The sequence below is a fragment of the Alloyangia pacifica genome (assembly GCF_020524285.1).
Taxonomy (GTDB): domain Bacteria; phylum Pseudomonadota; class Alphaproteobacteria; order Rhodobacterales; family Rhodobacteraceae; genus Salipiger; species Salipiger pacificus_B.
The window spans coordinates 1-195,078 of sequence record NZ_JAIVKX010000017.1; the positions used below are offsets into that span (position 1 = coordinate 1).

Below are 195,078 nucleotides of genomic sequence, written 5' to 3' on the forward strand. Positions count from 1 at the left end.
GGGCTCGACGGCCGCATCGGCAACAAGTTCCTGCACGCGGGCCCGGGCTATGGCGGTTCGTGTTTCCCTAAAGATACCAAGGCTCTGGCCCGCATCGGGCAGGAGCACGCGGCGCCGATCTCCATCGTCGAGACGGTGATCAAGGTCAACGAGGACACCAAGCGGCGGATGACCGACAAGCTGCTCGATCTCTGCGAGGGCTCGTTCAACGGCAAGAAGGTCGCCGTGCTCGGCGTCACCTTCAAGCCCAACACCGATGACATGCGCGACGCCCCGGCGCTGACCATCGTGCCAGCGCTTGTGGGCGGCGGCGCGAGCGTGTCGGTGGTCGATCCGCAGGGCAAGCGCGAGGGCGAGGCGCTGCTGCCGGGCGTGGCCTGGGAGGAAGATCCCTATGTCGCCGCCAAGGATGCGGACCTGCTGGTCATCCTCACCGAGTGGAACGAGTTCCGCGCGCTGGACCTGAAGGTTCTGGCCGCGGGCATGGCGACGCCGCGCATGGCGGACCTGCGCAATATCTACACCTACGAGGATGCGCTGGCGTCCGGGTTCAGCAGTTACGAAAGCGTCGGGCGCGGCGACCCGGCTGCTGCCTGAATGATCCCTGCACATGCAGATCGGGCGGCGCATGGTTGCGCCGCCCGATCCAGGGTCTTGCCATCTCTGGGTCTGGAATTAGCCCAGCAGCGTGTCGCTCGGCATGAACTCGAGCGCGTCGATGCGCAGCGGCTCGCTGCCGCCGTCGCCGTAGCCGGCGAGCATGATCTCATCGCCGGACTCGATCTCGACGTCCGAAATCAGGTGGCGGGTGAGCGTGTTGTCGTTCGCCAGCCGGTCGCCGAGTTCGGCATCCCAGAGCCAGGAGTCGACCACCTCGCCGTTGACGCGGACCTCGAGGTAGGACACGCCATCGTTTTCGTCGAAGTGATCGACGCCGATGTCATAGGTGCCCGAGGCGCCGTCGAAGGTCGCCGTTGCTTCGGCATCGCCGATCGCGTTCAGCACCTTGCCGCCGGAGGCCGCCACGATGCTGCCCACCTGGAAGCCCTTGTTGGCGCTCGCGTCGAACTCGAAAGACTCGGCTTCCATCCACAGCCACTCGGCGGAGTTCTCCGGTGCCTGCTCGGTGGAGGTGGAGCCGGAACCATCGCCGGAGCCATCGCTGAGCCCGGTCATCTCGAGGCTGACCGTGTCGATGCGCAGCGGCTCGCGCGCGTCGTGCTGGCCTTGCAGGGTGACGACGTCGCCCGTGCTCAGCTCGAGACCCTCGATGACCTGGGAGGTCAGGGTGGTGTGGTTGGCCAGCGCGCTGCCCAGTTCCTTGTCCCAGTCCCAGGTCGCGACCTGCTCGCCGTTGACGAGGACTGCCAGCGCGCTGACGCCGTCGTTCTCGTCGTAGTAGTCGACGGCCAGGCTGTAGACGCCCGCGTCGCCGTCGAAGGTCAGCGAAGCGTCCTGGAGCGAACCGCTCTCGTTCTGGATGACCTTGCCGCCCGAAGCGCCGGCCAGCGATTTGACCGCCCAGCCTTCGGTGAGCTGCAGGGCTTCCGCCTCGACGGAGATGACCGTGCCGATGGCGCCGATATCACCGGTGCCAGTGCCGGTCTCGGTGCCGGTGTCCGTCTCGGATCCGGTGTCCGTCCCGGTTTCGGGACCGGTGACATCGGTGCTCTCACCGGTCATCTCGAGGCTGACCGTGTCGATGCGCAGCGGTTCGCTGCCATCGTGCTGGCCCTGCAGGGTGACGACGTCGCCCTTGCTCAGCTCGAGACCCTCGATGACCTTGGAGGTGAGGGTGGTCTTGTTGGCCAGCGCGCTGCCCAGTTCTTTGTCCCAGTCCCAGGTCGCGACCTGCTCACCGTTGACGAGGACCGCCAGCGTGCTGACGCCGTCGTTCTCATCGTAGTAGTTGGCGGTGAGGCTATAGACGCCCGCGTCGCCGTCGAAGGCCAGCGAGGCGCTCTGCAGCGAGCCGCTCTCGTTCTGGATGACCTTGCCGCCCGACGATCCGGTCAGCGACTTGGTTGCCCAGCCCTCGGTCAGCACGAGGTCTTCCGCCTCGACGGTCAGGACGGTTCCGACGCCGGCGCCGGTGTTGCCGCTGTCGGTGGTTTCGTCCGGGCTTTCGATGATCTCGCTGCCGCCACCGGTGGACTCATCGAAGCCGTCGAGCAGGCCGTTGATGTAGTCTTCGATGTTGGTGTAGCCGTCACCGTCCGCGTCCTTGTTGGCGTCCGAGACGCTGGCGTTGGAGCCGATGATCTTCTCGTACTGGTCCGGGATCCCGTCGCCGTCGCTGTCCTTCAGAGCCGCGGAGCCCTGCAGGTTGCCGTAGCCGCCGACGTCGCTGGGCGAGTCGATCAGCGATCCGGTGTCGTTGATCACCGTGTCGATGATGCGCTGGTCGATCGCGCTCAGCTCGCCGTTGATCCGTGCGCCGACGTTCTCGAGGATCCAGTCGAGCGCCTCGCTCGAGGACATGACCTCGGTGGTCGCCGGATCGAACACGAAGCTGCTTTCGATCTGGGAGGTGTTCTCGCCGCCAACGTCACCGACGTTGTCCGACACGTAGTAGGCGGCTTCGCCGGTGTTGCTGATGAAGCGGATGGCTTCGCGGCCGCTGGAGTCTTCACCCTTGATGAAGAAGTTGCCGATCACGTGCACCGTCGACTTGCCGGCGACCAGCAGGCCCTCGTTGCCGTAGTTGTAGATGACGTTGTTGATGAACTCGATGTTCTTCGCGTCATCCTTGACCAGAGCATTCCGGAACTTGTTGCTGACCAGCAGGTTGCCGATGATGCTGACGTTCGAGCTATGGTCGCCGATCAGCATGCCCATGCTGTGCTCACCCTTGGAGTGCAGCGACTCCTTGAGCGCCTCGGCAACGATGTTGTTCGAGATCGTGATGTTGCTCGGCGAGCCCCAGGTCGCGACGTTCTCGTCGATCGACCAGCTGATCGAGTTGCTGTCGAGGATCACGTTCTCGACGGTGTTGCCGGCCTTGCCGATCGAGATGCCGTCGCGATCGTCGGGGTTCATCCCGTCGGGGTCATCCCCCGGACGCGCGTTGATGCCGCGGATGATCACGTTGCTTTCGACAACACGGAGGCGGGCGCCGGTTACGGTGATCCCCCCGGGCGCAGTCTGCCCGGCCACCGTAACGTCACCGTTAATTTCAATCTGGCTGGTGAGGTCGATTTGTCCGCCGACCTCGAACACCACAATGCGCGGTCCGTCCAGATCTTCCAGGGCCCAGCGAAGCGAGCCCACCCCGGAGTCGTTCAGATTTGTAACTTTTACAACTTCACCACCGCGGCCGCCCGTAGCGCCTGCACCAAACCCTTGCGCCCCCTCAAACGCAAGAAGTTCTGAATTATTGTCCACCATTATGTGACTTAGTCCCGATTTGTTGCTTTATGTTGTGTGTGAGTAGTTCCTTTGCGGTGAGCATTAGATACCTGCAGCGCACAGAAGGCGCATTCTGTCTGAAACTTTACCTAGGGGTACTGGGTGAAATTCCGCCGAGTCGGCGTCGGTAAAACCTCGCCGATCTAACGGCGACGGGGGTCCAAATCAGACACGCGCTTTGTAAATGTGACGAGAAAAAGGCACATCCGTCTGGCCGTCCGCAGTCCGCGTTCCCCTAGACGGTTAACTTTCATTGTATTTTGTACGTTAACGTTAAGTTAAAGATCTACAATGGCCATGATTTGTATCCTCTCGGGAAAGGCGAAAATCTGCCAGAACCGAACTGCCCAAAAAATGGGCGCGGCTCGAGTTTGTCCTGTTCGATGGCAACGTGCTGAGCCATACTTGCCACCGGCGGCGTAAGCTGTCCCTGCGGCAATGGTCATTTTCGGCCGAATCGGTGCTGCGCTGCAGCGCCCCGCGCCTCTCAGTTTTGAACATTCATAGATCTATTGTTTCTTAATATGTGGATTACCCATGCGACAGATCAGTCTGCTAGCCGTGACGAAGTCGACCGGGGGCATCGCCCTCTACAACAAGCTGCTCCTGACTGAACTGAGGCGGATCGGAGTCCGCGCGCACACGCTTTGCCTGTCCGAGAACAACGAGGCCTATGCGGCGGAACTGGCGCGGCGTGGGCTCAGCGCAGAGCCCGTGGACATGGCGCGCTACAGCATCGACATCGGAGGCGACGCCCGTGTGCTGCGCCGCGTGGTCTCGGCAGCGCGCGAACATCAGGCCGACGTCATCGTCTGCCATGGCAGCAAGTCGGGGTTCATCGGACGCGCCGCCGGCAGGATCACCAGACGGCCCGTGGTCTACCGGCAGGCGTCGATGCCCTTTCAGCGCCGCGTGCAGGGGGCCAAGGCCCCTGTCTACTGGGCGCTCGACTTCGTGGCGCGCGGCTTCGGCGGACACGTGGTGACACTGACCGAATACGCCCGGCAGGAAACCCTGAAGGCCAAGCTCATGCCGCCCGAGCGCGTCAGTGTGATCCGCACCGGAGTCGACGTGGACCGCTTTTGTCCGCCCGCGGATCGTGCCGCGGCCCGCCGGGCCCTCGGGCTCGACCCGGATCGGCCGGTCGTTGGCTGGATGGGGCGCATCGAGCCGCAGAAGGCGCCGCTCGACTATATTGAATCTCTCCGTGAGCTGGTCCTGCGCTACCCGCAGGTCCAATTCGTCATGGCCGGGGAGGGGCGGCTTCAGGGCGAGGTCGACCAGGCGCTCGCGTCGGCGGGCCTGTCGGGCAGCGTAAAGATGCTGGGTTGGCAGTCCGACCCGGTGGCGGCGCTGCAGGCGTTTGACGTCTACGCGCTCAGCTCGCATTGGGAGGGGCTGCCGATCACCCTTCTCGAGGCCATGGCCAGCGGCTGCTGTTGCATCTCGACCGATGTGGATGGCTGCTCGGACGCGCTGGAGGACGGCATCAGCGGCCGACTTGTCGGCGCGGGCGAGACGGCGGCGCTGGCCGAGGCACTCGAGAGCGTGCTGCGCGATCCCGGTCTGCGCGAGCGCTTCGGCGCGGCAGGGCGTCGCCGCGCCGCAACGCTCTTCGACAAGGAAACCATGGTGGCCAAGTGGGTCGAGCTGCTCTCGACGCTGACCGCGGGCCGGGCGCCCGCGCAGGCGGCGAGCACGGCGGAAGCAGCATCGGAGGGCGGGCAATGACCGGCGGCAGCATCTCCTCGCTGAAACAGACCTTGGGCCGGGCGGAGCCCGCGGCGCAGCAGCCCTTGCGCATCTGCATGATCATTTCGTCGTACCATCCGATCGTTGGCGGGGCCGAGAAACAGGTCGCGCAGCTTGCCGGGCTGATGACGGGGCAGGGGCACGAGGTCTATATCCTCACCCGGCGCTACCCGGGCCTGCCCGCCGCGGAGACCATTGATGGCGTCAAGGTGCGGCGCATTGCGATGCGCAAGCCGGTGAAGGGGATGGGGTTCATCCTCGGTGCGGCGCGCATGGTGCGCAAGCTCGAGCCCGACGTGATCCATTGCCACTCGCTCTTCTCTCCGGCGCTGGCCGGGGCGCTCGGCAAGCGCTGGACGGGCGCGCCGCTGCTGGCCAAGCCCATGTGTGGTGGCGAGGCGACGTCGATCGCGAAAAAGCCGCTTGGTCGCCAACGCCTGTCGTACTTGGCGCAGGCGGTCGATCGGTTCCCCATGGTGAGCCGCGAAATCGAGAGCGAACTGGCCGGCCTGGGCGTGCCGAGCGAGAAACTGCGCTTCATTCCAAATGGTGTCGATGGCGCGCGCTTCTGCCCGCCGAAGAGCCAGGTCGAGAAGGATGAGCTGCGTCTCAGCTTCGGCCTGCCCTCGGGGCCGATCTTCCTCTTTGCCGGACGGCTTGCCGCGCAGAAGCGCCTGCCCCTGCTGCTGGAGGCATGGTCGGACGTGCGCGCGCGCATGCCCCAGGCCACGCTGGCCATTGCGGGAGCCAACCGCTCCTCGGGGTCGGGCTACCAGGCGACCTTCGGCGAGGGCGACGAGCTTCCCACCGCGCTGCTCGAACAGCCGGGCGTGCGGATGCTAGGGCACGTGGCGGACATGCCGAACCTTCTGCGGGCGGTGGATGTCTTCGTGCTGCCCTCGGCCCGCGAAGGGCTGTCCAACGCGCTGCTCGAGGCCTGCGCCTCGGGTCTCGCCTGCATCACCGCGCGCACGGGCGGGGCGGTGGACTTCATGTCGGACGGTGAAAACGGGCTGCTCTTCGACGTCGACGACCGGCAGGCGCTGGCAGTGGCGCTGGAGAGGTTCGCGGCGGATGCCGAGCTGCGCGCGCAGCTCGGCGCTGCCGCCCTGCGCACCGTGGCCGAGAGCTACGACATTCGCCAGACCGCCCGCGCGCTGCTCGGGCAGTACGTCGAGCTTGGCGCCGGGGCCCGGGCTGCCGCGGCGGGGAGGGGCTGAGATGAGCGATGCCGCTCCGATCTTCCTGCTCGGCCTGCAGTCCGGTGGCGCCGATCTGTTGCAGGATGCGCTGCGGGCGCATCGCGACACCGTCTGGCCGGAGGGAGCCCTGCACGAGGTGCTCCGTCCGAGGCCGGCCTTTTGTGCCGAAACCTTCGAGACGCTTGCGGGCTACCTGCCGACGCTTCTGCGCAGCGGAGACATCCTGAACCCGCGCCGCGCCCCCGGTCCGCTGCGTGCGCGCGACCGTGCCTGGATTGCCCGCGAACTGTCACGGGCCACCGATCGCAACCTGCCGGCGGTGCGCCGCTACAAGCGTGCACTCGAGGCGCCGGGCATGGGCTTCCCCTCGGGCCGTGGCCGCATGCTGGTCAAGGTTATGAACCGGAATGTAGGCCTTGCCCCCGAACTCGACCGGATCTACCCCGGAGCCCGCTTTGTCGGCATGGTGCGCGATCCCTACGATGCCTGCGAGAGTCTGATGGCCCAGGGGGCGGACCCGGCGATGGCCCTGCGTCTCTATCGTGATTTCGGCGAGGCCCTCCTGCGGCTCGAGCAGCGGGGTCTCCCGCTGAAATTGGTGCGGCACGAAGACATGATCGGCGACTTCGAGCGGACCATGCAGGCGGTGAGCGACCTTTGTAGTCTTGACCGCGGCGCCGCGCAGGGGAGTTTGCGAGGACATGAGGGCAGGCACCGGTCGGGCGCCCACCCCGATCGCATTTGCGTCGAACGTCCCGCTTCGGCGCCTGTGCGCGGGGCATCGCCGGCCCGCCTCGCCCCCGAAATGGCCGGACTGGTTCAGCAGAACTGCGCCGCGATCATGGAGCGTTTCGGGTACCTCGCCCCGACGGCGATGAGCTGACGTCCAGAAGCTGTGGCTGCTGGTGCTCTGTGGTCAGGGCTGCCTGCTGCGTCGACCCGGGCGACCTTGCGACGCCAATCCCCCGAAGTCCTGATATCTGCTTGACGGCGCTCTGCAGGGAACTTAAGGAGTGCCACACCCCCCGGCGAGTTGGCGGAGTGGTGACGCAGCGGATTGCAAATCCGTGTACACCGGTTCGATTCCGGTACTCGCCTCCAATACTTTCAATGACTTATGCGTTTGCTCGGTCATGGGAGTATCACCTCAGGTATCAGTTTCTTGTTCTGGTCTCGTTCTGTTCGAGCGCTACTGACGCTTGGCAGCAGCCTGCCGCGCGCGCATGATTTGCCGTGCCTCTCCTGCATATTTCGTGATCATTGCCTTGGTGGTGTGCCCGCTGTAGCTGGCAATTTCGTCGTCTGTGCATCCAGCCCATGCCAGCTCCATCACGCCGCGGTACCGCAGTGCATGCTGATCGAAGGCCATCAATCCAAGGCGCTTGCGCTCTTCGGACATGATTCGAGCCATTGCGAAGTAGTCCATTGCGGAGCCGTCGGCTCGAGTGAGGATGTGGCGCGTCGGGTGCGGTGCGAAGCCGAGGTTGGCCTTCGCACTGTCCAGGGCAGCCTTGAGGAATTTTGTGCATGGCAGCTGTAGGGGCGTGCCGGTCTTGTTTTGATCCAGACTCAAGCATTCCCCGTCGTAGTCGCCCCACTGGAATCCCACCCAGTCTCCGGGGCGCTGGACGCTTCCCACGCCGATTTCGAAGATCAGCAGAGGCAAAGGCTGCCCTTCTTCCCGCATCTTATCCACGGCCCAATTGGGCCACGGCAAATGGGGTTTCCGACGGCTCTGAGGTACCTTCAGCGGCTCGATATCGAGGGCCGGGTTGTCGGTGCGCCAGCGCTTCCGAATTGCCAGCTTCGAAAGCATGCTGATGGCCGTCGGGATGTAGTTGGCGAACCTGACCCGGTGACGGTTTTTCTCCATCGCGTCGTAGATGTCCGCCTGGGTCAGGCGCGCCACGTCAGCCTTCCCGATCTTGTCGCTCAGGTAGTCGAAGACGGGCTCGAGGTCTTTCCGGTACCGAGGGGAAAACCCCTCCCATTTGTCCGTCTCGCGCATGGCCGCGATCAGCGCATTCCAGGACGTTTTTGCCGCGGCTTTTTTCCCGCTGACAATCTCCCAGTACTGCCGATCGAATTCAGCTGTGCCTTCCTCTGCGGTGATCCGGCCGATGTAGACCATTTTCCCATTGAGGTACTTGCGGACGTACCAGCGCCCGGCGGGATGGCGCCAAAGGAGTTTCTTGCGACCTACCATTCGATGTGCCCCATTCCGTCCGCAGCATCGCCTCGAGCGATGGTTTGAAGTTGCTCCACATCCCATCGGTCAAACCCGCCAATGCTGACAGGTTTCGGCAGCACCCCATTGTCGACCAGGCCGCGGAAATCGGTCGGCTTCATGTCCAGCAGCGCCGCCGCGTTGCGGTCATTGACAAAGAGGGGTGCGATGCGGGCCATGTCTCAGCTCTCTTTCACGTAGTCGCGACCATTGGCGTGTCCGAGCATCCCGAAGGCCTGCCCGCTGATTGTCACTGTGCGCTTGACGTATCCGCCCCAATAGTTGGGGTCTCCGCCATCTTTGAAGCGCAGAATGCCCTCCCTGATGTGGATCTCGATCTCCTGCCAGTTCAGGGTGATCGCGATTTGTGAGAGTATGCACTGCTTGCGAAACTCCTTCTCTTCATCGCTCGCATTCTCGTCGTACGTGAGGATGGTCTCCACGACGGCGCAGATTTCCTTGCCAGCGATGACCCGATCCTCACTTTGCAGGCCACCAGGGTAGCCCGCGCGCGACATCTCGAAGTACTTGTGAACTTCAATTGCGGCGTTCTTGATCTTCGGGGCGATCGCCACCGCGAGGAAGAGCTTCACGATGTGCTCGACCTCTACGTGAGCGATTGCCCGGCCTCGGCTCTTGGGAAGGTCGCCTGAATCAATGAGCGCTCTGGCGTATGCGTTCACTGTTTCAGGCTTCACTCCCATGATTTCGGAAATATCTTCGACAAGTTCTGCAACAGTCGCCATGTCTGCCTCTCTGGTTTAGATTTAGAATTACCAAATCCAAATCCAAAAGCAAGGCGCTTTCTTGCTTCTGCAGTAAATTTCCGGATGCTTCACTCATTTGAGTGACTCCACGTCTGGGAGAACGGAGTCGAGCAGTTCCTCGGCGAGCTCGAGGGACGACGTTCTGAAGCGCCGGTTTGGGAACATCGCGTCCCCATTGTATAGGCTGTCGGATGCAAGGATGTGATCTTGCAGGATGGCGATTACGGCGCAGAGCTTGTCGTGAGGGGTCATGCTGCGTTTTCCTTGCTGTCGAGGGCCTTGCGGAGTGCAGAGGTGGCACGCTCGGCCTCATTCTGCTTCTCGATGATGATCGATCGAAGTAGGTCCAGCGCATGCCGGCCGTCTCCCGCTACCACTTCTTCGGTGTTGGCGACGATCAGTGCCTCCTGTGCCCAGAGAAGAGCTCCAACGTCGCTGATGGCTTCTTCTACCCGCTCAAGGCACTCTCTGTGCTGAATGGCGATCATACTGCACCGCCTATCTGCCGAAGGGCATCACTCAGGTAGCCGCGTGCCTCGCTGATTGTGCGCTGGCAGGGAGACGGCACCGAGACCGCATCAAGTGCCAGGGCGATGTTGTCGTGCAGCTCGTGGAGAGTGCAGGTAGGCAAGGCGATACCGTTCCCGCTTGCGGGTGCATTTCTCATGATGGTCTCCATTGATATTGGAACGCTTGAATGATAGCCTGCATATCAAAGCAGCCAGCAGCGATCAATAGAAAATCAAACGATATGCAAACAATCATTCCGGAGCAAATCCGCGCAGCGCGAGCGATGCTGAAGATCACGGCTCAAGAGCTTGCGGATGCCGCCCGTATTGGGGTCGCTACAGTAAGGCGTGCTGAGCTCGCCGCCGGGGAGTCCAACCACTCTAAGCTCGTGGATTTTGCTTTGCGCCAGGCTCTCGAGGGTATGGGAGTGGACTTCATCCCAGAGACCGACGATTTCGGTCCGGGTGTGCGCTTGAGGAAGGCTTGATATGGCGTTCCCTGATCATAGAGATCGGATACAGAGATTGATCGACGCGCTGGAGCCCGGCAGCGGCTTCGAACTCAAGACGCTCATCGGACAAGAGTGGCCGCTGGACGAAGACCCGCGGAATTTCGGGAAATGGTTCAAGGCTGAAGTCTTGGGTGGTCGGTTCGCGAATGTTCGCTACAACGGCGGAAAAACGGACAATCACCGAATTTACACGCGCATTTAGGGGAGACTTAGGGCGCCGCGATGGCGCCCTAAGCTGGTAGCGTGGCCCGGTCTACCCCTATCTCTCTTCGGATACCTGCCGCTGCGTGCGCATCTGGCGTTCGAGGCTGGTTAGGCGTGCGTCGAGTCGCAGCGTGTAGTTCAGGAGGGGCAACATTGCCTTCAGCGCTTCGTTGACAGTCACCTGATCAGCGCCTGACGCCTGAAGCGCCTGCACCACCTCCCCGAGAGGGGCAGAAACCCTTTTCATCGCTTCATCGGTCCTCATGGCCGGCCTCCAGCTGCTTGATGCGCTCATGTCCAGCGCGGACTTCAGCTTCCAGAGCCTCAATGCGCCGCTCCAAGGGGCGCATTGAGGTCTTCACGATCGCGGCAAGCTCTTCGCCGAAGACTTTCGCGTCAATCATGCCGACACCGTGGCGGGCTGGATCTCGATGTAGGCCACGCCGTCGGTGCGGATCGCTTCGCACGCCAGGTAAGCCACGACCTTGACCGCGATCGAGTTGGACTGCCACAGGCTGACCTGCGTCGTGGCGGTGCCATCGATCGAGTTGTTGGTCGGACTGTCGAGCAGCTCGACGGTGCCCGCGTTCGAGGCCTCGATCTCGATGGTGTCCACCGCGCCCACGAAGCTCTGAGCGTTGACCACGGCGAAGATCATGCCGCTCAGCCCCTCGGTGATGATCGCCGGGCGGCCGAGGAAGGTGCCATCCCACGGGTTGAAGTCATCCGGGGCGTCCTGCAGTGCGCTGAGATAGTTCGCCGCCTGGACCGAGAACGTGAAGTATGCGCGGTCGGTGGCGCGGGTGATCACTGCGGCAAGAGCTTCCCGCACAGCAGCGAGGATATCCGCCGCGTCCGCGCCCCCGTCGAGCGAGAGGGTCGCGCTGTCCATCAGGCGGGCGAAGAGCTCGACATCGCTCGCCTTGGCCACCGCGGCGCGCAGCTGCCCGTTCAGGAAGGCTTGCCCGGCTGGGGAGATGTTGCGCACCAGGTCTTCGGTCACCGCGAAGGCGCCGCCGATCTTGAAGCTGTCCACGCTGGTCCGGTTGAGGTCGAACCCCTGAATGGGGACTGGTGCGCCTTCGCCGACTACCTGCGCCGTCATGTCGGCATCAGGAAGATACACCGCGGTGCGTAGGGGAAGCTGATAGGTCGCGCGATCGGCGATCATGCGTAGCAGCACTGAGGTTTCCGAGGCTTGAGAGATGAATGCCTGCACCTCCGAACCACCAGCCGCAAGCCCGGTCTGCGATGCGTTGCCCTCTGCGACGGCTTTGAGGCGACGCACGATCTCATCCGGCGCGCCGAGTTTTGCAGCCAATTCGTCGAGGCTGCCGGGTTGAAGCTGGCGGTATGCCTTTGCGCGCGCGAGCCACTGGAGTGTCGCGCCCTTGCCGATGACGTCGGACGATGTCGGTTTCTGATGAATGGACACGGACTTTTCCTTTCGGGTTTCCTTGATGGGATGAATGCGCAGCGTGGAAACCGGCTGCGCAGAGTAGTGCTTGATGTTGCTGATGGTGGCGCCTGCGTTGGCGGGCACGGCGCATACGCTCAGCTCGTGCCAATCCCACCTGGTGAAGCGGTAGCCGCCATCGGGCAGGGGATCGCGCTCGAGGGGCATGAAGCCGACCGAGAGGCCGCGCAGCGCGCCGGCCTTGATCAGGGCCCACACCTCGCGGATGCGCTCAGAGGCGTCGATTGCCAACTTCGCCACCACACGGATTCCATCCGGGACAACCTTCACCTCGGTGACGGCGCCGATCGGCTGGTTGTGGTCGTGGGAGAAGAGCAGGGGGATCGGCAGCGAGTAGGAGGCGCCGAACGGCTCCACCACATCGCCTACACGGTCGGTCTGGGGGGTACTGGCGAGACCGATGATGATCCCGGTTTCCTCGTCGGCGCTCTTGATCTCGAGCTTGGAGAAGGCCTTCTGCATGGTTGCCTCGTGAATGGTCAGATTTCATTGGATGGGGAGGGCCGAGAGGCCCAACTGTGGGAGAGCAGGGGACACCCCTGTTTTCCGCGGTGATATTGCGCACGCAGCAGCAAGCCCGGTTTCCGGTGCCAACCTCTGGGAGATGCGATACACCCCCCCCTCATCGCAGCGGCCTTTCCTTGTTCGCCTTATAGACGGCGGTGACCGCGTCGGCCTGCATCTGCGGCCGCATGCGCTCCATCTGCTGCGCGATCTGCTCGGCAACCCCAGCCTGAGCGCCGCGGGCATCGATGCTGATGGGCACGCTGACTGTCGTTGCGCTCGCGCTGCCACCAGTTGCTTTCGAGAGCGCCGCCTGTGCCTGCGGGACGTTCAGGATACCGCCGGAGCGTGAGGGCACGAAAACCTCGCTGTTCGGCGTTCCCTCATTCACCAGGTACGGCGAGCCACCTCGGACACCGCCGCCGCCGGCGCGCTGACCGAGAATCGAGGAGGCGATGGTGCCGAATAGCCCGCCACCGGTGCTGCCTGCCGCGCCGAATAGGGCGCTGGTGAGGTTCTGCGCCGCGGCCTGCAGCGTGGCGTCGAGCAGGAAGTTGCGGAGCGCATCGCCGACGCTGCCGCCTGCTGCCGCCGTGCGGAGCAGGCTTTCGGTGAGGCCTTCCACATCGTCGCGCAGATTCTTCAGCGCATCGTTCTTCGAGAGGTCCGCCAGCGCCTTCTCGTGCGCCTGGTCGACAAGCTCCATGCCCGCTGCGAACTCGGCGCTCGTAATCTTTCCTGCAGCCAGAGCTTCGTTGAGCACATTCTGATTGTCGGCGTATTCGCCGGCGACGGCGCGCAGGGGGTCGAGAGAGCGCATCAGGCGGTCATAGGCAGCTGCGGCCTGCTCGGCCTCTCGTTCCACCCTGTTCGTGCCGCTGGCGCCGGTTTGGCTGGCTCTCGTGCGAGTGCTGGGCAGCTTCGCGGTCTCTTCGAAGACCGGATATGGATTGTTCTTCTGCCAGTCGCGCGCAGAACCGCCAAACTGGCGAGGATCAGCACCTCGGCCACCGGACATGTTCGCACCGTGGTACGCACGCGCCTGCGCCATGCTCCAGGCATTACCCGCAGCCTCTCGCAAGACGTCGGCGAAGGACTGGGCTTGGTCGATGGCCGCACCGAAGTCGATGTGCTTGATCGCGTCCACCACCGAGAAGACCGCATCAGAGAGGGCATATGTCGAGCTCTCGACCTGTTCGACCTTGCCTCTTTGATCCTCCATCAGCACCAAGGTTTCGGCCAGCTGCTTGATCAGGGCTTCTTCCTCTGCGGTGACTCCGCCGCGCTCGGCCGCAAGCTGTCGCGTCACGTCGATCAGTTGCGACATGGCGGCGATCTGCGCGTCGAGGTCGCCAGAGGAAGCCGCGAGCTGGTCCTGGTAGAACTGGAACTCGCCCGCCATGCTGCGGATGCCCTTGCGTGCCTCGCCGAAGAAGAACTCAAGGTCCGAGAATCCGAAGAACTCGGCGACATCGAGGCGGCGGTCGCCGTCCGTCTCCATGTTGAGCAATTCAGAGATCGAAGCATTGATGCCATCGATCTTCCGTTGGGCCTCAGAGCGCGCGATTTGCTCGAGGAGGTCGAGCGTCGCTCGTATCCGGCTGGCTGCCGAGCCGAAGCGGTCCTCCAGCTGCTCTGTCGACATCATGGCGAGATCGGCGGCGCTGACATAGGCATCGATTGCAGACTGGGCATCCTCGAGGGCGTCTGCGAAGCTCTTGGCCTCCTCGCCTGTGTCAAGGAAGGCGCCAGCGAGGGGCAAGGTGATTGCAAGGGCTGCGCCGGCCAGCGCGCCCCACGGGCCGAGGAAGCCGAGTACCTGCGAGCCCTGCTGCGCGAAGGCGGTGAGCGCAGAAGTACCGCTGCCGACCTGCACTGCGAAGTCACCAACCTGATATCCGAGCTGCTGGAATGCCTGCTTGTTGCGGTTCACCGAGGCGAACACTGTGTTGCCGGTCATCGCGTGGGCGTCTTGGGCAGCGGTGAGCTTGTTCAGGCGAGCCGCGGTCTGGTCGTATTCAGCCTGAACCTTTTCCAGCAGCTGCGCATGACGCTGCTCGGTGATGGTGCCTTTCCGCAGAGCGGTCGCAAGCTTGTCTGTCTCCTGCTTGTAGCGGATCGTAGCGCGCGCCAGCGGATCGTAGCTCTTTTCGAGCTTGGCGATTTCTCGGGCCGACGCCCGCGCGGCCTTATCGTGCGCGTCCTTCTGAAGATCGAGGAGGATTTGAATGCGTTCGGTAACGTCTGCTGTGGTCTCGGCCATCACTTCACCCCCACTTCAAATTTCGCCCAAGGGTCGATTTCTTCGACCAGCGCGGGCATGTCGTTGACCTTCGATCGAGCGGTGGGGGTAGCGCCAAGGGCCGAGAGCTGCTGACGGTACTCCCTGATCATGGCGGCGCTTACGGCGGCCGGGGTGTCCTCGATCAGTGACCGGACAATGCTGGCCATTTCGACCATCGCCCGGTCGGCTTCCACAAGCCACGGAAGCTCAACCTTGAACTTGGCCCAAGCGGCGCGTTGCGGCTTGTTGAAGTACGTGGGCGCGCGACCCAGGACGGGACCGCCTTGCGGCTCGTTCCGATCGCGGTAGCGCTGAGGGTTCTTTGCTGCGGCGCCGGACAGCACGGCTTTCCTGAGAGGTGTGCGGTGGGTCATTGGTGAATTCCTGACTGTGGATGCGTGCAGAAGACGAGAGAGCCGGTTTCCGGCCTTCGGGGTCAGATCGATGGATCACCCCCCCCGGTGGGCCCCTGCTCCTCGAGGAGCGAAGCGCGTCCGATGATGAATGCAGCGCCGGCCTTGGGGCTCGATGCTCTGGTGAGCCGGAGAAAGGCGCATGTGAGGAGTATGTCCGCGAACTCGATATCGCTGAGCTGAGACAATTCTGCTTCCACCATCAGGGCCTCAAAGGCGCTGACCAAGTTCGGGGGCATGGTCTTGATCGGGTGCACTGTCATGCGAGAGCCTTTCTGGTGGGTCGGCGTCGCGATCGCGCTGACGCCCAGCGCGCGTCGCGAAAAGATGGATTCTTCGGATCGTGGGGATTGGGAATTCGGGCGCCCTCTGCGACAGCCCTGGGCACCGTTACCAACGTTACCGCCCTATAGGGCGCGGTAACGTTGGTAACGCCGGAATGACCGTTACCGATTTCGATTTGGTAACGCGTGGTAACGCCGGTAACGCTCATTCGTCGCACCTCCAGACGTAGTCATCCACCACGCGAACCACGCCCTTCTCTTGGAGCGCGTTCTTGACTGTGAAGAAGGCTTTGCGCTTGGCGCTGCTGCTCTCGCCGCTGGAGAGGCTGTGGCGATTGCAGTACTCCTGCCAGGTTGACAGTGAGACGCACTGTCTGTTGCTCGGGTACATGTCGCTGAGTTTGGTTTCGCCGTGGTGGGCCATGGCGTCAGCGAGTGCTTGCAGCGCAACCTTCTGCTGTCCGCTGACCTTGGCTTTCTTCTGCACTGGTTCGGCTGGCTGGACGACGGCAGAGGTCACGGCATCGCCGTCTTCGTCGGTTCCCAGGAAGACTGACCTGATCGTGTAGGCAAAGACGTTGTCACAGCTCATGTCTCGCTGCTTTCGGGTCTCAGCCATGACGGTGCTATCAGTGCGGGTCAGCTCGATTTCTGTGTCTACGGCAGCACGCAGAGCGCTGCTGCCCCGAGCACCTTTCGAGGCATCCTTGCCGCTGTGGTGGATCACCATGACATGCGCGCCAGTCTCGGCCCGGATCAGGTCGATATTGCGGACAAAGCGGCCCATGTCTGGCGCCGCGTTCTCATCCCCTGCACCCATGGCGCGAGCGAGAGTATCGATCACGATCAAAGTGGCCTGAATGGGCATGGAACGAAGCGCCGCTGTCAGCGCTTTGGCATCAACATCCGCGCAGAGGTCGAGTGTCTCGGGCAAAAGCAGGAACGCGCTGTCAGCCGACTGCACGAAGTCTGGATCCTCGCGGCGCGCGGCCTCGATGCGGTTCCGGATGCCCTTTCCGCCTTCACCCGCCACGTAGACCACGCCGCCCTGTGAAACCTTGTTCCCGTGCCAATCCCGACCCGCGGCAACGTGCAGAGACATGTCGAGTGCAAGGAAGGTCTTGCCGACGTTGCTGTCTCCATACGTCACCGAGAATGCACCGGCGTCGATCCAGCCTTTGACCAGGTACCGGGAGTTGATCACAGGTTTCACGTCGCCAAGAGGCTGCAGCTTGTTTCTGAGTTGGTCAGCCCGCGCGGCATTGCCGGGGACCATGTATCCTGCAGGGGCATGTTCGCGCTCATGTGCGCGCAGCTCGTCGGCCATTTCAGCAAAATCCCTCATCACGCGGCTCGCCTCCTGGTCACGAAGTGTAGGAATGCTGCCTGACGGCGCGGGTGCATCGAGTTGAAGCTGGCGAGGCAGTAGGCGTCGAGTTCCTCGGGCTCTGCCATGTCGGCCCATAAGGCGGCTTCATCCATGCAGCTGAAGAGCGCCGGCAATGGGCGCCCAGCGCCAGAGGGAAGTGCAGAAAGTGCGGTCTCTGCGGCTTGCGTGGGGGTGAGGGTCTTCAACGCCACGAAGGCCAGTGCCGCGCGTTCCTCTTCGCTAAGGCGAGCTATCAGGATCGGGAGAAGATTGTCCCAACTTTCCCGGGTGCCGAGCTTGAGAGTGGCGCCCAGCGCTCGGATAGCACCAAGGTGCTGTGGCGACATCATGTCGGAAAAAGAGGTCGCCCAGGTCATGCGAATTCCCTCCCATGCATTGCATCGAGAGGAAAAACCGGGGTATGATTTTCCCAGACATAGACGATTTGCTCAGCGTCTTCTGCCCCGTTCGAGATTGCAGTCTCAGCGGGGTTTTTCTTTGCCAGATCGAGTTTTTTCCGAGTATCAAGTTCTCGGCTTGTTCTGGCTTTGTCTTGATACCCTTTTCGGGTTATCTGATTGATTTCTTTGTGGAAGCGACTGGATTGCAAATCCGTGTACACCGGTTCGATTCCGGTACTCGCCTCCATTTATCTTCAAGCACTTGCGTCACTCCCTTCTGTGTAGCGGCCCCGCTGTTTACAGGTGTGTTTACAATTTCATTTCTCACTACGAGTTCTGGCGGCTTCTAGGCGGGCCAGAACGGCGTCACTTTCGTCGGGACTGACACGCGCGTAGATTTCGATGACCTGCGATGCGTAGCGAACGGACCACCCCATCAACGTTGCGATCTGGCGCAGCGACAGGTCAGCGTTGAGAAGGCGCGTTGCAGCCGTGCCTCGCGTATCCGCCAGCGTCTTTTCGCGGCCATCTTCCCACGGCTCCACCTTTGCCTCGCGGCGCCACTTCGTAATTTGGTTTGATGCCCAACGTGCCGAGAGCGGCTTGCCCAGCTCACTGACCAGCAGCGTTTCCTGGCCATTGGGGGTTTCCTCTAGCAGGCAGCGCAAGGAATGCGTCACAGGAATGTAGGCGACACGCCCTCGCTTGCTGGTCCTGAACCGCAGTCGCTGGCCGTGCTGCGTCTTCTCGAACTGATCAAGACGGACCTGGACAAGATCTGACACCCGCAGTCCTGTCTCACATCCAACAGCGAGGATGCGCTGCACCCACCTAGGGGCGACGCGGTTGAATCTTTTCAGATCGTCCGAGGTCCAGACGATCTCGGTCCGGTTGGCGACGTACAGCTTCTTCAGCTTGTGACAGTGGTGTTCCCGCAGTTTTCCCTCTTCAACAGCCCAATTCAGGATACGCGTCGCATGGGTGGCCGCCATATCGTGCTGCTTCGGAGAGTGAAGCCAGCGCTTCCGCCAGCTGTTCACCTCTCCACGTGACGCAGGCTCTTCAAACATCGCGGCGGGGTCCGATCCGAACTCTAGTTGAAAACGCTTGGCCCAGAGCTCGATATCTTTCTTTGAGCGCTCCCCCTTTGGTACGGCGGCGCTAGACAAAAAGTCGTCGACCAATGCCTCGGTCAGGTAGAGGCCAGCGGATGTCGGTTGGGTGACTTCCGCAAAGGCGTGAAAGAACTCGGGACAAGTTGGATGCGAGATGCAATCTTCCCAAAATTTTGGGCCGCCGCGCCAAGCGTAAAAGTGAAATTTCACTCCAGACACGAGCTTGCGACGTACGCGGTGAACACCCTTTGGCAATCTACTTTTACGCAAGGCGGTTCCTTCGCTGTTCAACTAGGCTAAGCTTCGCATGACGCCCCTTTGGCTGGACGTTCGTCATTCCAATTTCTTGAGCTTGATCAAGCCGAAAGCGCACATGAGCTGGGTCGTAGTAGTGTGGGTTTCGTCGGATTGGGTGAATGCCAAGTCTGCTACAGAAAGCTCGAAAGGCGTCTCCGGGTCTCGCGAAACCTAGCCTTTCAGCAAGCTCTTTGGCTGAGATCAGGTCAACGGATGTTCTCGTTGTCATCGTCCACTCCACGCGGTGCCACAGTGTTTCGGGAAAAGAACTCTTCGATCGCGTCAGCAGGTATGAGGTTTCGGTTCCGAACTCGGACATAACGAAGCTGGCGATCAGCGATCAGTTGACGAACACGGTGGATGGAAAGGGCCATCTTGTCGGCAACTTCTCTCGTTGTGAGCAGCGTTGGTGACATTTATTGTGCTCCCGGTAAAATTTGCGCTAAAGTGAGGCAAATGGCATCATTTAAGCCACGAAGCCATCAAAAGTGCCATATATGGCACCTTCACGCAGATCGGTGCAAATGTCTACAAATTTCCAAGAAATCGGCGAAAGGTTGCGCAAGCTTAGGGCTGGAGCAGGGCTGACACAGGCAGAGTTTGCGGAAACGCTCGGCACCTCGTTACGCTCCTACAAAGGGTATGAGACCGGACAGCGCGAACTGCCAACGTCAGTCATACTGCGTCTGCGCGACTTCGGGGAGGTGTCTCCCAGCTGGCTACTTACTGGAGAACGAGACAAACTTGACGATCAGGCAGAACAAGCTCTGCGATCGACTATTGGGACCGGACTGGACCAGCTCCACCGGCAAACTCACCTTCGTTCGACAGAGGCATGGTCTGATTTCCTAATGCTCCTCATCAAGTTGAGCTTAAATCAAGAAGGCGCAATCAAGCCAGCCGACGCTAACGCAATCCTAAACATAGGATCAAATGATGATCGAAAATCCGAATAATCAACAGCCAACGCCACGCGACGTCCAGCTTTACGGCTCCGAAATGCACGCGAAGTTCATGATGGCTCGAAAGACTCTCCCGGTAAGGGAGACGGCGGAGAAGATGAGCAGGGTTGCCGTTGGCCTAGCGTTTCTCAGCACCCTCATCTACATAACCGGCTTGGCCCCCCAAAATGTGCAAGTCGCATCTTGGGTGCTCTCGTTGACACTGGTTGGCGCAGCAGCCGGATTTGATTCTCTTCGTCGGCGTCTCTTGGAGCTTTCGTGAGTTCAGAAGCACCACCATATGGATGAGTACGATGACCGAAACACCGAAAGTTCAATCCAAGGCTGCAACGCCTGTCATGGAGCTCTATGCACGCATCTTAGAAGTTCAGAAGCGAGCCGGGCCTTCTAGAAGCGAAGATGTGCTGTCCCAGCCTGATTTGAAACAGTACTTCGACGAACAGTGGGAGTAGCTGAAGCGCTGGATGAAGGCCCTCGGCCGACCGAAGTGATCGGCGGAATTTCGCCTTGCAATAAATAGCTACCGAGCTCAACTTCCGTTTGGAAGGAGAGCGGTATGGTTAAGAGTCTGTTGGAGTGGGCCGGTGAGCAAGAGCCGTGGGTCAGTGATAGCCTGAGGAGGATCGCTGGTTCAACAAATCAAGCGATCACTAAGACGGATTTCGAAGTCATTCTCGAAAACATTCAGGCTGCTGCTGGCATGCCTGGTGCGAAAGAGCACCTCTCACCACTCGAACCGAAACACCTTGAAAATAAGAAGAGCGACGTAGAGCGAACGGTTCTAACCCAGCTTGGGCCCGTTGAGAACATTGACAGACTTGCGAGAGGTCAAAGTCTCCGGATGGCTCCTGAGGGTATCACCTTAATTTACGGTGAGAACGGGAGTGGCAAAAGCGGATACACAAGAATTGCCAAGAAGCTTTGCAGAAGTCTTTCAGGAGACGATTTGCGAGGAAACGTCTTTGAGGAAAGTCAAGAACCCAAAAGAGTTCAAATTCGCTATCGGGTCGGCGAAGAGGAAGTGCGAACCATAGATTGGGATGCAAGTTCCGAACCACCAGCAGCGCTGAAACAAATCTCTATTTTTGACAGCCAGAACGCGCGTCTCTACGTCGATGCGGATAACAAGATTGCCTATCTCCCCCACGATCTTGCTCTACTTGAGCGGCACGGGGAGCTGTGTAGGCAGGTGGGGGAGAAACTCTCCCTCGAAGCAAAAGAGTTGACCGCACGCCTCAAGGTGCCACTTCCATCTGGATACAGCGCTGGTTCCACTGTCAGTGTTGCCTTGGGGAATCTGAGGCCAAATTGCCAAGAACTACCATCTCCAGAGTTCCTAGAGGAGCTTTCGAGACTCTCCACGGAGGAAATTCGAGAACTAAAGGAACTGGAAGCAGAGCTCTCGGCAGACCCTATCGCGCAAGCGGACATTCGGAGGCGGGCAATTGCATTGCTGGAAAGGGTTCTACTACGCCTGAATCAATGCACAGCAAACCTCTCCGTGGCTGCTGCTGACTCCCTCGTCCGCGCGAGGGATGAATTTCGCGTTGCATCAAGAGTTGAAGCTCTAGCTGCTTCGGAGGCATTTTCTGAGGAACCGTTGCCAAATGTAGGAGAGTCTGCTTGGCGAACACTCTTCGATGCAGCTAGAGCTTTCGCGGTAAACGATGGAGGCGAAGCGCCCGACCGGCTCCGCGACTCAGAAGGCGACTACTGCGTTTTATGCCAAGAGCCGCTCTCAGCGAGCGGTGCGGACCGGCTTCGGAGATTTAACGATTTTGTATGCGGTGAAGCAGCAAAAAATGCAGAGCGTGCTAATCAAATATTAAAGAGCCGCTTGGAGGAAATAGAACGCGCTGACGTTCCGAATATTGAAGCCGTCCAAGACAGTCTATCCTCATATAAAAACTTGAACGCTCAGCGCCAAGAAATATTGCGAAGAATTTTAGACACATTTCGCGATCTTTCGATGAGGAAGGCAGGTCTCCTTCATGAAGGCAAGGGTAAAACTGAGCTTCCTCAGGTAAACGATCTAGTAGAAGATATTTCTAAGGACGTGGACCTCCTTAAGCTGGAGGTCGCCGAATTCGAGGCGGCCGCTAAGCACACGGGTGCCCTAGATGAGAAGCGGAGAAGGCTATCTTCTCTAAAGGATCGGGCGAAGCTGGGATTAGATCTGGAAATTGTTCGGCAGCGCCTTCAGGACGTAATGCGGAAGAAGAGTATCGATACATGCTTGTCAAAAGTTGGCACTCGCACAATTTCCAATCAAACAACCGCGCTACGAAAAGCTTTGGTTACTGAAAAGTTAGAAGAGAGCATATCTAGTGAAATCAAGGCCCTTGATCTTACGCACTTACCGTTCCGCTTGCGCGAAACAAGCCCAGGCGGTCAAAGCGCTGTATCGATAGGTCTCCAAGGCGTCTCCAAAATTAAGAACAGAGAGATTCTGTCTGAGGGAGAACAGCGCGCACTAGCGTTGGCTTGCTTTCTTGCAGAGATATCTGATGAAAAAGTTAAGTACGGAATACTAGTAGACGATCCAGTATCGTCACTTGATCACCTTAGAGTCAGAAAAGTGGCGCGCCGACTTGTAGCGGAGGCCTGCAAAGGGCGGCAAGTCGTAATATTCACGCACAACATAGTATTCTTTAATGAAGTAATTTCCGAAGCCGCGCGCATGAGGGAGCTTGCGCCTTTAGTTAAAACTGTAGTGAGGAAAACGGACCTCCAAGGATTTGGCGTAATACATGAAGACAGTGAGCCATGGGTGGCGGATATCGCGTCGAGAATTACAAGCCTACAAAGCAGGGCTAATGAGCTCGCCGACGAAACAGACTTCGACACGGACCAGTACCGTCGAAAAATTAAAGACTTCTATACCGACCTTCGAGAGTCGTGGGAGCGTGCGGTGGAAGAGGTGGTGTTAGCCAAAACGGTTGTTCGCTTTGTGCCTGACGTAATGACAGGGAGACTAAGAGACGTGGAAGTGACTGATGACGACTACGCGGCAATCTACCACGCAATGAAACGAGCATCGGAACGATCTGGCCATGACATGTCAGAGGGGCGGGATCTACCTCCGCCAAGACCTTCAGAGTTAAAACAGGACCTGAATGATCTAGACACTTTCCGTAGATCTTTAAAAGAACGGCGTAAGAAAACTTCGGCCCGCCGTGAGCTCCTCGAGAAGCCACGGAAAGCGAAGTTTATTGAATAGAGCCCGGTGTGGGTTCGGCGCTTTTTTGTATAGCCCCCCCCCTCTCCCGAGCGAGCCTTTTACGTTGCGCTTGAAGCCTTAAATGTCCAGATACACCGACGCGATGGAGAGCATTGTTATGCCCAGCACAAGAGATGAGAGCCTACCAGCTATTGTGGAAGGCAAGCGCAGCGATCTAGGTACTGAAAGCTTTGAGCCTACTCGACCTTACGAGCATGAGGGAATTGCATTTTTTGCTCCAAAAGTGTTTGAGAGGTGCTCGATTAAAAATTCCACTCGAAAGGACTTTAAAAATTCCGAGTTGATTAATGTTAGCGGGAAGGGGGCGCAGTTTGAAAGCTTTGATTTTAGATACGCAAGTCTGGAGGACTGCTACTTCCATGGCGCCCACTTTGAGAACTGTAATTTCACGGGAGCTAAAATAAGAAGGTGTAACTTCAGGACTGCGACTTTTCAAAATTGTCGCTTCGAATACATCACGATTGACGAGACGCCTATTGACTATAAGCAAATTATCAAGCAGTTGCCCGCCCGACCAAACGTGGCTCAGGAGATCATTCAATCTCTTCGCCGAAACTCCGTAACGCTCGGAGAGGCAAAAGAAGTTCGGCAGTTAACTTTGTTGGAGGTTGAGCAGGAACGAGAGCACCTTAAGAGGGCGCGGAAACGTCAAGAGGCATACTATGTAAAGAAGTATGGAAGCCTATCAGACCAGTTGAATGTTCGCTTTCGTTCTCTTTGTCTGTGGGCGAGCTCGAAAGTTTGGGGGCATGGCGAGAAGCTTTCAAATTTGATTCTTTCCTGCCTGATCTCAGTGCTTATTCTATCTTTCATCGCGGTAATAGCGCAAGTGCACCAAAATCCAGCGACTACGGTGTCCAGCGCTTGGGCCCTTCTTTGGGTGCATATGAAAGCTAATATCCTTGAAGTTCTGGGCGCATCATCTACCGAGGTCAAAAATCAGTCAGTGTACATAATTGCCGCCCTATCGGTGTTAAAAATTACTTTTGGCGGGATGTTCGTGGCGTACATTTTTAGAGCAGTTTCTCGGAGGTAAAACTTGGCACCCATTATAAACGTTTCGGTGTTCGGGTCTTATGGGCGGGGCTCTCCGGATAGCAGTAGTGATTTGGATATTTTAGTGCTGTGTCCGGACGATGGTGGTACTCAATCGGAGCATTATGTGCGAGAGATAGTGAGCAGGGAATTTTCGCACAGCCCCTCAATATCCTGGTACGGAATGGCAAAGATGCGCCATTTCTTCAGGTCTGGAGATTTGTTCGCTTGGCACCTATTTGGGGAGTCTCGCCCTCTTCCCGGATTCAAAAGTTTGAGAGATATATTTGGGGCTCCATCAGCGTACAGGAATTGCGCCGATGATATTGAAGGCCTTCGGGAGGTTCTCGAAGGTGTACCAGATCAGCTCAGAATGCGGCCGCAGAACCTAATCTATGAGCTTGGAATTATCTATGTTTGCCTCAGAAACATCGCGATGTCGGCCTCTAGTATTCTGTGTTCTGAAGTGAACTTTGGGAGAAACTCTCCATTCCTTCTAGAGAACTGCCCGGCTCCGATCGCAAAGGAAGATTATGAGGTCCTGGCAGCTTGTAGGCACGCAAGTACTCGCGGCTCGCCCGAACCGCTGGTTCATTTTGACGTTGGAAAGCTCACGCGAAGCTGTATAGCTTGGGCAAGATCGGTGGAGGTCTTGGTACGATGACGAAATCCGAAGGCAGAACGCGTAATTTTCGGAAGAGAATCTCGATTGAGCGAGAGGTCTTGGCTGTGGCTAATGAAGCGTCCGAGGCATCGAGAGGTGTCGCGCTTCTCGGGCTGAGTGAGGCTTCGATACAGCGTTGGGTTAAAGGCCTTGAGTGTCAGTTCTCGGAGCAGCAGGTTCGACCTGCAGAACGAGCATTAAAGGAACTATCGCGCGCGACCGGCTTGCTTGCTGACGAGAGCCGATGCGCTGTCGCTGAAGGAAAGGTTTCCTCGGACTTTCCCAATCTACTCTCTGAATTCAAGCTGGCTTTGGCGCAGCTAGACGGGAAGTCGGCAGATGGCTAAAGGGACGCGTAGCTAAGGACGCAAAGTCAGAGAGCCGAAGATGATGTAGTTCAGCACTTGAACAATCCAAACGCTCCACTGAGTTAGCTATGACTGACGCATCTAGAGAGGATACCGGAATCTTAACTCCATAAGGGATTCTGGAATTTTCATTGGATATAAAAGCTGTTGATTGCGTCTACTCCTATTGCTCTCCCGGAAACTGAGTGCGCCGCTTGATTGGGTTTTCGATATGTGCCGTTGGCCGTCCAACAGCATTCTTAATCGAAGATTGTTTGTGTGCTCCATGGTCGGGCGGGACGACTTGAAGCTCGGTCTCTTCGCGTGACAAGATAAATGTCTGCTGACACATGAGTTGCTGAGCTTGAAAACTTTAGGATTGATACGCTCTCCGATTTGATTCGACTAATCACCTCCGGGGAGCTAAAGCGTATGTATAAATCATACGTGAAAGGATATCTAAATAGTACTATGTCTATAGATGGTTTTCTGACGTTTTTGGGTTTTCTAGCTGCCGGATACGCGCTTTTAGATAGCGTTTCAAAACTGAGAATTTCGCTACATGCCAAGCGGCAGGTGTTTTCTTTCTTGGGTATGGTGGTCTCTGTTTCTATTTTAATTCTACCCAAAGCACCACAAAGTCGGCTGCCAGATTTTTACCCGCAGGTTTTGGTAAATTTTATTTCGCTTATGGAAGCTAGCTCTATTGGGGTTGGCGGATTTGCGTATATTTTAATTTTGCTCTGGTGCGCTATCGCTTATGTTCTATATCGTTTCTCCAAGCCAACGGCTGGATCGCTCGAAAAACTAAACATTCTTGCTGGACGGCTGCTTCATCAGCGCCGTTATCTTGAGTTAACTGAGCTCTTGAAGCCGTATATGCCCCTAATTGGAAAGGCTGCCCACCGGAAGACGATTGGGCAAAAATTGCATGATTGGCTAGCGTTTGGGGGTCCCTTTAAGCAATCTATTGCGGGCATGCTTCAGGATTCAATTGAAGGGCGTAGACGTTTCCATATTGCGGGATTTGATGTGCGTGGCCTTCTGTGTAAATCTGGTCGGTTCGTCATTTCCCCTCTCGCCCACCTCACGCCAAGCTACAGTCGCGCTACTCAGAATGCAGTCGAGCTAGAAGCTGCACTTCTGGAACATCCGGGATTGTTAAAATTTTTGGTATTTTCGCGAGCTGATTTTATCGTTGAGATCATGAAATTTCCCGTTCGCTCTACCGAAGATTTTTTGGCCGAGATCATGCGCCGGATGATGCATGCACCAGATAGCCACTTTTTTAGAGAGCTAAAGCTCCTTTCGACAGAGTGGGGTGGCGGAGGGTTTCCCAACGAGGCGCAAGCCGACTTATTGAGGGCAATAATTCTAGATAGCAAGTTCGCGGCCGACCATTTAGTGTGGAAGCCGGTTGGCGACGAAACGATCCGAACGATCAAGACTGATCAAGATTACAGGCGAATGCTTTTGGAAAAGCCTTATGACGACAACGCAGACCTGCTAGGTGATATCACATATTCTACGGCGAAGTTTTTCGACATAATGGTGCGTTCTGCTATGTTGCAAGGCCAAGAGAGTCATATGTGGCTCATGTATATGTCAGTTCTGGTGCGTGAGTTGACTCTTGTCCATTCCAATGAAGACATTGTCGATCCCGAGGATGAGTTTCCAACTCTAGCAATGCGTTTAATTTGGGAGATAATGGGTTTCCTTGAGGACTGGATTCTTACGCATGAGAAGTTGCCAGAGGAAAATTACCACCTTCTCCAGGATAATTTCAAGGAGCAAGGTGGAGCTAGTATTATCTCATGGTCCATTGAAGACTACGGGTCAGCCCTCAGAGAGATAGCCGCCAATGAATTTCTTCCTGATAGGTTTAGAATTGACAGATGGGAGTCGTTTGTTCGATTCACAAATAGACTCGCAAATACCGGACTGCCCCATACTATAAAGATGAATCTAATATCTAGAGTTGTGGAGCCGGAAGGGTATTCGCCTCATGGAGATTTGTCGGAAACTCTTTCGACTCTTCATGCACAGATAGACCATGTCGTGAGATTTGACTCCACTGAATTGAATGAGGCTCTTGGCTTCTAAGTAGTATCCAAGTGGTCTCAGCCCCATTTTTTGAGTCTTTCGGTGCGCTCTAGACGTCTCTGCACCTTCGCCCCTGTTCCATCTGTATGCGGCCGGTCTTTTGCTGAGGTTGACTGGCTTCTAGGCTCTGATGTGCTTTTGGGCTTGCGATCAAGAAACGACGAATTGGAGTTGTTGGAATGTTTTGCTTGTGTTTGTCGCGCTAGCTTTTGAATGCTTCCAGTTGGGACCGAGGCTGGCCAACCTGCTTGTAGGTTCCCGGATAGCATCGGTACGATAAACGGAATGGCGACAACCATAGCAAGAGATAGGATCACGACGCCAAGGAACGGGACCATCTTGCCAGCCTTGTCAGCAGTGTCCACCGACCCAAGATCACTGACCAAAAGTGTAACCAAGCCGAAGACCATCGAAAATACCCCGGCGATGACGACTGGATAAAGAGCAAAGCTTGCCAGCGAGGATACCCAGCGGTGGAAGTAGTCCTTGGTCACGTCGAACATCGAGCAAAGGATCATGATCGGCGCCAATCCGATCAGCAGCGTGATCATCATCTTCGCGAGCACCAGGACTGCTCCTGCCAACCCGCCGACCAAGGCGATTAGGGCCATGAAGAATACGCCCATCAGAGCTTTGCTGACCCTAGACATGTGCGATGCGGCTTCATTGCCATACTCTGCCAGCCGGTCCATTTGCAGATCGAACCGCGCCGCGAAGTAGGCCGACCCAATCGCATCCTCGCCGGTCGCTGAGCCGATCAGGCTGCCAGCGAGCTCGTCTAGCCCGTCGATCAGGTGCTGGCTGACAAAGTTGAAGTTCGCCCAGTTCAGCGCGAACGCCTTGATCAAGCTGATCTTGAAGAGCAGCACCAGCATCTCTCGCCCGTCCATGGGCCGAATTTGCCATGCCATGTTGATGAAGAGCGCGATGATCGCAACGGTCGCGGCCCCCATGATGATCGTGCCGGAAATCTCTGCTACGGCGGCGAACTGCGAAGTTGCGACGGTATCGAGGCCCTTGTCGGCTGCCTCCACGATGAATGTAACGATCCCCATCAATCAGCCTCCTGACATTGTTCCCGCAGTGCTGCGCGAAGGTTCGAAATGACAGGGAAATACTCGGCGGCGGCCCAGGTGACATGAAGGCTGTCCGTTGCCTGCGGATCAGCGAAACCAAGCGCGTCGAACTCCTCTTTGATGCTGGACCAGTCAGGCCAGAGTGTATCGCAGGCACATGAGCCCGCCTCTAGCGCCGCCTGGTGTCTTCGCAGGGAATAGAGGTCATCTGCGGCGGTATTGCGCCATGCATCGCGAAATCCGCTGTAGGTCATTCCATCCGGGCGCTGTCTGAGCGTGCAGCCGTAGCGATCTGTTCGGGCAGCGCTGGCGGAAAGTAAAGGCGTGGCCGTGTCTGCGTAGACGGGGCCAGCCGAGGCGAACAGGATTAGCGTGATGAGCAATTTCATGTCGGTTTCCTCCGGTCAGTCGGCGCTTCGAGGTGACTGGTCTATGTGCGTGAAGTCGCGGCTCGGGGCCGCGCTCAGCCAACCTTGGATCGCGGCGAGATTGCCGTGTTCGCTGAGCACGATTTCCAGCCCTTGGCGAAAGCCCTTTGGGCACTGGTTTGAGTAGCGGCGGGCCTGCGCGCCTAGCTCAAACGCATAGCTGTCGTCCCAGCTTGCCCCGCTGCGGATAAGCACCCCGATACGTTCCAAGGCGTCGAACGCGCGATCACTGCCTGGACGCCATGCCAACCATGGGTTCACCGGGAAGCGCGGTTTAGTGTCGGAGCGCATGGGTATCCTCCCTGTCTTCGCTCAGCGCGTCTCGAGGTGCTTCTTCGCCCTCTGCGCCTGTTCCATGCTGTCGTTGAGTTGCGCGGAATCCGGCATCCAGGCGCTCAACGCTGCGGCCAAGGAGAGCTGTGATCTGAGCAACGCGATCACGGAGCTGCGTAACCCAGCCAGCTCCGTCCGCGTCTCCTCGCCGTAGGTTGTCAATTCCTGCGCAGATTCCTTCGAGGCTTCCGTCAACCGCTCGACGCAGCTCAGCAATTCGCGCTCTAACGCTGTCAGACCATGCATCGCTCACTCCTTCGGCAGAACGAGACAGTCCACCGGTTCCCCCGCCAATTGGCAGCGGTCCAGCGTCGCCCGGCCATCGCGTGGGATCAGATATGTCGCCTCGGGACGGTCGATCACTCGCAGACCCATCGTGTTCAAGTTCGGCATCAGCCAGGTCATGACCGACCATGTCGAAATCCCAGTGCTGATCATCAGGCAGCAAGCCGCCAATGTCGGCCACATCAGGGCTTTCCACTCCGGCCGCGCTGCGTTCGCGCTCTGCCTCATGAGGTGTTTCCTCACGCGCAGCAGGTAGCCTTCCGTATCGGTCTTGATTGTAGCCAGCGCGTTTTCGGCAATGCCCTTCAAATCGGTCCTGAAGCTCTGCAACTGCGCGTCGATCGAGGCGGCGTTCTCGGCCCTGATCCGCTCCATGTCTGCGTTCAGTCTCTCGCTCAGCCGTTGCTTCGGCTCTCCAGTCTTCATGGAAAATCGCTCCTTTCAGGCGAAACCGCTCTTCGGTCTCGGGGTCTTTGACTGTCAGATAATTCTTTCCCGTTCGGGGCACTTCGAAGCCTGCATCAGTCAGGGCGGCGACCATGTCCGCCCGATCTTCGATCAGCCCCATGGAAATCTGGTCGCCGATCCAGGCATGGAGCCCGTCGCGCCCCGCAGCGCGGTCTGGGGCCTCTGATACTGTCTTCACCTCGGCCGCGCGCTCCACGTCCATGGGATCTGCCCAGCCGTGCGTCTTGTTCATGAGGTCGCGCAGGCTGTCGAAGGCGCGCTCATAGCCGGGTGGGGCAATATTGAGGCTGCGCCCGCTGTGCAGCTCCATGCGGGGCGTGCAGAAATGCAGCTCGACGCGATCCTCGTGGGTGTGGCGCACCCAGAGGCAGGCATAGCGGTCGGCATCCAGGCCGGCGAAGGCGATCTCCTCGAAGCGGTCGATAGCCTCCTGCTGCTGGCGCTCGGTCGGGGCGTCCTCGCGGGCGAAGCTGACGACGCCAGCGCGATAGGTCCACTGGTGTGGGCAGGTGTCGATCAGGTCGATCATAAGCTGGGGGTTTCCGCGCACGACTTGGGGCAGCGGTTCGCGTGTCACGGACTCTGGTCGGCCTGATGCATCGCGGATCAGATCGCGATTGCCATCGTAAGCGAGTACGGTTTCTGCGGTCAGGTACTCGACCGGCCCTGCGCCGCCGCCCCTGCCATTCGGAAAGAACTTGATCAGCATCCCGGCGGCCTCCGATGCGCATCGACAAGGACCGCAAGCAGACGCTCGATGCTGACCAAGCAGGCGTACAGCTTCATTGCACTGATGCGAGGAATGAAGCCGCGACGCTCTGAGCTGTTCAGCCGAGCAGCGATCTGGTTCATGTTGCCCCCGATCTTTCCAATGCCGCGGATTAACAGCGGGTCGACGGGCACTACGGGCTTGCGCCTCCGAGATCGCGTGCCCCAGAGCGCCTCGCGCAGGAGCTCGGAGGCAGGCAGGCAGGCCGATTTGGCCTTGCCACGGAGCGTTGCCTTTTCTTGGGCAGTGCAGCGGAAGACGAAGGTTTCCGATAGCGGCTCCTTGGCGCGGGCTTGTCCCGTGCCGGTGGGGTTCGAAGGGGAGGCTTGCCACCCCTCGCAAGGCCCCGTGTCAGAAGCGCCAGCGTATGACATGGGTCGCCTTGCTCTTTGCCTACCGGTCATGACTAGTCACTCCGACTGTGGAGTTTCTGAGTTCGGCGATCAGCGCGGCAATCACTGCATCTCCACGGGTAGTCTTCCGCGCTAAGCCGACGAAAGCGGCGGCTGGATTGCGCACGGCGAAACGCCCCATGCGAACAGAGTTTCGATCGGTGATTAGCAGGCAGAGAACGGTCCTTAGCTCTCCAAGTTGGTCACGCGCGACATCCCACTCCATGCAGGATATGCCCAGCATCCGCGCTCGCTCACGCGCCGCCAGAGAGATCGTTGGCAAGCTCGGCAGGTAGGTCTCTCCAGCCGCCTCAGCGTAGATTGCGATCATTTCCCGCAAATCCTCGTTAGCCAACGTGAGAACTTGCGCTGGCGTGATCATCACGCTGGCTTGCCGTCTACAGGTTTCGATTTTCTCTTTCCGATCAGTATTAGGTCGGACCGAATTGTCCGGCGGCGCGGCCTCAACTGTCTGACCAGGTGCGGGCGAAAACTCGGTAAGAATGGCCTCTAGAGCGTCAATGAGCGCATTCATCCGGCCCGCATCCCTTACCTCGGAAGGGCGGAGGCGTGGGAAGGCCTCACGGGCGGCGCTGAGTGCTTCAGGCACGTCCAAGCCACGTATCTCACGGATCAGGTCGTTTAGCTGGTTCCGATCCTCCTTCAGCCGCTCCGCGGCGACCGATGTCTGACGGATGCGCGCCAAGAGCTCTGCGGCGCGGTTTATAAGCGGCGCGAAGTTAACCCCGCCCGCCGAGACAATGCGGCCATCGTCACCGCGTCGTCCGAAGCGCCGTCCATTCGCCGCGCCAGTCCGAAGGATCAGGCCGCGTTGTTCGAGCCGGGTCTCAATCCGTGTGACCCTGCGGATGTGGAAATTCATGCGGTCGGCCAACCCAGCCACACGTTCCCAGACGGCGCAGATACGACCAGGCAAGAAGTCTTCTGCGCGGGACAGCCTGAACAGACTGCGCAGATAGGTCAGGTCCTCGTCACGCAAGCCTAAGTCCGCGCGAAGCTTGGCGAGTATATCGAGCAGCTCAAACGGCTTTAAGCCCGCGGGCAGGCCGGAGTGGGTCAGCGTCGTGCTCATACCGTCCTCCCGAAGCTTGCGAGAGAGGGCACGACACTATACGCTATGGAGAGACCTACTTTTGAATTGCCGTCGGTGGAAGTTGCAGCTTCCCCGGCGGTTTTTCTTTGTCTGCAGAACGCTGGAAGTCGGTTTACATTTGGCCGGTAAGTCCCTGATCTCTGGTCGTGAACAAACAGGGGCCGTTTACAGAAAAGCCCTTTTATTTCAATGTTTCCAGACGGATTGCAAATCCGTGTACACCGGTTCGATTCCGGTACTCGCCTCCAAACATCCCCCTATATTTGTCACCACACCTTTCGGCGCCCAAGGCAGACAGCGGGTGTGTTTCGCGGTCGCCGCTGTCGCGGAACGGTCCCGTCCGACGTGTCCGGGCGGCGCGCGAGCTTGGCGGTGAAAACCCGTCTTTCCGATACATATTCTGAACAGTCTCTGACGCCTGCGCGTCAAAACGCCCGGATCTTCAGCATCTTCGGGCGTGTCCCCGCCAAATCCACAGAATTTTATTTTACCGTTTGGTAAAAAAATCTTTGCTGACCTCAGACGGCCCGCGCGCCGCCGGATACCTGTCCAGACAAGAGGTCATACATGGAAATCGGAGTCTTTCTTCCCATCGGAAACAATGGCTGGCTCATCTCCGAGACCGCGCCGCAGTACAAGCCGAGCTTCGAGCTCAACAAGCAGATCACGATGAGCGCCGAGAAATACGGCCTCGACTTCGTGCTCACCATGATCAAGCTGCGCGGTTTCGGCGGCAAGACGGAATTCTGGGACCACAACCTCGAGAGCTTCACGTTGATGGCGGGGCTCGCCGCCTGCACCAGCAAGATCAGGCTCTACGCCACCGCCGCATCGCTCGTGATGCCGCCGGCGATCGTCGCACGCATGGCCTCGACCATCGATTCCATCTCGGGCGGCCGTTTCGGGGTGAACCTGGTGACCGGCTGGCAGAAGCCCGAGTACACCCAGATGGGCATGTGGCCGGGCGACGAGTTCTTCGGCACCCGCTACAAGTACCTCGGGGAATATGCCCAGGTGCTGCGCGACCTCTGGGAAACCGGCAAGAGCGATCTGAAGGGCGAATTCTTCCAGATGGAGGATTGCCGCCTCAGCCCGCAGCCGCAAGCGGACATGAAGGTGATCTGCGCCGGCTCGTCGGACGCGGGCATGGAGTTCTCGGCCAAATACGCGGACTACAACTTCTGCTTCGGCAAGGGGGTGAACACACCCAAGGCCTTTTCGTCCAACGCCGAACGCCTGATGGAGGCCACCGCCAAGACCGGGCGGGACGTGTCGACCTACGCGCTCTTCATGATCATCGCCGACGAGAGTGACGAGAAGGCCCGCGCCAAGTGGGAGCTCTACAAGGAGGGGGCCGATCAGGAGGCGCTGTCCTGGCTCGGGCTGCAGAGCGCGGCGGACACCACCTCGGGCACCGACACCAACGTGCGGCAGATGTCCGATCCGGTTTCGGCGGTGAACATCAACATGGGCACGCTGGTCGGCTCCTACGAGACCGTCGCGAAACTGCTCGACGAAGTGGCAGAAGTCCCCGGCACGGGCGGCGTTCTGCTGACCTTCGACGATTTCGTGCAGGGGGTCGAGGATTTCGGCTCCAAAATTCAGCCGCTTATGGCCTGCCGCAAGGCGGTGCAGGTCGCCGAACCCGCATGAGGACCGAGATGGAAGTTGCCGCACAACCCGAAGCCTTCGGCTTCGACCCCGAGACCACCGCGCTGATCGTGGTGGACATGCAGAACGCCTATGCCACCAAGGGCGGCTACGTCGACCTCGCGGGCTTCGACGTCTCCGGCGCGCGCTCTTGCATCGAGAACATCTCGAAGGTGACCAAGGCCTGCCGCGACGCCGGCGTTCTGGTCACCTTCTTGCAGAACGGCTGGGATCCGGCCTACGTCGAGGCCGGCGGTCCGGACTCGCCGAACGTCAAGAAGTCCAATGCCATCAAGACCATGAAGAAGCGCCCCGAGCTCTGGGGCCAGCTTCTGGCCAAGGGCGGCTGGGACTATGACATCATCGACGAGCTGCAGCCGCAGGAGGGCGATCTGCTGATCCCCAAGCCGCGCTACTCGGGGTTCTTCAACTCCTACCTCGACAGCGCGCTGCGCTCGCGCGGGATCCGGACGCTGATCTTCACCGGCATCGCCACCAACGTCTGCGTCGAAAGCTCGCTGCGCGATGCCTTCCACCTCGAGTACCACTGCCTGATGCTCGAGGACGCCACCAACCACCTCGGCCCGGACTTCATCCAGCAGGCCTCGGTCTACAACGTCGCCACCTTCTTCGGCTGGGTCGCCAAGACGGACGACTTCTGCGCCGCGCTCATCTCCAAGGAAGAAAAGGAACTTTCGAATGCCTAAGACTCCCGTGATCCCCGAAGGCACCGGCAAGCCGCTCGCACCCTACCTCCCGGGCGTGCTGGCCGACGGGGTTGTGTACGTGTCGGGCACGTTGCCCTTCGACAAGGAAAACAACGTCGTGCACGTGGGCGATGCGGCGGCGCAGACCAAGCACGTGCTGGAGACCATCAAGTCGGTGGTCGAGAAGGCCGGCGGCACGATGGACGACGTGGTGATGAACCACATCTTCGTCACCGACTGGGCCAATTACGCCGCGGTGAACGAGGTCTACGCGACCTATTTCCCGGGCGACAAGCCGGCGCGCTACTGCATCCAATGCGGTCTCGTGAAGCCCGATGCGCTGGTCGAGATCGCCACGGTTGCGGTCATCAAGTAATGGACTTCACTCACCACAAGTGCGGGCGCGAGGGCGCCCGCACGCTTGTTCTGTGTTCGGGTCTTGGCGGGGCGCAGGGCTACTGGGCGCCGCATCTCGAGGCCTTGAAGCCGCGCTTCGACCTCATCCTCTATGACCAGCGCGGCACCGGCGCGAATGCCTGTGATCTGGGGCCGACCTCGATCAAGCAGATGGCCGATGATGTGCTCGAGGTCTGCGATGCCGCAGGGGTAGATCGCTTCGATCTGATGGGCCACGCGCTCGGCGGTCTGGTCGGCTTCGATCTGGCGGCGCGCGTCGACCGGCGCGTCGGGCGGGTCGTGGCGATCAACGCCTGGCCGGAGATCGACGCCCACACCGCGCGCTGCTTCGACATCCGGCTTGCGACGCTGGCGGGGCAGGGGCTGCCGGCCTTCGCCGCGCTGCAGATGAACTTCCTCTACCCGCCGTTCTGGATCGCGGCGTTTCCCGAGAAGATCGCCGCCGAGGAAGCGCACGCGGTCGCCCACTTCCAAGGTGCGGCGACGATCACCCACCGCATCAACGCGCTGCGCGATTTCCGCCTGCCGCAGATCGACAACGGGGCAGGCATCCTGCTCATCGCCAGCAAGGACGACGCGCTGGTCGACGTGGCGCAGTCCGAGCGGCTTGCGGCACGCATCCCCGGCGCCAAGCTCGTGGTCTTCGATCAGGGCGGTCACGCGATGAACCTCACCAAGCGCGAGGCATTCGAGGCCGAGGTTCTGCCCTTCCTGTCGGGGGAATGAGCCTGTCCGGCGCGGCGGCGCGGTGAGCGCGGGGCGGGCTGTCGCCCGCCCGGTTGTCGCTGGACAAAGCCCGCCGGCGCTCGCACCCTCCGCCTGACACATCGGAGAGGAACCGCCGCCATGGCCCACGAGATGCAGAAACCGGCCGCCCCTGGGCCGCTGCGCAACGTCGATCTCGACACCGACGCGATCCGGCAGGCGCGGGTCGATCTCGCCGCGACCCTGCGCATGGCCGCGCGCTACGGGCTCGAGGAGGGCATCTGCAACCATTTCTCCGCCGTGGTGCCGGGCCATCCCGACCTCTTTCTCGTCAATCGGCTCGGCGATGCCTTTGCAGAGGCGAGGGCTTCCAGCCTGCTGATCTGCGATTTCGATGGCCACGTGCTGCAGGGCGAAGGCGAGCCCGAGGCCACCGCCTTCTACATCCACGCCCGGCTGCACAAGCGTCACCCGCGCGTCGGGGCGGCCTTTCACACCCACATGCCCAACGCCACCGCGCTGACGATGATCGAGGGCGAGCCGCTGGTCTGGGCCGGGCAGACCGCGCTGAAGTTCTATGGCCGAACCGTGGTGGACGAGGCCTACAACGGGCTGGCGCTCGACAATGACGAGGGCGATCGGATCGCCGAGGCGATGGGCGCGGCGGATGTGGTCTTCATGCGCAACCACGGCGTCATGGTCTGCGCGCCCAACATCGCCGAGGCCTGGGACGATCTCTATTACCTCGAGCGCGCCGCCGAGGTGCAGCTGAAGGCGATGAGCTCGGGCCGCCCGCTGATCCCCGTGTCGACCGAACTCGCCGAAAGGACCGCCAGGCTGATGCGCGAGGGCGATCCGGAAAGCGCGCGCATGCATCTCGAAAGCATCAAGCGGCAGCTCGACGTAGTGTCGCCGGGCTTCCGGGACTGAGGCGACGGGCGCCTTCTGCGGGGAGGTGCGGCGTGACGTCCCTTCCCAAGCGGCCTGCATAGCGGCTACAGATCAGGCATGATCCGCGCCCGCGCCCATCGCCTGACCTTTGCCGTTGCCGTTCTCGCGGTGGCGTTGGCCAGCGTTGTCTTCGCGGCGCGCATGGCGCCCGATGGGCCCGAAGACGCAAGCCTGCAAAGCTACCTCGCGATGGGCGGGGCGCTGGCCGATCTCTGCGACGCCGAAGGCCCGCATCACGCGCATCACTGCCCGGTCTGCAACCTGTTGCCGGAGGTCCCGGGCACCGCGCCCGCCGAGGTGGTGCTTCGCGTCGATCACCGTTTCCAGGTGGGAGCCCTGCGCGATCTGGGCCTGCCGCCGCAGCCCGCCAATCCCGGAAGCTCTCCCCGCGCGCCCCCGGCGCTGGCCTGATCCGGAACCGCGGCGCAGCGCCGCGATCCCCAATCTGCCAAACGGGCCAAGCGGCCCGCGACATGTCCCGCGCAGGCAGCGGTGCGTCCGCGCGCGCGTCGGAGGAGAGACCCAGATGAAGACCCCCCTGATCCCCGTCCTCGGCCTTGCCCTTCTGGCAGCCGCAGGCGCTCACGCCGGCAGCCAGCAGGCCGGTCACAAGATGGACAACGCCCAGCAGGCGGCCTTGCAGGCCGATACGGTCTACGAAATCGGCGCGCTGCGCATCGCAAAGCCCTTCTCGCGCGCCAGCCTGCCCAACCAACCGGTGGGCGGCGGCTTCTTCACCGTGACCAACGCCGGTCCCGAGGATGACCGGCTGATCGCCGCCAGCACCTCGCCGGAGCGGGCCGATCACATGGAAATCCACGAGATGGCCATGGACGGGCAGGTGATGAAGATGCGCGAACTTCCCGACGGTCTGCCGATCCCGGCGGGCGAGACGGTCGAACTGAAACCCGGCGGTTATCACCTCATGCTCATGGGGCTGAAGCAGCCGCTTGTGATGGGGGAACAGGTGACGATCACGCTGATCTTCGAAAAGGCCGGCACGATCGAAGTGCCGCTGGCCATCGGCGCGCCCAACGCCAAGGGCGCGGGCCACGGCCAGATGACCCACGGCAACTGAGGGGGCGCTCGTGACCAAACAAGGCATCACCACGATCCGCATCGCGCTCTGGGGGCTGGTCTTCGTCGCGCTCCTCGCCCTGCTGTGGTTCCGCGTCGTCGCCCCGCGGCTGGAGCAGGACGTGACGGGCTCGCTGGGCCGGGGCGACTATCAGTTGACCGCCACCGATGGCAGCGTCTTCACCGAAGACAGCCTGAAGGGTGCCCCCTCGGCGGTCTTCTTCGGCTTCACCCATTGTCCCGAGGTCTGCCCCACCACCCTTGGCGACATCGCCACCTGGCAGGACGGGCTGGGCGACGCCGGCGGCGCGCTGCGGGTCTTCTTCGTCACCGTCGACCCGGAGCGCGACACCGCCGCGCAGCTCGAACAGTATGTCTCCTGGGTGCCGGGCGTGCTCGGCGTGTCGGGGGATCGCGCGGAGATGGACAAGGCGATCAAGGCGTTTCGGATCTACGCCCGCCGCGTGCCGCTCGACGAGGGCGACTACACGATGGACCATTCAGCCATGGTGCTGCTCTTCGACGCGCGTGGCGACTACGCGGGGCTGATCAACTACCAGGAAGACTACGATCGGGCGCTCGGCAAGCTGCGCGCGCTGGTCGGGGCCTCCTGAGCGCCGGGGCGGCAAAACCGGCCCGTTGGCAAGGGCTTGCCGATGTTTCGGCAGGCCCTTGCCGGGGCGTCGGGCGCGGGTCACTCTGCCAGCAAAACCTAAAAAAGGGCGGAGCGGGCAGATGGGCAGCACAAGACGGAATTTCCTGATCACGGGCGGGGCATTGGCCCTGCTGGCGGGCTGCGGAGGCGGCGGCTACTCGGGTGGCGCCGCGGCGCCCGACGATCCCACGTTGCAACCGCAGCCGAACCCCGGCTGGGACGCATGGGTCGCCTCCTTCCGGAGCCGGGCGCTGGCGCAGGGCATCTCGGCGGGCACCTATGACGCGGCCTTCCGCTCGGCGGGCTTCCTGCCCGGCGTGGTCGAACGCGACCGCAGCCAGACCGAGTTCACCCGCACGCTCGAGGACTACCTCGCGATCACCGCCAACGAGCAGAAGGTCTCGCAGGGGCGCTCGGAGCTGCGCCGCAACATGGGTGTGCTGCGCGAGATCGAGGCGCGCTACGGCGTGCCGCCGCATGTGGTCTGCGCGGTCTGGGGCATGGAGAGCAGCTACGGCACACGGCGCGGCAACATCCCGGTGATCTCGGCCTGCTCGACGCTGGCTTACGACGGGCGGCGCGGCGCCTTCTTCGAGGCGCAGGCGCTCGCGGCCCTGCGCATCCTCGAGCGCGGCGACATTGATCCCGCGCATCTGACCGGTAGCTGGGCCGGGGCCATGGGCCACACGCAGTTCATCCCCACCACCTACCAGAGCTACGCGGTCGACTTCCGCGGTGACGGCCGTCGCGACATCTGGTCGGACGACCCGACCGACGGGCTCGCCTCCACCGCCAACTACCTGTCGCGCAGCGGCTGGCGCCGCGGCGAGCCCTGGGGGCTCGAGGTGCTGCTGCCTGCGGGCGGAGCCTCCATGGCGGGCGGCTCGCGCAGCGGTGCGGGCTGGGCCTCGGCGGGGGTGCGCCCGGCGGCGGGCGGCTCGCTGCCCTCGGGCTCGGGCAAGCTGCTGCTGCCGCAGGGCGCGGCGGGGCCCGCCTTCCTCGTCTACCGCAACTTCAGCGTCATCCTGCGCTACAACAACGCGCAGAACTACGGCATCGGTGTCGGCCACCTGTCGGACAGGCTGCTCGGCGCGGGACCGCTGCGCGGCGGCTTCCCGCCGGACCGCTACGGCCTGACCATCGACGACCGGCGCGAGCTGCAGGGCCGCCTGAATGGCGCGGGCTTCGATGCGGGAACGCCCGATGGCGTGCTCGGCAAGAAGACGACCGCGGCGATCGAAGGCTACCAGGCGCGGGCGGGCCTGCCGGTCACCGGCGAGCCGTCCCAGGCGCTTCTGGCACGGCTGCGGCGGGGCTGAGCGCCGCAGCCACCGGATCAGGCCCGGATCAGACGCCCACGCCACCGCCGAGCGCGGCCTGCAGGTCGGCCAGCGTCTTCTTCTCGGCGTCCGAGACCGGCTCGCCACCGAAGCCGAGGAAGCCGCCCTCCTTGGCCGCCTCTGCGGTGCGGGTCGCGGTGTCGATCAGGAACTCGGAAAAGCCGCCCGCCTCCTCCGGCGCGGTGGTCTTCACCGTGCCGAGGATCGCCGACAGCCGGGCAATCGCGGCCTCGGTAATCTCGGGCGGCTTCTTGCCCTTTACCAGCGACTTCACCCCGTCCATCGCGGCGGAGCGGCCCTCGGAGGTCTTGTAGGCCTCGGCGACCTCGGCGGCGAGCGTGCCTGCGGAGGCATCTTTCAACGAGCCGGCCATGGCCGCGCTTTCCTGTACCGCGCCGATCAGCCCGCCGGGGTCGGCGGCGGTGATCGCCAGACCGGCCAGCATCGGGGCCTCGAGAACCATCGCCCAGTCGGTCTCGGTGAATTTTTCCTTGAGTGCCATGAGATCCTCCGCTCAGTCGTTGTGAGTCCGTTTGATGTGCCGGGAGGGGCCGTCGGAGGCCCGCCCGGCGAATGGGCCGGGCTAGGGTGCAGGCTCAAAAACCGGTGCCTGCGATCGTTTCAAATGAAGGGAACGGGCCTCAATTGATTGGCCGGACCCCGGGTCCCGAACCGGAACGCTCGGAGCGTAGCTCAACCGTCGCGTGCAATCCAGCGCGACGGCGGCAGGCGGCGGCTAGGCCCGCGCGGTGATCACTTTTCCGCCGACGGGGGTGAGGCTGTCTGGCAGCGCGTCTTGCGGGGCAAGGTTGCGGTAAAGCGCGTCGGCCTCGGCGAAAAGCTCCGGATCGTAGAGATCCCGCGGCGCCCGGTCGGGGCTGGGACGGAAATGCGCGCCGAAATCGATCTTCCCCGGCGCCACGCCAAGCTCTTCGCAGAGCGCTTCTAGCGTGTCCTGCGGCGCGGCGCGCATGTCGTCCTGCAGGACGAAGATGCAGCGATCCCGAAAGCGCTGTACGTGGCGGAAGGCGTGCAGCCAGTAATTGATCCAGTAGTCCGGGGTCGTGGCATCGTGGACGGCGGGATCGAAGCCGGGAAAGAGCTGCGGTTTCAGGATCTGTCCGAACTCGAAATGCCCGATGTCGCGCATGTAGCGCCGGATGAACTCGTCGTCCTGCTGCAGCTTCAGGAAGTTGAGGTGCTGGCGCAGCAGCGATGCCGCGTGGGTCTCGGGTCGGCGCAGCGGCACCACGATGTGGCAGCCCGGAAAGGCCTCGCGCAGGTAGGGGATGCGGGCGAGATTGGCGTTGTTCTTCGAGCAGTAGCGGGCCGGGTGCCCGGGGCTGCGGGCGTGGATCACCTTGCGCATCTGCCGCGCGATGAAGGCCTCCGCCGCGGGGTCGCGATCCTCGGCCTGCCAGAGCGCGATGCCCGCGCGTCCGTATTTGCCGGGCCAAAGCGTCTTCCACAGCACCTCTTCGAAGGCTTCGGGGCTGTCGAGGTCGATCTGCAACCCGTCGCCATGGGCGCGTTCGTGCCGCCCCACGTCGCGGCTGCGCCCACCGGCGAGCCGGTTCCACAGGGCGGGGGCGGTGAGGAAGGGCATGTCGCGGTAGGTATGGGTGGCGATGCCGGGCACCTCGTGCAGCGCATTGAGCAGCGCGGTGGTGCCGCCGCGCGCCAGCGAGGTGACGAAGATCGGCGGGCCACTCGGTTCCTGCACCGCGCCCGGCATCAGCCGGTCCTCGAGCCGCGAAGCGCCCCTGAGGACCGCCGGGCTCGAAAAGGCGAGCATGTGGAAGAAGCGGTCCGTGGTGGAATAGCGGTTGATCTCGGGCAGCGCGGCGGGGTCGTGGCGGGCCGAGCCGCGCAGGCGCCGCAGGAGCTCGGCCCCGGCGATCGCTGCGACGGAAACGATGAAGATGTAGTCGAGCCGCAGCATGAGCGAGAGCACCGCTTCGGCGGGCACGAGCCCGATCAGATCGGCCCCGAGGATCGGCACGGCGGCGAGAACGAGCGCGAGGGCAAACCGCCACAGCAGGCCGAAGGCCGCCCCGATCAGCGAGAACCCGGCCCGGCGAACCGCCACCTCCTTGGCGTCGTCTCCGAGCTCGCTGTCCATCATCGCGGTGATGCCGACCATGGCGGTGCGCACGGCGCTGCGCGCCACCGGCACGACGTTGCTGCGCCAGAGCCCGACACCGAAGCCTGCGACGGCCAGCAGGGAGACAACGAAGGTGGCGATCATTTGCGCGCGTCACCGCGGGCGGCGGCCCGACCCTTCATCATCCGCTTGAGCGGATACCAGACCAGGCCGACGATCAGCAGCAGCACGCCGAGCAGCACGGCAAGCGTCACCGCAAGCGCGCCGAGCCCGGCGCCGGGTCCGATGTAGGCGGCGGCGGGATCGGGCATCGCCGCGCCGAATGTCAGCAGCAAGAGCGCCGCAAGGCGTGCAAAATTCGTCATGCTTCACTGTCTCCTATCGGATGGGGAGGGGGGGCTCCGAGCGCCCCGGCTATGGCGCGGGGCAGGGCTCCCAGGCGGTTTCGAAATAGTCGGAGGGGTAGATCTTGGCGTCGGTGATCTCGCCGACATGGGAGTCATCGAAGGCGTTGACGTACTCCCAGACCACATCGCCGGCGGCGTTGGTCTGGAGAACCCGGCCGCCGTCGAATTCCGCGATCACCATGCCGCCCTCCGGCAGGATCTCGTGCTGGCCGCGGATCGCCGACAGCATCTCCTGACCGGGGGTTTCGCCGAACAGCACCTCGGTCTCTCCGCTGACAGGCTCGACGGCGGTGATATTGGTGACGCGCGGGGCGTCGGGCTCGAGCACCTCGTCCGGGTAGACCGTGCGGTACATGTTGTTGTTGAACACCGAGATGCGGCCATCGGGGCGGAACTCGGGGTCGTGCTGGCGGATCCACGGGCCGGTCTGGTGCCACTTCACGTCCCAATTGTCCGGGTCGACCACGACAACGAGGTTGAGATCGCGCATCGACAGCACCAGGTCCCCGGCTTCGAAGAGGGGGTAGGCGCTGGCGTAGGCGGCGGGCAGCTCGGCCACCTTGTTGGAATGTACGAGCTCGTCGCGGTCCGCGGAGTGGCGGCTGAAGTCCTCGCCATTGGCGGTCAGCAGCGCCTCGAGGTGGCCGTCGCGCAAGAGCCGGGGGATCGAGACCTCCTTCAGGATCTCGCCGTCTTCGGTGATCCGCAGGATGGTGTCTTCCTTGATCTCCTGCCCGGTCGCCGAGCTGGAGAAGGGCGGCATGCGCTCCGGCGCGTCGGCGGCGACCCAGCGCTGCCGGTTCAGCAGCCAGTAGCCGCCCGCCGCCGCGGGCACGATCGAATGGTGGGTGCGCTCGTTCAGTGTCCAGAGCACCTCGCCGCACGGCGAGAGTTTCACGGTGCCGCAATACTCGTAGTTGAAGACGACCTCGCCCCGGGAGGTCATCAGCGCGCCGTGCTGGTCGACGTGCAGGGTGCTCGCCAGATCGCAGACGCGGGTGCCTGCGTCCGGGAAGGTGCCGAAGTAGTCGAGCGTCCACTTGCGCATGACGCTGCCGTCGCGGCGCACCAGCCGTGCCTGGTTCTCGTCGTCGAAGAAGCCGGCCATGAAGACCAGCGCGCCGTCGTCGCCGATCTCGTTCCGGACCACCCCGGCGCCCCGTCCGAGCGAGGGTTGCAGGTGGTGGCGCCTCGGGTGGCTGGTCAGATCGTTGTTGCCGAGCGTCGAGAGCGTGTCATAGGCAAGCTCGACCTGCGGGCCGGGGAAGAGATCCTTGCGCATCGCCAGCGCGCCGTAGAGGAAGCCCGCGCCGAAGATGGCGAGCAGGAGGCACAAAAGGAATACGCGCCGAGCGATCTTGTCGGATGTCTGCGACATAATGACTGGCTTTCAAATCAACTGTCGCCCCGGAAAAATATGGGGCTGGTCCAGAAAAAAACTTCAGGCGGACGCCGGCCAGTCTTGAACAGGGCGCGCGGAATCGCAAGCTTTTCCTAGGTTGCGGGCCTGTGTCGCTGGAAGCGGCGCATCCGGGGCGGCGCTCAGACCACCTCGATCACGTCCTTGTCGATGGCCAGGTGATAGCCCTTGCGGGCGATGTTGCGCACCAGCAGTTCGCTGACCATCTGGTTGCCCAGCCCGTCGCGCAGCCGCTTGATCCGGGTCGCTCCGGCGGCCTCCTCGCAGTCGCTGGGATCGCGACCCGAGATCATCCCCTCGATCTGCGCCCCGGTCAGGGTTTCGTCGTCCATGCGCGCCTCTGCCAGCACCGAGAGCGTCTCGACCATCGCCGCCGTCAGCTTGAAGCCCATGGTGTTGAGATAGACCATGTTCTCCTCGCGGCTGATGATCAGCGAGCTGACCTGAATGCCCGAGCGCTCGATCTGCGCCATGCGCCGGTTCATCCCCGCCAGCATCACCAGGAAGACCAGCGCGGCGATCAGCATGGCGGCGGCGAAGACCAGCAGCACGAAGATCACCATGCGGTAGCTCGCCAGCGTGTCGGCAAAGGCGGTGCCCGACAGCGCGAGGATCTCCAGCAGCTTCACCTCGGCCTGCGCGGTCAGGTCATGCTCGACGAAGATCCGCTCGACCCGCGCGTTGAAGGCATTGCCGTCGGGCAGGGTGAACATCAGCACCCCGCCGGCAAGAACCAGCAGGGCGACGATCGCGGCAATTCCGAAAGTGACGATGCGCCCGCCCGCACGGCGGGCGTCAGTAGCGGAGATAGAACTCGCCGGCATTCTTTTTCTTTTCTTCCGAGGGCGGCTGTTCGGACAGGGCGACGACGCTCAGCAGCGTCCAGCCGTTGCGGTTGAGGCGGATCTCCAGCTGTGCGGCCGCGGTGTTCTTTGACGGGCAGGTTTCCGTCGGCAGAAGGGCGACGCCGTACTGCAGGCGCAGCGGGTCGTCCTGTTTGGCCTTGTACTCGGCATAGCACTCGGCCTGCGCCGCAGTGGCGCCGAGGGCGAGCAGAAGCGAGAGGGCGAGAAGCGGCGTGGTCATGGGTGGACACTGAGCGCGCGGCGGCAGCAATTCAATAGCCCCGGACGGATAGGTGGCGGATATCCGATAACATCGGAGAGATATTGCCTGTTTTGCCGGGGCGGGCCGAGGCTCGGGTCAGATCGCGGCGGGTGCCGTGATGCCCTACAGGTTCCCCGAAGGAGACAGCCCATGTCCAGGAAGTTCATCGCCGGCGTGCTCGCGGCCTCGCTCATCGTCACCGGCTTCAACGCGGCTCCCGCCCGCGCCGCAGAGCCGCAGGACGTGGCCAAGGTCCTGGGTGGCGCGGCCCTCATCTACATCATCGGCAAGGCGGTCAGCGAGGCGCGCGCGGACGAGCGCAAGCGCGAGAAGGAGGAGAAGGAAAAGAAGAAGGCCCAGCAGGAGACCCATTGGCGCGCGCCGAACCCGGCCCCCTACCTGCCGCGCCCCTACAGCTTCGAGGGCCGGCCCGGGCAGTCGCAGTTCCAGTCGCATGCGCAGCCGCGGGGCGTGCTTCCGGGCGCCTGCCTGCGCGAGGTGCGCGGCGAGCGGGGGCCGGTGATGCAGCGCTCCTGCCTGCGCAGCGGCGCGGTGCGCACCGACGCGCTGCCCGACCGCTGCCGCAAGAAGATCCGCATCGGCAAGGACAAGGAGCACGTCTTCTCGGCGCAATGCCTCCAGCAGTCCGGCTGGCGGATTGCAGGCCGCCGTGGCGCGTCCGACCGGGATCGGCACGGCGAGTGGAGCCGCGATGGGCATCGCGACGGGTATCGCGAGGGTCGGCGCGACTGAGCGCGCCAACCGGATCCGCGGCGCCTCAGTGCAGGTCTTCGGGCAGCAGCAGGTTGAGCAGGATCGACAGGCCCGCCGCGGGCAGAAGCCCCGAGGTCAGCAGCACCTGTGCCGTCTGGGGCAGGTGCTGCAGCGCCGAGGGTTCGAGCTGCAGCCCGAAACCGACCGAGAGCGAGATGGCGAAGATCACCATGTTGCGGCGGTTCCAGACCACCTCCGAGAGCATGTTGACGCCCGCGGCGCAGACCATGCCGAACATCACGATGACCGCGCCGCCCAGCACGTTGATCGGTACGGTCGAAACCGCCGCCCCGACTTTCGGCACCAGGCCGCAGACGATCAGGAAGAGCGCGCCGATGGTCACTACATGGCGGCTCATCACCCCGGTCATCGAGATCAGCCCGACGTTCTGGCTGAACGAGGTGTTGGGCAGCCCGCCGAAGACCCCGGCGACAGCCGAGCCGAGGCCGTCGGCGAAGGTTGCGCCGCCGACTTCGCGGTCGGTGGCCTCGCGCCCCGCGCCACCCTTGGTGATGCCCGAGACATCCCCCACGGTCTCGATCGCCGAGATGATTGCCATGAAGCACATGCCGATGATGATCGCGGCGTTGAACTCGATGCCCCAGCGGAACGGCATGGGCAGCTCGAAGACCGGCGCGTTGGCGACGCTGCCGAAGCTGACCTGCCCCATGGCCAGCGACACGAGATAGCCCGCCACGAGCCCCACGAGCACCGCCGAGAGCGACAGCAGCCCGCGGGTGAAGAACTTCACCGCCAGCGTCACCAGGATCACCACCAGCGCGGGCAGCCACATGGCGAGGCTGCCGAACTCCGGCGTGCCCAGCTTCGGCACGCCGCCCGCGGCGTACTGAATTCCGACCTTCAGCAGCGCGAGACCGATCATCAGCACGATCAGCCCGGTGACCAGCGGCGGCAGCGCGTGGCGGATCTTGGTGACGATGAAGCCGAGCGAGAAGTGGAACAGCCCGCCGATCACGATGCCGGTCATCAGCCCGGCCATGCCCGCAATGCCCTGCCCGGCCACCGCCGGGATCATCACCGGCAGGAAGGCAAAGGACGTGCCCTGTACGATCGGCAGCCGCGCGCCCACCGGACCGAGGTCGATCGACTGGAACAGCGTGGCGATGCCGGCGAACAGCATGACCATCTGGATCATGTAGATCATGTTGGGGAAGTCCGGGCTGTTCGAGCCGTAGCCGAAGCCCGCGGCCCCGGCGATGATGATCGCCGGGGTGACGTTCGAGGCGAACATCGCCAGCACGTGCTGCAGCCCCAGCGGCACGGCCTTGCCGAGCGGCGGCATATAGTCGGGATCTGCCAGCTGTTCCGGCGTGCCGATGGGGTGGCCCTTGGGGGCGGTTGCGTCAGTCATTCATAGTCTCCCTCGTCGTTGTTGCGTCGTGGTTATGAGATGACCCGCCGCCTCTGCCGGGCGTCTGCGCGGGGGAGGGGCGGTCAGCCCCGGGTGATCAGCAGCGGCGCCTCCAGCCAATGTTCTTCGAGGTTCGGCGTGGCACCGATGCGGTCGACCACGGCAAACAGCCCCGGCGCGTGCAGGGGCGTCAGCACCCCGTGCCAGGTGCCGCGGTGGAAATTGATCCCCTGTCCCGGTGCGGCGAGGAAGGCATGCACCTCGCCGGGCGTCTCGTTCGCACCCGGGCCGGGCTCGGCGACAATCACCAGCCACTCGTTCTGATGCATCGGCACGAAGGCCTGGCTGCCCTCCGGGTGCCGCTCGACCAGCTCCAGCGTATAGGGCAGCGCGCGCGGCTCGGCGTCGAAGAGGCTGATGCCGGCCCGCCCCTCGGGGCCGAAGTCCAGCGCGGCGCGGTCATGGTGTCGCCCGCAGAGCCCCTGGTTGATGATCTTGTCCGCCGCGCCATTGACCTCGAGCACCTCGCCAAAAGGCGCAAAGGCTCCCGCGGTGAGAGGTTTCGCCGTAACCTGCCTCATCGTGCCGCTCCGAAGGGCGCCAGGGAGACGTGGCGGTTGACGTCCTTGTAGAGCAGGTAGCGGAAGCGTTCGCTGTCGTCGACGATGCAGGCCTGCGGGCAGAAGGCGCGCAGCCACATGAAATCGCCCGGGCCGACGTCGACCCAATCCTGGTTGAGCAGATAGCGCGCCCGGCCCTCCAGCACGTAGAGCCCGTGCTCCATCACGTGGGTCTCGGCAAACGGGATGCGCCCGCCCTTGCCGAAGGTGACGATATTGGCGTGGAAGTCGTGGCGGACGTCGAGCGGATCGGCAAAGCGCTGCGTGCCCCAGAGCCCCTCGTTGTCCGGCATCCAGGAGATCGGCACCTCGTCGTCATGGCTGATGATCGCATCCGGCGCGGAAAGCCCCTCGGCCGGCTGCCAGCGCTTGCGGATCCAGTGGAACTTGAACGGCACATCGCCAGTGTTCCACAGCGTCCAGACCGAGCTGGCCGGCAGGTAGACGTAGCTGCCCGCGCGCAGCGCGTGACTGTCGCGGCCCAGGGTCAGCCGCGCGGTGCCCTCGGCGACGAAGATCGCCGCCTGCGCATCATGGTCGGGCTCGGGAGCGTTGCTGCCGCCGCCCGGCGCCAGCTCCACGGCGTATTGCGCGAAGGTCTCGGCGAAACCCGAGAGCGGGCGGGCGATGATCCAGGCGCGGGTCTGCTGCCAGCCGGGCAGGAAGGAGGTGACGATGTCGCGCATCGTGCCCGCCGGGATGAAGGCATAGGCGGTGGTGAAGACCGCGGCCCCCTGCGGGGAGTCGCTGCGCGCCGGCATGCCGGCGGGCGGGAAGGCGTAGGTCTTGGTCATCGCGGCCTTGGTCATTTCGGTCGTGCTCACAGGATCGTCTCCAGCCGCAGGCGGGCGATGCGTTCCACCTGGCGGCAGGCCTCGGCGAATTCGGTCTCGGTGTCATGCGCGATGCGCCGCTCGAAGGCGGCGAGGATGCCGGCCTTGTCATGGTCGCGCACCGCGATGATGAAGGGAAAGCCGTGCTTCTCGACATAGGCCGTGTTCAGCTCCGTGAACCGCGCGCGTTCGGCGTCGGTCAGCGCGTCGAGCCCGGCGCTGGCCTGCTCGGCGGTGCTGTCCCCGGTCAGCCGCTTCGCCTCGGCCAGCTTGCCGGCGAGATCCGGGTGCGCCTGCAGCACGCCCAGGCGTTCCTCGCGCGAGGCGGTGCGCAGCACGCGGGCGAGCGCATTGGCCAGCCCCGCCGGACGGTCATGCGCCGCGCCCAGCTCCAGGCCGAAGGCGCGCTCGGCGACCCAGGACGAATGCTCGACGATGCCGCCGAAGGTGCCGACGAAAGTCTCGCGGTCCATGGTCGAGGGGCGCGGGCCCTTCTTCGGCGGATGGGTCTTTGCCCAATGCTCGGCGATCTCCAGCCGGGTCGGGGTCCAGACCCCCTCGAAGCCGCCGATGTAGTCTAGGAAGCGTTTCAGCCCGGCCATTTTCCCCGGCCGACCGATGAGCCGGCAGTGCAGCCCCACCGACATCATCGCCGGCTTGCCCGCCGCGCCCTCGAGGATCAGCGTGTCGAAGGCATCCTTGAGGTAGGTGTAGAACATCTCGCCCTCGATCCAGCCGGGCGAGGTGGCGAAGCGCATGTCGTTGGCCTCGAGCGTGTAGGGGATGATCAGCTGGTCGCGGTCCCCGACCTCGAGCCAGTAGGGTAGGTCGTCGTCATAGGTGTCGGAGATGTAATCCATCGCCCCGGTCTCGGCGACCAGCCGAACGGTGTTCTCGCTGCAGCGCCCGGTGTACCAACCGCGCGGCGGCTCCCCCACGACCTCGGTGTGCAGGCGGATCGCCTCGGCGATGGAGGCGCGCTCCTCCGCCTCGGGCATGTCCTTGTGCTCGACCCACTTGAGCCCGTGCGAGGCAATCTCCCAGCCCGCGTCCTTCATCGCCTCGACCTGCTCGGGCGAGCGCGCCAGCGCGGTGGCGACGCCGTAGATAGTCAGCGGCATGTCGTAGCCGGTGAAGAGGCGGTGGAGCCGCCAGAAGCCGGCGCGGGCGCCGTATTCGTAGATCGACTCCATGTTCCAGTGCCGCTGGCCCGGCCATTGCGCCGCGCCCGCGATGTCCGACAGGAAGGCTTCGGAGGCCGCGTCCCCGTGCAGCACGCAGTTCTCGCCGCCCTCTTCGTAGTTGAGCACGAACTGCACGGCGATCTTCGCGCCGCCGGGCCATTGGGCGTCGGGGCGGTCGGGGCCGTGGCCAATCATGTTGCGGGGGTAGCGCTGCATCTGCCGGTCCTCTGGCATGGGTCGTTCTCCTGTCGATACTGGCGCACCGGCCCGCGCGGAACAGCAAAGCCCCGCGGCGCGGCGCGCGCCTTGCCTTCCGTGTTAGCACCGCTGAAAAAAGGAGCAAGAACATGTGGCGCTGCCTTGCCCGGTCCCAGCGCGCCGAGGGCGGCGCGGCCGAATGCCTCCAGCGGGGATATTTTCCTCTAGACGAAGAGGGCATCCTCACACTCCTGCACCTTCGCCAAGATACAAGTATCCCGGGAGAGCGGCGCGCGGCGCCTCTGGGGCAGAGCCCGCTTCCGGCCCGCTGCGCGCGTATCCGGCGCCCGGCCTGAGCGCCAATCTCGGCAGCGCCATATGGACAGAGCGCCCCTCAGACCCTATGTGCACCCATCATGGCCAAGCAGAAGTCCGACCCGAACTACAAGATCATCGCCGAGAACCGGCGTGCGCGCTTCGACTACGCAATCGAGGACGATATCGAATGCGGTATCGTGCTGTCCGGTTCGGAGGTCAAAAGCCTGCGTGAGAACAGCTCCAACATCGCCGAGAGCTACGCCGCGGTGGAAGAGGGCGAACTGTGGCTGGTGAACTCCTACATCGCGCCCTACACCCGCGCGATGTTCCCGCACGAGGAGCGCCGCCGCCGCAAGCTGCTGGTCTCGCGCAAGGAACTGGCGCGCCTGTGGAACGAGACCCAGCGCAAGGGCATGACGATCGTGCCGCTGGTCATGTATTTCAACCACAAGGGCATGGTTAAGCTGAAGATCGGCATCGCCAAGGGCAAGAAGACCCACGACAAGCGCGAGACCGAGGCCAAGCGCGACTGGAACCGTCAGAAGCAGCGCCTGCTCAAGGAACGCGGCTGAGCTGCGGCGCGGGGCAACGCGCCCTTGCGAGTCCGGGGCTTGCACCTTAGAGACGAGGCGATGCTGACTGCCCCGGGGAGAGGTGATGGCAAGTGACGACCCCAAGACGCTCGTGTCGACCGACTGGCTGGCGCGCCACCTGAAGGATCCGGACCTGCGCCTGCTCGACGCGAGCTGGTACATGCCCGGCTCGGGACGCGATCCCAAGGCCGAATACGAGGCCGTGCACATTCCGGGCGCGCGCTTCTTCGACATTGACGAGATCTCCGACCTGCGCTCGGAGTTGCCGCACATGGTGCCGCCGGTAGACAAGTTCATGTCCCGCATGCGCGCCATGGGGGTCGGCGACGGCCATCAGATCGTCGTCTACGACGGCGCCGGCCTGTTTTCCGCCGCCCGCGTCTGGTGGCTGTTCAAGCTGATGGGCCATGACGACATCGCCGTGCTCGATGGCGGCCTGCCGAAATGGCAGTCCGAGGGCCGCGAGGTCGAGGATCTGCCGCCCGTCATCCGCGACCGCCACATGATGGTGCGCCGCCAGAACCACCTGGTGAAGGACGTCACGCAGGTCTCCGCCGCCTCCAAGCTGCGCGACCACGAGATCATCGACGCCCGCGCGCCCGCCCGTTTCCGCGGCGAGGTGCCCGAGCCGCGTCCGGGGCTGCGCTCGGGGCATATCCCCGGCTCGAAGAACGTGCCCTTCTCGGTGTTGCTGAACCCCGACCAGACGCTGAAATCGCCCGAGGCGCTGCGCGCCGCCTTCGAGGCGGCCGGGGTCGACCTGAGCAAGCCGGCGATCACCAGCTGCGGCTCGGGCGTCACCGCCGCCATCCTGAGCCTTGCCCTGACCCGCTTGGGCAAGACCGATCACGCCCTATATGACGGGTCCTGGACCGAGTGGGGGCAATTCCCCACGCTGCCCGTCGCCACCGGAGAGGACTGATGTTCGAAACTCTGAAAGAGCAACCCGCCGACAAGATCCTGATGCTGATGCAGGCCTACAAAGAGGACCCGCGCGCGCAGAAGGTCGACCTCGGGGTCGGCGTCTACAAGGACGCCAGCGGCAACACGCCGGTCATGCGCGCCATCAAGGCGGCGGAAAAGCAGCTCTGGGAGAGTGAGACCACCAAGGCCTACACCGGCCTCGCCGGTGATCCGGCCTTTGCCGAGGCGCTCTCGACGCTGGTGCTGGGCGACGCGGTCCCGCGCGAGAACATCGCCGCCGCGGCGACCCCGGGCGGCACCGGCGCGGTGCGCCAGGCCTTCGACATGATCAAGATGGCCAACCCCAAGGCGCGCGTCTTCGTCTCGGATCCGACCTGGCCGAACCACCTGTCGATCCTCAAGCACATGGGGCTCGAGATCGTCCCCTACCGCTACTTCGACAATGAGACCCGGGGCGTCGACTTCGTCGGCATGATCGCCGATCTGCACCAGGTGATGCCCGGCGACGTGGTGCTGCTGCACGGCTGCTGCCACAACCCCACCGGCGCCAACCTGAACATCTCGCAGTGGAAAGCCGTGACCGAGCTGCTGCTGGAAAAGCAGGGCACGCCGATGATCGACATCGCCTACCAGGGCTTCGGCGACGGTCTCGAGGAAGATGCCGCGGGCGTGCGCCTCGTCGCCTCCTCGGTGCCCGAGTGCCTGATCGCCGCCTCCTGCTCGAAGAACTTCGGCATCTACCGAGAGCGCACCGGCCTGCTGATGGCCGTCAGCAGCGACGCCTCGGCAAAGAAGCTGAACCAGGGCACGCTGAACTACCTCAACCGCCAGAACTATTCCTTCCCGCCCGATCACGGCGCGCGGCTGGTGACCATGGTGCTGAACGACCCGGAGCTGCGCGCCGACTGGGCCGCCGAGCTGGAGGAGGTGCGCCTGTCGATGCTGGGCCTGCGCGAGCAGCTGGCCGCCGAGCTTCAGCGCCTGTCGGGCTCGGACCGCTTCGGCTTCATCGCCCAGCACCGCGGCATGTTCTCGCGCCTCGGCGCAACGCCGGAGCAGGTCGAGGCCATGCGCCGCGATCACGGCATCTACATGGTCGGCGACTCGCGGCTGAACATCGCGGGTCTGAACAAGACCACCGTGCCGATCCTCGCCGAGGCGATCATCAAGGCGGGCTGCTGAGCCACGACCGCCGGTTCAAAGCGGCATTAGTATCAAACGCGGGCCTTCGGGCCCGCGTTTCGCGTTTCAGCCATGCTCGGCGAGGCAGTCCTGCGGCGCCTCGGCGCGGTCCTCCATGCCGTAGTCGCGCAGCACCTGGCAGACCCGCAGCCGGTAACCCGCGAAGATCCCCTCGCGCCCGGCCTTCTGCGCGCCGCGATGCGCGGCCAGGCTCCGCCAGCGCGCCACCGCCGCCTCGTCTTCGAAGAAGCTGAGCGAGAGCAGTTTCTCCGGATTGGTGAGGCTCTGGAAGCGCTCGACAGAGATGAACCCCTCGACCTCCTCGACCATGGGGCGCATGGCGGCGGCGATGTCGAGATACTGGTCCTTGCGTCCCTCGGCGGGGATGACCTCGAAGATGATGGCGATCATGGCTGTCTCCTCTTTCCGCGCCAGCTTTCTTGCCGGGCGCCGCGGTTTGCAAGCGGGTTGCGGCGCGGGCCTGCCGAGCGGCGCTCTCTTTGGCGCGGGCGGGATTTGCGTATTTGGAAAGAGAAGAAGGGGCCGGGCGCGGCGCCTTGCTTCTTCTCTTTCCAAATACGCCTGCACAGGCGAGCCACGGGCAAGAGGCCGGGACAGGGCGGCGCCTTGCCGGCTGCCGTTCCTGGGCTTGATCTTGCCTGCCGCGTCATGGCAAAGCGCGGCCTTTCGCGGTCGGGCGGATCCCGGCCGGGACAACACCCTTGCTGCGCGGGGTTTTGACACGTATCCGCAGCTGTGGCCCGCTTGCCGAAGCGTGGGGGCCATGCGACCCTTCCCGCCGGAGGACCCCAGTGATGACCGAGACGATGAGCCGATCCGAAACCAGCCTGCTGCCGCAGCTCCACGAGCCGCGCAATCCGGGCATGCCGCTCGACATGGACCGGGTGATGCGCGCCACCGCCAATCGCTCGGCGATCGAACGCCGCGCCGCGACCCTGCCGGGGCGGCGCTCGGTGAAGAAGGACTACCAGGCGGCCTGGCTTGCGCGGGCGATCTCCTGCATCGACCTGACCACGCTGGCAGGCGATGACACGCCGGGCCGCGTGGCGCGGCTCTGCGCCAAGGCGCGCCAGCCGGTGCGGGCGGATATCCTCGAGGCGCTGGGGCTCGAGGGGCTGACCACGGGCGCGGTCTGCGTCTACCACGACATGATCGCCCCTGCCGTCGAGGCGCTTGAAGGCACCGGAATCCCGGTGGCGGCGGTCTCGACCGGCTTTCCGGCGGGTCTCTCGCCCTTCCATCTGCGCGTCGCCGAGATCACCGAGAGCGTGAAGGCCGGCGCGCGGGAGATCGACATCGTCATCTCGCGTCGCCACGTGCTGACTGGCGATTGGCAGGCGCTCTACGACGAGATGCGCGCCTTCCGCGAGGCCTGCGGCGAGGCGCACGTCAAGGCGATCCTCGCCACCGGCGAGCTCGGCACGCTGCAGAACGTCGCGCGTGCCTCGATGGTCTGCATGATGGCGGGCGCCGATTTCATCAAGACCTCGACCGGCAAGGAGAGCGTCAACGCCACGCTGCCGGTCAGCCTCGTGATGATGCGGGCGATCCGCGAGTATTACGAGGAAACCGGCTACCGCGTCGGCTACAAGCCCGCGGGCGGCATCTCGAAGGCCAAGGACGCGGTGACCTATCTCGCGCTGGTCAAGGAAGAGCTCGGCGACCGCTGGTTGCGGCCGGACCTCTACCGCTTCGGCGCCTCCTCGCTGCTGGGCGACATCGAGCGGCAGCTCGAGCATCACGTGACCGGGGCCTATTCGGCCTCCTGGCGCCACGCCACGAGCTGATGGCGCATCTGCGGAACTGGAGACGACGGACATGAGCGTGAAAGAGATTTTCGAGAGCATGGATTATGGACCCTCGCCCGAGAGCGCCGCGGATGCGCTGACCTGGATCGTGGACCAGGGCTCGCGCTTCGGCTGCTTCATCGACGGCGGCTTCACCAAGCCGGGGCAGACCTTCGAGAGCCGCAATCCGGCCACCGGTGAGGTGCTGGCCGAGGTCACGCAGGCGACGCAGGGCGATGTCGACGCGGCGGTGAAGGCCGCGCGCGCGGCGCAGCCGGCCTGGGCGAAGCTGGGCGGCAAGGGGCGCGCGCGCTTCCTCTACGCGCTGGCGCGACTGGTGCAGAAGCATTCGCGGCTGCTCGCGGTGCTGGAGACCCTCGACAACGGCAAGCCGATCCGCGAGAGCCGCGACATCGACGTGCCGCTCGTGGCGCGGCATTTCTACTACCACGCGGGCTGTGCGCAGCTGATGGACGCGGAGCTGCCGGGGCGGGAGGCGCTGGGCGTCTGCGGCCAGATCGTGCCGTGGAACTTCCCGCTGCTGATGCTGGCCTGGAAGATCGCTCCGGCGCTGGCGATGGGCAACACGGTGGTACTGAAGCCCGCCGAATGGACCTCGCTCACTGCGCTCTGCTTTGCCGATCTCTGCCAGCAGGCCGGGCTGCCGAAGGGCGTCGTGAACATCGTCACCGGTGACGGCACCGTGGGCGAGATGATCACCGGCGCCGAGGTCGATAAGATCGCCTTCACCGGCTCCACCGAGGTGGGCCGCAAGATCCGCGCCGCCACCGCCGGCAGCGGCAAGTCGCTGACGCTCGAGCTGGGCGGCAAGTCGGCCTATGTGGTCTTTGAAGACGCAGACCTCGATAGCGCGGTCGAAGGGCTGGTGGATGCCATCTGGTTCAACCAGGGGCAGGTCTGCTGCGCGGGCTCGCGCCTCTTGGTCCAGGAGGGCATCGCCGAGCGCTTCCACGACAAGCTCAAGGCGCGGATGGACAAGCTGCGCATGGGCGACCCGCTCGACAAGTGCATCGACATCGGCGCCATCGTCGACCCCGAGCAGAAGGCCCGGATCGAGGCGCTGATGGCCAAGGCAAGCGGTGAGGGCGAGGTCTATACCGGCTGCGCTGCGCCCGAGGGCTGCTTCATCGCGCCGACGCTGGTGACGGGTCTCTCGCCCGCCTCGCTGTTGATGCAGGAAGAGATCTTCGGTCCGGTGCTGGTCTCGACCACCTTCCGAACGCCCTCCGAGGCGGTGCAGATCGCCAACAACACCCGCTACGGGCTCGCCGCCTCGGTCTGGTCCGAGAACATCAACACCGCGCTCGACGTGGCACCGAAGCTCGAGGCCGGGGTGGTCTGGGTCAATGGCTCGAACATGTTCGATGCGGCGGCGCCTTTCGGCGGGCTGCGCGAGAGCGGCTTTGGTCGCGAGGGCGGCTGGGAGGGCCTCGCGGCCTACACCCGTGCCGCAGGCAAGGCGAAGGCACTGAAGAAGGTCGAGCCGTTTGCCGGTGAGAGCGCCGAACCGCAGGACGTGGACCGCACCGCCAAGCTCTATATCGGCGGCAAGCAGGCGCGGCCCGACGGCGGCTACGCGCAGAACATCTACGACAAGAAGGGCAAGCTGCTGGGGCAGGCGCCGATCTCGTCGCGCAAGGACATCCGCAACGCCGTCGAGGCGGCGCGGGGCGCTTCGGGCTGGTCCGCAGCAACGGCGCACAACCGCGCGCAGGTGATCTACTTCATCGCAGAGAACCTGCAGGCGCGGGCCAGAGAGTTCGCGGCGCGGATCGATGCCATGACAGGCGGCAAGGGGGGCGCGGCAGAGGTCGAGGCCTCGGTCGACCGGCTCTTCACCTATGCCGCCTGGGCCGACAAGTACGAAGGCGCGGTAAAGCCAGTGCCGCTGCGCGGTACCGCGCTGTCCCTGCGCAAGCCGACCGGCGTCATCGGCGCCTTCTGCCCGGACGAGGCGCCGCTGCTGGGGCTGGTCTCTGTCATGGCGCCGGCCATCGCCATGGGCAACCGCGTGGTGCTGGTCGCCTCCGAGCCCTTCCCGCTGGCGGCGACGGATTTCTACCAGGTGCTCGACACCTCGGACCTGCCGGGCGGGGTGGTCAACATCCTCACCGGCCCGCATGAGGATCTGGCGCCGACGCTGGCCAGCCACATGGATGTCGAGGCGGTGTGGAGCTTCTCGTCGTCGGAGCTCTCGAAGGTCATCGAGGCAGGCGCGGCGGGCAACCTCAAGCGCAGCTGGGTGAACCACGGCAAGGCCCGTGACTGGAGCTCGGCGGCGGGGGAGGGCGAAGCCTTCCTCGAGGCGGCGACCGAGGTGCAGACCGTGTGGATTCCCTGGGGCGCCTGAGCGCGGTTCCTGACCCGAGACCCGAGTCGCGCGTGGGGCGCCTTGTCGCGCCCCACCGTTTTAGGCGTTGAATCAGCCTGCTGTCCCGGATAAGGGGCGATCTTTCGCCGCAACGTTGAGAAAAGCCCTCTCCGATGCTATCTTATAAGGGCCCGGCGCCGGGGTCACATTCGGCGCGTGCCATGAAGGAGGACAATGTCCTGTCACTTACTGCCGATGCGGCCGGTGCCGCTGTTGCGGGGATGCCCATGAGCGGGCTGACCCAACCCGAGGTCACGAGCGAGATTATCCTCGCCGCTGTCCTCAAGTCTCTCGACGACAACAAGGCGGAAGAGGTCGTGCAGATCGATCTGCGCGGCAAGACCTCCGTCTGCGACCACATGGTGATCTGCTCGGGACGTTCGTCGCGGCAGGTGGCCTCGATCGCGCAGAAGCTCGCCGAGGATCTGAAGCATGAGCTGGGCGTCCTGTGCAAGACCGAGGGCGAAGAGACCGGCGACTGGGTGCTGATCGACGCGGGCGATGTGATCGTCCACGTGTTCCGTCCCGAGGTCCGCGAGTTCTACCAGCTCGAAAAGATGTGGATGCCGCTGGGCAAGGTGACCCAGAGCGCGACCTGACCGGGAGCGTTCATGCGCGTGCATCTCTGCGTCGTGGGCCGGCTTCGGTCTGGCCCCGAGCGCGATCTGATTGACGATTACCTCAAGCGCTTCGACCGCACGGGACGGGCGCTTGGACTGGGGCCGGTGACGGTGACCGAGGTCGAGGACCGCAAGGGCGGTGGCATGGCCGCCGAGGCCGTGTTGCTGCGCAAGGCGATTCCCTCGGATGCCCGGCTGTGCATTCTCGATGAGCGCGGGAAGCTGATGAGCTCGCCCGATTTTGCACATCGGCTCGGCGAGATCCGAGATGGCGGCGTGGGGGATCTCGCCTTCGTCATCGGCGGCGCGGACGGGATCGACCCGTCGCTGCGGGCAGAGGCGGACATGGCGCTCAGCTTTGGCCAGATGGTCTGGCCGCACATGCTGGTCAGGGTGATGCTCTCCGAGCAGCTCTACCGGGCCGCTTCGATCCTTGCCGGAAGTCCTTATCACCGCGTTTGATTTTGTGGCGGCTTCGGCGTGGGCGGTTTCTTGCCTGTGAGCCGACTCGCGCACGGCGGGAATCCGCGCGAATGCAATCCCTGCGTTGCACTTACCGAAATCGCTGATTTAGCTGCACTTATCGCACCGTCGCGCAGCTGTGAAGACGAGCGAGGTTGACTGCCCTTTTACTGTCCCTGCCGGCTCCCCCGCCGGTCCCGGGCAGATCAACGGCCCCGGAGTTTCCCCGAACTTCGGGGCCTTCCCATTTCCGGAAGGCTCCAAGCCGGTGCTCAGCTATAGGCGATGACCAGCAGGACAACCCCGAGGATCACCCGGTAGATCACGTAGGGGGTGAAGCTCACCGAGCGCAGCAGCCGCATCATCAGGGTCAGCGCGAGCAGCGCCGAGACAAAGGCGAAGCCGGCGGCGATGGCGCCGTCCCTGGCGGCCTGCGCGTCGGCGCTGCCGATCACCTCGGCGCCGAGCAGAACGCCCGAGGCCAGGATCGTCGGGATCGACATCAGCATCGAGATCTTCGCCGCATCGTGGCGCTTGTAGCCCATCTGCCGCGCGCCGGTGATGGTGATGCCCGAGCGCGAAGTGCCGGGGATCAGCGCCACGGCCTGCCACAGGCCGAGCTTGATGGCGTCCTTGAGGTTCCAATCTTCTTCGGTCTTCTCGACCGGCCCTTTCTGGTCCGCCCACCACAGCACGATGCCGAAGATCAGCATGGTCCAGCCGATCACCGCGATCGAACGCAGCATGTCGGACAGGCCGGTGAGGTTCAGGATCAGCCCGACGAGGATCACCGGCACGGTGGCGACGGCAAGCAGGAAGGCGAGCTTCGAGCCGGGGGTGTCGATCTTGCCGGTCAGCATGCGTGGGATGCCCGCGAGCCCGACGCGCACGTCGCTCCAAAAATAGAGCACAACCGCGAAGAGCGTGCCGACATGCACCGCGACGTCGATCACCTGGCCCTGATCTTCCATGCCGGTCAGCCCGGGGAGGAGAATCAGGTGACCCGAGGAGGAAATCGGGAGAAACTCGGTGATGCCCTGGATGAGCGCGAGGATAATGAGTTGAGACAGGGGCATGTACGCAGGTCTCCGCAGAAATGGCCCTTTTCGCTATAGGCCCTTAGTTTTCAGGGGGAAAGGGGCAATTTGGTCCGTTATCGGACCTATTTTTTGATCAACTTGCCCCCGAGCCAGCGAAGCGAGGCAAATTTTTATCAATATAGGTCAGTACCTCTGACTTTTATTCGGTTTAGACCTTCTGTAATGAAGCCCGACCGATTGATTTGCTTGGAGACAAGGCATCATGGCAAAGCAACCCATGCTGAAATTCGTGAAGATCGAGCGCGACATGCCCGAGAAGCGGGAGGCGTCCGTCCGCAGCCACGACTTCGACGAAATTTACGCTGAGTTCGCCAAGGCCAAGGCCGAGGAGCAGGCGAGCCGCTGTAGCCAGTGCGGGGTGCCCTACTGCCAGTCGCACTGCCCGCTGCACAACAACATCCCCGACTGGCTGCGTCTCACCGCGACCGGCCGTCTGGAGGAAGCCTACGAGATCAGCCAGGCCACCAACACCTTCCCGGAGATCTGCGGCCGCATCTGCCCGCAGGACCGCCTGTGCGAAGGCAACTGCGTGATCGAGCAATCCGGTCACGGCACCGTGACCATTGGCTCTGTCGAAAAATACATCACCGACACCGCCTGGGAGCAGGGCTGGGTGAAACCGGCCGCCCCGGTGTCCGAGCGCTCGGAGAGCGTTGGCATCATCGGCGCGGGCCCCGGCGGCCTCGCCGCGGCCGACATGCTGCGCCGCGCCGGCGTTCAGGTGACCGTCTATGACCGCTACGACCGTGGCGGCGGCCTGCTGACCTACGGCATCCCGGGCTTCAAGCTCGAGAAGGACGTGGTCATGCGCCGCATCAAGCAGCTCGAGGACGGCGGCGTGCGCTTCGTCTTCAACTGCAATGTCGGCGAGGACCTGAGCTTCGACGAAATCCGCGATCAGCATGATGCGGTGATCATCGCCACCGGCGTCTACAAGTCGCGCGACCTGCGCGGCCCGGGTTCGGAAGCCAAGGGCATCGTCAAGGCGATCGACTATCTCACCGCTTCGAACCGCACCGCCAACTTCGGCGACACCGTGCCCGAGTACGAAAGCGGCGAGTTGAATGCCAAGGGCAAGAAGGTCGTGGTGATCGGCGGCGGCGACACCGCCATGGACTGCCTGCGCACCGCGATCCGCCAGGGTGCCGAGAGCGTGAAGTGCCTCTACCGCCGCGACCGCGCCAACATGCCCGGCTCGCAGCGCGAAACCGCGAACGCCGAGGAAGAGGGCGTACAGTTCGAGTGGCTGACCGCACCGAAGGGCTTCAAGGGTGACGAGACCGTCGAGGCGGTGATGGTGCAGAAGATGCGCCTCGGCCATCCCGACGCGACCGGCCGTCAGGCCCCCGAGCTGATCGAAGGCGCGGACTACGAGGAGCCCGCCGACCTGGTGATCAAGGCGCTCGGCTTCGAGCCCGAGGAACTGCAGACCCTCTGGGGCGCGCCCGAGCTGGAAGTGACCCGCTGGGGCACCGTGAAGGCCGAGTTCACCTCTGGCCGGACCGCGCTGCCGGGTGTCTATGCCGTGGGCGACATCGTGCGCGGTGCCTCGCTGGTGGTCTGGGCGATCCGTGACGGCCGCGACTGCGCCGAGCACGTGCTCAAGGACTTCGACAAGCTCGCGGCCATCGCCGCCGAGTAAGTCCCGCCGAATCCCTGCACATCCCCGGAACGCAACCTGCGCAGGGGATGTGCAGCCCCCGAAACCAACGCCCGAGGAGAGGTCAGCGCGGCTGACCCTCGCCGAGAAAGGAGCGGTGCATGACGCAGAAGACCGGACAATGCCTGTGCGGCGCGGTACGCTTCACCGTGACCGAGTTCGGTAGCTTCGGCGTCTGCCATTGCGAGCAGTGCCGCCGCTGGGCCGGATCGGCGCTGTTTGCGGTGAACGTGCCTGAGGCGGCGATCTCGATCGAGGGTGCCGATGCGATCCGCAGCTTCCGCAGCTCGGATTGGGCCTCCCGGCACTTCTGCGGCACCTGCGGCTCGGTGCTCTGGTACCGCTACGACAAGGGCGTCGATGGGGCAGGGGAGTACGAGGTCTGCCTCGGGCTCCTCGAGGACGGCAACGGCTTCGAGATGAAAAGTGAGATCTTCGCGGACGAGAAGCCCGACAGCTGGGCGCTCACCGGGGAGCATCCGAAATACACCCGCGCCGAGACGCTGAAGAAATTCGGTGCGGACGTCAGCGGCGCCTGAGCCGCAGGACCAAAACCGCGGCGCCTGAGCCGCGACACAGAATTACGGCGCGATGACGCGCCATTTCATTCGGCGCCCCGCGCGCCAGCCACGTATCCCGGCCGCCCCGGCGGCCTTCCATGGAGGTGCTAAGCCATGACCACTTTCGACGCAAACTGGGTTGCCGCAGAGGAAGCCAAGCGCAAGTGGATGGAGGAGAACGGCCTGTTCCGCGAAGAGCATGAACACTCTTCCTGCGGCGTCGGCCTTGTCGTCTCCATCGACGGGAAACCGTCGCGCAAGGTTGTGGAGGCGGGCATCACCGCGCTCAAGGCGATCTGGCACCGCGGTGCCGTGGACGCCGACGGCAAGACCGGTGACGGCGCGGGCATCCACGTGCAGATCCCCGTCAGCTTCTTCTACGACCAGATCGAGCGCACCGGCCACGCGCCGCGCAAGGACGAGCTGATGGCCGTCGGCCAGGTCTTCCTGCCGCGCACCGACTTTGCCGCGCAGGAAACCTGCCGGACCATCGTCGAGACCGAAGTGCTGCGCATGGGCCACTACATCTACGGCTGGCGCCACGTGCCGGTGAGCGTGGACTGCCTCGGCGAGAAGGCCAATGCGACCCGTCCCGAGATCGAGCAGATCCTGATCTCCAACGCCAAGGGCGTGGACGAAGAAACCTTCGAGCGCGAGCTCTACGTCATCCGCCGCCGCATCGAGAAGGCCGCGGCTGCCGCGGGCATCAACGGGCTCTACATCGCCTCGCTGTCGTGCCGGTCGATCATCTACAAGGGCATGATGCTGGCCGAACAGGTCGCCGTGTTCTACCCGGACCTGCAGGACGAGCGCTTCGAATCCGCCTTCGCGATCTACCACCAGCGCTATTCCACCAACACCTTCCCGCAGTGGTGGCTGGCGCAGCCCTTCCGCATGCTCGCCCATAACGGCGAGATCAACACGATCAAGGGCAACACCAACTGGATGAAGTCGCACGAGATCCGCATGGCCTCGGCGACCTTCGGAGAGATGGCCGAGGACATCAAGCCGATCATCGCGACCGGGGCGTCGGACTCCGCCGCGCTGGACGCCGTGTTCGAGGTGCTGGTCCGCGCCGGGCGCAACGCGCCGATGGCCAAGACCATGCTGATCCCCGAGGCCTGGTCGAAGCAGGCGGTGGAGCTGCCGCAGGCCTGGCTCGACATGTATTCCTACGTGAACTCGGTGATGGAGCCCTGGGACGGCCCCGCGGCGCTGGCCATGACCGACGGCCGCTGGGTCTGCGGCGGACTCGACCGCAACGGCCTGCGCCCGATGCGCTACGTGGTCACCGGTGACGGGCTGCTGATCGCCGGCTCCGAGGCGGGCATGGTGCCGGTCGACGAGTCGACCGTGCGTGAAAAAGGCGCGCTTGGCCCGGGCCAGATGATCGCCGTCGACATGGAAGAGGGCAAGCTCTACCGCGACACCGAGATCAAGGATCGCCTCGCCGGCAGCCAGCCCTTCGGCGAATGGGTCGGCAAGATCACCGAGCTCGACGAGAGCCTCGCGAAGATCTCGGAAAAGCCGCTGTTCTCGGGCGCCGAGCTGCGCAAGCGGCAGATCGCGGCGGGCTACAGCATCGAGGAACTGGAGCAGTCGCTCTCGGCGATGGCCGAGGACGGCAAGGAAATGCTCGCCTCGATGGGCGACGACACCCCGTCTGCGGTCCTGTCCAAGAAGTACCGGCCGCTGAGCCACTTCTTCCGCCAGAACTTCAGCCAGGTGACCAACCCGCCGATCGACTCCCTGCGCGAATTCCGCGTGATGTCGCTGAAGACCCGCTTCGGCAACCTCAAGAACGTGCTCGACGAGAGCTCGGCGCAGACCGAGATCCTGGTTTTGGACACGCCCTTCGTCGCCAACGCGCAGTTCGAGGAGCTGACGAAGCACTTCAACGCCGGTCTGGTCGAGATCGACTGTACCTTCCCCGCCGACGCCGGCGAGGGCGCGCTGCGTGACGGTCTGGCCCGCATCCGGGCCGAGGCCGAGGATGCCGTGCGCTCGGGCGGCGGTCACATCGTGCTGACCGACCACCATCAGGGCGACGGCAAGGTCGCCATGCCGATGATCCTCGCCACCTCGGCGGTGCACAGCTGGCTGACCAAGAAGGGCCTGCGGACGTTCTGCTCGCTGGGCGTGCGCTCGGCGGAATGCATCGACCCGCATTACTTCGCGGTGCTCGTCGGCTGCGGCGCGACCATCGTGAACCCCTACCTCGCCGAGGACAGCATCGCCGACCGCATCTCGCGCGGCCTGATCGAGGGCAGCCTGACCGAGGCCGTGGCGCGCTACCGCGAGGCCATCGACCAGGGCCTGCTGAAGATCATGTCGAAGATGGGCATCTCGGTGATCTCGTCCTACCGCGGCGGTCTCAACTTCGAGGCGGTGGGCCTGTCGCGCGCCATGTGCGCCGAGTATTTCCCCGGCATGCTGTCGCGGATCTCGGGCATCGGTGTGCACGGCATCCAGCAGAAGGCGGAAGAGGTCCACGCGCTCGGCTTCAAGGGCGGCCGCGACGTGCTGCCGATCGGCGGCTTCTACAAGGCCCGCAAGTCCGGCGAGACCCACGCCTGGGGCGCGCAGAACATGCATCTGATGCAGGCGGCCTGCAACAAGGCCAGCTACGAGCTGTGGAAGACCTACTCCAAGGCAATGCGGGCCAACCCGCCGATCCACCTGCGCGACCTGCTGGACATCAAGCCGCTCGGCGAGGCGATCCCGCTGGAGGAGGTGGAATCCATCACCTCGATCCGCAAGCGCTTCGTGACGCCGGGCATGTCGCTAGGGGCGCTCTCGCCCGAGGCGCACAAGACGCTGAACATCGCGATGAACCGCATCGGCGCCAAGTCCGACTCCGGTGAGGGCGGCGAGGATCCGGCACACTTCGTGCCCGAGCCCAACGGCGACAACCCCTCGGCGAAGGTCAAGCAGGTGGCCTCGGGCCGCTTCGGCGTCACCGCCGAGTACCTGAACCACTGCGAGGAACTCGAGATCAAGGTCGCGCAGGGCGCCAAGCCCGGCGAGGGTGGCCAGCTGCCCGGCATGAAGGTGACCAAGCTGATCGCGCGCCTGCGCCACTCGACCGAGGGCGTGACGCTGATCTCGCCGCCGCCGCACCACGATATCTACTCGATCGAGGATCTCGCGCAGCTGATCTACGACCTCAAGCAGATCAACCCGCGCTGCAAGGTGACGGTGAAGCTGGTGGCCTCCTCGGGCGTCGGCACCATCGCCGCGGGCGTTGCCAAGGCGAAGGCCGACATCATCCTGATCTCGGGCCACAACGGCGGCACCGGCGCCTCGCCGGCGACCTCGATCAAATACGCGGGTCTGCCGTGGGAGATGGGCCTCACCGAGGCGCATCAGGTTCTGGCGATGAACAAGCTGCGCGACCGTGTGACGCTGCGCACCGACGGCGGCCTGCGCACCGGGCGTGACATCGTCATGGCCGCGATGCTCGGCGCCGAGGAATACGGCATCGGCACCGCCGCACTGATCGCCATGGGCTGCATCATGGTCCGCCAGTGCCAGTCGAACACCTGCCCGGTGGGCGTCTGTACCCAGGACCCCGAGCTGCGCGACAAGTTCACCGGCAACGCCGAGAAGGTGGTGAACCTGATCACCTTCTACGCCACCGAGGTGCGCGAGATCCTCGCCTCCATCGGCGCGCGCTCGCTGAACGAGGTGATCGGTCGCGCCGACCTGCTGAGCCAGGTCAGCCGCGGTGCGGAGCATCTCGATGACCTCGACCTCAACCCGCTGCTGATCCGCGTGGATGGGGCCGACGACATCGTCTACGACCGCGCGAAAGAGCGGAACGTGGTGCCCGACACGCTCGACGCCGAGATCGTCCGCGACGGCAGCCGCTTCCTCGAGGACGGCGAGAAGATGCAGCTCTCCTACGCGGTGCAGAACACGCACCGCACCGTGGGCACGCGAACCTCGAGCCATATCGTCAGCAAGTTCGGCATGCGCAATGCGCTGCAGCCCGACCACCTGCACGTGAAGCTGACCGGCTCGGCCGGCCAGTCGCTGGGTGCCTTCGCGGCCCCGGGTCTGAAGCTGGAAGTCTCGGGCGATGCCAACGACTATGTCGGCAAGGGCCTGTCGGGCGGCACCATCGTGGTGCGTCCGCCGATGATGTCGCCGCTCACCGCGTCGAACAACACGATCATCGGCAACACCGTGCTCTACGGCGCCACCGACGGCTACCTCTTCGCCGCGGGTAAGGCGGGCGAGCGTTTCGCGGTCCGCAACTCGGGCGCGCATGTGGTGGTCGAGGGCTGCGGCACCAACGGCTGCGAGTATATGACCGGCGGCACCGCGGTGATCCTCGGTCCGATCGGCGCCAACTTCGGCGCCGGCATGACCGGCGGCATGGCCTATCTCTATGATCCCGAGGGCCTGTCCCCGGACCTGATGAACATGGAGAGCCTGGTGACCTGCCCGGTGGCGGAAGAGCACTGGGAAGCCGAGCTGAAGGGCCTCGTCGAGCGCCACGCGGCGGAGACCGGCAGCCGCAAGGCGCTGGACATCCTGCAGAACTGGGAAATCGAGAAGGCCAACTTCGTGCAGGTCTGCCCGACCGAGATGCTCAACAAGATCCCGCACCCGCTGGGTATCGAGAGCGACCTGGCGGTGCCGGCGGAGTAACGCCACCTCCTTCGAGACAATGGAGCGCCCGGACCGCAAGTCCGGGCGTTTTCCGTTGCTTGCCGTGCGCAGAGCGCTTTCCCGCGCGGCCACTCCCGTGTAGATCTGGCCCATGGCGCGAGCAGCAAAGACCACCAAAGGCAAATCGAAGAAGCCCGCAAAGGGATCGGCCAAGACCGCACGGCGACCCAGGCCGCTGCGCTGGCTCGTCACGCGTGCGGTTCAGGCGGCGGTGGCGCTGGCGCTGCTGCTCGGCCTCGCGGTGCTGGCCTATCGCTTCGTGAACCCGCCCGGCAGCTTCTACATGTGGAGCGAGGGGCGTAGGCTTGGCGCCCCGGTGGAGTACAATTGGGTGGATGCCGAGGAGGTGGCGCCGGTCGCGCTGCGCGCGCTGGTGGCCGCCGAGGATGCCAATTTTTGCACCCATTGGGGCTTCGACATGCGGGCGATCCGCGCGGCGATCGCCGAGGGCGGAAACCGCGGTGCCTCGACGATCAGCCAGCAGGTGGTGAAGAACGCCTTCCTCTGGCAGGGCCGCAGCTGGCCGCGCAAGGCGATGGAGGCGGCGCTGACCCCGCTGATGGAGGCGCTTTGGCCGAAGCGCCGAATCCTCGAGGTATACATGAACCTCGCCGAGTTCGACGAGGGCGTCTTTGGCCTCGCCGCGGCCTCGCAGCACTATTTCGGCGTCGCGCCCGCGCAGCTGAGCTCGGCGCAGGCCGCCCGGCTGGCTGCCATTCTGCCCGATCCCAAGGATCGCTCTGCCTCGAACCCGTCGGGCTTCGTGCAGCGCCGCGCCGGGCAGATCCGCGACGGCGCCGCCACCATCGCCCGCGACGGCCGCGCGGCGTGCTTCGAGTAGGCGGGTCTGCGCCGGGTTTGCCCGCCGCTCGCGAGAATAGGCCCAGGCGGATCTCTTTCCCGGCCCGAGGGGCCAATCTTAACTTTCTATAAGTTTCTACGAATTCTCCTCGTTCCGGCGGTCAAAGGGTCGATGCCACGTGCATCGGCCCCATTCTTCGGGAGGCCTGGTCGGGTGACGGGGTATGAGTGAGCCGAATACGTCTGCCGAAGCGCTGGTGTCGCGGCAGATCGCGATCGCGCGGGTGGTCTGCATCACCTTGATGTTCTCGGTTCATGTGAACCCGGGGCTGTCCAGTGACAGCGTGGTTTCGGGCGGGACGTTCAGCTTGGCGGGGGCCATCATCGGTGGCTGGTTTGGCCGGGCCAGCGTCGCCGCGCTCAGCTTCTTCAGCGGCTACGTGATGCTGTCGGCCCTCGAGAGAGGTGATCTCGGGGCATTCGTGCGACGCCGCTTCGCGACACTCATCGTTCCGATGCTGGCATGGAACCTGCTCTATATCGCGGCGCGGGCGGCAGCCCAGTCTGCCGAGGCGGGGTGGGGCTGGCCCGACTTTGCTCTGCCCTGGCTGAGCGCCGAGGCGGTGGGGCTCACCGGGCCAACCGAGAACCTCTCGCTCTTCTTTCTGCGCGATCTCTTCGTCGCTGGCTGTCTGGGTTTTGTCCTTGCGCCGGCGGTGCGCAGGGCCCCTGGCACGGTGCGCTGCGGCGCCATCCTTCTCGCGCTATTTGATCCCGTCGCCGCGCTGCTCTTCCGGCCGACGATCCTGCTGTTCCTTTTGGCCGGGATGGCGGTCGCGCTGCATCGGGTGAACATTGCCCGGCTCAGCCGCGCCGCCATTGCTCTCCCGTTGGGTCTCGGTGCGGCCGGGCTTTCGCTATGCGTGTCCCCGCTGGTCGCGGAGGCCGCGGCAGATCCTTTGGCGGCGGCGGCAGGGCTGGGTGTCGCGGACCTGGCCGCGAACCTCGCGAATATCCTCAAGCGCGTCGCCCTGGTCTTCCTGGTGTTCCTGGTCACCCGACGGATCGCGCAGAGTCGCATCTGCGGTGCCGTTCTCCGGCTGTAACCGGGCATGTTCATCTCCTATCTGAGCCTTCTCATCGTTGTCGGCATCGCCTGGAGACTTTGGGGGCTACTGGTCGGCGACGAGCACGACGCAAGCTACCTGCTGTTCTTCCTGCTCGCGCCGCTTGTGGCCTTGGGCGTGGGGCAATGGGTCGACCTGATGCTCCGCCGCAGTCCGGCACCTTTGCAGCGGGTGCTGCGTGGACGTGTGGCGCCGGGCCACGTCCGGTCGAGGATCGCTGCAATAGGGGAATAGTGCGCTTTTGCCCAATCTGACGCCAGCGCAGTGCCGCAGGCCGTCGAGCGCGTGTCTCGGGTGCATGCCTGAACGGATCGAGGCCGGTCGCCCTGTCGGCCCAACTGAACACTGGCCCTGGGTCTTCCGATGTTCCGCCCCCGGCGCTTGGCATCTCCGAGCCATCACCTGCCCGTGTGCCCATGCCCAGTTGAATCGCCGCCGCTTTCACGGCAAACAGGCGGGAGATTTCCTTCAGACCCGGAGCCGCTTCCCAGAATGGCAAAGCTTTACCACGTGCCGCTCTCGCCCTTTTGCCGCAAGGTTCGCCTGAGCCTCGCCGAGAAGAAGATCGAATGTGAGCTGGTCGAGGAGCGCTACTGGGAGCAGGACGCCGACTTCCTGCGCCGCAACCCGGCGGGCAAGGTCCCGGTGCTGCGCATCGACAACAAGACCATGTCCGAAAGCGCGGCGATCTGCGAATGGCTCGAGGAGAAATACCCCGAGCCCGCGCTGCTGCCGCGCTCTCCCGATGCCCGCTACGAAGTGCGCCGGCTGGTCGCCTGGTTCGACGACAAGTTCCACAACGAGGTGACCTCGAAGCTGCTCTACGAGCGGGTGAACAAGAAGATTATGAAGACCGGCTTTCCCGACTCGGGCAACGTCAAGGCCGGGGCCAAGGCGATCAAGTACCACCTCGACTACATGGCCTGGCTGCTCGATCACCGGCGCTGGCTGGCGGGCGACGTGATGACCCTGGCGGATTTCGCCGCCGCGGCGCACCTGTCGTCGCTGGACTATATCTCCGATGTGGACTGGAACCGCTCGGCGGTGGTCAAGGACTGGTACGCCAAGATCAAGTCGCGTCCGGCCTTCCGCTCGATCCTCGCCGACCAGATCCCCGGCTTTCCGCAGCCCGCGCATTACGCTGACCTCGATTTCTGACGCTTGCGCGCAGACCCGGACGTGGTCTGCGCGACATGGCGCGGGGGGATGCCCCGCGCGCGACCGGCGGCGCTGAAGGCCACCGGAAAATTGCCCACCGTGATCCGCTTTTCGCCCTTGCGCAACACTGCGCCGGGGCCTGACGCTCCATGCGTGGTTCGAAGCCTCCGCGGTTCCGCCACGGCTGCGAATGGCGACCCAACGCATCCGATCTCGTAGAAGCCCTGAATGCGGACCGCCGTACCGCTGCCGACCGCCGCGGTTGCAGTAGGCGTGGCGCGAGCGTATACAGCAATAAATGGTAAAAAATGAAAAATCATGAGCGCAGTCGATAAAAGCCCGCCGCCACTCACCGGCGACGCCTGGGAGGCGGAGCGCCAGCAGCTCCGCGATGAGCTCGGTGCACGAGTGAAAGCCCTGCGGCAGGCCTGTGGCTTCACGCTCGAGGTCGCGGCACAGCGCACCGGGCTGGCGCTCTCGACGATCCACAAGATCGAAAACGGCCGGGTCTCGCCCAGCTACGAGAACCTCGTCCGCATCGCGCGGGCCTATGGCATCGGCATGGAGCGGCTGTTCTCGACCGAGCAGGAGCCGCTGCAGACCACCCGGCTGGCAGTGACCCGCGCCGGGCAGGGCCGTAAGGTCCGTGTGAAGAACTTCGAGTACGAGGTGCTCTGCAACACGCTTGCCGAGAAGAAGATCATCCCGATGGTCACCCGTGTCGAGCAGCGCCCGCCGCTCGCGCGCGACGAACTGGAATCGCACGACGGCGAGGAAACGGTCTTCGTGCTGTGTGGCCGGGTCGAGCTGACCGTCGAGCACTACGCGCCGGTGATCCTCGAAGCGGGCGACTGCGCCTATTTCGACAGCACGCTCAAGCACGGGCTGCGCGCGGTGGACGACACCGAAACCCGAATCTTCTGGGCCTGCACGCATATCGACGTGGACCAGTGATCCGCTCCGGGTCGCCCGTCCATCAGTACCAACCCGAAGGAGACCGCCTGACCATGGCCGAGCAACATATCATTTCCGTCGACGGGCTCATGGCCCGGGTCCAGGCGATCTTTGAAAAGAGCGGGCTGAGCCGCGACAATGCCCGGGCCGTGGCGCATGTGATCGTCGCGGGGGAACGCGACCATTGCAAATCGCATGGCATCTACCGGATCGAGGGCTGCCTGCGCGTCTTGGCGGCGGGCAAGGTTGCGCCCGACGCGGTGCCGCAGGTGCAGGACAGCGGCAAGGCGGTGATCGAGGTGGACGCCGGCGGCGGCTTTTCCAACCCCGCCTTCTACGCGGCCAAGGACACGCTCGTCGCGCGGGCGCGCGAGACCGGGCTGGCGGCGCTGGTGATCCGCGACTGCCTGCATTTCTCGGCGCTCTGGCACGATGTCGAGGCGCTTGCCGAAGAGGGACTGGCCGGGCTGTCCATGTGCCCCAGCTATGCCTTCGTGGCACCGGCGGGCGGCAAGGAGCCGCTGCTCGGCACCAACCCCATCGCCTTCGGCTGGCCGCGCCCGGGCCCGCACCCCTATGTCTTCGATTTCGCCACCAGCGTCGCCGCGCGCGGCGAGATCGAGCTGCACCGCCGCGCCGGCACGCCGATCCCCGAGGGCTGGGCCGTCGACAAGGATGGCAATCCGACCACCGATCCAGATGCGGCGCTCGATGGTGCCATGCTGACCTTCGGCGCGCACAAGGGGTCGGCGATCTCGACCATGGTCGAGCTGCTGGCGGGGGCGATGCTGGGCGAGTTCATGAGCAAGGAGGCGCTCGATTTCATGGGGGGTGGCGGGCTGCTGCCGCGCCACGGCGCGCTGGTGCTGGCGCTCGACCCGCAGACCTTTGCCAAGCGCTCGGGCCGCGATCCCATTGCCGAGGGCGAGACGCTGCTGACCGCGATCAGCGGGCAGGGCGCCCGTCTGCCCTCGGAGCGCCGCTTTGCCGCGCGCTCGAAGGCGCTGTCGGAGGGGATCGTCCTGACCGACGCGGAGATGGCGCAGCTCGACCGGTTCGAGTCCGAGGGGCTCGCCGCGCTGGACGGCTGAGCTGTCCTCATCGGGAATTGCAAGGGCGCGGGGCAGGTCCCGCGCCTTTTTGCTGTCTGCTCCCCGGCGGCCTGCGGATAGCGCTCCGCTCCCGAAGGTTGGTGTGCCGGACGCCGAAATTCTTCAACCGTTTCGCGCCGACGGGCTGGCGGCGCCTTCGGAGCAATGTGAGACGATTGCGCAAGGGTGCGCAGCGCAATACCGGGCCATGCCTCGGTCCTGAAAGGGGGTCGGACCGGCATCGCAATCGCGAGTCTACCGGACGTACTCTGCCGGTGCGCGATCTCATGGCCGCATCCGTTCTATCCTGCGCGGGGTGAGAAAATCCGAGCGTCGCACGATCCCGCGGAGGCGCGGCGCTGCCGCGACGCCCATCGTCCACGCCCTTGACTGTCAACCTGAGCCCCGGCGATAAGTCCGCAACGGAGGAGGTCACTTGCGTCTCGCTTGGCTCATCATTCTGCTCGCGGCGCTCTTCGCCGGGCCGCTCACGGCCCTGGCAGGCAGTCCTTCGCCGCTGACTCATGACAGCGCCTGCTGCAAGATGGAGGGCGGAATGGCGCCGCATTCGGACGGGGTCTGCGCGCATGCCTCTGCCTGCTGTACCAGCGCCGAAACAGCTTTGTCGCATGATCTCTACCTTCCCGCGTCCGCGGCGCTGGCCGTCGGCTTGCCGGAGGCAACCCGCGGCCACTCGATCAGCACGTCTGCAGAGCCCCCACCGCCGCGCGCCTGACGCGCTTGAAGCTGCCGGGCCGCGTCCCGGCATTCCAGCTATTCGGGCCGGTCAAAACGGCCCCACGTCAGGACCTGATCATGAAGAAATACCTCATTCCCGCCCTCGGTGCCCTCTGCATCGGGGCCATCGGATACGCCTTCTGGCCCACCGAGCCCGAAACCGCCGCGCCGCAGGAGGGCGCCGCCATTGCGGCGGTCACCCTGCCGGACTCGCTCTCACCGCAGGGGGAACTGGGCAAGCGCGCCTTCGATGCGGTCTGCGCCGCGTGTCATGGTGAAAATGCCGCCGGCAAGATGGGCTTCGGCCCGCCGCTGGTTCACAAGATCTACGAACCGTCGCATCATGGCGACATGGCCTTTCTTGTCGCCGCGCAGCAGGGTGTCCGGGCACACCACTGGAAGTTCGGGAACATGCCGCCGCAACCCCAGCTGACACAGGGCGAGGTGAAGACGATCATCGCCTACGTCCGAGAGCTGCAACGCGCGAACGGGATCAACTGAGATGAGCTTCACACGACGCGCCTTCTGCACCGGACTTGCCGCGGTTCCGCTGACGCGGCCCGCATGGGCACAGGCGGAGGCGCCCCGCCTGACGGCGCGCACGGCCACCATCCAGCTCGCTCCGGAGGGCTACCCGGCGACCGAGGTCTGGAGCTACGACGGCCTGCTCCCCGGGCCCCAGATCCGCGCGCAGCAGGGCAGCCGTCTCTCGCGGCGCCTGGTCAACGATCTGCAGGTGCCGACCTCGGTGCACTGGCACGGCATCCGCATCGACAATGCGATGGACGGTGTGGCCGGGCTGACGCAGGAGCCCGTGCCGCCGGGCGCGAGCTTCGACTACGCGTTCGATCTGCCGGATGCCGGAACCTACTGGTACCACGCGCATACCAACTCCATGGAGCAGGTCGCGCGCGGCCTCTCCGGCGCGCTGATCGTCGAGGAAAACGCGCCGCCCGACGTCGATCGGGACGAGGTTCTGATGCTCGACGATTGGCTTCTCGACCCCGAGACCGGCGGGTTCGCCGGGGATTTCGAGGCGCCGATGATGCGCAGCCACGCGGGGCGCATGGGCAATCTGACCGGGATCAATGGCCGTTTCGATTTCTCGCTCGAGGCGCAGCAGAACGAGCGCCTTCGTCTGCGGCTGATCAACGCCGCCAACGCGCGGATCTTCGTGCTGCGGCTCGAGGGGATGACGGGCTGGACGGTCGCGCTCGACGGCATGCCGCTGGCGCAGCCCGAGCCGGTGAGCGCCGAGATCATCCTCGCCCCGGCGCAGCGGGTCGATCTGATTGTCGATGTCACGGCTGAAGAGGGCACGCCTGCCGCGCTGCTCAGCTACGCCGACGATGACAGCTGGCAGGCGCTGGCCGAGGTGACGGTGAGCGGTCTGAAGAGCGCCGCGCCACGCGCGGCCCCCGCGCCCCTGCCGCCGAACCCGCGCATGCAGGTGCCGGGTGTCGCCGAGGCGGAACTGCGCGAGATGCGGATGGAAGGCGGCGCGATGCGCGGCATGGCCTCGGGCCGGTTCGAAGGCCAGGACATGGATTTCCAGCAGCTGGTGCAGCGCGGGCAGTTCTGGGCGCTGGCCGGCCAGGTGGGACGCGGCGAAGCGCCCTTTGCCCGCTACGCGCGGGGGGAGACCGCGCGCATCCGGCTGGTCAACGACACCGTGTTCCCGCATGCGATGCATCTGCATGGCATGCATTTCCGCACGGTCGCGGCGGATGGGTCTCTGGGCCCGATGCGCGACACGGTGCTGGTCATGCCGCAGGAAAGCGCGGAGATCGCCTTTGTGGCCGACAACCCCGGGAAATGGCTGCTGCACTGTCACATGCTCGGCCATGCCGCCTCGGGGATGACGAACTGGATCGAGGTGGCCTGAAGCCACCGCGCAGATTGTATGACGGATCGGCGGGGCGAGGGGATCCCCCGCGCCGCCGGTCACACGCTCAGGCCGTGGCCCGCACCTGCAACTCGGTCATCATGCCCGTCGCCAGATGCCCCATGTGGTGGCAGTGCATCATCCAGCGGGCCGCCTCGCCCGCGTCGAAGGCGACCGTGACCGAACCCATGGCCGGCACGAAGACCGTATCGCGCAGCGCGCCCTGCACGGGTTGATCTCCGACCGCGACGACCTGGAAGACATGGCCATGCAGGTGCATCGGATGCGCCATCATCGACATGTTGTGGAACATCATCTCGACCCGCGCGCCCCGGGGTACCGTGATTGGCCTGTGATCCTCCCAGACGGCGTCGTTGATCGTCCAGGCGTAGGGGTCCATGGTGCCACCGAGCATCACCATCTGGCGAACATCCGGTTCCCGGGCCGCGAGCGGTGAGGCGGCGCGCAGGGCAAGCTCCTGCCGCATGTCGCCCGCGACGGGCGGCGTCTCGGTCTCGGCACGGGTCGACAGGCGCGGCACCGCGGCGCCCTGGGGTGCGAGGATGACGCCGGTCTGCTCGTGTGCGCCTTCCCGGAGCGCAAGGACCGGTCGGGCGAGGCCGTCGCCGGGCAGATCGAGGTCGATTTCCATGCGCTGACCCGAGGCGATGGGAAAGCGCGTGCCGGGCAGCGGCGCGACCGGGTCGCCGTCCACCACGACCAGCCGGGCCTGCAGTCCGCCGGTGTCGATCCAGTAGGCGGTCATCGACGAGCCGTTGATGATCCGCAGCCTCACACGGCCGTTGCGCTCGACCGTTACGACCTCGGGATCGTCGAGCGTGCGGTCGTTGGTGAGATAGGCATCGAAGTCGAAATCGTTGAGGTCCATCGGCATCTCGGCCATGGCACCCATACCGGACATGTTGCCCATGCCCGACAGTCCGCCCGTCGGGGCTGTGGCCTCGCCGTGGTGCATGGCGCCATGGTCCATCGGGGCCGGATCATGCGCCCCGCCATGGTGCCCGCCGGTGCTGCCGGAGGTCTCGGCCAGCACTTCTTCGGGGGATTTGAAGCTGAAGTCGTGCAGGAACATCACCACCTCCTGCCGGTCGGCAGCGACATCTTCGGCACTGCGCACGATCAGCGGGGCTGCGAGCATGGCGATCTCCTGCTGCGGGATGTGGCTGTGCATCCAGAGGGTGCCGGGGCGCGGGGCGAAGTCATAGGCGCGGCGCTCGCCGACCTTCAGCATTGGGTTGGTGTTGGGTGCGCCGTCCTGCGCGTTGGGCGGGATCTGCCCGTGCCAGTGGATGATCGTCTCCACATCGAGGCCGTTGGTCAGATCAACGGCAAAGCGCTGGCCCGGATCGAGGGTCAGCCCCTGTCCACCCGTGTCATTGGTCAGCCCCATGACGGTGGCGGCACGGCCGTTCACCTCGACGGTGCGGGTGCCCGCGGTGAGCGACAGCCGGTCCGACGCCGCCCGCGCCCTTGCGGGCAGCAGCAGCGAGGCGGACACGGCGGCGGAAGCGGCCAGAAAGCCGCGGCGGGAATATCGGGTCATGATGATCTCCGGAAAATGAGGTCTTGCGAGGCGGGACCGCGTCCCGTGGAGATCAGTTTCGGGGAGGGGGTGAGGAGGGGGCGAAATCCTGAGAGGGCAGGGAGACATCGACGCGCGACGCCACGACCCGGGAGACATGCGCCTTGCCGGGCCCGGACAGACCACCGATGCGGGCCGCGTCCACCGGCAGGCAATGCGCTTCGCACATCTGGGCGTGGCTCTTGTGGTCGCTCTCGCCATTCTCGGCGGCGGGCTGCTGCGCAGAGTGGTTCGCATGCGCCGCGGCGCTGGCATGGTGATCGCAGCAGAGTGCGCTGAACGCCATCGCGCGCACCGGCCCGGCCGGCAGCGCGGTCCAGACCCCGAGCAGGGTCAGCAGAAGCAGGCGAAACACGATCGGTGTCATGGCGCGACGCTACGCCCAACGCGGGTCGGCGTCAGATCACGTTCGCGGCATGGGGGTGTGGTCTGCGCGAAGGTTCGCGAGGTCAATGCGACCGCGATGAGGGCGAGCACAGGGGAGTTTGCCGTGGGAACCAAGGGCCCCTGTGGGAAGGTGCCAGGACCATGCGCACTATCCGGGCGGCGCGGAGATCTCCGCCTGATGCGCGCGCAGTTCCTCGGGCCAGGTCGATTTGATGTAGGTGAAAATGGCCTCAATCTGCGCGTTTGTAAGCTGATCACCGAACCCCGGCATGTTGCTCTCATAGCCGTTGCCGACCACCGCGGCGGTGCCGAGCTTGGTGATCCGGAAGAGCACATCGTCGGGATGATGCCATGTGTGGCCAGAGGCGTCATGCGGGGGCGCCGGGAGGCGCCCGTCGGGACCGGGCCTGCGCCAGTTCGGCTGTCCTTCAAGGTTCGCTCCATGGCAGGCGGCGCAGGTCTCGGCATAGAGCGCCTCGCCCTCGGCGATCTGCGATGTCTCCGCCAGGGCGGTTTCGGCCCCGGCGAAGACCAACCAACCCGCCAGCGCAACCAGAAGCAGCACGACAAGACCCAGCCACCTCACAGCTTCACCCCGCGCAGCCGTAGCGCGTTGCCGATGACCGAGACGGACGACAGGCTCATCGCCGCCGCCGCCACGATGGGCGAAAGCAGGATGCCGAAGAACGGGTAGAGGATGCCTGCCGCCAGCGGCACCCCCGCCGAGTTGTAGACGAAGGCGAAGAAGAGGTTCTGGCGGATGTTGCGCATGGTCGCCTCGGCGAGGTGGCGCGCCCGGACGATGCCGCCGAGGTCGCCCTTCACCAGCGTGACGCCGGCGCTTTCCATCGCCACGTCTGCGCCGGTGCCCATGGCGATGCCGACGTCGGCGGCAGCCAGCGCCGGGGCGTCGTTCACCCCGTCGCCGGCCATGGCGACAGACAGCCCCTCGCGGCGCAGTTTCTCGATCAGCGCGTGCTTATCCTCGGGGCTGACCTCGGCTTGCACCTCGTCGATATTGAGCTCCCGCGCGACCGCCTCGGCCGTGGCCTTCGCATCGCCGGTGGCCATGACGATGCGCAGCCCGGCCTCGTGCAGGGCGCGGATCGCCTCGGGCGTGCTCTCCTTCACCCGGTCGGCGACCGCGACCAGCCCGGCGGGGCGCCCGTCCACGGCGACGAACATCGCGGTCTTGCCGTCTTTCTGGAGCGCGCTCGCCCGGTCCTTGAACGGGCCGAGGTCCACGCCTTCATCCGCCATCAGCGCCGCATTGCCGAGCGCCACGCGCTGTCCGCCGACGCTGCCGGTCACGCCCTTGCCGGTGACCGCCTCGAAGTCCGAGGACTCCCGCTCCGGCGCCCCGGCATCTCGCGCGCCCGCGGTGATCGCCTCGGCGAGCGGGTGCTCGGAGCCGCGTTCCAGCGCGGCGGCGAAGGCCAGCAACTCGGTCTTGTCCATGCCCTCCGCCGGTTCGGCGTCCGTGAGCGTCGGCTTGCCCTCGGTCAGCGTGCCGGTCTTGTCGACCACCAGCACACCCACCTTGGAAAACCGCTCCAGTGCCTCGGCGTCCCGGATCAGCACGCCTGCCTGCGCGCCGCGCCCGGTCGCCACCATGATCGACATGGGCGTCGCGAGGCCGAGCGCGCAGGGGCAGGCGATGATCAGCACCGAGACGGCTGCGACGAAGGCATAGGAAAGCGCCGGGGACGGGCCGAAGACCGTCCAAGCGAGAAAGGCCAGCACCGCCACGCCCACGACCGCGGGCACGAAATAGGCCGCCACCCGGTCCGCCATCGCCTGGATCGGCGCGCGCGAGCGCTGCGCCTTGGAGACCATCTCGACGATGCGCGACAGCGTGGTCTCGGAGCCGACATTCTCGGCCCGCATCAGGAAGCTGCCGGTCTTGTTGAGCGTGCCGCCGGTGACCGGCTCGCCTTCGGTCTTCTCGACCGGCACCGGCTCGCCGGTGATCATACTCTCGTCCACGGAAGAGCGCCCCTCGGTCACCACGCCGTCCACCGGCACGCTCTCGCCGGGACGCACGCGCAGGATGTCGCCGGAGGCGACGTCATCCAGCGGAACGTCCTCCTCCGCTCCGCCCGTCACCCGCCGCGCCGTCTTGGGGGCGAGGTCGAGAAGCGCGCGGATCGCGTCCCCGGTGCGCTCGCGCGCGGCCAGTTCCATGACCTGGCCGACCAGCACCAGCACGAGGATCACCGCTGCCGCCTCGAAGTAGACCGGCGTCATGCCCATCTCGTCGCGCATCGCCTCGGGGAAGAGGCCGGGCGCCAGCAGTGAAACGATGGAAAAGACATAGGCCGCCCCGGTGCCGAGCGCGATCAGCGTCCACATGTTGGGCGAGCGGTTGACGATCGAGGCCCAGCCCCGCTTGAAGAACGGCCAGCAGAGGATCACCACCGGCGTCGCCAGTGCGAACTGAACCCAGCCGAAGAGTGTATGTCCGATCCAGTCGGCGAAGGGGATGCCGATGTGCGCCCCCATCTCCAGCACGAAGACCAGCGCCGCCAGCGGCGCGGTGATCTTCAGGCGGCGCTTGAAGTCGACGTATTCGGGGTTCGGCCCGCTGTCCGCCGAGGGGGTCATCGGCTCCAGCGCCATGCCGCACTTGGGGCAGTCGCCGGGCGCATCGCGGATGATCTCGGGGTGCATCGGACAGGTGTACTTCGTGCCCTCGGGCATCGGCTCCGGCGCGGGGCGGTCGCCGAGATAGGCTTCAGGCTCCGCCTCGAACTTCGACTGGCACCGCTCGGAGCAGAAGTAGACCTTCTCGCGGTCGTGCTTCAGCATATGGGCGGCCGTCGAACGGTCGACCTCCATGCCGCAAACAGGGTCGGTCGCGGTGAGATAGGCTTCCGGATCGGCGCGGAACTTCTTGCGGCAGCCCTCGGAGCAGAAGTGGTAGAGATGTCCGGCGTGTTCGAGGCTGGGCTTGCCCGCCTCGGGGTCCACGGTCATGCCGCAGACCGGATCGCGGGTCACCGCCTTAGCCGCGCCATCCGGCGCGGCGGCATGTGTGTCGTGAGCATGGGCCATGGGAACCTCCCGGCGAGGGTGTCAGTGTCCCATGATGATTTGGGGTTCCAGTAGGGGGAAGGTCAAGAAATTCCCTCGACCCGCCGATTCTGATCGCAAGAGGCCCTACTCGCGATAGTCCGCGTGGCAGGCCTTGCAGGCCCCGCCGAGGTCGCGCAGCGCGGGGCCGAGATCGCCGGGCTGTGCCACCTCCAGAGCAGCGGACCGTTGCTGCAGATCACCAGCCTTGGCCGCGAAATCCTCCCAGTTCTGCCAGATCGCGGGACGGGCCTCGGATTTCTCGACGATCACTTCGTCTTCAAACTGGGCCGGGATCTGCGCGGCCTCCTCGCTCAGACGGTCCAGCGCCGCCTGCGCTTCTGCCGCATCGAAGGCCTGCTGGCCCTTGGCCATCGCGCCCAATGTCTTGAGCTGGGTGCTGAGTGTCTTCATCCCCTCCATGCGGGCAAGGACGGTTTCGTTCTCGACGCCACCATGGGCAAGCGCCGCGCCGGCGGCGGTGACGGCGATCATCGCCGCAAGTACTTGGGTCTTCATCCTGTCTCCTCGTTGGCGGCCCGGTCTCGCTGGCCCGGTCTCTTTGTCTTTTCGTTCGCTATCTCAGTCGTTCGGGGCCAGAGCATAGGTCGCCCGGAAGCCGGAGAGGACCCTAACGCGACACGTCCCGCGATCCCAAGCCATTTGCCTTCGCAAAGTTAAATTGCCTCGATCGCCTTCTCGAGCATCGCGCGGACCTCTCCGGCAACGCCAAGCAGCTCGGGATTGTCGATTGCCGACATGGACGCCTGCGGGTCGACCGCGCTCACCTCCACGTCGGCGCCCACCTGACGCAGGATGACATTGCAGGGCAGCATCGCCCCCACCTTTGGCTCGAGCCCGATCGCCGCGTGCGCCATCTTCGGGTTGCAGGCGCCGAGGATCAGGTAGCCGGGCATATCCTCATCCAGCTTCTTCTTCATGGTGGCCTGAACGTCGATCTCGGTGAGCACACCGAACCCCTGCGCCTTGAGCGCCTCGCGGGTGCGTGTGTCGACCTCTGCGAGGCTGGCGCCGGGAATGGTTCTGTCGATGCTATAGCTCATGGTCTGGTCTCCTTCTTGTTGCGATGGCGCCCCGATGCAGGAGGAATGCGTGTGGGGCGCTTTGCGTTCCAAATTTGGAATGTGATCTTCGGATTGCGGTGGATCAATGCGGTATCGCTGCACGGGGATCAGCCTACGGCCATGTCATTTCCCGAAAGGAGGACATGATGAAACGTCTTGCGTTCGCATTGATGAGCCTGGCCTCGCCCGTGCTGGCCGATCCGGACGGATACGGCCACATGACGGACTGGGGGTACGGCCACGGTGTGACCATGATCTTTGGTCCGGTCCTGTGGCTCATCGTTCTGGGGCTGGTGGTGGTCGGCGTGGTCTGGTTCTTCCGGCAGCACGAGCAGGGCGGCGCCTCGCGCAGCCGACAGAGCGCCCTGGCCGAACTCGACATGCGCCTCGCCCGCGGCGAGATCGAGCCGGAGGAATATACCGCCCGAAAGAAGCTGTTGGCGGGCTGACGGTGCACGCGCCGGGACCGGCTTTGGCGGCCCCGGCGCGTCGCAATCACTCTCATACTATCAGGCCTGCACAGCCGGATAGCCTGCATCGCGAAGCGCCTGCAGGATCAAGGCCTCGTTCCGCGCGCCGCTGATTGCAACGGTCTTCGACGGCAGGTCGCAGGCGGCATCGGCGGCAGGGTCCGCTGTCTTGACGGTCTCTTCGATCGTCGCGACGCAATGGCCGCAGCTCATGTCTTCGACTTTGTAGGTGCTCATGTTCGGCTCCTTCGAGTGTGTATTGACCAATGAAGTGGGAGCTTCCCGCGCTGGAAGGTCAGTGGCCGGGGCTCCGCGCGCTCACATCTTTTCCTTCACGCCTTTGCGAATGAGCCACCAGTTCACGGGGTAGGAGGTGGCAAAGCCGCAGAGCATGGCGATCTGCATCATGAACCAGAACTCCGGTGTCGGAACCTCGAGCTTCACGCCGAGAACGTGCTTGAAGATCCAGAAATGCGCCACGGCCATGAAGCCATACATGCCCACCTGCCAGGCGGTCAGCGAAAGCGCGTCCGCCTTGACTGCCTGAACGAGGCCCTGCACGGGCGAGAGATCGCGCATCGGCTTGATGGTGAAATACTGGAAGGCCACGCCGAACAGGAAGGCGAGGATGAAGTCGAGGATCCAGACCGCGAAAATCTTCTCGGCAAACAGGCTTTGCCAGCCGAACCAGACCGCGATCGCCGGCACGGCAAAAGCCAGCCACTCGGCGATGATGTCCCCCAGCGCGCAGCCGCTTCCGCAATGCGCAGCGCCCTTGGCGGCCATTGCAGGGAACGGGGTCTGCGCCTTGCTCGGCATCTCTTCTCCGCGCTGCATCGCCGGATGCGCGCGGCTGTGCGCGGCAAGCTTGCCGTAGGTGAAGTAGCCCCAGAGCGCCAAGACGTGGGCAAAAAGTGCGACCGCAGGCCAGACGATGTTCATGATCCACATGTGCTGCGGGTCGCGCTTTTCGTCGATGGCGATGACGAGGGCCGAGAACCCCCCTGCAAGAAGCGAAAGGGTTGAAATCCAGTGCAGCCAGGTTGGGATCATGAGGGGCCTCCAGTTGTCTTCCGGCCCTGCACCTGTTGCAAAATCCATCCTCGCCAAGGCTCCGCGAGCGCTTTTCCGGCCCTTTTCGGAACCCTCCCGCGCTGGAAGGTCGTTGAGGGATTGGGAGCCCTATACGCCGGAGGAGACCGATGCCCCTTGATGCTCAGCAAAAGACAGCGCAGCTCTACCGAATGGCCATGCCCGGCCATCTTTGCCCCTTCGGCCTCAAGTCGAAGGACCTGCTGGAACGAGAGGGGTTCGAGGTCGAGGATCACCTACTTGAGACCCACGACGAGACCGAGCGCTTCAAGCAGCGGCATGACGTCGAGACCACGCCGCAGGCTTGGATCGACAATGAGCGGATCGGGGGCTACGACGCCCTGCGCGAATATTTTGGCAGACCCCTGCGCGAGGAGGGCGAGACGACTTACACGCCGGTGATCGCGATCTTCGGCGTTGCCTTCCTGATGGCGCTGGCGGTCGGCTGGGCGGCGCTCGGAACCGTCCTGAGTGTCCATGTGCTCGAGTGGTTCATCGCGATCTCGATGACCCTGCTCGGCATCCAGAAACTTCAGGACGTGGAGGGGTTCTCCACGATGTTCCTGAACTATGACCTGCTTGCCCGCCGATGGGTCAGATACGGCTACCTCTACCCATTCGCCGAAACCCTCGCCGGGGTGCTGATGATCGCCGGCGCGCTGACGTGGCTCTCTTCGCCGCTGGCCCTGTTCATCGGCACCGTCGGAGCCGTCTCCGTGTTCAAGGCCGTCTATATCGACAAGCGAGAGCTGAAGTGCGCCTGCGTCGGCGGCGGGAGCAATGTGCCCCTGGGGTTCGTGTCGCTCACCGAAAACCTGATGATGATCGCCATGGGGCTCTGGATGGGGCTGCGGTTCCTTCTTGCGCTCTGACCAGCTTTCCTGCGGCGGCCCTCGACCTCTTTGAGATCACTCGGATCGCCGCCGTCCAAGCGCAAACGTACTTGCGCCTGCGTGCTGTCCCGGTGTCTCTTCGCGGCACCGCAGCAAGACGGACACGCCCATGTCAGCGCCCACCGATCAAGACATGAGAGTTGCGACACGCCTCCCCGCCGGCATCTGGGCGCTGGGCTTCGTGTCGCTGCTGATGGATGTCTCCTCCGAGATGATCCACGCGCTGCTGCCGGTTTATCTGACGGTCGGGCTGGGCGCGTCGACGCTGGCGGTCGGCCTCATCGAAGGGATCGCCGAGGCCACTGCGGCGATCACCAAGGTGTTTTCCGGCGCACTCTCGGACCGGATCGGGCGGCGCAAGGAACTGGCGGCGCTCGGCTACGGGCTCGCGGCGGTGACCAAGCCGGTGTTCCCGCTGGCCTCTTCGCTCGGCTGGGTGGTCGCCGCGCGGTTCATTGACAGGGTGGGCAAGGGCATTCGCGGCGCGCCGCGCGATGCACTGGTCGCCGATCTCGCGCCGCCCGGGATGCGGGGCGCGGCCTTCGGTCTGCGCCAGTCGCTCGACACGGTGGGGGCGTTTCTCGGCCCGCTCATCGCGGTCGGCCTGATGTGGCTGTTCGCGAATGATTTCCGCAGCGTGTTCTGGGTTGCCGTCCTTCCGGCATTCCTGTCCGTCGGATTGCTGCTGTGGGTGGTGCGGGAGCCCGCGCATCCCGCCGGCAGGCGCAAGGTGCGCAACCCGCTCGCGAAGGCGGAACTGAAGCTGCTTGGCCCGGTCTACTGGTGGGTCGTGGTCGTCGCGGCGCTCTTCACGCTCGCGCGGTTCAGCGAGGCCTTCCTGATCCTGCGCGCGCAGAGCGCGGGCACCCCGTTGATGCTGGTGCCGCTTGTGCTTGTCGGGATGAACCTCGCCTACGCCCTCTCGGCCTGGCCGGTGGGGGTGCTCTCCGACCGGATCGGCAGGATGGGGCTGCTGCTCTGCGGGCTCGGCCTTCTCATCGTGGCTGATCTCATTCTGGCGCTGTCGCCTGGGCTCGCAGGGATTGCCGTCGGCCTGCTGATCTGGGGGCTGCACATGGGCTTCACGCAGGGCCTGCTGTCGGCGCTCGTCGCCGAGACGGTGCCCGAGGAGCTTCGCGGCACCGCCTTCGGCATGTTCAACCTGGTGACCGGCGTGGCCCTGTTGATCGCCAGCCTGCTGGCCGGGGCGCTCTGGGAAACCTATGGGCCGAGCGCCACCTTCCTCGCCGGGGCGGGATTTGCGGCGATCTCGGTGCTGGGACTTCTGCCGCTGCGGGGGCAGCTTGCCGGATCCTCGAAGGCCGGGTGAGCCGTCGCCGTCAGGTCAGCGTCAAAACCGCGGTGGGAAGTCCATTATTCGTTTCCACCGGGTGGCGACCCTCGGAGGTCTGTTCGAGGAGCAGGGTGCAGGGCAATAGGGGCAACGTGCTGCCGATGTTTATCGTCGTCTATCAGAGGATGCAGACTGCACGAGGCTCTCGTGGCGCCCAATTTCGGTTGCGCCCAGCGTCGAGACTTTCTGGTGCCGCTGCTGGTAGTCGGTTGCCAGTTCCCTCGTAGGCGCCCGCCAATCGGCCGGGTCAGTCCTCCTCGAGCAGCGTGCGCGGGGTGAACCCGTAGATCTTCTTGAACGCCTTGCCGAAGTAGGAGCTGTCGTTGAACCCGAAGGTGAAGGCGGCCTCGCTGACGTTGCGCACCCGCCGTTCGCTCAGCGCGGCGTAGGCCGCCGCGAGCCGCTGCGACTGAAGCCAGGCCATCGGTGTTGTGCCGGCGTCGGCGAAGAGACGCGCCTGCGTGCGCATCGAGACGTTCTGCGCGTCGGCGACCTCCGCGAGGCCCAGATCGCCGTTCTCCATATTGTCGCGCATGTAGCGCTGGATCTGCAGCAGCAGCTTGCCATTCCGCCCGCCGATGAACCGGTCTTCCACGCCCGCGAGACCGCTCTCGATCGAGGCCGCGATCATGTCGAGCAGCGCGCTCAGGAAGGCGGCCGTGGGCGGGTCGCCTTCGCCGAGCTCCGCCGCCTCCTGCATCAGCGCCCCGACGATCCGTCCCTGCGGCGTGCGCCCGGACAGAACCCGGCCGCAGAACCGGTCCAGCTCCGAGAACCGGGCCATGGCAAGGGCCCGTGGGATCTTCAGCGTGGTGCAGGTGTAATCGACCTCGCTGTGGTGCTGATAGGGGCGGGCATTGGAGTAGAGAAACACGTCCCCCGGCCCGGCCAGGCCTTCGCGCGCGTTCTGCGCGACCAGCGTCTCGCCGGAGGTCATGAGAATGGCGTAAAAGTCGTCGGAGGGATTGCGCCGGAGGTCCACCGGCCTGCGGTCATATGTGATGGGAACCGAGACGCAGTTGCTGACCACGAGCGGGCCGAGCGCAGAAACCTGCAGGCTCGCGCGGAAGGTGGCAAGGTCGCCGAGGGTCGCCTCGCAGGGGGCGTAGGTGGCGCAGATGACATCGTTCCAGAAGGCGAGGCGGTGCCGCGGGGTCTGTTGGTCGGGGGCAAAAAACTCGGTCATGCAGCCTGTCTTCGGTGCGGCAGCTTCCCGGCATGGATCGCTGCGCGGCGGCCCGCGGAGTGGCGACACCGCCTGCCGCCGAGAAGGGGCGCTTGGCCTCCTCCGGTCTCTCCCGCCAAGGCTCAGGCACTGGCCCGGGCGGCGCTGGCCGAGCGGCAGCAGCTCCGGGAGGTTTCGCTGGAGACATCTTTGGCGGGCGTGAATGGGATGGCGGGATCCTCGGGGATGGCTGCGGAAAGAGTGTAGAGGGCACGGGTCCGAAGGGCTTTGCTGCCGTTGCCAATTTTCCCGACCGTCTGTGCCAGAGCGCGCCGGGGTTCAGGAAGGGCAGGGCGGCGACGATCGACTGGGGTTACCGCGCGCAGGCCAGCGTGGCGAGCAAGGAGCCGTGCCCGCCGGTGGCGCCGCCAGGAACCGCGGCTGCCGCGCTAACAAGCGTGGGGCAGGTTCTGGCGGTGACCAGGCCGGAGCTGGAGGCGCGGGCGAAAAGAAGTTCTTCCATCGGGCAACAAAATCCGATGGCACCCTTGCGGCCAGCCGCGAAACCCGGCTTCTTCGCACCGATCTGACCACCCGCCGCGCCTGCGCGCCCGAGCCGCAGGTGGCGCAGGCCCTCGAAGCCCTCGCCGCGGCCCACGCCGGGCGCCGTCGGCCAACGCAACTGAAAGACCGGAGACACCGATGACCATGTCCCCCGAAGAGAAACAGACCCGCGAAGAGCTGGCCGCCTGCTACCGGCTCGCCGCGCTGCATAAATTTACCGACCTGATCTACACCCACACCACCGCACGGGTTCCGGGCGAGGACGGGCACTTCCTGATCAACCCCTACGGCTGGCGCTGGGAAGAGATCACCGCTTCGTCGCTGGTCAAGATCGACGTCGATGGCAACAAGGTGGACGGCAGCCCGCAGCGGGTGAACCCGGCAGGCTTCACCATCCATTCGGCGGTGCACATGAACCGGCACGACGCGGCCTGGATCATGCACACCCACACCCGCGCCGGCGTGGCGGTGTCCTGCATGGAAGAGGGGTTGCTGCCGCTCAACCAGATCTCGCTGCAGTTCGCGGGTCGCATCGGCTACCATGATTTCGAAGGCATCGCGCTGGATCTGGAAGAGCGGGAGCGCATCGTGGAGGACCTTGGCGATCACCCGGTGCTGATGCTGCGCAACCACGGGCTCATCGCGACCGGCCGCAGCGCCGCCGAGATGTTCAACAACATGTTCTACCTCGAGCGCGCCTGCGAGATTCAGATCGCCGCCACCTCCAGCGGCCGGCCGCTGCGCCTGGTGAGCGAGGAGATCGCCGCCCGCGTGCACAAGCAATACGTGCAGATGAACGAGGAAGACGGCGACCTCGAGCTGGAATGGCAGGCCCATCTGCGCTCGATCGAGGGTGTCGGCGCGGATTTCCGGGCCTGAGCCTGCGGCGGGACCAGCCGGGCCTGCCAATAACGCCCACCCGGGAATGCATTCCCGGGCGGGCGCACTAGGTCCGCCGGTAAGGCGGGCGTCGGCCCGTCCGAGGGCCAAGACAGAAGGAAGGCAATCTCTTGAAACAGGTGACGATCAAAGCGCCGGGCGGGCTCGACAATCTCGTTGTCAGCGATGTCGCGGAGCCCGCGGCTCCCGGCGCGGGCGAGATCACCGTGCGCCTGCACGCGAGCTCGCTCAACTACCACGACTACCGGGTCTGCGCCATCGAGGGCGCCCTGCCGGACGGGCGGATCCCGATGGCCGACGGGGCGGGCGTGGTCGCGGCGGTCGGCGCAGGTGTCGAGGAGTTCGCGGTCGGCGACGCCGTGGTCTCGGGCTTCTTCCCCGACTGGCTGGACGGCGATGACCGGCCCAGCGATTTCTCGACCACGCCGGGCGACGGGCGCGACGGCTACGCGCGCGAGCGGGTGACGCTGCCCGCCACCTGGGTCACCCATGCGCCCGAGGGCTGGAGCCACGAGGAAGCGTCGACGATCACCACCGCCGGGCTGACCGCCTGGCGTGCCCTGGTGGTCGACGCCGGGATCAAGGCGGGCGACACCGTCGCGGTGCTGGGCACCGGCGGCGTGTCGATCTACGCGCTGCAGCTCGCCAAGGCGATGGGTGCCACGGTGATCGCGACCTCGTCCTCGGACGCGAAGCTCGAGCGCCTGCGCGACCTCGGGGCGGATCATGTCATCAACTACCGCAGCACGCCCGAGTGGGGCGAGGAGATGCGCCGCATCACCGATGGGCGCGGCGTCGACATCGTGGTCGAGGTCGGCGGTCCGGCCACGCTGGCGCAATCCATCGTCGCGGGGCGACCCGGCGCGCATATCGCGCTGATCGGCGTGCTCACCGGCCGCTCCGGCGAGATCCCCACGGCGCTGCTGATGGCGCGCCAGCAGCGCCTGCAGGGGCTGATCGTCGGCTCGCGCCGGCAGCAGATCGACTTCGTCCGGGCGCTCGAGACGCTGGAGCTGCGCCCAGTGATCGACCGCCGCTTCGCGCTGGCCGATCTCGCCGAGGCCTTCCGCTACCAGGAAAGCGGCGCGCATTTCGGCAAGATCTGCGTGACCATGTGAGCCAAGTTGGAGCCTGAACGGTGGTCACCCTGAGCCGGGTGGCCACCCTCGTGCCGCGGGGCTCAGCCGCGGGTCGTGGCGAAGCTGTCGAAGAGATCCGGCGCGCCCATCTGCCCGCCCTTGAGCATCACCCGCATCCCGTCGCGCAGGGGATCGGCGTGGCGCGCGGCGCAGATGCAGACGCCGGGGCCGAGCATGCGCTCGAAGGCCAGCGTGTCGAACCCGAGGCGCCCGCAGATACGGGACGACGTGTCGCCCCCGGCGAGCCCCAGATACCCGACCTCGGCCTGTGCCAGCAACGCGGCGACGAAATCGGCGCAGCGGTCGGCCAGCGCGTCGGGCGATAGCCCGTAGTCAGCGTCGGGCAGCAGGTGCACAAGCGCAGGGGTGCCCGCGTGCAGCATCTCGGCGGCGGGCGCGACGAGGGTACCCATGCGCAGCGCCTCGGGCGTTAGGGCAAGCTTGCGGTACCTGTCGGCAGCAGCCACCTGCGCGGCGGTGGTAGAGGAGCGGCTGCCGGCAAAGAGCAAGAGGTTGTCCGAGGTCGGGCTTTGGCAGGGCGCTTCGGACGCGATCCGCGTGGCTCCGGAGCCGAGGATCTCGGCCACCGAACTGGCCCCGATCAGGAGCTGCCGCCCGCCCGCGCGGCGGAGCGCCTCGGCGATGCGCGGAAGATCCTCGGTGCGGGTGACGTCGATCAGCGCGGGGCCCGCGCGCAGGGTCCGGGCCACCGCCTGCGGAGTGTCTAGCTCGGGGAAGCTCACCAGTGCCAGGCCGCCGAGCCCCTGCGCGGCGAGGTGGCGGCGCAGGTCGGCCTCCTGCATGGGGGTGACGGGGTGGCGGCTCATCACCGGGTGGCGGTCGATGCGATGCGTCGCGCCATCGGGACCGCGGGCGAAGAGCGTGCCGAAGGCGCAGTAGCGCCCGAGGCTGGGCTGGCCGCCGATCACCGCCACCACGTCGGGGGTGAAACGGGCGGTCAGTTCCTGCGCGACCGCGCCGATCGAGCCCACGCCTGGCGCGGAATCGAAGGTCGAGCAGACCTTGAGGTGCAGCACCTTCGGGGCCTCGGCAGCGATACGCGGCCAGAGAGTGGCGATATCGGCCCGGGCCGTCTCGGGCGGCAGCGAGCGCAGGTCGGTGGGCAGGCCCAGAACGTCCAGCGGTTCGTTCGCCGCACCGCCGACCACCATGCGCGCCCGCAGCCCTGCGCGGGCGTAGGTGGCAAGACTGTCCGAGGCGCCGGTGAAATCGTCGCCGACGAAGACGATGTCCGCACCCATCTCAGCGCGTGCCGAAGAAGTCGAACGCCGCGGCCAGCGCCGGGCGGGTGGCCGCGCCCTCGGCCAGCGTGCCGCCCTGTTGCAGCACCTCGTAGGCCTCGCGCAAAGACGCGATGCCCGCCGCCGGTCCCTGCGGGTGGGCGAGGATGCCGCCGCCGCACATGAACATCAGGTCGGGCGATTGCGCCGCCTCGAGCGTCTGCGGCAGCGTCCCGGCCCATTGGCCGGAGGAGAAGGCAGGCATCACGCGGTCGTCGGGGCCGCCCTCGGACAGCGGTGCCAGACAGGCGCGGGCGGCCTCGGTCACCTCTTCGGCGGTGTCGACGAACTTGCCGCCGATGCCGTGCACGTGCATGTGGTCGATCCCGGCGAGCCGGTAGAGCGCGTGGTAGGCCTGGAACCCCATGCCGAGCAGCGGGTGGCGGCTCATCGCGCCGAAGCCGTTGCGGTGCGCGTGGATGGCGAGCGGCGTATGGGCGCGCAGGCTCTCCATGCCCGACAGGCCGCACCAGTTGAGGCTGGCCATGACGCAGGAGCCGCCCTCGGCGGCCACCAGATCGGCATGGCGGCGCATGGCGTCGGTCTCGTCGGTGATGTTGAAGGCCATCATCACCTTGCGGCCGGTCTTCTCCTGCCACTTGCGGATCACCGCCATGACGGCGGGCACGCGCAGTTCCAGCGGCGCGATGTCGGGATCGGCGCAGATCTCGTCATCCTTGATGAAATCCACCCCGGCGGCGCAGAGCTGATCGACCAGCGCGGCGATCTGCTCGGGGCGCATGCCGACGTTGGGCTTGATGATCGTGCCGAAGATCGGTGTGCCCTGAACGCCGAGGCTCTTGCGGGTGCCCGCGATGCCCTGCGCCGGCATGTGGTAGCGGGCGCGGTAGGTGGCGGGGATCTCCAGCGACAGCAGCTTCAGCCCGGTGATCTCGCCGATGTCGTAGAGGTTGCCCGAGACCGTCGCCGCCAGCGTCGGCAGGTTCCGCCCGATGTTGGCCACGGGATAGGCGATGCGCACCCGGGCCCGGCGGTAGGGGCCGGAGGGCTGCTTGCGGGCGACATAGGCGGAGTGCAGCGTGGGGCTGTCCACGCTGTCCAGTTCCTCGATCGAGAGCACTTCGGCGGCGGCGCGGGCGCGCAGCTCGTCGGTCTCCCCGGCGACGCGCACGAAGGTGCCCGAGCTCTGCTCGCCCGCCATCATCGCCGCCACCTCGGCCAGCGGGTAGGGGGTTTCCAGCAGGTAGTCGGCGATGATCCGTTCCATGCTGTGCCTCAGAGCTTGCTGAGGTCCGGGAAGGGGCGCACCGGGTCCGACCCGTCCCAGCCCTCGGAGGCGTCGCGGATCATGTCGAACATGGTGCCCTTGGGCCCGAGCACTTCCGACAACTCGATACAGGTGCCCGGGTGATGCTCCTCGGCGAAATAGGCGAAGCGGCCGTTCTGCCCGACGCAGCCCGACATCTTCACGGTGAAGCCCCGGTCCAGCATCATCGCGAGGTCGGCGTCGTAGTCCTTCGTCCAGAAGGCGACGTGCTGCAGGCCGCGCAGGCCCTTCTGCATGTAATCGCGGTACATCGAGGGCACGTCGTTGCGGCACTGGATCAGCTCGACCTGCATGGCGCCGGAGTTGGCCAGCGCCACGGAGTTGTGCGGCTGGTGGCTCTGGCCGTCGTAGAGGTAGTCCTCGATCGGCACCTGCGGGTTGTAGAACCAGGGGCCGACGCCCATGGTCTCGGACCAGTATTTCATGCCCGCCTCGATGTCGTCGACGACGTAGCCGAGCTGGCGGATGGGGCCAAGAAGGGTGCTCATGGGGAACCTCAGTTCATCAATGTTTCGGGGAGCCATGTGGACAGCGCCGGGACGGCGGAGACCACGAGCAGGGACAGGAGCAACGGGAGGAAGAAGGGCATCACCCCGGCGATCACCTGGGTGATCGGCATGCGCGAGATGATCGAGATCATGTAGAGGCTCATGCCCACCGGCGGGGTCAGCAGGCCGATCATCAGGTTCAGCACGAAGACGATGCCCAGTTGCAGCGGGTCGACCCCGGCGGCGGTGAGCGCGGGCGCCACGATCGGCGCGATGATCAGGATCGCCGCGATGCTCTCCAGCGCCATGCCGACGACCAGCAGCAGGATGTTCACCAGCAGCAGCAGTACCAGCGGGTTGTCGGACACGCCGAGCAGCAGCGCAGAGACCTTCATCGGCACCTGGTCGAGCGTCAGCACCCAGGCAAAGAGCGCGGCGGTGGCGACGACGAAGAGGATGTTGCCGCTGGCCTCGACGGTTTCGCGCAGGGCGCCCACCACGGCGCGGCCGGTGAGGCTGCGGTAGATGGCGAAGCCGATGAAGAGCGCGTAGGCGACGGTGACGCCGGCGACCTCGGTCGGGCCGAAGTAGCCACTCATCAGACCGCCGATCAGCAACACAGGGGCCATCAGCGCGGGGAAGGAGATCACCGCCTTGTTCATCACCTCGCGCGGCTTGGCGCTGACCTCGTCGCGGGGCAATCCCTTGACCCGGGCGATAATCGCCACCTGCGCCATCAGCAGCGCGGTCAGCAGCAGCGCCGGGATGATCCCCGCCAGCAGCAGCTTCACCGCCGAGACGTTGGCGACCGAGGCGTAGATGATGATCGGGATCGAGGGCGGGAAGATCGGCCCGATGGTGGCGGCGGCGACGGTCAGGCCGGCGGCGAACTCCTTGCGGTAGCCCTGTGCGGTCATCTGGTTGATCTGGATGGCGCCGAGCGCGCCGATGTCCGCCAGCGCCGCGCCCGAGACGCCCGAGAAGATCAGCGAGACGAAGACGCTCACCTGCGCCACGGCGCCGCGGATGCGGCCGAAGAGCATGCGCACGAGGTCGAAGAGATGGGTGGTCACGCCCGTGGCGTTGAGCAGCGCGGCGGCGAAGATGAAGAGCGGCACGGCGAGCAGCGGCGAGCTGTCGAGCGCGTTGAGGCTGCGCTGCGCCAGTACCGAGACCGGCAGGCCCTCCATCACGATGACCACGGCGGCGGACAGGCCCAGGCACACGGCGATAGGCGCGCCGAGTGCAAGCAGCACGGCGAAAAGGCTCAGGAGGATCAGGCTCATGTGGGTTGTCCGGTCTCGTCGCGGTAGTCGTGGAAGGCGGCGCTGGGGTCGCGGCGGCGCAGGGCTGTCCAGACGCGGTGCAGCGCTACGGCGCAGAGGAACAGGCTGCCGGTCAGCGCGAGGCTGTAATAGACCCAGTTCGGTACGCGCAGCGCGGGGGTCAGGAACTTGCCGGCGCGGGGCAGGAACTCGGCGAAGCTCCAGAGCATCAGCGCGGCGAAGGCGAGGGTCGCCAGGTCGGCGAGCAGGATCATGAATTGGCGCAGTTTCGGCGTGGCCATGTCGGGCAGCATGGTCACCGCGACCATCACCTGCCGTCCGGCCAGTGCCGGCACCGAGACGAAGACCAGCCCGATGCAGGAGAAGCGCGCCAGCTCGTCGGCCCAGGGCAGGCCGAGGTCGAGGAAATTGCGCGCCGCCACCTGCAGTACGACCAGCACCGCCATCAGCGCCAGCAGCGCCATGCCGAAGCCGGTGCCCCAATGGGTGAGCCGCGCGAGGATCGCGCGGCCCGGGGTCTCAATCGGGGACGTGCCCGGCATCAGGCGACCGCCGCGATCTTGGAATAGAGATCGCCGTATTCGCCGCCGAAGCGCTCGTCGACCAGCTTGCTGACCGAGGCGCGGAAGGCGTCGAGGTCGAGCCCGTCCTCCTCGCCGATCACGGTCATGCCGAGGTCGCGCAGTTGCTGGGTCTCGGACTCCTCGTTGTCGAGGATCGCCTTGGTGGCCTTCTCGCGGGTCTGCAGTGCGGCCTCGCGCACCGCGTCCTGCTCGGCGCCGGACATGCCCTGCCAGTTGTCCTCGTTCATCACGACGACCTCGGCGTTCGACATGTGGCCGGTCAGCATGAGGTGCGACTGCACCTCGTAGAGCTTGACGTTGAGCACCACGTTGACCGGGTTCTCCTGTCCCTGCACGACGCCGGTGGCCAGCGCGGTGGGCACCTCGGACCAGTCGACCGGCACGGCGACGGCGCCCATGCCCTCGACGGCGGTGGTGTAGATCGGGAAGGGCACGGCGCGGATCTTGGTGCCCGCGAGATCCTCCGGCGACAGCACCGGCTTGTTGCAGGTCAGGTTCCGGCGGCCGAAGTAATGCGCGTAGATGACGCGGACATTGGCGGCGGCGATGAGCCCCTCGTTCAGCTCCTGCATCACCGGGCTCTCCACGTCGGTCACCTTCATCAGGTGGTCCACGTCGCGGTAGAGATAGGGTGTGTCGAGCGCGGCGAAGGGCTGGTAGAGCGAGCCGAGCGCGCCGGCGGTGTTGTGCGAGAAGGCGATGGTGCCGAGCGAGACCGCCTCGGCCAGCTCCTGCAGCTTGCCGAGCTGGCTGTTCGGGAAGACCTGCACCGAGATGTCCCCGCCCGAAGTCTGGCCGAGCGCCTCGGCGAACCAGTCAGCCTGCGCGCCGGCGACCGAGGCCACCTCGTTGTTGTGGCCGTAGCGCAGGTTGGCGGCGGCGAAGGCCGGGCGCGCGATGAAGGGCGCGGCCAGCGCGCCGGCGCCGGTCAGCAGCAGGGTGCGGCGAGAAAGTCCCTTGGGGGTGTGCATCTGATCTCCTCCCTAGAAATTTGATGCGTTCTGAGGTGCCTTGCGCGGGATGGTCCGCGTCATCTCCTCTAATCAGCGGGTCTTGACGGAAGCTACTGTTTCGAAGCAGCATTCGTCAAAGCAAATAAGATGATGGGTTTTGAGGTGTCTTGATGGGTAAGGACGGGGAGCATCCGCTAATGCCGGCGACCGCAGACCGCCCGCAGCAGTCCGACGTGGCGGCGCGGGCGGGGGTGTCTCTGGCGACGGTCGACCGGGTGCTGAACCGCCGCAAGGGGGTCAAGGAGCGCACCCGGCAGCGAGTGCTGGATGCGGCGCGCGAGATGGGCTTCCTGAGCGAGACCGAGGAGGCGCAGCTCGGCATGGCGCGGCCGCTGAACATCGTGGTGCTGCTGCCGGCGGGGTCGAACCCCTACCTGCGGCTGCTGGGGGACCGGCTGAGGGCCCGGCTCGACGGCGCGGGTCCGGCGGGGCCGGTGCTGCGCTGCTACTTCATCGAGAGCTTCAGCGCGCAGGCGCTGGCCGAGGCGCTGCGGCGCAACGCCGGCTGGGCCGACGGCATCGCGTTCTTCGCCATCGAGCACCCGGTGGTGCGCGAGGCGGCGGCGGAAGTGGCGGCCAGCGGCACCCGGCTGGTGTCTATCGTCTCGGACCTCGGCTCGGTGCCGGGCATCCCGCACGTCGGGCTCGACAACCGCGCCGTGGGGCGCACCGCCGGCCTGCTGATCGGGCGGCTCTCGGGCGGCCGCGAGGGGGCGGTGGCACTGGTCGCCGGCTCGCGCCATTACCGCGCCCATTCCGAGCGCGAGGCGGGCTTTCTCAGCATCCAGGAAGAGCTCTTCCCGCAGCTCCGCATCCACGGCATGCGCGAGGGCCACGACGATGCCGCCGAGAACTACCGCCACACGCTGGCGCTGCTCGAGCAGGTGCCGGACCTCGTGGGCATCTACAACGTCGGCGGTTCCTCGGGCGGCATCACCCGGGCGCTGCGCGAGCAGGGTCGGCAGGAGGTGATCTTCATCGGCCACGGGCTGACGCCCGACACGCGGCGGGCGGTGCTCGAGGGGACGATGGATGCGATCTTCGACCAGGATCCCGACATGCTGATCGATCGGGCGATTGCCTGCCTGACGGAGCCGGGCGTGCAGCCCAGGCCCCTGAAACTGGACATCTATTTCAGCGAGAACCTGCCCTGAGAGGGCGGGCGAACCAAGGTCGTCACGAGCGAGAATCCATCGCGAACCTTCAGCTCAGGAACTTCGAGGCTCAGCACCGTGCCGGGGCGCGGGAGTGCGAAACAGAGGTCAGGCGCAAAAGCAAACCGGCCGCCAGATGAGGGCGGCCGGTTGTAATCAGCTCCGGTTCTGCCGGATCAGATCTGCCGCACGGCGCCTTTCGCGGCCGAGGTGGTCAGCGCGGCATAGGCCTTGAGCGCCTTGGAGATCTTGCGCTTGCGCTTCTCCTCGGGCTGCCAGCCCTTCTCTTCACGCGCGGCGCGGCGTTCGGCGATCACCGTGTCATCGACGGCGAGGTTGATCTTGCGGTTCGGGATGTCGATCTCGATGAGATCGCCCTCTTCCACGAGGCCGATGGTGCCGCCCTCCGCCGCTTCCGGCGAGACGTGGCCGATCGACAGGCCCGAGGAGCCGCCCGAGAAACGCCCGTCGGTGACCAGCGCGCAGTCCTTCCCGAGGCCCTTCGATTTCAGGTAGGACGTCGGGTAGAGCATTTCCTGCATGCCCGGACCACCGCGCGGACCCTCGTAGCGGATCAGCACCACGTCGCCCTTGTGCACCTTGCCGGTGAGGATCGCGCTCACCGCGGTGTCCTGCGATTCAAAGATGCGCGCCGGGCCGTGGAACGTCAGGATCGACTCGTCGACGCCCGCGGTCTTCACGATGCAGCCGTCCTCGGCGAGGTTGCCGTAAAGCACCGCAAGGCCGCCGTCCTTCGAGAAGGCATGCTCGGCGTCGCGGATCACGCCCGCCTGGCGGTCGAGATCGAGCGTGTCGTAGCGCATGGACTGGGAGAAGGCGGTGGTCGAGCGCACCCCGCCCGGCGCGGCGCGGAAGAAGTCGTGCACCGATTCCGAGTTGGTGCGCGTCACGTCCCAGCGGTCGAGCGCATGCGCCATGGTCTCGGCGTGCACCGTGTGCACCGAAGTGTCGAGCAGGCCGGCACGGTCGAGCTGGCCGAGGATCGACATGATGCCCCCCGCACGGTGCACATCTTCCATGTGCACGTCGTCCTTGGCGGGTGCGACCTTGCACAGCACCGGAACATGGCGCGACAGCCGGTCGATGTCGGCCATCTCGAAGGGCACCTCGCCCTCGTTCGCGGCGGCCAGCAGGTGCAGCACGGTGTTGGTCGAGCCGCCCATGGCAATGTCGAGCGTCATGGCGTTTTCGAAGGCCTTCACCGTGGCGATCGAGCGCGGCAGCACGGTGGCGTCGTCCTGCTCGTAGTAGCGCTTGGCCAGATCGACGATCAGGTGGCCGGCCTCGACGAACAGGCGCTGGCGGTCCGAGTGGGTGGCCAGGGTCGAGCCGTTGCCGGGCAGCGACAGGCCAAGCGCCTCGGTCAGGCAGTTCATCGAGTTGGCGGTGAACATGCCCGAGCACGACCCGCAGGTCGGGCAGGCGGCTTCCTCGATCGCCTGAACCTGGGCGTCGGTGTACTTGTCGTCGGCGGCGGCAACCATGGCGTCGACCAAGTCGAGCGCCTTCTCGGTGCCTTCCCAGTTCACCTTGCCCGCTTCCATCGGGCCGCCCGAGACGAAGACCACGGGGATGTTGAGGCGCATGGCGGCCATCAGCATGCCGGGGGTGATCTTGTCGCAGTTGGAGATGCAGACCATCGCGTCGGCGCAGTGCGCGTTGACCATGTACTCGACCGAGTCGGCGATGATCTCGCGCGAGGGCAGCGAGTAGAGCATGCCGTCGTGGCCCATGGCGATGCCGTCATCGACCGCGATGGTGTTGAACTCCTTGGCGACGCCGCCGGCCTTCTCGACCTCGCGTGCGACCATCTGGCCCAGGTCCTTCAGGTGCACGTGGCCGGGCACGAACTGGGTGAAGGAGTTCACGATGGCGATAATGGGCTTGTTCCAGTCGCCGTCCGTCATGCCTGTGGCGCGCCACAGGCCGCGGGCGCCGGCCATGTTGCGGCCGTGGGTGGTGGTGCGGGAGCGATAGGCAGGCATGGGGCATCCCCTCGGAGTTTGGATTACCGGGGGTGTTTAACGCCCATGCGGGGCAGCGGCAAGGGTCAGGGGATGCCGCGGCGCGGCGTCACGCAAGAAGGTTGCGTTGGGCGGGTGTATTTGGGTTCTTAAGTTCCTGCGTGGCTTGGTTTTGGCGTAATTTTTCGTGTGATGCGAAGGTGCTCACGCCGACACGCCCGGAATCAAGTCAAAGGCCGCCGGGCAACCGGTCGTTCCTCCTGCGCCATCGGTGCGAGCCCTATGCACGACCCCGTCCGGTCTCACTGTAGGTGCGCCGCTTATGAACGGCACACCTTCTAAGTGAGCGACTGGCGCATTTTGCATGGAGTCCGGCCTTCCAGACCAGTGCGGGCTAAGTTTGCAAAAAAGCGCGGCCCTCAGTCCTCTCAGCGTTACGCCACAAGCAGGCGCTTGCCCTGCTTGCGATAGGGCGCACTCACACTGCGCTGCGCCTGCTCCGGCCCTTCGGGCGCGGCGGCTTCGGCGCCACCTTGGTCTCGATGTGCTCGATGATCAGCCCCGAGATGTCCTTGCCCGAGACATTCTCGATGCCCTCGAGGCCGGGCGAGCTGTTCACCTCCAGCACCTTCGGCCCGTCCGAGCCGCGCAGCAGATCGACCCCCGCCACGTCGAGCTTCATCGCCCGCGCCGCCTTGATCGCCACCTCGCGCTCGGTCTTGGTGATCCGCACCGGCTCGGCGGTGCCGCCCTGATGCAGGTTCGAGCGGAAATCGTCGGGCTTGCCGCGGCGGCGCATGGTGGCCACCACCTTGCCGCCCACGACGAGGCAGCGGATGTCCTCGCCCGCGGCCTCCTTGACGAAGCTCTGCACGAGGAAGTCGGCCTTGAGGCCCTGGAAGGCCGAGATCACGCTCTCGGCCGCCTTGGGGGTTTCGGCCAGCACCACGCCCTTGCCCTGGCTGCTCTCCAGCAGCTTCAGCACCAGCGGCGCGCCGCCCACGAGATCCACGAGGTTGCCCGAATCCTTGGGGCTGCGGGCAAAGGCGGTGGTCGGCATGCCGATGCGGTGTCGTGCCAGCACCTGGTGCGCGTGCAGCTTGTCGCGTGAGACGGTGATGCCCTCGGAGCCTGCAAGGCAATAGGTGCCCATGCTCTCGAACTGCCGCACCACGGCGGTGCCGTAGCTGGTGATCGAGGCACCGATGCGCGGGATCACCGCGTCATAGTGGGGCAGACGGCGGCCGTCGTAATGCACCTCGCCGCCGACCGCGCGGATGTTCATGTAGCAGCGCGAGGTGTCGATCACCTCCATCGTGTGGCCGCGGTGCTCGGCTGCCTCGATCAGCTTGCGGGTCGAGTAGTTGTGGGGCTCGCGGGTCAGCACCGCAAGCCGCAGCGCCCGGCGATGCTGCTTGTGGCGGGGCAGGGCGCGGTAGGCGTCATAGTCGAGCTCGGGTTGCTGCAGGCGCTGGCTGGGCGAGACGACCATGTCATCGAGCAGCGCACTGCGCCCGAGCAGCATGCGGTAGGCCATGCTGCCGCGGTCGGTGAGGGTGATCTCGATCGGCCAGCTGCGCTCGCCCATCTGCACCTCTGTCTCGATGACGAACCGCAGCTCGGTCTCGCCGTTCGAGGAGGTCACCTCGCGGCGGTCCTTGAGCTGCGCCGAGCAAATGATCTCGAGCCCCGGATCCTGCGGATCGGGGTGGATGGCAAAGCGCACCATCGGCTTGTCGGAGGGGCCGAAGGGTTCGATGGCAAAGGCATGCAGCGCCGAGGTCCGCGCGCCGGTGTCCACCTTGGCGCGGATTGCGGGCAGGCCGAGGCCGGGCAGGGCGAGCCATTCTTCCCATCCAAGCGTGAACTGCGTCATGTCTACCTCCTTCGCGGGCCGGGGTCGGATTGACGGCCTCTATCCGCGCAATGTGACAGGCGCAATACGGCATGCTGCGCTCCCGGACGGGAAGGCTCATCACGATCTGTCATGACCTAGTGGAGAATTGGGAAAGAGCAACGCCAGCCGGGCGGGTGCCGGCCCGTGAGATGGCGCTGCACCGGTCGGAGGACGCACTTCGTGTCGGCCACGTCCGGACGAATTCCGATCCTTGCGCGGGATGCCAAAACGCCAGCGCTCCGGGACGGCGTCGTCCATCGGGCTTGAACCGATGGCGCCAAGATGAACGACCACTCGCCCGGCGGTTTCGCCGTGCTTCCGGGCGAGTCGTCGCGATGTGTCCCCGCGGGGACAGGGCAGGACTCACAGGTGGCGTAGTCAGTCAGGGTTGGCGCCTCAGGCGCTGGCGATCATCTCGGACTGGCGCACGATCACCTCGGCTTGCTTGATCGAGGCGATGTCCACCAGCCGGCCCTTGTAGACCGTGGCGCCTTCGCCCTTGGCCTTGGCCTCTTCCATGGCGGCGAGGATCTCGCGGGCCTCGGTCACCGCGCCCTCGGAGGGGGTGAAGACCTCGTTGGCCAGTGCCACCTGCTTGGGGTGGATCGCCCATTTTCCGACCATGCCCAGCGTCGCAGAGCGCAGCGCCTGCGCGCGGTAGCCCTCGTCATCCGAGAAGTCGCCGAAGGGCCCGTCCACCGGCAGCACGCCATGGGTGCGGCAGGCGGCGACAATGGCGGCCTGGGCCCAGTGCCAGGGGTCGGACCAGTGCTTCGCGCCCCCGTGTAGCATGTAGTAGTTCTCCTGCGTGCCACCGATGCCGGTGGTCGCCATGCCCATGGAGGCGGCAAAATCCGCCGCGCCGAGGCTCATCGCCTCGAGCCGGGGCGAGGCGGCGGCGATCTCTTCCACATGGGCGATGCCGGCGGCGCTCTCGATGATCACCTCGAACTTGATCGGCTTGGCGCGACCCTTGGCGCGCTCGACCGCGGTGACCAGCGCATCGACGGCATAGAGATCCCCGGCGCAGCCGACCTTCGGAATCATGATCTGGTCGAGCCGGTCGCCGGCCTGCTCCAGCAGATCGACCACGTCGCGGTACCAATAGGGCGTGTCGAGCCCGTTGATGCGCACCGAAAGGGTCTTCTTGCCCCAGTCGATATCGCCGATGGCCTCGATGATATTGGCGCGCGCACTATCCTTGTCGTCCGGGGCCACCGAGTCCTCGAGATCGAGGTTGATCACATCCGCGGCGCTGCCGGCCATCTTCTCGAAGATCGCCGGGCGCGAGCCGGGGCCGAAGAGCTGGCAGCGGTTCGGACGGGCAGGCGCGGCGGGCTGGATGCGAAAGCTCATGTGGGCACCTCGTGAGGGTAATGAAATTACATATGTGGCGATGCATGGGTTATTAAATTGCGTGACGCTGCGCAAGCGAAATTTGCCGCGCTGCGGCGCAAACCTTGTGTGCCACGGCCTAAAGCCGTGCACGATTCTTCGGCGATGGCGCCGAAATGCGTGGAATTTTGGCGTCGTCTCCGGCGCAGGCGTGGAAATCGAGACGGATTTGCGTGCCATACAGGGCAGAGTGAGCGTCGAAGCCGCGCGGTGCCTCCTCCCATGCACGGGCCCGCAGCACAGCATACACGAACACAGGGAATTCAAGAATGATCGAGACGCCGTACCTCCTCTTCCTCGGTGACGCGCCCGACGGCCTGGCCGCCAAGGTGGCCCAGGGCATCAAGGACTGGCGCCCCGAGAACTGCGTTGGCCAGTTCCGCCTCGAAGGCTGCAAGGCCGACCTCGGGCTGCAGGACATGACCCTCGCCGAAGCCAAGGCCGCCGGCGCCAAGACGCTGGTGATCGGTGTCGCCAACCGCGGCGGCAAGATCTCCCAGACCTGGAAAAAGGTTCTGGTCGAGGCGCTGGAAGAAGGCTTCGACCTCGCGTCGGGCCTGCACAACCTGCTGCGCAACGAGGAAGACCTCGCCGCCGTCGCCAAGGCCACGGGCCGGACGCTGCACGACGTGCGCATCCCCTCGGTGCAATACCCGATCGCCAACGGCGAGAAGCGCACCGGCAAGCGCCTGCTGGCCGTCGGCACCGACTGCTCGGTCGGCAAGATGTACACCGCGCTGGCGATGGACGCCTGCATGCGCGAGAAGGGCATGAAGTCGACCTTCCGCGCCACCGGCCAGACCGGCATCCTGATCACCGGCGACGGCGTGCCGCTCGACGCGGTCATCGCCGACTTCATGGCCGGCTCGATCGAATACCTCACCCCCGACAACGATCCCGATCACTGGGACATCATCGAGGGCCAGGGCTCGCTGTTCCACGTCTCCTACTCGGGCGTGACGCTGGCGCTGGTGCACGGCGGTCAGCCCGACGCGCTGGTGCTCTGCCACGAGCCGACCCGCACCCACATGCGCGGCCTGCCGGGCTACAAGCTGCCGACGCTGGAAGCCGTGCGCGACACCGCGCTTGCGCTCGCCAAGGTCGGCAACCCGGACTGCAAGGTGGTCGGCGTGTCGATCAACACCCAGCACATGGGCGACGAGGAGGCCAAGGCCTATTGCGCCGAGGTCGAGGAAAGCCTCGGCCTGCCCTGCGTCGACCCCTACCGCCACGGTGCGGACCGTCTGGTCGAGGCGCTGGCGGCGGTCTGAGCCTTTTGGCAGACTGACCACGACAACGGCCCCGGCGAAAACGCCGGGGTCCGATGAACTAATGAACATGAAAGGGGCAGGGTCTTGAGCATCGAGGTCACCCGCGACACCTTCAAGCTGGCGCAGGTCTTCACCATCTCGCGCGGCAGCCGCACCGAGGCACATGTGATCACCGTGAAGATCACCCGCGGCGGTTTCACCGGGTACGGCGAATGCGTGCCCTACGCGCGCTACGACGAGACGCTCGACAGCGTCGAGGCCCAGATCAAGTCGCTGCCGCAGGATGTCACCCGCGATGCGCTGCAGGAACTGCTGCCGTCGGGCGCCGCCCGCAACGCGGTCGACTGCGCGCTCTGGGACCTGGAAGCCAAGACCGCCGGGAAGCGCGTCTGGGAGTTGCTGGACCTGCCTGCGCCGCAGCCCGAGGTGACCGCCTACACGCTTTCGCTCGCCGCCCCCGAGGAGATGCAGGCGCAGGCCGCCAAGAATGCCTTCCGCCCGCTGCTGAAGGTGAAGCTCGGCACCCCCGAGGATCTGCCGCGCCTTGAAGCCGTGCGCGCCGGGGCACCGGCCAGCACCATCATCGTCGATGCCAACGAGGGATGGACACCCGAAGTCTACGCCGAGCTGGCGCCGCACCTGCAGCGCCTCGGCGTGGCCATGGTCGAACAGCCGCTGCCCGCGGGCGACGACGACGCGCTCTTCGGCATGGACCGCCCGGTCCCGATCTGCGCCGACGAGAGCTGCCACGACCGCGCCTCGCTGCCGAAGCTCAAGGGCAAGTACGACATCGTCAACATCAAGCTCGACAAGACCGGCGGTCTGACCGAGGCGCTGGAGCTGCTCGAGGCCGCCAAGGCCGAGGGCTACGGCATCTTCGTCGGCTGCATGGTCGGCAGCTCGCTGGCCATGGCCCCCGCGGTGATCGTTGCGCAGGGCGCGCAATACGTCGATCTCGACGCGCCGCTGCTGCTCGGCGAGGACCGCGATCCGAAGCTGCTCTACGACGACGCGGGCGTGCACGCCCCCGAGGCGGCGCTCTGGGGCTGAGACCCGCGGCTGCCGGAGCGCCGAGCTCCGGCGCCCCGAACAAAATCTGGACTACACCGGCATGACGGGTTGCCTGCGCGGCTCAATGTGATCGAGCGGGCTTGACCCCGGGTCCGCTTTGGCGGAACTGACCCACAGCGAATTATGGAGAGAGCTGCAATGCGCACCGTATACGTCAATGGCGAGTACCTGCCCGAGACCGAGGCCAAGGTGTCGATCTTCGACCGGGCCTTCCTGATGGCCGACGGGGTCTACGAGGTGACCTCGGTTCTCGGCGGCAAGCTGATCGATTTCGACGGCCACGCCAAGCGTCTCGCCCGCTCGCTGAAGGAGCTGGACATGAAGGCGCCCTGCACCGAGGACGAGCTGCTGGCGATCCACCGCGAGCTGGTGGCGCGCAACGAGATCACCGATGGCCTCGTCTACCTGCAGGTCACCCGAGGCTCCGCCGGCGACCGCGATTTCGCCTTCCCCGACCCCGAAACCACCGAGCCGACGCTGGTGCTCTTCACCCAGAACAAGCCCGGCCTCGCCGACAACCCGGCGGCCAAGAAGGGCATGAAGGTGATCTCGCTCGAGGATATCCGCTGGGGCCGCCGCGACATCAAGACCGTGCAGCTCCTCTACCCGTCGATGGCCAAGATGGCGGCCAAAAAAGCCGGCTGCGACGATGCGTGGTTCGTCGAGGACGGCAAGGTGACCGAGGGCTCGTCGAACAACGCCTATATCGTCAAGGGCGGCAAGATCATCACCCGCGAGCTGTCGACCGACATCCTGCACGGCATCACCCGCGCCGCCGTGCTGCGCTTCGCCAAGGAAGCGCAGATGGTGGTCGAGGAGCGCAGCTTCACCATCGACGAGGCGAAAGAGGCCGACGAGGCCTTCGTCACCTCGGCCTCGAGCTTCGTGATGCCGGTGGTCGAGCTGGACGGTGCCAAGATCGGCACCGGCGCCCCGGGTTCGGTCGCCGCGCGCCTGCGCGAGATCTACCTCGAGGAAAGCATGAAGGCGGCTGTCTGAGCCTTCGCCTTTCGGGTTGAGACTTTCGCGTTGAGACCGGCGCCGCTCCGCAAGGGGCGGCGCCCTTCTTTGGGGAAGTCTTGCCCGGCGCGCCTCAGCTCTTGGCCAGTCGCTCCGCCGCGGCCCGCCCGGCCCAGAGCCCGGTGGCGAGGCAGCCGGTCAGCAGGTAGCCGCCCGTCGGCGCCTCCCAGTCGAGCATCTCGCCCGCCACGAAGACCCCCGGCCGTGCCTTCAACATGAGCCCGGCGTCCAGCGCCGCGAAGGGCACGCCGCCCGCGACCGAGATCGCCTCGTCCAGTGGCCGCAGTCCTTCGTGCGGCACCGGCAGCGCCTTCAGCAGCGCCGCCAGTGCGGCGGGCTCCTCGGGCAGCGGGCGGGCGCATTCCATCAACAGCGCACGGCAGGCGGGGGACAGGTTGACCACCTTGCGCAGGTGGTTCGACAAGCTCTGCTTGCCGCGCGGCCGCGCGAGGCGCTTCGCGAGCGTGGCAAGCTCGACATCGGGGCAGAGGTCGACGGTCAGCGCCGCGCCCTCGCGCAACGCCGGGGAGAGCGGGTAGAGCCCGCCGCCCTCCAGCCCGCGCGCCGAGATCACCGCCTCGCCGCGCGAGACCAGATCGCCGGCGTGGAAGGCCACGCCCTTCAGCGGCGCGCCGAACTGCGGCTTCATATGCGCTGACCAGTCGACGCAGAGCCCGGCATTGGCCGGGGCGAAAGGCGTGACCGGCAGGCCCGCATCGCGGAAGATCCCGGCCCACTGCCCGTCCGACCCGAGCCGGGCCCAGCTGGCCCCGCCGAGCGCCAGAACGGTGACGTCGGGGGTCAGCCGCAGCGCGCCCTCGGGCGTTTCCATCGACACCGCGTCGCCGTCCCATCCGGTCCAGCGCCAGCGAACGTGCCGCTCCAGCCCCATGCCGTCGAGCCGCGCCAGCCAGGCGCGCAGCAGCGGCGAGGCCTTCATCCCATGCGGAAAGACCCGCCCGGTGGAGCCGGTGAACAGCGTCTGCCCGAGCCCCTCGGCCCAATGCATCACCTCCTCGGGCGGGAAGGCCGAGAGCATCGGGCGCAGGGCCGGGGCAGCGGCGCCGTAGTTCGACACGAAGGCCGGCAGCGGCTCGGCCTTGGTCAGGTTCAGCCCCGACTTGCCCGCCATCAGCAGCTTGCGCCCGAGCGAGGGCTTGGCCTCGGCCAGCACCACCGCATGGCCCGCCGAGAGCAGCGCATCCGCCGCCATCAGCCCCGCCGGTCCGCCGCCGATTACCAGCGCGCCGCTCATGCCGCGGCCTCGGGTCGGTGCCCCGAGGGCGGAAGGTCGTTGATTGGGGCTGTGGTGTCGTGCATGCCTCCGTCTTGCCTCGGCGCGGCGCCGGGCGCAAGTTTCCGAAATGGAAGATATCGATCCCATCTGCCCGCTCTGCCTGCGTCCGATCCCGCCGGAGGCGAAGCAGAGCCTGCATCACCTCATACCGCGGCTGAAGGGCGGCAAGGGCGGACCGGTGGTGCGGCTGCACCAGATCTGCCACAACGAGATCCATGCCACCTTCACCGAGGCCGAGCTGGCGCGCGACTTCAACACGCCCGAGGCGCTGCGCGCCCATCCGCGGATGGCGGGGTTTCTGCAGTGGGTCGCCAAGCGCCCGCCGACCTTCCACGCGCGCAGCCCCGGCGGGCGGCGCAAGAAGCGCTGACCGCGCTGGCCTACTCCACCGGCGCGCCGAAGACCGCGATCACCAGCCCCAGCAGCGCCAGCGCCTCGAACGCCAGGGCCTTCCTGCGGTGCCCGTCGGCCCGGGCGCCCAGGGCCGCGATACCCGCCTGCAGCGCGTAGTAGAGCGCGAAGGCGCGGCTGGCGAAGGCGATGATCTCGAAGACATCCAGCGTCCATGTGAGCAGCAGCCCCAGGCCCACCAGCAGCGCGTAGGCGGTTCGTATCCGGATGCGGCGGCGGGTCAGCTCCTCGACCAGCCCGCCCGCGCCGCCGGTGTCGGCCACCGCGGCGCTGAACTGCGCCGCCAGCGCCGCGCCGGTCAGCATCAGCGGCAGGATCGGCGCCACCAGCCCCATCAGCCCGATGATCGCCGTCTCGCTGGCATCGCCGGTGCCGGGCGGGAAGACATAGGCGATGAGCCCGATATAGGCCATGTAGATCAGGGCCGAGAGCCCCTGCGCCAGCTTCATTGCGCGGATCCGGGTGGGGGCGGTGTACTCGGCGCCGAGATAGCGCGTGGTCTCGAAGCCCTGCACCGTGACGATCAGCCCGAAGCCCAGCGTCAGCGCCGCCCAGCCGGTCAGGGTCGGTGGGTTGGCGAGCAGCGCCCCGGTCTCGGCCTTGTCCCAGAAATAGGCGGCGAGCCCGGCCAGGAGCCCGGCGATGATCGCCAGCTTCAGCCCCACGGCGACCTGCTCCATCCGCTCCAGGGCTGAAAAGCCCCGTGTCCAGCCGACCCCGAGCACCAGCAGGAACATCGCGGAGGTCAGCAGCTCGGCGTGGATCGGGTCGTTCCAGGGCGTGAGGCGCGTGCCGAAGGCGCCGAAGAGGTTGAGGTAATAGGCCACCGAGATCACGTAGGCGAAGGCCAGCGCCCAGGAGGCGCCGCTTTCCAGCCGTTCCTCGGCGGCGCTGCGCGCTCCGCGCGCCCGGCGCGCGATATTGAAACGCACCGCCGCCCCGAAGCACCAGGCGCCGAGACAGAGTGCCGCCATCACCGCCGGCGCCCAGATGCCGTAGGCGGATTCGAGGATCGGCCCCAGCACCAGGAAACCGCTGCCGATGATCGAGGCCAGGGGGGTGACGGTGGCGCGCCAGAGCCGCGCGCGGGACAGGCGGGGCCAGAGCAGCAGGAGCGCGGTGCAGAGCGCCGCGCCGAGGATCAGGGCAGTCATCATGCGCGCAAGCTAATCCCATGCGAGGCCGAAGGAAATGCGACATTGCCGGCGACGTTTCCGTCGATGTTCCCGGGCGGCCCGGCAGGCTTGCGGGCGGGCGGGGCGCGCACTAGGGTCGCGGCGCGACAGGAGGCGGGCGGCAGCGCCGCCGCAGGCAGCAAGGAGCGGCGCATGGCCCACGAGTTTCCGGTGCGGGTCTATTACGAGGACACCGACATGGCGGGGATCGTCTATCACGCCAACTACCTCAAATACATCGAGCGCGCCCGCTCCGACTGGGTGCGCGCCCGCGGCATCGACCAGAACGCCCTGCGCGAGGCCGAGGGCATCGTCTTCGTGGTGCGGCGGCTCGAGGCCGACTACCTCGCCCCGGCCCGCTTCGACGAGGAGCTGGTGGTGCGCACCGAGGTGAAATCGGTCTCCGGCGTGCGGCTCGGGCTGACCCAGGAGGTGCAGCGCGATGGCAAGCCGCTGTTCCGCGCCGAGGTGACGCTGGTGGCGATCACCTCCGACGGCCACCCGGCGCGGCTGCCCGGCGCCATCCGCCGGCAGATGCACTGAGCGCGGCGCCGGAGCCAAGCGTCCGGTCTTTCGCCTAGGCGAAAATATCCCGGGGGAGGCCGCGCGCAGGCGCGGACGGGGGCAGCGCCCCCCTTGCGGGCGGGCCCGCCGGCCGGCGCCGGGCCGGGATGGCGCGATAATGGCCCGGCTTCCCCTGCGGAAATGGGCGACTTCCTGCGGAAACGTGCCGGTTTTGCACGGGCGATGACGTCAATGTGTTGGTGGTGCGCCTGCAAATCGGCTACACAGGCCGGTAATCAGAGCCTCGAACAGAGGCCAATTCATAGCCCATGAGGAAGAGCAGGCTTATGGACGCAAATACCCTCGCGCTCGCGCAGGAGATCGACTTCTCCATGTGGGGGCTCTTCGCCCGTGCCACGCTGACCGTCAAGCTGGTGATGCTGATGCTGATCCTGTCGTCGGTCTGGGCCTGGGCCATCATCTTCGAAAAGATCGTCGCCTATCGCAAGGCGCGCCGCGAGGCCGCGGTCTTCGACCGTGCCTTCTGGTCCGGTGAGCCGCTCGACGAGCTCTTCGACCAGATCGGCCCCGAGCCGCGCGGTCGCGCGCAGCGGGTCTTTGCCGCGGGCATGACCGAATGGCGGCGCTCGCACCGCGGCGACGGCGGGATGATCGCCAATGCCTCGGCGCGGATCGACCGCTCGATGGACGTGGCGATCCAGAAAGAGGCCGAGGACCTGCAGCGCGGCCTGCCGGTGCTGGCCACGGTCGCCTCGGCGGCGCCCTTCGTCGGCCTCTTCGGCACGGTCTGGGGCATCATGCACGCCTTCATCGAGATCGCGCAGCAGCAGGACACCTCGCTGGTCGTCGTGGCCCCCGGCATCGCCGAGGCGCTCTTCGCCACGGCGCTGGGTCTGGTCGCGGCGATCCCGGCGGTGATCTTCTACAACAAGCTCTCGGCCGACTCGGACCGGGTGATCGCGGGCTACGAGGCCTTTGCCGACGAGTTCTCGACCATCCTCTCGCGCCAGCTGGATTCCTGATCCATGGCCGGGGGCGTGATGAAAAAGGGAGGCGGCGGGGGCCGCCGTCGGCGGCGCCGCAGCGGCGGCGGGGGCCAGCCCATGGCCGAGATCAACGTCACGCCGATGGTGGACGTGATGCTGGTGCTGCTGATCATCTTCATGGTCGCCGCGCCGCTGCTGACCGTCGGCGTGCCGGTGGAGCTGCCGAAGACCGCGGCCTCCTCGTTGCCGAACGAGGCCGAGGAGCCGCTGACCGTGACCATCGCCGCGGACGGCATGGTGATGATCCAGACCAGCGAAGTGCCGATGGACGAGCTGACGCCGCGCCTGCAGGCGATCGCTGCCGAGCGCAGCGACGACCGCATCTTCCTGCGGGCCGACGGCTCGGTGCCCTATGACACCGTCGCCAAGGTGATGGGCGCGCTGAACCGTGGCGGCTTCTCGTCGATCGGCCTGGTGACCGACGCCGGTGGTCCGACGCTGGATGGTTCGGCCCCGGCGGCCGGCAACTGAGGGAGCGCCCTTGCGCAGGAACCTCTATATCTCGGGCGCATTGCACCTTGCCGTGATCCTCTGGGCGATCTTCGGCAATGTCTTCCGCCCCGATCCGCCGCAGGTCGAGACCTCGGCGGTCACGGTGATCTCGGAGGCCGAGTTCGCCGCGATCACCCGTGCCGCGCAATCGCCGGAGACGGCGCAGGAGGTCGATGCGCCGCCGGCGCCCGAGCCCGAAGCCCGCCCCGAGGCGCGGCCCGCGCCCTCCGAGCCGGAATCCGCGCCCAACCCCGAGCCGCCCGCGCCGACGCCCGAGCCGGAGCCGGAACCCATGCCCGAGCCGGTCGCGCCGCCCGCGCCGGTGACCCCGCCCGACACCACGCTGCCCGAGGCGCCGCCGCAACCCGAGGCTTCGGCCCCGCCGCCGGTGCTGGCGCCCGAGCGCGCCGACCGCCCGGTGCCGCGCCCCGCGCCACGGGTCGCGCCCGAGCCGGTCGCGCCGCCCGAAGCCGACACCAACGTCGCCGAGGAGGTCCAGCAGGCCGCCGAGGCCGAGTCGGAGTCCGCAGAGGTGGTCGAGGAAGAGCAGGAGGCGACCGCCCCCGAGGAAGTCGCCACCGAGATCGTCACCGAGGCCGAGGAGCCCGCCGCCGCCGAAGAGCCTGCGCCGCCCGCGCCGACGCTCGCGCCCGATGCCTCGCGCCGTCCGCTGACCCGCCCGACGCAGCTCGCGCAGCGCCCGGAGCCGGAGCCGACACCGGAACCCGAGCCCGAGACGCCGGCGCGCGAGCCGGAGACCCCGCGCAGCGAGACCGCGCAGACGCAGACCCCGGAGCCGCCCGCGCCGGAGCCCGCCGAGGATGCCGTGGCCGATGCCATCGCGCAGGCGCTGGCGGCCGGGGGCGCCACGGGCGGCGCTGCCGAGAGCACCGGCCCCTCGGGCCCGCCGCTCACCCAGGGCGAGCGCGACTCGCTGCGGGTCGCGGTGCAGCGCTGCTGGGTCGTCGACGTCGGCAGCCAGGCCGCCAATGTGACGGTCACCGTCAGCATGGACATGGAGCCCGGTGGCCGGGTCGTGTCCTCCTCGCTGCGGATGATCGGCTCGTCCGGCGGCGATGCCGCGTCGGCCGAGACCGCCTTCCAGAACGCGCGCCGGGCGATCCTGCGATGCCAGGCCGACGGCTACCCGCTTCCGGCGGACAAGTACGACCAGTGGAAGACCATCGAGATGACCTTCAACCCCGAGCAGATGAGGCAGCGGTGAGCGCCCCTCTCGCAAGGATTTGCGCAGGCCGCGCGTTGCGGCGCTTTGTCCGGGGCACCTCCCCGCGCTATGTTGGGCCCGAGGCAGTCATTCCTGCGGCAAACAAGCGCGTCGGCGCGACCGGGAAGGAGAACACGAGCATGACAAGACTTCTGGCCTTTATCCTCGCCCCTGCGCTGGCAGTGGCGGGCATGGCGGCACCGGCGCTGGCCCAGAACGGCCCGCTGCGGATCGAGATCACCGAGGGGGTGATCGAACCCTTGCCCTTCGCGGTGCCGGATTTCGTCGCCGAGAGCGGTGACGCCGGGCAATACGCGCAGCAGATCAGCCGGCTGATCGCCGAGGACCTCACCGGCACCGGCCTGTTCCGCGAGATCCCGCGCGATGCGCATATCTCCCGGGTGTCGAACTTCTCGAGCCCGGTGCAGTTCTCCGACTGGAAGGCGATCAACGCGCAGGCGCTGATCACCGGCGCGGTGTCCTCGGACGGTGCCGGGCGGCTGACCGCCAAGTTCCGCGTCTGGGACGTCTTCGCCGGCAGCGAGCTGGGGCAGGGCATGCAGTTCTCGGCCACCGCCGACGGCTGGCGCCGCCTCGCGCATAAGGTCGCCGACCAGGTCTATTCGCGCATCACCGGCGAGAGCGGCTACTTCGACAGCCGCGTGGTCTTCGTGTCGGAGACCGGTCCCAAGGACGAGCGCGCCAAGCGCCTCGCCGTCATGGACTACGACGGCGCCAACGTGCAGTTCCTGACCTCCAGCAACTCCATCGTCATCGCGCCGCGCTTCTCGCCGAACGGCGACCGGGTGCTCTACACCAGCTACGAGACCGGCGAACCGCGCATCCACGTGCTCGACGTCGGTTCGGTGCAGAGCCGCATCCTGCCGACCTCGGACGGGGTCATGAGCTTCGCGCCGCGCTTCTCGCCGGACGGCTCGCAGCTGCTCTACTCGATGACCCGAGGCTCGAACACCGACATCTACGCCATGGACATCAACTCCGGGCAGACCCGGCAGCTCACCACGGCGCCCTCGATCGAGACCGGCGCCAGCTTCTCGCCCGACGGCAGCCGCATCGTATTCGAGAGCGACCGCTCGGGCAGCCAGCAGCTCTACGTCATGCCGGTGAGCGGTGGTGAGCCGACCCGGATTAGCTTTGGCCAGGGCCGCTACGGCACGCCGGTCTGGTCGCCGCGCGGCGATCTCATCGCCTTCACCAAGCAGAACGCGGGCCGCTTCCACATCGGCGTGATGCGCACCGACGGCTCGGAGGAGCGGCTGCTGACCGCCTCCTTCCTCGACGAGGGTCCGACCTGGGCGCCGAACGGTCGGGTGCTGATGTTCGCCCGGGAAACCCAGGGCGCGACCGGCTCGAGCTCGCTCTACACGGTCGACGTCTCGGGGCGGAACCTAAAGCGGGTGCGCACGCCCGATGGCGCCTCGGACCCGAGCTGGGGCCCGTTGCAGTAAGCGCGATGCCGGGGGGCGCTGGCCCATGGGGGAATGCGCCCCCCTCGGCTTTCGCGCCTTGGGTGCGGTTGGAAACGGCGGGCGGCAGGGCGGTGCGCCTTGCCGCTGTGGCTGCGGAAACAAACCTCTCAAAAGGGTTATCTTGCCCCCGAAACGCCACGTTCCCAAGGCATTCGCGCTGTGCTAGCGTTGCGGCAAACACACGAGCAGGACAGTGATCCAATGACATATCTTCCGAAGGTGATGATGCTGGTGGCCGGCCTCGGCCTCGCCGCATGTACCAACCCGGACCGTTTCAACGAAGGTGCCTACGGGGCCGGCGGCGCAGGCTACGGCGCGGGCGCCAATGGCGGCATGGTGCCGGGCTCGGCCAACGACCCGACCTCCTCGGCCTATTTCAACCAGGCGATCGGGGATCGCGTGCTCTTTTCCGTCGACCAGTCGACGCTCTCGCCCCAGGCGCAGGCGACGCTGGACGCGCAGGCGCAATGGCTGATGACCAACTCCGACTACCTCGCGGTGATCGAGGGTCACGCCGACGAGCAGGGCACCCGCGAGTACAACATCGCGCTCGGCGCCCGCCGGGCCAACGCGGTGATGGAATACCTGATCTCCAAGGGCGTGGCCTCGAGCCGCCTGCGCCAGATCTCCTACGGCAAGGAACGCCCGGTCGAGATCTGCTCGGAAGAGGCCTGCTACGCCAAGAACCGCCGCGCGGTGACGGTGATCTCCATGGGCATGACGAGCTGAGGTCGAGCGGATGCGTCTGACCGGAATTGCTCTTTGCCTGGGCCTGATCGCCACCGGCGCGCAGGCCCAGCAAAGCGAGACCCTGGCGGACCTCCGCCAGGAACTTGTCATGCTCAACGGTGAGCTGCAGAAGCTCAAGCAGGAGCTGAACACCACCGGCATCGGGACGATGAACGTCTCGGGCAGCACGCTCGATCGCGTCAACGCGATCGAGGCCGAGCTGTCGCGGGTGACCGCGCGGACCGAGGAGCTGGGACACCGCATCGACAGCGTCGTGGCGGATGGCACCAACCGCATCGGCGATCTCGAGTTCCGGCTCTGCGAGATGGAGCCCGGCTGCGACATCGGCAACATCGGCCAGACCAAGCCGCTCGGCGGGCAGCAGCCCGCGACCGGCGGTGGCAGCGCAGCGCCTGCTCCGGCACCGACCCCCGAGGCGCCGGCCGGGGATGGCGCGGAGCTTGCCGTCGGCGAAGAGACGGACTTCCGGCGGGCGCAGGAGGCGCTCGCCAACGGTGACTTTCAATCCGCCGCGGACCAGTTTGCGGCCTTCCGCCAGGCCTACCCGGGCTCTCCGCTAGAAGCGGCGAGCTACCTTGCAGAAGGCCAGGCGCTGAAGAAGGCGGGCGACACCCGCGAGGCGGCCCGCCGCTTCCTCGGCGCCTATGCCAACTACCCTGAAAGCGAGGTCGCCCCGGCGGCGCTCTGGCAGCTCGGCACGGCGCTTGGCGAGCTGGGCAGCACCACCGAGGCCTGCGTCACCCTGGGCGAGGTCGCGACCCGCTACCCGGGAGCCTCCGAGGTCTCGGAGGCCCAGGCCGAGATGGGTCGTCTCGGCTGCCAGTAGGCGGCCGGATGACGCCCCGCGGCATTCTCCCGGTGAGCGCCTCGCTCGATCAGCGTTTCGCCGAAGCCATGGGCGCGGCGCTCGGTCCGGAGTTTCCCGAAAGCATCGCCCTCGCCGTTTCCGGCGGGGGCGACAGCATGGCGATGCTGACGCTGGCGCACAACTGGACCCATGTCTGGGGCGTGCGGCTGCGGGTGGTGACGGTCGACCACGGGCTGCGCCCCGAAGCGGCCGCAGAAGCCGAGATGGTCGCGCAGACCTGCGCCGAACTGGGCTGGGAGCACGCGACGCTGCGCTGGCACTGGGACGGGCAGGGCAACCTGATGGATGCCGCCCGCCGGGCCCGGCTCTCGCTGATCAACGACTGGCGCGGCGAAACTCGCGACGTGCTGCTCGCCCATACAGCGGATGACGTGGCCGAAAGCTTCCTGATGCGCCTGTCGCGCGGCGCCGGGGTCGAGGGGCTGTCGGCGATGCGCGCTGTGCGCGAGGTCCGGATGGGGCCGGATGCGCCGATGCGCCTCGTGCGGCCCTGCCTCAGCATGCGCCGGGCCGAGCTGCGGCACTACCTGCGGGTGCTTCAGGGGCAGTGGGTCGATGATCCTTCCAATGACGACGAAACCTATGACCGGGTGCGCGCCCGCAAGCTGGTGGCGCGGCTCGAGGCCGAGGGCTCGCTGACCGGCGCCGATCTCACGGCAGCCGCCGGCCGCATGGCGCGCGCGTCCGAGGCGCTGCGCGCCCGCGCCGCTCAGGTCTGGAGCGACATTGCTGCCGAGGTGCCAGCGCAGCGCTGCGGTGATCTCCTCTTCGACCAGACCGCATTTCAGGCCATCGAGCGCGACACGCAGCTGCGGTTGCTGTCGGCGGCGCTGCGCTACGTGTCCGGCGCGGAATACCCGCCGCGCGAGGCGCCGCTGGAGGCGCTGCTCGACCGGCTGCTCGGCGGAGGCGGTGGCACGCTGCACGGCTGCGAGGCCCGGATCGAGCGCGGACGCATCGCCATCTTCCGCGAGTTTGCCGCGGTGCAGGCGCTGTCCTGCGCAGCAGAAGAAGGCGCCCTCTGGGATGGGCGCTGGCGCCTTGCCCGCCCGGTGCCCGCGGGGTTGACGCTGCGCGCGCTTGGCGAGGATGGCTGGGCGCAACGCGACCGGCAGGCCGATCTCCCGGTGCCTTTCCACGCCGTGCGCAGCGCCCCGGCGCTTTTCGATGGGGCGTCTCTGGTCGGCTGCGATGCGCTGCAACCTCCGGACGAAGGGGCGCTTTTCGAACTCTGCCCCTTCGGGCACGGCGCGCCGGACTTCGCGGCTTTCCTGAGATCCGGCCCGGCTTCGGGGTGAAATCGCATTGAACCGGCTGGCTCAGCCCTTATGTTAGGCACAGATCGCGGAACCGAGAGGTGCGCGAGATACGTCATTTTAGGAGGCCGTCCTTGGGCAACGCACGAAATATCGCCTTCTGGGTCGTTCTTTTCCTGTTGATTCTGGCGCTGTTCAACCTCTTCTCCGGGGGTGGGAGCACGCTGCAGAGCCGGGAAATCAGCTACTCGGACTTCATGGAGGCGGTGGATTCGCAATCCGTCAGCTCCGTCACCATCGACGGCGAGCAGATCCGCTACCGGGGGAATGACGGGCAGGATTACGTCACCGTCAAGCCCGAGGATGCCCAAGTCACCGATGCGCTCATCGACAAGGGCGTGACCGTGCGGGCCGAGCCTCAGGAACAGTCGGGCTTCCAGGCCTTCCTGCTGAGCCTGCTGCCCTTCCTGCTGCTGATCGGTGTGTGGATCTACTTCATGAACCGCATGCAGGGTGGCGGTAAAGGCGGCGCGATGGGCTTCGGCAAGTCCAAGGCCAAGCTGCTGACCGAAAAGCACGGCCGCGTCACCTTCGACGACGTGGCGGGCATCGACGAGGCCAAGGAAGAGCTCGAGGAGATCGTGGAATTCCTGCGCAACCCGCAGAAGTTCTCGCGCCTCGGCGGCAAGATCCCCAAGGGTGCGCTGCTGGTGGGCCCTCCGGGCACCGGTAAGACGCTGCTGGCGCGTGCCATCGCAGGCGAGGCAGGCGTGCCCTTCTTCACCATCTCCGGCTCGGACTTCGTGGAAATGTTCGTCGGTGTCGGCGCGTCCCGCGTGCGCGACATGTTCGAGCAGGCCAAGAAGAACGCCCCCTGCATCGTCTTCATCGACGAGATCGACGCCGTCGGTCGCAACCGTGGTTCCGGCTACGGCGGCGGCAACGACGAGCGCGAGCAGACCCTCAACCAGCTGCTGGTCGAGATGGACGGTTTCGAGGCGAACGAGGGGGTGATCATCATCGCCGCCACCAACCGCCGCGACGTGCTTGACCCCGCGCTGCTGCGTCCGGGCCGCTTCGACCGCCAGGTCATGGTTGGCAATCCCGACATCAAGGGCCGCGAGAAGATCCTCGGCGTGCACGCCCGCAAGACCCCGCTCGGCCCGGATGTCGACCTGCGCATCATCGCGCGCGGCACCCCCGGTTTCTCGGGTGCGGATCTGGCGAACCTCGTCAACGAGGCGGCGCTCATGGCCGCCCGCGTCGGCCGCCGCTTCGTCACGATGGAAGACTTCGAAAACGCCAAGGACAAGGTCATGATGGGCGCCGAGCGCCGGTCGATGGTCCTGACCGCGGAGCAGAAGGAAAAGACCGCCTACCACGAGGCCGGTCACGCCGTGGTGGGCCTGATGCTGCCGCAGTGCGACCCGGTCTACAAGGCGACGATCATCCCGCGCGGCGGTGCACTCGGCATGGTGGTCTCGCTGCCCGAGATCGACCGCCTGAACTGGCACAAGTCCGAGTGCGAGGAAAAGCTCGCCATGACCATGGCCGGCAAGGCCGCCGAGATCATCAAGTACGGCGAGCCCAACGTGTCGAACGGCCCGGCCGGCGACATCCAGCAGGCCTCCGCGCTGGCGCGTGCCATGGTGCTGCGCTGGGGCATGTCAGACAAGATCGGCAACATCGACTACTCCGAGGCGCACGAAGGCTACCAGGGCAATACCGCGGGCCTGTCGGTCTCGGCGCACACCAAGGAGCTGATCGAGGAAGAAGTGCGCAACTTCATCCAGGTCGCCTACGAGCGCGCCTACCAGATCCTCACCGACAACAACGAGGAATGGGAACGCCTGGCGCAGGGGCTGCTTGAATACGAGACGCTGACCGGCGACGAGATCAAGCGCGTGATGAAGGGCGAGCCGCCGCAGGCCTCTGGTGGCGAGGATGACGGATCGGACGACACGCCCAGCGTGACCGCGATCCCGAAGACCAAGCCCAAGGCCAAGCCGACCGAAGACGGCGGCTTGGAGCCCGAACCCTCGGCATGAGCCAAACGGCGACAAACGACTGGAACCCCGGGACCTATCACAGGTTCCGGGGTCATCGTTTGCGCCCCGCCCTTGATCTGCTGCGCAGCCTCGGGCCGCTGCCCGAGGGGCCGGTGATCGATCTCGGCTGCGGCGCAGGAGACGTCGGGCCGGCCTTGCAGGCGCTGGGACGGCGGCTGGAGGGGGTGGATCTGAGCCCCGCCATGCTCGAGGACGCCCGCGCCACCGGCTGCTACGACGCGCTGCACGAGGCCGACCTGTCGGACTGGGCGCCCGATGGCCCGCCCGCGCTGATCTTCTCCAACGCCGCGCTGCACTGGCTGAAGGGCCACGACACCCTGCTGCCGCGCCTGCTGCTCATGCTGGCCCCCGGTGGCACGCTCGCCGTGCAGGTGCCGGCGCAGAACAATGCCCCCTCGCACCGCATGTGGCTGGCGCTGGCCGACGAGCATTTCCCCGGCCGCGTGGATCACGCGAAGATCCCCGGCATCCTGCGCCCGGCCGACTACCACGCGCTGCTCGAGCCGCTGGGCGAGACCGCGCTGTGGGAGACCGAGTACTACCAGCTCCTCGCGCCGCAGGAGGCCGGCCACCCGGTGCGCCATTTCACCCAGGCGACCTTTGCCCGCCCGGTGCTGGAGGCGCTCGACGAGGCCGAGCAGGCGCAGCTGATCGCCGCCTATGAAGAGGTCATCGCCAAGGTCTACCCGGTCGATGCGCAGGGGCGGGCGCTGTTCCCCTTCCGCAGGCTGTTCTTCACCGTGACGGTCTGAGGCGGCCCCAAGCCCCAAGCCCCAAGCCGCGAACCGCCCGGGTTCCCACTCTGTGTCAGACGCGCGCGACCGTGCCCCATGCGCGGCGCGGCAGCGGCCGCAGGCCAATGCGCAGGAACCGGAGCGGATCCCCCCTCGACGCCGCCGCGCATCTGTGGCCCAACTGGGCGCCGTAACGCCAGTTGAAGGAACCTCCCATGCCCGCGCTCATCCCCACCGAGTTCACCGCCCGTATCACCTGGCTCGGGCAGGTCCCGCTGGAGGGCGACAACATCCGCTCGCAGGCGGTCGAGGCACTGGACATCGGCTGGGGCGGACCCGAGGGCGAGCGCCATGCCGGGATCACCCGCCCGTCCTGTTCGCGGGTGACCTCGCAGCACAAGCGCGGCACCGAGATCGCCAACGTCCGGCAGCTCTGCCTGATGTCCGCCGAGGAACTGGCCGAGATCGCGGGCAGCCTGAAGCTTTCCGAGGTCGACCCGCAGCTCGCCGGGGCGACGCTGGTGCTCGAAGGCATTCCCGACTTCAGCCACCTGCCGCCCTCGTCGCGGCTGCAGGGGCCGGACGGGGTGACGCTGGTCATCGACATGCAGAACCGCCCCTGCCACCTGCCGGCGCGCGAGATCGAGGCCGAGCACGAGGGCCACGGCAAGGCCTTCAAGGGCGCCGCCAAGGGCAAGCGCGGGGTCACCGCCTGGGTCGAGCGCCCGGGGCGGCTGGGGCTCGGGGATGAACTGCGGCTGCACATCCCAGACCAGCGCGCCTGGGATCACCTTGCGGACGTGCGGAAAGACTGAGCGCTTCGCGCGTGACCGGCGCGTGGCAAGCGGTTATGGAGGGCGGCAAACGACTTGCCGGGAAGGAGGCCCCCGCCCATGACCACCGACATCGAAATCGCCCGTGCTGCCGAGAAACGCCCGATCCAGGAGATCGGCGAGAAACTCGGCATCACCGGCACGGACCTCATCCCCTACGGCCATGACAAGGCGAAGGTCTCCGCCGGGTTCATCGCCGGGCTGAAGGGGCGCAAGCAGGGCCGGCTGATCCTCGTCACCGCGATCAACCCGACCCCGGCGGGCGAGGGCAAGACGACCACGACCGTCGGTCTCGGCGACGGTCTGGCGGCGATCGGCAGGAAGGCGGCGATCTGCATCCGCGAGGCCTCGCTCGGACCGAACTTCGGGATGAAGGGCGGGGCGGCCGGCGGCGGCTACGCGCAGGTGGTGCCGATGGAAGAGATGAACCTCCATTTCACCGGCGACTTCCACGCGATCACCGCGGCACACAACCTGCTCTCGGCGATGATCGACAACCACATCCACTGGGGCAACGCGCTCGACATCGACCTGCGCCGCATCGTCTGGCGCCGGGTGCTCGACGTCAACGACCGGGCGCTGCGGGACGTGGTGACCGGCCTCGGCGGCGTGCCCAACGGCTTTCCGCGGCAGGGCGGCTTCGACATCACCGTGGCCTCCGAAGTCATGGCCTGCCTCTGCCTCGCCGACGATCTTCCCGATCTTCAGCAGCGGCTCGGCGACATGATCGTCGCATACCGTCGCGACAAGACCCCGGTGCACGCCCGCGACCTGAAGGCCGATGGCGCGATGACCGTGCTGCTCAAAGACGCGCTGCAGCCCAACCTCGTGCAGACGCTGGAGCACACACCGGCCTTCGTGCACGGCGGGCCCTTCGCCAATATCGCGCATGGCTGCAACTCGGTCATGGCCACCAAGACGGCGCTTTCGCTGGCCGATTACGTGGTCACCGAGGCGGGCTTCGGCGCCGACCTCGGGGCCGAGAAGTTTTTCGACATCAAGTGCCGCAAGGCCGGGCTGCACCCCGACTGCGTGGTGCTGGTGGCCACGGTGCGGGCGCTGAAGATGAACGGCGGTGTCGCGCGGGCCGATCTTGGGTCCGAGGATGTGGCAGCGGTGAAACAGGGCTGCACCAACCTCGGCCGCCACATCGAGAACCTGCGCCAGTTCGGCGTGCCGGTGGTGGTGGCGATCAACCATTTCTCCGGCGACAGCGAGGCTGAGGTGGCCGCGGTGAAAGCCTATGCCGAGGCCCGCGGCGCCGAGGCGCATCTCTGCCGTCACTGGGCCGAGGGCTCGAAGGGCATCACGGCGCTTGCCGAGCGGGTCGCACATATCGCCGACGGCGACGCGGCGCAGTTCGCGCCGATCTACCCCGACGAGATGCCGCTCTGGGAGAAGATCGAGACCGTCGCCAAGCGCATCTACCACGCCGAGGAGGTCACCGCCGATCCGCGTATCCTCGCGCAGCTCAAGGAGTGGGAGGAGCAGGGCTTCGGCAACCTGCCGGTCTGCATGGCCAAGACGCAGTACTCCTTTTCCACCGATCCCAAGAAGCTCGGCGCACCCTCGGGGCACATGGTGCCGGTGCGCGAGGTGCGGCTCTCGGCGGGCGCGGGCTTCGTCGTGGCGATCTGCGGTGACATCATGACCATGCCCGGCTTGCCGCGCGTGCCCGCCGCCGAGACCATCCGGCTCAACGCTGCGGGCGAGGTCGAGGGGCTCTTCTGACGCTGCCGATCGACCCTTCACAGGCGGGCGCCGTCCCGGAACGGCGCCCGTGGTTTCCGATCCGACCGCCGATTGTCGCCTTTGAGCCGTGCTTTGCCGCACTGGCGCGTTGATCATCGTGCCGCATCGCGGCATAGGGGGCGGACCGGACACGGTCACTCTTGCAAGGAGGCGCCCATGCGCGATCCCGCAACCCTCGGCGACATGACGGCGCTCCGCGCCGAGATCGACGACACCGACAAGGCACTGACGGCGCTGCTGGCGCATCGCCAGAGCCTCATCGACCGTGCTGCGGAAATCAAGACCGGCGCGGGGCTGCCCGCCCGTATCAAGGCCCGCGTCGACGAGGTCATCGCCAATGCCCGGCGCAATGCCGAGGCCGAGGGGATCGACCCCGACCTGAGCGAGACGCTCTGGCGCGAGCTGGTGGACTGGTCGATCCGCCGCGAAGAAACGGTACTGGGACAGGAGTGAGGCGCATGAGCGCAACGATCATCGACGGCAAGGCCTTTGCCGCAAAAGTGCGCGAGCAGGTGGCCACCCATGTGGCGCGGCTGAAGGACGAGCACGGCATCACCCCCGGCCTCGCCGTGGTGCTGGTGGGCGAGGACCCGGCTTCCGAGGTCTACGTCCGCAACAAGGGCAAGCAGACGCTCGAAGTGGGGATGAACAGCTTCGAGCACAAGCTGCCCGCCGACACCTCCGAGGCTGACCTGCTGGCGCTGATCGACCAGCTCAATGCCGACCCGGCGGTGCACGGCATCCTCGTGCAGCTGCCGCTGCCGGGGCATCTGAACTCCGACCTGGTGATCAACGCCATCGACCCGGCCAAGGATGTCGACGGCTTCCACATCTCCAACGTCGGCCTTCTGGGCACCGGCCAGAAGTGCATGGTGCCCTGCACCCCGCTCGGCTGCCTGATGATGCTGCGCGAACAGCACGGCAAGCTCTCGGGTCTGAACGCCGTGGTGGTGGGCCGCTCGAACATCGTCGGCAAGCCGATGGCGCAGCTCCTGCTCGGCGACAGCTGCACGGTGACCATCGCGCATTCGCGCACCAAGGATCTGGCCGAGGTCTGCCGCCGCGCCGACATCCTCGTCGCCGCGGTCGGGCGCCCCGAGATGATCCCCGGCGACTGGGTCAAGCCCGGCGCCACGGTGATCGACGTGGGCATCAACCGCATCCCCGCGCCGGAAAAGGGCGAGGGCAAGCACCGGCTGGTGGGTGACGTCGAGTTTGCCTCCGCCGCCGAGGTCGCGGGGGCGATCACCCCGGTGCCGGGCGGCGTCGGCCCGATGACCATTGCCTGCCTGCTGGCCAATACCGTCACCGCCTGCTGCCGGGCCAACGGCCTGCCCGAGCCCGAGGGGCTGACGGCGTAACTGCGATGCCGTGAGAGGCGCGGAACAAGGCGAAGCCGCCGCGCGAGCGCCGGCCCGTCCGCGCGGGCTGGCGCTTTGGCATCCGCGTGAGCGCGATTGAGGTCATCCGGGCTTGGCCGGCATGAAGCGCTGAGCGCAACCGATGTAGCGCCACCCCAAGGGCCGGCGCTCGCGCGGCTAATGTCACGGCTGCCGCTACCTCGGCATCGGCAGCCGAAGCGGCTTTGCCCCCGTCAGGATCGCCTGCGCGCCGTCGCCCATCAGCCCCGACAGCACCGCGCTGTCGGTGCGCAGCCCGCCGGTATAGGCGCCGTAGGCGGGCAGGATCAGCCGCGCGTCGTCGAGCAGGAAGCAGGGCCGCGAGATCACCCGCCCGCGCAGCGCAATGTGCGCCTTGGGGTGGTAATGCCCCGAGACCTCTCCGCTCGCGCCATCTTCGGCCATGTGCCGAAGCACCAGCCCGCCGAGCTCGAGCTCCGCCAGATGCGTGCCACCGAGAGACACCGGGCCGGGATCGTGGTTGCCCTCGATCCACATCCAGTCGCGCCCCGCCTGCAGCCGGGCGATCCACAACCGATCCTCCTCGGGCAGCACCAGATCGAGCCCCGCCGCGTCGAAACTGTCGCCGAGGCAGACCACGTGGCGCGCGCCGGTGACGTCGAGGTCGCGCTCTAGCCGCAGCAGGGTCTCGCGTCCCTCGTAGGGCGGCATCAGCGCGCCGCCCTGCGCGGCCAGCCGTGCCGACTTGCCGAAGTGCAGGTCAGAGACCACAAGCAACCCTTCGGCGGGCCAGTGCAGGGCCCCCGATCCCAGCGCCTCCAGCGCCGCGCCGTGAAACTCGAAACCGATGCGTGTCATGTCGCGGGCCATGCCAGAGCGCAGCGCGCCCCGCAAGCCGCTTGCCGCCGCGGCCCGGCCGCCCTAGCTGGCGGGCAGGACACAAGAAGGAGAGAGCCATGCGCCGCGCAATCGTCACCGGGGGCTCGGGCCTGATCGGCCGGGGCATCTGCGAACGCCTGATCGCCGAAGGCTGGGAGGTCGCCAGCTTCGACCTCGCCGAGGCTGGACCGGCGCGTCACATCCGCTGCGACGTCTCGGACGAGGCCTCGGTCAAGGCCGCCTTCGCGGCGCTCGGCTGGGATCGGCTCGATCTGCTGGTCAGCAACGCCGGGCGCACCGGCGGCATCGACATGGCGCTGGCCACGACCTCGCTGGACGACTGGAACGGGATGATCGGCAGCCACCTGACCGGCGCCTTCCTGATGAGCCGCGCGGCGCTGCCGCTGATGGGGCAGGGCGGGGCGATCGTCATCATGGCCTCGACCCGGGCGCTGATGTCCGAGGGCGGGGACTTCGCCTATGCCGCCGCCAAGGGCGGGCTGATCGGGCTGACCCAGGCGTTGGCGGTGCAGCTCGGGCCGCAGGTCCGCGTCAATGCCATCGCGCCGGGCTGGATCAGCGGCGAGACCGAGCTTTCGCAGGAGGACCACGCGCAGCATCCCGCAGGCCGCGTCGGCCGGAGCGGCGACATCTCGGATGCGGTGCTCTACCTTGCGGACGCGGGGTTCGTCACCGGCCAGACGCTCACCGTCGATGGCGGCATGACCAAGAAGATGATCTACGCCGAGTAGCGCTCAGATCTCCGCCAGCCCGCTCTCGCGCAGCAGCGCGCCGACCTCCTCCTCGAGCAGCCGCTCGTCGGCGCTGCCGCGGATCGGTACGCGCCCCGGTTCGAGGAAGAGCGGCGCGGAAAGCGGCGAGAGCCGCTCGAGCCGCAGAAGGTCGATCCGCCCCTCGACCCGCCCGCACATCTCGCGGATGCGGGCGAAATCCACCAGCCCGCGCATCGCCTCCTCGCGGGTGATCTGCAGCAGCAGGTGCTCGGGGTCGTATTTCACCAGCGTGTCGTAGAGGATGTCCGACGACATGGTCGCCTGCTTGCCGGTCTTGCGCTGGCCGCCGATGTTGCGCTCGATCAGCCCGGCGATGGTGGCCGAGGCGCGGAAGGTGCGCTTCATCACCGCGTTGCCCGCCAGCCAGCCCTCGAGCCCCGCCTCCAGCGCCTGCAGATCGAACAGTGGCGCCGGGTCGATCACCTCGTCGAGCCCCCAGATCAGCACGGCGTAATCGGTGGCGACGAACCCCATCGGCGCCAGCCCTTCTTCCTCCATGCGTTTGGTCAGCAGCAGCCCCAGCGTCTGCATCGCGTTGCGCCCGGCAAAGCCGTAGACCACCAGCTGCTCGCGCCCGTCATGCGGGAAGCTTTCGATCAGCAGACGCCCGGGCTGCGGCAGGCGCGAGACCTCGCGCTGCAGGCGCAGCCAGTCGGCGGTGTGCTGCGGCAGCCCGGGCCAGTCTTCCTGCTGGAACAGGCGCAGGATGCGCTCCGACAGCTGGGTGGAGGTGGCGAACTTGGTGCCCATGAAGGTGGCGATCTTGGGCTTGCGATGCGCGTCGCGGCTGACCTGCACCACCATCTCGCGCAGCCCCTCATAGCGCACGATCTGCCCGCCGATGAGGAAGGTGTCGCCGCGGGTGAGCTGCGCGGCAAAGCCCTCCTCGATCTCGCCCAGCGGAGCGCCGCCGCGCCCGCGGTAGCGCACCTTCAACGTGTCGGTGTCCTGGATGGTGCCGATGTTCTGCCGGATGCGCACCGCCGAGCGCGGATCGCGCAGCTGCCACAGCCCGTCCTCTCGCTGCTTGAGGCGCTGCCACTGGTCGTAGGCGCGCAGCGCGTAGCCGCCGGTGGCGCAGAACTGCAGGCAATCGTCGAAGGCGGCGCGGGTCAGCCCGGCATAGGCCCCCGCCGCGGTCATCTCGGCGTAGAGCGCCTCCGCCTCGAACGGCCCGGCACAGGCCGCGATGAGGATGTGCTGGCACAGCACGTCGCGCGGCCCGGACCCGCGGCTTTCGCCATCGAGATCGCGTGCGCGCACCGCCTCGAGCGCCGCGAGGCATTCCACCACCTCGAAGCGGTTGGCCGGCACCAGCAGCGCCTTGGACGGCGCGTTGTAGCGGTGGTTGGCCCGGCCGATGCGCTGCACGAGGCGTTTGACGTTCTTCGGCGCGCCGATCTGGATCACCAGATCGACGTCGCCCCAGTCGATCCCCAGATCCAGCGAGCCGGTGCAGACGATGGCGCGCAACTCGCCGCGCACCATGGCGGCCTCGACCTTCTCGCGCTGGCCGCGGTCGAGCGAGCCGTGGTGGATGCCGATGGGCAGGGCGTCCTCGTTGGCCAGCCAGAGCTTGTGAAAGAAGATCTCGGCCTGCGCCCGGGTGTTGTGGAATATCAGCGTGGTGCGGTGCCGCTTCACCTGCTCCAGCACCGCCGGAATGGCATAGGCCGCACCGCCGCCGGACCAAGGCGGCGCGGCCTCGGTCTGCAGCATCGAGATGTCGGGCTCGGGGCCGGGGTCGGCTTCGACGATCTCGCAGGGATCGGGGTGCCGGGCCAGCAGCCGGGCGATGGCCTGCGGGTCCTCGACTGTGGCCGAAAGGCCGACCCGGCGCAGGTCCGGACACAGCCGCTGCAGCCGCGCCAGCGCCAGCATCAGTTGATCGCCGCGCTTGCTCTCGGCCAGCGCGTGGATCTCGTCGACCACGACCCGCTGCAGCCCCTCGAAGATGCGCGGCGCGTCTTCGTAGGAGGTGAGCAGCGCGAGGCTCTCCGGAGTGGTCAGCAGGATATGCGGGGGATCGGCGCGCTGCCGCCGCTTGCGCGAAGACGAGGTGTCGCCGGTGCGGTCCTCGACGCGGATCGGCAGCCCGGCTTCCTCGATGGGGATCAGCAGGTTGCGCCGGATATCCGCCGCCAGCGCCTTCAGCGGCGAGACGTAGAGCGTGTGCAACCCACTCCGCGGCGCCTCGGTGAGCTCGGCCAGCGTCGGCAGGAAGCCCGCCAGCGTCTTGCCCCCGCCCGTGGGCGCGATGAGCAGCAGCGATGGGGCGGAAGCACGCTCCAGCATGCTGCGCTGGTGCGGGTGCAGGCTCCAGCCACGGGAGGAAAACCATTTGTCGAGAGAGGCGGGCAATGCGGACATGCCTCCAAGATAGGTGCGCCTCGCCCGAGGAAAAGCGCCCTGCATCCCCTTTCGCCTAGGTGAAAATATCCCGGGGGAGACCGCGCGGAGCGCGGGCGGGGGCAGCGCCCCCCTTGTCCGGGGCCGCGGTGCCGGGAGCGGCGCTGACGCCCGCACGTGCCCGCCTCACACCCCCATGTGCCGCCACGCACAGCGCCGGCTCTGGCCTTTCGGGATCAAACCACTAGGGTTCGGGGCAATCAGACAATGGAGCCCTCTCATGACTTCCGAATACACCCCTCCCAAGGTCTGGACATGGGACGCCGAGAGCGGCGGCCGGTTCGCCTCGATCAACCGTCCCATCGCCGGGCCGACCCATGACAAGGAGCTGCCGGTCGGCAAGCATCCGTTCCAGCTCTACAGCCTCGCCACGCCGAACGGCCAGAAGGCCGGGGTGTTGTTCGAAGAGCTGCTCGCCGCAGGCCATGACGCCGAATACGACGCCTGGCTGATCAACATCGGCGACGGCGACCAGTTCGGCTCCGGCTTCGTCGATGTGAACCCGAACTCGAAGATCCCGGCGCTGCTCGACCGCTCGGGCGACACGCCGGTGCGGGTCTTCGAGTCCGGCGCCATCCTGCTGCACCTCGCCGAGAAGTTCGGCGCCTTCCTGGGCAAGCCCGAGGAGCGTGCCGAGATGCTGAGCTGGCTGTTCTGGCAGATGGGCAGCGCGCCCTACCTCGGCGGCGGCTTCGGACATTTCTACGCCTATGCGCCGTCGAAGATGGAATACCCGATCAACCGCTTCGCGATGGAGACCAAGCGCCAGCTCGACGTGCTGGACCGCAACCTCGCCGAGCGCAAGTTCATGACCGGCGACGACTACACCATCGCCGATATCGCGATCTGGTGCTGGTACGGCAACCTCGCGCTGGGGCGCCAGTACGAGGCCGCGGAGTTCCTCGACGTGACCAGCTACAAGAACGTGCAGCGGTGGGCGCAGGAGATCGATGCGCGCCCGGCGGTGAAGCGCGGCCGCATGGTCAACAAGGCCACCGGCCCGATCGAGGAGCAGCTGCACGAGCGCCACGACGCCTCGGACTTCGATCTGCGCACGCAGGACAAGCTGGCGGGGTGAGGGGACGCGCAACGTCCTTCGAAGGACGTTGCAAATCTCTTCGCAGAGCTTTGGCCCGGGGGTTCAACTTCCCGGGCCTTTTCTTGCGCGGGCTTGTCCTTGTCAGACGCGCAGCATCTCGCAGAGCGTGCGCAGCGCCTCGCGGTCGGCGTCGTTCATCTTCGCGGCGCGTGAGCGGAAGAGCGTCGCCTGCGAGCGCAGCACCGGCTCCTCGGCCAGCACCTTGAGGTGGTTGGCGCGGAGCGTCTCGCCGGTCGAGGTGATGTCGGCGATGGCCTCGGCGGTGAGGTTCTTCACCGTGCCCTCGGTCGCGCCCTGGCTGTCGACGAGCTGGTAGTCGGCGACCCCGCCCATGCGCAGGTAGTCGCGCACCAGCCGGTGGTATTTGGTCGCGATGCGCATGCGGAAGCCATGGCGGGCGCGGAAGGCGGCGGCGGCGCCGTCGAGATCGTCGAGCGAGTCAACATCCACCCAGGCGGCGGGCACGGCAACGATGAGGTCCGCCTGCCCGAAGCCCAGCTCGGCCAGCTGCTCGACCTTCTGGTCCCATTGCACCAGCTTCTCGCGGATCAGATCGGTGCCGGTGACCCCGAGGTGGATACGGCCGGCGGCCAGTTCGCGCGGGATCTCCCCGGCCGAGAGCAGCACCAGGGACACGCCCTCGACGCCCTCGACCGCGCCCGCGTATTCGCGGTCCGAGCCGGTGCGCGACAGCTTGACGCCGCGCGCGCCGAACCAGTCGAAGGTCTTCTCCATCAGACGGCCCTTGGAGGGCACTCCGAGCTTGATGGTCATCGTGCCACCTCCAGAAGGATGCCCGGTCGGATCACGCCGCCGACGGCGGGGATTTCCTGCCCGCCGCCGAGCCGCCGGGTGAGCGCATCGTAGCGTCCGCCGGTGGCGACGGGCGGCAGGTCCGGGCGGCTCTCGCAGACGAAGCCGAAGGCGAAACCGTCGTAATATTCCATCGAGCTGCGGCCGTAGCTGGCCTCGAAGTCGAGCTCGGCCACGTCGACGCCGCGCGCCGCGAGCGCATCGCAGCGGCGCTCGAAGGTCTCGAGCGCGGGCAGCAGCGCGGGCATGTCCACGGCGATGTCGCGCAGGTGCTCGAGCGCGAAGGAGCAGGTCTCGCGCACCGCCAGCACCGCGTCGATCAAGTCCACCTGGGCACGCGACAGCGGCGGCTCGGCGGCATCGGCGCGCAGCGCGGCGATGCGAGCCTCGATCTCGCGCTCGGAGCGCAGGCCGATCACCGGTCCGGCCTTGGCCATAGGGTCGTCCTGCGCCAGCATCGCGGCGCGGGGGGCGGGCACCGGCGTCTTGCCCGAAAAGCGGTCGAGCAGGGCGCGGAAGCGGCGCGGCCGCCAGATGTGGCGCAGCAGCGCATCGCGGCGTTCCTGCGAGGTCTGCAGCCCGGCCACGGCGGCGGTCAGGATGCCGATGTCGCCGGTCACCGGGCGCAGGTTCACCGGCTTCAGCACCTCGGCGAACAGGCCGAAGACCTCGGCGTCGAGCTTGGCCTGATCGCCGCGGTCGAAGACCTCGTAGCCCACCTGGTAGTATTCCGACGGGCGTTCGGGGTGCTCTTCCTGGCGGCGGAAGACCTCGCCCGCGTAGGTGTAGCGGGCGGGCTCTGCGCCGTCGGACATGTGCATCTCGACCACCGGCACGGTGAAGTCGGGACGCAGCATCATCTCGCCGCGGTTCGGGTCATGGGTGACATAGGCGCGCGCCCGGATGTCCTCGCCGTAGAGGTCCAGCAGCGTCTCCGCCGACTGCATGATCGCGCAGTCGAGCGGCTGCGCCCCGGCCTCGGCGAAGACGGCCCTCAGCCGTTCCGCCTCGGCCTTCTCGGCAGCGAAACTCACGCCCATTGGCTCAGGATCTCGCGCACCTTGGCGACCAGCTGGTCGCGCGGCACCTCGTATTGCGAGGGCCGTTCCTTCCACTCTTCTAGGCTGGCGTTTTCGGCCAGTTTCGCGCCGAGGATCAGGTCCTTGATCTGCACCACGCCGCGCTCCTTCTCGTCACCGCCCTCGATGACGGCCACGGGGGATTCGCGCTTGTCGGCGTATTTGAGCTGGTTGCCGAAGTTCTTCGGGTTGCCGAGGTAGACCTCGGCGCGGATGCCGTTGTTGCGCAGCTCGGCGACCATCGCCTGGTAGTCGGCCATGCGCGCCTTATCCATCACGGTCACCACCACCGGACCCTGCGCGGCCCCGCCGATGCGGCCCTTGGCGCGCAGCGCGGCGAGCAGACGGTCGACGCCGATCGACACACCTGTTGCCGGCACCGACTGGCCGGTGAAGCGCTTGACCAGATCGTCGTAGCGCCCGCCGCCGGAGACCGAGCCGAACTGCCGCTTGCGGCCCTTCTCGTCGAGGATCTCGAAGGTCAGCTCTGCCTCGAACACCGGGCCGGTGTAATAGCCGAGGCCACGCACGACCGAGGGGTCGATCTCGATGCGGCTCGAGCCGTAACCGCCCGCGTCGAGCAGCGTGGCGATCTGCTCCAGCTCGTCGACGCCCTCGGCCCCCACGGCAGAGCCACCGATGGCAGCGCGCAGGTTGGCGAGCGTCGCGGCGGCGTCAGCGCCCTTGGAGGTCAGGAAGGCCAGCACCGGTGCCGCCTGATCGTCGCTGAGGCCCACACCGTCGATATAGGCGCCCGAGGCGTCGAGGCGCCCCTTGCCCAGCAGCTCGCGCACGCCGCTTTCGCCGACCTTGTCGAACTTGTCGATGGTGCGCAGCACGGCCTGCTGCTGCGCGTCATCCGACAGGCCCATGGTCTCGAGCACGCCGTTCAGCACCTTGCGGTTGTTGACCCGCACCACGTAGTCGCCGCGCGGGATGCCGACCTCTTCCAGAGTGTCCGACAGCATCGCGCAGATCTCGGCGTCGGCGGCCACGGAGGGCGCGCCCACGGTGTCCGCATCGCATTGGTAGAACTGGCGGAAGCGGCCCGGGCCGGGCTTTTCATTGCGCCAGACCGGCCCCATGGCATAGCGCCGGTAGGGGGTCGGCAGGTCGTTGCGGTGCTGGGCGTAGACCCGCGCCAGCGGCGCGGTCAGGTCGTAGCGCAGCGCCACCCAGCCGTCGTCATCGTCTTCCCAGGCAAAGACCCCCTCGTTCGGACGGTCCACGTCCGGAAGGAACTTGCCGAGCGCCTCGACGGTCTCCACGGCGGAGCTTTCCAGCGCCTCGAAGCCGTAGCGATGATAGACCCCGGCGATCGTCTGCAGCATATGCGCACGCTCGGTCACTTCCGTGCCGAAATAGTCGCGGAACCCCTTGGGCGTTTGTGCCCGGGGGCGGGGGGCTTTCTTTTCCTTGGCCATGGCCTCGCTCCGGCTTTCCAGATTGCGCGCATCCCATAGCCGCTCACCCCGCGAGGAGCAAGCAAAGCCCCGCCCGAGGCGGCAATTCTCCCACAGAGGCCCGGCTTTTCCTGCCCCGGCGCCGCGCATGGCGCGACGCCTGGCGGATTCGCATCGCTCGGGCGCTCAGCGCGCACATGGTGCGGCCAATGCTCTTAGGTCCGCGGTATCAGAAGGGTGGGATGGTGGGTGATGAGAGACTCGAACTCCCGACATCTTCGGTGTAAACGAAGCGCTCTACCAACTGAGCTAATCACCCGTGATGCGCGGTTTAGCCAAGCTTCAGGCGGCTTTCAAGCCTGATCCTCCGTCATATCGTCAATCGTTGCGAGCGGCCCCGGGCGCTCTTGGTCCGAGGGCTGTGCGGGAGAGCGCGAAGCCTTCCGGCGGGAGGGGGCGCCGCCGCGAGTTCAGTCGCCGCGCGGCGGCTAGAGGTGATGAATGCGGGCTTCGCGTTGTGCGCGCAGGCCCGGCGGTCTCGCGTGTCAGCCATCCTGGGGCAGGGCTCTGTCGCCGGGCTGCGCGGGGAGCCTTTCGCGAATCTCGACCGGCGAGATGCCGGGCGGCTGCGCCATTCGGACCATCGCGATCCGGCTAGGCAGGCGCCACGCGGTTGTGGGGCTTAACTTGTTGTCCGGAAATGAAAAGAGGCGCGCTTCGGGGAAACCGTGCAGCGCGCCTCTTGGAAGAATGGTGGGTGATAAGAGATTTGAACTCCTGACATCTTCGATGTGAACGAAGCGCTCTACCACTGAGCTAATCACCCGGTAGGCGGGCTTTTACTCATATGGCATGGGGCGCGCAAGAGGGATCGGGGCAAAAATTTCACAAATTTCCGGCCCTGCCGCGACGGCAGAAAAACGGCTGCGAGTGGTGCTATCCGAGGGGACTTCGCGCCTGTCGGCGTTGCAGACTCCCTCGGGATATCTGAACAGCATGGACGGGGCAGAAGAGCGCCCGGAATACAAAGAAGCGGGCCCCGGAGGACCCGCTTCCATGCTGTGGTGTATCGGAGGGGATCAGTGCGCGGTCGCGCCCGTGCCCTTCTCATCCTTGGCGCGTAGGGCGGCGGCAGCCTCTTCGGCTTCCTCGTCCCACTCGATGGGCTCGGGCTTGCCGATCAGCGCCATGTCGAGCACCTCGGAGACGTGCTTGACCGGGATGATCTCGAGGCCCTGCTTCACGTTGTCCGGCAGCTCGGCGAGATCCTTCTCGTTCTCCTCGGGGATGAACACCGTTTTGATGCCCCCCCGCAGAGCCGCGAGCAGCTTCTCCTTGAGCCCGCCGATGGCCGACGCATTGCCGCGCAGGGTGACCTCGCCGGTCATGGCGATGTCCTTGCGCACCGGCAGGCCGGTCAACACCGAGACGATTGCCGTCACCATCGCCAGGCCGGCCGAGGGGCCGTCCTTGGGCGTGGCACCGTCCGGCACGTGGACGTGGATGTCCATCTTGTCGAACTTCGGCGGCTTCACCCCGAGCTGCGGCGAGATCGAGCGGACGTAGCTGGACGCCGCCTCGATCGACTCCTTCATCACGTCGCCGAGCTTGCCGGTGGTCTTCATCCGGCCCTTGCCCGGCAGGCGCAGCGCCTCGATCTGCAGCAGGTCGCCGCCCACAGAGGTATAGGCCAGACCGGTGACAACACCCACCTGGTTCTCATCCTCGGCCAGACCGTAACGGAACTTCTTCACGCCGAGGAAGTCGTCGAGATTGTCCCGCGTGACTTCCACGTGCTTGGTCTCGCCCTTGACGATCTTGGTCACCGCTTTCCGCGCGATCTTCGCCACTTCCCGCTCGAGGTTCCGGACACCGGCCTCGCGCGTGTAGTAGCGCAGGATATCGGTGAGCGCCTCGTCGGTGATGGTGAACTCGCCCTTCTTCAGGCCATGCGCCTTGATCTGCTTGTCGAGCAGGTGGCGCTTGGTGATCTCGAGCTTCTCGTCCTCGGTGTAGCCCGAGAGCGGGATGATCTCCATCCGGTCGAGCAGCGGCCCCGGCATGTTGTACGAGTTCGAGGTCGTCACGAACATGACGTTCGACAGATCGTACTCCACCTCGAGGTAGTGATCGACGAAGGTGCCGTTCTGTTCGGGGTCGAGCACCTCGAGCATCGCCGAAGCGGGATCGCCACGGAAGTCCTGACCCATCTTGTCGATCTCGTCGAGCAGGATGAGCGGGTTGGTGGTCTTCGCCTTCTTCAGCGCCTGGATGATCTTGCCCGGCATCGAACCGATATAGGTCCGGCGGTGGCCGCGGATCTCGGACTCGTCCCGCACGCCGCCGAGCGAGATGCGGATGAACTCGCGCCCGGTGGCCTTGGCCATCGACTTGCCCAGCGAGGTCTTACCCACGCCCGGCGGGCCGACGAGGCAGAGGATCGGCCCCTTCAGCTTCTGGCTGCGCGCCTGCACCGCGAGATACTCGACGATGCGTTCCTTGACCTTGTCGAGGCTGTAGTGGTCGTGATCGAGGATTTCCTGGGCGCGGCCCAGATCCTTCTTCACGCGGCTCTTCACGCCCCACGGGATCGACAGCATCCAGTCGAGGTAGTTGCGCACGACCGTCGCCTCCGCGGACATCGGGCTCATGTTGCGCAGCTTCTTGAGCTCGGCCTCGGCCTTTTCCTTGGCCTCTTTCGAGAGCTTGGTGGCCTCGATCTTCTCGGCCAGCTCGTTGATCTCGTTCTGGCCGTCCTCGCCGTCGCCGAGTTCCTTCTGAATGGCCTTCATCTGCTCATTCAGGTAGTACTCGCGCTGGGTCTTCTCCATCTGCGACTTGACGCGGGTCTTGATCTTCTTCTCGACCTGCAGGACCGAGAGCTCGCCCTGCATCAGGCCATAGACCTTCTCAAGCCGCTCGCTCACGGGCAGCGTTTCGAGAAGCTCCTGCTTCTGCTCCACCTCGATACCGAGGTGGCCCGCGACGAGGTCGGCCAGCTTGGCCGGATCGGTGGTTTCGGACACCGCCGAGAGCGCCTCTTCGGGGATGTTCTTCTTGACCTTGGCGTAGCGCTCGAACTCCTCGGCGACGGTGCGCACCAATGCGGTGATCGCGGCCGGGTCGCCCGGCATTTCGGAGAGATACTCGGCCTTGGCTTCGAAGAAGCGGTCGTTCTCGAGATATTCGGTGATCTTGACGCGGCCCTGGCCCTCGACCAGCACCTTCACGGTGCCGTCGGGCAGCTTCAGCAGCTGCAGCACGTTGGCGAGCACGCCGGTCTTGTAGATGCCGTCGGAATCGGGGTCATCGACGGCGGGGTCGATCTGGGCGGCAAGCAGGATCTGCTTGTCGTCGGCCATCACCTCTTCCAGCGCGTGCACCGATTTCTCGCGCCCCACGAAGAGCGGCACGATCATATGCGGGAACACCACGATGTCCCGCAGCGGCAGCACCGGATAGGATGTGTTGAGAGGCTGTTGCATACGCATTCCTTGCTACTGGCAGGACGGTCTGGCCCCGGATATCGGCGACCTCTGCCGTCCCCTGTCGGAGTATTCAGGTGGGGCGCGGGCGTTAACTTTTCAAGCGCGCGAGACCCGTTCCCACCAATGTGACGTTCCGCTGCGCCGGGCGCAAGCGGGCAATTCGCGCATGGCAGGAGAATGCGGGGGGCGCGGCGCGAAAACCTTGCAACAGCCTTAACGGCAGCACCGTGAACACGCGGCGCCGCGCCCCCCACCGCCCTCAGGCGGCCTCGGTCAGCGTCGGGTAGTCGGTGTAGCCTTCCGCCCCGCCGCCGTAGAACGTGCCCTGATCGCCCTCGTTGAGCGGCGCGGCCTTTTCGAGGCGCGCCACGAGGTCAGGGTTGGAGATGAACGGGCGGCCGAAGGCCACCAAGTCGGCCTTGCCGGAGTTCACCGCCTCGATCGCCATCTCGCGGTCGTAGCCGTTGTTGCCCATCCAGACTCCCTCGTAGAGCGCATGCAGCGCGTCGAGGCTTTCGCCCTCGTTCAGCTCGCGCGGGCCGCCGGTGGTGCCTTCGACCACGTGCAGGTAGGACAGCTTGTAGGCGTTGAGCTTGCCCACGACATACTCGAAGAGCGGCTGCGGGTCGTCCTCGGTGATGCCGTTTGCCGGCGAGAAGGGCGACAGGCGCAGGCCGGTGCGGTCGGCGCCGATCTCCTCGGTCACCGCGTCCAGCACCTCGAAGAGGAAGCGCGCACGGTTCTCGATGGAGCCGCCGTACTGATCTTCGCGCTGGTTGGCGCCGGTCTTGAGGAACTGGTCGATCAGGTAGCCGTTGGCGCCGTGCACCTCGACGCCGTCGAAGCCGGCCTCGATGGCCGCGCGGGCGGCGTGGCGATAGTCGGCGACGATGCCGGCGATCTCATCGGTTTCCAGCGCGCGCGGCGTCGAGGTTTCCTCGAAGCCGTTCAGCGTGAAGGTCTTGCCGCCAGCCGGAATGGCCGAGGGTGCCACCGGGGCCTGCCCGTCGGGTTGCAGCGAGGTGTGGCTGATCCGGCCGACGTGCCAGAGCTGGATGACGATCTTGCCGCCTTCGGCGTGCACGGCGTCGGTCACCTTCTTCCAGGCTTCGACCTGACCCGGCGCGTAGATGCCGGGGGTCTGGATGTAGCCCTTGCCTTGCGGCGAGATCTGCGAGGCCTCGGTGATGATGAGTCCTGCGCCTGCGCGCTGGCGATAGTATTCCACGTGCAGATCGTTCACCTCGGCGGTGTCGTTGTCAGCACGGTTGCGGGTGAGCGGTGCCATCACCACGCGGTTGGCCATCTCGATGGCGCCGGCGGTGAAGGGGGTAAACAGGGCCTCGGTCATGGAATGTCTCCCTTGCTTTGGGCCTAGATCAGGCCGGGCGATCCCCGGCGTCGGACTGCAAAGATAGGGAGGTGCTGCGCTGCGGCAACCGCGCAGGGCGCTGTGCGGAATTGCACGGAACGCATGGCCGGTCAGAAAGGGGGGGGCAAAAGCAAAGGCGGCACCACGTCTCCGCAGCGCCGCCCTTCGATCGGTTCGGGATCGCCGCGTCAGAGCGGCGGGATGTCGCCCTCGGCGCGCTGCGCGTGAAACTGCTCCTCGAAGGCGGCGAAGGTGCCGCTTGCGATGGCGTCGCGCAGGCCCTGCATAAGCTCCTGGTAGTAATGCAGGTTGTGCCAGGTCAGCAGCATCCCCGAGATCATCTCTCCGGCGCGGTAGACGTGGTGCAGGTAGGCGCGCGAGTAGCTGCGGCAGGCCGGGCAGCTGCAGTGCTCGTCGAGCGGGCGCGGGTCGTCCTGGTGGCGGGCGTTCTTGATGTTGACCATGCCGCGCCGCGTCCAGGCTTGGCCGGTGCGACCAGAGCGCGAGGGCAGCACGCAGTCCATCATGTCGATGCCGCGCTTCACCGCGCCGACGATGTCATCGGGCTTGCCGACCCCCATCAGGTAGCGCGGCTTGTCCTCGGGCAATTGCCCGGGCGCGAAATCGAGCACCTTGAACATCGCCTCCTGGCCTTCGCCCACGGCGAGGCCGCCGACCGCGTAGCCGTCGAAGCCGATGGAGGTCAGTGCCTCGGCGCTTTCGCCGCGCAGATCCTCTTCCAGCCCGCCCTGCTGGATGCCGAAGAGCATGTGGCCGGGCCGGTCGCCGAAGGCATCGCGCGAGCGCTGCGCCCATCGCATCGACAGGCGCATGCTCTGCTCGATGCGCTTGCGGTCTGCGGGCAGCGCCGGGCATTCGTCGAAGCACATGACGATGTCCGAGCCGAGCAGCCGCTGGATCTCCATCGAGCTTTCCGGCGAGAGCATGTGCTTGGAGCCGTCGATGTGGCTCTTGAAGGTGACCCCGTCCTCGGTGAGCTTGCGCAGCCCGGAAAGGCTCATCACCTGGAAGCCGCCGGAATCCGTGAGGATGGGGCGCTCCCAGTTCATGAACTTGTGCAGCCCGCCAAGCCGCGCCACGCGCTCCGCGCCGGGCCGCAGCATCAGGTGGTAGGTGTTGCCGAGCAGGATGTCGGCGCCGGTGGCGCGCACGCTTTCTGGCAGCATCGCCTTGACGGTGGCGGCGGTGCCGACGGGCATGAAGGCGGGGGTGCGGATCTCGCCGCGCGGGGTGGAGATCACCCCGGTGCGTGCGGCGCCGTCCCGGCCGGAGAGGGTAAAGGAGGTCAGGCTCATGTGGTTCCTCTGCCCCAAAGCGCGGGATTTGCCAAGAGCTCAGCCTCTCGCCGAGCGCGGGCCCGCCGGCGCTTCCGGTGCCCGGCGCAGCAGCCACAGCGCGTAGAGCAGGTTCGGCAGCACGAGCATCAGCGGCAACAGCAATTGCGCCGGCTCGACTTCGATGCGGCCACCGCCGGAGGCCCGCATCCGCTCGAGTTCCTCCATCGCCCCCGAACTCAGCACGATGAGAAAGGCGACCCAGTCCCAGAGCGCGTGCAGCACGATGGCCAGCCAGAGCGACCCGCCGCGCAGCACCACGGCCATCAGCAGCAACCCGGTGCAGGAGGCGGCAACCGCCTGCACCATGGCGGCGGCGAAGCTGCCGGTCAGGAAGCCGTTGAGCACGTGCACAGCGCCGAAGCTGCCGGTCACCCAGAGGATCGACGGCCAGAGCCGCAGCCGCTCGCGCAGCGCGCGGAAGAGCACGCCCCGGAACATCACCTCTTCGGAAAAGCCCACCAGCAGCGTGTTGAACAGCACCAGCAGCACCACGCCGGGCGCGGGCAGCCCCATCGCGACGGCGAGGCCGAACATCGCCAGCACCAGCAGCCCCGGCAGCCATATCAGCTTCAACGTGCCCGGGGCAGGGGCGCGGAAGCCCAGATCCTTCCAGCCGCGCCAGGCGATGACGCCGACCAGCAAGACGCCCGCCGCCAGCACGTTCCAGGCGACACCGCGGGCCGCCAGGTCCTCCAGTTCGACCGTCTCGGCACCGAGCCCCGCGCCGAACACGGTGACCGCGATCCAGGCCACCAGCGTGGCCAGCGCCACGGAAAGACGGCGAACCTCGCCGGGCGCCCTTGCTACATCAGTCATTCCAACCTCATCCCGGCCCGCTGGCAGTTCACTCAATGGTCACGCTCAGCACGAAGGCAAGCGGCGCGCTCTCCTTGCTGACCACCTCGACGAGAACGTCCCCGGACTGCGGCAGCCTGCCGCTGTAGGGAACGCCCGCATCCGTGCCTTCGAGCAGCATCGAGCCATCGGGATTGCGCAGGTGGTAATACATCGCGCCGCCATCAGGCGCGACCCGCAAGTCGAGGGTTTGCCCCGCCCGCGCGCCCAGCACGAATTGCGTTGCGCCGCCCGCCTCGAGCACGCCGCTGATCTCGGCGCCGCTGGTGCCCGGGGCGAACTGGATGCGCTTGGGCGCGCGCGCAGCCTTTTCGGCGGCCCGCGCCAGAGCCGCCTCGACCGCATCGGCCTCGGCCAAGTCGAGCGTCTCGACCGTCCCGTCCCGGTAGCCGAAACACTGCCAGATCCGCCCGTCGCCATCCTGCAGGAAGACCATCGTGCCGGCCTCGGAATACATGCTGTCGATCACCTGCCCGCCGGGCTGCACGGCAGCGCCGCTCTCAATCAGCCTGTCGATGCAGCCGTCGATCACCGGCTGGACAAGCGCATCCTCGGCCATTGCGGCAGGCGCGGCGCAGAGCGCGGTCAGGGCAAGGGGCAGTGCCTTCATCATCATTCCTCCACCAGAGCGGACCATCCATAGCATAGGCGTCGGGCATCCCCTACCTGCAACGCGCACATGTGGTTTCCAAGGCGCTGCGAGCGCGCGCTTTTCGCCGTGCCGGGGCCCATGGCCACGCCGATGCCCCAGGCAAGCGCGGCAGTGGCGAAGCTCCGGCGTCAGGCCGACAGAGCGCCGGATCAACCCGCCGAACCTCTGAAGCAGCACGCCATTGAGAGGTCCGGGAGTGCCGCGAGGCTGCGGTCGAGACAAGCAAGCACACCATTGGCGTGCATTTTCCTCAGCCCATTCGTGCCAGAGCTATATCCGATCGGATGGGTGCATGTCCGAGGGGAGCGCGCACCTGTCCAGTATCGTATGAGACGAGTGGCCTGCGGCTGCGGCAAGCTCGTGGCATCAGTTGCCAAAGGTTTTGTTCCATGCCCCGCTTTTCGATCATTCTTGCCTGCTACCAGGCCGCCGCGACGCTCGAAGATACGCTCGCCAGCCTTCGCGCCCAGGAATTTTCCGATTGGGAAGCGCTCTGCGTTGATGACGGATCGAGCGATGCGACCTACGCGCTGCTGCGCACGGCGGCGGCGGCGGACCCGCGCATCCGCGTCGTGGAGACCTCGGGGCAGGGGCTTGCCGCCGCGCGCAACCACGGGGCGGCCATGGCCCGGGGCGAGATCCTGGCCTTCTGCGAGCCGGGCGATCTGTGGACGGCGGACAAGCTGACCCGGCTCGACGCGGCGTTCAGCAACGCCCAGTGCGACGCCGCCTTCGGCCGGGTTTCCTTCTTCCGGCGCGAGGCCGGGGACACGCGCGCGGTCACCAGCGTGCCGAGCCGTACGCTGACCATCCCGACGCTGCTGGCCGAAACGCCGGTCTGGACGATGTCGAACATCGCGCTGCGGTCCGAGGTCTTCGACCGCAGCGGCGGGCTGCGCACTGCCGCCGCGCATGACGGCGTGCTCGAATGGCTGGTCCGGCTGGTCGGAGGTGGCGCGCGGGTGCAGCCGATCGACCGGGTTCTTGTCCACCACCGCGTCTCGCGCCGGTGCGCGCCCGCGTACCTGGCGGCCCTGCGCGCCGGGCGCGTGGCGGCGTTCGAAAGCGCGGCGCGTTTCGGGGTGCATCACGCGCCCGCTGCAGAGGCCGCGCACCTGCGTTGCCTCGCGCGCCGGGCGATCGGGGTCGGACTCGGCGGCACCACCGCGCTCAGCCTTGCACTGCGCGGCCTCGGGCTGGCCCCGAGGGGCTTTTTCAGCCCGATGCACCGCGGCTGCAGCACGCTGGTCGGGGCGCTGATCGCCCCCGCCATGCCCGGCCCCGTGCGCCGCGCTTTCTTCTCGCGCTGATCCCACACCGAGTGGGACGCCGGCACCGGGCCGAGGCGCAGCGCCTTTGCGATGCGCCCCCAGCGCACGGGGCCGCCATCGCCTGAGACCACCCACAAAGGCGACAAACCCGCCGCCGGCGCTGGCGCGCGGCGTCAAACCTTTTGGGCGGCCCCGCCGCGTGAGCTATGCTGGCCGAGGCGCGCGAGTTCCGATTCGCCCGCGCCACAGAGTTATTTTGAGACGACGTATTTCTTCGCGGACCGCTTCGCCGGGACGACAGATTTTAAAGTGATTTCTTTGAGTTGTGGAGATTTCCCATGAAGTACCGCTCCGAGATTGATGGTTTGCGCTCCGTCGCGGTCCTTCCAGTCATCCTCTTCCACGCCGGATCGAGCCTGTTCAGTGGCGGTTTCGTCGGGGTCGACATCTTCTTCGTGATCAGCGGCTATCTCATCACCACCATCATCGTCGATGAATTGAGCCGCGGCGAGTTCAGCCTGCTGCGTTTCTACGAACGCCGCGCGAAACGCATTCTCCCCGCGCTCTGCCTGGTCAGCGTGACCGCCCTGGTGCTGGGCTGGCTACTGTTGCAGAACCGGCCCTTCGTCGAGTTCGTGCGCAGTCTTCTGGGGGTCGCGACCTTTTCCTCGAACATCCTGTTCTGGATGGAGGCGGATTACTTCGACACCACCGCCGAATTGAAGCCGATGCTGCACACCTGGAGTCTCGCGGTCGAGGAGCAGTTCTACATCTTCTTCCCGCTCTTGCTGATGCTGTTCTGGCGGTTTGGGCAGAAGGTCGTGCTCTACGTGTTGATCGCGATCTTTCTGGTCAGCCTCGCGCTGGCGCAATGGCAGGTGCGGACCGACCCGATGTCGGCCTTCTTCCTGCTGCACGCCCGCGCCTGGGAACTGGGGATCGGAGCCTTCTGCGCCTTCTACCTGCGGGCCGGGCATCCGCCGCTGGCCGCCGGTCTGCGCAACGGCCTTTCGGGGCTCGGGCTGGGGCTGATCGCCGTCGCGGTCTTCGGCTTCACCGCCGAGACACCGACGCCAAGCCTGATCACGCTCGTGCCGACGGTCGGTGCCGCGCTGATCATCCTCTTCGCCACCAGCGGCACCCTGGTGCAGCGCCTGCTCAGCACCCGCGCCATGGTCGGCGTCGGTCTCATCTCCTACAGCGCCTACCTCTGGCACCAGCCGCTCTTCGCCTTCACCCGGCACAACTCGCTGGAGGAGCCGGCGTGGTACGTGATGGCGGCGCTGATCGCGCTGACGCTGCTGCTCGCCTGGCTGAGCTGGAAATACGTCGAGACGCCGGTCCGCAAGGGGCGTTACCCCCGCTTCAAGCTGTTCGGCGCCAGCGCCACCGGGCTCGCGGCCTTTGCCGCGCTCGGCTTCCTCGTCCACACCTACGAGCAGGCGAATTACCGCAGCGGCCAGTTCAACCCGCATGACACCGAGATCAGCCTGCTGGACTACGAGAACGACAACGTCCTGCTGCACATGGCCAGCTATGTGCCGCTCCGGAAATACTCCCGCCAGCTCGCCTGCCTCGGCAATTGCGAGACCGGCTACAGCGACCAGGCGTGGTACAGCGACGATCCGGCGAAGCTGCGGCTGCTGGTGGTGGGCAACTCGCATGCGCGGGACCTGTTCAACATGATCCTGATGAGCGACCGGACCATGCAGTCGCTCCGCCCGGCGCCCTTCTTCACCGAGATCGCCGACGTCGGCCCGGACAGCGAGATGTTCGGCAGCCGCAACTACCGCGACGCGGACGCGGTGATGATCGTCAGCCGGTTCAAGGCGGCCCGCGGCGATCTGGACGCGCTCGATCCGCTGATCACCCGGATGTGGAACGACGGCAAGTCGGTCATCCTCGTGAAAAACATCTTCGAGTTTCCCAGCTACCTGGGCGGCCGCTGGACCCTCTTCGACAAGGTCGTTCACGCGGCCCTAGACGAGGGCATCACCGATGTCGCCACCATCCTCGCGCGCTCGAACCGGCAGCACTACGACCTCTACAAGGACGGCGCGACCGAGCGCCGCGTGATCGAGGCCAATGCCGAGATCGACCGGCTCAAGGCCGCCTACCCAAGGCTGATCGTGCTCGACCGCATGGACTACGTCTGCGCGCCGCGCGAAGAGACCTGCTATTCGGGCAATGCGCGCCTGCAGCAGTATTTCCCCGACTACGGCCACCATACTGTGGCGGGGGCGGAATTCTTCAGCGGACGCATCGACGAGGTCGGCTGGCTTGATCCGGTGCTCGAGCTGGCGGACCACAAGCACACGGCGCAGAACTCCGCGACACAGTGAGGCGCTGCGCGGCCTCTGGGTCGTGTGGGTGCCGCGTAGAGCAGGGCTGCCACATCGCGGCGAGGCCCGGCGCCGCGGGCGGCTTTTGGGATGCCCCGCGCTCGCGCCATGGACTCCGGCCCCGGTCCTGCCCTATCTGCATCGCCAGAGCCCCCCACCGAACTGTCCGTAGGAGCCCGACATGTCGACCGAAGTGGAAAGCCTGCAGGAACGCATCGCGCATCTGCAGCGTGCGGTGGACGACCTGTCCGAGACCGTCACCCGCCAGGACAGGGACATCGCCCTGCTGCAGCACCGCGTGCAGATGCTGATGGAGCGCGAGGCCGCGCGCGAGAGCGATGGCGGCGGCGGGGTGATCCTTGGCGACGAGCGCCCGCCGCACTACTGAGGCCCCTGCCGCGCGTCAGTGCTGCTCGAGTGCGATCACCTGCCCGTCGTGCAGCAGCATGTTGACGTAGGAGGCGCTGCCGAAGGCCGGGTAGACGCTGAGGAAGGCGGTGTCGCGCGCCAGCCGGCGCATCGCCCGGCCGCAGGGGCGGCCGGCGGAGACGCCGCAAACCTCGGCCTTCACCGTCTCGTAGGCGCCGTCGACACGCCCCCTGGGCAGACTGCGCCCCGCCAGCCCGTAGCGCAGCTGCTCGTGCAGTTCGGGATCGCCGAAGAGTGCCAGCGCGCCGGTCACCTGCCGGGCGCAGCCATCGTCGAAGCCGGTGATGTAGAGCGCGCGCGGCGCCGTGGTGCCGGGGCGGCTGTCGTAGAGAACGTAGCCGCGCCGGGTCTCGGGGTATTGCGCCACAGGCACGCCGAGCCGCTTGTCGGGCACGCCGCAGACCCGGGCGATCTCGCCATAGGGCAGGGCGGTGCCGAAGCGGATTTGCCGCGCGTCGGGGCCGCTGCCCTTGGCCGCCGCGGCCTGCCCGCCAAGCCAGCCGAGCAGCCCGTTCTGCGGAGGCGCGGCGCCCGGTGGGGGCGTCTCGGTGGCGGCGAGAAACCCGCCCTCCTCCGACAGCTCCGCCTCGGAGGGCAGCGCGGCGCTCTGCCCGGCGCTCTCGTCCAGCTCGACGTCCGACAGGCGCGGCACGTCGCCGGGCGTGTCGCAGGCGGCGAGGGCAAGCAGGGCGAGGCAGATCAGCCGCGGCGGGCATCTAGGGGCAAGGCGTATCACGAGGGCTCTCCGGGGCAGGGACCGTCGGCAGTCTCCACCCGCACGAACCGTCGCGGGGGTGGATAACTTTAATCCTCGTGTAACCCTTCGCGGGCTGCGGATCCACAAGCCCTTGGCAAGGCGGGGAATCTCGGCGGCGGACCGCTCAGAAGTCCTCGACCGCGAGCACCCCGCCGAGTGATTTGACCGCGCCCTTGATCTCGGGCGTCACCGGGAAATCCTGCTGCAGGTCCATCTCGACCTCGCCCGGCAGGCCGTGATCGGCAAGGCAGAGCCGCACCGGGCCGCGCCCGGCTTTCGGCATCTGCTCGGCGGCGCGGCTGAGCACCGAGGCGATCTGGTTGATCGCGCTCGCCCCTTCGATCCAGATCTTCAGCCCCGTGGCCCCGGCGCCCGCGACCACCTGCTCCACCGGCCCCACCGAACGCGCCAGCAGCTTGAGCTGGTCGCTCTCCATGGTGGCCTCGACGGTAATCACCACCTTCGAGCCGGTCTCGAGGAACTCGCGGCTCTTCTCCAGCGTCTCGGAGAACAGCGTGACCTCGTAGGCCCCCGTCGGGTCCGACAGTTGGGCGAAGGCAAAGCGGTTGCCCTTGGCCGACTTGCGCTCCTGCCGCCCGGCGACGACGCCCGCTAGCTTGGCGATGCACGGCCCGCCGCGGGCCTTGTTGGTGGCCTCCTCGAGCGTCATCACGTCGCGCCGCTTCAGGGCGGGCATGTAGTCGTCGAGCGGGTGGCCCGAGAGATAGAAGCCGATCGCCTTGAACTCTTCCGACAGGCGCTCTGCCGGCAGCCAGTCCGGCACCGGCGAGAGGCGCGGCTCGGGCAGGTCGTCCCCGGCCTCGCCGAAGAGCGAGACCTGCGCGCTGGCCTTCTGCTCGTGGATCGCGGCGGAATAGGCGACCAGCGCGTCGAGGCTGTCGAACACCCGGCGGCGGTTCTTGTCGAGCTGGTCGAAGACACCGGCGCGCGCCATCATCTCCATCGGGCGCTTGCCGACGCGCTTCAGATCCACCCGGCGGGCCACGTCGAAGAGCGTGGTGAAGGGCGTGTCGCCGCGGCCCTCGACCACCAGCCGCATGGCATCGAGGCCGACGTTCTTCAGAGCGCCGAGCGCGTAGACCAGCTCGCCGTCGACCACGTCGAAGCTCGCCTGCGAGCGGTTGATGCAGGGCGGCACGTAGGGCAGCTTCAGCCCGTTCTTCGTCTCGTCGAAATAGACGGCGAGCTTGTCGGTCAGGTGGATATCGCAGTTCATGACGCCGGCCATGAACTCCACCGGGTGGTTCGCCTTCAGCCAGGCGGTCTGGTAGGACACCACCGCATAGGCCGCCGCGTGAGACTTGTTGAAGCCGTAGTTGGCGAATTTCTCCAGAAGGTCGAAGACCTCGGTGGCCTTCTTCTTGTCGACGCCGTTCTCGGCTGCGCCCTTCTCGAATTTCGGGCGCTCGGCGTCCATCGCCTCCTTGATCTTCTTACCCATGGCGCGACGCAGCAGGTCGGCGCCGCCAAGCGAGTAGCCCGCCATCTCCTGTGCGATCTGCATCACCTGTTCCTGGTAAACGATGATGCCCTGGGTCTCGGCAAGGATGTGGTCGATCGACGGGTGCACCGAGGTGATCTCGCGCAGCCCGTTCTTCACCTCGCAATAGACCGGGATGTTCTCCATCGGGCCGGGGCGGTAGAGCGCCACCAGCGCCACGATGTCCTCGATACAGGTGGGCTTCATGCGCTTGAGCGCATCCATCATGCCCGAGCTTTCCACCTGGAACACCGCCACCGTCTTGGCGGCAGAATAAAGCTCATAGGTCGCCGCGTCATCCAGCGGGATGAGGTTCATCTGGTTCTCGGCGCCCTCGGGCGGGTCGTAGAGCTGGGTGCCGTCGGCGGCGACATGGATCGGCCGGCCCGATTTCAGGATCAGGTTCACCGCGTTCTGGATGACGGTCAGCGTCTTCAGGCCGAGGAAGTCGAACTTCACCAGACCCGCCTGCTCCACCCATTTCATGTTGAACTGGGTCGCAGGCATGTCCGAGCGCGGATCCTGATAGAGCGGCACCAGCTGGTCCAGCGGCCGGTCGCCGATCACCACGCCCGCGGCGTGGGTCGAGGCGTTCCGCAGCAGCCCCTCGACCTGCTGGCCGTAGGTGAGCAGCCGGTCGACGACCTCCTCGTTGCGGGCCTCTTCGCGCAACCGCGGCTCGTCTTGCAGCGCCTTCTCGATGGAGACGGGTTTGACGCCCTCGACGGGGATCATCTTCGACAGCCGGTCGACCTGGCCATAGGGCATCTGCAGCACCCGGCCCACGTCGCGCACCGCGGCCTTGGACAGCAGTGCGCCGAAGGTGATGATCTGGCCGACCTTGTCGCGGCCGTATTTCTCCTGCACGTAGCGGATCGTTTCCTCGCGCCGGTCCATGCAGAAGTCGATGTCGAAGTCGGGCATCGACACACGTTCGGGGTTCAGGAAGCGCTCGAACAGCAGCGAGTAGCGCAGGGGGTCGAGGTCGGTGATGGTCAGCGCATAGGCGACCAGCGAGCCCGCGCCCGAGCCCCGGCCCGGGCCGATGGGGATGTCGTTGTCCTTGGACCACTTGATGAAGTCGGCAACGATCAGGAAGTAGCCGGGAAAGCCCATGCCCTCGATGATGCCGAGCTCGAAGTCGAGCCGCTTCTGGTACTCCTCGACCGAGACCGCATGCGGGATCACCGCAAGCCGCGCCTGCAGACCCTCGTTGGCCTGCCGGCGCAGTTCCTCGACCTCGTCGTCGGCGAACTTCGGCAGGATCGGGTCGCGCCGGTAGGCCATGAAGGCGCAGCGCTTGGCGATCTCGACGGTGTTCTCGATGGCCTCGGGCAGGTCGGCAAACAGCGTCGCCATCTCCTGCGGGCTCTTGAGGTAGTGCTGCGCGGTCAGCCGGCGGCGCGGCTCCTGCTGGTCGACATAGGCCCCTTCGGAGATGCAGATCAGCGCGTCATGCGCCTCGTACATGTCGGCCTTGGGGAAGTAGACATCGTTGGTGGCCACCAGCGGGATGCCCATCTCGTAGGCCATCTCGACGTGGCCGCGCTCGGCGATGCGCTCCTCGGGGGGCAGGCCGTTCTCGCCCGGGTGGCGCTGCAGCTCGACGTAGAGCCGGTCGTCGTAGATCTGGTGCAGCCGGGTCAGCAGCGTCTGCGCCGCGGCGCGGTGGTTCTCGCGCAGGTGCCGACCGATGGGGCCATCGGGGCCGCCCGACAGGCAGATCAGCCCCTCGCCATAGGTCTCGAGCTCCTCCAGCGTCACATGCGCCTCCTGCCCGTCGCCGCGCAGGTAGAGGCAGGAGTTGAGCTTCATCAGGTTCTCGTAGCCCTGCTCGTTCTGCGCCAGCAGCACGATGGGGGCGGGGGCCTTCGGCTTTTCGCCCGGCACCGGCTCGACGTAGAGCAGATCCACCTGGCAGCCGATGATCGGCTGTACCCCGGCACCGCTGGCGGTCACCGAAAATTCCAGCGCCGCGAAGAGGTTGTTGGTGTCCGTCACCGCCACGGCGGGCATTTCCATGGCCTCGCAGAGCCCGGGCAGCTTCTTCAGCCGCACGGCGCCTTCGAGCAGGGAGTATTCGGTATGGACGCGGAGGTGGATGAATCGGGGATCGCTCATGCCGCCCAGAGTATTGCGCGGCGCCGGGGGGCGAAAGCCCCCGCGTGCGGGCGCGGCGGATCGGGCGATGCGCTTTTGCCGCAGGCGGTCCGGAACGGGGGGGCGCGCGGGAAAACGATTGTCGCAGGGATGTCGTTGGCGCAAACATTGTGGCACGGCGGGGATGTGTGAAAGGTCGAGTGAGGTACGTTGTGGTGCGGGAAGATGTGCAGGTGCAGGCCGCCGAAGGCGGAGGTGCGGGCGAACGTGCCTGCGAACCGAGCCTGCGCCGCAAGGTGCTGCACGGGGTGGCGCGTCTCGCGCCCGCGCTGACCGGCAGGCTGCTGGCGCAGCGCTACCTCAGCCCGGCCTCGCATCTCGATCCGGCGCATGTGGCGCGCAATGGCGCACGGCTGATCCCGCTCGGCCCGGACAGGGCCGTCCTGCGCTTTGCCGCCTCCGGCACAACGGAGCACTCCGCCGCGCGCGTGTTGCTGATCCCCGGCCATGACGGGCATGCCCGGCAGTTCTTGCGGCTGGTGCGTGACCTGCGCAGGGCGGGGGCCGCGGTCGACCTGCTGATCTTGCCCGGCCATCTGCACCCGGCTCGCACGCTCTGCAGCCTCGAGGACATCGTTCCGGCAATCCGGCACTGCACCCGCGACTGCGGCCCCTACGACGCCATAGGCGCCCATTGCGTCGGTGCGCGCAGCCTTCTCTTCGCGCTGGGCGAGGGGCTGGAGTGCCCGCGCATCGCCTTCATCTCGACCCCCGTGGAACTTCCCAAGCTGATCCGCCTCGGCGGCACGCAATACGGGCTCGACGGGCCGGCGCTGGCGCGGTTCGAGTCCGGGGTGGCGCGGCTCTGCGGGCGCTATGATCCGGCGGCGGACTGGCGGCCCGTGGCGCGCGCCCGGCAGGGCGAGACGCTGGTGGTGCATGCGCGGCACGACTACGCCGCGCCGGTCGCGGACGCCCGGGCCTTTGCCGCGGCGATCCCCGGCGCGGAACTCGAGGTCTTCGAGCAGGGCGATCACAACACCATCCTGAACCTCGCCACCGCCAGCCGCCGGCTGGCCGGATTTCTCGCCGGGTCCTGAGCGTCGGCGCGCGGCGCCTGGGAGGGTATGCGCATTTTTGCGCCTCTTTTCGGGCGCCTGCCTGTCAAACGGGCAATTTTCCCTTGCCAACCCCGAAAGCCGCCGCCTAGCCTTGGCGCAAAGCGATAAGAATCCGCGCGCCTTCTACGCCGCATCGAGGGCGCGCACCGGGGAAACAGTCACTGGTAAGGCGGCGGGTCATCAACATGGACATCTCCTTTCTTCTGAACGGGGAAAGCGTGGTGCTGCGCGACGTGTCTCCCACGCGCACGGCGCTCGACTGGCTGCGCGAGGAACGCGGCCTCCGGGGCACCAAGGAAGGCTGCAACGAGGGCGATTGCGGCGCCTGCACGGTGATGCTCACCGATGCGCGCGGCAGCCGGGCGGTCAATGCCTGCATCCTCTTCCTGCCGCAGCTGCACGGCAGGGCGCTGCGCACGGTCGAAGGCATCTCCGGCCCGGACGGCGCGCCGCACCCGGTGCAGCAGGCGATGGTCGATCACCACGGCTCGCAATGCGGCTTCTGCACCCCGGGTTTCGTGGTCTCCATGGCCACCGCGCATCTCAACGGCGACACAGGCCATGACGACGCGCTGGCCGGTAACCTCTGCCGCTGCACCGGCTACGCGCCCATCGTCCGCGCCGCCGAAGCCGCGACGAGCGCGCCCGTGCCCGACTGGATGTCCCAGGAGTCGCTTCGCCTGACGGAAATGTCCTCGGGGGGGCTCGGCGCAGCCGAGTGGGGGGCAGACAGCCCCCCTCCGGCGGTGGCCGCCCCCGAGCGTGCCGATGAGCTGGCGCGCCTCTACGAGGCGACCCCCGATGCGACGCTGGTGGCGGGCGCCACCGATGTCGGCCTCTGGGTGACGAAACAGCTGCGCGATCTCGACAGGGTGATCTTCCTGAACCGCTGCGCCGAGTTGCAGGAGATCGAGGTTTCCGAGGACTCCCTCCACATCGGCGCGGGCGTCACCATGGACCGGGTGCTGACCCTGATGAAAGAGCACTATCCCTCCTACGCCGAGATGCTGCGCCGCTACGGCTCGGCGCAGGTGCGCGCGGCGGCGACGATTGGCGGCAATATCGCCAATGGCTCGCCGATCGGGGACAACCCGCCCGCGCTTATCGCGCTCGGCGCGGTGCTGCACCTGCGCAAGGGGGACACCCGCCGTACGCTGCCGATCGAGGACTTCTTCCTCGAGTATGGCAAGCAGGACCGCCAGCCCGGCGAGTTCGTCGAGGCGGTCACGATCCCCCGCAAAGCCGACCGGCTGCGGGTCTACAAGCTCTCCAAGCGCTTCGACCAGGACATTTCCGCCGCCTGCGGCGCCTTCTGGATCGAGGTCGAGAACGGCACGGTGACCGAGGCCCGCATCGCCTTCGGCGGCATGGCCGGCACCCCCAAGCGCGCCACCCATGTCGAGCAGGCCCTGGTTGGCCAGACCTGGAGCGAGGCGACCGTGAAGGCGACCGCCGACGCATGGGAGAAGGACTACCAGCCGATGAGCGACATGCGCGCCAGCGCGGCGTACCGGCTGGAGGCCGCGCGCAACATGCTGACCCGCTGCATGCTCGCCGATCAGGGCGCCGCCACCGACGTGCGCGAGGTGCGGGCATGAGCGTCAGCAAACCCCTGCCGCATGACGCGGCCCCGCTGCATGTCTCGGGCAAGGCCCGCTACATCGACGATATCCCGGTGCCGGCGGACTGCCTGCACCTGGCCTTCGGCCTCTCTTCCGTCGCGGCGGGCAAGATCACCTCCATCGACCTCTCCGCCGTCCGCGCCGCCCCCGGCGTGGTGAAGGTCTGGGAGGCCAAGGATCTGCCCTCGGAGTGCGACTGCTCGGCCTCGCTGCACGACGAGCCGCTGCTCTCGGACGGCACCATCCACTACCTCGGACAGCAGATCTTCCTGGTCGCCGCCACCAGCCATCTTGCCGCGCGCAAGGCGGCACGGCTGGCAAAGGTCACCTACGACCAGCAAGAGCCGATCCTTACCATCGAACAGGCGCTGGCGGCGGACAGCCGCTTCGAGGAAGGCCCGCGCATCTGGGAGAAGGGGGACGCCGCCGAGGCGCTGAAGGCCGCGCCGATCACGCTGGACGGCTCGCTCGAGATGGGCGGGCAGGAGCACTTCTACCTCGAAGGGCAGGCGGCCATGGTCATGCCGCAGGAGAACGGCGACCTGGTGGTCGCCAGCTCCACCCAGCACCCGACCGAGATCCAGCACAAGGTCGCCCACGCGCTGCACCTGCCGATGCACGCGGTGCGGGTCGAGACCCGGCGCATGGGCGGCGGTTTCGGCGGCAAGGAGAGCCAGGGCAACGCGCTGGCCATCGCCTGCGCCGTCGCGGCCTCGGAAACCGGACGTCCGGCGAAGATGCGCTACGACCGCGACGACGACATGATGATCACCGGCAAGCGCCACGATTTCCGGATCGACTACACCGTCGGCTTCGACGAGAGCGGTCGCCTTCAGGCGGTGGACTTCCGGCAGTACACACGCTGCGGTTGGGCGCAGGACCTGTCGCTCGCCGTGGCCGACCGCGCCATGCTGCACGCCGACAACGCCTATGACATCCCGGCGCTGCGGGTCGAGAGCCACCGGCTGAAGACCAACATGCAGAGCGCCACCGCTTATCGCGGCTTCGGCGGCCCGCAGGGCATGTTCGGCATCGAGCGGGTGATGGACCACGTCGCGCACCATCTGAAGATCGACCCGCTGGAGCTGCGCCGCCGCAACTACTACGCCGACCTTGTCCCCGCAGGGACGGCGAACAAGCGCGTCCCCGCGGAGACAGGAGACAACAGCGTCCCCGCGGGGACAGAGGCGCTGGCGCATGACGACACCGACGATCTCGCTTCGCGTGGCGCGCTCGCCGGGGCCGGCGAGGGCCACGCCCCGCAGGAGACCCACTACGGCCAGCCGGTCGAGGACTTCATCCTCGGCGCGATGACCGCGAAGCTCGGGCAAACCAGCGGGTACGCCGCGCGCCGCAAGGCGGTGGAGGCCTGGAACGCCGCCAACCCGGTGCTGAAGAAGGGCCTCGCCATCTCGCCGGTGAAATTCGGCATCTCCTTTACGCTGACCCATCTCAACCAGGCCGGGGCGCTGGTGCACGTCTACCAGGACGGCTCGATCCAGCTCAACCATGGCGGTACCGAGATGGGGCAGGGCCTCTTCCAGAAGGTGGCGCAGGTGGCCGCCGCGCGCTTCGGCGTGCCGCTGGAGAAGGTGCGGATCACCGCCACCGACACCGGCAAGGTACCCAATACCTCGGCCACGGCGGCCTCGTCGGGCTCGGACCTCAACGGCATGGCGGTGAAGGCCGCCTGCGACACGATCCGCGACCGCATGGCATATCACCTCGCCGAGCTGCACCAGGACCTGCCAGAGAACGTCCGCTTCGAGGGCGGCATGGTGCACGTGGGCGGCACCGACATCCCCTTCGAGGAGGCGGCGGTGCTCTGCTACCAGGGCCGGGTCTCGCTCTCGTCGACGGGCTATTACAAGACGCCCAAGGTGGACTGGGACCGCATCCGCGGCCAGGGTCGGCCGTTCTTCTACTTCGCCTACGGCGCTTCGGTGACCGAGGTGGTGGTGGACACGCTGACCGGCGAGTCCCGCATCCTGCGCACCGACATCCTGCACGACTGCGGCGCCTCGCTGAACCCGGCGCTGGACATCGGCCAGATCGAGGGCGGCTACGTGCAGGGCGCGGGCTGGCTGACCACCGAGGAGCTCGTGTGGGACGGCAAGGGCGCTTTGCGCACCCATGCCCCCTCGACCTACAAGATCCCCGCCTGCTCGGACCGGCCCGAGGTGTTCAACGTCGACCTCTGGGACGGGCGCAACGTCGAGGAAACCATCTACCGCTCCAAGGCGGTGGGCGAGCCGCCCTTCATGCTGGGCATCTCGGCCTTCCTGGCGCTGTCGGACGCGGTCGCCTCCTGTGGCGAGACCTATCCCGACCTGATCGCCCCGGCGACGCCCGAGAACGTGCTGGCCGCGGTGCGGAGGGTGCGCGATGGGGTTTGACCTCGCCGAGCTGACGGCCGCCGTGGCCGCGCATGGCCGGGTCGCCCGCGTGGTGATCGCCGAGGTCTCGGGCTCCGCTCCGCGCGAAGTGGGCTGCGCCATGCTGGTCTGGGACGAGCTCGGCACGCTGCGCCAGAGCGGCACCATCGGCGGCGGCGCGCTGGAGCTGATGGCGGTCGAGCAGGCGCTGCGCGCGCCGGGGCTCACCCGCCACCCGCTGGGGCCGGGGCTGGGGCAGTGCTGCGGCGGCGCCGTGGTGCTCTGGACCGAGGTCTTCGACGCGCAGAGCGTCGCGGAACTGGAAGGCCAGGAGATCGTTGCGCGCGGGCCGGGCGCGCGCCCGCTCGCGGTGCAACGGCTGATCGACCGGGCGCGTGGGCAAGGCCGAGCGCCCGAGCCGCAGCTGGTGCAGGGCTGGATGGTCGAGCCGCTGGCAAAGCCCGCGCGGCAGCTTTGGATCTGGGGTGCGGGCCACGTCGGCCGCGCCATGGTGCAGGTGCTGGCGCCGCTGCCCGAGCTGGCGATCACCTGGGTCGACACCGCCCCCGAGCGCTTCCCCGAGGACGTGCCCCAGGGCGTCACCCTGCTGCCCGCCGCCGATCCGGCGCGGGTGGTGCGCCATGCGCCGCCGGAGGCAGAGCACCTCATCCTCACCTACAGCCACGAGATCGACCTGCAGCTCTGCCATGCCCTGCTGGAGCATGGCTTCGCCTTTGCCGGGCTGATCGGCTCGGAGACGAAATGGGCCCGGTTCCGCAGTCGCTTGCGGACGTTGGGTCACGCAGATGCCCAAATCTCTCGCATTTCTTGTCCAATTGGTCAAAAAACATACGGGCGGCACCCGCAGGCGATTGCCATCGGCGTGGCCGGGCAGATATTGGGGCAAAAAAAGGGGGACGGGACAGCGTGGCGACACTCCTCAGCATCCGGGGCCTGACCAAGGCCTATCCCGGCGTCGTGGCCAATGACGATGTCTCCTTCGACATCGACAAGGGCGAGATCCATGCGCTGCTCGGCGAGAACGGCGCCGGCAAGTCGACGCTGGTGAAGATGATCTTCGGGCTGGTGAAGCCCGACGCGGGCGAGATGGTGCTCGACGGCGCGGCCTATACGCCGGGCAAGCCGTCGGACGCGCGCCGCGCCGGCGTGGCCATGGTGTTCCAGCACTTCTCGCTCTTCGAGGCGCTGGACGTGGCCGAGAACGTGGCGCTCGGCATGGAGAATCCGCCGAAGCCGCGCGACCTCGCCCGGCAGATCCGCGAGGTCTCGGAAACCTACGGGCTGCCGCTCGATCCCACGCGCACCGTCGGCACGCTCTCGGCAGGCGAGCGCCAGCGGGTCGAGATCATCCGCTGCCTGCTGCAGAACCCGCGGCTGCTGATCATGGACGAGCCGACCTCGGTGCTGACGCCGCAGGAGGTGGAGATCCTCTTCAAGACGCTGAACAAGCTGCGCGCCGAGGGCACCTCGATCCTCTACATCTCGCACAAGCTCGAGGAAATCCGCGCGCTCTGCGACACCGCGTCGATCCTGCGCCGCGGCAAGAACGTCGCCACCATCGTGCCGCGCGACGTCACCGCCCGGCAGATGGCCGAGCTGATGGTCGGCGCCAGCTTCGACACGCCCGCCGCGCGGGCGGGCGAGAAGGGCGAGGTGCTGCTGCGCACCGACAAGCTGTCGCTGCCCGCGCCGGGCGCCTTCGGCACGCCGCTGCGCGAGGCCTCGCTCGAGGTCCGCGCCGGCGAAGTGCTGGGCATCGGCGGGGTCGCGGGCAACGGCCAGGACGAGCTGCTGATGGCGCTGTCGGGGGAGCGGCTGGCGCCTGCGGGCTCGATCTTCTTCAAGGGCAGGGACGTGAGCCGCACCGGCCCGATCGGCCGCCGCGACGCCGGTCTGCTGTCGGGCCCCGAAGAACGGCTCGGTCATGCCGCGGCGCCCAACATGAGCCTGACCGAGAACGCCGTGCTGACCGGCGCGCGCCGCGAGGGGCTGGTCAGGGGCGGCTTCATCGACTGGGGCAAGTCCAAGGGCTTTGCCGAGAAGGTCATCGAGCGTTTCGACGTGCGCACCCCCGGCCCCGGCACGGCGGCGCGGGCGCTCTCGGGCGGCAACCTGCAGAAATTCGTCGTCGGGCGGGAAATCCTGCAAAACCCCGATGTCTTCATCGTCAACCAGCCGACCTGGGGCGTCGATGCCGCCGCCGCCGCCGCGATCCGGCAGGCGCTGCTCGATCTCGCGGCCCAGGGCGCGGCGATCGTCGTCATCTCCCAGGACCTCGACGAGCTGATGGAGATCTCGGACCGCTTCGCGGCGCTGAACGAGGGCCGGCTGTCGCCCGCCCGCGCGGTGAGCGAGCTCGACATCGAGAAGATCGGCCTGATGATGGGCGGCGCGCATGACATGGAGGTGGCCCATGTCGACAGCTGACCTCCGGCGCGGCGCCGCGTGTATGGCGCCGGATTTGCGTATTTCTGAAGAGAAGAAGCCCTTGGGTTTTCGCCTCTCTTTCGGGGATCGCGCCCGGTCCGCCGCTTCTTCTCTTTCCAAATACGCAGGGCGCGCCGGGGACATCTGCGCGGCGCCGGTGGGAGGCTCCCAATGATCCGCCTCGAGAAACGTCCGCAGCCGTCGCGGCTCTGGACCATCGTGACGCCGCTTCTGGCCGTGGTGCTGACCATGGTGGTCGGCGGCATCATGTTCGCGTTGCTCGGCAAGCCGCCGCTGGAGGCGATCCGCACGATCTTCTGGGACCCGCTGTTCCACCCGCAGTTCGCCGGCTACTCGCGGCCGCAGCTGCTGGTCAAGGCGGGGCCGCTGATCCTCATCGCCATCGGCCTTTCGATCGGCTTCAAGGCGGGAATCTGGAACATCGGGGCCGAGGGGCAGTACATCATGGGCGCGGTCTGCGGCGCGGCGGTGGGGCTGGCCTTCTACCCCTCCGAGAGCGTGTTGCTGTTCCCGCTGATGGTGGTCGCGGGCGCGCTTGGCGGCTGGGCCTGGGCGATGATCCCGGCGGTGCTGAAGACCAGATTCGGGACGAACGAGATCCTCGTGTCGCTGATGCTGGTCTACGTGGCCGAGAACATCCTCGCCTCGGCCTCGGCGGGCTGGCTGCGCAGCCCCGAGGGCATGGGCTTTCCCGGCTCGCGCAACTTCAAGCAATGGCCGGCGGTGTTCAACGATGAGCTGGTGGCCAACACCGGCATGCACTGGGGCGTGGTTGCCGCCTTCATCGCGGTGATCGGGGCCTACGCGCTGATGGCGCGGCACATCCAGGGTTTCAACATCCGGCTCACCGGCGAGGCGCCGCGGGCGGCGCGCTTCTCGGGGGTGAGCCCGGTGCGGATCGTCTTCCTCTGCCTCGGCATCTCGGGGGCGCTGGCGGGCATGGCGGGGCTCTTCGAGGTCACCGGCCCGGCCGGGCAGATCACCATCGACTTCAATTCGGGCTACGGCTTCACCGCGATCATCGTCGCCTTCCTCGGGCGGCTGCATCCGGTGGGCATCCTGCTGGCGGGGCTGCTGATGGCGCTGACCTATATCGGCGGCGAGCTGGCGCAGCTCATGCTCGGCCTGCCCGGGGCGTCGATCCAGCTCTTCCAGGGCATGCTGCTGTTCTTCCTGCTGGCCACCGACGTCTTCACCAATTACCGCATCCGCTTTGCCAAGGGGGAGCTGGCCTGATGGATCCCGTACTTCTTGTCGCCTCGATCATGGTCTCGGCGACGCCGATCCTGCTGGCTGCCATCGGCGAGATGGTGGTGGAAAAGGCCGGGGTGCTGAACCTCGGGGTCGAGGGCATGATGATCACCGGCGCGGTGATCGGCTTCGCCGCGGCGGTGGGCACCGGCTCGCCGGTGCTGGGCTTTGCCGCGGCGGCGCTCGGCGCGGCGGTGCTGTCGCTGACCTTCGGCTTTCTCACCCAGTACCTGCTGTCGAACCAGGTGGCGACGGGCCTCGGCCTGACGTTGGTCGGGCTCGGGCTCTCGGCGCTGGTCGGCGCCGGTTTCGAGGGCGTGCGGGCGCCTGGGCCGGGCAAGCTGTGGATCCCCGGGCTGGCCGAGATCCCGGTGATCGGGCCGATGTTCTTCCGCCACGACTTCATGGTCTACGTCAGCCTGCTGCTGGTCGCCGGGGTCTGGGCATTCCTGAAATTCACCCGCGCCGGGCTGATCCTGCGCGCGGTGGGCGAGGACCACGAGAGCGCCCATGCGCTCGGCTACAAGGTGGTGCGGGTGCGCATGGCGGCGATCTTCTTCGGCGGCGCCTGCGCGGGCCTCGGCGGCGCCTACGTCAGCCTCGTGCGGGTGCCGCAATGGACCGAGGGGATGACCGCAGGCGCCGGCTGGATCGCGCTGGCCATCGTCGTCTTCGCCAGCTGGCGGCCGTTCGGCGTGCTGATCGGTGCCTATCTCTTCGGCGGCGTCACCGTGTTGCAGCTCAACCTGCAGGCGGCCGGGGCCAACGTGCCCGTCGAGCTGCTCTCGATGTCGCCTTACCTGATCACCATCCTCGTGCTGGTGGTGATCTCGGCCCGCGGGGTGCATGGCGCACCCGGCTCGCTGGGCCGCTCTTTCCACGCCTCCGCCTGAGCGGGGCAGGGACCAAGTCCGGGACAGCCGGACAGTGTTGAACTCAGTATGATCACAGGGAGACTGACCACAATGAAACGCAGAACGCTTCTTGCCTCCGCCGCGATGGGCCTCGCGCTCGCTGCCGCCCCGGCCTTTGCCCAGGACAAGCCGAAGATCGGTTTCGTCTACGTCGGGCCGGTGAACGACGGCGGCTGGTCGCAGCACCACCATGAATCGGCGATGAAGATGAAGGAGCACTTCGGCGATCAGATCGAGCTGATCGAGCAGGAAAGCGTGCCCGAGGGCGCCGACGCCGAGCGCGTGCTGACCCAGATGGCGCTGTCCGGTGCCGACCTCATCTTCACCACCTCCTTCGGCTACATGGACCCGACGATCAACGTCGCGGCCAAGTTCCCGGACGTGAAGTTCGAGCATGCCACCGGCTACAAGACCGCCGACAACGTCTCGGCCTATTCGGCGCGCTTCTACGAGGGCCGCGCGGTGACCGGCTACCTCGCCGGCGCGATGACCAAGTCGAACAAGATCGGCTACATCGGCTCCTTCCCGATCCCGGAAGTGATCCGCGGCATCAACTCGTCGTTCCTGCACGCCAAGAAGGCCAACCCCGACGTCGAGATGTCGGTGGTCTGGCTGTCGACCTGGTTCGATCCGGCGAAAGAGGCGGACGCCACCCAGGCGCTGCTCGACCAGGGCGTCGACGTGGTGCTGGCGCATACCGACTCCACCGCGCCGCTGTCGGTGCTGGAGAAGGCCGGCGGCTACGGCTTCGGCCAGGCGGCGGACATGTACGACTACGCGCCCGAGCCGCGGCTGTCGTCGATCATCGACGACTGGGCGCCCTATTACATCGACCGCGTGCAGGCGATCGTCGACGGCACCTGGGAGAGCCACAACGTCTGGCAGGGCATCGGTGACGGCATGGTCGGCATCGGCGAGATCACCGGCCCGGTGCCGGAGGACGTGAAAGCGACCGCCGAGCAGATGAAGGCCGATATCGCGGCGGGCGACTACCACCCGTTTACCGGCCCGATCAACAAGCAGGACGGCTCGGCCTGGCTCGCCGAGGGCGAAGTGGCAGAGGACGGCGTGCTGGCCGGCATGGACTTCTACGTCGAAGGCCTGACGGGCGAGATCCCGAACTGATCCTCTTCGCGAGGTGAGAGAGGCGCCGCCGGGAGATCCCGGCGGCGTTTGCTTTTTCGGCGGGTTGTGTTTCGCTCGGGCGCGGCGCTGCGTGGTGGCGTGCCGCGGGCGTATTTGGAAAGAGAAGAAGGGCGGGGCGATGGGCATGACCCGGGTGGCGCTGGTGCTGGGGGCGGCGGTCTGGGCCGGCGGACGGCCCTCGCCGACGCTGCGGCGGCGGGCCGAACATGCGTCGGCGCTCTGGCGGGCGGGGCAGGTCTCGGCCATCCTCGCCTCGGGCGGTGTCGGGCGCCATGGCCCCTCGGAGGCCGCGGTGATCGCCCGGCTCTGCCGCGAGGCCGGGGTGCCGCAGGCGGCGCTGGTGCTCGAGGAGCGCTCGACCAGCACTGAGGAGAACCTGCGCTTCTCGCTGCCGCTGCTGCGGGAGATGGGCGCACGCGAGGTGGTGATCGTCACCGACGGCTTCCACGCGCCGCGCGCCCGGCTGGCGGCGCGACGGCTCGGGCTGCACGTGGCGCTGGGGCCGGTGCGCAGCGACTCGCCGCGGGTGCCGCTGTCGCTGACCCGGGTGAAGGCGGGGCTGCGGGAGGTGCCTGCCTACCTCTGGTACGCGCTGCGGCTACGGCGCTGAGTGGGCCGGGGGCCGGAGGGAGTCAGAGAATGCCGATCTCGGCCAGCGCGCCGGCGAGGTCCGGTGGCAGCTCGTCATCCTCTTCGCGGGCGGTCGAAAGGTCGGGCGGCGCATCGGCGGGCGAGAGGTAGCGCCAGCCCTGGAAGGGGCGGCGCGGCGAGGCGGCGACGCGCCGCAGATCGGGGTCGAGCACCAGCGCGCAATGCCGCGTGCCGTCGTGGCCGGTGACCTCGTCGAGCCGGATCACCCGCTGGCGGCATTGGATCATGCCCTTGAAAACCCAGTAGATCGAGCCACCGTTGAGGAGCTCCGCCTCGCGCTTGGGCCACATGCGGGTGACGTGGCAGGGCAACCCGTCGGCGGTCTGCGCGGCGCGTCCCGATTGCCAGGCGGCCAATGTCTTGACGCTCTCGGTGCCGACGCTGAGCTTGATCAGATGGGTGAACTTATCCACGGAATGCTCCACAGAGTCCTCAACAGGATTGGACAGATATTGTAGTCTTTGCGGCGGGAGCTTCAAGCAGTGGTATTCCCGCAACCAAAAAACGTGTACTCTTACGCACCGCGCGTTCTTGCATCGGGCGGCGGTCGCGAGTAGTCACACCGCCCTGCCACCCCCTGCGCTGCTCTGCCGCCGCGCCCTCGAATTGACGAGCCAACAAGGAAGTCTGCTGCCATGACTCGCTTTGCCGCCCCCATCGCCGAACAGATCTGGGACATGAAATACCGCTTCAAAGAGGCGGACGGCACCCCGATCGACCAGAGCGTCGAGGACAGCTGGCGCCGCATCGCGCGGTCGCTCGCCTCGGTCGAGACGGATGCGGACACCTGGGAAGAGAAGTTCTACGGCGCGCTCGAGGACTTCCAGTACCTGCCCGCCGGCCGGATCACCGCCGGGGCCGGCACCGCGCGCTCGGTCACCCTGTTCAACTGCTTCGTAATGGGCACCATTCCCGACAGCATGTCCGGCATCTTCGACATGCTGAAGGAAGCCGCGCTGACCATGCAGCAGGGTGGCGGGATCGGCTACGACTTCTCGACCATCCGCCCCAAGGGCGCGCATGTGGCGGGCGTCGCCGCCGACGCCTCGGGGCCGCTGTCGTTCATGGATGTCTGGGACGCCATGTGCCGCACGATCATGTCGGCGGGCTCGCGCCGGGGCGCGATGATGGCCACCATGCGCTGCGACCACCCGGACGTGGAGCAGTTCATCTCGGCCAAGGCCGACAGCGCGCGGCTGCGCATGTTCAACCTGTCGGTGCTGGTCACCGACCCCTTCATGGAAGCGGTGAAGGCGGACGGTTCCTGGGACCTTCAGTTCGACGGCAAGGTCTACCACACGGTAAAGGCACGCGACCTGTGGAACAAGATCATGAAGGCCACTTACGACTATGCCGAGCCGGGCGTGATCTTCATCGACCGCATCAACAAGGCCAACAACCTCAGCTACATCGAGCAGATCGCGGCGACCAACCCCTGCGGCGAGCAGCCGCTGCCGCCCTACGGCGCCTGCCTGCTGGGCTCGATCAACCTCGCGCGGCTGGTGGACACGCCCTTCGAGAGCGGCGCGGAGATCCCCGAGGCCAAGCTCGACGAGCTGGTCGCCCTCGCTGTCCGGATGATGGACAACGTGGTTGACGCCTCGAACTTCCCGCTGCCGCAGCAGGCCGAGGAAGCGCAGAACAAGCGTCGCATCGGCCTTGGCGTCACCGGCCTTGCCGACGCGCTGCTGATGATGGGCCTGCGCTACGGCTCGGAAGAGGCCGCGGCGCAGACCGAGACCTGGCTCAAGCGCATCGCCCGCGCCTCCTACCTCGCCTCGGTCGAACTGGCCAAGGAGAAGGGCGCCTTCCCGCTGTTCGACGCCGAGAAATTCCTCGCCTCGGGCAACATGATGCAGATGGATGACGACGTGCGCGAGGCGATCCGCACCCATGGCATCCGCAATGCGCTGCTGACCTCGATCGCGCCCACCGGCACCATCTCGCTTTACGCGGGCAACGTGTCGTCGGGCATCGAGCCGGTGTTCGCCTATGCCTACACCCGCAAGGTGCTGCAGAAGGACGGCACCCGCACCGAGGAAGAGGTGGTCGACTACGCGGTGCAGATGTGGCGCGACAAGTTCGGCGATGCCGAACTGCCCGACTATTTCGTCAACGCCCAAACGCTGGCCCCTCTCGAGCACGTGCGCATGCAGGCGGCGGCGCAGAAGTGGATCGACAGCTCGATCTCCAAGACGATCAACTGCCCAGAGGACATCTCCTTCGAGGGGTTCAAGGACGTCTACATGGAAGCCTACGAGACCGGCTGCAAGGGCTGCACCACCTACCGTCCGAACGACGTGACCGGCTCTGTCCTGTCGGTCTCGGAGAAGGAGGAGAAGACCCCGGCCGAGAGCCCCGCAGTGGTCACCGAGGGTGCCGATGGCGGCGCCGAGGTGGTCTACATGTCCGAGCCGCTCGACCGGCCGCAGTCGCTCGAGGGGCACACCTACAAGCTCAAGTGGCCGGACAGCGAGCACGCCATCTACCTGACGATCAACGACATCATCGTCGGCGGTCACCGCCGGCCCTTCGAGGTCTTCATCAACTCCAAGAACATGGAGCACTACGCCTGGACCGTGGCGCTGACGCGGATGATCTCGGCCGTGTTCCGCCGCGGCGGCGACGTCTCCTTCGTGGTCGAGGAACTGAAGGCCGTCTTCGATCCCCGCGGCGGCGCTTGGGTTCAGGGCAAGTACATCCCCTCGATCCTCGCGGCGATCGGCGGGGTGATCGAGAAGCACCTCATCGCCACCGGCTTCCTGGAAGGCGAGGGCAAGGGGCTGAAGGCGGACCCGACGGCGAAGGTCGTGGGATTGGACGCCCCCCGCGGCAAGGCCTGCCCGTCCTGCGGCCAGTTCTCGATGATGATGGTCGAAGGCTGCATGACCTGCTCGAGCTGCGGCCATTCGAAGTGCGGGTGAGGGGTTTAGCAGGCAAAGTTGTTGTCAGACCCACAATAAAATGACCATTCGCCGGGGTTTTTGACCATTCCGACACGAAGAAAATGACCACCGGCAGGGCGCTCTGCCGGTGGTTTCTTTTTATTTCAGTGGCTTATCTTGAGATTCTCGGCGCGGCTTCGAACGCTTTCACCGTAAGGGGGGCCTCCGGGCGCTGGCCTTGCAACGTCGCCGAAAGTGTTCCCATTTTGTTCAGGTGGATCCGGATCCTCTCATTGAAACCAGCCAGGCCCTTGGGCCGGTACTCAGCTGTACGCGCGACCCGGTCGCGGCAGCTGCGAGAGGATATTGCCATGACACGGATACGTTTCGCCGACGTGACCTTCCCCGCTGCGAATGCTCCCAGAGAATATGAAGTGGCGGCGCGCCTCAGACGCTTTCTTACGAATTACCGCATCCGGACCGGAAGCTCCGAGAACACGCACCTTCTTTCTGACAGGGATCGTGATCGCATCGACCGGCATGCGCAGGCCTTTCTCCTGGCCAGGGATCGGAAGTCAGGCATGGGGCACCTCGACAAGCGGGACAGGGAAAAACTAAGTGCCCTCCGCCTTGGAGCTGAACTGCGCGGGATCCAGTCGGAACACGAGGCGGATGTTGTTGCCAGTGTGATCCATCAAGAGATGCCCTGGATGGCAGCGGCGACCGAACGCGTCTGGCAGGAGATGCGTGCCTCGGTCCGACGCGGAGACCCGGCGCCGCGTCTGTCCCCAGTCCTCCTGCTTGGGCCCCCGGGTATCGGAAAGAGCCACTGGGCGCGCCTGCTGGCCGAACAATTGAGAGTTCCAACCTGCATGGTGGACGCAACGAATGAGCCTGCCTCCTTCTCTATTGTCGGGTCACAGCGAGGTTGGTCTTCTACGGGCCCGGGAAGGCCGCTCCAGACCATCCTCGCGACGAGTGTCGCCAATCCAATCGTCGTCATAGACGAGGTGGAGAAGGCTGGCAGTGCCGAGGGGCAGAGTGGCACCAGCTACAGCCTTTCCCAAGCACTGCTGCCTCTTTTGGAGAGATCCACGGCGACCAGCTGGACGTGCCCCTACTTCCGAGTGCAATTCGATATGTCGTGGGTCAACTGGGTGCTGACTGCAAATACCCTTGGTGGCCTTCCTCGGCCATTCCTAAGCCGCGTTCCACCTTTAGAGATGCCAGCGCTTAGTCTTGAGCACCTGCTTGGCTTCGCTGAGCGCTAAGGGAAGAATCGAGACCTGCCTAACGGAGCAATCGACGCGGTTTGTGAGGTCATCTCCACAGTTCAGGTGCCACAGCTGCTCAGTCTGCGGTCGATTCTGCGGATGATCGACAGGTTGAAGCAGCAAGCGGATCGGCCGACTCTGCACTAGCGAAAGAAACCACTTTTACGGCCTTAAGGTGCTATGAAATAACGATTATCCATAGTTATACCAAGGGGGTATAACCGGCGGCAGTGGGGGTGGGATTACGCCGCGTGCCCATCCCCAGATGAGACCGGACCTAACAGTCCGCTGAAAAAGGCTTTGAGAAGGGAGTTCTCGTCCTGCTCTTCGGCTCCCGACGCGATCTATTTCTGTCAGCAAAGCGAGGGAGCCGACGCGCGCCGCAGCCTCGGCACCCTCGAGGCGCGTCATGACAAGAGCTCCGATGAACACCAAGACCTTGCACGACAGCGGCGCATCGGCTCAGCCCGCGCGCGCGACCGGCGCCCTTTTCTTCGACCTGTTCGGAGTCGGGCCAAGGATATCTTGGAAAGGTATGCCCATTAGCGCCTCTGCCATCAGCACGACCTCGGCCGAGGCGCGCGCGTCCTCGCCCGCGTCGTGATGGCGGAAGTCCAGCCCCAGTGCGCTCTTGAGATGGCCGAGCCCGTGCCCCCCATTGCCCTTGAACTCAGGCCAGGCGCGTCGCGCGACCCGGACGCTATCATGCCATTTCAGGGGAGCGGATATACGGCCGCATGCTTCGGTCGCAGCTCGGAACGCCCGGGCGTCGAACGAGCTGTGCTGGAACAGCATGTGCCGCTCAAGGAAGTCGCCTATTGCGTCCAGAAATTCCTCGAACCGAGGTTCCCCCAAGACATGCTCGGGGCGGATGCCATGGATCTGGATATTCATTCCCGCAAAATGACAGCGCGGGTCGATCAGAAGGGTGACAACCTCTTCCAGGCCAGTCTCGCCGACGCAGGCGAGGCCGATCTGGCAGATACTGCTGGCGTCCGAATTGGCCGTTTCAACATCGATCGCGATAAACCTGTAGGTCTTCGACAAGACGGCCTCGAGGGCGCGGAAGGCGTCTGGCGCTGAAGCGCGAAGAGTATAACTGACCATGTCTGACCCAGTTCGGATTTTAGTGTCTTGGATGCGTAGTGCATCTTCCAGGCATCCCAGAGTCAACTGGCTGCGGTGGCGTCGTCGCAAAGGGCGGGTAAGCGCGCCGCACCGAACCTTGCAGTTGCGGTTCAGCGGATGGCCGGAGGCAGCCCTTATCTGCCCTCCATGCTCGCCCCAGCATGAAGCCCGGCACCGACACGTAGGGCGGAAAGCCGAAGTTCGCTGCGGGCACCTACGAAGGTCTGCTCAGGCGCTATCTATTGTGGAACCCAGGGCCGCCCGCGTTAAGACGGCCCTGTTCGTTCAAAGCTCTACGGCTTCAGCGATGGCGAGGGCGTCCTCAAGTTCCACGCCCAGATAGCGCACCGTGCTGTCCATTTTGGTGTGTCCAAGCAGAAGCTGAACCGCGCGCAGGTTTCCGGTCTTACGGTAGATTTGCGCGACCTTGGTCCGGCGCATCGAGTGCGTACCATAAGCACTTGCTTCGAGCCCGATCGAAGTCACCCAATCTCGGACGAGACGCGCGTACTGCCGCGTTGAAATGTGGGGGCGGTCGTGAAAGCGGCCCGGCCACAGGTGTTGCGAGCCGATCATCATGGGATCGTCCAGCCAAGCGGCGAGAGAGTTCCGGGTGCCTTCGGCGATCTCGAAACGGACCGGTTTTCGCGTTTTACTCTGAATGATCGAGGCGCGCTGCTTGACCTGGCCGGCGGCGTAGACATCTGCCACCTTCAGCCTGACCAGGTCGCAGCCGCGCAGCTTGCTATCGATGGCGAGATTGAACAGCGCGAGGTCGCGAGCGTTGCCTGAGATTTCAAGCCGAACGCGGATCGCCCAAACATGCTTTGGCAGGAGCGGGCGCTTCTGACCAACGATGCGCCCTTTGTTCCATGCCGGACGGCAGGCGCGGATGGCGGGCAGGTTTGCGATAGACATGGCGATCCTCCGATCCACCTCCCCCAGCCCCATCGCCAACCCAACGTTGGCAAATCAGGATACCATGAAGACATGCAGGAGCAGAGATAGTCTGCGCGGAGCTGTTCCAAGATGCTCGCCACGACAGGCAGAGTGGCTTCTTCGCATATGGAACACTGCCGCGAAAGGCTCCAGACCGTGCGGCGGAACCACCGGCCGTTTACACGCCTGAATCTGCGAATAGGGAGATGATCAATCGACTTTCGGTTCAAGCCCAAGTGCCACAGTACAACATTAGCTCCAAAGCTTGGACATCTGGCCGTCTTTTTGAAAGTCGGCAGCACCGACTACGGCAGGATTTGCAAAGAGGAGATACGCCTCTTTCAGCGCCCGGCGCTTGGCGCGCGACCCATCAAGCCATGGCCGCTTGCTTGAAGCCTGCCAAGCGGGCGGCCTTTAGGAAAGCATTGCGGGCATCGTCGACGGAGTTCATGCATTCCATGGCCGCCTCCACCTTCGCCAAGGCGGTCTGTTGCGCCGCATCGGCCACCGGCCATTTCCGGCGCAGCCAGTAATGTACCTTCTCGATCGTGCAGAAGCGCGTAACGTCCCCGTCTTTCGGGTCAATCAGGATAAGAGGGTCACCCCAGAAAATTTCCATCATATGTGTTGTCTTTCGTATTCGTGAGGCCTGGTGACGACGCTGGCGACCACTCTCGCGAGTTGCTCCATCGGCGGCGCCTGCGGCGTGGGAAAATGTTCGGACGCAGGAACGCTCATGCGCTCAAGGTCGCCGGATTGGGTGGGGCCGGGACATCGTCAAGATAGATGAATGTCGCCCGGCCAAAATTCGAGGCGCAGATGTTTCTGCGCTGGCAGCCCAACCAGTGGGCTGAAGAAAATTGCCGCTCCGAAGTCGCTCAAGGTTGTTCCTTGCGGTGCGGTTCGGGCGGGAAATGATAGCTTGAAGGGGCCGTTTTCATTGGGATTGGCCCAGCTTGCGGCCCTCGAAAGGGTGAGCCGTCGCGCCGGAATTTATTCCGACTTTTCCTCGGTGGGCTGTGCTGCGGGCTTGGCAACCGGCGTCGGCGGTGTCCGGAATTTCTGGAAGCCGAAAGTTTTCGCTCCAGGGCGTTTCTTTGCCGGCTGGCTCAGGAAGTCCTTGAGGTCCAGCTGTTTTTTCGAAGGCGAATAGCCCATGTCTCTTTCCTCTAAATGGTCAAAGTGAATGGAAGCTGCCGCAGGTCAAGCCCTGCAGCAGCTCCTCCAGGTGAGACTGATGCGGAATGGTCGAGACCCACAGGAGGGGCCAATCCACTCGACGCGCTCACCCGGAATTCCGATCTACTTGGCCCGAAGTGTGCGGGCCGATCAGATCGTCGTCGGCAATCGCGAGACGGCGCCGCACGGGCAATCCAACCCTTCAGCGCCGGCCGCGTCTTGGCGGTTACGTCTTGTCGCGCGCTTCGCGAGCAGCTTTGAGGCGCGCCAGCTTTTCGGCGCGCTCGTCGGCTTCTTCTTTAAGCACGCGCTTGGCGCCCGCCGTGATCTTGTCGAGCTGGGTTTCCGGCCCGGTCCGCTTCTCACCGGACGTCCCCTTGGGCTGCCGCGGTTGCCCGCCGTTCCCGGATTGCGCCGGAATGCCCTTCAGCAGATCGTCCAGCGAGCGCTTCAAGCCAGGGCCAGATTGCTGGCGGACTCGCGACCGTCGCGGCCTGTCTCGACATCGAAAGTCACGTTCTGACCGTCGTCGATGCGCGTAATGCCAGCGCGTTCAAGCGCCGTGACGTGCAGAAAGATATCCTTGTCGCCGCTTTCCGGCGCGATGAAGCCGAAGCCCTTGGTGCTGTTGAACCATTTTACGGTGCCATTGGCCATGTCCGTAGTCTCCTGAATATGCTGCCCGCGACATGCGGCAGCCCGGCAAATGTCGATCCAAGACGATCAACCGAAACCGGGTCAGCGGAAGCAGCATTTCGAAGAGAAAAGCGTAAGCTCATTACATGTGGAGACTGCCGGGCAGGTTTACAAGGACAATCGGAAGTTGGTGAAAATTAAGTTCTGCCCGAGCGAAGCCGATGCGTCCGGCACACGGTCCCACTCTTGGGCGGCTTATTGATTTACCGTGAAGATGCCAATATCGGCGCACCGATCTTAGGGGCCTGAACGTTCAAGGACCATCCACGCTCACGCTCACTCCCACCTCCAGAGAGAGAAGATCGCAACCCCTCCCGTAGTACCCGCCACTCACCGGCGTCACCTGGGCAATGTTGCGCGCGACCGCCACCGGGATGAGGTTCGCCGCACCGACGGAGCGATTGGTCGGGTCGAAGGCGATCCAACCCGCCCCGGGAACGAAGACCTCAACCCAGGCGTGGGTCGAGCCCGCGCCGGATGAGCCAAGGTTTTCCTCTGCGGGGTCGTGAAGATAGCCGGAGACCAGCCGCGCGCCAAAGCCAAGCGTGCGCACAGCCTCGGCAAAGAGGACCGCGATATCCCGACACGAGCCCCAGCCTCTGTCCAGGGTTTCGAGCGGCCCCTGAGTCCCTTCCGACGAGCGGCTTTGATAGGAAATCCACGCGTTCACCCCGTTCGCCACGTCCTTGAGCAGCGACAGGGTGTCGGTCGGCCATTCCATGACAAAGCAATCTACCCAGCGCGCCAGCCTGCCGGCGTGGTCAGCATACTGGGGCTGGGCGAGCGGCCCAAGATCGGTCCAATGATCGCCCTCGTAACGAAAGGGGTAGGACGCCGCTGAGGCGGCAATCGCAAAGATCGGCCAAGTCGGAGCACTCAACTCCACCGTCATCCGCGATTGGATGCACAAAAGCTCGGAGGAGGTGTCGAAGGTGGCCGATGCGACCGCGTTGCCAGCGACGTCCTGAGCCCAGTCGATCCGTGCGGAGGGTGAGATCTGCAGATCGAATGCGATCAGGCGCAGGTCTCTCGTCTCTCGGGGGCGCAGCATTAGTCGATGGGGGCCGATGGCCACGGCTGTTCCGTAGCGGTACGTTGTGATGTGTGAGATGTTCAGCGTCGTCATCAGAGGTCCTACGGGCCGACGCCGGAGGACCGACGCCCGACAGGGCGCGAGCCGGCCGGCAGCGACGATCGCCAGGTGGCGGAACGTTTGCAGTGAGCACAAATTCTCTCGCCGAAACCTGTGCTCAAGAAACGCGCACCGCAACGCAGACATTTACGCTCTGCTTCCACGTCACCGCGGGCCTTGGTCAAAGCCAGCGGCGCTTCTTCATCTTCGGTCATAGTTTCGTCCCTTCGCGTTCCTTGAGCAGATCGAGGTCCTTGAGCGCCTCTTCGATGATCGTCTTGATCATGGCCTCTCTGACTTCTGGCTCATTCTGGTGTTGCCGCAGCAAGATACGCACCTGCTCCATCGCCTCGATCCACCGGCGCAATGAATCTGCCAGCAACATCACGTCGATTTCGACGCCGTCGTGATCGAGATGGGCCAGAAGTCCGGAGTTCGCCGCCATACGGCGAATGCGGCTTTCGAGCCGTCCATTGGGCGTCCTGTGACGGTCGAGATCGATGGGAAGATTTGTCATGGCCCGGGAGCCCGACGTGCCGGCGTCATCGCACGTCCCCGAAACCGGCGCGTGTCAAGACGCCTCATTCGCCAATGCCCGGCCGAGAAGACCCGGAACACGGGAACATGTCGGGCTTGCTCCCCACGCCTGCTGCGGCAGGGTGGTCCCCGCGAGCACGATGCCGATGAATGCTGCTCCCGGGTGATCTTGTGGCATAGTAGTGCCGCAAGTCTCGCTCGCTGACGCCATCCGCCAGCATCACCATGCGAATGAGTGGATCGGCCAGCATCTTCTCAAGGAATGTGTCCCTCAGCTCCGTCTCCCCCATCCTGTCTTTCGCCATGGCCAGTTCCAGATCGCCAAGCGGGACGGTCAGGGTGCGTGCGAGGCCTGGGTGAGCGATCTGTGGATGCAGATGGACGAGAACTGACGACGCAAGGGTTTCGTCCGCTCCTCTGGCACCCAATGGCGGTAATTCGGTCTCGATGAGGTACTCGCCCGCTGGCAGGGTTTCATCAAAACTCTCAAGTTCAAAGGAATTCAGAAAGACAACGATGGTGGGGATCGGAGTGCGCATGTCTGGTCTCCCAAAAAGTGTCGTTGGTATGTAGCCGTGGGTGGAACCGAAAAGCGCCATTGCTGATCTGGCCCTGTGATCAGCGGCTGCATGCGGATCAAGCACCAGACGCCTTGATGAAACGCCAAAAGCCCTCAGTTGAAGGCCTCCGCCTCCTCAAGACTCCCGGTCGGCTCCGCTTCCTCCGTCCAGACCTGAAATCCGGTCAGCGTATTCGGCCCGAAAGTCTGCGTCAGCGGAACGTCCGCCGCGTCTCGACCTCGGGCTATGAGGATCCGCGCGGTCCGACGCGTGTTGTTTCGCGGATCGAAGACCCACCATCGCCCGTCGAGGAACACTTCCATCCAGGCCGCAAAATCGCCCGCGGGGTGTGGCTCCGGCTCACCGATATCGCTCAGGTAGCCCGTGCAGTATCGTGCAGGAATGTTCATGCACCGGCAGAATGTTATCGCAAGATGGGCAAAGTCGCGACAGACGCCATGCCGGGCGGACAGTGCCTGTGATGCCGTGCGCGTCGCATCGGCCTTCATGTAATCGAACCTGATCGTCTGGTGGACGTGGTCACAGATGGCTTGGACACGTGCCCAGCCCGGGGTGGTGCCTTCGAAGAGCTGCCATGCCTCCTCGGATAGGATGTCGGTGTCGCAGTAGCGGCTTCCCAGCAGGAACACGAGCGTCTCGAACGGCAGGTCTTCGACATTGTGTTGCCGCGCCGCCGGGGACGTCGGATCGGGCTGCCCGGTATCGTGGAAGATGCCGCTGCTGGACAAGGTGAACTCTCCAGCCGGTGCCAGCATCCGCGTACACCAATTGCCGAAACCGTCGCGATAGCTTTCAAGCGAGACGCTGGGGGACGTGACAAGATAGTCCGCCTGCTCGAGATCGCCGAAGCGCGAGTAGTGGACGTTCAGCATCGCGATCAACGGTGTCGGCTGCACGAAATCATACTGCAGGCGGCACCCTATTCTAACTCGCATTTGGATCTCCTTGGCGCTGCATGTGCGCGGATGGTGTTGCAGGAACTTGCGCCGGGACCGAGCCATCGCGGCGGTTTTCGGGTGATGCAAGGGCCGAATGTGTATCAGGGTGCGCGCGCGGTCAGGCAGGCCTTGGCTGCGTCCGGGTCCGATTTCTCAGCGCCGGGGATCGTCTTCCAGACTGCTGAAATACATGCACCTTCTCTGCATTGGGAGCGAGGGCTCGGATTGTTCGCACCTTCGCATCGTACCTCGCACCATCATCGGACCCTCCCAGGTGAACCCGAGCATCGCAAGAGCAACAGGCCCCGGCACTCCAAACGCCTCGCTTGATCCAGGAGGCAGTCTTCATAGTTCGGTCCCCCATGGAAGTGAGCGCATGCCCCACCGCTCTTGGTGAAAATGCCTCACTGGTGTTAGGGCATCGATGAGGGTCGCGCGCTTACACATGTTAGCGGCTTCTCGCGGGGCAGGTCCGCGGGGCCGAATAGCTGTTGGCGCGCGGGCACGCATAAAGGATCGGCAGTTTGCAAACCTTGCGTCGCCGCGAAAATCCGAAAACCCGCGACATGTGCGCCATGGAAACAAAAGATTGATGGTTTGCGAAGCGCCCGATCCAGCGATGCTTTTTGGTGCTTTAGGGCCGAACGCGCCAAAAGAAATCGGGCAACTCTCGGGTCTTGGTTCCGTCAATTTAAGGCCACTGTCCAATGCGCGGCTACACCGGGTCATGCTCCGGAGAGCAACGGCCCTTCTTGGTCCAAGTAGGTCGGATCAAAATCCGCGAGCGTCACCAGCCCGTCGTAATCCTCGAACGACACGTGGCCGTCTCGAAAGGTGACCAGCCCTTTTTCCCGCAATTGCCGTAGCACGCGATTCACATGGATGGCACTCAGACCCAGGGCATCCGCCAGGTGGTACTGCGTCAATGGGCAGTCATATCCATCTCGCCCCCCCAGCCCGACCAGCGACAGACGGGCCGCGAGTTCCAGAAGGAAATGCGCCATGCGCGCCGCGGCATCACGCCGACCGATCCCGACAAGGTGCTCGACCACCATGGCCTCGTCCCGCGACGCGGCCCAGAATATCGCGGTCGCCAAGCGCGGCATCTGCGTGAGGAGATTCAGAAGATCGTCCGACAACACCTCGATCGCCTCGATGTCGGTGATTGGTTCGAAACTATGGTCTGACGTGCGAAGAAGGACGCTTCGCAGGCCGAGGAAATCCCCCGGGATCTGGACATCGACGATCTGCCGGGTACCGTCTGCCTGAACCTTGTAGGAACAGGCCCAGCCGGCGGCGAGCACGTAGGCCGCTTGCCGCGATTGCCCCTGATAGACGAGGTCTCTCCCGACCGAAAAGGACCTGCGACGCTCATGGAGGCGCTCAAGCATCGCAGTCTCGCTTTCATTCAATAGCGCGAACGCCGACAGCTTGCGGGTGAGAGGGCTGTCTGTTCCGGCAGTCATTGGCGCCTCACTGGGTTCAGAATTTCGTGACCCCAAAAAATCGAACTGACTGCTTCAGGTTAGTTCACCATAGCAGCCTATCGGTCAAAGTGCAGACCTACAATCGGACAGCCGCTTTTTCCCGGTTCATGAAGGAGGTAAGATCAAGATGTCTGACCATGTCGAATATCTCGGCGTTGCCGCGGTCTCCATTTGCGAAGCACTCCTGTTGGCCCTGAAAGAGAGCGACATCCTCCCCGACGGCGAGATAATGGGAGTTTTGAAGGATGCCGCCGCGACACATGAAAACGCGGCAAAAGCGTCCCAGCAGCCAGCCGTCATCGAAATGCACCGCGAAGTCGCGTCGGTCATCAACGGCATGATCGCCGGCCGAGCGACGATCATCTTCCAGGGCTGAATTCGCGAACCACCGTGTTCGAAGAGACAAAACGGTGCGGTTTCATCAGCGGGATCGATCAGGCTGAGCGAACGGCGGCTTAGACTGGCCGCGCTTGCGGCATGCGGAACCGGTGCCGAAGGTCGGCTCGGGGCCCGAGAGCGACGGGTGCTGCGGTCCGCCAGGTGTACGCATCGCTGCTCTGCCGCAAGCCCGCACCGAGCTGACCTTCTCGGCCTGTCTGGATGCTGCATCGCGTCGCTTGGTCATGCGAAGGCCGTGAGGCTTACCATTCCCCCGGCCTTGCTCTTGGCACCCAATACTGCAACCTTGCCTGCGAGGGCATAAGGTCCGAATGATCGCGCCACAAGCGCGCCCGACCGCGCAGGGAAACCAGAGAATGACCTATATTTCCACTCAGCGCCAGGTTGACAGCTACAGTCTCAGTATGACTGCGATGCATGCGTGCCATCTTGATGCCTTGCATCGCCTTTCAGCTTGTGTGGGCTGGCCCCACCGTCGGTCCGACTGGGCGGCGCACCTCGAGACAGGTCTTGGGATTGTTGCAGTCGACGAAATGCAGCGCGTGCATGGCTCGGCAATGTGCTTTCCCTACGGCGATGGGGCCGCAGCGGTCGGAATGGTCATCGCAAATCCAAAGCTCCGCTCCTCGGGCCTTGCCGACATATTGGCAAGGGAAGCCGTGGATCGAAGTGGCGGGCCAAGTGCCTTCCTAAATGCCTGCCAGGGCGACGTTCTGTTCTATCGCAGGCTCGGAGCGAAACGAGGCGAGCAGGTCTTCAAATACGAAGGCGTGCTGAAGGTCAACTTGGTGGCCTTCGCCCCGATCCGGGATTTCGCCCCTGGAGATTTTCTCAAAGTGCTGGAGCTCGACCAGACGTCCTACGACGCCGACCGATCTGCGGTTTTGTCGGGGCTGCTGGCAACATCGGATGTTCGGGTGATCGAGCGTGCGGGGCAAGTTGTTGGCTTCGCAATGCGGCGAAGGTTCGGACGAGGCTACGTCATCGGCCCGATCACGGCGGAGCTCGGAAGCGACGCAGTCGCGCTCGCGACGTCCCTGCTGGCCGACCTCAAAGGCCAGTTCGTCCGGATTGATACGCGCCACACCGACGGGGTGTTCCAGCGATTTCTCGGGTCCTTGGGGCTTCGGTGCAAACCGGATGTGGTGACAATGACATTCGGTCGGAGCCCTCGGATCGGTTCCCCCAGCGGCTACGCTCTTTCGAGCCATTCGACGGGGTAGAGAAGAGGCAGGCGCTGCGCAGGCCTTACTCACTCGTCCAGAATGAATAGCGATATCGAATTCCGGTCGGTCGAATATGCTGCCCGGCAAAGTCGAACTACCGCAGCTCTACGGCAGCTTTGTCCGCATTGGCGCCGTCGAGCAACCGGATCGTGCTGCACAGTGCCACGAATGGCTGGTTCAGTGAACTACATCACCGCGTAGATTGGCCCGATGAATGTCCGAATAGGGCCGAGAGCGACGGGTGCGGCGGCCCGCCATGTGTATCGCTCGCTGCACTGCCGCAAGCCCGGTCCGAGCCCAAATTGACGGATGCCACGTGGCGTTGGAACGGTGGTAATGCGCCCCATCCTGGCCGTTCAAGGCCGCGGCTTCATGCTCCCCCCGGTCGCTGCGATCTGCGTGAATGTCCGGGAAGCACAAGCGCTGATACTTGAGGCGATAGCACTGACCGCTCTTATCATAGTTTAGATGATGCCGGCTCCATCTTCTAAGCCCGGAGAAGCGGGGCCTATCCGCTTGCGGGCATAGCGAGGTGCCCATAGTCTCTGGGTCGTGGATTTCATGTTTAGAGGCGGGTGGATATGTTCGATGCCGTGATCGCGAAGAAAGCGAGAATGGATAAGATCCTCCATGGCGCGAAGCGTAATCCCCGCGAGGACCTCGTAACCTCTTCTCTCTTCGGAATGCTGCGGCTTCTGACGCCCGAGGCTCGGCAGGCGGCGCTTTCAGTCTTGTGTGACTGCCCTATGCCGAGCGACGCCAAGATCTATCTTTGGCCGTTTTTCGTCGGCAAAAACGAGAACTCCGAGCCCGATGTAGTTCTGGAGTTCACGAAGGACGGGCGGAGGGCCTTCTGGATCGTTGAGGTAAAATGGGGAGCGCCGCTCGGCGCGGACCAATGCGCTCGCGAAATCCGAACCGTAGAGCGTGGGCGGTGCCTCCGCGGCGGCGTGCCCGTGGGGGTGCGGAAAGTGCTTGGCTATACGCTCCTTGGGGCCGAGCTTCAGCACCAGAAGGCGATGGCCGACCTTCGCCTCACCGTTCAGAACGGGCTGGAAGCCGTGCCCATCGATGGCATCAGATCGCTGGAATGGACTGCCGCCGTCGAGAACCTGCGGACTTTGGAAACTGACGCAACCGACGCTGGTCTCAAGTCATGGTCGCAACTGTCCGCCAACTTCCTCGCCGGGCAACCACAGGGCGCCGTGCTGGGGGGCTGGCCGACAATGAAGATGCCGGTCAAGGGTAGCTTTTTCTTCGACGAAGAGGAGAGGTTTGCCCTTCCGCCGATGACTGCCGTGCCTGCAACCCGATACGATTTCAGAGAGAACGAATGACCGACCACGGTGCTATTCTTTGGCAGTCCGCGAGGAATCTGCTCGATGCGCAAGAGAACCTGAATAAGCTGTATGACGCCTTCTGGCAGATCGAATGCAGCGACACTGACCTGAAAATCGAAGCGTTCGACGAAGACGAATCGGTTTCGGATTTCATCCAGCCTGTTTGGAACACCTATTTCCGCCACCGGAGGAACACGCGCGCAAACAGCAAAACCCGAGGCTTCGTGACTATCGCCATCCAGCTTACCGCAGACGAAGGCACCGAGGCCGATTGGGCATACGGCAAGCGGTCAAAGGTCATAGTCGGGTATTCGATCGGCAGTGAGGGCCAGGATAAATGGGAATTCACAACGGACGCCCTCAACGAGGCGGGGTACACAGAATATTGCGTCGCCGAACAGCGCTTCTGGCGCCCAGAGGACAACGAAGACAAGAGCTGGTTCTATGCTGTGCCCCTCGATCTTCTGACCAACACCAAGCGCGTACGAGAACTCGTCGTCGCCCCTGTACATGAGATCCTGCGCGGCGGGCCGGTTGACGACTTCATCGCCAAGGTCGATGCCTCACTCGTCAAGATCGAAGCAAGCCTCTGCCTGCCGCCACAGCCGAGCGCCGCCTGATGCCAAGCTCTTCATCATCGGCAGCGGGTTAGGCCATTACGCCGCTCTCTGGTAGGCGGTTGCAATCGGGCACTTACGGCCAAGATGGCTGGTCGCTTCGTCGTGAGCGGGTTCTACGAATGTTTGCATCAAATGCTTGAGCGCAAGGACTTGTTTGGCCAGAAACAGCCCCGAAGCCGTTATGGCGTCGGGTATTGCGGATGTCAGCGTGGTCCGCGTTGCTGATCTGCGCCCGCACCGCCATGCTGCACGATGCCTCGAATGACCGCTCTGGGGAAGCTGCACTGTAGCGAAAAGCGAGGCGCCCAATGACAGCATAGGGCCGTCACCGCCGCGCGGACCTGGTTCATCTCGGCGAGGAGCCTGCCGCGCCGCCGCAAGGCGGCACCGAGCCCTTTCACGAAGTTCAGGCTGATCGCATGGCGCATCCTTCTTTCGCAGGCGCGGCATAGTCCTCATATACACCTGGCAGAGTAAGGTGATTGTGGCTTGTTCTGTGATTGCCTGGCGCGAGGCGCTTCTCTTCAGGGATGTACGTGTACAATCCGCAGAACATGTTCCAGCGCGGCGAACTCAAATTCAGACGTCTTGCTCCCCGGATCGGAAAAAAACCGTGGCGCAAGACTCGCATCTTGCTGCGCCTTACCGGCCTCGAGCACCCGGCCCTCGATGACCGTTCCCCAGACGCTGATGTCCAGCAGCTCTTCGGGCTCGGCGCTCATCGGGTTCTTGTCGAGGATTGTCAGGTTGGCGCGCTTGCCGGGGACGATGCTTCCGATCTCGTCCTCCATCTTCAGCGAATAGGCGGCCTCGATGGTCACCCCGCGCAGTGCCTCTTCGACGGTCACCGTCTGGTCCGGCGCGGCGACGCGACCGGAGCTCGTCTGCCTGGTGACCGCGCACCACATCAGGAAGAGCGGGTCGGCAGGTGCCATCGGCATGTCCGAATGCAGGGACCAGCGGATACCGGCCCGCGACAGGTCTCCGAGACGAACCATGGCGTCAGCACGCTCGGGGCCGAGGCCGACCTCGGAGTATTGATCCGCCAGAGCGGCAACGTAGTAGGGATTCCCGCTCACGATGGCGCCCAGAGCCCTGATCCGCTCCACCTGATCGAAGGCGCTCACTGCAAAATGCACGATGACGGTGCGATGATCGTAGCGGGGGTTGCGGCGCAGGTTCAGCTCCAGCGTGTCGAGAACCCGGTCGAGGCCGGCATCGCCGTTCACATGGACATGCAACTGGTAGCCCGCATCCCAATAGACGCGAAATGCCCGCTCGAAGAGCTCGCGGTCCATCATCCATTCGCCGTGGTGCGCGTCGAGATAGGGCTCCCGGACCTGCATGAGCTGCGAATAGATTGCGCCGTCCGAGAACAGCTTGGCCTGCTTCGGCGCGAGACTCGTCATGCCTCCGTACCAAGAGGCCAGTTCCTCGGAGCGGGCGATCACCTCGGCATCGTCGGGATAGCGCGCCACCAGGCTTTTTGCGTCGACGATGAAAGACCAGCGGAAGGGCATGTCGGGACTGGAGAAGACGGCGTTGACGGCGTCCTGCACGGGCTTTGCCAGAATGCCGCCCGGTTCATTGCCGAAGGTGATGCCCTTGCTGTGCATGTAGTCCCGGCTCAATTCGAGCCCGGCGCGCAGCCGTTCGGGGCTTGCGGCCAGGGATGCGATGTTCGGCATGACGGCAAAGAAACCCTGCTCCCAGAACCGTCCCTCCTCGAGGTTGGACTGCGCCCGCGACGTGTCGTCGAAGGCATCGACGACCTCCTGGGTAACACCACCCGCCTTGAGCGCCGCGCTGTTCAGGATCATCTCGTGACAGGACCGTGCCCAGACCAGAATGGGCCGCTCGGTGCTGATCGCATCGAGGTCGGCCCGCGTCAGCGCGCCGTAGAAGGCGGGATGGTAACCCCAGCTCATGAGCGGCTCTCCTGGGGCACCGCTGTCCGCCTCGGCCTTGGTCAGGCGGGTGACGAAGTCCTGTCTGTCCTTGACCGCCGCAACCGTGCCGGTGGGCAGCGCCCAGTCTTCGATCGAGAGAATCTCGGACGACATGGTCAGTGCTGCGAGCACCGGATGATCATGCTGGGCGATGAAGCCGGGGACGATGACCTTGTCCGCGAAGCGCGCGTCGTATCGCCGGGGCTGGTCGCCGACGATGGCCTCGACCTCATCGACAGAGCCGGTCGCCAGGATGCGGCCACCCACAACCGCCACGGCCTCTGCGATGGGCCGCGAGGGGTCGAGCGTGACGATCTCGCGGGCCTGGAAGATAGTCACCTCGGGCGACGAGACGATCGAGGCTCCGATATCCGACAGCGACGTCGTCTCAGCCACTGAACGTACAGAGGTGGCCGCAAGCGCGGCACCGGCCACGCTCCCGAGCAGAACCGATCTGCGATGGATGTTGGTCATGAAAAGCCCTCCCTAAATGGTCCGAGGATAGCAGAAATACCCATGCGAAAGCGTGGTCGCATTGCGGCTACCGCGCCGGAAGTTTGCGGCCCTGCACGCGACAGAATGCAGGCAGGGCTGCCGTTCGGCTGTCCGTCATTGCTTTGGCGGAAGCCCAAGGCGAGGCCATATGCGACAATCCCTTCAGGGTGCCGAGGCCCGATTTCGCCAACGGCCGCCCGTCCGGGTCTCTGCCGCGACATGGACGAGGGCGACCGCCGGAGAGCGCCTCCTGCGGTCGCAATCTGTGATCAGGGTTTGCCGAGGCCGATGTCCGTGCTGGGATAGTCGGCAAAGGTCGCAAGGTGCCTCTGCACCCGTTGCAGCGCTTGCGGCAGCCCCCACTCGAACCGGGAGTGTCCCGAGCTCGCCTGCTCCTTGGGGTCGATGTAGAGGTTGTAGACCCAGGGGCTCATGCCGACATCCGTGACCGTGGTTTCGTCGAGATTGCGCCGCGCGGCATGCTGCAGCATCACCTTGAAGTGGACTTTGTATTCCATCCAGCGGATCGCCATCAGCGTGTTCTCGGAATACATAAACACCGCATCGCGCCGAGACTGGCCGTCATCCGCCAGCAGGAAGGACGACTGATCGATGCCGTCGATGAAGCGCTCGCTTGGAATGCGGTCTGACGCGCCCGCGAGGGCCAGCGACGTGTTGAAGAAGTCGGTCAGGTCGAACAGCCCGTCGCTCTCGCGACCCGGGGCGATCATTCCCGGCCAGTAAGCGATGCCCGGAACCCGCACTCCGCCTTCCCATGTCGTCCCCTTGCCACCGCGCCACGGCTGGAAACCATTGTCCGGGTAGAGGTCCTCGTTGGCACCGTTGTCCGAGGTCAGGAAGACGAAGGTGTTCTCGAGCTCGCCGGTCTCTTTCAAGACCCCGATCAGGCGGGCGATGATGTCATCGACCTCGAGGACCGCATCCTTGTAGGGAAAGCCTGCCGGGCTTTTTCCAGCGTAGCCCTCGGCCGGGTAACTATCGTTGTGAAGTCGGGCAAAGGAATGCTCGAGGAAGAACGGCACGTCGTCCGCGGCCGCACGGCGGATAAAGTTCTCAGAGAAATCGGCAAACTTCTGGTCGATCTGTGCCAGTTGCTCGATCGAGGTGATCTCCTCGGCGACTTCCAGGGGCTGGCCCTTCAGGCCCTTGGTGATCGCGGCCTCCGAAAGTTTCTTTAGCGCGGCCAGCCTTTCCGGGCGCAACACCATGTCCGGATAGAGCCGCGCGTCGAGCTGCTGCGACATGTCGCTGATGACGGACAGGATGCCGTACCACTCGTCGAAACCGGCCTCATGCGGGCGTGAGCCTTCGGCTTCGCCGAGGTGCCACTTTCCGGCAAGCGCCGTGCGGTAGCCGGCATCGGACAGCAGGCCGGGGAGCGTGGCCTCGATCTCCCATGGGTTGGTCGTCGGGTTTTCACCCGACAGCGTAGGGCGGGTCAGGCCGCTGCGGGTGGGGATCCGCCCGGTGAGAAGCGCGGCCCTGGTCGGGGTGCAGGTCGGCTGCGAGTAGGTCGATGTGAGGCGAAGCCCCTCCCGCGCCAGCATGTCCATCTCGGGCGTCGGCGCGCCCACCGCGATGCCGCCGCCGTAGGAGCCGGGATCGCCCCAGCCCATGTCATCGACGAGCAGCAGCAGGATGTTCGGCTTGCCACCGGTCTTTTCGGCGAGCCCGGCGAGCTTCTGCGCGGCTTCGGCTTCCTGCTTAGGCCGGGGAATGTGAGGCTCGAGATACGGCTCGCTCTGCACGGTCTGATTAAAAGCATCGCCCGCCTCCTGGGCCGCGATGGGCATGACCAAGAGGCTAAGCAGGGAAGCGAGGGATAAAATGCGCTGGTGCATGTCGCACCTCCTCGAAGCTGAAAATGAATTTTGGTCGCATGCCATCTATAGCATGTAATCATGGCGTTTGGTCAGGCATGAACACGGCTTGGCAGCAGGGTCCGGAAATGTCTCCGAATGGTTCATGCGAGCTTGAATTCGGCGGGTTTGCGTCTGCTTGGTACGCGAAGTGTGAGTTCGCCCAGGCCTCGCCTTCGCAACCGCGGCGAATAACCGGTCTCGGGATGCTGCGCCGCTGCGGAAGACGGTAGGACGGGCGTCGGGAAAGGGCCGGTAGAGATGGGCGCGCCAATGCTGCAGGTGCGAAATCCCCTGCGAGAAACGCGGTCAGTTACGGGCTCGAAGCGGGCTTGTGGCAGTGCAGCGAGCCCTACACCTGGCGGGGAGCGCCGCCCGCCGTTCCCGGCCGAGACCTGCCGTTCAGTCCCTGGCCGACCGCCGCGGTGCAACTTCACCAGACCAGCCATTCGTCCATCGCGCAGCATCTTCGGAGGATGAAGGTCGGCAGGGCGGGACCTACCAGACGTTCGCGGCAGATCGGTATAACCCGGTAAAGACTCTCCAGAACTCTCACCATCAACGCCTCTACTTGCCCTTCCAGCCCAATTGGCGCAATCGGTCGAGAACGGCGTCCGCATTGCGCTTTTCGCTATGCCTGCCGTAGAACATGATATCGAGCGGCGCACCGGGCCAAGTCCGTTCCAACTCTTCCAGCTTATGACGCGCCTCCTTTTCGCGGCCCATCGCAGCCAACGCCGCGGCCTGGTAAGCGAGAGATGGCGGACTGATGGGAGCACCGGAAGCAACAGCCTGCTCGAGTGCTTCATAGGCTGCTCGATAGTCGCCGATATGATAACTCGCCGCAGCAAAGATATTGCGATTGGCGAACCGCTGGTTGCTATCAGGCCGTGGCTTGCCGTCATTCGCGGCTTCGATGGAACGTTGGAATTGTCCAGAGAAGAGGGCAATCGCAGCTAAGCCATCGAGAACCAGGTCGTCCTCCTGGCCGATTTGCGCTGAGAGTTCTGCAAGGCGCATCGCCTCATCATAGTCTTTGCGAACGAAGGAAACCCGCGCCAGAGCGGAAAGGGTCCATGCCTGTTTCGGGTCGAGGCTCAAAGCGGTCTGTGCCATTGCATCGGAACGCGCAAGGAGTTCCGCGCGAGCTGCCGGATCAGCTGCCAGCAGCGCACGGCTGGCGAGCACATAGGCGAGTCCGGAATAGCCTCCGTGGTAGGCGGGATCGAGTTCGATGACGTACTCGAAGACGGGTGTCAGCAATTCCTGTCTTGGCAGGTCGAAGAGTGGGTACATCATGCGCCGCCCGTGCTCGGCAAGGCTGATCGCTTCGAGGGACGAGGCTGACTTTTCCCTAATCGCCCGGCGTTCAGCGGCTTGCAGGCCGGTGGATGCGCCCGATGTCAGCTCAACTTTCATAGCCGCGGTTTCCAAGTCCTCAACCGCACTCCTTGGAGGAAGCAACAAGTTAAGGGCAAGACCGACAACTGTTCCGATCACAAAGAGGCTTAGGTGAGATGATGAACCAACACGAATTTTCCGCCAGATTGCCTCCGGACGACCATGCGTTGCCTCGAACCGCGGTCGGTAGCTGCCCGGCTCCAAATGGAGGCGGACCGGGTCGGTCATACCCTCTGTCGCGTAGTAGTGGTCAAGTTGCTGACGTAAACGCCGCGCGTCGACGCGGACAATGTTTTCGGAGTCTGCACCGTGCTCCGCTGTGCGTCCGTAGACGTCTTGGGCGATAGTCTTGCCGCGGATGCCTTCGCCGCGTCCGGCGAGTTCTTCGCGCACGACATAGGTCAGAAAATCTCTCAGCCGCCCGGCTTTTTCGAACAGAGTCGAACCGAGAATCCGATTCACCACGTCATCTGCGGCAGCACAGGATACACCGCTTAGCGGTCGTCGAATGGAATTCGACTGCTCTCTCACAGGCTGTTTCAATGCGTTGCCTCCTCCTGCAGAGACGTGAGTCACCCCGCCTGTCACGGTGACTCCGTTATGCGGAGTCTTTCAATCAGGCAGGCTTTCGGGACTTGCGGCCCCAGGTCTCACCGAAATCGCTCCTCCGCGATCGGTTGACAGGGCCCAAACCTCGTTCAAACGGGAGGATCTTTCCATGACATATCGCAATAGAGCATTCAGGAGGGCGGCCAGCTTCATGGCCGGTGTCGCGCTCGGCGCCTGGCTGGGCGCGCCAACGTCGAGCGACGGATATGGCCTGATGTTTGTAAGCGCGGCCTATGCACAGGAGACGGACGCGTCGCCAACCATGGTGCGCGACCGCGAGCGCGACACCTACTACCCAAATACCGAAGATCTCGCCGAGGACGAGATGCGCGTCGTCGCCTGCGGTACGGGCATGCCGACCACCCGCGCGGCTCAGGCCGCAGCATGCTTCCTTGTCGAGCTCGGGAATGGAGACAAGTTTCTTTTCGACATCGGGTCTGGCTCGGCGGAACGGCTCTCGTCGTTACAGATTCCCTACAATTACCTCGACAAAATCTTCGTAGGGCACCTGCATACAGACCATTTCGGCGCTCTGCATGACCTGTTCATTGGCGGCGCACTGATGGGCCGCAATGTTCCGCTCCGGGTCTGGGGTCCGAGTGGCGCGACGCCCGAACTCGGCACCGCCTATGCCCTGAAAGGCATGATGCAAATGCTCACATGGGATATGGCGGGACGCGCCGGCAACGTCGATTTCCGCGGCTACAAGCTCGATGTGACCGAGTTCGACTACAAACTCGAGAACGAGGTGATCTACGAACAAAACGGCGTGAAAATCCGGACCTTTCCCGCAATCCATGCAATTGACGGGGCCGTAAGCTATGCGCTGGAATGGAACGATCTGAAATTTGTCTTCAGCTCGGACACCTATCCCAACAAATGGTTCGTGGAGTACGCGAAGAATGCGGATCTCGCGATCCATGAGTGCTTTATTGCGGTCCCTGATCTTGTCTCGAAGATGCGCTTCACTCCGGAATCCGCGCTACTTGTCGGAACGCAGGTGCATACCGCGCCCGAAGCGTTCGGAAAGGTTATGAGCGAGATCAGGCCCAGGCTCGCCGTCGCATACCACTTCTTCAATGATTTCGACACGGGCACAGCGGTCTACGAGCGCATCCGGAAGACCTATGACGGCCCCCTCAGCCTGGCGAATGACTTCATGGTCTGGAACGTCACTAAGGATGACATTCGGATTCGGATGGCGGTCACCGAAGAGGCGACATGGGCACCCCCGCTCGGCGCTCCCGCCCAGGCGCCCTCTCTCGACGACAGAGCAGCTTTCGCCGGCGAGGCGGGGATCGACATCGCGGACATCGGGTTCTCCGACTTCACAAAGAGCGGGTACTGGAATGTCGATGATGCGCTGCGCCCAATCTTCGAGGAAGCGTCAAAAGCGCTGGGGCGGGAGTTCCCCTATCCGGGCGACGAGTGATCCTCTTGCTCAGCGCCCCCGCGCCAAAGTGCGCGGGGGCACCATCCGAGAACCCGGGAGCCCGATCATGTCCGTCCTGCTTCGCTTGCTTTCACTTGCTGCCCTTCTTGCGTGCCCCTCCCCAGGCCGAGCCGACCTTGTCTCGCCCTATGGCGGTGAAACCGCACCGAACTTTGTCGAGATCTCGGTGCTCTCCGACCGCGTTCGCATCGCACTCGAGATCGACCCGGCGGACTATCCGTTATTCGTCTCCACCGACGGCCCTGCTCTGTCGCTTGCCGCGCGGACGGGAGGAACGCTCGTGATTGAGGCGGACCGAACCCGCCTCGTGCCTACTTCCCGCAAGGTGGAGCTTCGCCCGCGCGCGCCCCGCGTCTCTGCCGCCACCACGATTTACCCCGCGCGCCCCAAGAGCGCGCAGGTGATCTACGCCGAACTGGAATTTCCATTTGCGGGCCAACCGCGGAGTTTCACTTTCAAACCACCGCTTGACGCTGACGGCATGCCCACTGCTTCGCTCGGTGTCCTCATTGAGCACCTCGGAGTGCCGGTGACGGACTATCGCTACCTTTCGCGGGCGGAAACTCTGGTGCCCGACTGGACCGATCCCTGGTTCAGCGTCTTCGAAAACCCGAACCTGACGCGCCACCACCGTTCACCGCTGATGTCCTTCATCTCGGTCGAGCCTCGCGAGGTGCGCAACGAGATCATCTTGCGCTTGCACGATCTTGAGGGCTGGATTGACCTCGGACTCGACAGTGCAGACACCGTTGGGGCGGCGCAGCTTGCGATAATTGAACCCGCGGTCGCTGAGTTCCTGCGCGACCGCAACCCTATGGTGATAGACGGTGAAGAGCTGCGTCCGGCCGAGATCAGGCTCTCGCAGGTGAAGATCGGGGCTGAGGGGCTACGTCTGCTCGACGACGACGAGACTTCCGATCGTGCGACGTCTCTGTTGGGGGTGATCCTGTCTTACCCGCGAGAGGCGCTCGCGCGAGAGGTGGAGATGACATGGGATCTCTTTCCCACAGGTTCGGACGTTGTTCCTGTGACCTTGACCGACCCGGCTGGTGGCGTTCCTGTGGTAGCCCGTCCCGACGATCCTGTGGTGCGATGGATCAACCACCTGACAAACTGGGTGGAACCTCAAGCCTCGCCCGTGAGCCTTTCCACCGCGCGCGTAATATCGCTTCCGCTGCTGGCACTCCTGCTCGTGGCGACGGCTGTCATCGCCGCGTTGCGCGGCTACAGAAATCGTGGAAAGCGCAGGTATGTCGGGCTCTCTGTCGCGGCGCTTGCCCTCATTGCTGCGGTCGCTTCGGTTCCGGTCACAACACAGGTCAGCCTGCCTGGGCAGCCTGCGCCCGACGCGGAGATGGCACGGCAGCTCCTGTCCAGGTTCCTGGAAAACGTCGGCACAGCGATGCTCGAAACGCGCCCCGAGACTTTCGCGGCGGCCCTGTCACCCTTCGTCGCCTCAGATCGTGTGAGTGACGTTGCGACCGAGCTAAGGAGGGGGCTGTCGGTCACTTTGCCGTCCGGAGCGCTGGCACGTGTCGACGAGATCAATGAGCTTCAGGTCGAACAAATATCCCCGGATCGCAGCGGGTCCGGTAGCCAGATTCTCGCGACTTGGACGGCTGCGTTGAGCGGGGGCCACTGGGGCCACATGCACCGGCGTCTCGTGACCTATCGCGCACTCGTCGACCTATCGCGCAAAGATAACCGGTGGTTTCTGAGCGATCTGACCATTCTAAGCGCCCAATCCAAAGCGTGAGGACATCATGAAGCGTCTGTTCATCCTTTTGCTCGCCTTGCTGCCCTTCGCCCTAAGCAGCGCGGCCTGGGCGCATTTCAAACTCAACCTAAACGTGCGCATCTTTCACATACTGCATACCGAAGACGGGCTTGAGGTGTACTTCCGCACACCGATGTCCTTCCTCGTGGCCGACAAGCTCGGCCCGCTCGGGACAGACGGGCTGCCGGCGCCGGCCCCCTTCACGACGAACCGACTTGAGGATCGAAAGCTGATGCATCTGATAGATTGGGCGAGCCTGCGTACAGACCCGCTCGGACTCGGCAGGATCGCTGCGCAGGAGCTGCGGCTCGAGAGCGACGCCGGACTGTTGGCTGGCGAGATCGTTGCAGTGCAGGTTCACAGCGTCGGACGCGAACCGGGGTTTGCAACCCGAGAAGAGGCCTTCGGGGCGTTGCAGACTGGCGGGGCGGTGCCGGGAGGGCCGGAGGAGACCTACGTCGGGGACGCATTGGTCGATGTTCACTTACGATATGCCGGCACCACCGCGCTCGCGAGTTACCGGCTTTCGGTGCTGTCCGATCCCGGATTGCCCAGACAGGAGGAGACGGCGAATCTCGTTCTGGACTATCGTGGCGAGACCACTCGAACATTCCGTGCCACTGGTCTCATGGCCGAGCCAATCTCGGTTTCGGGCTCAACTATCGCGGCGGCGTCCACTTTCATCGGCTCAGGGGTTTTACACATCCTCGAAGGCACCGATCATGTTCTCTTCGTGATCTGCATGGTGATAGGGGCGCAGACCCTCGGAGCTCTGCTGGCGCGGGTTTCCGGTTTCACCGTTGGACACACCGTCACTCTATCCATGGGCTTTTTCGGAATTGCCCCGTCTGCGCCATGGTTCATTCCCGCGGTCGAAACCGCTATCGCGCTGAGCATCATCTGGGCGGCTGCCGATGCCATTCTGCAGCGCCCGGGGCGGTCTCGAAGCAACCGCGCCGCGGTGTTCATAACCGCGATGATAGGATTGCTGCACGGCTTCGGCTTTTCGTTCATGTTGCGAGCGATGCTGCGTGCGGACGCGGACGATGTCTGGCAAAGTTTGCTCGCCTTCAACATCGGCGTCGAGGCCGGACAAGTTGCGATCGTGGCGCTGACATGGCCGCTGGTTGTTCTACTCCGCAAGATGCCTGAGCGCGTTTGGATCGGGGCCCGCGGCGCAGTGGCCATTTCCGTATCCATCGCCGCTGCGCTCTGGTTTCTTGAAAGGGCCACGTCCATCATAGGGGCCGGGATCTAAGGCAGTCGATAAGGAGAACGAGAGGAAGAAAGTGGACATCGCCTGCGTCCAGAATTCCGCAGAGCTTTTCCGTGAAAGCTCGACGGGATGTTCTTGCGCATTGCCAAACAGACCTTTGACACGTTGCGGTCTGTACTACTCATTTTGGCAGACTCGGCAAAATTGATGTGCGCAGGCGAATATTGGAAAGGCCTCTGCGAGGCCCAGCCTTCGGGAGCAAGAGCCTCTCGGCAGTGCAGCAATACCCATTTCGCAGACCGGAAGGAGAGGGCCCGATTGCGGTCATGCGGCGATGCAAAACAAACTTCGATTTTGGTCCGCTCTGAATGTCCGCTTCCCGCGTTGCCGAGGGAACGGATTGTCACCGCGGCGAAGGTACGTAACCCTCCCTCCCTTTCTCCCTCGTGACTTCGCGGGCGCAGCGTGAATCGAGCACATGCAGCGAACGTCCGAAAGGTCCGCACAGCGTAACGTAGCCGTAGAAAAATGCTGCGCGAGGCATGAATGACTGTTTCCGTGAAGCTGCGCCGCAGCGAGGTCGTCCAGCCCCAAGGTCGGGTTAGGGCCGGGCGCGCCTATGACGTGAGGCGCCCCGGCTCGACCGGGCACGTCCGCTTCCTGCGCATTGCTGCCGCTGCTCGCAACCAACGCTGCATGCGCAGCGAACGTCAGAAAGGTCCCGCACTGCCGACCTCGGACCGTTCAAAATGCTGCGGCCTGCTTGAATGGCCGCTTCGGTGAAACGGCGGAGCGGCCCGGCGACGACTGATCTGGGCCGAGAGGAACGCGCGCTCCTGCCCGCCATGTGTACGGCACGCTGCACCGCCGCAAGCCCACTCGGCGCCCTTTCCAGTCGCTCCGACTACTTATCTTGTGCCGGATGCAGAATTTTTGGATGCATCGGAATTGGCCCTAGATCCACATCACCCGATGAAACGCGAAGGAGGCGCCTGCATGGCCACCACCGGAAAACAGCTATTCACCACGCTCGAGGCCGACGGCACACTGACCGTCGCGCTTGAAGACGTTTCATTTGCCGACCCCACCCACAATCAGGTGCTGGTGCGGATGGAAGCCGCGCCGATCAATCCCTCGGACCTTGCCATTCTCGTCGGCGGCGCCGACATGGAGAACGCGGAGTATATGCCGGGCAAGTTCGCGGCCCGAATGCCCGAGGCGGCAAATGCCGCGTCGAAGGCGCGTCACGGTTTGAAATTGCCCGCTGGTAACGAAGGCGCAGGCACGGTCATCGCCGCTGGCGACAGTGATGCTGCGCAGGCGCTGGTGGGGCAGCGCGTCTCCTGCGTCCCGGGCAACGCCTACAGCCAGTATTGCCTCTCCGACGCGGACATGTGCCTCCCGCTGGGCGAGCATTCCGTCGAAGAAGGCGCCAGCGCCTTCGTCAATCCGATGACCGCCCTCGGCTTTGTGGAGACTGCCAGGGCCGACGGACAGAACGCCATCCTGCACACTGTCGGGGCCTCGAACCTCGGCCAGATGCTGACGCGCATCTGCGCAGAGGATGGCATCGGGCTGGTGAACATCGTGCGAAAGAGCGATCAGGTGGATCTGCTGAAGGGGCTTGGCTCCGAGCATGTGGTCAACTCTTCCGAAGACGATTTTATGGACAAGCTGACCGACGCAATTCGTGAGACAGGCGCCTTCTACGGCTTCGATCCCGTGGGGGGCGGCACGCTGGTCGATACCGCATTTCGGGCGATGGAGAGGGTCGCAAGGGAGCAGATGGCCGAGTATTCGCGCTATGGATCGAACCAGCCGAAACGCATGTTCATCTACGGCCGCCTCGACACCAGCCCTACCATCCTGACACCCAGCTACGGGTTCGGATGGACCTTATCTGGCTGGCTTCTATTCCCATTCCTGCAGTCGATTGGGCAGGAGACCATGGGCCGGATGCGTCAGCGCGTACGTGACAACCTCACCAGCACCTTTGCCAGCAGCTACAAATCTCGCGTCACGTTGGAGGAAATGCTGACCAAGGACGCCGTGCTGGACTACCGCGCTATGCGCACGGGCGAGAAATACCTCGTCACGCCCTGGGCCTGACCCGCAGGGCAGAGAGGCGCCGCCCGTCGCCGGGCAGCGCCACATAAGGTTACAGAAGCTCGAGGACTTTCTTCGCCGCCGCCTCCGACGAAGCCGGGTTCTGCCCGGTCACCAGCCGGCCATCGGCCACGGCATGAGGCTGCCAGTCGCCGACGCTCTCGAAGTCAGCCCCGAGTTCACGCAGCTTGGTTTCCAGCAGAAACGGCACCGTCTCCAACAGCCCCACGGCCTCTTCCTCGCTGTCCGTGAAGGCCGTGACCCTGCGGCCCTTCACGATGGGATCGCCATTCGCATCCACGACCTTGGCAAAGGCCGCCGGACCATGACAGACCGAGGCGACGACCTTGTCGCTATCCCATGCCTTGCCAATGACCTTGGCTGCAAGCGGGCTTTCCGCGAGGTCGAACATCGCGCCGTGGCCGCCCGGTATGTAGAGCGCGTCGTAGGTTGTGACGTCCTCGTCCTCGAGGCGGCCGGGGTTGGACAGAAGCGCCGTTGCCTCCGTATCTGCGCGGAACCTTGTGACCGAGGCTGGGGCCTCCTCACCAGTCACGTCGGAATTCGGGTCAATGGGAACAGGTTTGCCGCCAAGCGTCACCAGCGTGACCTCGTGGCCCGCATCAAGGAAAGCGTAATACGGGCTCGCCAACTCTTCGTACCAAACGCCGGTGGGGTTGCCGGTATCGCCAAGGACATCGGCCGCAGTGGACAGGATCAGAATACGTGCCATTTTTCAGGTTTCCTTGCGTTGTCTCAGAACGTCCCGCGAGGGTCACTGCAGGAACGTGTCCGCAGTGATATGGGACGAATTTGCAAATCGAGAAATTGATGCGCAGCATGTCAGATATCGGTAAGCTGGACACATGACCCCAGACATATCTCTTCTTCGCGTCTTCCACGCCGTGATGGAAGAACGCAATGTCACTGCTGCGGCGCGACGCCTCGGCCAGTCGCAAAGCACTGTCAGCGCGGCGCTTGCGCGGCTGCGCGGCGCCTTGGGGGATGAGCTTTTCCTGCGCGCCAGATATGGCGTCGAGCCGACCGAGAAAGCGTTGCAGATCGCGCCGGACGTCGCGGCCGGGCTGGACCGGCTCGAACGGGCGTTCCGTGCCGCCGAGCCTTTCGACCCCGCTCAAAGCACGCGGCGCTTCCGGCTGTTGCTGGGTCCTTACGCGGAGGTCGTGCTCGCCCCGCTTCTGGCCGCCGCCTTCGCGCGTCACGCCCCCGAGGCCGAGCTCGAAATCGCCCCGATCGGCCCGGACCTGGATCCGCGCTCCCTTGCCGGGCAAAGCTTCGATCTCGCCATCGGACGGTTCTCCCCTCCACCTGAGGACCTGGTCGTCTCGGAACTGTTCAATGACGGATTCCGCTGCATCGTAGCCCCCGAGGCTTTGGCAGACGGCGCGACCCTGGATCGCGACCTTTATGAGCGGCTTCCGCATGTGGTGGTGGTGCCGCCCGGAAGATGGCGCACCGGATTGCACAAACTAACCGCCGACACGGGCCTGCGCCGCAACACCGCGGTGATCGTCTCGCACTTCCTGACGGCAGCCCCGACAGTCGCCCGCGTCGGAGGCATCGCTACGGTCCCTGCGCGCATAGCGGCGATCATCGCCGAACCTTATGGTCTCCGAGACATGCCGGTCCCACTGAACCTTGGCACCTTCCCGACGCAGGTCGCTTGGCACCCACATAACCGGAGCGACGCACGCCACATCTGGCTGCGAGACCTTCTGAACAACATTGCATTCGGAGAAAAGGAGAGGGGCCGAGACACGTGACCACAAAGTCATTGGCAGTTCATTGCGCCTGCCTGCCGTCCCGGTCATGAGCAACGTCTGACCGCGTCGACTGCCTCGCCACCCGGGTAATCCCCAAGACCTGACTGTCATGGACTCCTGGCGCGGCCCGTAGTGTCGTGCGACTCAGTGCAGCCGAGCGCGCACGAAATAGGCCAGCACGGACTCCTCTCCCAGCACCCGAAGCGCCTCTAGTCGGTGGAGACCTTCGATCAGCACGTAGCCGTCTCCGTCAGGCCGGAGCTGAATTGGGGTGGTCTGCCCGTCCTCCAAAATGCTCTCGGCGAGCTTGTGGACTTTGTCCTCGCAGAGCGTCTTTTTTCGCTTGAGCGGAACCCTAATGGCGCTGATCGCAACGGTGTGCTTTTCCAACATTGGTGGAGCATGGGGCAGATTGGCATCAGGCGCGAGTCCTTTCGAAGCTGGGGCGCGTGTCAATGATGTCCAAGTCATCGGGCGGGCCACCCAACGCAATACGCGCTTTGCATGCGACCAGTGTCACGCCGCGATCTCGCCGTCCCTTGCCTGCGCTGAGTCGACCCACCCAGGTTTTTTGGACAGGGCCGTTTGGCTACTTGAGCCCAAACGCGACCTTCGCCCCGAGATGTCTATGCGGCGAAGCGGACCTTCACCCCAAGAGCATGGGGCGGCAGTGGTGCGGGACTCTGCGAACATTCGCTGCATTGCGGCAACTCTTCCCCTGGAATGGAGAGTGTCGCTTTCGCTTTACGCGTGGGCACTCGGAGGTCGCAAAAGAACCACCCACCAATCAGAGCATCAAAACTGATGCCAACTTGGAATTTAACTTGACACAGCAGCTTCGGTATCGCTCCGGCATCCCGCTTGCCGCCCCGGCGAGCCCCTCAAGATATCGGAGTATTCCATGCCTATCGGAGTCTGGGCCCTGACGGCCGCGGCGCTCGCCATCGGAATGGCGGAGTTCGTGATCGTGGGCATCCTGCCCCAAATCGCGCGCGACACCGAAGTGAGCCTCGCCACTGCCGGTCTCACCGTCAGCATCTACGCGCTGGCGGTGGCTGTCGCCGCCCCACTTCTCACCGCCGTCACCCGGCGGTTCGACCGCAAGAAGCTCGTGCTCGGGCTGATGGTGCTGTTTGTCATCGCCAACACGCTCGCGGCGCTGGCGCCGACCTTCGGCACGCTCCTGATCGGCCGCATCCTGTCGGGCGTGGTGCAGGGCGTCTTCTACTCGGTGGCCACGGTGGTCGCCGCGCAGCTGGTGCCGAAGGAGAAGGCTGGGCAGGCCATCGCCACCATGTTCACCGGCATCACCCTGTCGCTGATCTCCGGCGTGCCGGTCGGCACGTTCATCGCGAATTATTTCGGCTGGCGTGCGACCTTCGTCGCTGTGACCGGCATCGGCGTGCTGTCCTTCCTCGCGCTGGCCTGGTTGCTGCCGCGCAACATCGAGCGGCCCGCGCCCTCGTCCTTCCTCGAGCAGATGTCGGTGGTGCTGAAGCCGCGGCTGGCGCTCCTGTTCGCGATCACCCTCGTTGGCTATGGCGGCTCCTTCGTGGCCTTCACCTATCTCTCGCCGATCCTCGAGCAGTTCACCGGCATGTCCCCCAACGGCATCGGCACGCTGTTGTTCTTCTACGGCGTCGCCGTGGCGATCGGGAACCTGATCTGTGCTCGTATTGCCGACCGGGTCGGCGCCATGCCGGTGCTGCTTGGCATCTATGGCGTGATGGCGCTGGCGCTGCTGCTGCTGATCCCCTTCGCCGGCAACCTGATGACGGTCGTGCCGCTGGTGATCATCTGGGGCATCGTCGCCTTCGGCTCGGTGTCGATCCTGCAGCTCTACGCGGTGAACCAGGCCAGCCTCATCGCCCCGCGTCTGGTGAACGCGACGTCGAGCATGAACATCTCGGCCTTCAACCTCGGCATCGCGCTTGGTGCGGGCGGCGGCGGCTGGGTTGTCGATCACCTCGGGCTTGGGATGACCGGGCCGGTGGCTGGGATTGTGGTGCTGGCAGGCCTCGTGCTGGCGCTGGTCAGCGCGCGCGTCGATCGCCGCTATTGTGCCGCGCTGCGCGCCGGGAACGGTGGCACCTGCCCGGACGAGGTTGCGGCCTGATCGGCAACATTCCCAATGCAGAGAAGCGGCGGCCCTATGCGGCCGCCGTTTCCGTGTTCAGCGCCAACTGCCGCAGCGTTTCCAGCAGCGGCGACGGATCCTCGCGCCGCCAAGCCAGCGCCACGCTGAGTGTCGGTGCAGGCTCTTCAAGATCGACGATGCGCATGTCGTCGCTGGTGGCGCAGTCGATGCGGTTCGTGACGAAGCTCACCCCCATGCCCGCCTCGACGAGGCACAGGCAGGTCTGCCCCTCGGTGCAATCTTTCACTTTCGGCCGGAAGCCCGAGACCGCACAGGCGCGGATGATCTCGTCATGCACGCCGGGGTTTTCCGACCGCGGCGGGATGATGAAGGTCTCGCCCGCGAAGGCCGAGAGCGGCATCGGCCCGAGGCCGAGCGATTTCAGATGCGGATGGCTCGTCGGCACCGCAAGGCGCATCTGCTCGGAGTGAATCTCCCGCACCTCCAGCGCATCATCCGCCGCCGGAGCGAGCAGGAAGGCAGCGTCGATCTCGGCGGCCAGCAGCGCCTTCACCTGCGCATCGGTGGGCAGCTCGTGGATCGACACGTCGATCCCCGGATGCGCCTCGCGGAAGCCGCGGATCACCGCCGGAAATACCGTCTGCATGGCCAGCGGCGTCACCCCGATGGCAAAGCGCTTGCTCTCTTCGGCGATGGCGTGGCGGACGGCGCGCTGCACTTGATCGAGATGCGCCAGCAGCCCCTCGGCCTCGCGCCGCAGCACCACGCCAGCGGCGGTCAGCGCGACGCGGCGGGTGGTGCGGTCAAAGAGCTTCACCCCCAGCTTGTGCTCGAGCTGGGCGATGGTCTTGGTCACCACCGGCTGGCTCATGTTCAGCTGCTCGGCGGCCCGGTTGAAGTTCAGCGTCTCGGCGACCCGCACGAAGCAGCGCAATTCCTTGATTTCCATGGCGCCCTCATTGATGCGATCTGAGAATATATGGCGATAGCGTATTAGAACTTAATCATTCGCCTTTGGGGCATATATGACCGCCGTAGCAACAAACGGCAAGGTCATGCACAGAAGACTCATCATCCTCGGCTCCGGCCCGGCAGGCTATACGGCGGCGATCTACGCGGCCCGCGCCGGGCTGTCGCCGCTGCTGTTGACCGGGCTCGAGCCCGGCGGACAGCTCACCATCACCACCGACGTGGAGAACTACCCCGGCTTCGCCGACCCCATTCAGGGCCCCTGGCTGGTCGAGCAGATGCGCGAGCAGGCGCTGCGCATGGGCACCGAGATCGTCACCGACATGGTGACCGAGGCTCGGCTGACCGGCAAGCGCACGCTCAAGGGCGACAGCGGCACGACGTATAGCTACGACGCGCTGATCATCGCCACCGGGGCACGGGCGAAATGGCTCGGCCTGCCGTCGGAGGCACATTTTCAGGGCGGCGGCGTCTCGGCCTGCGCCACCTGTGACGGGTTCTTCTACCGCGGCCGCACCGTGGTCGTCGTGGGCGGCGGCAACACCGCCGTGGAAGAGGCGCTGTTCCTCGCGGGCATCGCCGGGCGGGTGATCCTCGTGCATCGCCGGGACAGCCTGCGCGCCGAGAAAGTGCTGCAGGATCGGCTCTTCGCCCATCCGAAGATCGAGGTCATATGGAACGCCGAGGTTGCCGAGATCATCGGCACCGAGACCCCGCGCGTGGTCACCGGCGTGATCCTGAAAGACCGGATCGCGGGCACGGTTGAAAAGCTCGACGCAGAGGGCGTCTTCGTGGCCATCGGCCACAGCCCGGCGACCGAACTTTTTTCCAACCAGCTGCCGCTCAAGCCCGGTGGCTACCTGCGGACCAAACCCGGCAGTACCGCGACGGCGCTGCCCGGGGTCTTTGCCGCCGGTGACGTGACCGACGACCAGTTCCGTCAGGCGGTGACCGCCGCCGGACAGGGCTGCATGGCGGCGCTTGAGGCCGACCGCTACCTCGCGGGGCTGCCTCTCGACCTCCCGGCCGAGCCCGCCTCGGACTGACTCAATCCCAACCCAAAGTTCAAGCCAATGGAGAGAGACATGGCAGATGTAACGACGCTCGATACGAGCAATTTCGAAGGCTTCATGCAGGCACCCGGCACCGTGAAGGTGGTGCGCTTCTGGGCCACGTGGTGCCGCCCCTGCATCGCGCTCGAGCCGACCTACAACGAGGTCGCGGGCGAGATGAAGGACAGCGCCAACTTTGGTGAGGTCGACATCGACCTCGCCCCCGAGATCGCCGGAGCCTTCGGCATCCGCTCGGTGCCGACCGTGCTGGTGTTCAAGGACGGCAAGCCGGTCGACATGGTCGTCGGCCTGAACCCCAAGGACAAATACACCACCGCCGTGAAGAGCGCGGCGTAAGAGGAGTAGAGCAAATGGCTGATATCAAAATGACCTCCACCTGGACCGGTGGCTTCAAGGGTGAAGGCAAGATCACCGGCGAGGGCTGGGACGTGGGCATCGGCATCCCGACCGAGCTCGGCGGCAGCGGCGCGGGGGCCGACCCCAAGTCGCTCTTCACCGCCTCCACGCTGGCCTGCTTCACCGCCACCCTGCGCGCGATCACCGAGGGGAAGAAGGTTCCGGTCGAGACGATCTCGGTCGACACGGACGCCCAGGCCGGTGACGACGATTTCGCGATCCGTCACGTGGCGCGCGTCACTCTGGCCGCAGGCTCGAGTGAGGCGGACACTACGGCCGCCGAGGCGGCCATCGAACGCGCCGACGCGATCTGTGCCGTCGGCAACATCGCCCGCAAGGCTGGCGTGACCATCGCGGTCGAAGCCGACGTGCGCGTCGCCGCCTGAGGCCGCGCCGCTCTGCCCGGTCCCGGCCTCACGCCGGGACCGGTGCCCACGCGAGGCGCTGTCGCCCCGCGGCTTTCCCGGATCAGCCAGACAATACCCAGGAGGCTTTCATGCCCAAGATCGACATCTACACCTCGCCCTTCTGCGGCTACTGCTCGCGCGCCAAAATGGTGCTCGACAAGAAGGGTGCAGACTACACGGACATCAACATCATGGTGGTTCCCAAGGGACGCCGCGAAATGCTGTCACGCTCGGGCGGCGCACACACCGTGCCGCAGATCTTCATTGGCGACATCCACGTCGGCGGCTGCAGCGAGCTTCTGGCGCTCGAGCGTGCCGGAAAGCTGGACGCGCTGCTGGCGGGCTGATCCGGGCCTGCCCGGTGGTCGGCGACTGATCCAAAATCGCAATCAATCGGAGCGCCGGAAAGAATTTATCTTTTGCCACTCCGACAGATACGCCTGTGCCGCTGCGGCACCGTTCCTGTTTCCCTGTGGAGGGTCCCCCATGACGTTTGACCTCATCACCTTCGTCCTTGTGGTCGGCATCGGCTCGACCATCGCGCTTGACCTCTGGGGCCTCATAACCGCGAAGATCGGCTGGATGCCCGGCACGCATTGGCCCTCGGTGGGGCGCTGGCTGCTGGGCATTCCCGCGGGCCGGCTGGTGCTCGACGGCGGTGATGACCGTGCGCACCGCGTGGGCGAGGCATTGACCGGCTGGGTCTTCCACTATGCCATCGGCATCGCCTATGCGGTCATGTTCCCGCTGTTCTGGGGCGTTGATTTCATTTCCGCTCCGACCGTGTTCCCCTTCGTCCTGATCGGGGTGATCATCAGCACGCTGGCTGGTCTGATCATCCTCATGCCCGGGATGGGCGGCGGCATCTTCGCGCGCAAGCTGCCCAACGCCGGGGCGATGATCACCTACGTGCTTGTGGCGCATGTGGTCTTTGCCATCGCGCAATACCTGCTGGCGCTGTTGGTCGCCTGAGAAGCGTCACGCAATTCACGGACGATTTTCACGCCACTCAGGGCAGAGCGGCGGAGCGAGTGCTGGGCGTCCTACCGTGCGCTGCGACGAACGTCGCGAAAGATCACGAAAACGGTCGTTCAAGGATTCACCAGACCCTGGAGCCTAATCCCACCATTCGCTGCGCCTCGCTGCAGCACTACCGATGCGGACCTCCGGTCGTTCATCGGACAACCAATGCACGTGCAGCACAAGCACGAGGCGCTCTGGTGGGCGTGATTTGAATGGTAGTGACCTTCGAGATGCCGATAGTGCGGGATTGGCTCGCTCAACTTGGAACCCCCTCCAGCATGCGCCTGACCGCGGCTGCTGCGCTCGGATTTTGATCCTGCGCCCACAGCAAAGTGACATCGACATCGTAGTGCCTGTTCCTGAGCGTTCGAAAGACCGCGCCGGCTTCCGAACGCGCCATGACCTCAGGAATAATGGCAACCCCCAGGCCTGCCGCGACAAGGCCCACCGTCATCGAAGGGTTGCTGACGGTCCGGTAAGATGCCGGCCAATACCCCAAGGCACCCGCTGTCAGAGACAGGCCCGAAATATCATCCGGTCCGGCGAACCCAATGAACGTCTCGTCCCGCAAGTCCTCTGGCGAGACGTCTTCGCCGGGAGCGAGGGGGTGATTTTCGGGCAGGACCACGATCGCAGGTTGGACGATCATCTCATGCATCGACAATCCATCAGGTACGGTCAGTGAGGCAACCGTGGCCAGGGCCGCATCGAGATCGCCCCGCAGCACTGCGGCGGGCGCACGTGCCGGATGGACCTCGACCGGTTCAATCAAGAGCTTTGGACTGGTCCTGTTAAACGACTGCATCACCATTCTGAGGACACCCGATTCAACCGCGCCCGACGATATGCCAAGCCGCAGTTTGCCAACCATCCCCTGATGGGCTGCACGCGCGATGTATTGGGCCTGCTCGGCATGGTGCAGGCAGCGGCGGACCTCCTGCCGGAACAGATCTCCGGCGTGGGTGAGCGCGACCTTGCGTTTTGACCTGGCAAACAGCGCGACACCCAGCTCCTCTTCGAGCTTCTTGATCTGCATCGACAGGGCAGGCTGAACGATGTTGAGGCGTTCGGCTGCCAGCCCGAAATGGAGGGTGTCGGCAAGAACCGTGAAATATCGCAGCTGGCGAAGCTCCATAAATCAGAACCTGTGATTATTCAGTCAGAAATTCCTATTACACCTGATTTGTCTGGCGCGATACCCACGGCTTGAAACGATCAAGTGCTTAGGAATCGGCATGAAACTGACACGCAGGAACTTCTTTCGAAACGCAGCGATCGGCGGTGCCGCCGCGGCTATCACCGGCGACATCGCCCTTGCGGACGCTCCGCTGGGGCAGATCCCCTTCGCGACGGCCACCGGTCAACTGCCGGGCAAGCCCGAGCTCTATGCGCTGCGTGACGGAGAGGGGGAGCACCACCTGATCGGCGGTCAGGTCGCAACGCTGATCGCGCGGCCCCAGGACACCGGTGGCGATTGCCAGGCCGCAGTGCTGACGGGGTCGATGGAGGCGGGCCTGCCGCTGCATCGCCATGACGATACCGAGGAAGCGCTGTATGTCATGGCCGGTCGGCTGGAGCTGCATCTCGATGGCAAGGTCCACATGCTGACTGCCGGGGACTACGCCTATGTTCCTGCCGGGACCGTCCACGGCTATCG

Annotated in this window: 182 protein-coding genes, 3 tRNA genes and 1 pseudogene; 97 read left to right on the plus strand and 89 right to left on the minus strand. The window is 65.5% G+C overall.

Features of this window, described 5'->3' with window-relative positions; genetic code table 11:
- Positions 1-597, plus strand: a 597-nt coding sequence (locus LC039_RS20650; protein WP_319003738.1) for a UDP binding domain-containing protein, incomplete at its 5' end; no start/stop codon positions are given.
- Positions 598-675: 78 nt separating this feature from the next.
- On the opposite strand, the gene LC039_RS20655 is transcribed toward LC039_RS20650, so the two are convergent.
- Entirely contained in the window at positions 676-3,270 is a 2,595-nt protein-coding gene (locus LC039_RS20655) for a hypothetical protein (protein WP_226627919.1), read from the minus strand.
- A 675-nt stretch (positions 3,271-3,945) separates the two neighbouring features.
- Between LC039_RS20655 and LC039_RS20660 the strand changes: the two genes are divergently transcribed.
- From LC039_RS20660 to LC039_RS20675, 4 genes are all read left to right on the plus strand, one after another.
- Positions 3,946-5,139, plus strand: coding sequence for a glycosyltransferase (locus LC039_RS20660; protein WP_226627920.1), 1,194 nt, complete (start codon positions 3,946-3,948; stop codon positions 5,137-5,139).
- A complete protein-coding gene (locus LC039_RS20665; protein WP_226627922.1) occupies positions 5,136-6,380 on the plus strand; it encodes a glycosyltransferase family 4 protein in 1,245 nt (414 codons plus the stop codon). Before LC039_RS20660 ends, LC039_RS20665 begins: the two co-directional genes overlap by 4 nt.
- Position 6,381: 1 nt before the next feature.
- On the plus strand, positions 6,382-7,245 hold the full coding sequence (locus LC039_RS20670; RefSeq protein ID WP_226627923.1) for a sulfotransferase: 864 nt from the start codon (positions 6,382-6,384) through the stop codon (positions 7,243-7,245).
- Between the two features lie 144 nt (positions 7,246-7,389).
- Positions 7,390-7,463 (plus strand) — tRNA-Cys (locus LC039_RS20675).
- A gap of 88 nt (positions 7,464-7,551) precedes the next feature.
- Here LC039_RS20675 and LC039_RS20680 read toward each other — a convergent pair.
- From LC039_RS20680 to LC039_RS20700, 5 genes are all read right to left on the minus strand, one after another.
- Positions 7,552-8,568, minus strand: a complete 1,017-nt coding sequence (locus LC039_RS20680; RefSeq protein WP_226627925.1) for a tyrosine-type recombinase/integrase — start codon at positions 8,566-8,568, stop codon at positions 7,552-7,554.
- Positions 8,562-8,768, minus strand: coding sequence for a hypothetical protein (locus LC039_RS20685; protein WP_226627927.1), 207 nt, complete (start codon positions 8,766-8,768; stop codon positions 8,562-8,564). The genes LC039_RS20680 and LC039_RS20685 overlap by 7 nt, the downstream gene beginning before the upstream one ends.
- Before the next feature lie 3 nt (positions 8,769-8,771).
- The gene (locus LC039_RS20690) at positions 8,772-9,335 is read right to left on the minus strand and encodes a hypothetical protein (RefSeq protein ID WP_226627928.1); all 564 of its coding nucleotides are present in this window, start codon (positions 9,333-9,335) and stop codon (positions 8,772-8,774) included.
- A 93-nt stretch (positions 9,336-9,428) separates the two neighbouring features.
- Entirely contained in the window at positions 9,429-9,608 is a 180-nt protein-coding gene (locus tag LC039_RS20695; protein ID WP_226627930.1) for a hypothetical protein, read from the minus strand.
- Entirely contained in the window at positions 9,605-9,844 is a 240-nt protein-coding gene (locus LC039_RS20700; RefSeq protein WP_226627932.1) for a hypothetical protein, read from the minus strand. Before LC039_RS20700 ends, LC039_RS20695 begins: the two co-directional genes overlap by 4 nt.
- A gap of 263 nt (positions 9,845-10,107) precedes the next feature.
- On the opposite strand from LC039_RS20700, the gene LC039_RS20705 reads away from it, so the two are divergent.
- Both LC039_RS20705 and LC039_RS20710 read left to right on the plus strand, forming a co-directional pair.
- Entirely contained in the window at positions 10,108-10,353 is a 246-nt protein-coding gene (locus tag LC039_RS20705) for a transcriptional regulator (RefSeq protein ID WP_226627934.1), read from the plus strand.
- A 37-nt stretch (positions 10,354-10,390) separates the two neighbouring features.
- Positions 10,391-10,579, plus strand: a complete 189-nt coding sequence (locus LC039_RS20710; RefSeq protein WP_264179632.1) for a single-stranded DNA-binding protein — start codon at positions 10,391-10,393, stop codon at positions 10,577-10,579.
- Positions 10,580-10,636: 57 nt separating this feature from the next.
- On the opposite strand, the gene LC039_RS20715 is transcribed toward LC039_RS20710, so the two are convergent.
- From LC039_RS20715 to LC039_RS20765, 11 genes are all read right to left on the minus strand, one after another.
- Positions 10,637-10,846 (minus strand): hypothetical protein, encoded by a 210-nt coding sequence (locus LC039_RS20715; protein ID WP_226627951.1) that lies wholly within the window; start codon positions 10,844-10,846, stop codon positions 10,637-10,639.
- Entirely contained in the window at positions 10,833-10,985 is a 153-nt protein-coding gene (locus LC039_RS20720; protein ID WP_226627953.1) for a hypothetical protein, read from the minus strand. Before LC039_RS20720 ends, LC039_RS20715 begins: the two co-directional genes overlap by 14 nt.
- Complete coding sequence (locus tag LC039_RS20725) at positions 10,982-12,520, minus strand: HK97 family phage prohead protease (RefSeq protein WP_226627954.1); 1,539 nt, start codon at positions 12,518-12,520, stop codon at positions 10,982-10,984. Before LC039_RS20725 ends, LC039_RS20720 begins: the two co-directional genes overlap by 4 nt.
- A gap of 160 nt (positions 12,521-12,680) precedes the next feature.
- Positions 12,681-14,825, minus strand: a complete 2,145-nt coding sequence (locus tag LC039_RS20730; protein ID WP_226627956.1) for a hypothetical protein — start codon at positions 14,823-14,825, stop codon at positions 12,681-12,683.
- Positions 14,825-15,220 carry a hypothetical protein gene (locus tag LC039_RS20735; protein WP_226627958.1) on the minus strand — a complete coding sequence of 132 codons (396 nt, stop codon included), beginning with the start codon at positions 15,218-15,220 and terminating at the stop codon, positions 14,825-14,827. Before LC039_RS20735 ends, LC039_RS20730 begins: the two co-directional genes overlap by 1 nt.
- A 62-nt stretch (positions 15,221-15,282) precedes the next feature.
- Positions 15,283-15,522: a hypothetical protein gene (locus LC039_RS20740; protein WP_226627959.1), complete on the minus strand. Its 240-nt coding sequence runs from the start codon at positions 15,520-15,522 to the stop codon at positions 15,283-15,285.
- A gap of 226 nt (positions 15,523-15,748) precedes the next feature.
- Positions 15,749-16,888, minus strand: coding sequence for an AAA family ATPase (locus tag LC039_RS20745; RefSeq protein ID WP_226627961.1), 1,140 nt, complete (start codon positions 16,886-16,888; stop codon positions 15,749-15,751).
- Positions 16,888-17,289: a hypothetical protein gene (locus tag LC039_RS20750; RefSeq protein ID WP_226627963.1), complete on the minus strand. Its 402-nt coding sequence runs from the start codon at positions 17,287-17,289 to the stop codon at positions 16,888-16,890. Before LC039_RS20750 ends, LC039_RS20745 begins: the two co-directional genes overlap by 1 nt.
- Positions 17,286-17,561, minus strand: coding sequence for a hypothetical protein (locus LC039_RS20755; RefSeq protein ID WP_226627964.1), 276 nt, complete (start codon positions 17,559-17,561; stop codon positions 17,286-17,288). Before LC039_RS20755 ends, LC039_RS20750 begins: the two co-directional genes overlap by 4 nt.
- A gap of 69 nt (positions 17,562-17,630) precedes the next feature.
- Entirely contained in the window at positions 17,631-18,719 is a 1,089-nt protein-coding gene (locus LC039_RS20760; RefSeq protein ID WP_226627966.1) for a tyrosine-type recombinase/integrase, read from the minus strand.
- A gap of 212 nt (positions 18,720-18,931) precedes the next feature.
- Positions 18,932-19,141, minus strand: coding sequence for a helix-turn-helix domain-containing protein (locus tag LC039_RS20765; protein ID WP_226627967.1), 210 nt, complete (start codon positions 19,139-19,141; stop codon positions 18,932-18,934).
- Positions 19,142-19,249: 108 nt separating this feature from the next.
- Here LC039_RS20765 and LC039_RS27090 point away from each other — a divergent pair, with 108 nt between their 5' ends.
- The 6 genes from LC039_RS27090 (at position 19,250) to LC039_RS20795 (ending at position 27,077) form a co-directional block, all read left to right on the plus strand.
- Entirely contained in the window at positions 19,250-19,681 is a 432-nt protein-coding gene (locus tag LC039_RS27090) for a helix-turn-helix domain-containing protein (protein WP_226628179.1), read from the plus strand.
- A 299-nt stretch (positions 19,682-19,980) separates the two neighbouring features.
- Positions 19,981-20,139, plus strand: coding sequence for a hypothetical protein (locus LC039_RS20775; protein WP_226627969.1), 159 nt, complete (start codon positions 19,981-19,983; stop codon positions 20,137-20,139).
- 104 nt (positions 20,140-20,243) lie between these two features.
- Positions 20,244-22,907 carry an AAA family ATPase gene (locus LC039_RS20780; RefSeq protein ID WP_226627970.1) on the plus strand — a complete coding sequence of 888 codons (2,664 nt, stop codon included), beginning with the start codon at positions 20,244-20,246 and terminating at the stop codon, positions 22,905-22,907.
- 82 nt (positions 22,908-22,989) lie between these two features.
- Positions 22,990-23,964, plus strand: coding sequence for a pentapeptide repeat-containing protein (locus LC039_RS20785; protein WP_226627972.1), 975 nt, complete (start codon positions 22,990-22,992; stop codon positions 23,962-23,964).
- A 3-nt stretch (positions 23,965-23,967) separates the two neighbouring features.
- Positions 23,968-24,627 carry a nucleotidyltransferase domain-containing protein gene (locus LC039_RS27095; protein WP_226627974.1) on the plus strand — a complete coding sequence of 220 codons (660 nt, stop codon included), beginning with the start codon at positions 23,968-23,970 and terminating at the stop codon, positions 24,625-24,627.
- 779 nt (positions 24,628-25,406) lie between these two features.
- Entirely contained in the window at positions 25,407-27,077 is a 1,671-nt protein-coding gene (locus tag LC039_RS20795; RefSeq protein WP_226627976.1) for a hypothetical protein, read from the plus strand.
- 17 nt (positions 27,078-27,094) lie between these two features.
- Here LC039_RS20795 and LC039_RS20800 read toward each other — a convergent pair whose 3' ends face one another.
- The 6 genes and pseudogenes from LC039_RS20800 to LC039_RS20820 all read right to left on the minus strand — a co-directional run bounded on the left by LC039_RS20800 (position 27,095) and on the right by LC039_RS20820 (position 31,921).
- A complete protein-coding gene (locus tag LC039_RS20800) occupies positions 27,095-28,132 on the minus strand; it encodes a type IV secretion system protein (RefSeq protein ID WP_226627977.1) in 1,038 nt (345 codons plus the stop codon).
- Positions 28,132-28,542, minus strand: coding sequence for a hypothetical protein (locus tag LC039_RS20805; protein WP_226627978.1), 411 nt, complete (start codon positions 28,540-28,542; stop codon positions 28,132-28,134). Before LC039_RS20805 ends, LC039_RS20800 begins: the two co-directional genes overlap by 1 nt.
- A gap of 15 nt (positions 28,543-28,557) precedes the next feature.
- A complete protein-coding gene (locus LC039_RS20810) occupies positions 28,558-28,872 on the minus strand; it encodes a hypothetical protein (protein ID WP_226627979.1) in 315 nt (104 codons plus the stop codon).
- Positions 28,856-30,376: a relaxase/mobilization nuclease domain-containing protein gene (locus LC039_RS20815; RefSeq protein WP_226627980.1), complete on the minus strand. Its 1,521-nt coding sequence runs from the start codon at positions 30,374-30,376 to the stop codon at positions 28,856-28,858. The genes LC039_RS20810 and LC039_RS20815 overlap by 17 nt, the downstream gene beginning before the upstream one ends.
- Positions 30,377-30,513: 137 nt before the next feature.
- Positions 30,514-30,840 (minus strand): annotated as a pseudogene (locus tag LC039_RS27100) (plasmid mobilization protein); the annotation flags it as partial.
- On the minus strand, positions 30,830-31,921 hold the full coding sequence (locus tag LC039_RS20820; protein ID WP_226627981.1) for a helix-turn-helix domain-containing protein: 1,092 nt from the start codon (positions 31,919-31,921) through the stop codon (positions 30,830-30,832). The pseudogene LC039_RS27100 and the gene LC039_RS20820, both read right to left, overlap by 11 nt.
- Before the next feature lie 588 nt (positions 31,922-32,509).
- Here LC039_RS20820 and rutA point away from each other — a divergent pair.
- The 9 genes from rutA (at position 32,510) to LC039_RS20865 (ending at position 39,423) form a co-directional block, all read left to right on the plus strand.
- Positions 32,510-33,595, plus strand: a complete 1,086-nt coding sequence (rutA, locus tag LC039_RS20825; RefSeq protein WP_226627982.1) for a pyrimidine utilization protein A — start codon at positions 32,510-32,512, stop codon at positions 33,593-33,595.
- Positions 33,596-33,603: 8 nt separating this feature from the next.
- Positions 33,604-34,299 (plus strand): isochorismatase family protein, encoded by a 696-nt coding sequence (locus LC039_RS20830; protein ID WP_226627983.1) that lies wholly within the window; start codon positions 33,604-33,606, stop codon positions 34,297-34,299.
- Positions 34,292-34,675: a pyrimidine utilization protein C gene (gene rutC, locus LC039_RS20835; RefSeq protein WP_066102353.1), complete on the plus strand. Its 384-nt coding sequence runs from the start codon at positions 34,292-34,294 to the stop codon at positions 34,673-34,675. Before LC039_RS20830 ends, rutC begins: the two co-directional genes overlap by 8 nt.
- Positions 34,675-35,442, plus strand: a complete 768-nt coding sequence (gene rutD / locus LC039_RS20840) for a pyrimidine utilization protein D (RefSeq protein ID WP_226627985.1) — start codon at positions 34,675-34,677, stop codon at positions 35,440-35,442. Before rutC ends, rutD begins: the two co-directional genes overlap by 1 nt.
- A gap of 120 nt (positions 35,443-35,562) precedes the next feature.
- A complete protein-coding gene (locus LC039_RS20845; protein ID WP_226627987.1) occupies positions 35,563-36,351 on the plus strand; it encodes an aldolase in 789 nt (262 codons plus the stop codon).
- Positions 36,352-36,429: 78 nt separating this feature from the next.
- Positions 36,430-36,783, plus strand: a complete 354-nt coding sequence (locus LC039_RS20850) for a hypothetical protein (protein ID WP_226627989.1) — start codon at positions 36,430-36,432, stop codon at positions 36,781-36,783.
- A 115-nt stretch (positions 36,784-36,898) separates the two neighbouring features.
- Positions 36,899-37,450 carry a copper chaperone PCu(A)C gene (locus LC039_RS20855; RefSeq protein WP_226627990.1) on the plus strand — a complete coding sequence of 184 codons (552 nt, stop codon included), beginning with the start codon at positions 36,899-36,901 and terminating at the stop codon, positions 37,448-37,450.
- 10 nt (positions 37,451-37,460) lie between these two features.
- Positions 37,461-38,063 (plus strand): SCO family protein, encoded by a 603-nt coding sequence (locus LC039_RS20860; RefSeq protein WP_226627992.1) that lies wholly within the window; start codon positions 37,461-37,463, stop codon positions 38,061-38,063.
- 121 nt (positions 38,064-38,184) lie between these two features.
- Positions 38,185-39,423 (plus strand): lytic murein transglycosylase, encoded by a 1,239-nt coding sequence (locus LC039_RS20865; RefSeq protein ID WP_226627993.1) that lies wholly within the window; start codon positions 38,185-38,187, stop codon positions 39,421-39,423.
- Between the two features lie 28 nt (positions 39,424-39,451).
- Here the strand turns inward: LC039_RS20865 and LC039_RS20870 are convergent, their stop codons facing one another.
- The 6 genes from LC039_RS20870 to LC039_RS20895 form a co-directional block, all read right to left on the minus strand.
- Complete coding sequence (locus tag LC039_RS20870; RefSeq protein ID WP_226627995.1) at positions 39,452-39,946, minus strand: hypothetical protein; 495 nt, start codon at positions 39,944-39,946, stop codon at positions 39,452-39,454.
- Positions 39,947-40,180: 234 nt separating this feature from the next.
- Entirely contained in the window at positions 40,181-41,692 is a 1,512-nt protein-coding gene (locus tag LC039_RS20875; RefSeq protein ID WP_226627997.1) for a sulfotransferase, read from the minus strand.
- Positions 41,689-41,913 carry a hypothetical protein gene (locus LC039_RS20880; RefSeq protein ID WP_226627998.1) on the minus strand — a complete coding sequence of 75 codons (225 nt, stop codon included), beginning with the start codon at positions 41,911-41,913 and terminating at the stop codon, positions 41,689-41,691. Before LC039_RS20880 ends, LC039_RS20875 begins: the two co-directional genes overlap by 4 nt.
- A gap of 49 nt (positions 41,914-41,962) precedes the next feature.
- Entirely contained in the window at positions 41,963-43,333 is a 1,371-nt protein-coding gene (locus LC039_RS20885) for an arylsulfotransferase family protein (RefSeq protein ID WP_226628000.1), read from the minus strand.
- A gap of 164 nt (positions 43,334-43,497) precedes the next feature.
- A complete protein-coding gene (locus LC039_RS20890) occupies positions 43,498-44,199 on the minus strand; it encodes a hypothetical protein (RefSeq protein WP_226628001.1) in 702 nt (233 codons plus the stop codon).
- Positions 44,171-44,461, minus strand: coding sequence for a hypothetical protein (locus LC039_RS20895; RefSeq protein ID WP_226628003.1), 291 nt, complete (start codon positions 44,459-44,461; stop codon positions 44,171-44,173). The genes LC039_RS20890 and LC039_RS20895 overlap by 29 nt, the downstream gene beginning before the upstream one ends.
- A 171-nt stretch (positions 44,462-44,632) precedes the next feature.
- Here LC039_RS20895 and LC039_RS20900 point away from each other — a divergent pair, with 171 nt between their 5' ends.
- Positions 44,633-45,235, plus strand: coding sequence for a hypothetical protein (locus LC039_RS20900; RefSeq protein WP_226628005.1), 603 nt, complete (start codon positions 44,633-44,635; stop codon positions 45,233-45,235).
- A 25-nt stretch (positions 45,236-45,260) separates the two neighbouring features.
- On the opposite strand, the gene LC039_RS20905 is transcribed toward LC039_RS20900, so the two are convergent.
- The 4 genes from LC039_RS20905 to puuE all read right to left on the minus strand — a co-directional run bounded on the left by LC039_RS20905 (position 45,261) and on the right by puuE (position 49,481).
- Positions 45,261-46,628: a uracil-xanthine permease family protein gene (locus tag LC039_RS20905; protein WP_226628006.1), complete on the minus strand. Its 1,368-nt coding sequence runs from the start codon at positions 46,626-46,628 to the stop codon at positions 45,261-45,263.
- 83 nt (positions 46,629-46,711) lie between these two features.
- Positions 46,712-47,209, minus strand: a complete 498-nt coding sequence (locus LC039_RS20910) for an ureidoglycolate lyase (protein ID WP_226628008.1) — start codon at positions 47,207-47,209, stop codon at positions 46,712-46,714.
- Positions 47,206-48,042 carry a bifunctional allantoicase/(S)-ureidoglycine aminohydrolase gene (locus LC039_RS20915; RefSeq protein ID WP_226628180.1) on the minus strand — a complete coding sequence of 279 codons (837 nt, stop codon included), beginning with the start codon at positions 48,040-48,042 and terminating at the stop codon, positions 47,206-47,208. Before LC039_RS20915 ends, LC039_RS20910 begins: the two co-directional genes overlap by 4 nt.
- A gap of 26 nt (positions 48,043-48,068) precedes the next feature.
- Positions 48,069-49,481 (minus strand): allantoinase PuuE, encoded by a 1,413-nt coding sequence (puuE, locus tag LC039_RS20920; protein ID WP_226628182.1) that lies wholly within the window; start codon positions 49,479-49,481, stop codon positions 48,069-48,071.
- 398 nt (positions 49,482-49,879) lie between these two features.
- On the opposite strand from puuE, the gene smpB reads away from it, so the two are divergent.
- The 3 genes from smpB to LC039_RS20935 all read left to right on the plus strand — a co-directional run bounded on the left by smpB (position 49,880) and on the right by LC039_RS20935 (position 52,480).
- Positions 49,880-50,353, plus strand: coding sequence for an SsrA-binding protein SmpB (smpB, locus tag LC039_RS20925; RefSeq protein ID WP_226628009.1), 474 nt, complete (start codon positions 49,880-49,882; stop codon positions 50,351-50,353).
- An 85-nt stretch (positions 50,354-50,438) separates the two neighbouring features.
- Positions 50,439-51,296, plus strand: a complete 858-nt coding sequence (gene sseA / locus LC039_RS20930; protein WP_226628011.1) for a 3-mercaptopyruvate sulfurtransferase — start codon at positions 50,439-50,441, stop codon at positions 51,294-51,296.
- Positions 51,296-52,480, plus strand: coding sequence for an aromatic amino acid transaminase (locus LC039_RS20935; protein ID WP_226628012.1), 1,185 nt, complete (start codon positions 51,296-51,298; stop codon positions 52,478-52,480). Before sseA ends, LC039_RS20935 begins: the two co-directional genes overlap by 1 nt.
- A gap of 66 nt (positions 52,481-52,546) precedes the next feature.
- Here LC039_RS20935 and LC039_RS20940 read toward each other — a convergent pair whose 3' ends face one another.
- Positions 52,547-52,891 carry an antibiotic biosynthesis monooxygenase family protein gene (locus tag LC039_RS20940; RefSeq protein WP_226628013.1) on the minus strand — a complete coding sequence of 115 codons (345 nt, stop codon included), beginning with the start codon at positions 52,889-52,891 and terminating at the stop codon, positions 52,547-52,549.
- A 404-nt stretch (positions 52,892-53,295) separates the two neighbouring features.
- On the opposite strand from LC039_RS20940, the gene deoC reads away from it, so the two are divergent.
- The 4 genes from deoC (at position 53,296) to rlmH (ending at position 57,762) form a co-directional block, all read left to right on the plus strand.
- Complete coding sequence (gene deoC, locus LC039_RS20945) at positions 53,296-54,288, plus strand: deoxyribose-phosphate aldolase (RefSeq protein ID WP_226628014.1); 993 nt, start codon at positions 53,296-53,298, stop codon at positions 54,286-54,288.
- Positions 54,289-54,319: 31 nt separating this feature from the next.
- The gene (locus LC039_RS20950; protein ID WP_226628015.1) at positions 54,320-56,659 is read left to right on the plus strand and encodes an aldehyde dehydrogenase family protein; all 2,340 of its coding nucleotides are present in this window, start codon (positions 54,320-54,322) and stop codon (positions 56,657-56,659) included.
- A gap of 248 nt (positions 56,660-56,907) precedes the next feature.
- Positions 56,908-57,279 carry a ribosome silencing factor gene (rsfS, locus tag LC039_RS20955; RefSeq protein ID WP_319003739.1) on the plus strand — a complete coding sequence of 124 codons (372 nt, stop codon included), beginning with the start codon at positions 56,908-56,910 and terminating at the stop codon, positions 57,277-57,279.
- A gap of 12 nt (positions 57,280-57,291) precedes the next feature.
- Entirely contained in the window at positions 57,292-57,762 is a 471-nt protein-coding gene (rlmH, locus tag LC039_RS20960; protein WP_226628017.1) for a 23S rRNA (pseudouridine(1915)-N(3))-methyltransferase RlmH, read from the plus strand.
- A gap of 272 nt (positions 57,763-58,034) precedes the next feature.
- Here rlmH and LC039_RS20965 read toward each other — a convergent pair whose 3' ends face one another.
- Entirely contained in the window at positions 58,035-58,838 is an 804-nt protein-coding gene (locus LC039_RS20965) for an undecaprenyl-diphosphate phosphatase (protein ID WP_226628018.1), read from the minus strand.
- 226 nt (positions 58,839-59,064) lie between these two features.
- On the opposite strand from LC039_RS20965, the gene LC039_RS20970 reads away from it, so the two are divergent.
- The 11 genes from LC039_RS20970 to LC039_RS21020 all read left to right on the plus strand — a co-directional run bounded on the left by LC039_RS20970 (position 59,065) and on the right by LC039_RS21020 (position 73,513).
- Complete coding sequence (locus LC039_RS20970) at positions 59,065-60,504, plus strand: NAD(P)-dependent oxidoreductase (RefSeq protein WP_226628019.1); 1,440 nt, start codon at positions 59,065-59,067, stop codon at positions 60,502-60,504.
- Between the two features lie 119 nt (positions 60,505-60,623).
- Positions 60,624-61,061, plus strand: coding sequence for a GFA family protein (locus tag LC039_RS20975; protein WP_226628021.1), 438 nt, complete (start codon positions 60,624-60,626; stop codon positions 61,059-61,061).
- Between the two features lie 135 nt (positions 61,062-61,196).
- Positions 61,197-65,738, plus strand: coding sequence for a glutamate synthase large subunit (gltB, locus tag LC039_RS20980; protein ID WP_226628023.1), 4,542 nt, complete (start codon positions 61,197-61,199; stop codon positions 65,736-65,738).
- Between the two features lie 112 nt (positions 65,739-65,850).
- Positions 65,851-66,600, plus strand: a complete 750-nt coding sequence (gene mtgA, locus LC039_RS20985; protein ID WP_226628025.1) for a monofunctional biosynthetic peptidoglycan transglycosylase — start codon at positions 65,851-65,853, stop codon at positions 66,598-66,600.
- Between the two features lie 184 nt (positions 66,601-66,784).
- Positions 66,785-67,666 (plus strand): acyltransferase family protein, encoded by an 882-nt coding sequence (locus LC039_RS20990; RefSeq protein ID WP_226628026.1) that lies wholly within the window; start codon positions 66,785-66,787, stop codon positions 67,664-67,666.
- A 6-nt stretch (positions 67,667-67,672) separates the two neighbouring features.
- Complete coding sequence (locus LC039_RS20995; protein WP_226628028.1) at positions 67,673-67,921, plus strand: hypothetical protein; 249 nt, start codon at positions 67,673-67,675, stop codon at positions 67,919-67,921.
- 258 nt (positions 67,922-68,179) lie between these two features.
- Entirely contained in the window at positions 68,180-68,845 is a 666-nt protein-coding gene (locus LC039_RS21000; protein WP_226628030.1) for a glutathione S-transferase family protein, read from the plus strand.
- A gap of 318 nt (positions 68,846-69,163) precedes the next feature.
- Positions 69,164-69,799, plus strand: a complete 636-nt coding sequence (locus tag LC039_RS21005; protein ID WP_226628031.1) for a helix-turn-helix domain-containing protein — start codon at positions 69,164-69,166, stop codon at positions 69,797-69,799.
- A gap of 53 nt (positions 69,800-69,852) precedes the next feature.
- A complete protein-coding gene (locus LC039_RS21010; protein ID WP_226628033.1) occupies positions 69,853-70,890 on the plus strand; it encodes an Ldh family oxidoreductase in 1,038 nt (345 codons plus the stop codon).
- A gap of 816 nt (positions 70,891-71,706) precedes the next feature.
- Positions 71,707-72,129 (plus strand): c-type cytochrome, encoded by a 423-nt coding sequence (locus tag LC039_RS21015; protein ID WP_226628034.1) that lies wholly within the window; start codon positions 71,707-71,709, stop codon positions 72,127-72,129.
- Position 72,130: 1 nt separating this feature from the next.
- Complete coding sequence (locus tag LC039_RS21020) at positions 72,131-73,513, plus strand: multicopper oxidase family protein (RefSeq protein ID WP_226628036.1); 1,383 nt, start codon at positions 72,131-72,133, stop codon at positions 73,511-73,513.
- A gap of 67 nt (positions 73,514-73,580) precedes the next feature.
- Here LC039_RS21020 and LC039_RS21025 read toward each other — a convergent pair whose 3' ends face one another.
- From LC039_RS21025 to LC039_RS21050, 6 genes are all read right to left on the minus strand, one after another.
- A complete protein-coding gene (locus LC039_RS21025) occupies positions 73,581-75,077 on the minus strand; it encodes a multicopper oxidase family protein (RefSeq protein ID WP_226628037.1) in 1,497 nt (498 codons plus the stop codon).
- Between the two features lie 52 nt (positions 75,078-75,129).
- Positions 75,130-75,471: a hypothetical protein gene (locus LC039_RS21030; protein ID WP_226628039.1), complete on the minus strand. Its 342-nt coding sequence runs from the start codon at positions 75,469-75,471 to the stop codon at positions 75,130-75,132.
- Between the two features lie 180 nt (positions 75,472-75,651).
- Positions 75,652-76,089, minus strand: coding sequence for a c-type cytochrome (locus LC039_RS21035; RefSeq protein ID WP_413463854.1), 438 nt, complete (start codon positions 76,087-76,089; stop codon positions 75,652-75,654).
- Entirely contained in the window at positions 76,086-78,557 is a 2,472-nt protein-coding gene (locus LC039_RS21040) for a heavy metal translocating P-type ATPase (RefSeq protein ID WP_226628041.1), read from the minus strand. The genes LC039_RS21035 and LC039_RS21040 overlap by 4 nt, the downstream gene beginning before the upstream one ends.
- A 105-nt stretch (positions 78,558-78,662) precedes the next feature.
- Positions 78,663-79,094 (minus strand): c-type cytochrome, encoded by a 432-nt coding sequence (locus tag LC039_RS21045; protein ID WP_226628042.1) that lies wholly within the window; start codon positions 79,092-79,094, stop codon positions 78,663-78,665.
- Between the two features lie 158 nt (positions 79,095-79,252).
- Positions 79,253-79,639, minus strand: coding sequence for a DUF302 domain-containing protein (locus tag LC039_RS21050; RefSeq protein WP_226628044.1), 387 nt, complete (start codon positions 79,637-79,639; stop codon positions 79,253-79,255).
- 167 nt (positions 79,640-79,806) lie between these two features.
- Here LC039_RS21050 and LC039_RS21055 point away from each other — a divergent pair, with 167 nt between their 5' ends.
- Complete coding sequence (locus LC039_RS21055) at positions 79,807-80,109, plus strand: SHOCT domain-containing protein (protein WP_226628046.1); 303 nt, start codon at positions 79,807-79,809, stop codon at positions 80,107-80,109.
- Positions 80,110-80,169: 60 nt separating this feature from the next.
- Here LC039_RS21055 and LC039_RS21060 read toward each other — a convergent pair whose 3' ends face one another.
- The gene (locus LC039_RS21060; RefSeq protein ID WP_226628047.1) at positions 80,170-80,367 is read right to left on the minus strand and encodes a heavy-metal-associated domain-containing protein; all 198 of its coding nucleotides are present in this window, start codon (positions 80,365-80,367) and stop codon (positions 80,170-80,172) included.
- Positions 80,368-80,448: 81 nt separating this feature from the next.
- Entirely contained in the window at positions 80,449-81,183 is a 735-nt protein-coding gene (locus LC039_RS21065; RefSeq protein ID WP_226628049.1) for a DUF4396 domain-containing protein, read from the minus strand.
- Positions 81,184-81,332: 149 nt separating this feature from the next.
- On the opposite strand from LC039_RS21065, the gene LC039_RS21070 reads away from it, so the two are divergent.
- Together LC039_RS21070 and LC039_RS21075 are read left to right on the plus strand one after the other, a co-directional pair.
- Complete coding sequence (locus LC039_RS21070; protein ID WP_226628050.1) at positions 81,333-82,094, plus strand: glutaredoxin family protein; 762 nt, start codon at positions 81,333-81,335, stop codon at positions 82,092-82,094.
- Between the two features lie 154 nt (positions 82,095-82,248).
- Positions 82,249-83,445 carry an MFS transporter gene (locus LC039_RS21075; RefSeq protein WP_226628051.1) on the plus strand — a complete coding sequence of 399 codons (1,197 nt, stop codon included), beginning with the start codon at positions 82,249-82,251 and terminating at the stop codon, positions 83,443-83,445.
- A gap of 271 nt (positions 83,446-83,716) precedes the next feature.
- Here LC039_RS21075 and LC039_RS21080 read toward each other — a convergent pair whose 3' ends face one another.
- Positions 83,717-84,655 carry a helix-turn-helix domain-containing protein gene (locus LC039_RS21080; RefSeq protein WP_226628052.1) on the minus strand — a complete coding sequence of 313 codons (939 nt, stop codon included), beginning with the start codon at positions 84,653-84,655 and terminating at the stop codon, positions 83,717-83,719.
- A 352-nt stretch (positions 84,656-85,007) separates the two neighbouring features.
- Positions 85,008-85,316, minus strand: coding sequence for a hypothetical protein (locus LC039_RS21085; protein ID WP_226628053.1), 309 nt, complete (start codon positions 85,314-85,316; stop codon positions 85,008-85,010).
- Here LC039_RS21085 and LC039_RS21090 point away from each other — a divergent pair.
- Entirely contained in the window at positions 85,238-86,077 is an 840-nt protein-coding gene (locus LC039_RS21090; protein ID WP_264179635.1) for a class II aldolase/adducin family protein, read from the plus strand. The genes LC039_RS21085 and LC039_RS21090 overlap by 79 nt on opposite strands.
- A 140-nt stretch (positions 86,078-86,217) precedes the next feature.
- Positions 86,218-87,216, plus strand: coding sequence for a zinc-dependent alcohol dehydrogenase family protein (locus LC039_RS21095; RefSeq protein ID WP_226628055.1), 999 nt, complete (start codon positions 86,218-86,220; stop codon positions 87,214-87,216).
- Positions 87,217-87,278: 62 nt separating this feature from the next.
- Here the strand turns inward: LC039_RS21095 and LC039_RS21100 are convergent, their stop codons facing one another.
- Genes LC039_RS21100 through LC039_RS21125 form a run of 6 tightly spaced genes read right to left on the minus strand, consistent with a single transcriptional unit; the run spans position 87,279 to position 93,155 of the window.
- Positions 87,279-88,499: a four-carbon acid sugar kinase family protein gene (locus LC039_RS21100; RefSeq protein ID WP_226628057.1), complete on the minus strand. Its 1,221-nt coding sequence runs from the start codon at positions 88,497-88,499 to the stop codon at positions 87,279-87,281.
- Position 88,500: 1 nt separating this feature from the next.
- Positions 88,501-89,766 (minus strand): ribulose-bisphosphate carboxylase large subunit family protein, encoded by a 1,266-nt coding sequence (locus tag LC039_RS21105; RefSeq protein ID WP_226628059.1) that lies wholly within the window; start codon positions 89,764-89,766, stop codon positions 88,501-88,503.
- Between the two features lie 8 nt (positions 89,767-89,774).
- Positions 89,775-90,314: a VOC family protein gene (locus tag LC039_RS21110; RefSeq protein ID WP_226628061.1), complete on the minus strand. Its 540-nt coding sequence runs from the start codon at positions 90,312-90,314 to the stop codon at positions 89,775-89,777.
- 8 nt (positions 90,315-90,322) lie between these two features.
- Positions 90,323-91,600, minus strand: coding sequence for a TRAP transporter large permease (locus tag LC039_RS21115; RefSeq protein WP_226628063.1), 1,278 nt, complete (start codon positions 91,598-91,600; stop codon positions 90,323-90,325).
- Positions 91,597-92,142, minus strand: a complete 546-nt coding sequence (locus LC039_RS21120; protein WP_226628065.1) for a TRAP transporter small permease — start codon at positions 92,140-92,142, stop codon at positions 91,597-91,599. Before LC039_RS21120 ends, LC039_RS21115 begins: the two co-directional genes overlap by 4 nt.
- Positions 92,142-93,155, minus strand: a complete 1,014-nt coding sequence (locus LC039_RS21125; protein ID WP_226628066.1) for a TRAP transporter substrate-binding protein — start codon at positions 93,153-93,155, stop codon at positions 92,142-92,144. Before LC039_RS21125 ends, LC039_RS21120 begins: the two co-directional genes overlap by 1 nt.
- A 179-nt stretch (positions 93,156-93,334) precedes the next feature.
- On the opposite strand from LC039_RS21125, the gene LC039_RS21130 reads away from it, so the two are divergent.
- Complete coding sequence (locus tag LC039_RS21130) at positions 93,335-94,351, plus strand: LacI family DNA-binding transcriptional regulator (protein WP_226628068.1); 1,017 nt, start codon at positions 93,335-93,337, stop codon at positions 94,349-94,351.
- Positions 94,352-94,527: 176 nt separating this feature from the next.
- Here LC039_RS21130 and ilvD read toward each other — a convergent pair whose 3' ends face one another.
- The 3 genes from ilvD to LC039_RS21145 form a co-directional block, all read right to left on the minus strand.
- Positions 94,528-96,357: a dihydroxy-acid dehydratase gene (gene ilvD, locus LC039_RS21135; protein ID WP_226628070.1), complete on the minus strand. Its 1,830-nt coding sequence runs from the start codon at positions 96,355-96,357 to the stop codon at positions 94,528-94,530.
- Positions 96,358-96,814: 457 nt separating this feature from the next.
- On the minus strand, positions 96,815-98,212 hold the full coding sequence (gene rimK, locus LC039_RS21140; protein WP_226628072.1) for a 30S ribosomal protein S6--L-glutamate ligase: 1,398 nt from the start codon (positions 98,210-98,212) through the stop codon (positions 96,815-96,817).
- A gap of 417 nt (positions 98,213-98,629) precedes the next feature.
- Positions 98,630-99,589, minus strand: a complete 960-nt coding sequence (locus LC039_RS21145; RefSeq protein WP_226628074.1) for an L-malyl-CoA/beta-methylmalyl-CoA lyase — start codon at positions 99,587-99,589, stop codon at positions 98,630-98,632.
- 308 nt (positions 99,590-99,897) lie between these two features.
- Here LC039_RS21145 and dgcN point away from each other — a divergent pair, with 308 nt between their 5' ends.
- The 3 genes from dgcN to LC039_RS21160 all read left to right on the plus strand — a co-directional run bounded on the left by dgcN (position 99,898) and on the right by LC039_RS21160 (position 102,969).
- On the plus strand, positions 99,898-100,899 hold the full coding sequence (dgcN, locus tag LC039_RS21150) for an N-acetyltransferase DgcN (protein WP_226628076.1): 1,002 nt from the start codon (positions 99,898-99,900) through the stop codon (positions 100,897-100,899).
- Positions 100,900-100,983: 84 nt separating this feature from the next.
- Positions 100,984-101,949 (plus strand): N-acetyl-D-Glu racemase DgcA, encoded by a 966-nt coding sequence (gene dgcA / locus LC039_RS21155; RefSeq protein ID WP_226628078.1) that lies wholly within the window; start codon positions 100,984-100,986, stop codon positions 101,947-101,949.
- 159 nt (positions 101,950-102,108) lie between these two features.
- On the plus strand, positions 102,109-102,969 hold the full coding sequence (locus LC039_RS21160) for a D-amino-acid transaminase (protein WP_226628080.1): 861 nt from the start codon (positions 102,109-102,111) through the stop codon (positions 102,967-102,969).
- A 94-nt stretch (positions 102,970-103,063) separates the two neighbouring features.
- Here LC039_RS21160 and LC039_RS21165 read toward each other — a convergent pair whose 3' ends face one another.
- Positions 103,064-104,245, minus strand: coding sequence for a TIGR03862 family flavoprotein (locus LC039_RS21165; protein ID WP_226628081.1), 1,182 nt, complete (start codon positions 104,243-104,245; stop codon positions 103,064-103,066).
- A 109-nt stretch (positions 104,246-104,354) separates the two neighbouring features.
- On the opposite strand from LC039_RS21165, the gene LC039_RS21170 reads away from it, so the two are divergent.
- Entirely contained in the window at positions 104,355-104,657 is a 303-nt protein-coding gene (locus tag LC039_RS21170) for an HNH endonuclease (protein ID WP_226628083.1), read from the plus strand.
- Positions 104,658-104,667: 10 nt separating this feature from the next.
- Here the strand turns inward: LC039_RS21170 and LC039_RS21175 are convergent, their stop codons facing one another.
- Positions 104,668-105,855, minus strand: a complete 1,188-nt coding sequence (locus tag LC039_RS21175; protein WP_226628084.1) for a hypothetical protein — start codon at positions 105,853-105,855, stop codon at positions 104,668-104,670.
- A gap of 171 nt (positions 105,856-106,026) precedes the next feature.
- Here LC039_RS21175 and ybgC point away from each other — a divergent pair, with 171 nt between their 5' ends.
- The 14 genes from ybgC to folD all read left to right on the plus strand — a co-directional run bounded on the left by ybgC (position 106,027) and on the right by folD (position 120,274).
- Positions 106,027-106,416, plus strand: a complete 390-nt coding sequence (gene ybgC / locus LC039_RS21180; protein WP_226628086.1) for a tol-pal system-associated acyl-CoA thioesterase — start codon at positions 106,027-106,029, stop codon at positions 106,414-106,416.
- A gap of 308 nt (positions 106,417-106,724) precedes the next feature.
- Positions 106,725-107,420 carry a protein TolQ gene (tolQ, locus tag LC039_RS21185; RefSeq protein ID WP_108967926.1) on the plus strand — a complete coding sequence of 232 codons (696 nt, stop codon included), beginning with the start codon at positions 106,725-106,727 and terminating at the stop codon, positions 107,418-107,420.
- Between the two features lie 3 nt (positions 107,421-107,423).
- Positions 107,424-107,915, plus strand: coding sequence for a protein TolR (tolR, locus tag LC039_RS21190; RefSeq protein ID WP_226628088.1), 492 nt, complete (start codon positions 107,424-107,426; stop codon positions 107,913-107,915).
- A 10-nt stretch (positions 107,916-107,925) separates the two neighbouring features.
- Positions 107,926-109,161, plus strand: coding sequence for a cell envelope biogenesis protein TolA (locus tag LC039_RS21195; RefSeq protein ID WP_226628090.1), 1,236 nt, complete (start codon positions 107,926-107,928; stop codon positions 109,159-109,161).
- 140 nt (positions 109,162-109,301) lie between these two features.
- Entirely contained in the window at positions 109,302-110,630 is a 1,329-nt protein-coding gene (gene tolB, locus LC039_RS21200) for a Tol-Pal system beta propeller repeat protein TolB (protein WP_226628092.1), read from the plus strand.
- 222 nt (positions 110,631-110,852) lie between these two features.
- A complete protein-coding gene (gene pal, locus LC039_RS21205; RefSeq protein WP_226628093.1) occupies positions 110,853-111,380 on the plus strand; it encodes a peptidoglycan-associated lipoprotein Pal in 528 nt (175 codons plus the stop codon).
- Between the two features lie 10 nt (positions 111,381-111,390).
- Positions 111,391-112,227 (plus strand): tol-pal system protein YbgF, encoded by an 837-nt coding sequence (gene ybgF, locus LC039_RS21210; RefSeq protein WP_226628095.1) that lies wholly within the window; start codon positions 111,391-111,393, stop codon positions 112,225-112,227.
- An 8-nt stretch (positions 112,228-112,235) separates the two neighbouring features.
- Positions 112,236-113,567 carry a tRNA lysidine(34) synthetase TilS gene (gene tilS / locus LC039_RS21215; RefSeq protein ID WP_226628097.1) on the plus strand — a complete coding sequence of 444 codons (1,332 nt, stop codon included), beginning with the start codon at positions 112,236-112,238 and terminating at the stop codon, positions 113,565-113,567.
- Positions 113,568-113,659: 92 nt separating this feature from the next.
- A complete protein-coding gene (gene ftsH / locus LC039_RS21220) occupies positions 113,660-115,573 on the plus strand; it encodes an ATP-dependent zinc metalloprotease FtsH (protein ID WP_226628098.1) in 1,914 nt (637 codons plus the stop codon).
- A 59-nt stretch (positions 115,574-115,632) separates the two neighbouring features.
- Positions 115,633-116,346, plus strand: coding sequence for a methyltransferase domain-containing protein (locus LC039_RS21225; protein WP_226628099.1), 714 nt, complete (start codon positions 115,633-115,635; stop codon positions 116,344-116,346).
- Between the two features lie 197 nt (positions 116,347-116,543).
- Positions 116,544-117,143: an MOSC domain-containing protein gene (locus LC039_RS21230; protein ID WP_226628100.1), complete on the plus strand. Its 600-nt coding sequence runs from the start codon at positions 116,544-116,546 to the stop codon at positions 117,141-117,143.
- A 78-nt stretch (positions 117,144-117,221) separates the two neighbouring features.
- On the plus strand, positions 117,222-118,892 hold the full coding sequence (locus tag LC039_RS21235) for a formate--tetrahydrofolate ligase (RefSeq protein WP_226628101.1): 1,671 nt from the start codon (positions 117,222-117,224) through the stop codon (positions 118,890-118,892).
- 177 nt (positions 118,893-119,069) lie between these two features.
- Positions 119,070-119,366: a chorismate mutase gene (locus tag LC039_RS21240; protein ID WP_226628102.1), complete on the plus strand. Its 297-nt coding sequence runs from the start codon at positions 119,070-119,072 to the stop codon at positions 119,364-119,366.
- 5 nt (positions 119,367-119,371) lie between these two features.
- Entirely contained in the window at positions 119,372-120,274 is a 903-nt protein-coding gene (gene folD, locus LC039_RS21245; RefSeq protein WP_226628103.1) for a bifunctional methylenetetrahydrofolate dehydrogenase/methenyltetrahydrofolate cyclohydrolase FolD, read from the plus strand.
- Positions 120,275-120,469: 195 nt separating this feature from the next.
- On the opposite strand, the gene pdeM is transcribed toward folD, so the two are convergent.
- Complete coding sequence (gene pdeM / locus LC039_RS21250; protein ID WP_226628104.1) at positions 120,470-121,132, minus strand: ligase-associated DNA damage response endonuclease PdeM; 663 nt, start codon at positions 121,130-121,132, stop codon at positions 120,470-120,472.
- Between the two features lie 98 nt (positions 121,133-121,230).
- On the opposite strand from pdeM, the gene LC039_RS21255 reads away from it, so the two are divergent.
- On the plus strand, positions 121,231-121,905 hold the full coding sequence (locus tag LC039_RS21255) for an SDR family oxidoreductase (protein ID WP_226628106.1): 675 nt from the start codon (positions 121,231-121,233) through the stop codon (positions 121,903-121,905).
- A 3-nt stretch (positions 121,906-121,908) separates the two neighbouring features.
- Here LC039_RS21255 and LC039_RS21260 read toward each other — a convergent pair whose 3' ends face one another.
- A complete protein-coding gene (locus LC039_RS21260) occupies positions 121,909-124,317 on the minus strand; it encodes a ligase-associated DNA damage response DEXH box helicase (protein ID WP_226628108.1) in 2,409 nt (802 codons plus the stop codon).
- Between the two features lie 259 nt (positions 124,318-124,576).
- On the opposite strand from LC039_RS21260, the gene yghU reads away from it, so the two are divergent.
- Positions 124,577-125,434: a glutathione-dependent disulfide-bond oxidoreductase gene (gene yghU / locus LC039_RS21265; protein WP_226628109.1), complete on the plus strand. Its 858-nt coding sequence runs from the start codon at positions 124,577-124,579 to the stop codon at positions 125,432-125,434.
- 102 nt (positions 125,435-125,536) lie between these two features.
- Here yghU and hisG read toward each other — a convergent pair whose 3' ends face one another.
- The 10 genes from hisG to LC039_RS21315 all read right to left on the minus strand — a co-directional run bounded on the left by hisG (position 125,537) and on the right by LC039_RS21315 (position 136,433).
- Positions 125,537-126,229: an ATP phosphoribosyltransferase gene (gene hisG, locus LC039_RS21270; protein WP_226628110.1), complete on the minus strand. Its 693-nt coding sequence runs from the start codon at positions 126,227-126,229 to the stop codon at positions 125,537-125,539.
- Positions 126,226-127,308 carry an ATP phosphoribosyltransferase regulatory subunit gene (locus tag LC039_RS21275; RefSeq protein ID WP_226628111.1) on the minus strand — a complete coding sequence of 361 codons (1,083 nt, stop codon included), beginning with the start codon at positions 127,306-127,308 and terminating at the stop codon, positions 126,226-126,228. The genes hisG and LC039_RS21275 overlap by 4 nt, the downstream gene beginning before the upstream one ends.
- Positions 127,299-128,771 (minus strand): histidine--tRNA ligase, encoded by a 1,473-nt coding sequence (gene hisS / locus LC039_RS21280; RefSeq protein WP_226628112.1) that lies wholly within the window; start codon positions 128,769-128,771, stop codon positions 127,299-127,301. The genes LC039_RS21275 and hisS overlap by 10 nt, the downstream gene beginning before the upstream one ends.
- A 222-nt stretch (positions 128,772-128,993) precedes the next feature.
- A tRNA-Val gene (locus LC039_RS21285) sits at positions 128,994-129,069 on the minus strand.
- A 432-nt stretch (positions 129,070-129,501) separates the two neighbouring features.
- Positions 129,502-129,576: transfer RNA gene (locus LC039_RS21290), tRNA-Val, on the minus strand.
- 253 nt (positions 129,577-129,829) lie between these two features.
- A complete protein-coding gene (gene lon / locus LC039_RS21295; protein WP_226628113.1) occupies positions 129,830-132,235 on the minus strand; it encodes an endopeptidase La in 2,406 nt (801 codons plus the stop codon).
- A gap of 262 nt (positions 132,236-132,497) precedes the next feature.
- Positions 132,498-133,589: an alkene reductase gene (locus LC039_RS21300; RefSeq protein ID WP_226628114.1), complete on the minus strand. Its 1,092-nt coding sequence runs from the start codon at positions 133,587-133,589 to the stop codon at positions 132,498-132,500.
- A 209-nt stretch (positions 133,590-133,798) separates the two neighbouring features.
- The gene (tgt, locus tag LC039_RS21305; RefSeq protein ID WP_226628115.1) at positions 133,799-134,926 is read right to left on the minus strand and encodes a tRNA guanosine(34) transglycosylase Tgt; all 1,128 of its coding nucleotides are present in this window, start codon (positions 134,924-134,926) and stop codon (positions 133,799-133,801) included.
- A gap of 39 nt (positions 134,927-134,965) precedes the next feature.
- Positions 134,966-135,784, minus strand: a complete 819-nt coding sequence (locus LC039_RS21310) for a CPBP family intramembrane glutamic endopeptidase (protein WP_226628117.1) — start codon at positions 135,782-135,784, stop codon at positions 134,966-134,968.
- A 28-nt stretch (positions 135,785-135,812) separates the two neighbouring features.
- Complete coding sequence (locus LC039_RS21315; protein WP_226628118.1) at positions 135,813-136,433, minus strand: hypothetical protein; 621 nt, start codon at positions 136,431-136,433, stop codon at positions 135,813-135,815.
- A 431-nt stretch (positions 136,434-136,864) separates the two neighbouring features.
- On the opposite strand from LC039_RS21315, the gene LC039_RS21320 reads away from it, so the two are divergent.
- The 3 genes from LC039_RS21320 to LC039_RS21330 all read left to right on the plus strand — a co-directional run bounded on the left by LC039_RS21320 (position 136,865) and on the right by LC039_RS21330 (position 140,476).
- Complete coding sequence (locus LC039_RS21320) at positions 136,865-137,785, plus strand: glycosyltransferase family 2 protein (RefSeq protein ID WP_226628119.1); 921 nt, start codon at positions 136,865-136,867, stop codon at positions 137,783-137,785.
- A gap of 299 nt (positions 137,786-138,084) precedes the next feature.
- Positions 138,085-140,088, plus strand: a complete 2,004-nt coding sequence (locus tag LC039_RS21325) for an acyltransferase family protein (RefSeq protein ID WP_226628120.1) — start codon at positions 138,085-138,087, stop codon at positions 140,086-140,088.
- Between the two features lie 181 nt (positions 140,089-140,269).
- Positions 140,270-140,476, plus strand: coding sequence for a SlyX family protein (locus tag LC039_RS21330; RefSeq protein WP_226628121.1), 207 nt, complete (start codon positions 140,270-140,272; stop codon positions 140,474-140,476).
- A 15-nt stretch (positions 140,477-140,491) separates the two neighbouring features.
- Here the strand turns inward: LC039_RS21330 and LC039_RS21335 are convergent, their stop codons facing one another.
- Together LC039_RS21335 and dnaE are read right to left on the minus strand one after the other, a co-directional pair.
- The gene (locus LC039_RS21335) at positions 140,492-141,253 is read right to left on the minus strand and encodes a hypothetical protein (protein WP_226628122.1); all 762 of its coding nucleotides are present in this window, start codon (positions 141,251-141,253) and stop codon (positions 140,492-140,494) included.
- 145 nt (positions 141,254-141,398) lie between these two features.
- Positions 141,399-144,896, minus strand: a complete 3,498-nt coding sequence (gene dnaE / locus LC039_RS21340; RefSeq protein ID WP_226628123.1) for a DNA polymerase III subunit alpha — start codon at positions 144,894-144,896, stop codon at positions 141,399-141,401.
- 179 nt (positions 144,897-145,075) lie between these two features.
- Between dnaE and LC039_RS21345 the strand changes: the two genes are divergently transcribed.
- The 9 genes from LC039_RS21345 (at position 145,076) to LC039_RS21385 (ending at position 156,383) form a co-directional block, all read left to right on the plus strand.
- Positions 145,076-145,975 carry a hypothetical protein gene (locus LC039_RS21345; protein ID WP_226628125.1) on the plus strand — a complete coding sequence of 300 codons (900 nt, stop codon included), beginning with the start codon at positions 145,076-145,078 and terminating at the stop codon, positions 145,973-145,975.
- A gap of 206 nt (positions 145,976-146,181) precedes the next feature.
- Positions 146,182-147,594 carry a xanthine dehydrogenase small subunit gene (gene xdhA / locus LC039_RS21350; protein ID WP_226628126.1) on the plus strand — a complete coding sequence of 471 codons (1,413 nt, stop codon included), beginning with the start codon at positions 146,182-146,184 and terminating at the stop codon, positions 147,592-147,594.
- Positions 147,591-150,014: a xanthine dehydrogenase molybdopterin binding subunit gene (xdhB, locus tag LC039_RS21355; protein ID WP_226628128.1), complete on the plus strand. Its 2,424-nt coding sequence runs from the start codon at positions 147,591-147,593 to the stop codon at positions 150,012-150,014. The genes xdhA and xdhB overlap by 4 nt, the downstream gene beginning before the upstream one ends.
- Positions 150,004-150,951: a xanthine dehydrogenase accessory protein XdhC gene (xdhC, locus tag LC039_RS21360; protein WP_226628130.1), complete on the plus strand. Its 948-nt coding sequence runs from the start codon at positions 150,004-150,006 to the stop codon at positions 150,949-150,951. The genes xdhB and xdhC overlap by 11 nt, the downstream gene beginning before the upstream one ends.
- A complete protein-coding gene (locus LC039_RS21365) occupies positions 150,921-152,441 on the plus strand; it encodes an ABC transporter ATP-binding protein (protein WP_226628132.1) in 1,521 nt (506 codons plus the stop codon). The genes xdhC and LC039_RS21365 overlap by 31 nt, the downstream gene beginning before the upstream one ends.
- Positions 152,442-152,612: 171 nt before the next feature.
- A complete protein-coding gene (locus tag LC039_RS21370; RefSeq protein WP_226628134.1) occupies positions 152,613-153,698 on the plus strand; it encodes an ABC transporter permease in 1,086 nt (361 codons plus the stop codon).
- Positions 153,698-154,606, plus strand: coding sequence for an ABC transporter permease (locus LC039_RS21375; RefSeq protein ID WP_226628136.1), 909 nt, complete (start codon positions 153,698-153,700; stop codon positions 154,604-154,606). The genes LC039_RS21370 and LC039_RS21375 overlap by 1 nt, the downstream gene beginning before the upstream one ends.
- A 72-nt stretch (positions 154,607-154,678) precedes the next feature.
- On the plus strand, positions 154,679-155,752 hold the full coding sequence (locus LC039_RS21380) for a BMP family ABC transporter substrate-binding protein (protein WP_226628137.1): 1,074 nt from the start codon (positions 154,679-154,681) through the stop codon (positions 155,750-155,752).
- A 139-nt stretch (positions 155,753-155,891) separates the two neighbouring features.
- A complete protein-coding gene (locus tag LC039_RS21385) occupies positions 155,892-156,383 on the plus strand; it encodes a YdcF family protein (protein ID WP_319003740.1) in 492 nt (163 codons plus the stop codon).
- A gap of 22 nt (positions 156,384-156,405) precedes the next feature.
- On the opposite strand, the gene LC039_RS21390 is transcribed toward LC039_RS21385, so the two are convergent.
- Positions 156,406-156,837 carry a DUF1489 family protein gene (locus tag LC039_RS21390; RefSeq protein ID WP_226628140.1) on the minus strand — a complete coding sequence of 144 codons (432 nt, stop codon included), beginning with the start codon at positions 156,835-156,837 and terminating at the stop codon, positions 156,406-156,408.
- A gap of 222 nt (positions 156,838-157,059) precedes the next feature.
- On the opposite strand from LC039_RS21390, the gene LC039_RS21395 reads away from it, so the two are divergent.
- Both LC039_RS21395 and LC039_RS21400 read left to right on the plus strand, forming a co-directional pair.
- Positions 157,060-159,348, plus strand: coding sequence for an adenosylcobalamin-dependent ribonucleoside-diphosphate reductase (locus tag LC039_RS21395; RefSeq protein ID WP_226628141.1), 2,289 nt, complete (start codon positions 157,060-157,062; stop codon positions 159,346-159,348).
- 332 nt (positions 159,349-159,680) lie between these two features.
- Entirely contained in the window at positions 159,681-160,580 is a 900-nt protein-coding gene (locus tag LC039_RS21400) for an AAA family ATPase (RefSeq protein WP_226628143.1), read from the plus strand.
- Positions 160,581-161,045: 465 nt separating this feature from the next.
- On the opposite strand, the gene LC039_RS21405 is transcribed toward LC039_RS21400, so the two are convergent.
- From LC039_RS21405 to LC039_RS21455, 11 genes are all read right to left on the minus strand, one after another.
- Positions 161,046-161,630: an exonuclease domain-containing protein gene (locus LC039_RS21405; protein ID WP_226628144.1), complete on the minus strand. Its 585-nt coding sequence runs from the start codon at positions 161,628-161,630 to the stop codon at positions 161,046-161,048.
- A gap of 366 nt (positions 161,631-161,996) precedes the next feature.
- Positions 161,997-162,629, minus strand: a complete 633-nt coding sequence (locus LC039_RS21410; RefSeq protein WP_226628145.1) for a tyrosine-type recombinase/integrase — start codon at positions 162,627-162,629, stop codon at positions 161,997-161,999.
- Positions 162,630-163,020: 391 nt separating this feature from the next.
- On the minus strand, positions 163,021-163,272 hold the full coding sequence (locus LC039_RS21415; protein WP_194138138.1) for a DUF982 domain-containing protein: 252 nt from the start codon (positions 163,270-163,272) through the stop codon (positions 163,021-163,023).
- Positions 163,273-163,643: 371 nt separating this feature from the next.
- Positions 163,644-163,808, minus strand: coding sequence for a hypothetical protein (locus LC039_RS21420; RefSeq protein WP_224906195.1), 165 nt, complete (start codon positions 163,806-163,808; stop codon positions 163,644-163,646).
- Positions 163,809-164,055: 247 nt separating this feature from the next.
- Positions 164,056-164,283 carry a hypothetical protein gene (locus LC039_RS21425; protein WP_194138135.1) on the minus strand — a complete coding sequence of 76 codons (228 nt, stop codon included), beginning with the start codon at positions 164,281-164,283 and terminating at the stop codon, positions 164,056-164,058.
- Complete coding sequence (locus LC039_RS21430; protein WP_092431303.1) at positions 164,280-164,486, minus strand: cold-shock protein; 207 nt, start codon at positions 164,484-164,486, stop codon at positions 164,280-164,282. The genes LC039_RS21425 and LC039_RS21430 overlap by 4 nt, the downstream gene beginning before the upstream one ends.
- A 292-nt stretch (positions 164,487-164,778) precedes the next feature.
- Entirely contained in the window at positions 164,779-165,651 is an 873-nt protein-coding gene (locus tag LC039_RS21435) for a transglutaminase family protein (RefSeq protein WP_194138136.1), read from the minus strand.
- Between the two features lie 217 nt (positions 165,652-165,868).
- Complete coding sequence (locus LC039_RS21440; protein WP_224906204.1) at positions 165,869-166,174, minus strand: hypothetical protein; 306 nt, start codon at positions 166,172-166,174, stop codon at positions 165,869-165,871.
- Between the two features lie 64 nt (positions 166,175-166,238).
- A complete protein-coding gene (locus LC039_RS21445; RefSeq protein ID WP_226628146.1) occupies positions 166,239-166,733 on the minus strand; it encodes a hypothetical protein in 495 nt (164 codons plus the stop codon).
- A 134-nt stretch (positions 166,734-166,867) separates the two neighbouring features.
- The gene (locus LC039_RS21450; protein ID WP_226628147.1) at positions 166,868-167,710 is read right to left on the minus strand and encodes a transglutaminase-like domain-containing protein; all 843 of its coding nucleotides are present in this window, start codon (positions 167,708-167,710) and stop codon (positions 166,868-166,870) included.
- 728 nt (positions 167,711-168,438) lie between these two features.
- Entirely contained in the window at positions 168,439-169,179 is a 741-nt protein-coding gene (locus tag LC039_RS21455) for a Crp/Fnr family transcriptional regulator (RefSeq protein WP_226628148.1), read from the minus strand.
- 148 nt (positions 169,180-169,327) lie between these two features.
- Between LC039_RS21455 and LC039_RS21460 the strand changes: the two genes are divergently transcribed.
- The 4 genes from LC039_RS21460 (at position 169,328) to LC039_RS21475 (ending at position 172,785) form a co-directional block, all read left to right on the plus strand.
- Complete coding sequence (locus LC039_RS21460) at positions 169,328-169,576, plus strand: hypothetical protein (RefSeq protein ID WP_224906212.1); 249 nt, start codon at positions 169,328-169,330, stop codon at positions 169,574-169,576.
- 379 nt (positions 169,577-169,955) lie between these two features.
- On the plus strand, positions 169,956-170,822 hold the full coding sequence (locus tag LC039_RS21465) for a hypothetical protein (protein WP_226628149.1): 867 nt from the start codon (positions 169,956-169,958) through the stop codon (positions 170,820-170,822).
- 584 nt (positions 170,823-171,406) lie between these two features.
- Positions 171,407-172,162: a hypothetical protein gene (locus LC039_RS21470; protein WP_226628150.1), complete on the plus strand. Its 756-nt coding sequence runs from the start codon at positions 171,407-171,409 to the stop codon at positions 172,160-172,162.
- Entirely contained in the window at positions 172,159-172,785 is a 627-nt protein-coding gene (locus tag LC039_RS21475) for a hypothetical protein (protein WP_226628152.1), read from the plus strand. Before LC039_RS21470 ends, LC039_RS21475 begins: the two co-directional genes overlap by 4 nt.
- Before the next feature lie 524 nt (positions 172,786-173,309).
- Here LC039_RS21475 and LC039_RS21480 read toward each other — a convergent pair.
- The 3 genes from LC039_RS21480 to LC039_RS21490 form a co-directional block, all read right to left on the minus strand.
- Positions 173,310-175,208, minus strand: a complete 1,899-nt coding sequence (locus LC039_RS21480; protein WP_226628153.1) for an amidohydrolase — start codon at positions 175,206-175,208, stop codon at positions 173,310-173,312.
- Positions 175,209-175,498: 290 nt separating this feature from the next.
- Complete coding sequence (locus LC039_RS21485; protein WP_226628155.1) at positions 175,499-177,091, minus strand: arylsulfatase; 1,593 nt, start codon at positions 177,089-177,091, stop codon at positions 175,499-175,501.
- A 585-nt stretch (positions 177,092-177,676) separates the two neighbouring features.
- On the minus strand, positions 177,677-179,053 hold the full coding sequence (locus tag LC039_RS21490) for a tetratricopeptide repeat protein (RefSeq protein ID WP_226628157.1): 1,377 nt from the start codon (positions 179,051-179,053) through the stop codon (positions 177,677-177,679).
- Between the two features lie 217 nt (positions 179,054-179,270).
- Here LC039_RS21490 and gntH point away from each other — a divergent pair, with 217 nt between their 5' ends.
- From gntH to LC039_RS21510, 4 genes are all read left to right on the plus strand, one after another.
- Positions 179,271-180,551 carry a guanitoxin biosynthesis MBL fold metallo-hydrolase GntH gene (gene gntH, locus LC039_RS21495; protein WP_226628158.1) on the plus strand — a complete coding sequence of 427 codons (1,281 nt, stop codon included), beginning with the start codon at positions 179,271-179,273 and terminating at the stop codon, positions 180,549-180,551.
- A gap of 67 nt (positions 180,552-180,618) precedes the next feature.
- Entirely contained in the window at positions 180,619-182,328 is a 1,710-nt protein-coding gene (locus LC039_RS21500; RefSeq protein ID WP_226628160.1) for a hypothetical protein, read from the plus strand.
- Between the two features lie 7 nt (positions 182,329-182,335).
- A complete protein-coding gene (locus tag LC039_RS21505; RefSeq protein WP_226628162.1) occupies positions 182,336-183,607 on the plus strand; it encodes a HupE/UreJ family protein in 1,272 nt (423 codons plus the stop codon).
- Positions 183,608-184,561: 954 nt separating this feature from the next.
- Positions 184,562-185,674, plus strand: coding sequence for a zinc-binding dehydrogenase (locus tag LC039_RS21510; RefSeq protein WP_226628164.1), 1,113 nt, complete (start codon positions 184,562-184,564; stop codon positions 185,672-185,674).
- Positions 185,675-185,723: 49 nt separating this feature from the next.
- On the opposite strand, the gene LC039_RS21515 is transcribed toward LC039_RS21510, so the two are convergent.
- A complete protein-coding gene (locus LC039_RS21515) occupies positions 185,724-186,404 on the minus strand; it encodes a type 1 glutamine amidotransferase domain-containing protein (protein ID WP_226628166.1) in 681 nt (226 codons plus the stop codon).
- Positions 186,405-186,537: 133 nt separating this feature from the next.
- Between LC039_RS21515 and LC039_RS21520 the strand changes: the two genes are divergently transcribed.
- Positions 186,538-187,455, plus strand: a complete 918-nt coding sequence (locus LC039_RS21520) for a LysR family transcriptional regulator (RefSeq protein WP_226628167.1) — start codon at positions 186,538-186,540, stop codon at positions 187,453-187,455.
- Between the two features lie 144 nt (positions 187,456-187,599).
- On the opposite strand, the gene LC039_RS21525 is transcribed toward LC039_RS21520, so the two are convergent.
- Positions 187,600-187,848, minus strand: a complete 249-nt coding sequence (locus LC039_RS21525; RefSeq protein ID WP_092431278.1) for a ParB N-terminal domain-containing protein — start codon at positions 187,846-187,848, stop codon at positions 187,600-187,602.
- A gap of 508 nt (positions 187,849-188,356) precedes the next feature.
- Between LC039_RS21525 and LC039_RS21530 the strand changes: the two genes are divergently transcribed.
- Entirely contained in the window at positions 188,357-189,571 is a 1,215-nt protein-coding gene (locus tag LC039_RS21530; protein ID WP_226628168.1) for an MFS transporter, read from the plus strand.
- Positions 189,572-189,605: 34 nt separating this feature from the next.
- Here the strand turns inward: LC039_RS21530 and LC039_RS21535 are convergent, their stop codons facing one another.
- Complete coding sequence (locus tag LC039_RS21535) at positions 189,606-190,502, minus strand: LysR family transcriptional regulator (RefSeq protein WP_226628169.1); 897 nt, start codon at positions 190,500-190,502, stop codon at positions 189,606-189,608.
- A gap of 106 nt (positions 190,503-190,608) precedes the next feature.
- On the opposite strand from LC039_RS21535, the gene trxB reads away from it, so the two are divergent.
- From trxB to LC039_RS21560, 5 genes are all read left to right on the plus strand, one after another.
- Positions 190,609-191,568 carry a thioredoxin-disulfide reductase gene (gene trxB / locus LC039_RS21540; protein ID WP_226628170.1) on the plus strand — a complete coding sequence of 320 codons (960 nt, stop codon included), beginning with the start codon at positions 190,609-190,611 and terminating at the stop codon, positions 191,566-191,568.
- A gap of 39 nt (positions 191,569-191,607) precedes the next feature.
- Entirely contained in the window at positions 191,608-191,931 is a 324-nt protein-coding gene (locus LC039_RS21545) for a thioredoxin family protein (protein WP_164184889.1), read from the plus strand.
- A gap of 14 nt (positions 191,932-191,945) precedes the next feature.
- A complete protein-coding gene (locus LC039_RS21550) occupies positions 191,946-192,377 on the plus strand; it encodes an OsmC family protein (RefSeq protein ID WP_226628171.1) in 432 nt (143 codons plus the stop codon).
- 110 nt (positions 192,378-192,487) lie between these two features.
- Positions 192,488-192,745, plus strand: coding sequence for a glutaredoxin 3 (grxC, locus tag LC039_RS21555; RefSeq protein WP_226628172.1), 258 nt, complete (start codon positions 192,488-192,490; stop codon positions 192,743-192,745).
- 139 nt (positions 192,746-192,884) lie between these two features.
- Positions 192,885-193,370 carry a DUF2938 family protein gene (locus LC039_RS21560; RefSeq protein WP_226628173.1) on the plus strand — a complete coding sequence of 162 codons (486 nt, stop codon included), beginning with the start codon at positions 192,885-192,887 and terminating at the stop codon, positions 193,368-193,370.
- A gap of 307 nt (positions 193,371-193,677) precedes the next feature.
- Here the strand turns inward: LC039_RS21560 and LC039_RS21565 are convergent, their stop codons facing one another.
- Positions 193,678-194,556, minus strand: a complete 879-nt coding sequence (locus LC039_RS21565; protein WP_226628175.1) for a LysR substrate-binding domain-containing protein — start codon at positions 194,554-194,556, stop codon at positions 193,678-193,680.
- A 100-nt stretch (positions 194,557-194,656) separates the two neighbouring features.
- On the opposite strand from LC039_RS21565, the gene LC039_RS21570 reads away from it, so the two are divergent.
- On the plus strand, positions 194,657-195,078 hold a 422-nt coding region (locus LC039_RS21570), incomplete at its 3' end, for a quercetin 2,3-dioxygenase (RefSeq protein ID WP_226628177.1).

Bases quoted from the DNA above. Each gene is read 5' to 3' on its own strand.
- LC039_RS20660 (WP_226627920.1), top strand. From the start codon at position 3,946: ATGCGACAGATCAGTCTGCTAGCCGTGACGAAGTCGACCGGGGGCATC.
- LC039_RS20665 (WP_226627922.1), top strand. From the start codon at position 5,136: ATGACCGGCGGCAGCATCTCCTCGCTGAAACAGACCTTGGGCCGGGCG.
- LC039_RS20670 (WP_226627923.1), top strand. From the start codon at position 6,382: ATGAGCGATGCCGCTCCGATCTTCCTGCTCGGCCTGCAGTCCGGTGGC.
- LC039_RS20680 (WP_226627925.1), bottom strand. From the start codon at position 8,568: ATGGTAGGTCGCAAGAAACTCCTTTGGCGCCATCCCGCCGGGCGCTGG.
- LC039_RS20685 (WP_226627927.1), bottom strand. From the start codon at position 8,768: ATGGCCCGCATCGCACCCCTCTTTGTCAATGACCGCAACGCGGCGGCG.
- LC039_RS20690 (WP_226627928.1), bottom strand. From the start codon at position 9,335: ATGGCGACTGTTGCAGAACTTGTCGAAGATATTTCCGAAATCATGGGA.
- LC039_RS20695 (WP_226627930.1), bottom strand. From the start codon at position 9,608: ATGACCCCTCACGACAAGCTCTGCGCCGTAATCGCCATCCTGCAAGAT.
- LC039_RS20700 (WP_226627932.1), bottom strand. From the start codon at position 9,844: ATGATCGCCATTCAGCACAGAGAGTGCCTTGAGCGGGTAGAAGAAGCC.
- LC039_RS20705 (WP_226627934.1), top strand. From the start codon at position 10,108: ATGCAAACAATCATTCCGGAGCAAATCCGCGCAGCGCGAGCGATGCTG.
- LC039_RS20715 (WP_226627951.1), bottom strand. From the start codon at position 10,846: ATGAGGACCGATGAAGCGATGAAAAGGGTTTCTGCCCCTCTCGGGGAG.
- LC039_RS20720 (WP_226627953.1), bottom strand. From the start codon at position 10,985: ATGATTGACGCGAAAGTCTTCGGCGAAGAGCTTGCCGCGATCGTGAAG.
- LC039_RS20725 (WP_226627954.1), bottom strand. From the start codon at position 12,520: ATGCAGAAGGCCTTCTCCAAGCTCGAGATCAAGAGCGCCGACGAGGAA.
- LC039_RS20730 (WP_226627956.1), bottom strand. From the start codon at position 14,825: ATGGCCGAGACCACAGCAGACGTTACCGAACGCATTCAAATCCTCCTC.
- LC039_RS20735 (WP_226627958.1), bottom strand. From the start codon at position 15,220: ATGACCCACCGCACACCTCTCAGGAAAGCCGTGCTGTCCGGCGCCGCA.
- LC039_RS20740 (WP_226627959.1), bottom strand. From the start codon at position 15,522: ATGACAGTGCACCCGATCAAGACCATGCCCCCGAACTTGGTCAGCGCC.
- LC039_RS20745 (WP_226627961.1), bottom strand. From the start codon at position 16,888: ATGAGGGATTTTGCTGAAATGGCCGACGAGCTGCGCGCACATGAGCGC.
- LC039_RS20750 (WP_226627963.1), bottom strand. From the start codon at position 17,289: ATGACCTGGGCGACCTCTTTTTCCGACATGATGTCGCCACAGCACCTT.
- LC039_RS20755 (WP_226627964.1), bottom strand. From the start codon at position 17,561: ATGGAGGCGAGTACCGGAATCGAACCGGTGTACACGGATTTGCAATCC.
- LC039_RS20765 (WP_226627967.1), bottom strand. From the start codon at position 19,141: ATGTCACCAACGCTGCTCACAACGAGAGAAGTTGCCGACAAGATGGCC.
- LC039_RS27090 (WP_226628179.1), top strand. From the start codon at position 19,250: ATGTCTACAAATTTCCAAGAAATCGGCGAAAGGTTGCGCAAGCTTAGG.
- LC039_RS20775 (WP_226627969.1), top strand. From the start codon at position 19,981: ATGACCGAAACACCGAAAGTTCAATCCAAGGCTGCAACGCCTGTCATG.
- LC039_RS20780 (WP_226627970.1), top strand. From the start codon at position 20,244: ATGGTTAAGAGTCTGTTGGAGTGGGCCGGTGAGCAAGAGCCGTGGGTC.
- LC039_RS20785 (WP_226627972.1), top strand. From the start codon at position 22,990: ATGTCCAGATACACCGACGCGATGGAGAGCATTGTTATGCCCAGCACA.
- LC039_RS20795 (WP_226627976.1), top strand. From the start codon at position 25,407: ATGTATAAATCATACGTGAAAGGATATCTAAATAGTACTATGTCTATA.
- LC039_RS20800 (WP_226627977.1), bottom strand. From the start codon at position 28,132: ATGGGGATCGTTACATTCATCGTGGAGGCAGCCGACAAGGGCCTCGAT.
- LC039_RS20805 (WP_226627978.1), bottom strand. From the start codon at position 28,542: ATGAAATTGCTCATCACGCTAATCCTGTTCGCCTCGGCTGGCCCCGTC.
- LC039_RS20810 (WP_226627979.1), bottom strand. From the start codon at position 28,872: ATGCGCTCCGACACTAAACCGCGCTTCCCGGTGAACCCATGGTTGGCA.
- LC039_RS20815 (WP_226627980.1), bottom strand. From the start codon at position 30,376: ATGCTGATCAAGTTCTTTCCGAATGGCAGGGGCGGCGGCGCAGGGCCG.
- LC039_RS20820 (WP_226627981.1), bottom strand. From the start codon at position 31,921: ATGAGCACGACGCTGACCCACTCCGGCCTGCCCGCGGGCTTAAAGCCG.
- rutA (WP_226627982.1), top strand. From the start codon at position 32,510: ATGGAAATCGGAGTCTTTCTTCCCATCGGAAACAATGGCTGGCTCATC.
- LC039_RS20830 (WP_226627983.1), top strand. From the start codon at position 33,604: ATGGAAGTTGCCGCACAACCCGAAGCCTTCGGCTTCGACCCCGAGACC.
- rutC (WP_066102353.1), top strand. From the start codon at position 34,292: ATGCCTAAGACTCCCGTGATCCCCGAAGGCACCGGCAAGCCGCTCGCA.
- rutD (WP_226627985.1), top strand. From the start codon at position 34,675: ATGGACTTCACTCACCACAAGTGCGGGCGCGAGGGCGCCCGCACGCTT.
- LC039_RS20845 (WP_226627987.1), top strand. From the start codon at position 35,563: ATGGCCCACGAGATGCAGAAACCGGCCGCCCCTGGGCCGCTGCGCAAC.
- LC039_RS20850 (WP_226627989.1), top strand. From the start codon at position 36,430: ATGATCCGCGCCCGCGCCCATCGCCTGACCTTTGCCGTTGCCGTTCTC.
- LC039_RS20855 (WP_226627990.1), top strand. From the start codon at position 36,899: ATGAAGACCCCCCTGATCCCCGTCCTCGGCCTTGCCCTTCTGGCAGCC.
- LC039_RS20865 (WP_226627993.1), top strand. From the start codon at position 38,185: ATGGGCAGCACAAGACGGAATTTCCTGATCACGGGCGGGGCATTGGCC.
- LC039_RS20870 (WP_226627995.1), bottom strand. From the start codon at position 39,946: ATGGCACTCAAGGAAAAATTCACCGAGACCGACTGGGCGATGGTTCTC.
- LC039_RS20875 (WP_226627997.1), bottom strand. From the start codon at position 41,692: ATGATCGCCACCTTCGTTGTCTCCCTGCTGGCCGTCGCAGGCTTCGGT.
- LC039_RS20880 (WP_226627998.1), bottom strand. From the start codon at position 41,913: ATGACGAATTTTGCACGCCTTGCGGCGCTCTTGCTGCTGACATTCGGC.
- LC039_RS20885 (WP_226628000.1), bottom strand. From the start codon at position 43,333: ATGTCGCAGACATCCGACAAGATCGCTCGGCGCGTATTCCTTTTGTGC.
- LC039_RS20890 (WP_226628001.1), bottom strand. From the start codon at position 44,199: ATGCCGGCGAGTTCTATCTCCGCTACTGACGCCCGCCGTGCGGGCGGG.
- LC039_RS20895 (WP_226628003.1), bottom strand. From the start codon at position 44,461: ATGACCACGCCGCTTCTCGCCCTCTCGCTTCTGCTCGCCCTCGGCGCC.
- LC039_RS20900 (WP_226628005.1), top strand. From the start codon at position 44,633: ATGTCCAGGAAGTTCATCGCCGGCGTGCTCGCGGCCTCGCTCATCGTC.
- LC039_RS20905 (WP_226628006.1), bottom strand. From the start codon at position 46,628: ATGACTGACGCAACCGCCCCCAAGGGCCACCCCATCGGCACGCCGGAA.
- LC039_RS20910 (WP_226628008.1), bottom strand. From the start codon at position 47,209: ATGAGGCAGGTTACGGCGAAACCTCTCACCGCGGGAGCCTTTGCGCCT.
- LC039_RS20915 (WP_226628180.1), bottom strand. From the start codon at position 48,042: ATGACCAAGACCTACGCCTTCCCGCCCGCCGGCATGCCGGCGCGCAGC.
- puuE (WP_226628182.1), bottom strand. From the start codon at position 49,481: ATGCAGCGCTACCCCCGCAACATGATTGGCCACGGCCCCGACCGCCCC.
- smpB (WP_226628009.1), top strand. From the start codon at position 49,880: ATGGCCAAGCAGAAGTCCGACCCGAACTACAAGATCATCGCCGAGAAC.
- sseA (WP_226628011.1), top strand. From the start codon at position 50,439: ATGGCAAGTGACGACCCCAAGACGCTCGTGTCGACCGACTGGCTGGCG.
- LC039_RS20935 (WP_226628012.1), top strand. From the start codon at position 51,296: ATGTTCGAAACTCTGAAAGAGCAACCCGCCGACAAGATCCTGATGCTG.
- LC039_RS20940 (WP_226628013.1), bottom strand. From the start codon at position 52,891: ATGATCGCCATCATCTTCGAGGTCATCCCCGCCGAGGGACGCAAGGAC.
- deoC (WP_226628014.1), top strand. From the start codon at position 53,296: ATGACCGAGACGATGAGCCGATCCGAAACCAGCCTGCTGCCGCAGCTC.
- LC039_RS20950 (WP_226628015.1), top strand. From the start codon at position 54,320: ATGAGCGTGAAAGAGATTTTCGAGAGCATGGATTATGGACCCTCGCCC.
- rsfS (WP_319003739.1), top strand. From the start codon at position 56,908: ATGAGCGGGCTGACCCAACCCGAGGTCACGAGCGAGATTATCCTCGCC.
- rlmH (WP_226628017.1), top strand. From the start codon at position 57,292: ATGCGCGTGCATCTCTGCGTCGTGGGCCGGCTTCGGTCTGGCCCCGAG.
- LC039_RS20965 (WP_226628018.1), bottom strand. From the start codon at position 58,838: ATGCCCCTGTCTCAACTCATTATCCTCGCGCTCATCCAGGGCATCACC.
- LC039_RS20970 (WP_226628019.1), top strand. From the start codon at position 59,065: ATGGCAAAGCAACCCATGCTGAAATTCGTGAAGATCGAGCGCGACATG.
- LC039_RS20975 (WP_226628021.1), top strand. From the start codon at position 60,624: ATGACGCAGAAGACCGGACAATGCCTGTGCGGCGCGGTACGCTTCACC.
- gltB (WP_226628023.1), top strand. From the start codon at position 61,197: ATGACCACTTTCGACGCAAACTGGGTTGCCGCAGAGGAAGCCAAGCGC.
- mtgA (WP_226628025.1), top strand. From the start codon at position 65,851: ATGGCGCGAGCAGCAAAGACCACCAAAGGCAAATCGAAGAAGCCCGCA.
- LC039_RS20990 (WP_226628026.1), top strand. From the start codon at position 66,785: ATGAGTGAGCCGAATACGTCTGCCGAAGCGCTGGTGTCGCGGCAGATC.
- LC039_RS20995 (WP_226628028.1), top strand. From the start codon at position 67,673: ATGTTCATCTCCTATCTGAGCCTTCTCATCGTTGTCGGCATCGCCTGG.
- LC039_RS21000 (WP_226628030.1), top strand. From the start codon at position 68,180: ATGGCAAAGCTTTACCACGTGCCGCTCTCGCCCTTTTGCCGCAAGGTT.
- LC039_RS21005 (WP_226628031.1), top strand. From the start codon at position 69,164: ATGAGCGCAGTCGATAAAAGCCCGCCGCCACTCACCGGCGACGCCTGG.
- LC039_RS21010 (WP_226628033.1), top strand. From the start codon at position 69,853: ATGGCCGAGCAACATATCATTTCCGTCGACGGGCTCATGGCCCGGGTC.
- LC039_RS21015 (WP_226628034.1), top strand. From the start codon at position 71,707: ATGAAGAAATACCTCATTCCCGCCCTCGGTGCCCTCTGCATCGGGGCC.
- LC039_RS21020 (WP_226628036.1), top strand. From the start codon at position 72,131: ATGAGCTTCACACGACGCGCCTTCTGCACCGGACTTGCCGCGGTTCCG.
- LC039_RS21025 (WP_226628037.1), bottom strand. From the start codon at position 75,077: ATGACCCGATATTCCCGCCGCGGCTTTCTGGCCGCTTCCGCCGCCGTG.
- LC039_RS21040 (WP_226628041.1), bottom strand. From the start codon at position 78,557: ATGGCCCATGCTCACGACACACATGCCGCCGCGCCGGATGGCGCGGCT.
- LC039_RS21045 (WP_226628042.1), bottom strand. From the start codon at position 79,094: ATGAAGACCCAAGTACTTGCGGCGATGATCGCCGTCACCGCCGCCGGC.
- LC039_RS21050 (WP_226628044.1), bottom strand. From the start codon at position 79,639: ATGAGCTATAGCATCGACAGAACCATTCCCGGCGCCAGCCTCGCAGAG.
- LC039_RS21055 (WP_226628046.1), top strand. From the start codon at position 79,807: ATGAAACGTCTTGCGTTCGCATTGATGAGCCTGGCCTCGCCCGTGCTG.
- LC039_RS21060 (WP_226628047.1), bottom strand. From the start codon at position 80,367: ATGAGCACCTACAAAGTCGAAGACATGAGCTGCGGCCATTGCGTCGCG.
- LC039_RS21065 (WP_226628049.1), bottom strand. From the start codon at position 81,183: ATGATCCCAACCTGGCTGCACTGGATTTCAACCCTTTCGCTTCTTGCA.
- LC039_RS21070 (WP_226628050.1), top strand. From the start codon at position 81,333: ATGCCCCTTGATGCTCAGCAAAAGACAGCGCAGCTCTACCGAATGGCC.
- LC039_RS21075 (WP_226628051.1), top strand. From the start codon at position 82,249: ATGAGAGTTGCGACACGCCTCCCCGCCGGCATCTGGGCGCTGGGCTTC.
- LC039_RS21080 (WP_226628052.1), bottom strand. From the start codon at position 84,655: ATGACCGAGTTTTTTGCCCCCGACCAACAGACCCCGCGGCACCGCCTC.
- LC039_RS21100 (WP_226628057.1), bottom strand. From the start codon at position 88,499: ATGGGTGCGGACATCGTCTTCGTCGGCGACGATTTCACCGGCGCCTCG.
- LC039_RS21105 (WP_226628059.1), bottom strand. From the start codon at position 89,766: ATGGAACGGATCATCGCCGACTACCTGCTGGAAACCCCCTACCCGCTG.
- LC039_RS21110 (WP_226628061.1), bottom strand. From the start codon at position 90,314: ATGAGCACCCTTCTTGGCCCCATCCGCCAGCTCGGCTACGTCGTCGAC.
- LC039_RS21115 (WP_226628063.1), bottom strand. From the start codon at position 91,600: ATGAGCCTGATCCTCCTGAGCCTTTTCGCCGTGCTGCTTGCACTCGGC.
- LC039_RS21120 (WP_226628065.1), bottom strand. From the start codon at position 92,142: ATGCCGGGCACGTCCCCGATTGAGACCCCGGGCCGCGCGATCCTCGCG.
- LC039_RS21125 (WP_226628066.1), bottom strand. From the start codon at position 93,155: ATGCACACCCCCAAGGGACTTTCTCGCCGCACCCTGCTGCTGACCGGC.
- LC039_RS21130 (WP_226628068.1), top strand. From the start codon at position 93,335: ATGCCGGCGACCGCAGACCGCCCGCAGCAGTCCGACGTGGCGGCGCGG.
- ilvD (WP_226628070.1), bottom strand. From the start codon at position 96,357: ATGCCTGCCTATCGCTCCCGCACCACCACCCACGGCCGCAACATGGCC.
- rimK (WP_226628072.1), bottom strand. From the start codon at position 98,212: ATGACGCAGTTCACGCTTGGATGGGAAGAATGGCTCGCCCTGCCCGGC.
- LC039_RS21145 (WP_226628074.1), bottom strand. From the start codon at position 99,589: ATGAGCTTTCGCATCCAGCCCGCCGCGCCTGCCCGTCCGAACCGCTGC.
- dgcN (WP_226628076.1), top strand. From the start codon at position 99,898: ATGATCGAGACGCCGTACCTCCTCTTCCTCGGTGACGCGCCCGACGGC.
- LC039_RS21160 (WP_226628080.1), top strand. From the start codon at position 102,109: ATGCGCACCGTATACGTCAATGGCGAGTACCTGCCCGAGACCGAGGCC.
- LC039_RS21165 (WP_226628081.1), bottom strand. From the start codon at position 104,245: ATGAGCGGCGCGCTGGTAATCGGCGGCGGACCGGCGGGGCTGATGGCG.
- LC039_RS21170 (WP_226628083.1), top strand. From the start codon at position 104,355: ATGGAAGATATCGATCCCATCTGCCCGCTCTGCCTGCGTCCGATCCCG.
- LC039_RS21175 (WP_226628084.1), bottom strand. From the start codon at position 105,855: ATGATGACTGCCCTGATCCTCGGCGCGGCGCTCTGCACCGCGCTCCTG.
- ybgC (WP_226628086.1), top strand. From the start codon at position 106,027: ATGGCCCACGAGTTTCCGGTGCGGGTCTATTACGAGGACACCGACATG.
- tolQ (WP_108967926.1), top strand. From the start codon at position 106,725: ATGGACGCAAATACCCTCGCGCTCGCGCAGGAGATCGACTTCTCCATG.
- tolR (WP_226628088.1), top strand. From the start codon at position 107,424: ATGGCCGGGGGCGTGATGAAAAAGGGAGGCGGCGGGGGCCGCCGTCGG.
- tolB (WP_226628092.1), top strand. From the start codon at position 109,302: ATGACAAGACTTCTGGCCTTTATCCTCGCCCCTGCGCTGGCAGTGGCG.
- pal (WP_226628093.1), top strand. From the start codon at position 110,853: ATGACATATCTTCCGAAGGTGATGATGCTGGTGGCCGGCCTCGGCCTC.
- ybgF (WP_226628095.1), top strand. From the start codon at position 111,391: ATGCGTCTGACCGGAATTGCTCTTTGCCTGGGCCTGATCGCCACCGGC.
- tilS (WP_226628097.1), top strand. From the start codon at position 112,236: ATGACGCCCCGCGGCATTCTCCCGGTGAGCGCCTCGCTCGATCAGCGT.
- LC039_RS21230 (WP_226628100.1), top strand. From the start codon at position 116,544: ATGCCCGCGCTCATCCCCACCGAGTTCACCGCCCGTATCACCTGGCTC.
- LC039_RS21235 (WP_226628101.1), top strand. From the start codon at position 117,222: ATGACCACCGACATCGAAATCGCCCGTGCTGCCGAGAAACGCCCGATC.
- LC039_RS21240 (WP_226628102.1), top strand. From the start codon at position 119,070: ATGCGCGATCCCGCAACCCTCGGCGACATGACGGCGCTCCGCGCCGAG.
- folD (WP_226628103.1), top strand. From the start codon at position 119,372: ATGAGCGCAACGATCATCGACGGCAAGGCCTTTGCCGCAAAAGTGCGC.
- pdeM (WP_226628104.1), bottom strand. From the start codon at position 121,132: ATGACACGCATCGGTTTCGAGTTTCACGGCGCGGCGCTGGAGGCGCTG.
- LC039_RS21255 (WP_226628106.1), top strand. From the start codon at position 121,231: ATGCGCCGCGCAATCGTCACCGGGGGCTCGGGCCTGATCGGCCGGGGC.
- LC039_RS21260 (WP_226628108.1), bottom strand. From the start codon at position 124,317: ATGTCCGCATTGCCCGCCTCTCTCGACAAATGGTTTTCCTCCCGTGGC.
- yghU (WP_226628109.1), top strand. From the start codon at position 124,577: ATGACTTCCGAATACACCCCTCCCAAGGTCTGGACATGGGACGCCGAG.
- hisG (WP_226628110.1), bottom strand. From the start codon at position 126,229: ATGACCATCAAGCTCGGAGTGCCCTCCAAGGGCCGTCTGATGGAGAAG.
- LC039_RS21275 (WP_226628111.1), bottom strand. From the start codon at position 127,308: ATGGGCGTGAGTTTCGCTGCCGAGAAGGCCGAGGCGGAACGGCTGAGG.
- hisS (WP_226628112.1), bottom strand. From the start codon at position 128,771: ATGGCCAAGGAAAAGAAAGCCCCCCGCCCCCGGGCACAAACGCCCAAG.
- lon (WP_226628113.1), bottom strand. From the start codon at position 132,235: ATGCAACAGCCTCTCAACACATCCTATCCGGTGCTGCCGCTGCGGGAC.
- LC039_RS21300 (WP_226628114.1), bottom strand. From the start codon at position 133,589: ATGACCGAGGCCCTGTTTACCCCCTTCACCGCCGGCGCCATCGAGATG.
- tgt (WP_226628115.1), bottom strand. From the start codon at position 134,926: ATGAGCCTGACCTCCTTTACCCTCTCCGGCCGGGACGGCGCCGCACGC.
- LC039_RS21310 (WP_226628117.1), bottom strand. From the start codon at position 135,784: ATGACTGATGTAGCAAGGGCGCCCGGCGAGGTTCGCCGTCTTTCCGTG.
- LC039_RS21315 (WP_226628118.1), bottom strand. From the start codon at position 136,433: ATGAAGGCACTGCCCCTTGCCCTGACCGCGCTCTGCGCCGCGCCTGCC.
- LC039_RS21320 (WP_226628119.1), top strand. From the start codon at position 136,865: ATGCCCCGCTTTTCGATCATTCTTGCCTGCTACCAGGCCGCCGCGACG.
- LC039_RS21325 (WP_226628120.1), top strand. From the start codon at position 138,085: ATGAAGTACCGCTCCGAGATTGATGGTTTGCGCTCCGTCGCGGTCCTT.
- LC039_RS21330 (WP_226628121.1), top strand. From the start codon at position 140,270: ATGTCGACCGAAGTGGAAAGCCTGCAGGAACGCATCGCGCATCTGCAG.
- dnaE (WP_226628123.1), bottom strand. From the start codon at position 144,896: ATGAGCGATCCCCGATTCATCCACCTCCGCGTCCATACCGAATACTCC.
- xdhA (WP_226628126.1), top strand. From the start codon at position 146,182: ATGGACATCTCCTTTCTTCTGAACGGGGAAAGCGTGGTGCTGCGCGAC.
- xdhB (WP_226628128.1), top strand. From the start codon at position 147,591: ATGAGCGTCAGCAAACCCCTGCCGCATGACGCGGCCCCGCTGCATGTC.
- xdhC (WP_226628130.1), top strand. From the start codon at position 150,004: ATGGGGTTTGACCTCGCCGAGCTGACGGCCGCCGTGGCCGCGCATGGC.
- LC039_RS21370 (WP_226628134.1), top strand. From the start codon at position 152,613: ATGATCCGCCTCGAGAAACGTCCGCAGCCGTCGCGGCTCTGGACCATC.
- LC039_RS21375 (WP_226628136.1), top strand. From the start codon at position 153,698: ATGGATCCCGTACTTCTTGTCGCCTCGATCATGGTCTCGGCGACGCCG.
- LC039_RS21380 (WP_226628137.1), top strand. From the start codon at position 154,679: ATGAAACGCAGAACGCTTCTTGCCTCCGCCGCGATGGGCCTCGCGCTC.
- LC039_RS21385 (WP_319003740.1), top strand. From the start codon at position 155,892: ATGGGCATGACCCGGGTGGCGCTGGTGCTGGGGGCGGCGGTCTGGGCC.
- LC039_RS21395 (WP_226628141.1), top strand. From the start codon at position 157,060: ATGACTCGCTTTGCCGCCCCCATCGCCGAACAGATCTGGGACATGAAA.
- LC039_RS21400 (WP_226628143.1), top strand. From the start codon at position 159,681: ATGACACGGATACGTTTCGCCGACGTGACCTTCCCCGCTGCGAATGCT.
- LC039_RS21410 (WP_226628145.1), bottom strand. From the start codon at position 162,629: ATGTCTATCGCAAACCTGCCCGCCATCCGCGCCTGCCGTCCGGCATGG.
- LC039_RS21415 (WP_194138138.1), bottom strand. From the start codon at position 163,272: ATGATGGAAATTTTCTGGGGTGACCCTCTTATCCTGATTGACCCGAAA.
- LC039_RS21420 (WP_224906195.1), bottom strand. From the start codon at position 163,808: ATGGGCTATTCGCCTTCGAAAAAACAGCTGGACCTCAAGGACTTCCTG.
- LC039_RS21430 (WP_092431303.1), bottom strand. From the start codon at position 164,486: ATGGCCAATGGCACCGTAAAATGGTTCAACAGCACCAAGGGCTTCGGC.
- LC039_RS21435 (WP_194138136.1), bottom strand. From the start codon at position 165,651: ATGACGACGCTGAACATCTCACACATCACAACGTACCGCTACGGAACA.
- LC039_RS21440 (WP_224906204.1), bottom strand. From the start codon at position 166,174: ATGACAAATCTTCCCATCGATCTCGACCGTCACAGGACGCCCAATGGA.
- LC039_RS21445 (WP_226628146.1), bottom strand. From the start codon at position 166,733: ATGCGCACTCCGATCCCCACCATCGTTGTCTTTCTGAATTCCTTTGAA.
- LC039_RS21450 (WP_226628147.1), bottom strand. From the start codon at position 167,710: ATGCGAGTTAGAATAGGGTGCCGCCTGCAGTATGATTTCGTGCAGCCG.
- LC039_RS21455 (WP_226628148.1), bottom strand. From the start codon at position 169,179: ATGACTGCCGGAACAGACAGCCCTCTCACCCGCAAGCTGTCGGCGTTC.
- LC039_RS21460 (WP_224906212.1), top strand. From the start codon at position 169,328: ATGTCTGACCATGTCGAATATCTCGGCGTTGCCGCGGTCTCCATTTGC.
- LC039_RS21465 (WP_226628149.1), top strand. From the start codon at position 169,956: ATGACCTATATTTCCACTCAGCGCCAGGTTGACAGCTACAGTCTCAGT.
- LC039_RS21470 (WP_226628150.1), top strand. From the start codon at position 171,407: ATGTTCGATGCCGTGATCGCGAAGAAAGCGAGAATGGATAAGATCCTC.
- LC039_RS21475 (WP_226628152.1), top strand. From the start codon at position 172,159: ATGACCGACCACGGTGCTATTCTTTGGCAGTCCGCGAGGAATCTGCTC.
- LC039_RS21480 (WP_226628153.1), bottom strand. From the start codon at position 175,208: ATGACCAACATCCATCGCAGATCGGTTCTGCTCGGGAGCGTGGCCGGT.
- LC039_RS21485 (WP_226628155.1), bottom strand. From the start codon at position 177,091: ATGCACCAGCGCATTTTATCCCTCGCTTCCCTGCTTAGCCTCTTGGTC.
- gntH (WP_226628158.1), top strand. From the start codon at position 179,271: ATGGCCGGTGTCGCGCTCGGCGCCTGGCTGGGCGCGCCAACGTCGAGC.
- LC039_RS21500 (WP_226628160.1), top strand. From the start codon at position 180,619: ATGTCCGTCCTGCTTCGCTTGCTTTCACTTGCTGCCCTTCTTGCGTGC.
- LC039_RS21505 (WP_226628162.1), top strand. From the start codon at position 182,336: ATGAAGCGTCTGTTCATCCTTTTGCTCGCCTTGCTGCCCTTCGCCCTA.
- LC039_RS21510 (WP_226628164.1), top strand. From the start codon at position 184,562: ATGGCCACCACCGGAAAACAGCTATTCACCACGCTCGAGGCCGACGGC.
- LC039_RS21515 (WP_226628166.1), bottom strand. From the start codon at position 186,404: ATGGCACGTATTCTGATCCTGTCCACTGCGGCCGATGTCCTTGGCGAT.
- LC039_RS21520 (WP_226628167.1), top strand. From the start codon at position 186,538: ATGACCCCAGACATATCTCTTCTTCGCGTCTTCCACGCCGTGATGGAA.
- LC039_RS21525 (WP_092431278.1), bottom strand. From the start codon at position 187,848: ATGTTGGAAAAGCACACCGTTGCGATCAGCGCCATTAGGGTTCCGCTC.
- LC039_RS21530 (WP_226628168.1), top strand. From the start codon at position 188,357: ATGCCTATCGGAGTCTGGGCCCTGACGGCCGCGGCGCTCGCCATCGGA.
- LC039_RS21535 (WP_226628169.1), bottom strand. From the start codon at position 190,502: ATGGAAATCAAGGAATTGCGCTGCTTCGTGCGGGTCGCCGAGACGCTG.
- trxB (WP_226628170.1), top strand. From the start codon at position 190,609: ATGCACAGAAGACTCATCATCCTCGGCTCCGGCCCGGCAGGCTATACG.
- LC039_RS21545 (WP_164184889.1), top strand. From the start codon at position 191,608: ATGGCAGATGTAACGACGCTCGATACGAGCAATTTCGAAGGCTTCATG.
- LC039_RS21550 (WP_226628171.1), top strand. From the start codon at position 191,946: ATGGCTGATATCAAAATGACCTCCACCTGGACCGGTGGCTTCAAGGGT.
- grxC (WP_226628172.1), top strand. From the start codon at position 192,488: ATGCCCAAGATCGACATCTACACCTCGCCCTTCTGCGGCTACTGCTCG.
- LC039_RS21560 (WP_226628173.1), top strand. From the start codon at position 192,885: ATGACGTTTGACCTCATCACCTTCGTCCTTGTGGTCGGCATCGGCTCG.
- LC039_RS21565 (WP_226628175.1), bottom strand. From the start codon at position 194,556: ATGGAGCTTCGCCAGCTGCGATATTTCACGGTTCTTGCCGACACCCTC.